This is a genomic window from Mycobacterium farcinogenes, assembly GCF_019739075.1.
Taxonomy (GTDB): domain Bacteria; phylum Actinomycetota; class Actinomycetes; order Mycobacteriales; family Mycobacteriaceae; genus Mycobacterium; species Mycobacterium senegalense.
This window is the reverse complement of record NZ_CP081673.1, coordinates 2,115,551-2,342,060: the sequence shown is the minus strand read 5'-3', so window position 1 is coordinate 2,342,060 and position 226,510 is coordinate 2,115,551. Positions and strand designations below refer to the sequence as shown.

General features: G+C 66.4%; 224 protein-coding genes, 2 tRNA genes, 3 rRNA genes and 1 pseudogene (2 of these 230 cut by a window edge). 81 read left to right on the top strand and 149 right to left on the bottom strand.

Going from position 1 to position 226,510, the window contains the following annotated elements; all coding sequences use genetic code 11:
* From K6L26_RS11145 to K6L26_RS11105, 9 genes are all read left to right on the top strand, one after another.
* Positions 1-1,276, top strand: the 3' portion of a protein-coding gene (locus K6L26_RS11145; protein WP_208862427.1) for an NADH-ubiquinone oxidoreductase-F iron-sulfur binding region domain-containing protein. Its footprint begins 17 nt before the window's first position; only the last 1,276 of its 1,293 coding nucleotides appear in the window; its start codon lies off the left edge, out of view; the stop codon is at positions 1,274-1,276.
* Positions 1,273-1,494 (top strand): ferredoxin, encoded by a 222-nt coding sequence (locus K6L26_RS11140; RefSeq protein ID WP_019348985.1) that lies wholly within the window; start codon positions 1,273-1,275, stop codon positions 1,492-1,494. The genes K6L26_RS11145 and K6L26_RS11140 overlap by 4 nt, the downstream gene beginning before the upstream one ends.
* Before the next feature lie 82 nt (positions 1,495-1,576).
* Positions 1,577-3,232 carry a thiolase C-terminal domain-containing protein gene (locus K6L26_RS11135; RefSeq protein WP_019348986.1) on the top strand — a complete coding sequence of 552 codons (1,656 nt, stop codon included), beginning with the start codon at positions 1,577-1,579 and terminating at the stop codon, positions 3,230-3,232.
* A 16-nt stretch (positions 3,233-3,248) separates the two neighbouring features.
* Entirely contained in the window at positions 3,249-4,130 is an 882-nt protein-coding gene (locus K6L26_RS11130) for an alpha/beta fold hydrolase (protein WP_085140440.1), read from the top strand.
* Positions 4,130-4,948: an NAD(P)-dependent oxidoreductase gene (locus K6L26_RS11125; protein ID WP_036393245.1), complete on the top strand. Its 819-nt coding sequence runs from the start codon at positions 4,130-4,132 to the stop codon at positions 4,946-4,948. Before K6L26_RS11130 ends, K6L26_RS11125 begins: the two co-directional genes overlap by 1 nt.
* Complete coding sequence (locus K6L26_RS11120) at positions 4,948-5,736, top strand: NAD(P)-dependent oxidoreductase (protein ID WP_085140441.1); 789 nt, start codon at positions 4,948-4,950, stop codon at positions 5,734-5,736. The genes K6L26_RS11125 and K6L26_RS11120 overlap by 1 nt, the downstream gene beginning before the upstream one ends.
* Before the next feature lie 148 nt (positions 5,737-5,884).
* Positions 5,885-7,087: a cytochrome P450 gene (locus K6L26_RS11115; protein ID WP_076211109.1), complete on the top strand. Its 1,203-nt coding sequence runs from the start codon at positions 5,885-5,887 to the stop codon at positions 7,085-7,087.
* Positions 7,087-7,287 (top strand): ferredoxin, encoded by a 201-nt coding sequence (locus K6L26_RS11110; protein WP_085140442.1) that lies wholly within the window; start codon positions 7,087-7,089, stop codon positions 7,285-7,287. The genes K6L26_RS11115 and K6L26_RS11110 overlap by 1 nt, the downstream gene beginning before the upstream one ends.
* Positions 7,288-7,294: 7 nt before the next feature.
* Positions 7,295-8,062, top strand: coding sequence for an alpha/beta fold hydrolase (locus K6L26_RS11105; RefSeq protein WP_085140443.1), 768 nt, complete (start codon positions 7,295-7,297; stop codon positions 8,060-8,062).
* Positions 8,063-8,085: 23 nt separating this feature from the next.
* On the opposite strand, the gene K6L26_RS11100 is transcribed toward K6L26_RS11105, so the two are convergent.
* Genes K6L26_RS11100 through K6L26_RS11085 form a run of 4 tightly spaced genes read right to left on the bottom strand, consistent with a single transcriptional unit; the run spans position 8,086 to position 10,816 of the window.
* Positions 8,086-9,018: an LLM class F420-dependent oxidoreductase gene (locus K6L26_RS11100; RefSeq protein WP_085140444.1), complete on the bottom strand. Its 933-nt coding sequence runs from the start codon at positions 9,016-9,018 to the stop codon at positions 8,086-8,088.
* Between the two features lie 14 nt (positions 9,019-9,032).
* Positions 9,033-9,329, bottom strand: coding sequence for a DUF1330 domain-containing protein (locus K6L26_RS11095; protein WP_019348170.1), 297 nt, complete (start codon positions 9,327-9,329; stop codon positions 9,033-9,035).
* A 15-nt stretch (positions 9,330-9,344) separates the two neighbouring features.
* The gene (locus tag K6L26_RS11090) at positions 9,345-9,539 is read right to left on the bottom strand and encodes a ferredoxin (RefSeq protein ID WP_019348169.1); all 195 of its coding nucleotides are present in this window, start codon (positions 9,537-9,539) and stop codon (positions 9,345-9,347) included.
* Complete coding sequence (locus tag K6L26_RS11085) at positions 9,539-10,816, bottom strand: cytochrome P450 (protein WP_003880118.1); 1,278 nt, start codon at positions 10,814-10,816, stop codon at positions 9,539-9,541. Before K6L26_RS11085 ends, K6L26_RS11090 begins: the two co-directional genes overlap by 1 nt.
* A 244-nt stretch (positions 10,817-11,060) precedes the next feature.
* Between K6L26_RS11085 and K6L26_RS11080 the strand changes: the two genes are divergently transcribed.
* Genes K6L26_RS11080 through K6L26_RS11065 form a run of 4 tightly spaced genes read left to right on the top strand, consistent with a single transcriptional unit; the run spans position 11,061 to position 15,052 of the window.
* On the top strand, positions 11,061-11,714 hold the full coding sequence (locus K6L26_RS11080; protein ID WP_221853140.1) for a TetR/AcrR family transcriptional regulator: 654 nt from the start codon (positions 11,061-11,063) through the stop codon (positions 11,712-11,714).
* A gap of 16 nt (positions 11,715-11,730) precedes the next feature.
* Positions 11,731-13,032 (top strand): acyl-CoA dehydrogenase family protein, encoded by a 1,302-nt coding sequence (locus K6L26_RS11075; RefSeq protein WP_221853139.1) that lies wholly within the window; start codon positions 11,731-11,733, stop codon positions 13,030-13,032.
* Positions 13,033-13,064: 32 nt separating this feature from the next.
* A complete protein-coding gene (locus tag K6L26_RS11070) occupies positions 13,065-14,054 on the top strand; it encodes a phosphotransferase family protein (protein WP_245008744.1) in 990 nt (329 codons plus the stop codon).
* Positions 14,051-15,052 carry an NADPH:quinone oxidoreductase family protein gene (locus K6L26_RS11065; RefSeq protein ID WP_221853137.1) on the top strand — a complete coding sequence of 334 codons (1,002 nt, stop codon included), beginning with the start codon at positions 14,051-14,053 and terminating at the stop codon, positions 15,050-15,052. Before K6L26_RS11070 ends, K6L26_RS11065 begins: the two co-directional genes overlap by 4 nt.
* Here K6L26_RS11065 and K6L26_RS11060 read toward each other — a convergent pair.
* Positions 15,009-15,365, bottom strand: coding sequence for an SgcJ/EcaC family oxidoreductase (locus K6L26_RS11060; protein ID WP_221853136.1), 357 nt, complete (start codon positions 15,363-15,365; stop codon positions 15,009-15,011). The two genes, K6L26_RS11065 and K6L26_RS11060, sit on opposite strands and share 44 nt — an antisense overlap.
* A 131-nt stretch (positions 15,366-15,496) precedes the next feature.
* On the opposite strand from K6L26_RS11060, the gene K6L26_RS11055 reads away from it, so the two are divergent.
* A complete protein-coding gene (locus K6L26_RS11055) occupies positions 15,497-16,684 on the top strand; it encodes a cytochrome P450 (protein ID WP_221853135.1) in 1,188 nt (395 codons plus the stop codon).
* 109 nt (positions 16,685-16,793) lie between these two features.
* Here K6L26_RS11055 and K6L26_RS11050 read toward each other — a convergent pair whose 3' ends face one another.
* The 9 genes from K6L26_RS11050 to K6L26_RS11010 form a co-directional block, all read right to left on the bottom strand.
* Positions 16,794-17,006 (bottom strand): hypothetical protein, encoded by a 213-nt coding sequence (locus K6L26_RS11050; RefSeq protein ID WP_036393222.1) that lies wholly within the window; start codon positions 17,004-17,006, stop codon positions 16,794-16,796.
* A 125-nt stretch (positions 17,007-17,131) separates the two neighbouring features.
* Positions 17,132-17,635, bottom strand: coding sequence for a hypothetical protein (locus K6L26_RS11045; RefSeq protein WP_019348160.1), 504 nt, complete (start codon positions 17,633-17,635; stop codon positions 17,132-17,134).
* 14 nt (positions 17,636-17,649) lie between these two features.
* Positions 17,650-18,327 (bottom strand): TetR/AcrR family transcriptional regulator, encoded by a 678-nt coding sequence (locus K6L26_RS11040; RefSeq protein WP_411551155.1) that lies wholly within the window; start codon positions 18,325-18,327, stop codon positions 17,650-17,652.
* Positions 18,328-18,443: 116 nt separating this feature from the next.
* Positions 18,444-19,592, bottom strand: coding sequence for an acyl-CoA dehydrogenase family protein (locus tag K6L26_RS11035; protein WP_221853134.1), 1,149 nt, complete (start codon positions 19,590-19,592; stop codon positions 18,444-18,446).
* A gap of 15 nt (positions 19,593-19,607) precedes the next feature.
* Positions 19,608-20,765 carry a thiolase family protein gene (locus tag K6L26_RS11030; protein ID WP_047037670.1) on the bottom strand — a complete coding sequence of 386 codons (1,158 nt, stop codon included), beginning with the start codon at positions 20,763-20,765 and terminating at the stop codon, positions 19,608-19,610.
* Positions 20,766-20,786: 21 nt separating this feature from the next.
* Complete coding sequence (locus K6L26_RS11025; protein WP_267890594.1) at positions 20,787-22,040, bottom strand: CaiB/BaiF CoA transferase family protein; 1,254 nt, start codon at positions 22,038-22,040, stop codon at positions 20,787-20,789.
* A gap of 4 nt (positions 22,041-22,044) precedes the next feature.
* Positions 22,045-22,803 (bottom strand): SDR family NAD(P)-dependent oxidoreductase, encoded by a 759-nt coding sequence (locus K6L26_RS11020; protein ID WP_221853133.1) that lies wholly within the window; start codon positions 22,801-22,803, stop codon positions 22,045-22,047.
* Positions 22,804-22,819: 16 nt separating this feature from the next.
* Entirely contained in the window at positions 22,820-23,998 is a 1,179-nt protein-coding gene (locus tag K6L26_RS11015) for an acyl-CoA dehydrogenase family protein (protein ID WP_019349222.1), read from the bottom strand.
* 54 nt (positions 23,999-24,052) lie between these two features.
* On the bottom strand, positions 24,053-25,348 hold the full coding sequence (locus K6L26_RS11010) for an amidohydrolase family protein (RefSeq protein WP_036393213.1): 1,296 nt from the start codon (positions 25,346-25,348) through the stop codon (positions 24,053-24,055).
* Positions 25,349-25,585: 237 nt separating this feature from the next.
* On the opposite strand from K6L26_RS11010, the gene K6L26_RS11005 reads away from it, so the two are divergent.
* From K6L26_RS11005 to K6L26_RS10975, 7 genes are read left to right on the top strand one after another with little or no spacing between them, the layout of a single operon-like run.
* The gene (locus K6L26_RS11005) at positions 25,586-26,116 is read left to right on the top strand and encodes a carboxymuconolactone decarboxylase family protein (protein WP_064894126.1); all 531 of its coding nucleotides are present in this window, start codon (positions 25,586-25,588) and stop codon (positions 26,114-26,116) included.
* Between the two features lie 36 nt (positions 26,117-26,152).
* Positions 26,153-27,490, top strand: a complete 1,338-nt coding sequence (locus K6L26_RS11000; RefSeq protein WP_043368074.1) for an aromatic ring-hydroxylating oxygenase subunit alpha — start codon at positions 26,153-26,155, stop codon at positions 27,488-27,490.
* Positions 27,483-27,812, top strand: coding sequence for a hypothetical protein (locus K6L26_RS10995; protein WP_003880135.1), 330 nt, complete (start codon positions 27,483-27,485; stop codon positions 27,810-27,812). The genes K6L26_RS11000 and K6L26_RS10995 overlap by 8 nt, the downstream gene beginning before the upstream one ends.
* Before the next feature lie 11 nt (positions 27,813-27,823).
* On the top strand, positions 27,824-29,092 hold the full coding sequence (locus K6L26_RS10990; protein WP_221853376.1) for a metal-dependent hydrolase family protein: 1,269 nt from the start codon (positions 27,824-27,826) through the stop codon (positions 29,090-29,092).
* Complete coding sequence (locus K6L26_RS10985; protein WP_019344217.1) at positions 29,076-29,522, top strand: nuclear transport factor 2 family protein; 447 nt, start codon at positions 29,076-29,078, stop codon at positions 29,520-29,522. The genes K6L26_RS10990 and K6L26_RS10985 overlap by 17 nt, the downstream gene beginning before the upstream one ends.
* Positions 29,519-30,649: an acyl-CoA dehydrogenase family protein gene (locus K6L26_RS10980; RefSeq protein ID WP_221853132.1), complete on the top strand. Its 1,131-nt coding sequence runs from the start codon at positions 29,519-29,521 to the stop codon at positions 30,647-30,649. The genes K6L26_RS10985 and K6L26_RS10980 overlap by 4 nt, the downstream gene beginning before the upstream one ends.
* Positions 30,650-30,653: 4 nt before the next feature.
* Complete coding sequence (locus K6L26_RS10975; RefSeq protein ID WP_076211084.1) at positions 30,654-31,460, top strand: acyl-CoA dehydrogenase family protein; 807 nt, start codon at positions 30,654-30,656, stop codon at positions 31,458-31,460.
* Between the two features lie 156 nt (positions 31,461-31,616).
* Here the strand turns inward: K6L26_RS10975 and K6L26_RS10970 are convergent, their stop codons facing one another.
* Entirely contained in the window at positions 31,617-33,104 is a 1,488-nt protein-coding gene (locus K6L26_RS10970) for an adenylate/guanylate cyclase domain-containing protein (protein WP_019344214.1), read from the bottom strand.
* A 16-nt stretch (positions 33,105-33,120) separates the two neighbouring features.
* Entirely contained in the window at positions 33,121-33,903 is a 783-nt protein-coding gene (locus K6L26_RS10965) for an enoyl-CoA hydratase (RefSeq protein ID WP_019344213.1), read from the bottom strand.
* Between the two features lie 205 nt (positions 33,904-34,108).
* Between K6L26_RS10965 and K6L26_RS10960 the strand changes: the two genes are divergently transcribed.
* On the top strand, positions 34,109-34,828 hold the full coding sequence (locus tag K6L26_RS10960; RefSeq protein WP_076111900.1) for a TetR/AcrR family transcriptional regulator: 720 nt from the start codon (positions 34,109-34,111) through the stop codon (positions 34,826-34,828).
* A 420-nt stretch (positions 34,829-35,248) separates the two neighbouring features.
* Positions 35,249-36,094 (top strand): mycofactocin-coupled SDR family oxidoreductase, encoded by an 846-nt coding sequence (locus K6L26_RS10955; protein WP_036393201.1) that lies wholly within the window; start codon positions 35,249-35,251, stop codon positions 36,092-36,094.
* Between the two features lie 9 nt (positions 36,095-36,103).
* Here K6L26_RS10955 and K6L26_RS10950 read toward each other — a convergent pair whose 3' ends face one another.
* Positions 36,104-36,910, bottom strand: a complete 807-nt coding sequence (locus tag K6L26_RS10950) for an SDR family NAD(P)-dependent oxidoreductase (RefSeq protein ID WP_036393198.1) — start codon at positions 36,908-36,910, stop codon at positions 36,104-36,106.
* 39 nt (positions 36,911-36,949) lie between these two features.
* Here K6L26_RS10950 and K6L26_RS10945 point away from each other — a divergent pair, with 39 nt between their 5' ends.
* On the top strand, positions 36,950-38,227 hold the full coding sequence (locus tag K6L26_RS10945) for a hypothetical protein (protein WP_019344209.1): 1,278 nt from the start codon (positions 36,950-36,952) through the stop codon (positions 38,225-38,227).
* An 8-nt stretch (positions 38,228-38,235) separates the two neighbouring features.
* Here K6L26_RS10945 and K6L26_RS10940 read toward each other — a convergent pair whose 3' ends face one another.
* From K6L26_RS10940 to K6L26_RS10855, 18 genes are all read right to left on the bottom strand, one after another.
* Positions 38,236-40,653 (bottom strand): CaiB/BaiF CoA transferase family protein, encoded by a 2,418-nt coding sequence (locus K6L26_RS10940; RefSeq protein WP_085140453.1) that lies wholly within the window; start codon positions 40,651-40,653, stop codon positions 38,236-38,238.
* A gap of 4 nt (positions 40,654-40,657) precedes the next feature.
* Entirely contained in the window at positions 40,658-41,641 is a 984-nt protein-coding gene (locus tag K6L26_RS10935; RefSeq protein ID WP_019344207.1) for an enoyl-CoA hydratase/isomerase family protein, read from the bottom strand.
* On the bottom strand, positions 41,634-42,767 hold the full coding sequence (locus tag K6L26_RS10930) for a M24 family metallopeptidase (RefSeq protein WP_085140454.1): 1,134 nt from the start codon (positions 42,765-42,767) through the stop codon (positions 41,634-41,636). Before K6L26_RS10930 ends, K6L26_RS10935 begins: the two co-directional genes overlap by 8 nt.
* Positions 42,757-44,025 carry a M24 family metallopeptidase gene (locus K6L26_RS10925; RefSeq protein WP_221853131.1) on the bottom strand — a complete coding sequence of 423 codons (1,269 nt, stop codon included), beginning with the start codon at positions 44,023-44,025 and terminating at the stop codon, positions 42,757-42,759. Before K6L26_RS10925 ends, K6L26_RS10930 begins: the two co-directional genes overlap by 11 nt.
* A complete protein-coding gene (locus K6L26_RS10920; protein ID WP_019344204.1) occupies positions 44,022-45,185 on the bottom strand; it encodes an amidohydrolase family protein in 1,164 nt (387 codons plus the stop codon). Before K6L26_RS10920 ends, K6L26_RS10925 begins: the two co-directional genes overlap by 4 nt.
* Positions 45,186-45,215: 30 nt before the next feature.
* Positions 45,216-46,391: a cytochrome P450 gene (locus K6L26_RS10915; RefSeq protein WP_275084696.1), complete on the bottom strand. Its 1,176-nt coding sequence runs from the start codon at positions 46,389-46,391 to the stop codon at positions 45,216-45,218.
* Between the two features lie 55 nt (positions 46,392-46,446).
* The gene (locus tag K6L26_RS10910; RefSeq protein ID WP_019344202.1) at positions 46,447-46,641 is read right to left on the bottom strand and encodes a ferredoxin; all 195 of its coding nucleotides are present in this window, start codon (positions 46,639-46,641) and stop codon (positions 46,447-46,449) included.
* The gene (locus K6L26_RS10905; protein WP_019344201.1) at positions 46,638-47,303 is read right to left on the bottom strand and encodes a TetR/AcrR family transcriptional regulator; all 666 of its coding nucleotides are present in this window, start codon (positions 47,301-47,303) and stop codon (positions 46,638-46,640) included. Before K6L26_RS10905 ends, K6L26_RS10910 begins: the two co-directional genes overlap by 4 nt.
* A gap of 137 nt (positions 47,304-47,440) precedes the next feature.
* Positions 47,441-48,250 carry an SDR family NAD(P)-dependent oxidoreductase gene (locus tag K6L26_RS10900; RefSeq protein WP_019344200.1) on the bottom strand — a complete coding sequence of 270 codons (810 nt, stop codon included), beginning with the start codon at positions 48,248-48,250 and terminating at the stop codon, positions 47,441-47,443.
* Positions 48,247-49,083, bottom strand: a complete 837-nt coding sequence (locus K6L26_RS10895; protein WP_221853130.1) for an alpha/beta fold hydrolase — start codon at positions 49,081-49,083, stop codon at positions 48,247-48,249. The genes K6L26_RS10900 and K6L26_RS10895 overlap by 4 nt, the downstream gene beginning before the upstream one ends.
* Positions 49,080-49,661, bottom strand: a complete 582-nt coding sequence (locus K6L26_RS10890; protein WP_221853129.1) for an NADPH-dependent FMN reductase — start codon at positions 49,659-49,661, stop codon at positions 49,080-49,082. The genes K6L26_RS10895 and K6L26_RS10890 overlap by 4 nt, the downstream gene beginning before the upstream one ends.
* Positions 49,662-49,667: 6 nt before the next feature.
* Positions 49,668-50,654 carry a cyclase family protein gene (locus K6L26_RS10885; RefSeq protein WP_109789888.1) on the bottom strand — a complete coding sequence of 329 codons (987 nt, stop codon included), beginning with the start codon at positions 50,652-50,654 and terminating at the stop codon, positions 49,668-49,670.
* 14 nt (positions 50,655-50,668) lie between these two features.
* Positions 50,669-51,511, bottom strand: a complete 843-nt coding sequence (locus tag K6L26_RS10880) for a coniferyl-alcohol dehydrogenase (protein WP_221853128.1) — start codon at positions 51,509-51,511, stop codon at positions 50,669-50,671.
* 2 nt (positions 51,512-51,513) lie between these two features.
* Positions 51,514-52,821 carry an LLM class flavin-dependent oxidoreductase gene (locus K6L26_RS10875; RefSeq protein WP_221853127.1) on the bottom strand — a complete coding sequence of 436 codons (1,308 nt, stop codon included), beginning with the start codon at positions 52,819-52,821 and terminating at the stop codon, positions 51,514-51,516.
* Positions 52,818-54,614, bottom strand: coding sequence for an FAD-binding protein (locus K6L26_RS10870; protein ID WP_221853126.1), 1,797 nt, complete (start codon positions 54,612-54,614; stop codon positions 52,818-52,820). The genes K6L26_RS10875 and K6L26_RS10870 overlap by 4 nt, the downstream gene beginning before the upstream one ends.
* Positions 54,611-55,534, bottom strand: a complete 924-nt coding sequence (locus tag K6L26_RS10865) for a 3-carboxyethylcatechol 2,3-dioxygenase (RefSeq protein ID WP_245008719.1) — start codon at positions 55,532-55,534, stop codon at positions 54,611-54,613. Before K6L26_RS10865 ends, K6L26_RS10870 begins: the two co-directional genes overlap by 4 nt.
* Positions 55,491-57,170: a bifunctional 3-(3-hydroxy-phenyl)propionate/3-hydroxycinnamic acid hydroxylase gene (locus K6L26_RS10860; RefSeq protein ID WP_221853124.1), complete on the bottom strand. Its 1,680-nt coding sequence runs from the start codon at positions 57,168-57,170 to the stop codon at positions 55,491-55,493. The genes K6L26_RS10865 and K6L26_RS10860 overlap by 44 nt, the downstream gene beginning before the upstream one ends.
* Entirely contained in the window at positions 57,163-58,077 is a 915-nt protein-coding gene (locus tag K6L26_RS10855) for an alpha/beta fold hydrolase (RefSeq protein ID WP_221853123.1), read from the bottom strand. Before K6L26_RS10855 ends, K6L26_RS10860 begins: the two co-directional genes overlap by 8 nt.
* Positions 58,078-58,207: 130 nt before the next feature.
* On the opposite strand from K6L26_RS10855, the gene K6L26_RS10850 reads away from it, so the two are divergent.
* Together K6L26_RS10850 and K6L26_RS10845 are read left to right on the top strand one after the other, a co-directional pair.
* Positions 58,208-58,933, top strand: a complete 726-nt coding sequence (locus K6L26_RS10850; protein WP_036393167.1) for an IclR family transcriptional regulator — start codon at positions 58,208-58,210, stop codon at positions 58,931-58,933.
* Positions 58,934-58,945: 12 nt separating this feature from the next.
* Positions 58,946-60,571 carry an FAD-dependent oxidoreductase gene (locus tag K6L26_RS10845; RefSeq protein ID WP_064895632.1) on the top strand — a complete coding sequence of 542 codons (1,626 nt, stop codon included), beginning with the start codon at positions 58,946-58,948 and terminating at the stop codon, positions 60,569-60,571.
* 11 nt (positions 60,572-60,582) lie between these two features.
* Here K6L26_RS10845 and meaB read toward each other — a convergent pair whose 3' ends face one another.
* Together meaB and K6L26_RS10835 are read right to left on the bottom strand one after the other, a co-directional pair.
* On the bottom strand, positions 60,583-61,461 hold the full coding sequence (gene meaB / locus K6L26_RS10840; RefSeq protein ID WP_221853122.1) for a methylmalonyl Co-A mutase-associated GTPase MeaB: 879 nt from the start codon (positions 61,459-61,461) through the stop codon (positions 60,583-60,585).
* An 11-nt stretch (positions 61,462-61,472) separates the two neighbouring features.
* The gene (locus K6L26_RS10835; protein WP_221853121.1) at positions 61,473-62,633 is read right to left on the bottom strand and encodes a thiolase family protein; all 1,161 of its coding nucleotides are present in this window, start codon (positions 62,631-62,633) and stop codon (positions 61,473-61,475) included.
* Between the two features lie 79 nt (positions 62,634-62,712).
* On the opposite strand from K6L26_RS10835, the gene K6L26_RS10830 reads away from it, so the two are divergent.
* Together K6L26_RS10830 and K6L26_RS10825 are read left to right on the top strand one after the other, a co-directional pair.
* Entirely contained in the window at positions 62,713-63,477 is a 765-nt protein-coding gene (locus K6L26_RS10830; RefSeq protein ID WP_019348442.1) for an SDR family NAD(P)-dependent oxidoreductase, read from the top strand.
* Positions 63,478-63,553: 76 nt separating this feature from the next.
* Positions 63,554-64,339: an SDR family NAD(P)-dependent oxidoreductase gene (locus K6L26_RS10825; RefSeq protein WP_221853120.1), complete on the top strand. Its 786-nt coding sequence runs from the start codon at positions 63,554-63,556 to the stop codon at positions 64,337-64,339.
* 209 nt (positions 64,340-64,548) lie between these two features.
* On the opposite strand, the gene K6L26_RS10820 is transcribed toward K6L26_RS10825, so the two are convergent.
* From K6L26_RS10820 to K6L26_RS10805, 4 genes are read right to left on the bottom strand one after another with little or no spacing between them, the layout of a single operon-like run.
* Positions 64,549-65,313 (bottom strand): enoyl-CoA hydratase/isomerase family protein, encoded by a 765-nt coding sequence (locus tag K6L26_RS10820; protein ID WP_043369555.1) that lies wholly within the window; start codon positions 65,311-65,313, stop codon positions 64,549-64,551.
* Positions 65,314-65,319: 6 nt separating this feature from the next.
* The gene (locus K6L26_RS10815) at positions 65,320-66,417 is read right to left on the bottom strand and encodes an acyl-CoA dehydrogenase family protein (RefSeq protein ID WP_076210487.1); all 1,098 of its coding nucleotides are present in this window, start codon (positions 66,415-66,417) and stop codon (positions 65,320-65,322) included.
* Positions 66,404-67,234, bottom strand: a complete 831-nt coding sequence (locus K6L26_RS10810; RefSeq protein WP_019346773.1) for an acyl-CoA dehydrogenase family protein — start codon at positions 67,232-67,234, stop codon at positions 66,404-66,406. Before K6L26_RS10810 ends, K6L26_RS10815 begins: the two co-directional genes overlap by 14 nt.
* A complete protein-coding gene (locus K6L26_RS10805; RefSeq protein ID WP_043369560.1) occupies positions 67,212-68,582 on the bottom strand; it encodes a class I adenylate-forming enzyme family protein in 1,371 nt (456 codons plus the stop codon). The genes K6L26_RS10810 and K6L26_RS10805 overlap by 23 nt, the downstream gene beginning before the upstream one ends.
* Before the next feature lie 117 nt (positions 68,583-68,699).
* On the opposite strand from K6L26_RS10805, the gene K6L26_RS10800 reads away from it, so the two are divergent.
* Positions 68,700-69,011, top strand: a complete 312-nt coding sequence (locus K6L26_RS10800) for a 2Fe-2S iron-sulfur cluster-binding protein (protein WP_019346775.1) — start codon at positions 68,700-68,702, stop codon at positions 69,009-69,011.
* Positions 69,012-69,067: 56 nt separating this feature from the next.
* Here the strand turns inward: K6L26_RS10800 and K6L26_RS10795 are convergent, their stop codons facing one another.
* The 4 genes from K6L26_RS10795 to K6L26_RS10780 are packed head-to-tail and all read right to left on the bottom strand — an operon-like array spanning position 69,068 to position 73,086.
* On the bottom strand, positions 69,068-70,144 hold the full coding sequence (locus K6L26_RS10795; RefSeq protein WP_076210489.1) for a CaiB/BaiF CoA transferase family protein: 1,077 nt from the start codon (positions 70,142-70,144) through the stop codon (positions 69,068-69,070).
* Positions 70,141-71,097: an LLM class F420-dependent oxidoreductase gene (locus tag K6L26_RS10790; protein ID WP_076210491.1), complete on the bottom strand. Its 957-nt coding sequence runs from the start codon at positions 71,095-71,097 to the stop codon at positions 70,141-70,143. The genes K6L26_RS10795 and K6L26_RS10790 overlap by 4 nt, the downstream gene beginning before the upstream one ends.
* 1 nt (position 71,098) lies before the next feature.
* Positions 71,099-71,494 carry a cobalamin B12-binding domain-containing protein gene (locus K6L26_RS10785; protein WP_036393157.1) on the bottom strand — a complete coding sequence of 132 codons (396 nt, stop codon included), beginning with the start codon at positions 71,492-71,494 and terminating at the stop codon, positions 71,099-71,101.
* Positions 71,495-71,496: 2 nt separating this feature from the next.
* Complete coding sequence (locus tag K6L26_RS10780) at positions 71,497-73,086, bottom strand: methylmalonyl-CoA mutase family protein (RefSeq protein WP_036393154.1); 1,590 nt, start codon at positions 73,084-73,086, stop codon at positions 71,497-71,499.
* 256 nt (positions 73,087-73,342) lie between these two features.
* On the opposite strand from K6L26_RS10780, the gene K6L26_RS10775 reads away from it, so the two are divergent.
* From K6L26_RS10775 to K6L26_RS10765, 3 genes are read left to right on the top strand one after another with little or no spacing between them, the layout of a single operon-like run.
* Entirely contained in the window at positions 73,343-74,185 is an 843-nt protein-coding gene (locus K6L26_RS10775; RefSeq protein WP_221853119.1) for an SDR family oxidoreductase, read from the top strand.
* A complete protein-coding gene (locus K6L26_RS10770; protein WP_221853118.1) occupies positions 74,182-75,684 on the top strand; it encodes a class I adenylate-forming enzyme family protein in 1,503 nt (500 codons plus the stop codon). The genes K6L26_RS10775 and K6L26_RS10770 overlap by 4 nt, the downstream gene beginning before the upstream one ends.
* Positions 75,681-75,992 carry a hypothetical protein gene (locus tag K6L26_RS10765; protein ID WP_019345870.1) on the top strand — a complete coding sequence of 104 codons (312 nt, stop codon included), beginning with the start codon at positions 75,681-75,683 and terminating at the stop codon, positions 75,990-75,992. The genes K6L26_RS10770 and K6L26_RS10765 overlap by 4 nt, the downstream gene beginning before the upstream one ends.
* Before the next feature lies 1 nt (position 75,993).
* On the opposite strand, the gene K6L26_RS10760 is transcribed toward K6L26_RS10765, so the two are convergent.
* The 5 genes from K6L26_RS10760 to K6L26_RS10740 all read right to left on the bottom strand — a co-directional run bounded on the left by K6L26_RS10760 (position 75,994) and on the right by K6L26_RS10740 (position 80,840).
* Positions 75,994-76,716, bottom strand: a complete 723-nt coding sequence (locus K6L26_RS10760; RefSeq protein ID WP_234814307.1) for an SDR family NAD(P)-dependent oxidoreductase — start codon at positions 76,714-76,716, stop codon at positions 75,994-75,996.
* A 95-nt stretch (positions 76,717-76,811) separates the two neighbouring features.
* On the bottom strand, positions 76,812-77,801 hold the full coding sequence (locus K6L26_RS10755; RefSeq protein ID WP_221853117.1) for a transketolase family protein: 990 nt from the start codon (positions 77,799-77,801) through the stop codon (positions 76,812-76,814).
* Complete coding sequence (locus tag K6L26_RS10750) at positions 77,798-78,664, bottom strand: transketolase (RefSeq protein WP_221853116.1); 867 nt, start codon at positions 78,662-78,664, stop codon at positions 77,798-77,800. The genes K6L26_RS10755 and K6L26_RS10750 overlap by 4 nt, the downstream gene beginning before the upstream one ends.
* Positions 78,665-78,666: 2 nt before the next feature.
* A complete protein-coding gene (locus K6L26_RS10745; RefSeq protein WP_221853115.1) occupies positions 78,667-79,974 on the bottom strand; it encodes an MFS transporter in 1,308 nt (435 codons plus the stop codon).
* The gene (locus tag K6L26_RS10740; RefSeq protein ID WP_221853114.1) at positions 79,971-80,840 is read right to left on the bottom strand and encodes an NAD(P)-dependent oxidoreductase; all 870 of its coding nucleotides are present in this window, start codon (positions 80,838-80,840) and stop codon (positions 79,971-79,973) included. Before K6L26_RS10740 ends, K6L26_RS10745 begins: the two co-directional genes overlap by 4 nt.
* Before the next feature lie 166 nt (positions 80,841-81,006).
* On the opposite strand from K6L26_RS10740, the gene K6L26_RS10735 reads away from it, so the two are divergent.
* On the top strand, positions 81,007-81,726 hold the full coding sequence (locus tag K6L26_RS10735) for a FadR/GntR family transcriptional regulator (protein WP_019347119.1): 720 nt from the start codon (positions 81,007-81,009) through the stop codon (positions 81,724-81,726).
* 16 nt (positions 81,727-81,742) lie between these two features.
* Here K6L26_RS10735 and K6L26_RS10730 read toward each other — a convergent pair whose 3' ends face one another.
* From K6L26_RS10730 to K6L26_RS10710, 5 genes are all read right to left on the bottom strand, one after another.
* Entirely contained in the window at positions 81,743-82,768 is a 1,026-nt protein-coding gene (locus K6L26_RS10730) for a phosphotransferase (RefSeq protein WP_221853375.1), read from the bottom strand.
* A 50-nt stretch (positions 82,769-82,818) separates the two neighbouring features.
* Complete coding sequence (locus K6L26_RS10725; protein ID WP_043367981.1) at positions 82,819-84,021, bottom strand: cytochrome P450; 1,203 nt, start codon at positions 84,019-84,021, stop codon at positions 82,819-82,821.
* 114 nt (positions 84,022-84,135) lie between these two features.
* Entirely contained in the window at positions 84,136-85,128 is a 993-nt protein-coding gene (locus K6L26_RS10720; protein WP_221853113.1) for a LacI family DNA-binding transcriptional regulator, read from the bottom strand.
* Entirely contained in the window at positions 85,125-86,462 is a 1,338-nt protein-coding gene (locus K6L26_RS10715; protein ID WP_435405361.1) for an MFS transporter, read from the bottom strand. Before K6L26_RS10715 ends, K6L26_RS10720 begins: the two co-directional genes overlap by 4 nt.
* Positions 86,463-86,574: 112 nt before the next feature.
* The gene (locus K6L26_RS10710) at positions 86,575-87,225 is read right to left on the bottom strand and encodes a nucleoside/nucleotide kinase family protein (protein ID WP_221853112.1); all 651 of its coding nucleotides are present in this window, start codon (positions 87,223-87,225) and stop codon (positions 86,575-86,577) included.
* Positions 87,226-87,303: 78 nt separating this feature from the next.
* Between K6L26_RS10710 and K6L26_RS10705 the strand changes: the two genes are divergently transcribed.
* The 3 genes from K6L26_RS10705 (at position 87,304) to K6L26_RS10695 (ending at position 91,260) form a co-directional block, all read left to right on the top strand.
* Positions 87,304-88,758, top strand: a complete 1,455-nt coding sequence (locus K6L26_RS10705) for a neutral zinc metallopeptidase (RefSeq protein ID WP_435405360.1) — start codon at positions 87,304-87,306, stop codon at positions 88,756-88,758.
* 271 nt (positions 88,759-89,029) lie between these two features.
* Positions 89,030-89,335, top strand: a complete 306-nt coding sequence (locus K6L26_RS10700) for a DUF4333 domain-containing protein (RefSeq protein WP_245008718.1) — start codon at positions 89,030-89,032, stop codon at positions 89,333-89,335.
* A 92-nt stretch (positions 89,336-89,427) separates the two neighbouring features.
* Positions 89,428-91,260 (top strand): fatty acyl-AMP ligase, encoded by a 1,833-nt coding sequence (locus K6L26_RS10695; RefSeq protein ID WP_221853111.1) that lies wholly within the window; start codon positions 89,428-89,430, stop codon positions 91,258-91,260.
* Positions 91,261-91,360: 100 nt separating this feature from the next.
* On the opposite strand, the gene K6L26_RS10690 is transcribed toward K6L26_RS10695, so the two are convergent.
* From K6L26_RS10690 to K6L26_RS10675, 4 genes are all read right to left on the bottom strand, one after another.
* A complete protein-coding gene (locus tag K6L26_RS10690; RefSeq protein ID WP_221853110.1) occupies positions 91,361-92,107 on the bottom strand; it encodes an alpha/beta fold hydrolase in 747 nt (248 codons plus the stop codon).
* A 30-nt stretch (positions 92,108-92,137) separates the two neighbouring features.
* Positions 92,138-92,506, bottom strand: a complete 369-nt coding sequence (locus K6L26_RS10685; RefSeq protein ID WP_221853109.1) for a SpoIIAA family protein — start codon at positions 92,504-92,506, stop codon at positions 92,138-92,140.
* 43 nt (positions 92,507-92,549) lie between these two features.
* Positions 92,550-92,969 (bottom strand): hypothetical protein, encoded by a 420-nt coding sequence (locus K6L26_RS10680; protein WP_221853108.1) that lies wholly within the window; start codon positions 92,967-92,969, stop codon positions 92,550-92,552.
* 69 nt (positions 92,970-93,038) lie between these two features.
* Positions 93,039-93,725: a TetR/AcrR family transcriptional regulator C-terminal domain-containing protein gene (locus tag K6L26_RS10675; protein WP_221853107.1), complete on the bottom strand. Its 687-nt coding sequence runs from the start codon at positions 93,723-93,725 to the stop codon at positions 93,039-93,041.
* Between the two features lie 57 nt (positions 93,726-93,782).
* On the opposite strand from K6L26_RS10675, the gene K6L26_RS10670 reads away from it, so the two are divergent.
* Together K6L26_RS10670 and K6L26_RS10665 are read left to right on the top strand one after the other, a co-directional pair.
* Positions 93,783-94,001 (top strand): hypothetical protein, encoded by a 219-nt coding sequence (locus K6L26_RS10670; protein ID WP_221853106.1) that lies wholly within the window; start codon positions 93,783-93,785, stop codon positions 93,999-94,001.
* A 57-nt stretch (positions 94,002-94,058) separates the two neighbouring features.
* Positions 94,059-94,805 carry a potassium channel family protein gene (locus K6L26_RS10665; RefSeq protein ID WP_221853105.1) on the top strand — a complete coding sequence of 249 codons (747 nt, stop codon included), beginning with the start codon at positions 94,059-94,061 and terminating at the stop codon, positions 94,803-94,805.
* A 41-nt stretch (positions 94,806-94,846) separates the two neighbouring features.
* On the opposite strand, the gene K6L26_RS10660 is transcribed toward K6L26_RS10665, so the two are convergent.
* Positions 94,847-94,929 (bottom strand) — tRNA-Leu (locus K6L26_RS10660).
* Positions 94,930-95,352: 423 nt separating this feature from the next.
* On the opposite strand from K6L26_RS10660, the gene K6L26_RS10655 reads away from it, so the two are divergent.
* The 3 genes from K6L26_RS10655 to K6L26_RS10645 are packed head-to-tail and all read left to right on the top strand — an operon-like array spanning position 95,353 to position 96,531.
* Positions 95,353-95,754, top strand: coding sequence for an LAGLIDADG family homing endonuclease (locus K6L26_RS10655; protein WP_221853104.1), 402 nt, complete (start codon positions 95,353-95,355; stop codon positions 95,752-95,754).
* Positions 95,755-95,809: 55 nt separating this feature from the next.
* Positions 95,810-96,190: a hypothetical protein gene (locus tag K6L26_RS10650; protein WP_019344245.1), complete on the top strand. Its 381-nt coding sequence runs from the start codon at positions 95,810-95,812 to the stop codon at positions 96,188-96,190.
* Positions 96,187-96,531 carry a DUF3817 domain-containing protein gene (locus tag K6L26_RS10645; protein ID WP_019344246.1) on the top strand — a complete coding sequence of 115 codons (345 nt, stop codon included), beginning with the start codon at positions 96,187-96,189 and terminating at the stop codon, positions 96,529-96,531. Before K6L26_RS10650 ends, K6L26_RS10645 begins: the two co-directional genes overlap by 4 nt.
* A 13-nt stretch (positions 96,532-96,544) precedes the next feature.
* On the opposite strand, the gene K6L26_RS10640 is transcribed toward K6L26_RS10645, so the two are convergent.
* Positions 96,545-96,997 carry a MarR family winged helix-turn-helix transcriptional regulator gene (locus K6L26_RS10640; protein ID WP_064895572.1) on the bottom strand — a complete coding sequence of 151 codons (453 nt, stop codon included), beginning with the start codon at positions 96,995-96,997 and terminating at the stop codon, positions 96,545-96,547.
* A 51-nt stretch (positions 96,998-97,048) separates the two neighbouring features.
* Between K6L26_RS10640 and K6L26_RS10635 the strand changes: the two genes are divergently transcribed.
* Entirely contained in the window at positions 97,049-98,275 is a 1,227-nt protein-coding gene (locus tag K6L26_RS10635) for a multidrug effflux MFS transporter (RefSeq protein WP_076210546.1), read from the top strand.
* Positions 98,276-98,387: 112 nt separating this feature from the next.
* On the opposite strand, the gene rdgB is transcribed toward K6L26_RS10635, so the two are convergent.
* The 11 genes and pseudogenes from rdgB to clpS form a co-directional block, all read right to left on the bottom strand.
* Positions 98,388-98,993, bottom strand: a complete 606-nt coding sequence (gene rdgB / locus K6L26_RS10630; RefSeq protein WP_036393110.1) for an RdgB/HAM1 family non-canonical purine NTP pyrophosphatase — start codon at positions 98,991-98,993, stop codon at positions 98,388-98,390.
* Positions 98,994-99,773: a ribonuclease PH gene (gene rph, locus K6L26_RS10625; RefSeq protein ID WP_019344250.1), complete on the bottom strand. Its 780-nt coding sequence runs from the start codon at positions 99,771-99,773 to the stop codon at positions 98,994-98,996.
* A 19-nt stretch (positions 99,774-99,792) separates the two neighbouring features.
* The gene (locus K6L26_RS10620) at positions 99,793-100,560 is read right to left on the bottom strand and encodes a cyclic nucleotide-degrading phosphodiesterase (RefSeq protein ID WP_019344251.1); all 768 of its coding nucleotides are present in this window, start codon (positions 100,558-100,560) and stop codon (positions 99,793-99,795) included.
* A gap of 64 nt (positions 100,561-100,624) precedes the next feature.
* Positions 100,625-101,449 (bottom strand): glutamate racemase, encoded by an 825-nt coding sequence (gene murI, locus K6L26_RS10615; protein ID WP_019344252.1) that lies wholly within the window; start codon positions 101,447-101,449, stop codon positions 100,625-100,627.
* On the bottom strand, positions 101,446-102,105 hold the full coding sequence (locus K6L26_RS10610) for a rhomboid family intramembrane serine protease (protein ID WP_221853103.1): 660 nt from the start codon (positions 102,103-102,105) through the stop codon (positions 101,446-101,448). Before K6L26_RS10610 ends, murI begins: the two co-directional genes overlap by 4 nt.
* 10 nt (positions 102,106-102,115) lie before the next feature.
* Positions 102,116-103,088 (bottom strand): annotated as a pseudogene (locus K6L26_RS10605) (cysteine synthase).
* A 6-nt stretch (positions 103,089-103,094) separates the two neighbouring features.
* Positions 103,095-103,370, bottom strand: a complete 276-nt coding sequence (locus K6L26_RS10600) for a MoaD/ThiS family protein (RefSeq protein WP_019344255.1) — start codon at positions 103,368-103,370, stop codon at positions 103,095-103,097.
* A 12-nt stretch (positions 103,371-103,382) separates the two neighbouring features.
* Positions 103,383-103,799: a M67 family metallopeptidase gene (locus K6L26_RS10595; RefSeq protein ID WP_019344256.1), complete on the bottom strand. Its 417-nt coding sequence runs from the start codon at positions 103,797-103,799 to the stop codon at positions 103,383-103,385.
* A 13-nt stretch (positions 103,800-103,812) separates the two neighbouring features.
* Positions 103,813-104,844 (bottom strand): P1 family peptidase, encoded by a 1,032-nt coding sequence (locus K6L26_RS10590; protein ID WP_064895560.1) that lies wholly within the window; start codon positions 104,842-104,844, stop codon positions 103,813-103,815.
* Between the two features lie 5 nt (positions 104,845-104,849).
* Positions 104,850-105,428: an oxidative stress transcriptional regulator AosR gene (locus K6L26_RS10585; RefSeq protein WP_019344258.1), complete on the bottom strand. Its 579-nt coding sequence runs from the start codon at positions 105,426-105,428 to the stop codon at positions 104,850-104,852.
* Between the two features lie 6 nt (positions 105,429-105,434).
* Positions 105,435-105,749, bottom strand: coding sequence for an ATP-dependent Clp protease adapter ClpS (gene clpS, locus K6L26_RS10580; RefSeq protein WP_036393102.1), 315 nt, complete (start codon positions 105,747-105,749; stop codon positions 105,435-105,437).
* 65 nt (positions 105,750-105,814) lie between these two features.
* On the opposite strand from clpS, the gene K6L26_RS10575 reads away from it, so the two are divergent.
* The 3 genes from K6L26_RS10575 (at position 105,815) to K6L26_RS10565 (ending at position 110,681) form a co-directional block, all read left to right on the top strand.
* Positions 105,815-107,125: a nicotinate phosphoribosyltransferase gene (locus tag K6L26_RS10575; RefSeq protein WP_221853102.1), complete on the top strand. Its 1,311-nt coding sequence runs from the start codon at positions 105,815-105,817 to the stop codon at positions 107,123-107,125.
* Positions 107,122-109,146 carry an ATP-dependent DNA helicase gene (locus K6L26_RS10570; protein ID WP_221853101.1) on the top strand — a complete coding sequence of 675 codons (2,025 nt, stop codon included), beginning with the start codon at positions 107,122-107,124 and terminating at the stop codon, positions 109,144-109,146. Before K6L26_RS10575 ends, K6L26_RS10570 begins: the two co-directional genes overlap by 4 nt.
* Before the next feature lie 92 nt (positions 109,147-109,238).
* The gene (locus tag K6L26_RS10565; RefSeq protein ID WP_221853100.1) at positions 109,239-110,681 is read left to right on the top strand and encodes a neutral zinc metallopeptidase; all 1,443 of its coding nucleotides are present in this window, start codon (positions 109,239-109,241) and stop codon (positions 110,679-110,681) included.
* 11 nt (positions 110,682-110,692) lie between these two features.
* Here K6L26_RS10565 and K6L26_RS10560 read toward each other — a convergent pair whose 3' ends face one another.
* The 3 genes from K6L26_RS10560 to K6L26_RS10550 all read right to left on the bottom strand — a co-directional run bounded on the left by K6L26_RS10560 (position 110,693) and on the right by K6L26_RS10550 (position 114,931).
* Positions 110,693-111,418, bottom strand: coding sequence for an MspA family porin (locus K6L26_RS10560; protein WP_019343283.1), 726 nt, complete (start codon positions 111,416-111,418; stop codon positions 110,693-110,695).
* A gap of 76 nt (positions 111,419-111,494) precedes the next feature.
* A complete protein-coding gene (locus K6L26_RS10555; RefSeq protein WP_221853099.1) occupies positions 111,495-112,343 on the bottom strand; it encodes a Vgb family protein in 849 nt (282 codons plus the stop codon).
* On the bottom strand, positions 112,340-114,931 hold the full coding sequence (locus K6L26_RS10550) for a glycosyltransferase family 1 protein (protein ID WP_036393090.1): 2,592 nt from the start codon (positions 114,929-114,931) through the stop codon (positions 112,340-112,342). The genes K6L26_RS10555 and K6L26_RS10550 overlap by 4 nt, the downstream gene beginning before the upstream one ends.
* 210 nt (positions 114,932-115,141) lie before the next feature.
* Between K6L26_RS10550 and K6L26_RS10545 the strand changes: the two genes are divergently transcribed.
* Positions 115,142-117,220: an alpha-1,4-glucan--maltose-1-phosphate maltosyltransferase gene (locus tag K6L26_RS10545; protein WP_019343280.1), complete on the top strand. Its 2,079-nt coding sequence runs from the start codon at positions 115,142-115,144 to the stop codon at positions 117,218-117,220.
* Positions 117,221-117,227: 7 nt separating this feature from the next.
* On the top strand, positions 117,228-119,435 hold the full coding sequence (glgB, locus tag K6L26_RS10540; protein WP_221853098.1) for a 1,4-alpha-glucan branching protein GlgB: 2,208 nt from the start codon (positions 117,228-117,230) through the stop codon (positions 119,433-119,435).
* 6 nt (positions 119,436-119,441) lie between these two features.
* On the opposite strand, the gene K6L26_RS10535 is transcribed toward glgB, so the two are convergent.
* From K6L26_RS10535 to K6L26_RS10525, 3 genes are all read right to left on the bottom strand, one after another.
* A complete protein-coding gene (locus K6L26_RS10535; protein ID WP_221853097.1) occupies positions 119,442-120,356 on the bottom strand; it encodes a tetratricopeptide repeat protein in 915 nt (304 codons plus the stop codon).
* 13 nt (positions 120,357-120,369) lie between these two features.
* Entirely contained in the window at positions 120,370-120,765 is a 396-nt protein-coding gene (locus K6L26_RS10530) for a DUF3817 domain-containing protein (protein WP_019343277.1), read from the bottom strand.
* 61 nt (positions 120,766-120,826) lie between these two features.
* Positions 120,827-122,005, bottom strand: a complete 1,179-nt coding sequence (locus tag K6L26_RS10525) for an acetyl-CoA C-acetyltransferase (RefSeq protein ID WP_221853096.1) — start codon at positions 122,003-122,005, stop codon at positions 120,827-120,829.
* An 82-nt stretch (positions 122,006-122,087) separates the two neighbouring features.
* Between K6L26_RS10525 and mce the strand changes: the two genes are divergently transcribed.
* Complete coding sequence (mce, locus tag K6L26_RS10520) at positions 122,088-122,561, top strand: methylmalonyl-CoA epimerase (RefSeq protein WP_019343275.1); 474 nt, start codon at positions 122,088-122,090, stop codon at positions 122,559-122,561.
* Between the two features lie 4 nt (positions 122,562-122,565).
* On the opposite strand, the gene K6L26_RS10515 is transcribed toward mce, so the two are convergent.
* A complete protein-coding gene (locus K6L26_RS10515; protein WP_221853095.1) occupies positions 122,566-122,847 on the bottom strand; it encodes an Rv1322 family protein in 282 nt (93 codons plus the stop codon).
* Position 122,848: 1 nt separating this feature from the next.
* Positions 122,849-123,520 carry an endonuclease NucS gene (nucS, locus tag K6L26_RS10510; protein WP_036393080.1) on the bottom strand — a complete coding sequence of 224 codons (672 nt, stop codon included), beginning with the start codon at positions 123,518-123,520 and terminating at the stop codon, positions 122,849-122,851.
* Between the two features lie 47 nt (positions 123,521-123,567).
* Here nucS and K6L26_RS10505 point away from each other — a divergent pair, with 47 nt between their 5' ends.
* The 3 genes from K6L26_RS10505 (at position 123,568) to K6L26_RS10495 (ending at position 127,238) form a co-directional block, all read left to right on the top strand.
* Positions 123,568-125,175, top strand: coding sequence for an adenylate/guanylate cyclase domain-containing protein (locus K6L26_RS10505; protein WP_019343272.1), 1,608 nt, complete (start codon positions 123,568-123,570; stop codon positions 125,173-125,175).
* An 81-nt stretch (positions 125,176-125,256) separates the two neighbouring features.
* Positions 125,257-126,747, top strand: a complete 1,491-nt coding sequence (locus tag K6L26_RS10500; RefSeq protein ID WP_221853094.1) for a DNA-3-methyladenine glycosylase 2 family protein — start codon at positions 125,257-125,259, stop codon at positions 126,745-126,747.
* Complete coding sequence (locus K6L26_RS10495) at positions 126,744-127,238, top strand: methylated-DNA--[protein]-cysteine S-methyltransferase (protein WP_221853093.1); 495 nt, start codon at positions 126,744-126,746, stop codon at positions 127,236-127,238. Before K6L26_RS10500 ends, K6L26_RS10495 begins: the two co-directional genes overlap by 4 nt.
* Before the next feature lie 107 nt (positions 127,239-127,345).
* Here the strand turns inward: K6L26_RS10495 and rrf are convergent.
* From rrf to murA, 4 genes are all read right to left on the bottom strand, one after another.
* Positions 127,346-127,459, bottom strand: a 5S ribosomal RNA gene (gene rrf / locus K6L26_RS10490).
* Positions 127,460-127,610: 151 nt separating this feature from the next.
* Positions 127,611-130,732, bottom strand: a 23S ribosomal RNA gene (locus K6L26_RS10485).
* Between the two features lie 341 nt (positions 130,733-131,073).
* Positions 131,074-132,591, bottom strand: a 16S ribosomal RNA gene (locus K6L26_RS10480).
* Together the 16S, 23S and 5S rRNA genes form the textbook arrangement of a ribosomal RNA operon.
* 461 nt (positions 132,592-133,052) lie before the next feature.
* Positions 133,053-134,309, bottom strand: coding sequence for a UDP-N-acetylglucosamine 1-carboxyvinyltransferase (gene murA, locus K6L26_RS10475; RefSeq protein ID WP_019344999.1), 1,257 nt, complete (start codon positions 134,307-134,309; stop codon positions 133,053-133,055).
* A 97-nt stretch (positions 134,310-134,406) separates the two neighbouring features.
* Between murA and K6L26_RS10470 the strand changes: the two genes are divergently transcribed.
* Complete coding sequence (locus tag K6L26_RS10470) at positions 134,407-134,979, top strand: cob(I)yrinic acid a,c-diamide adenosyltransferase (protein ID WP_076211818.1); 573 nt, start codon at positions 134,407-134,409, stop codon at positions 134,977-134,979.
* Here the strand turns inward: K6L26_RS10470 and K6L26_RS10465 are convergent.
* From K6L26_RS10465 to fadD1, 16 genes are all read right to left on the bottom strand, one after another.
* Entirely contained in the window at positions 134,973-135,419 is a 447-nt protein-coding gene (locus tag K6L26_RS10465; RefSeq protein WP_036395001.1) for a DUF2550 domain-containing protein, read from the bottom strand. The two genes, K6L26_RS10470 and K6L26_RS10465, sit on opposite strands and share 7 nt — an antisense overlap.
* Before the next feature lie 15 nt (positions 135,420-135,434).
* The gene (locus K6L26_RS10460; RefSeq protein ID WP_019345002.1) at positions 135,435-135,800 is read right to left on the bottom strand and encodes a F0F1 ATP synthase subunit epsilon; all 366 of its coding nucleotides are present in this window, start codon (positions 135,798-135,800) and stop codon (positions 135,435-135,437) included.
* A gap of 30 nt (positions 135,801-135,830) precedes the next feature.
* Positions 135,831-137,258, bottom strand: a complete 1,428-nt coding sequence (atpD, locus tag K6L26_RS10455; protein WP_036394998.1) for a F0F1 ATP synthase subunit beta — start codon at positions 137,256-137,258, stop codon at positions 135,831-135,833.
* A 40-nt stretch (positions 137,259-137,298) separates the two neighbouring features.
* Positions 137,299-138,222 (bottom strand): F0F1 ATP synthase subunit gamma, encoded by a 924-nt coding sequence (locus K6L26_RS10450; protein ID WP_019345004.1) that lies wholly within the window; start codon positions 138,220-138,222, stop codon positions 137,299-137,301.
* Between the two features lie 7 nt (positions 138,223-138,229).
* Positions 138,230-139,879 (bottom strand): F0F1 ATP synthase subunit alpha, encoded by a 1,650-nt coding sequence (gene atpA, locus K6L26_RS10445; RefSeq protein WP_076211816.1) that lies wholly within the window; start codon positions 139,877-139,879, stop codon positions 138,230-138,232.
* 46 nt (positions 139,880-139,925) lie between these two features.
* Positions 139,926-141,263, bottom strand: a complete 1,338-nt coding sequence (locus K6L26_RS10440; protein WP_019345006.1) for a F0F1 ATP synthase subunit B/delta — start codon at positions 141,261-141,263, stop codon at positions 139,926-139,928.
* A complete protein-coding gene (locus tag K6L26_RS10435) occupies positions 141,264-141,761 on the bottom strand; it encodes a F0F1 ATP synthase subunit B (protein ID WP_019345007.1) in 498 nt (165 codons plus the stop codon).
* A gap of 9 nt (positions 141,762-141,770) precedes the next feature.
* Positions 141,771-142,031, bottom strand: a complete 261-nt coding sequence (locus K6L26_RS10430) for a F0F1 ATP synthase subunit C (RefSeq protein WP_003888102.1) — start codon at positions 142,029-142,031, stop codon at positions 141,771-141,773.
* Between the two features lie 88 nt (positions 142,032-142,119).
* Positions 142,120-142,896, bottom strand: a complete 777-nt coding sequence (atpB, locus tag K6L26_RS10425; protein WP_019345008.1) for a F0F1 ATP synthase subunit A — start codon at positions 142,894-142,896, stop codon at positions 142,120-142,122.
* Between the two features lie 10 nt (positions 142,897-142,906).
* Positions 142,907-143,353, bottom strand: a complete 447-nt coding sequence (locus K6L26_RS10420; RefSeq protein WP_036394993.1) for an ATP synthase subunit I — start codon at positions 143,351-143,353, stop codon at positions 142,907-142,909.
* A gap of 293 nt (positions 143,354-143,646) precedes the next feature.
* Positions 143,647-144,867 carry a glycosyltransferase family 4 protein gene (locus K6L26_RS10415; protein ID WP_043368107.1) on the bottom strand — a complete coding sequence of 407 codons (1,221 nt, stop codon included), beginning with the start codon at positions 144,865-144,867 and terminating at the stop codon, positions 143,647-143,649.
* A 7-nt stretch (positions 144,868-144,874) separates the two neighbouring features.
* Complete coding sequence (locus K6L26_RS10410; RefSeq protein ID WP_019344299.1) at positions 144,875-145,537, bottom strand: L-threonylcarbamoyladenylate synthase; 663 nt, start codon at positions 145,535-145,537, stop codon at positions 144,875-144,877.
* A 30-nt stretch (positions 145,538-145,567) separates the two neighbouring features.
* Positions 145,568-146,413, bottom strand: coding sequence for a peptide chain release factor N(5)-glutamine methyltransferase (gene prmC / locus K6L26_RS10405; RefSeq protein WP_221853092.1), 846 nt, complete (start codon positions 146,411-146,413; stop codon positions 145,568-145,570).
* The gene (gene prfA / locus K6L26_RS10400; RefSeq protein WP_221853371.1) at positions 146,410-147,486 is read right to left on the bottom strand and encodes a peptide chain release factor 1; all 1,077 of its coding nucleotides are present in this window, start codon (positions 147,484-147,486) and stop codon (positions 146,410-146,412) included. The genes prmC and prfA overlap by 4 nt, the downstream gene beginning before the upstream one ends.
* A gap of 102 nt (positions 147,487-147,588) precedes the next feature.
* Positions 147,589-147,831 carry a 50S ribosomal protein L31 gene (rpmE, locus tag K6L26_RS10395; RefSeq protein ID WP_019344296.1) on the bottom strand — a complete coding sequence of 81 codons (243 nt, stop codon included), beginning with the start codon at positions 147,829-147,831 and terminating at the stop codon, positions 147,589-147,591.
* A 146-nt stretch (positions 147,832-147,977) separates the two neighbouring features.
* The gene (gene fadD1 / locus K6L26_RS10390) at positions 147,978-149,531 is read right to left on the bottom strand and encodes a fatty-acid--CoA ligase FadD1 (RefSeq protein WP_221853091.1); all 1,554 of its coding nucleotides are present in this window, start codon (positions 149,529-149,531) and stop codon (positions 147,978-147,980) included.
* 85 nt (positions 149,532-149,616) lie between these two features.
* Between fadD1 and K6L26_RS10385 the strand changes: the two genes are divergently transcribed.
* Positions 149,617-150,249, top strand: a complete 633-nt coding sequence (locus K6L26_RS10385) for a TetR/AcrR family transcriptional regulator (protein WP_019346020.1) — start codon at positions 149,617-149,619, stop codon at positions 150,247-150,249.
* 58 nt (positions 150,250-150,307) lie between these two features.
* Here K6L26_RS10385 and rho read toward each other — a convergent pair whose 3' ends face one another.
* The 6 genes from rho to argS form a co-directional block, all read right to left on the bottom strand.
* Positions 150,308-152,296 carry a transcription termination factor Rho gene (rho, locus tag K6L26_RS10380; RefSeq protein ID WP_036394984.1) on the bottom strand — a complete coding sequence of 663 codons (1,989 nt, stop codon included), beginning with the start codon at positions 152,294-152,296 and terminating at the stop codon, positions 150,308-150,310.
* Between the two features lie 313 nt (positions 152,297-152,609).
* A complete protein-coding gene (thrB, locus tag K6L26_RS10375) occupies positions 152,610-153,557 on the bottom strand; it encodes a homoserine kinase (RefSeq protein ID WP_019346018.1) in 948 nt (315 codons plus the stop codon).
* A 5-nt stretch (positions 153,558-153,562) separates the two neighbouring features.
* On the bottom strand, positions 153,563-154,663 hold the full coding sequence (gene thrC, locus K6L26_RS10370) for a threonine synthase (RefSeq protein ID WP_019346017.1): 1,101 nt from the start codon (positions 154,661-154,663) through the stop codon (positions 153,563-153,565).
* Positions 154,660-155,979: a homoserine dehydrogenase gene (locus tag K6L26_RS10365; protein ID WP_221853090.1), complete on the bottom strand. Its 1,320-nt coding sequence runs from the start codon at positions 155,977-155,979 to the stop codon at positions 154,660-154,662. Before K6L26_RS10365 ends, thrC begins: the two co-directional genes overlap by 4 nt.
* Complete coding sequence (lysA, locus tag K6L26_RS10360) at positions 155,976-157,400, bottom strand: diaminopimelate decarboxylase (RefSeq protein ID WP_221853089.1); 1,425 nt, start codon at positions 157,398-157,400, stop codon at positions 155,976-155,978. The genes K6L26_RS10365 and lysA overlap by 4 nt, the downstream gene beginning before the upstream one ends.
* Positions 157,397-159,046, bottom strand: coding sequence for an arginine--tRNA ligase (gene argS / locus K6L26_RS10355; RefSeq protein ID WP_221853088.1), 1,650 nt, complete (start codon positions 159,044-159,046; stop codon positions 157,397-157,399). Before argS ends, lysA begins: the two co-directional genes overlap by 4 nt.
* Before the next feature lie 106 nt (positions 159,047-159,152).
* Between argS and K6L26_RS10350 the strand changes: the two genes are divergently transcribed.
* Positions 159,153-159,225, top strand: a tRNA-Arg gene (locus K6L26_RS10350).
* Between the two features lie 33 nt (positions 159,226-159,258).
* Here K6L26_RS10350 and K6L26_RS10345 read toward each other — a convergent pair.
* On the bottom strand, positions 159,259-159,672 hold the full coding sequence (locus K6L26_RS10345; protein ID WP_064897447.1) for a YybH family protein: 414 nt from the start codon (positions 159,670-159,672) through the stop codon (positions 159,259-159,261).
* Positions 159,673-159,721: 49 nt separating this feature from the next.
* Between K6L26_RS10345 and K6L26_RS10340 the strand changes: the two genes are divergently transcribed.
* The 3 genes from K6L26_RS10340 (at position 159,722) to K6L26_RS10330 (ending at position 162,073) form a co-directional block, all read left to right on the top strand.
* On the top strand, positions 159,722-160,879 hold the full coding sequence (locus tag K6L26_RS10340; RefSeq protein WP_221853087.1) for an acyl-CoA dehydrogenase family protein: 1,158 nt from the start codon (positions 159,722-159,724) through the stop codon (positions 160,877-160,879).
* 11 nt (positions 160,880-160,890) lie between these two features.
* On the top strand, positions 160,891-161,544 hold the full coding sequence (locus tag K6L26_RS10335) for a GntR family transcriptional regulator (RefSeq protein WP_221853086.1): 654 nt from the start codon (positions 160,891-160,893) through the stop codon (positions 161,542-161,544).
* A 187-nt stretch (positions 161,545-161,731) separates the two neighbouring features.
* Positions 161,732-162,073, top strand: a complete 342-nt coding sequence (locus K6L26_RS10330; RefSeq protein ID WP_019346010.1) for a hypothetical protein — start codon at positions 161,732-161,734, stop codon at positions 162,071-162,073.
* 36 nt (positions 162,074-162,109) lie between these two features.
* On the opposite strand, the gene K6L26_RS10325 is transcribed toward K6L26_RS10330, so the two are convergent.
* From K6L26_RS10325 to K6L26_RS10300, 6 genes are all read right to left on the bottom strand, one after another.
* A complete protein-coding gene (locus K6L26_RS10325; RefSeq protein ID WP_019346009.1) occupies positions 162,110-162,877 on the bottom strand; it encodes an ABC transporter ATP-binding protein in 768 nt (255 codons plus the stop codon).
* Positions 162,853-163,734, bottom strand: a complete 882-nt coding sequence (locus tag K6L26_RS10320) for an ABC transporter permease (RefSeq protein ID WP_221853085.1) — start codon at positions 163,732-163,734, stop codon at positions 162,853-162,855. The genes K6L26_RS10325 and K6L26_RS10320 overlap by 25 nt, the downstream gene beginning before the upstream one ends.
* Positions 163,731-164,789 carry an ABC transporter substrate-binding protein gene (locus tag K6L26_RS10315; RefSeq protein ID WP_221853084.1) on the bottom strand — a complete coding sequence of 353 codons (1,059 nt, stop codon included), beginning with the start codon at positions 164,787-164,789 and terminating at the stop codon, positions 163,731-163,733. The genes K6L26_RS10320 and K6L26_RS10315 overlap by 4 nt, the downstream gene beginning before the upstream one ends.
* A gap of 13 nt (positions 164,790-164,802) precedes the next feature.
* Positions 164,803-166,158, bottom strand: a complete 1,356-nt coding sequence (locus K6L26_RS10310; RefSeq protein WP_221853083.1) for an LLM class flavin-dependent oxidoreductase — start codon at positions 166,156-166,158, stop codon at positions 164,803-164,805.
* A 106-nt stretch (positions 166,159-166,264) separates the two neighbouring features.
* The gene (locus K6L26_RS10305) at positions 166,265-166,633 is read right to left on the bottom strand and encodes a hypothetical protein (RefSeq protein ID WP_230983481.1); all 369 of its coding nucleotides are present in this window, start codon (positions 166,631-166,633) and stop codon (positions 166,265-166,267) included.
* A gap of 166 nt (positions 166,634-166,799) precedes the next feature.
* Positions 166,800-167,681, bottom strand: a complete 882-nt coding sequence (locus tag K6L26_RS10300; protein ID WP_036394959.1) for an LLM class flavin-dependent oxidoreductase — start codon at positions 167,679-167,681, stop codon at positions 166,800-166,802.
* A gap of 48 nt (positions 167,682-167,729) precedes the next feature.
* Here K6L26_RS10300 and K6L26_RS10295 point away from each other — a divergent pair, with 48 nt between their 5' ends.
* From K6L26_RS10295 to K6L26_RS10280, 4 genes are all read left to right on the top strand, one after another.
* On the top strand, positions 167,730-168,143 hold the full coding sequence (locus K6L26_RS10295; protein ID WP_019348037.1) for a VOC family protein: 414 nt from the start codon (positions 167,730-167,732) through the stop codon (positions 168,141-168,143).
* A 78-nt stretch (positions 168,144-168,221) separates the two neighbouring features.
* A complete protein-coding gene (locus K6L26_RS10290) occupies positions 168,222-169,496 on the top strand; it encodes a sensor histidine kinase (protein ID WP_245008717.1) in 1,275 nt (424 codons plus the stop codon).
* Positions 169,484-170,128, top strand: coding sequence for a response regulator transcription factor (locus K6L26_RS10285; protein ID WP_036394954.1), 645 nt, complete (start codon positions 169,484-169,486; stop codon positions 170,126-170,128). The genes K6L26_RS10290 and K6L26_RS10285 overlap by 13 nt, the downstream gene beginning before the upstream one ends.
* A 31-nt stretch (positions 170,129-170,159) precedes the next feature.
* Positions 170,160-171,050, top strand: coding sequence for a DUF4097 family beta strand repeat-containing protein (locus K6L26_RS10280; RefSeq protein WP_221853082.1), 891 nt, complete (start codon positions 170,160-170,162; stop codon positions 171,048-171,050).
* Here K6L26_RS10280 and K6L26_RS10275 read toward each other — a convergent pair.
* Both K6L26_RS10275 and K6L26_RS10270 read right to left on the bottom strand, forming a co-directional pair.
* Positions 171,047-172,069 carry a nitronate monooxygenase gene (locus K6L26_RS10275; protein ID WP_221853081.1) on the bottom strand — a complete coding sequence of 341 codons (1,023 nt, stop codon included), beginning with the start codon at positions 172,067-172,069 and terminating at the stop codon, positions 171,047-171,049. The genes K6L26_RS10280 and K6L26_RS10275 overlap by 4 nt on opposite strands.
* Complete coding sequence (locus tag K6L26_RS10270) at positions 172,069-172,593, bottom strand: GNAT family N-acetyltransferase (RefSeq protein ID WP_221853080.1); 525 nt, start codon at positions 172,591-172,593, stop codon at positions 172,069-172,071. Before K6L26_RS10270 ends, K6L26_RS10275 begins: the two co-directional genes overlap by 1 nt.
* Before the next feature lie 56 nt (positions 172,594-172,649).
* Between K6L26_RS10270 and K6L26_RS10265 the strand changes: the two genes are divergently transcribed.
* A complete protein-coding gene (locus tag K6L26_RS10265; protein ID WP_221853079.1) occupies positions 172,650-173,033 on the top strand; it encodes a VOC family protein in 384 nt (127 codons plus the stop codon).
* A 3-nt stretch (positions 173,034-173,036) separates the two neighbouring features.
* Here the strand turns inward: K6L26_RS10265 and K6L26_RS10260 are convergent, their stop codons facing one another.
* Positions 173,037-173,507, bottom strand: coding sequence for an Rrf2 family transcriptional regulator (locus K6L26_RS10260; RefSeq protein WP_019344910.1), 471 nt, complete (start codon positions 173,505-173,507; stop codon positions 173,037-173,039).
* 106 nt (positions 173,508-173,613) lie between these two features.
* Between K6L26_RS10260 and K6L26_RS10255 the strand changes: the two genes are divergently transcribed.
* Both K6L26_RS10255 and K6L26_RS10250 read left to right on the top strand, forming a co-directional pair.
* Positions 173,614-174,105 (top strand): nitroreductase family deazaflavin-dependent oxidoreductase, encoded by a 492-nt coding sequence (locus K6L26_RS10255; RefSeq protein WP_019344909.1) that lies wholly within the window; start codon positions 173,614-173,616, stop codon positions 174,103-174,105.
* The gene (locus tag K6L26_RS10250; protein WP_221853078.1) at positions 174,102-175,139 is read left to right on the top strand and encodes a hypothetical protein; all 1,038 of its coding nucleotides are present in this window, start codon (positions 174,102-174,104) and stop codon (positions 175,137-175,139) included. Before K6L26_RS10255 ends, K6L26_RS10250 begins: the two co-directional genes overlap by 4 nt.
* Before the next feature lie 9 nt (positions 175,140-175,148).
* On the opposite strand, the gene K6L26_RS10245 is transcribed toward K6L26_RS10250, so the two are convergent.
* Positions 175,149-175,745: a cysteine hydrolase family protein gene (locus K6L26_RS10245; RefSeq protein WP_036394941.1), complete on the bottom strand. Its 597-nt coding sequence runs from the start codon at positions 175,743-175,745 to the stop codon at positions 175,149-175,151.
* A 43-nt stretch (positions 175,746-175,788) separates the two neighbouring features.
* On the opposite strand from K6L26_RS10245, the gene K6L26_RS10240 reads away from it, so the two are divergent.
* Complete coding sequence (locus tag K6L26_RS10240) at positions 175,789-176,277, top strand: hypothetical protein (RefSeq protein WP_221853077.1); 489 nt, start codon at positions 175,789-175,791, stop codon at positions 176,275-176,277.
* Here the strand turns inward: K6L26_RS10240 and K6L26_RS10235 are convergent.
* From K6L26_RS10235 to K6L26_RS10220, 4 genes are all read right to left on the bottom strand, one after another.
* Positions 176,264-177,007 (bottom strand): 3'(2'),5'-bisphosphate nucleotidase CysQ, encoded by a 744-nt coding sequence (locus K6L26_RS10235; RefSeq protein WP_221853076.1) that lies wholly within the window; start codon positions 177,005-177,007, stop codon positions 176,264-176,266. The genes K6L26_RS10240 and K6L26_RS10235 overlap by 14 nt on opposite strands.
* Positions 177,004-178,848: a sulfate adenylyltransferase subunit CysN gene (gene cysN, locus K6L26_RS10230; RefSeq protein ID WP_019348635.1), complete on the bottom strand. Its 1,845-nt coding sequence runs from the start codon at positions 178,846-178,848 to the stop codon at positions 177,004-177,006. Before cysN ends, K6L26_RS10235 begins: the two co-directional genes overlap by 4 nt.
* On the bottom strand, positions 178,848-179,786 hold the full coding sequence (gene cysD, locus K6L26_RS10225; protein ID WP_019348636.1) for a sulfate adenylyltransferase subunit CysD: 939 nt from the start codon (positions 179,784-179,786) through the stop codon (positions 178,848-178,850). The genes cysN and cysD overlap by 1 nt, the downstream gene beginning before the upstream one ends.
* A gap of 92 nt (positions 179,787-179,878) precedes the next feature.
* A complete protein-coding gene (locus K6L26_RS10220; RefSeq protein WP_221853370.1) occupies positions 179,879-181,213 on the bottom strand; it encodes an MFS transporter in 1,335 nt (444 codons plus the stop codon).
* Positions 181,214-181,320: 107 nt separating this feature from the next.
* On the opposite strand from K6L26_RS10220, the gene K6L26_RS10215 reads away from it, so the two are divergent.
* On the top strand, positions 181,321-181,710 hold the full coding sequence (locus K6L26_RS10215; RefSeq protein ID WP_221853369.1) for a PaaI family thioesterase: 390 nt from the start codon (positions 181,321-181,323) through the stop codon (positions 181,708-181,710).
* 89 nt (positions 181,711-181,799) lie between these two features.
* Here K6L26_RS10215 and K6L26_RS10210 read toward each other — a convergent pair whose 3' ends face one another.
* The 6 genes from K6L26_RS10210 to K6L26_RS10185 form a co-directional block, all read right to left on the bottom strand.
* Positions 181,800-182,291 carry a beta-class carbonic anhydrase gene (locus K6L26_RS10210; protein ID WP_076212712.1) on the bottom strand — a complete coding sequence of 164 codons (492 nt, stop codon included), beginning with the start codon at positions 182,289-182,291 and terminating at the stop codon, positions 181,800-181,802.
* Positions 182,292-182,409: 118 nt separating this feature from the next.
* Positions 182,410-184,338 carry an ArnT family glycosyltransferase gene (locus K6L26_RS10205; protein WP_221853075.1) on the bottom strand — a complete coding sequence of 643 codons (1,929 nt, stop codon included), beginning with the start codon at positions 184,336-184,338 and terminating at the stop codon, positions 182,410-182,412.
* Positions 184,335-185,621, bottom strand: coding sequence for a bifunctional glycosyltransferase family 2/GtrA family protein (locus K6L26_RS10200; protein WP_047039690.1), 1,287 nt, complete (start codon positions 185,619-185,621; stop codon positions 184,335-184,337). The genes K6L26_RS10205 and K6L26_RS10200 overlap by 4 nt, the downstream gene beginning before the upstream one ends.
* Positions 185,622-185,676: 55 nt before the next feature.
* On the bottom strand, positions 185,677-187,467 hold the full coding sequence (locus tag K6L26_RS10195) for a glycosyltransferase family 39 protein (protein ID WP_221853368.1): 1,791 nt from the start codon (positions 187,465-187,467) through the stop codon (positions 185,677-185,679).
* A gap of 97 nt (positions 187,468-187,564) precedes the next feature.
* Positions 187,565-189,163, bottom strand: a complete 1,599-nt coding sequence (locus tag K6L26_RS10190; RefSeq protein WP_221853074.1) for a sensor histidine kinase — start codon at positions 189,161-189,163, stop codon at positions 187,565-187,567.
* Positions 189,141-189,845 carry a response regulator transcription factor gene (locus tag K6L26_RS10185; RefSeq protein WP_043368368.1) on the bottom strand — a complete coding sequence of 235 codons (705 nt, stop codon included), beginning with the start codon at positions 189,843-189,845 and terminating at the stop codon, positions 189,141-189,143. Before K6L26_RS10185 ends, K6L26_RS10190 begins: the two co-directional genes overlap by 23 nt.
* Positions 189,846-190,013: 168 nt before the next feature.
* Here K6L26_RS10185 and K6L26_RS10180 point away from each other — a divergent pair, with 168 nt between their 5' ends.
* Entirely contained in the window at positions 190,014-190,445 is a 432-nt protein-coding gene (locus K6L26_RS10180; protein ID WP_043368369.1) for a hypothetical protein, read from the top strand.
* Here the strand turns inward: K6L26_RS10180 and K6L26_RS10175 are convergent.
* From K6L26_RS10175 to K6L26_RS10165, 3 genes are all read right to left on the bottom strand, one after another.
* A complete protein-coding gene (locus K6L26_RS10175; protein WP_019345224.1) occupies positions 190,442-190,687 on the bottom strand; it encodes a hypothetical protein in 246 nt (81 codons plus the stop codon). The two genes, K6L26_RS10180 and K6L26_RS10175, sit on opposite strands and share 4 nt — an antisense overlap.
* 76 nt (positions 190,688-190,763) lie before the next feature.
* Positions 190,764-190,991: a hypothetical protein gene (locus tag K6L26_RS10170; RefSeq protein WP_230983479.1), complete on the bottom strand. Its 228-nt coding sequence runs from the start codon at positions 190,989-190,991 to the stop codon at positions 190,764-190,766.
* Between the two features lie 106 nt (positions 190,992-191,097).
* Positions 191,098-191,352 carry a hypothetical protein gene (locus tag K6L26_RS10165; RefSeq protein WP_019346896.1) on the bottom strand — a complete coding sequence of 85 codons (255 nt, stop codon included), beginning with the start codon at positions 191,350-191,352 and terminating at the stop codon, positions 191,098-191,100.
* A gap of 113 nt (positions 191,353-191,465) precedes the next feature.
* Here K6L26_RS10165 and K6L26_RS10160 point away from each other — a divergent pair, with 113 nt between their 5' ends.
* From K6L26_RS10160 to K6L26_RS10145, 4 genes are all read left to right on the top strand, one after another.
* Positions 191,466-192,443, top strand: coding sequence for an ABC transporter permease (locus K6L26_RS10160; RefSeq protein WP_019346895.1), 978 nt, complete (start codon positions 191,466-191,468; stop codon positions 192,441-192,443).
* Positions 192,440-193,366, top strand: coding sequence for an ABC transporter permease (locus tag K6L26_RS10155; protein WP_019346894.1), 927 nt, complete (start codon positions 192,440-192,442; stop codon positions 193,364-193,366). The genes K6L26_RS10160 and K6L26_RS10155 overlap by 4 nt, the downstream gene beginning before the upstream one ends.
* Positions 193,363-195,204, top strand: coding sequence for a dipeptide ABC transporter ATP-binding protein (locus tag K6L26_RS10150; protein WP_221853073.1), 1,842 nt, complete (start codon positions 193,363-193,365; stop codon positions 195,202-195,204). Before K6L26_RS10155 ends, K6L26_RS10150 begins: the two co-directional genes overlap by 4 nt.
* Positions 195,205-195,328: 124 nt before the next feature.
* Positions 195,329-197,011, top strand: coding sequence for an ABC transporter family substrate-binding protein (locus tag K6L26_RS10145; RefSeq protein WP_245008716.1), 1,683 nt, complete (start codon positions 195,329-195,331; stop codon positions 197,009-197,011).
* Here K6L26_RS10145 and K6L26_RS10140 read toward each other — a convergent pair.
* From K6L26_RS10140 to K6L26_RS10120, 5 genes are read right to left on the bottom strand one after another with little or no spacing between them, the layout of a single operon-like run.
* Positions 197,004-198,260 (bottom strand): alpha/beta fold hydrolase, encoded by a 1,257-nt coding sequence (locus K6L26_RS10140; protein WP_019346891.1) that lies wholly within the window; start codon positions 198,258-198,260, stop codon positions 197,004-197,006. The genes K6L26_RS10145 and K6L26_RS10140 overlap by 8 nt on opposite strands.
* 26 nt (positions 198,261-198,286) lie before the next feature.
* On the bottom strand, positions 198,287-198,553 hold the full coding sequence (locus tag K6L26_RS10135; RefSeq protein WP_043369663.1) for a cytochrome C oxidase subunit IV family protein: 267 nt from the start codon (positions 198,551-198,553) through the stop codon (positions 198,287-198,289).
* A gap of 2 nt (positions 198,554-198,555) precedes the next feature.
* Positions 198,556-199,074, bottom strand: a complete 519-nt coding sequence (locus tag K6L26_RS10130; protein ID WP_019346889.1) for a cytochrome c oxidase subunit 3 — start codon at positions 199,072-199,074, stop codon at positions 198,556-198,558.
* Positions 199,075-199,120: 46 nt separating this feature from the next.
* Positions 199,121-199,840, bottom strand: a complete 720-nt coding sequence (locus K6L26_RS10125) for a hypothetical protein (protein WP_043369661.1) — start codon at positions 199,838-199,840, stop codon at positions 199,121-199,123.
* Positions 199,837-200,592 carry a hypothetical protein gene (locus K6L26_RS10120; RefSeq protein WP_019346887.1) on the bottom strand — a complete coding sequence of 252 codons (756 nt, stop codon included), beginning with the start codon at positions 200,590-200,592 and terminating at the stop codon, positions 199,837-199,839. The genes K6L26_RS10125 and K6L26_RS10120 overlap by 4 nt, the downstream gene beginning before the upstream one ends.
* Positions 200,593-200,714: 122 nt before the next feature.
* Between K6L26_RS10120 and K6L26_RS10115 the strand changes: the two genes are divergently transcribed.
* Genes K6L26_RS10115 through K6L26_RS10105 form a run of 3 tightly spaced genes read left to right on the top strand, consistent with a single transcriptional unit; the run spans position 200,715 to position 203,969 of the window.
* Entirely contained in the window at positions 200,715-201,314 is a 600-nt protein-coding gene (locus tag K6L26_RS10115) for a TetR/AcrR family transcriptional regulator (protein WP_174551583.1), read from the top strand.
* A gap of 56 nt (positions 201,315-201,370) precedes the next feature.
* On the top strand, positions 201,371-202,591 hold the full coding sequence (locus K6L26_RS10110) for an acyl-CoA dehydrogenase family protein (protein WP_043367891.1): 1,221 nt from the start codon (positions 201,371-201,373) through the stop codon (positions 202,589-202,591).
* Between the two features lie 25 nt (positions 202,592-202,616).
* Complete coding sequence (locus K6L26_RS10105) at positions 202,617-203,969, top strand: LLM class flavin-dependent oxidoreductase (protein WP_221853072.1); 1,353 nt, start codon at positions 202,617-202,619, stop codon at positions 203,967-203,969.
* Between the two features lie 16 nt (positions 203,970-203,985).
* On the opposite strand, the gene K6L26_RS10100 is transcribed toward K6L26_RS10105, so the two are convergent.
* The gene (locus K6L26_RS10100) at positions 203,986-206,619 is read right to left on the bottom strand and encodes an AAA family ATPase (RefSeq protein ID WP_019343780.1); all 2,634 of its coding nucleotides are present in this window, start codon (positions 206,617-206,619) and stop codon (positions 203,986-203,988) included.
* Complete coding sequence (locus K6L26_RS10095) at positions 206,616-207,767, bottom strand: metallophosphoesterase family protein (protein WP_019343781.1); 1,152 nt, start codon at positions 207,765-207,767, stop codon at positions 206,616-206,618. The genes K6L26_RS10100 and K6L26_RS10095 overlap by 4 nt, the downstream gene beginning before the upstream one ends.
* 111 nt (positions 207,768-207,878) lie before the next feature.
* Here K6L26_RS10095 and K6L26_RS10090 point away from each other — a divergent pair, with 111 nt between their 5' ends.
* Complete coding sequence (locus K6L26_RS10090) at positions 207,879-208,400, top strand: SixA phosphatase family protein (protein WP_174551584.1); 522 nt, start codon at positions 207,879-207,881, stop codon at positions 208,398-208,400.
* Here K6L26_RS10090 and K6L26_RS10085 read toward each other — a convergent pair.
* Both K6L26_RS10085 and K6L26_RS10080 read right to left on the bottom strand, forming a co-directional pair.
* Entirely contained in the window at positions 208,397-208,951 is a 555-nt protein-coding gene (locus tag K6L26_RS10085) for a DUF3558 domain-containing protein (RefSeq protein ID WP_019343783.1), read from the bottom strand. The genes K6L26_RS10090 and K6L26_RS10085 overlap by 4 nt on opposite strands.
* Positions 208,951-209,544: a DUF3558 domain-containing protein gene (locus K6L26_RS10080; RefSeq protein ID WP_076111654.1), complete on the bottom strand. Its 594-nt coding sequence runs from the start codon at positions 209,542-209,544 to the stop codon at positions 208,951-208,953. The genes K6L26_RS10085 and K6L26_RS10080 overlap by 1 nt, the downstream gene beginning before the upstream one ends.
* Positions 209,545-209,661: 117 nt before the next feature.
* On the opposite strand from K6L26_RS10080, the gene K6L26_RS10075 reads away from it, so the two are divergent.
* From K6L26_RS10075 to K6L26_RS10065, 3 genes are read left to right on the top strand one after another with little or no spacing between them, the layout of a single operon-like run.
* The gene (locus tag K6L26_RS10075) at positions 209,662-211,407 is read left to right on the top strand and encodes an ABC transporter ATP-binding protein (RefSeq protein WP_221853071.1); all 1,746 of its coding nucleotides are present in this window, start codon (positions 209,662-209,664) and stop codon (positions 211,405-211,407) included.
* Positions 211,404-213,296 carry an ABC transporter ATP-binding protein gene (locus K6L26_RS10070; protein ID WP_221853070.1) on the top strand — a complete coding sequence of 631 codons (1,893 nt, stop codon included), beginning with the start codon at positions 211,404-211,406 and terminating at the stop codon, positions 213,294-213,296. Before K6L26_RS10075 ends, K6L26_RS10070 begins: the two co-directional genes overlap by 4 nt.
* A gap of 36 nt (positions 213,297-213,332) precedes the next feature.
* The gene (locus K6L26_RS10065; protein ID WP_221853069.1) at positions 213,333-215,498 is read left to right on the top strand and encodes a molybdopterin-containing oxidoreductase family protein; all 2,166 of its coding nucleotides are present in this window, start codon (positions 213,333-213,335) and stop codon (positions 215,496-215,498) included.
* Here K6L26_RS10065 and K6L26_RS10060 read toward each other — a convergent pair.
* Together K6L26_RS10060 and K6L26_RS10055 are read right to left on the bottom strand one after the other, a co-directional pair.
* Entirely contained in the window at positions 215,495-216,025 is a 531-nt protein-coding gene (locus tag K6L26_RS10060; protein ID WP_019343788.1) for an ATP-binding transcription factor AbmR, read from the bottom strand. The genes K6L26_RS10065 and K6L26_RS10060 overlap by 4 nt on opposite strands.
* 76 nt (positions 216,026-216,101) lie before the next feature.
* A complete protein-coding gene (locus K6L26_RS10055; RefSeq protein ID WP_019343789.1) occupies positions 216,102-216,305 on the bottom strand; it encodes a hypothetical protein in 204 nt (67 codons plus the stop codon).
* Between the two features lie 90 nt (positions 216,306-216,395).
* Here K6L26_RS10055 and K6L26_RS10050 point away from each other — a divergent pair, with 90 nt between their 5' ends.
* Positions 216,396-217,280 carry an AIM24 family protein gene (locus K6L26_RS10050; RefSeq protein WP_019343790.1) on the top strand — a complete coding sequence of 295 codons (885 nt, stop codon included), beginning with the start codon at positions 216,396-216,398 and terminating at the stop codon, positions 217,278-217,280.
* Here the strand turns inward: K6L26_RS10050 and K6L26_RS10045 are convergent.
* The 6 genes from K6L26_RS10045 to K6L26_RS10020 form a co-directional block, all read right to left on the bottom strand.
* Complete coding sequence (locus tag K6L26_RS10045; RefSeq protein ID WP_019343791.1) at positions 217,261-218,523, bottom strand: MFS transporter; 1,263 nt, start codon at positions 218,521-218,523, stop codon at positions 217,261-217,263. The two genes, K6L26_RS10050 and K6L26_RS10045, sit on opposite strands and share 20 nt — an antisense overlap.
* Complete coding sequence (locus tag K6L26_RS10040; RefSeq protein ID WP_064894704.1) at positions 218,520-219,608, bottom strand: PLP-dependent cysteine synthase family protein; 1,089 nt, start codon at positions 219,606-219,608, stop codon at positions 218,520-218,522. Before K6L26_RS10040 ends, K6L26_RS10045 begins: the two co-directional genes overlap by 4 nt.
* A gap of 74 nt (positions 219,609-219,682) precedes the next feature.
* Positions 219,683-220,066, bottom strand: a complete 384-nt coding sequence (locus tag K6L26_RS10035; RefSeq protein WP_221853068.1) for a putative copper homeostasis (lipo)protein LpqS — start codon at positions 220,064-220,066, stop codon at positions 219,683-219,685.
* Positions 220,063-222,279, bottom strand: a complete 2,217-nt coding sequence (locus K6L26_RS10030) for a heavy metal translocating P-type ATPase (protein ID WP_280639572.1) — start codon at positions 222,277-222,279, stop codon at positions 220,063-220,065. The genes K6L26_RS10035 and K6L26_RS10030 overlap by 4 nt, the downstream gene beginning before the upstream one ends.
* Positions 222,276-223,091: a DUF8832 domain-containing protein gene (locus K6L26_RS10025; RefSeq protein ID WP_221853067.1), complete on the bottom strand. Its 816-nt coding sequence runs from the start codon at positions 223,089-223,091 to the stop codon at positions 222,276-222,278. Before K6L26_RS10025 ends, K6L26_RS10030 begins: the two co-directional genes overlap by 4 nt.
* Before the next feature lie 13 nt (positions 223,092-223,104).
* Entirely contained in the window at positions 223,105-223,311 is a 207-nt protein-coding gene (locus tag K6L26_RS10020) for a heavy-metal-associated domain-containing protein (RefSeq protein WP_036394887.1), read from the bottom strand.
* A gap of 99 nt (positions 223,312-223,410) precedes the next feature.
* Here K6L26_RS10020 and K6L26_RS10015 point away from each other — a divergent pair, with 99 nt between their 5' ends.
* Together K6L26_RS10015 and K6L26_RS10010 are read left to right on the top strand one after the other, a co-directional pair.
* Positions 223,411-224,127 (top strand): response regulator, encoded by a 717-nt coding sequence (locus K6L26_RS10015; protein WP_019348753.1) that lies wholly within the window; start codon positions 223,411-223,413, stop codon positions 224,125-224,127.
* Positions 224,124-225,212, top strand: a complete 1,089-nt coding sequence (locus K6L26_RS10010) for a HAMP domain-containing sensor histidine kinase (protein WP_221853066.1) — start codon at positions 224,124-224,126, stop codon at positions 225,210-225,212. The genes K6L26_RS10015 and K6L26_RS10010 overlap by 4 nt, the downstream gene beginning before the upstream one ends.
* On the opposite strand, the gene K6L26_RS10005 is transcribed toward K6L26_RS10010, so the two are convergent.
* Positions 225,209-225,838, bottom strand: coding sequence for a DUF305 domain-containing protein (locus tag K6L26_RS10005; protein WP_221853065.1), 630 nt, complete (start codon positions 225,836-225,838; stop codon positions 225,209-225,211). The two genes, K6L26_RS10010 and K6L26_RS10005, sit on opposite strands and share 4 nt — an antisense overlap.
* A gap of 63 nt (positions 225,839-225,901) precedes the next feature.
* Positions 225,902-226,510, bottom strand: partial view of an adenylate/guanylate cyclase domain-containing protein gene (locus K6L26_RS10000; protein ID WP_019348678.1) — the 3' portion only. 501 nt of this gene lie beyond the right edge of the window; the window shows 609 of its 1,110 coding nt (coding positions 502-1,110); its start codon lies off the right edge, out of view — the gene reads right to left on this strand; its stop codon occupies positions 225,902-225,904.

The window sequence follows — 226,510 nt, the reverse complement described above, 5'->3', positions numbered from 1 at the left end:
GGTCGCCGCGTGGCCCGGAATCACCCCGCGTCTCCTGCGCGACGGGCCCGAGTCTCTCGACGCCTACCGGAATGCCGGGGGCTATGCGCCCCTTGCCGATCCGGAGCATCTTCTCGACGAGGTGCAGGCCGGCGGGTTACTCGGCCGCGGCGGTGCGGCATTCCCGATGGCGGTGAAGTTGCGCACCGTGCGCGACAACGGCCGCAGGGCCGCTGCCGGCACAGTGGTGATCGCCAACGGCGAAGAGGGCGAGCCGGCCTCGATCAAGGATCGCTGGTTGCTACGCAATCGCCCGCATGTCGTGCTCGACGGCCTGCGGCTGGCGGCCGCGGTTGTCGGCGCCGACCGCGCCGTGGTCTATGTGTCGGATCCGCATGCCGCCGAGTGTGTGGAACGTGCACTGGCCGAGACAGCTGCCGACCTGGGCGGCCCCGGCATTGAATTGGTCACTGTGGCACCGGGTTACGTCGCCGGCGAGGAAACCGCTGCCGTGCATGTGGTCAACGGAGGGCCGGCCAAACCGACCGACAAGCCACCGCGTCCGTTCGAGGAGGGAGTGGCCGGCAAGCCCACGCTGATCAGCAATGTCGAGACGTTGGCACACCTGGCATATCTTCATCAGCACGGAGCGCAGTCGTTCCGCGAACACGGTACCGACTCCTCCCCCGGCACGTTCCTGGCCACGATCACCGGCGCCGGCCGTCCGCCTGCACTTTACGAAATTCCGCACGGCATCTCCTTCGCCGATCTGCTGACCCTGCACGGGGTGGCCCCGGACCGCGTCCGTGGCGTGCTGATGGGCGGATATTTCGCCGGCTTGGTCAACCGTGACATCCTCGGAGCCGCACTGGATCACGAATCAGTGCGGGCGCTGGGCAGCGGACTCGGCTGCGGTGCGATCGGCATCCTCACCGATGACTGCCCGGTGGCGGTCGCTGCCGCGGTGCTGGCCTACTTCGACCGGGAGAACGCCGGGCAATGCGGCTCCTGCTTCAACGGGACCGCAGCGATGGCCGCGGTCGTCACCGGACTGCGCGACGGCACCGCCACCGACGAGGATCTGGAGCGGCTCAAGCGGTGGTCGGTGGTGTTGCGCGGCCGCGGCGCCTGCGCAACGCTCGACGGCGCCGCCAACGTGGCGGCCAGCCTGCTGGCCCAGTTCCCCGACCTGGTCCAACGCCACCTCGAAAATGGCTGCCAGACCTGCCGTTCCGGTGCTTTCACTGCCGCGCGGCCGTACGAAGTGGAGTCTCTGGAGGCGGTGGTGGCGGTATGAAGATCAAGCTGGACCGCACGTTGTGCGATGGCTTCGGGCTGTGCGCCAAGCATGCGCCGGAGTACTTCCCGCTGGACGACTGGGGCTACGCGGTGCTCAAAGGCGACGGCAACATCCCCGAGGCCGACCAAGCCGCGGTGCGACGCGCCCTGCTGGACTGCCCGGTACACGCCATCATCGAGCTCAAGGACCCGCGCACAGCGCGGGAGGCCGGCTGAGCGCAAGGGTATGGATCACTGATCCCGGAAACTGGTAACGTGATTCTCCGCACAGAATAACCCGCTTACCACCGGAGTCGAGTTGTCACAGATACCGGGACGTCCGCTCCCGACGGTCACCACGCTCAACGAGTACTTCTGGACCGCGGGCGCCGACGGGGTGCTGCGAATCCAGGAATGCCAGGACTGCAGCGCCCTCATCCATCCGCCGCAACCGATCTGCCGGTACTGCCGGAGCCACAACATGGGGGTGCGCGACGTGTCCGGGCGCGGTTCACTGGCCGGGTTCACGGTCAACCATCGGTTCGGTTTCCCAGATCTACCGCCGCCGTACGTGGTGGCCGAGGTGGCCATCGCCGAGGATCCCCGGGTCCGGTTGACCACCAACATCGTCGATTGCGACTTCGACGACCTCAAGCTCGGGATGCCGGTCGAGGTCGACTTCCAGCACATCGAGGATGTCTGGCTGCCGGTGTTCAAACCGTCGGCCGACACCACCGCTACCCCGCCGGTCGCCGAACCGGTCGCGCCACAGGACGTCGCCAAGTACGTCCGGCCGATGCTGACCAAGCAGAAGTTCGAGGACCATTCGGCCATCACCGGCATCGGGATGTCCAAGATCGGTCGGCGCCAGATGGTGCCGCCGCTGGCGCTGACCATCGACGCAGCCGAAAAGGCCGTGGCCGACGCCGGTTTGACGTTCGACGACATCGACGGGCTGTCCACCTATCCGGGGCTGGCCATCGCGGGCATGGGCGAGGGGGGTGTGACCGCACTGGAGGGTGCGCTCGGGCTCCGGCCCACCTGGATCAACGGCGGCATGGACACCTTCGGCCCCGGCGGCTCGGTGATCGCGGCGATGATGGCCGTGGCCACTGGCCTGGCACGCCACGTGCTGTGCTTCCGCACGCTGTGGGAAGCCACGTTCGGCCAGCTGGTCAAGGAGGGCAAGATGTCCCCTCCGATGGGCGGCCGCAGCGACAACTGGCAGCACCCGTTCGGGTCCACCTCGGCGGCACACACGTTGGCGCAGAACGCCGGCCGCCATTTCGACCGGTACGGCACCACGAGGGAGACCCTCGGGTGGATCGCCCTCAACCAGCGTGCCAACGCCGCGCTGAACCCGACCGCCATCTACCGCGATCCGCTGACCATGGACGACTACCTGTCGGCCCGCATGATCACCACCCCGTTCGGCCTCTACGACTGCGATGTGCCGTGCGACGGCGCGGTCGCCGTCATCGTCTCGGCGGTCGACGCCGCCCGAGACCTCCCCAAGCCGCCGATCCTGTTCGAGGCGGTCGGTACCCAAATCATCGAACGGCTCGACTGGGACCAGACCACTCTTACCCATGAGCCGCAGGTACTGGGCCAGAGCGCCCACATGTGGTCGCGAACCTCGTTGCGCCCCAGCGACGTCGACGTCGCCGAGCTCTATGACGGGTTCAGCTTCAACTGCCTGTCGTGGCTTGAGGGTCTCGGCTTTTGCGGCATCGGAGAGGCCAAGGACTTCCTCGACGGCGGCCATAACATCGCGCGCGACGGTGTCATCCCGCTCAACACCCACGGCGGACAACTCTCGCATGGCCGTACTCACGGGATGGGGCTGATCCACGAGGCCGTCACCCAGCTGCGAGGCGAAGCCGGCGAGCGCCAGGTGGCCGATGCCAAAGTTGCCGTGGCCAGCAGCGGTGGCCTGACCCCGAGCGGCGTGCTGCTGATGCGCAGGGACGACTGAAGCATGCGCGTATCCCATGAGTAAGACAGCCCCGCACCCCAGGGTGGTGATGATCGACGGTGTCCCGATGTCGGCCCTGGTCGCCGAGGCCGCTGAGCCACGGGCCGTCCTCGTCGCATTGCACGGCGGGGCCACCACGTCTGCGTACTTCGATTGCCCCGGTCACCCCGAACTCTCGTTGCTGCGCCTGGCGGTCGACCACGGGTACACGGTGGTAGCCCTCGACCGTCCCGGCTACGGCGCGTCAGCCGCCTATCCAGATGCCATGGCCCGGCCAGAACAACGAGTTGCCTTGGCGTTCAGGGCAATCCAGCGCATTGCCGGCGCGGCCGACCTGTTCGTCCTCGGCCATTCGATGGGCTGCGAGCTGGCCCTGCGCCTCGCCGTCCAGCAGCCCGAGGTGCTCGGGGTATCCCTGGCCGGCACCGGGCGCCGCTATCACCCGGCGGCTCAAGAATTGCTCAAGGACGCCTCACCCGTGAACCGGCCGCGTGGCCTGCGCGAGCTGCTGTGGGAGCCGGCCCGCCTCTATCCGCCGGATGTGATCGGCGCCGGACTGTCCGCCGGTGGCACCGCCTACGAAGGCGATGTCGTCAAAACCTGGTCGCGGCAGGACTTTCCGGCGCTGGCCGGACAGACGAAGGTGCCGGTGCAGTTCCTCGCGGGCGAGTACGAGAACGTCTGGGAATCCGATACCGAGGCGCTGGCCGCGATCGGCGCGATGTTCACCGCCGCACCACGAGTACAGACCGGCGAACTCCCCGACAGCGGGCACAACCTCAGTGTGGGATTGAGCGCGGAGAGCTATCACCGCACGGTGCTGTCGTTCGCCGACGAATGCGTGGCCCACCGTGCCCGCGAGACTGGGAAAACCGAAGTGGAAGTGGAGGCACGTTGATGCGAGTCGGATTTATCGGACTGGGCAGCCAGGGGGCGCCGATGGCCCGGCGGATCATCGAGGGCGGCTTCGAGACCACGCTGTGGGCCCGGCGTACGGCATCGCTGGAGCCCTACGCCGACACCGCAGCCAAGACCGCTGGCTCTCCGGCCGAGTTGGCTGCCGCGAGCGACCTCGTCTGCCTGTGCGTGGTCGGTGACGACGACGTCCGTCAGGTGCTCGACGGCGAGACCGGCGTACTGGCCGGACTGGCCCCGGGTGGCATCATCGCGATCCACTCCACCGTGCACCCCGACACCTGTCGGGAGCTGGCCGAACAGGCCGCGAAACAAGGGGTTACCGTCATCGACGCCCCGGTGAGCGGCGGCGAGCCCGCCGCCTCGGCCGGCACCCTGCTGGTCATGGTCGGTGGGGACGAGGAGGTCGTCGAGCGGGTGCGTCCGGTGTTCGCCACCTATGCCGACCCGATCGTGCATCTCGGTGGTGTGGGTGCCGGCCAGGTCGCCAAGATTCTCAACAACCTGTTGTTCAGCGCCAACCTCGGTGCGGCCATGAGTGCCCTGGAACTCGGTGAAGCACTGGGAGTTCCGCGCCAGGCACTGTGCGAGGTGATCTCGCGCGGATCGGCTACCAGCAAGGCGCTCAACAGCATCGCGATGTTCGGCGGCACGCTCGACAACCTGGCGCCGATCGCCGGGGCGCTGCTGCAGAAGGACTGCCGACACGCCGCCAGCCTGGCCGACGATGCCTCGGCCCCGCAGGGCGCCGTCTTTGACGCCGCGGACAACGCCCTGGCCATCATGAACCATCCCCGCTGATGCGCGTCGGCTTCATCGGCGCCGGCCGCATGGGTGCGCCGATGGTGCGCCGGTTGACCACCGCCGGCCACCAGGTGCGGGCCTTGGGCCGCGACGACGAAAAGAGAACGGCGGTGGCCGAACTCGGCGCCGAGCCGGTCGGCTCGGCGCGCGAGACGGTCGAGGACGCCGACGTGACGATCGTCTGCGTGTTCACCGACGAGCAGGTGCGCGACCTGTGCCCGGATCTGATCGACGAGATGCCCGAAGGTTCGGTGCTCGTGCTGCACACCACGGGCAGCCCGCGCACCGCCGAGGCCCTCGCCGAGCGCGGGGCCCCGCGCGGCATCACCGTTGTCGATGCTCCGGTCAGCGGCGGACCCCATGACATCGCGGCCGGGACTGTCACGGTGTTCGCCGGCGGCGACGAGGCCGCCGTCGCGCGCGCCCGGGAGGTGCTGACTGCCTATGCCGATCCCGTACTGCACGTCGGCCCAGTGGGCTCAGGTCAACGGGTGAAGCTGGTCAACAACGCGTTGTTCGCCGCACAGATCGGCGTCGTCGCCGAGGGCGTGCGCCTGGGCGAGCGCCTGGGGATCGACGAGGCGACACTGCTGACCGCACTCACCCACGGCAGCGCGGCCAGTCGCGCCCTGGGCGGTATCGCTGCCACCGGTTCAGCGGACGCCTTCATCGAGCGGGTCGGCGAATTCATCGGCAAAGATGTCGCCGTCGTTCGCGGCACCGCATCTGAACTGAACAGCGACCTCGGTCGCCTCGAGGGACTGCTCGACGCCGCGACCAAGTGACCCGAACCGGCATCACGACCTGATCAGCACCCATTTTGTGCTTTTCAAACACACTCAACAGGATTACTGTTAGCGTTACAGTTCAACAGTTTCCCGTAACGTGTCACGACGCTTCCGGCCCAGCCCGCCGCGAAGGAGGAGCCAGCCAATGACCAAGGCCCAGGTGATCTTCGATCCGTTCTCCGAGGAGTTCTTCAACAACCCGTTCGACATGTACCGGCGGATGCGCCAAGACGCACCGCTGTACTACAACGAGGACTCCGACTTCTATGCCCTGACCCGGCATGAAGACGTCGCGGCGGCGCTGAAGGACCACGAGGCGTTCTCCTCGTCACGTGGCTGCGACCTGGCCATGGTCCAGGGTGACGAGCCGCCGCAGAAGTCGATCATCTTCATGGACCCGCCCGACCACAGGCACATGCGCAGCCTGCTCAACAAGGCGTTCACCCCGCGCATGATCCAGTCCCAGCGCGACACCGTCGTCGAGCAGATCGAGCACTTCCTCGGGTTGATCGACTCCGACGAATTCGATGTGGTGCAGGACTTCTCGGGCCCGTTCCCGGTCGAGGTCATCACCCGGATGGCCGGCGTCGACCCGGAATACCGCCAGCAGGTCCGGCACTGGATCGACACCAGCCTGTCCCGCGAGCCCGGCCAGATCGGCTACTCCGAGGCCGGTATGCAGGCCAACATCGACACCGGCATCTACTACTACGGGTTGGTGCAGAAGCGCCGGGAAAACCCGCAGGATGACATGATCAGCCGGCTGATCGCCGCGGAGATCCCCGGTGAGGACGGCCAGATGCGCCGCCTCGACGACATCGAGATCACCGGATTCGCCACTCTTCTCGGTGGCGCCGGCGCCGAGACCGTGACCAAGCTGGTCGGTACCGCCATGGTGCTCTTCGCCCGCAATCCCGACCAGTGGCAGAAGCTGCTCGACGACCGCGAGAAGATCCCGGCCGCTGTCGAGGAACTGCTGCGCTACGAGGGCCCGGTCCAGTACAACGTCCGCTACACGCTCAAGGAAGCCCACGTGCCAAGCGGGACCATTCCCGCGGGCAAGGCGGTGTTCCTGATCAGTGCTGCGGCCAACCGCGATCCCGACGCGTTCACCGACGCCGACACCTTCGACATCGAGCGCGACCGCACCGAGGCACAGAACCTCGGCCTGGGGTACGGCATCCACAGCTGCCTGGGGGCCGCACTGGCCCGCATGGAAAGCGCCATCGCCTTGGAGAAGCTGCTCGACTTCATGCCTCGTTACGAAGTGAAATGGGATGAGCTGCAACGGGTTCACATGCAGAACGTGGCAGGTTACTCGCATGTGCCGGTGAAGGTGTTGAGGTGATGACGAAGAAGGTTCACGTAGATTTCGAGATCTGCGAAAGCAACGCGGTCTGCATGGGCATCATCCCCGAAGTCTTCGACCTCGACGATCAGGATTACCTGCACATCCTCCAGGAGGACGTGACGCCGGACAACGAGGCACAGATCCGCGAAGCGGTTCGGCAATGCCCCAGACAGGCGATCTCGATCAAGGACGAGTAGGCCGCAGATGCGGTTCGTCTTCGTCCACGGCGGTTTTCATGCTGCCTGGTGCTGGGAGCGCACCATCGCCGAGTTGCACGGTCTGGGTCACGAGGGCGTTGCAGTGGACCTTCCCGGTCATGGCGCTCGACTGGCCGAGGATTCCACGCTGGCCGGTCGGCGCGCCGCGATCGTCGACGTGATACAGGCCGGAGATGTGCTGGTCGGGCATTCCGGTGGTGGGTTCGACGCCACGCTGGCCGCCGATGCAGCCCCGAACCTGGTGCGCCACATCGTGTACCTGGCCGCCGCGCTTCCCCGGGAAGGGCGAACCTATCCCGAGGCGATGGCCATGCGTTCGGCCGACGACGACTTGGGCGGCGAGTTCGACGGCGACGTCGGCGAGATGCTGGGATATTTGCGTTTCGACGAGGAAGGCGCGATGCACTTCGCTGACTTCGACGGGGCCTGGCGGTACTTCTATCACGACTGTGACGAGGCAACGGCCCGGTGGGCTTTCGAACGGCTGGGTCCGGAGCGGTTCGGCGACACCACGGTGACACCGGTGTCGGTGCCGCAGTTCTGGGCGGCCGATCTCCCCCGCAGTTTCATCCGCTGCCTTCAGGACCGCTCGATGCCGCGCTGGTTGGCCGACACCGTTACCCAGCGTCTCGGCGTCGAGCAGCTGACCATCGACGCGTCGCATTCTCCGTTTCTGAGCCGTCCGCGTGAGCTGGCCGAGCTGCTGGTGCACGCCACGACGACGACGCCGATCGCCGCATTGACACCGGCGTAGGCGGCCTTTCCGCTGCGCGCGACTCAGTTCGACCCGTGCTGAGCGGCGATCACCGTCTTGCCGAATTGCTCGGTCGCCTCGAGCGCATGCGCCAGGCTGTCACCGGGCAGGGTGACGTGCAGCCACGTCACCCCGAGTGCGGCCAGCTTCTCCACACCGGCCAGGTACGCGTCGGCGTCGAAATCGTCGCTGCCGGGGTTGCCGCCCTCAAAGTTGTTGAACACGACGTCGATTCCGTCCGGGTCGCGACCAGCCGCGGCGAGCCTGGCCCGCAGATCCTCGATCCCGGCGGCCAAGGCGTCCAGTGAGTCCATCGCCGCGGTTCCCGCCGTCTTGGCCAGACCGGCCGGTGCCGCGAACGGGCACCAGCCGTCGCCGTGCTTGGCCACCCGCGCCCGTGCGGCTGAGGTGTTGCCGCCTATCCAGATCGGTGGGTGCGGGCTTGCCGCCGGCCGGGGATGCGCGGTGATGCCGCGGGCGCTGAAGTTCTTGCCCTCGAAGGAGTAATCATCGGTGGTCCAGATTCCCCGGATCACCTCGAGCGCCTCGTCGAACAGCGAGGCACGCTCGTCGTAGGACACCCCGAGCGCGGCGAACTCGCGTTTGAGATACCCGACTCCGACCGCCAGCGTGAACCGCCCACCGGACAGCAGGTCCAAGCTGGCGCCGGATTTGGCCACCACGAAGGGATTCCGGTACGGCAGCACCACGATGTTGGGCACCAGACGCAGGGTCGTCGTATGTGCGGCGGCAAAGGCCATCGCCACGAACGGGTCCAGCGCATCGTGACCACCGGCGTCGAGCCAGCGCTGGGACGGAGCCGGATGATCGGTGAAGCCGAACCCGTCGAATCCGGCGGATTCAGCCGCGGCGGCCATCGCCGCAACTCCGCGGCCACTCACCAGATCCGGATGGTACGGGTGGGTGTGCATCGGATAGGTGATGCTGTAGCGCACTGCGGCCGGCCCGGTCAGGAAGGAAAGCCGGAAAGGATGACTCCATTGCACTCGGCCGCACCCTGCCGGACCTTGGCAGCCGCCTGGTAAGCGTCGGAGTAGTACCACTCGCGTGCGGCATCGACCGACTCGAATTCCAGCACCACGGTTTGGGTCCCGTGCCAGGAGCCTTCGATCACCTCGGGTTTCTGGTCCACGGCCACGATGGTGGCCCCGCCCATCGCCTTCGAGGCCAGCTTGGCGTACTCCCCCATGCCGGCGGGGTCTTTGATGTCCTCGGTGATGATGACGTAACCCTTGGCAGATGCCATGACGAATCTCTTTCTCTAGTTGTCGATCTCGCTGATCGCCCGTTCCGGGCAGTTCTGTATGGCTTCGCGTGCCGCGTCCTCGGATCCGGGGGGAACCTCTTCGGGCGAGGCGACGGCCCAGCCGTCGTCTGACATCTCGAAGACCTCGGGACACAGCGTCAGGCACATGCCGTGGCCGGCACAGCGGTCCTCGTCAACCCTGACCCGCATCAGCTGTCGAACTCCAGGTGCAGTTCGGTCAGCCCGCGCAGGATGAAGGTCGGGATGTAGTTGTATCGGCGGTCGCCGTCCGAACCGTGCTTGGCCTCGGAGATGCGGATGTCGGTGGTCCGATCCAGCAATCGCTCGATACCGACCCGGGTTTCGGCACGGGCCAAGGGGGCGCCGGGGCAACTGTGGATACCGCGGCCGAAAGCCAGGTGCTGGCGGGCGTTCTTGCGGGCGGGGTCAAAAGTGTCGGGGTCCTCGAAGCGGCGGGGATCACGGTTGGCCGCACCGTTGAGCACCATCACGGTGGTGCCGGCGCTCAACTCGGTGTCACCGACGGTCACCGGGCAGCGTGAGAGCCGGAAGTCACCCTTGACCGGACTCTCGATCCGCAGGGCCTCCTCGATGAAATTCGGGATCAGGCTGCGATCGGCGCGCAGGCGCTGCTGGATCTCCGGTTGCTCGCCAAGGACTTTCAGCGCGGTACTGAGCAGCCGGACCGTGGTCTCCTGTCCGGCCGAGAAGACGTTGGTCGCCACGCGCGCGACATCACCGACGTCAGGAATACTGCCGTCCGGGAAGGTGGCCAAGGCCAAGCCGGTCAGGACATCGTCACGGGGGTTGGCCCGGCGGTCGGCGGTGTAGTCGGCGAACTGGCCATAGAGGAACTCCAGCGGGCTGTGGGACAACTCGCTGCTGGTGCTGCCGACCCCGCCGCCGGAGTTCTGCTTGATGCCGTTGACGAAGGTCTCTCGATCCTCGGCCGGGATACCGAGCAGGTCGGCGATCACCAACAGCGTGAACGGGCCGGCGAAGCCTTTGATGAACTCGCCATGGCCGGGCTCCAGGTAGCTGTCGAGCACCTCGTCGGCCAGCTGCCACATGGCGTCCTCGTTTTCCTTGAGGCGCTTGGGCGTGATCAGCCGCATCAGCAGCGAGCGGTGATCGGTGTGGGTGGGCGGATCAAGCGTCGGCAGCTGATCGCTGAACGGCAGTTCGTCGCGGTGCTTCTCGATGAGAGCGGTGACCTCTTCGGTGCTGCGTCCCTCCAGTGGAACCGGGAAGCCCGGAAACGGTCCGGTGACCGACAGGCAGGACGAGAAGGTCTCCTCGTCGTTGTAGACCTGCACGGCTTCTTCCCAGCCGGTCACCATGGTCACGTTGTAATGGTCTTCGCGGGTAACCGGGCACTTGTTCCGCAGCGCCTCGAAGAATGGGTACGGATCGTCGACCAATCGTTCATCGCGGAAAAAATCGATACCGGTTGGGTCGATCGCCATCTTTGCTCCCGTTCCAGCCGCAGATATGAGAATGCGGCTCTCATCTATGAATAGTAGATTTCCACAGCGCCGGATGCCCGTCAACGGCAGACCCCATCCATCAGGCACAAGCAGCAAGAATAGGATTCTCGGCCCATTCGCCTCGTCATCGTCCGCACGGTTCACCAACCGAGTCACACCTACCGAGATAGTTAGACGGACGTCAACTATTTCCAACTGCCGAATCCGTTGTTAAAGTCCGGCTATGCCCAAGGCAACCGCAGCGGACACTGCTGACAGCAGTCAACGCCGCGCCTCCTTCCAGCGGGCACGGTCGCACCAGACCAAGCGCGATCTGGTGCAGGCCGCGATGGCGCTCTGGCGTACCAACGGCTACGCCAAGACCACGGTCGCCGACATCTGCCGCGCCGCGGGGGTGTCCCGGGCCCTCTTCTACTTCTATTTCCCGGCCAAGGAAGACGTGCTGTTCGAGGTCGGCCTGACCTCGACCCGGCTGGCGCAGAAGCGAGTGAAATCGCTGCTGGTGGGCGACTACGACGTCATGGATGTGGTCACCGAGGCGCTGCGCAGCCTGGAACGGTCCATGGCCCGCAATCCACCCGAACTGATCGTCCAGACGATCCTCGAGGGCTACCGGCACGAGCACCGGATCCTGGCCGGAGACCTCGCCCCGGACACACAGGGCGCCGACATGTTCGGCGAGTTGTTCACCCGCGCACAGGTCGACGGCAAGCTCGCGTCCCACGTCGACGTCAGTCACCTGTCCCGGCTGGCGCAGATCCTGGTCAGCGAAGGCGTCCGGCACTGGGCCGGCGGCAGTTTCGGCGACCGCGCGTTCACAGACGTCGTCGCGCGCGATATCGGCGCGATGATCACCGGCTTCAACAACACCAACTAGATTCGGAGGGCCCCCGATGGCGTGGGATTTCGAGACCGACCCGCAGTATCAGGAACTACTGGACTGGGCAGATCAGTTCGTCACCGAACAGGTCGAGCCGCTCGACCTTGCTTTTCCGCACCTGCAGTTCACCCGACTGGAGGGCAAGCGCCGCGAGGCGATCGACCCACTCAAGGGACAGGTGCGCGAAAAGGGCCTGTGGGCCACTCATCTGGGCCCGGAACTGGGTGGGCAGGGCTACGGACAGCTCAAGTTGGCGTTGCTCAACGAGATCCTCGGCCGCTCGCAGTGGGCTCCGATCGTGTTCGGATGTCAGGCACCCGACACCGGCAACGCGGAGATCATCGCGCACTACGGCACCGAGGAGCAGAAGAAGCAATATCTGCATCCGCTGCTCGAGGGTGAGCTGTTCTCCTGCTATTCGATGACCGAGCCGCACGCCGGTGCCGATCCGACGCTGTTCACCACCAGCGCTGTGCGCGACGGGGACGACTGGGTGATCAACGGCTGGAAGTTCTTCTCCTCCAACGCCGCAACGGCGTCGTTCCTGATCGTCATGGTGGTGACCAATCCCGAGGTCAGCGCCTATCAGGGCATGTCGATGTTTTTGGTGCCCACCGACACCCCTGGCGTCAAGATCGTCCGCAACGTCGGACTGTACGGCGAAGCGGACAACCACGGCAGCCACGCGCTGATCCACTACGACAACGTGCGCGTACCGGCCGAGGCCCTGCTGGGCGGCGAGGGGCAGGCGTTCGTGATCGCCCAGACGCGGCTGGGCGGCGGCCGGATTCACCACGCGATGCGCACCATCGGCCTGGCCCAGAAGGCACTGGACATGATGTGCGAACGCGCGCTGAGCCGCGAGACCCAGGGCAGTCGGTTGTCCGACAAGCAGTTCGTCCAGGGTTACATCGCCGATTCCTATGCCCAGCTGCTGCAGTTCCGGCTGATGGTGCTCTACACCGCATGGGAGATCGACAAGTACAACGACTACAAGTTGGTCCGCAAGGACATCGCCGCGGTCAAGGTGGCGATGCCCACCGTGCTGCACGACATCGCCTGGCGGGCAATGCAGGTCCACGGCGCACTCGGGGTCACCAACGAGATGCCGTTCCTCGGCATGGTCACCGGCGCCGCGGTCATGGGCCTGGCCGACGGCCCGACCGAAGTACACAAGACCACCGTCGCCCGGCAGGTGTTGCGCGACTACCGACCGACCACCGATACCTGGCCCACCGAATGGATCCCGCGCAAGCGCGAAGCGGCGAAAGCCAAGTTCGCCGAATACCTCGAGGCCGAGGTGGGCAATCTGTGAGCGAGATCGGTGTTGCGCGCCTTGCCGATTGGATGGACAACGCGGGCCTGGCCGGCAAAGGCGAGCCGCTGGAGGCCCGTTTCCTGTCCGGCGGCACCCAGAACGTCATCTATGCGATCCGCCGTGGTGAGCACACCTGCGTGCTGCGCATGCCACCGGCCGGCGCGCCACCGGACCGGGACAAGGGCATCTTGCGCGAATGGCGCATCATCGAAGCGCTCGACGGCACGGATGTCCCGCACACCGCCGCGGTCGGGGTATGTGCCGATGCCGATGTACTGGGCCGGCCCTTCTACCTGATGGGATTCGTCGACGGCTGGTCCCCGATGGACACCCACGGCCGTTGGCCAGAGCCCTTCAACAGCGACCTGAGCACCCGGCCCGCGCTGAGCTACCAACTGGCAGAGGGTATTGCGCTGCTCTCCAAAGTCGATTGGCAAGCCAAAGGTCTCAGCGATCTCGGGAGGCCCGACGGCTTCCACGAACGCCAGGTCGACCGCTGGATCGGGTTCCTCGACCGCATCAAGAACCGTGAACTGCCCGGGCTCGACGTGGCCACCGACTGGCTGCGCACGCACAAGCCGCTCGACTTCATCCCGGGCCTGATGCACGGGGACTACCAGTTCGCCAATGTCATGTACCGCCACGGCGCCCCGGCCACGATGGCCGCGATCGTGGACTGGGAGATGGGCACTGTCGGCGACCCGAAGCTTGACCTGGCCTGGATGGTGCAGAGCTGGCCGGCCCATACGGACAATCCGGCGCCCTCCGAGATGGGTTACGTCGACATGCGCGGGATGCCGTCGCGCGACGACGTCGTCGCGCACTACGCCAAAGTGTCCGGACGCCAAGTCGATGATCTGGACTACTACCTGGTGCTGGCCAAGTGGAAGCTGGCGATCGTCCTGGAGCAGGGTTTCCAGCGGGCCGGTGACGACGAGAAGCTGCTGGCGTTCGGACCGGTGGTCACCGAGCTGATGCGCGCTGCCGCCGATCTCGCCGAATCCACCGACTACCGGTGAAAGCCGCCGTCTGCCCGAGGTACGGACCGCCGGATGTGGTTCGGATCGAAGACGTCCCCGCTCCCCCGCTGGCGTCCGGCCAGGTACGGGTCAAGGTCGGCGCAGCCGCGGTGAACTTCCCCGATGTGCTGCTGGTCGCCGACAAGTACCAGATTCACCTGCCGGTGCCGTTCATCCCGGGTAGTGAGTTCGCCGGGGTGGTGACCGAGGTCGCCTCTGACACTGACGTTTTCGTCGTCGGCGATCGGGTGACCGGCACCGGGCTGTTCGGTGCGTTCGCCGAACAGGTGTGTGTTGCCACGCCGGGGTTGGCTCGTATTCCCGACGGCGTGGACGATCGCACCGCGGCGGCATTCGGGGTGGCTCACCGCACCGCCTATCACACGTTGCGATCGATGGCGCGGATCCAACCCAACGACGACGTGATCGTGCTCGGCGCCGGCGGCGGCGTGGGGTTGGCGGCCGTGCAGCTCGCTGCGGCGCTCGGCGCGCGGGTCACGGCAGTCGCCTCATCTGACGAAAAGCTCTCCACCGCTGCAAAATACGGTGCCGTCTCGCTGGTCAACCACACCTGCAGCGACGTACGCGCCGCGCTTCGGGAAGCCCTGCCCGACGGCGCGCACGCCGTGCTCGATCCGGTCGGCGGCGATCTGTCCGAGCCGGCGTTACGGTCGCTGCGCCGCGGCGGCCGGTTCGTGACGATCGGCTACGCCTCGGGCGAGATCCCGCGCATCCCACTGAACCTGGTACTGGTCAAGGGGATTCATGTGCTCGGCTTTCAGTTCCAGGACGTCGCCGCGGACGAGTTCGCCCGTAACGAAGCCGAGCTACGCGAGTTGCTGTCCACCGGATCCGTCAGGCCGCATATCGGCGCGGTCTACCCGCTGGACCAGGCAGCGGCCGCTCTCCAACAGGTCGCCGAGGGACGGGCCGTGGGCAAGATCGTGATCGACCTCAGGACTCCTTCGGAGGATAGAAGTACTCCCGCCAAGCCGTGATCTTGTCGTCGCGCACCTCGTAAGCGCCCATGACCGGCCAGCTCTTCTGCTTGCCGTCGACGATCCAATGATCGCGCCGTTCCATCAGCACGACTTCTCCGTCCACGGCGAGGTGCAGGACTTCGAGGTCCACGCATGTGCCCCCGGCGAAGAACGCCTTCATCATCTCGCGGATCGCCTCGCGTCCCGAGAGCTTCGGCCAATCGGGCCCGATGTCGAAGGTGGCGTCGTCGGCGAAGTGACTCATGACTTCGTCGACGTCATTGCTTGCCCACGCGGCGATCTCGGCTCGTACTACTTGCTCAGCGGCCATGACTTTCCCATCGGTCCGTAGCGACAGTTATTTACACTTCACCGACTAACTGTAATGATGATCGGATACCTGCTAAGCAAGTGCTCAGGAAACAGCCCGCATCAGCACTCCTGTCACCCGATGGAGGCCCCGTGACAGCGCCCACCGCGCCAGCCGAACCAGATCTGTACTACGACCCGTACAGCGTCGAGCTCAACATGGACCCGTACGCGGTTTTCGCCCGAATCAGGGAAGAAGCCCCGCTGTACTACAACGAGCAGCACGACTTCTACGCTCTGAGCCGCTACGACGACGTCAACAAGGCCGTCATCGACCACGAGACATTCATCTCGGGACGCGGCGCCCTACTCGAGATCATCAAGTCCGGCATGGAGATTCCGCCCGGAACCCTGATCTTCGAGGATCCGCCGATCCACAACATCCACCGCAACCTGTTGTCGCGAGTGTTCACCCCGCGCAAGGTGCTGGCGCTGGAACCCCAGATCCGCGAGTTCACCGCGCGTTGCCTGGATCCCCTCGTCAGATCGGATCGCTTCGACTTCGTGCAGGATCTCGGTGAGCAGATGCCGATGCGCGTCATCGGCATGCTGCTGGGCATCCCCGAAGACCGGCAGCGCGCCATCACCGACCATGGCGAAGAGACCCTGCAGGGGCAGACGGTCGATGCCCTGGCCACCGGTGAGGTATTCGCGGAGTTCATCGACTGGCGCACCCAGCACCCGTCCGACGACATCATGACCGATCTGCTCAACGCCGAGTTCACCGACGAAACCGGCACTGTACGCACGCTGCGCCGTGACGAGCTGCTGCTGTATCTGACGGTGATCGCCACGGCCGGCTCCGAGACCACCACGCGGCTGATCGGCTGGGCCGGCAAGACGCTGGCCGATGTTCCAGACCAACGTCGCGAGCTGGTGGAAAACCCTGAGCTCATCCCCCAGGCGATCGAGGAGATCCTGCGCTGGGAGCCGCCGGCCCTGCAGATCGCGCGCTATGTCACCCGCGATGTCGAGTACTACGGCCAGACCGTGCCCGAGGGGTCGGCGATGCTGATGCTGGTCGGTGCGGCCAACCGCGACCATCGCCGGTTCGCCCCTGACGGAGACGTCTTCGACATTCACCGGGAACAGAAGTCCCACATGACTTTCGGTGCAGGAACCCATTTCTGCATGGGCAACGCACTGGCCCGGCTGGAAGGTCGTATCGCCTTGGAGGAGATCCTCAAACGCTTCCCGGAATGGGAGGTCGACTGGGCCAACGCCAAACCGTCGGAAACCGCCGCGGTGCGCGGCTGGGCCGCGATGCCCACCTTCGTATAGTGCCCGTTTGACATCGAGACTGCGTACAGATCGCGAATTTAGTGATTTTCGCGATCTGTACGCAGTGTCGGCGATCTGTTCGCAGGGTCGACGGATCAGCCTGAAGAGGTCAGAAGGGAAGATCCACGAAACCGTTGGTGGTGTTGACCTCATCGTGGTTGTCGACGCTGTAGTGCGGCCCCACCGGGGTGACAGGCTCGGCCGAGGCGGGTGCGGCCAAGCCGAGAACCGCTGCGCTCAGCCCGCCGGCAATCAGGGTGGCGAATCCGATCTTCTTCATTGTGGTGCCCTCTTCCGATGAGTTGAAGGTGGCGTCGAGCATCGCGCTACGGCTCCACAGGCCGACGATCCGGTGTTGCCATTTCGTCGATCTGAACCATCAAACATCGAGGTCAGAGGGTTAATTCCGGTGGCAGAAATTGATCTGCCGGTGGCAGGAACGCTCCGTCAGCTGGCCGGAATCAGGTCGGCGGGCACCGAGCGGCTGATCATCGTGCCGCATCGAAATGCTTCAGTGTGTCCGACGCCGCGGGCCTCGGGGTGGTTTACCGCAGCGAGCGCCTGGGCTTTGAAAGCTCGTGCGGCGGCAGATAATTCGTGACGAACCGGGTCGACGCTCAAATCCGCCGGACACTCGTCGCCCCACAACGTCACCTCGGTGTGGCCCTGCTCCAGCGCGCCCAGGACGCCCCGCCGTACGCGCTCGTCGGCGTTGAAGAGATCAGCGGCCACTGCGACGGTCTGCGGATGCGGCCGGTCCTCCCAGGACTCCAGCACCGACTCCAGAGCGATGGTCTCCACGCCGAGGATCGCCAGCGGACGGACGTCTTCGTCGGCGCCGATCAGAACCGTGACATCCCATCCCGCCATCACCCGGTCGACCAGCCACCCACCGGCGAACCGCACCGCGTCGACCACGCAGGGGGCGACCACATCAAGCCGATACCGCATGTCGTCCTCCAATCTCACTGGACGGCCGCCCCGTTGCGGCCGACCGGCTGCTCCGTGCCCTTCCCGAGGCCCTGCCCCAGGTCCCTCCCCAGCATCTCCGCGTAGCTGTTGAAGACTTCCGTCAACGGGAGCGAGGGATCGAGTAGCCATGAGGTCTCCATTCCATTGATGAATGCCAGGATCTCCACGGCCTTGGTGGCCGGGTCGAAGTCGGAGCGGTAGCGGCCGCTGAGTTGGCCGCGGGTGATGATGTCGGTGACGATGTCGCGCGCAGCCTGCTGCCGTTTCAGCAAACGATCGTGCAGTGGAGCGTCCGGTTGGATGTTCTCGACGAGCAGCACCGTGAAGGTGCCGACCAGCTCGGGCGCCCGGACGAACCGCTCTGCGACCCGCTTGATCTCCTCAGCGAGGTCGCCGGAGCGGTCGGCGTGGGTGTCGTCATCGTGATCGCGAGCATCGAGCACTGCGTTGAGCAGTTGCTCTTTGGACTCGAAATGGTGGAGCAGACCGGCCGGCGTGACGCCGACCTCCCTGGCGATCTGCGCCAGCGAGGTGTTGCGCCAACCGTTGCGCGCCAGCAGCTTCTCAGCCACGGAAAGTATGCGCTGCCTGCGGTCTTCCCCCTTGGCCAGCAGCGTCTCGTAGGGCCTCGCCCCCACAGAAGATGCCTCTGCCCCTACCACCGCAGCCACCGGACTCCTTCGTCGAACCAACCTAGTGAACACACAGTAAGTTGGTTTGGCCGGTGTGACAAGGGTCTCAGCGGAAGTATTTCCCGACGGCCGTCACTGCCGGCGGGCGCGCCTGGTCAGAGCCCCAAAGACTTGGCGATGATCACCTTCATGACCTCACTGGTGCCGGCGTAGATCCGGGCCACCCTGGCGTCCGTGTACAGCCGGGCGATGGGGTACTCCATCATGTAGCCGTACCCGCCGAAGAGCTGTAGGCAACGATCGATCACCCGCGCCTGCATCTCGGTGCAGAACAGTTTCACCCGCGCCGCATCGGCACCGGAGAGCTCGCCATCGACGTGCAGCGCCACCGCCCGATCGAGCATCGCCTGGGCCGCCTCGACCTCGGTCGAGCACGCCGCGAGTTCGAACTTGGTGTTTTGAAACGACGCCACGGGCTGGTCGAACGCCTTGCGATCCTTGGTGTAGTCGATCGCCGCGGCGATCGCCGAGCGGGCCTGCGCCACAGAGCCCACTGCGACGGTGAGCCGCTCCTGGGCCAGGTTGTGGCCGAGATAGCTGAACGCCTCGCCCTCGGCACCCAGCACATTGGCCACGGGAACCCGCACGTCGGTGAACGACAGCTCCGCGGTGTCCTGCACCTTGCAGCCCATCTTCTCCAGCTCGCGGCCCCGCTCGAAGCCCGCCATGCCGTCTTCCACGACGAGCAGCGTCAATCCCTTGCGCCGGTTCTCCGGGTCGGTGGAGGTCCGCGCCACCACGACCACCAGATCGGCCTGGATGCCACCGGTGATGAACGTCTTGGCGCCGTTGAGCACGTACTCGTCGCCGTCCCGCACCGCGGTGGTGCGCATACCGGCCAGGTCGGACCCGGTACCCGGCTCCGTCATGGCGACCGCGGTCAGCAGCGTGCCCGCCGCGAGCCCGGGGAACCAGCGCTGCCGCTGCTCTTCGTTCGAGTAGTGCAGGAAATACGGCAGGATCACTTCGAGCTGGGTCCGCACCGTCGACAACGTCACCAGCGCCCGGGCGGCCTCCTCCTGCAACACCACGTTGTAGCGGTAGTCGTCGATCCCCGCGCCGCCGTACTCCTCGGGAATCGCCATGCCGAGCATGCCGAGTTCACCCATCTGCTTGAAGACGTCACGCGGCATCCGCCCGCCCTTCTCCCACTCGGGATAGGCGGGGACGACCTCTTTTTCGATGAAATCGCGCGCGAGCGCCCGGAATGCCTCGTGGTCCTCGGTGAACAGATTGCGTTGCACTACTTCTCCCTAGCGTCAGTCGATGAGCTCGACCAGCGTGGCGTTGGCGGTACCGCCGCCCTCACACATGGTCTGAAGGCCGTAACGAATTCCGTTGTCGCGCATGTGATTGATCATTCTGGTCATCAGGACCGCACCCGAGGCACCGAGCGGGTGGCCCAGTGCGATGGCGCCACCGAGCGGGTTCAGCTTGGCTTCGTCGGCACCGGTCTCGGCCAGCCACGCCAGCGGCACCGGGGCGAAGGCCTCGTTGACCTCGAACACGCCGACCTCGTCCAGCCGCACGCCCGCCTTGTGCAGCACCTTCTCGGTGGCCGGTATCGGCCCGGTCAGCATCAGCACCGGGTCGGCGCCCGTCACCGCGCCTGCCCGGTAGCGCGCGATCGGCGAAAGGCCCATGGCCACAGCCGCTTCCGCGGTCATCACCAGCAGCGCCGCAGCCCCGTCGGAGATCTGTGACGAGTTGCCCGCGTGGATCACCCCGTCCTCGGCGAATGCGGGCTTGAGGCCGGCCAGCTTCTCCACCGTGGTGCCCCGACGCACGCCTTCATCGGCAACCACCGGATCCAACTGGTCGGCCGGGTCGGGGAACACGGTGATCATCTGGTTCTCGAACGCACCACGGTCCTGAGCGGCGGCAGCCCGCTCGTGCGAGGCGACGGAATACTCGTCCAGCCGGGTCCGGCTGAAACCCCACTTCTGCGCGATCATCTCGGCCGAGATGCCCTGGTTGAACCCGAAATCCTTGTACCGCTCGAACACCTTCGGCCCGTACGGGGTGCCGGTGGCCCGCGCCGCCCCCAACGGGACCTTGCTCATCACCTCCACACCGCCCGCGACCACGACGTCCTGCTGGCCCGACATCACGGCCTGAACGGCGAAGTCCAATGCCTGCTGGCTGGATCCACAGGCCCGGTTGACCGTGGTGCCCGGGATGTGTTCGGGCCATCCGGCGGCCAGCACCGAGTAACGACCGATGTTGCTGGACTGATCGCCAACCTGCGAGACGCAGCCCCAGACCACGTCGTCGATGATGTCGGGGCTGATACCCGCCCTTTCCACCAGCGCGTTGAGCACCAGTGCCGACAGGTCGGCGGCGTGGAATCCGGACAGCCCGCCGTTGCGCTTGCCGACCGGGGTACGGACGGCCTCGACGATGACGGTTTCACGCATGGGAATCTCCGCTTCTGTTGATCAGGACTGTGAGTAGGCGGGGCCGATGGCACCCTGCTCCCGCAGGGCTGCGATCTGCTCGGCACTCAAGCCGATTCCCTCCAGGATGGCATCGGTGTGCTCACCGAGGGCCGGTACCGGGCCCATGCCCAGTTCCATCCCGGCGATCACCGGCGGCGGCAGCAGCGCGGCGATCTCACCGTTCGGAGTGGCCACCGGACGCCAACGGTCGCGGGCTTTCAGGTGCGGATGCTCGATCACCTCACTGGGCAGGTTGTACCGCGAGTTACCGATCCCGGCCTCGTCGGCTGTCCGCTGGATGTCATCGAGATCATGCTGAGCACACCATGATTCGATGGCCTTGTTGAGCTCGTCGCGATGTGCGCAGCGGTCCGAGTTCGTGGCGAACCGAGGGTCATCGGCCAGGTCCGGACGTTCGATGATCTCGCGGGCCAACCGCTGCCACTCGCGGTCGTTGGTGGTGCCCAGCACCACCGTCTGTCCGTCGCGGGTGTCGAACGCCCCGTAGGGCGCGACCGCGGGCGAGCTCATGCCCAGCGGAATCTGGTCGATCCCGGAATGCTGGGTATAGGTCAGCTGGTACCCCATGATGTCGGTCATGGTGTCGAACAAGCTGACCGCAACCGCCGGAGCCGCGGCGGTGGCCCCCGTGCGGGCCCGTCCGAGCAGCAGCGCCATGATCGACAGCGCCGAGTACAGCCCCGTGGTGATATCCGCTACTGCGGCACCGGGTTTCGCCGGCATCCCGGCATACCCCGTGGCGGCACACGATCCCGACTCAGCCTGCACCAGCAAGTCGTAGGCCCGCTTCTCCGACAACGGGCCACCCGGTCCATATCCGTCGATCTCGAGCGGAATGACCTGCGGGTGACGCACGTTCAGCTCGGCCGGCGACAACCCGAGCCGCGCGGTGGCACCCGGGGCCAAGTTGGACACGAACGCGTCGGCCCCGTCGAGTAACCGGTGCAGCACCTCCATGCCTTCGGGCGACTTCAGGTTGAGGGTGATCGATTCTTTGCCCCGGTTCGCCCACACGAAGTGCGCGGCCATCCCGTTGACGACGGTGTCGTAGTCACGGGCGAAGTCGCCGCCCTTGGGGTTCTCGATCTTGATCACCCGGGCGCCGAAATCGGCCAGTACCCGCGTACACATCGGCGCGGACACCGCCTGCTCCATGGCGATGACGGTGATTCCGGCCAGCGGCAAAGCGGATTCAGCCGCTGTGCTCGACGATTCGCTCCTCAACTCGCTCACAGGGTCACATAACCATGCCGCCATCGACCGGCAGCACCTGCCCGGTGATGTACGACGCGGCATCCGATGCCATGAAGACGAAGGCTCCCGCGACCTCGTCGGCCTCGGCCCAGCGCTTGAGCGGGATGCGGTTCATCATGTTGGCCGCGAACTTTTCGTTGGTCCGGATCGTCTCCGTCATCGGCGTGGCCGCCAGCGGAGCCAGCGCGTTGACCATGATGTTCTTGGGCGCCAGCTCACGAGCGAGGGATTTGGTGATGCCGATCAGGCCGGCCTTGGCCGCTGAGTAGTTGACCTGGCCAAGGGTGCCGGTGATGCCGGCCGACGATGTCACGTTGATGATGCGGCCGGTGCCATCGGTGGGCATGTGCGGCAGTGCGGACTGCGTGACGTGGAAGGTGCCCATGACGTGGATGTCGAACGTGAGCCGAAACGTCTCGTCGGTCAGCTTGGGGAACATGGCCGGAGAGGTCACGCCTGCGTTGTTGACCAGGATGTGCAGGTTGCCCTCGGTGAGTGCGGCCGCCTGGGCAGCGGCGGCTTCGGCCGCCTCGCGGTCGCTCACGTTCAGCGCCGCACTGTCGGCCTTGCCCCCGGCGGTGTTGATGCGCTCGGCGACCGCGGCCGCGGCCTCACCGCTGATGTCGGTCACCAACACCGAGGCACCAGCCGCGGCCAGGGCCTCCGAAACGGCGGCGCCGATCCCGGCACCGGCACCGGTCACCAGCGCCGAACGTCCGGTCAGGTCGAAATAGGTCTTCATTGGTGTAGCTGTCTCCTCAGTAACTCTTGGGCAGGCCGAGAACGTTGGCGCTCAGGAAGTTCAGGATCATCTCCTGGCTCACCGGTGCGATCTTCATCAGTCGCGACTCCCGGAAGAAGCGCGAGATGTTGTACTCCTCGGAGTAACCCATGCCGCCGTGGGTCTGCAGCGCCCGGTCGGCCGCCCCGAACCCGGCGTCGGCGCACAGGTACTTGGCCATGTTGGCCTCGCGCCCGCAGGGCTTGCCGTTGTCGTAGAGCCAGGTGGCCTTGCGCAAGATCAACTCGGCGGCGTCGAGGCGGGCCAACGAGTCCGCCAGCGGGAATCCGATGCCCTGGTTCATGCCGATCGGCCGGTCGAAAACGACTCGCTCGTTGGCGTACTTGACCGCTCGGTCGAGCGCAACGCGGCCGATGCCGAGGGCCTCGGCGGCGATGAGCATCCGCTCCGGGTTGAGCCCGTGCAGGATGTAGGTGAACCCCTTGCCCTCCTCACCGATGAGGTGTTCGGCGGGCACCCGCAGGTCGTCGATGAACAGCTCGTTGGAGCTCACCGCGTTTCGGCCCATCTTGTTGATGGGCCGGATCTCGACGTGATCGCGGTCGAGGTCGGTCAAGAACAACGACAGCCCGTCGGTCGGCTTGCCCCCGCGTTTTTCGACGTCTTCGCGGGACTCGGTGCGGGTGAGCAGCAGGATCTTCTCCGACTCAAGCGCTTTGGAGATCCACACCTTGCGGCCGTTGACCACATAACTGTCGCCGTCTTTTCTGGCGAACGTGGTGATCCGCGAGGTGTCGAGTCCCGCACCGGGTTCGGTGACGCCGAAGCACACGTGCAGGTCACCGTTGACGATGCGCGGCAGGGTCTCCTTCTTCATCTCCTCGGAGCCGAACACCACCACGGGCTGCATCCCGAAGATCGACATGTGGATCGCGCTGGCGGCATTCATCGCCCCGCCGGACCGGGCGACCTCCTCGGCCAGGATGGTGGCCTCGGTGATGCCCAGGCCGTGCCCGCCGTACTCCTCGGGGATCGTCATACCGAGCCAGCCGCCGCCGGCGATGGCGTCGTAGAACTCCTGCGGGAACTCGTGGGCCTGGTCCTTGGTCATCCAATAGTGATCGTCGAACTTGCCTGCCAGCTCCGCCACTGATTTGCGGATCAGCTGCTGGTCTTCGGTCAGCTCGAAGTTCATACCGCCGGACACTTCTGGTGCTCTCCTAGTTTCTCGGCCGAGAAGTCTCGGCGTTCAGTCTCGTGCGCCGGCAACGGCTTTGGCGTTGGCCTGGAAGTCGGCGAAGGTGGCGCCGGTCTTCTCTTTGTGGCTCAAAGCGCGGATCGAGACATCGTGCCCCTCGGCGGCCTTGCGCAGCGCGCCGACGGTGGCCTGGTCCTTCGGGATGTGCGCGAACGGCTCGAAATGGTAGAGCCGCATGGCGTTCTCGTGGGTGATCTTGTTGATCTCGTCGTCCGGGACGTCGTAGGTGTCGAATACCGCGTGCAGTTCCTCGGGCGCGCCCGGCCACATCGAGTCACTGTGCGGGTAGTCCATCTCCCAGCAGATGTTGTCCACGCCGATCTCGTGGCGGTTCTTCACCCCGACCGGGTCGGAGATGAAGCAGGTCATGAAGTGCTCCCGGAATACCTCCGAGGGCAGCTTGCCGCCGAAGTCCTGATGGGTCCAGGTCGAGTGCATGTCGTAGGTGCGGTCCACCCGGTCCAGGAAGTAGGGAATCCAGCCGGTGCCGCCCTCGGACAGCGCAATCTTGAGTCCCGGATAGGCCTTGATCGGCGCGGACCACAACAGGTCGGCAGCGGCCTGCACGATGTTCATCGGCTGCAGTGTGATCATCACGTCCATCGGGGCGTCGGGGGCCGTGATGGCCAGTTTTCCCGACGACCCGATGTGCACGTTCATCACGGTGTCGGTGTCAACCAGAGCTTCCCACAACGGCTTCCAGTACTCCAGGTCGTGGAAGGACGGGTAGCCCAGGGTCGACGGGTTCTCGGTGAACGTCAGCGAGTGCACGCCCTTCTTCGACACCCGCCGCACCTCGTCGGCACACAGTTGGGGATCCCAGATCGCCGGGATGGCCATCGGGATGAACCGACCGGGGTTGGACCCGCACCATTCGTCGATGTGCCAGTCGTTGTAGGCCCGGACAAGTGCCAGCGAGAACTCGTCGTCGTCCGTGGCGAACAACCGGGCGGCGAAGCCTGGGAACGAGGGGAAGTTCATGGTGGCCAGCACGCCGCCGGCGTTCATGTCCTTGACCCGCTCGTCGGGGTCGTAGCAGCCCTTGCGGATCTCATCGAGCCCCTGGGGCTCCAGTCCGTACTCCTCCTTGGGGCGGCCTGCCACCGCATTGAGGGCGACATTCGGGATCACCGTGTCGCGGAACTGCCAGGTGTCGCTGCCGTCGGGGTTGTGCACCAGACGTGGCGCCTCGTCACGGTACTTCTCGGGAAGGTGGTTCTTGAACATGTTCGGCGGTTCGATGATGTGGTCATCGACGCTGATCAAGATCATGTCGTCTTTGTTCACTGCCTCGCTCCGTTCCGTGGACCGTCACATTGGTTCTCTATGAGAGAAAACTAGCTTCTCGCTTAGAGAGAATCAATGTCTGATGCCGCTGACGAGGAGATTTGGCCAGGTCACCGGATGGACCGCCACGTTCTTGTTGACCATCGACGCAAAAGATGGAAACCTCTTAGTCGGAAATGAGAACCTGATTCTCGCAACCGAGAGTCACAGCTGGGTCATCGAGAGGAGAACCGCCCCGTGCGCTTGGCCCCCTTGCCCGCCGAGGAGTGGGACGACGATGTGCGACGAGCACTGTCGGTCATGCTTCCGGAGGAGCGGCTCAACCCCGAGGGTGCGGGGACCGCACTTTCGACCCTGGCCCGCCACCCCGCGCTGACCAAGGCGTTCCTCCGGTTCAGCAATCACCTGCTGTTCCGCTCGACCCTCGACGCGCAGATGCGCGAACTGGCGATCCTGCGGATCGCCCATCGCAAGCAATGCGAATACGAGTGGACCCACCACGCCTTCATCGGCAAGGCCGAGGGTCTCACCGATGAGCAGATCGCCAGCAGCACCAGCGGCGAGGGCGTCACGCCGCTTGATCAGCACGTGATCGACGCTGTCGACGAACTCGATGCGGACTCACGGATATCGGACGCCACCTGGGCCGCCCTCAGCCAGCACCTCTCCGAGCAGCAGCGGATGGACCTGGTTTTCACGATCGGCGGCTATGGCCTGATGGCCATGGCTTACAACACCTTTGGAATCGCGCCGGAATCCGGCCACTGAGCCCGCACAAGGCTTGAGAAAGAAAGTAGGTAGATGATGGCGTTCTTCCCGAAGCCGGCTGTCGGTAGTTGGACCGAGAACTGGCCCGAACTCGGCACCGCACCAGTCAATTACGAGGATTCGATCGACCCCGAGCACTGGAAGCTGGAGCAGCAGGCCATCTTCCGCAAGACCTGGCTACAGATGGGCCGGGTGGAGCTGATCCCCAAGAAAGGCAGCTACATCACCCGCGAGCTGCCGTCGGTCGGCCCGGGCACGTCCATCATCATCGTCAACGACGGCGAACAGATCCGCGCGTTCTACAACTTGTGCCGCCACCGCGGCAACAAGCTGGTCTGGAACGACTACCCCGGCGAGGAGGTCTCCGGTAGCTGCCGCCAGTTCGTCTGCAAGTACCACGCCTGGCGTTACAACCTCAAGGGCGACCTGACCTTCATCCAGCAGGAGCAGGAGTTCTTCGACGTCGACAAGGCCGACTACCCGCTCAAGCCGGTGCGCTGCGAGGTATGGGAGGGCTTCATCTTCGTCAACTTCGACGACGACGCCGTCTCGCTCGAGGAGTACCTGGGCGAATTCGGCGAGGGCCTGAAGGGTTACCCCTTCCACGAGATGACCGAGCACTACAGCTACCGCTCGGAGATCAAGGCCAACTGGAAGCTGTTCATCGACGCGTTCGTCGAGTTCTACCACGCGCCGATCCTGCACATGAAGCAGGCGGAGAAGGAGGAAGCCGAGAAGCTGGCCAAGTTCGGCTTCGAGGCGCTGCACTACGACATCAAGGGCGATCACTCGATGATCTCCTCCTGGGGCGGCATGAGCCCGCCCAAGGACCTCAAGATGGTCAAGCCCATCGAGCGCATCTTGCACAGTGGCCTGTTCGGACCGTGGGATCGCCCCGATATCAAGGGCATTCTGCCCGATGAGCTGCCACCGGCGATCAACCCCGGCCGGCACGCGACCTGGGGCCAGGACTCGTTCGAGTTCTTCCCGAACTTCACCCTGCTCTTCTGGGCCCCGGGCTGGTACCTGACCTACAACTACTGGCCCACTGGCGTGGACAGCCATATCTTCGAGGCCGACTTGTACTTCGTGCCGCCGAAGAACCTGCGCGAGCGGCTCTCCCAGGAATTGGCGGCGGTGACGTTCAAGGAGTACGCGTTCCAGGACGCCAACACGCTGGAAGCCACCCAGACCCAGATCGGCACCCGCGCCGTGCTCGACTTCCCGCTGTGCGACCAGGAAATCCTGCTGCGCCACCTGCACCACACCGCCCATAAGTACGTGGACCGGTACAAAGAGGCCAAAGCCAACGGCAACGGTTCGACCAACGGCAAGCACGCCGGTGCTGACAAGAAGGATGAAGTCAATGTCTAAGCTGCCCGAGGAATTCGCCGACCTGGAGCGGTTCAGCGACTGGTGCCTGCCCACCGAGGAGGAGCGCTATCAGAAGCGTCTCAACTCCACGATGGACGAGATGCAGGAGCTCTACGATGCCGGCATGGCCCGGCTCGAGGACATCATGGTCTACGTCGACGCGCGCTTCCCGCTGGCGAGCATGCCCGACGACGCCAAAGCGCTTGTGCACCTGGGACAGTCGATCGTCCAGGTCAGCTTCCCCGTCGAGGTGTGGAAGCAACCGCGCGTGCTCGACAGCGGTGCGGCCTACATCAATCTCATCAAGGAGCCGGTGGTCTAGGCGTGTCGAATGTGCTGACCCTCAAAGCCGCGGGTCTGGTCGACGTCGATGCCGAGACGATCATTCGTCCCGGCATTGTCCGTGTCGACGGAGACCGCATCATCGCCGTCGGAGACGGCAAAACAGACCCAGCCGTCGGAGACGGAAAGTCAGACCCACTCATCGGTCCTGATGACGAGATCATCGATCTCGGCGACTCGATCCTGCTGCCCGGCCTGATGGACATGGAGGTCAACCTGCTCATGGGCGGCCGCGGGGAGAACCCCGGCCTGTCCCAGGTGCAGGACGATCCCCCGACCCGCGTGCTGCGGGCCGTGGGCAACGCCCGACGCACCCTGCGCGCGGGGTTCACCACGGTGCGCAACCTCGGACTGTTCGTCAAGACCGGCGGATACCTGCTCGATGTCGCCCTCGGCAAGGCCATCGACGCGGGCTGGATCGACGGTCCGCGCATCGTCCCGGCCGGACACGCCATCACGCCCACCGGCGGGCATCTCGATCCGACCATGTTCGCGGCGTTCATGCCGGGCGTGCTGGAGCTCACGATCGAGGAGGGCATCGCCAACGGGGTCGACGAGATCCGCAAAGCGGTGCGCTACCAGATCAAGCACGGCGCCCAGCTGATCAAAGTGTGTTGCTCGGGCGGTGTTATGTCGCTCACCGGAGAGGCCGGGGCACAACACTATTCGGATGAAGAGCTGCGTGTCATCGTCGACGAGGCACACCGCCGCGGGCTGCGCGTCGCGGCCCACACCCATGGCGCCGAGGCCGTCAAGCATGCCGTAGCCTGCGGCATCGACTGCATCGAGCACGGCTTCCTGATGGACGACGAAGCGATCCAGATGCTGGTCGAGCACGACCGGTTCCTGGTCACCACGCGTCGCCTGGCTCAGGCCATGGATGTCTCCAAGGCACCGAAGGTATTGCAGGACAAGGCTGCCGAGATGTTCCCGAAGGCCGAGACGTCGATCAAGGCCGCCTATGAGGCCGGGGTGAAGATCGCCGTCGGCACCGACGCGCCGGCCATCCCGCACGGGAAGAACGCCGACGAACTCGTCACGCTGGTCGAGTGGGGCATGCCACCGGCCGCGGTGCTGCGCTCGGCCACCACGATCGCGGCCGATCTGATCAACGTCACCGACCGCGGCCGACTGGCCGAGGGCTTGCTCGCTGACATCATCGCGGTACCGGGCAATCCGCTCGAGGACATCAGCGTTACACAACATGTGGATTTTGTAATGAAAGGCGGTAAGGTCTTCCGCAATGAGCACATCAACTGATTCCCCGACACGGACCGAGGATCTGATCGAGATCCAGCAGGTGCTCGCCAAATACGCGGTGACCATCACCCAGGGCGACATCGACGGTCTGATCAGTGTTTTCACCCCCGACGGCACGTACAGCGCATTCGGTGAGACCTACACGCTGAATCGCTTTCCCGTGCTGGTGGACGCCGCCCCCAAGGGCCTGTTCATGACCGGCACCGCCCTGATAGACCTGGTCGAGGGCGCCGATACAGCTTCGGGCACCCAGCCGCTGTGCTTCATCGAGCACTCCAAGCACGACATGCGCATCGGCTACTACCGCGACACCTACGAGCGCACCGCCGAGGGCTGGAGGCTGAAGACCCGGGCGATGACTTTCATCCGGCGCAGTGGCGATCACGACCACGGCCGGCCACACGCGATCGGCAGGCCGGAAGCAGGATGAGCGAGCAAGTCGACCTCTTCGAACCGGCAAAGTTCCGCACCGCGCTGCAGGACTGGCTTGCCGAGACTGACCTGACACCACCTGAGGATCATTCGCTTTCAGGTCACATGCGCCAGTTCGCCCGAGTGCAGAAGGCACTGTACGAAGGCGGCTGGAGTCGCTACGGCTGGCCCGAACATGCCGGTGGGCTGGGCGGTCCGGAGATGCTGCGCGCCATCGTCGGCGAGGAGGTCGTGGGCCGCAGACTGGCCGAGCCCGGGCCGTATTCGATGCTGGAAGTGCTGGCGCCGACGATGATCGACTACGCGCCCAAGGAACTGGCCGCCGAGATGGTGCCGAAACTGCTGTCCGGCGAAGAGCAATGGTGCCAGGGGTTCTCCGAACCCGGCTCCGGCAGCGATCTGGCCTCGCTGACCACCCGCGCGGTCCAGCGGGGCGACAAATGGATCATCAATGGCCAGAAAGTCTGGACCAGCTTCGCCCAGTATTCGCACCGGTGCATCTTGCTCACCCGCACCGGCGACGCGGACACCCCCAACCACCAGGCGATCACCGCGTTCTTCGTCGACACCGACTCCCCCGGTATCAGCATCCGGCCACTGCGCACCATGCATGACGTCGATGAGTTCTGCGAGGTTTACTTCGACGACGTCGAAGTCGATGAGAGCCGGATGCTCGGCAAGCCCGGCGACGGTTGGCAACTGGCGATGGATCTGCTGCCCTACGAGCGCTCGACCTGCTTCTGGCAACGCATCGCCTACTTGTACTCACGCTTCGACGCCCTCGTCGAGGCGGTGAAAAGGCAAGGGCAGGTGGTAGATCCGGACCTCGGCGAGGTGTATCTGGCTTTGCACACCTTGCGCTGCCGTTCGGCGGCAACTCAGCACCGGCTGGCCGACGGCCACAAGCTGGGTCCCGATACCTCGATCGACAAGGTGCTGCTGGCCGGCGCCGAACAACTGCTCTACGACACCGCGCGCAACCTGATGCCCGGCGTCATCGAACTCGACGAGTCCGAATGGCGCACCGAATACCTGTACTCGCGGGCGTCGACCATCTACGGCGGTACAGCCGAAGTGCAGCGCAACATCATCGCGCGCCGTCTGCTGGACCTCGGGAAGGAGTGAAGGCATGACCGACTTGGACACCGAATCGCTGGGCCTGCTCGAAGACACGCTGCGCAAGACCATGCTCTCGGCCTCCGGCGCCAAGCTGGACGCCGCACTGGCTGAACTGGGCTGGGCCGAGATGCTGGCCGACATGCCGGAGGTTGCCATGCCGCTGGTGTTCCGGCTGCTGGGCGAAACGGGTTCGCACGCTTCGATCCTCAACGATGTATTGCTTGAGACCATTGGTGGCCTGCCCGGCGGCACCCCGCCGATGCCCTATGCCGGCGGAACCTGGGTGGTGTGGGAACGCAGAGAGAACACGGTAGACGCGTCCGCAATTCTGGGCGGGCTGCCGCTGAAGCAGGTACCCGACGGCCAACTGCTGCGGATATCGGAGGCGCGCCGCGCCTTGGGCTGGTGGCTGGTCGGCTCGGCCCGCGCGATGCTGGCGCTGGCCCGGCAGCATGCACTGGACCGGGTGCAGTTCGGCAAGCCGATCTCGTCCTTCCAGGCAGTGCGGCACCGGCTGGCCGAAACACTGGTGGCCATCGAAGGTGCCGAGGCAACGCTGAACCTGCCCAACGCAGACAACGTCGACCTGAATTCGCTGCTGGCCAAGGCCGCTGCGGGCAAGGCCGCGCTGACCGCCGCCAAGCACTGCCAGCAGGTGCTCGGCGGCATCGGTTTCACCGCCGAGCATGAGCTGCACCACCACGTGAAGCGGGTTCTGGTGCTCGACGGATTGCTGGGCAGTTCAAGGGAACTCACCCGCAAGGCAGGTGCCGGCCTGCGCGCCCGCGGGACCGTCCCACGCCTGGCCCAGCTGTAGCTTTTTCCACCGCGAGCGTGCGGGTCTGCTGCCCGACACGCCGCGGTGGGGCGGCAGTGAGTGCACGCTCGCACCGGTCGAGCGTGCACGAAGTACGGATATTTGTCGGGGTGTCGGCCGGCAGACCCGCACGCTCGCGGAGAACGACGCTCGCCGCTACGACGAGTCCGCAACGGGTTCGGCGAAGACTGTGGCCGTCGAACGACCGCGCAACACCGTCGAGCCGCGAACGACCCAGTGCTGGCCTTCGTCGGCGTCGGCATGGGCCAGCGCACTACCCGAACACAACACCGTCGACTCGCGATCCTTGGCGTGGTCGGCCAGCCGCGCCGCCTCGTTGACCGCATCACCGATCACGGTGTACTCGTAGCGGTTCTCGGCGCCGATGTTGCCCGCGAACACCGAACCGCACGAAATACCCACGCCGAACTCAACATCGGGCAGTCGGTGCAGTCGTGGCACCAGCGCCCGCGCAGTCGCCAGCGCAGAGGAAGCCGGGTTGTCCAGCCGTAGCGGCGCGCCGAACACCGCCAGTACGGCATCGCCCTCGAACTTGTTGATCAGGCCGTGATGCGCCTCGACGGTGTCCACCACGATCTTGAAGAAACCGTTGAGCAGTTGCGCCACCTCTTGCGGCGGTCGCGAGGCTCCCAACGCGGTCGAGCCGACCAGATCCACGTAAAGCACGGCGGCGTCGCGGACGTCACCGCTGACCGCGGTGCCCTGCTGCAGGGCGTGGCGGGCCACGTCGACCCCCACATAACGACCGAACAGGTCGCGCAACCGGTTCCGTTCGGCCAGGCCGGCCAGCATCCGATTGAATCCGTACTGGAGCCGACCGATCTCGGACGACTCGTACACCTTGACCGACACACCGGACCAACCGCGCTCCACAGCTTTCATGGCCAGCACGACCTCCCCGATCGGATCGGACACCGAACGTGCCACCAGCACCATCGACCGCAGACCGAAGATCAGCGAGACGACTGCCAGGACCAGCACCGCGGCTTCGACCGGTGCCGTTTTCTGCACGAACCAGCCGTTCGAGCGCGCCAACACGATCAAGGCGATGCCGACCATCGGGAGCCCACTGAACAGGGTCCAGATGGTGATCAGCCGGGCCAGCACGCCTGGCATGCGCACCATCGTGGACGAGGACGCCGTCAAGGACGCAGCGACGATGGGCCGCAACATCCGTTGGGTCACCAGGAATCCCATGCATGCCGCCGCGACGCCGCCGAAGAGAATCGCGCCGCCCATCACGTAGGCGACACCACCACCGGCGTCGAGGTTCAGCAGCGTGTACACCAGTGCGCTCACCGCCCAGGTGGTGAACTGGATGATGGTCTGACGCGGCGCGATACGCATGGCCGCCCGCTGCTGTCGTGGTGTCGGGTCCTCGCCCGCGGCAAACCATTTGAACGTCGGATGGACATTGACCCAGCCGACGACGGTGTCGACGATCGCTGCGGCGACCATCAACGCGATCAGTGCGATCAGGTTGGCCTGGGTCAACAGCTGGCGCGCGTCACCGACGGTGTTGCGGCTCAGTGCCAGCACCACGAGCGTGACCGCTGCGGCCGCGGTGGTCTGCGCGTAGATCTGTCTGGCCGCGTAACTCACGCTGAGCCGGATCGCCCCCATCTTCAGAGGCCCAGGCTTACTTGATGTTCTGCTTCATCCCGTCGATATCCATCAGCACCGGCCATCCGCTGACGCTAAGCGCATTGCCGTGCCCGGTCTGGTGAATGTCGAACACCGATTGGATCGCGGCGTAGAAACCCTGCACATCGAGGGTCTGGTTCACCGCCCGCTTGGCCTGGCGCAGCGCGAACGCCGGCATCTGCGCGATCTGTGCCGCCAGCTCAGCGGTCGCAGTGTCGAGTTCGTCTCGCGGGACCACCCGGTTGACCATGCCGGTGCGCTCGGCTTCTTCGGCGGTCAGCGCCCGACCGGTGAACAGGATCTCCTTGGCCTTGCGGGCGCCGAGTTCCCAGGTGTGCCCGTGATACTCGACACCGCCGATGCCCATCAGGGCCACGGGGTCGGAGAACAGCGCATCGTCGGCGGCCAGGATCAGGTCGCAGGGCCAGCACAGCAGCAGGCCACCGGAGATGCAGCGTCCCTGGACCGCCGCGATCGACGGCTTGGGCACGTTGCGCCACCGCAACGTGTACTCCAGATAGCGCCGCGATTCGTGCTCGATCAGGAACTCCAGCGTGATCTTGTCGGGCACTGGGCCGCCGCCGCGCAGGTCATGCCCCGCCGAGAAGTGCTTGCCGTTGGCCCGCAGCACGATCACCTTCACCTCGCGGTCATCGGCAGCCCTGGTCCAGGCGGCATCGAGTTCGTCGAGTAGTTCGGGGTTCTGCGCGTTGGCCGCTTCCGGCCGATTGAGCGTGATCGTGGCGATCGAGTCGGCGACGTCGTAATCGATGTACACGTAATTCCTTTGTTCACAGCTGCCACGCGACAGCCGCCCTCGCGACCCCGGCAGCCACCTGCAAACAGCGCCCCGGCGGCGCCACATCTGACGTGAAACCCTTCTTCTCAAAGGACTTCTATAATTCCCCTCATGAGAATACTATTCTCATAGTGCGAAAGTTACAATCTCCGACACATTGGCCGCGAGGGGGTCTGGCAGCACAATGGCAAGGCGTTCTCCGGTACAGTCAGTTCATGTTCTCCCCACTCGACAAGCGTCGGAGCAGCCAGTGACCACCGCTGGCGAAGAACCCGCGTGGAAGCAAAGAGCTGTCGAGCGGTCGATCAAAACTGCCAAGTTGCGCGCCGCCCAGCGGGTACAACGCTTCCTGGACGCGGCCCAGGCGATCATCATCGAAAAGGGCAGCACCGACTTCACCGTACAAGAGGTCGTTGACCGCTCCCGGCAGTCGCTGCGCAGCTTCTACCTGCAGTTCGACGGTAAACACGAGCTCCTGCTCGCTCTGTTCGAGGACGCGCTGAGCCGCTCGGCGGATCAGATCCGGGCCGCCACTTCGACCCAGGGTGAGCCGATCGAACGGCTCAAGGTCGCCATCCAGCTGCTCTTCGAATCGTCCCGCCCCGATCCGGCGGCCAAACGCCCGCTGTTCACCGATTTCGCGCCCCGATTGCTGGTTTCGCACCCCTCTGAGGTGAAGGTCGCGCACGCGCCGCTGCTGGCGCTGCTGACCGAGCTCATGGAAGAAGCCTCCGCAGCCGGCCAGTTGCGCGCCGGGATCAACCCTCGCCGGATGGCTGCGATGACCATGCAGACGGTGATGTTCGTCGCACAATCAAGCGGCGGCGCCGACGAGGCCTCGGTCCATCCGATCACCGCCGACGAGGTCTGGGACTTCGTGGCCAACGGATTCGCCGCCAGCTAGCTGAGAATTTCGTTCTCCTAAGGAAAGAATTTTCCTCGCACCCCGGTGCCTGTCCGATCTCCGGACTCACCGCCATCGCGCCGCGCAATGGCCAAGCGGCGACTTGGCGACCCAAGGTTGGCACCAGAACCTCGGACTCCCGCCACCGGGAGCGCACTGCTGTTCACGTCTGACGGCCGGTCAAGCGGACCGTGGGCGCAGCGAATGACGGATTCCGAGCTCGCCATGGAAGGCCCATCTTGGTGGACATGGCGGCCTTGCGGCCCACCTTCGAGAACTTCATTCTGCTAAGCAGAGAGTACAAATAGCCAGAAACGTATCTGTCGTTGACATGGCGGGCGGCCCGGTGTCAGAGTTGCTGAGCAGGTGCACAGAATTCACCGAGCATGCGGCAGACACGAAACAGAACTGGGGTAATCAATGACTGGACGGGTGGAAGGCAAGGTCGCGTTCGTCACCGGCGCGGCCCGCGGCCAGGGCCGTAGCCACGCGGTGCGGCTGGCGCAAGAGGGCGCCGACATCATCGCAATCGACATCTGTGGACCGATCCGGCCCGGCGTGGAGACCGCCATCCCGGCCTCCACCTCCGATGACCTGGCAGAGACCGCCAACCTCATCAAAGGACTCAACCGCCGAGTGGTGACCGCGGAGGTCGACGTCCGCGACGCGGACGCCATCAAGGCCGCCGTCGACAGCGGCGTGGAGCAGCTCGGCCGCCTCGACATCATCGTGGCCAACGCCGGCATCGGCAACGGCGGCGACGTGCTGCACGAAACCAGCCAGCTCGACTGGGACGAAATGATCGACATCAACCTGTCCGGCGTCTGGAAGTCCGTCAAAGCCGGTGTGCCGCACCTGATCGAAGGGGGCCGCGGCGGCTCGATCATCCTGACCAGCTCGGTCGGCGGACTCAAGGCCTACCCCCACTGCGGCAACTACGTCGCTGCCAAGCACGGCGTCGTCGGCCTGATGCGCGGCTTCGCCGTTGAGCTGGGTCAGCACAACATTCGTTGCAACAGCGTGCATCCCACGCATGTGGCGACCCCAATGCTGCACAACGACGGCACGTTCAAGATGTTCCGCCCCGACCTGGAGAACCCCGGCCCGGACGACATGGCGCCGATCTGCCAGCTGTTCCACACCCTGCCCATCCCGTGGGTGGAGGCCGTTGACATCAGCAACGCCGTGCTGTTCCTGGCCTCCGACGAGGCCCGGTACGTCACCGGTGTGACGCTGCCGGTCGACGCGGGGAGCTGCCTCAAGTAGGTCCGGTCCCTAGCCCGGACCGAGTGTTGCGGCACCGGTCTGCGGGTGGCGGTACCAGCCACCCGCAGCCCGTGTGCCACCGTCTACGTGAATAGTCTGCCCAGTGATGTAGCCCGACATTCTGGACGCGAGAAAGACGGCCGCTCCGGCGATTTCGTCGACGTGCCCGGCACGGCCGAGCGGGATGGCGTCAGCGATACCGTCAGGCGGGCCGCCCGGCGACAACGCCAGGAGCCCCTCGGTGATGGTGAGGTCGGGAGCGATTGCGTTGACCCGGATGTCGTGCGGGGCAAGTTCGAACGACGCTGTCTGCGTGTAGTTGATGACGCCCGCTTTCGCGGCCGCGTACGCAGCGTAGCCGGGAGCCGCACGCACCCCTTCGATCGACGTGAGATTGATGATGCTGCCCGGTAATTCATCGGTCACCAAGCGCCGTGCCACCCGCTGCGTGCACAGCAGCACGTGGCGAAGGTTGCTCTTGTACAGCGCATCCCAACCGTTCTCGCTGGTTTCGAGCAGTCCAGAGGCGAACACGCCGCCGGCGTTGTTCACCAGGATGCGCACCGGCCCCAGTTCGTCGGCCGTCTGTGTCAGCGCCGCATCCACTTGCTCGGCATCGCGCACATCGGTGACGATGCCGAGGGCACCGATCGATTCAGCGGCAGCGGCGCAGTTGTCCGCGTCGCGCTCCCAGATCGCCACCGTGGCGCCGAAGGCCGCCAGGCCGGCGGCGATGCCCCGGCCGATCCCGGTACCGCCGCCCGTGACAACCGCCACCTGTCCGGTGAGCATGATGTCAGAAGGATTGATAGCCATGGTTATTGAAGCTACTGGCTCAACTGCTGGTGAGGCTAGATGCGACGTTGGGTGAGCGCAGGCGCAACCGGGCTGGAATTCCCGGCCGATCCAGGAACCCTGTTCGGTGCCGGCCCGGAGTTCCTCACCGCCGCCATGCAGGTGTTCGGTGCACTCCCCCGAAGCAACCGGGTCAGCGCGATCACCCGCTTCGAGGAGTGCGGCGGTGGCAGCACCGGACGCAAAGCGCTACTGGATGTGGAATATGCGCACCCGGAGATCGGCTTGCCCACAGAGCTGTTCGTCAAATTCTCCCGCGACTTCGACAATCCCCGCCGCGACCGGGGCAAGTCACAGATGGAGCTCGAGGTGGCGTTCGGCGTGTTGTCGGCCGGTTGCCCGCTGCCTGTCACCGTACCTGTGTGCCTGTTCGCCGACTACGATCGCGAATCGGCCACCGGGATGCTGCTGACCGAGCGGATCTCGTTCGGACAAGCCGGTATCGAACCGCACTACGACAAATGCCTGGACTACCGGATGCCCGACGCGCTCGGTCACTATCGGGCCTTGCTCAGCTCGGTCGCCCGGCTGGCCGGTGCGCACCGGGCCGGTGCGCTCCCCGCCGCGGCGACCGATCAATTCCGGTACGACGCCGCCAAGGTGGCCGTCGGCCGCCGCATCCACCGCTCTGCCGATGAGTTCACCGCACAGGTCCACCGGCTGGTCGAATTCGCGGGCCGTTACCCCGCTCTGCTACCGCCCGCCGTCGCGGATCCCGGATTCGTCACCAGGATGCTCGCCGACGTCGGCCGGATTGCCGCCGCTGAGGATGCCATCATGGCCAGACTGCATTCCACCGGCGACCAGGTGGCGCTGTGCCATTGGAACGCCAACGTGGACAATGCCTGGTTCTGGACCGACCCGGACGGACGCCTGGATTGCGGTCTCATGGACTGGGGCTGTGTCAGTGTGATGAACGTGGCGATGGCGCTGTGGGGCTCGCTGTGCAGCGCCGAGACGGAGCTCTGGAGGCAGCACACCGACGAGCTGCTCACCCATTTCACCGCCGAGTACCGCGGCGCCGGTGGTCCCGACCTCGACCTCGGCACGCTACGAACACAAGTCATGCTGTACGCCGCGGTGATGGGAGTGACCTGGCTGCTCGACGCGCCCGCTCATCTGCAAGCTGTGTTGCCCGACCAGAGCATCGACCGCACGGATCGGTGCGTAGCCGACCATGAAGCTGTTCGGTCCCCGCTTTTGATGCTGAGCAACGTTCTCCACCTTTGGGACACCGAAGATTTCGGAGCGCTCCTCGACGAGTTCGGGCAGAGCTGAGCCTCGCCTCAGCGCGCCGCCTTACGACGCCCGCCCACTCCCGGTTCGGTGCCGATCACACCGTCCTCGACCAGTGCGGCGATCTCCCCGTCGGACAATCCCAATTCCGTCAACAATTCGTGGTTGTGCTCGCCCAGCAGCGGTGCCGGCTGACGGTGCAACGCCCGTGGTCCGTTGGCCAGCGACACCGGAAGCGTGCTGTGCGGTGCGGCGTTGTTCACCGGGTGCCCGACGTGTTCGAAGAACTGCCGGAACCGCAACTGCGCCAAGTCCAACTGCCGGTGCGGCTGCATGACCTTCGCCACCGGAACACCGGCCGGCCACAAGGTTTCGACGATCTCGTCGCCACTGCGCGGCAGACACCACTCCGCCAGTTTCTCGTCGATCAGATCGTGGTGGGTTCGGCGCCCGTCGGCGGAATCCAGCTCCGGATCGGTCGCCCATTCCGGCTGGCCGAGCGCCGTACAAAGGGCTGTCCACTGGGAATCGGAGCTGACGGCGATGGCCACCCAGCTGTCGGCGCGGCCGAACTCGTCGATGTCGGCGCACTGGTAGAAGTTCTGCGGCGCCGCGGCCGGACCACGGTTGCCGTCGCGTTGCAGCAATGCCCCGTAGGCCGAATACTCGATGACCTGTTCGGCCGCGATGTTCAGTGCGGCGTCGACCATCGCAGCCTCGACGAGCACGCCCTGCCCGGTGCGGCGGCGATGCTCGAGCGCCAGCATCAGCCCCGACAGCGCGTGTATCCCGGCATTGGGGTCGCCGATCGAATAGGGCTCGAACGGGGCGCGATCCGGGTAGCCGGTGAGCCAACTCAACCCGGACGAGTCCTCGATGATGTAGGCGAATGCCGGATTGTCGCGCCACGGCCCGTCGAGTCCGAATCCGGGCATCCGGACCATGATGATGTCTTCGCGCAATTCCCGTAGCGAGTCGAAGTCGAGCCCGATCTGTTCGATCACCCTGGGCGTGAAATTCTCCACCACCACATCGCAGGTGGCGATCAGCCGGCGCAACAAATCCCGGCCCTGCTCGGTCTGGAAGTCCAGGGTGAGGCTCTTCTTGTTGGTGTTGAGTGCACTGAAGATCGGTGATCGCTCCCACCACTGCTCCACACTGGCCGGGATGCCGGCGATCAACCGGGTGCCGTCCGGGCGTGGAGTCGACTCCAGGTGGATCACCTCGGCGCCGAGCATGCCCAGCAGATGGGTGCATGACGGCCCAGCCCAGAACGTCGTCATGTCGAGCACCCGTAATCCGCTGAACGGCAGGCGGTCCCCGCCCGGCCTACCGGCGGGCAAGTCGCGTGGGCTCCACGCGGCGGCCTCGATCTCACCGGTGTGCTCTCCCAGGCGGGGTGCGCGCGACGCCGCCCGCAGGGTCACCCCGGAGAACCGGTACGGCAGTGCCGGCTGGGTGAATCCGTGCTGCGGGTTTCGGACGAACGCCTGCCGTTGCACGAAATGGTCCATGGCGGTGAGATTCTCCCCGTTGCCCACCGGCGAGTTGGGGATCCGGAACGCCCCGGCAAGCTCGCGCACGTCGTCCGCACGTTGCTCGCGCAGCCAGGCGTACAACTCGTCGGCGTGCAGGTTCGCCTGCTCGGTGATCGTCAGCTCGGAGGCTTCGTCGATCCACTCGTCATGACCCGACATCGCGCACAGATCCCACCACTGCTGGGCGGTGCCGCAGCCGAGTGCCACCAGACCGTCGGCCGCTTCGGCAATACCGGGGACCGTGGGTTTGCGCTCGGTGCGCCACGGCCGGCCCAACATCTCGAAATAGGTGACCGGGTAATACGTCAGGCCCAGCACCTGAGCCTCCAGTGCCGAGAGATCCACCAGTTCGCCGTGACCGTCCCGGATCGCCCGGGCCCGGAACGCCAGCGTCATCGCTGCCGCGTACGCACCGGCCAGCCACTCACCCACTTGACCACCGATCGACACCGGCGCCCGGTCCTGCACACCCCGGCCGATCCCGATCGCGCCACCCGACCAGGCCTGCAGGGTGAACTCGGTGGCGGGCCGGTCACTCCACGGCCCGTCCAAACCGAACGGCGTGATGGTGGTGACGATCAGGTGCGGATGCCGACGGAACAGTTCCTCGGGTGCGACCGCCTGAGCGACGGCCGATTCCGGAGACCAGACCACGGCGTCGGCCGCCGCCGCCAACCGGTCCACCAGCTGCGTGTCACCCGGCTCGACGACCACACTGCGTTTACCACCGGCCAGGAAGGCGAACAGGGCGCCGTCCCGATCCCGTCCGATGTGTGCACCCGAGGCCGACCACCGGCGCAACGGATCGCCTTCGGGAGCTTCGACTTTGATCACGTCGGCGCCGCCGTCGGCCAGGATCTTCGTGGCGTATGCGCCGGCGATCCCGCTGGAGAGGTCGATGACGGTGTAGCCGTCAAGTGGTGAGCTCATCTGCCTATTCGGATTTCGCCCGGTTCTTCTTGGACAGCCGGAACTCGGGCGGGAACTTGCTGTCGTTGTCGTTCACCGCGGCCGACAGTCCGGAATCGATGGATTCGAACATGTCCAGGTCGTCGTCACTGTCGTTGGCCACCCCGTTGCCCATCGACTCGAAGAACGCGCTCAGCAGGCTGCCCATGTACTCGCCCTGCTGTTGTTTGAAGATCTCGAAGAACATCTTCTGCTGGAAAACGGTGTCCACCGGCCGGTTCCGAGCGCACGCCAGGGCGTACTTCTGCGTCTCGGCTTCCAGCTGGTCGCGGGCAACCACCTTGTTCAAGAAGTTGCAGTCGTACATCTCCGCGGCGGTGAAGGGCCGCCCGGTGAAGACCATCTCCTGGAATTTGCGCAAGCCCATCATCTGCACCCAGGTCCACATCCGGGGGCCCCAGCCGTGGTACCGGAACGACGGATGACCGAACAGGGCGTCGTCGGAGGAGATCACCAGGTCCGCATCGGCGCACTGGTAGAAGTGCCAGCCGTAGCAGTAGCCCTTGGCCTCCACGATGCTGATCTTCTTGAAGTCCTGCAGCGCCCGATTGCCGGCCTGAGAGTTGGCGTACCAGGAGCTGATCGTGGCTCCGTTACGGAACGTGCCCTTGGGCGGGTACGTCACCTCGCCTACTCCGTCGTCCTCCAGGCGCAACTCGGCCAGCCGCGCTGCCGGATTGTCGTTGCCCTCCATGAACTCCGGCAGGTCCGCACCGCTGCCCAGGTTGTCCCCGACGCCTCGGATGATCACCACCTTCACATCGTTGTCGGCGTTGGCCGCCCGCAGCACGTCGGCGTAGCGCAGCCGGGCCATCGACGTCGGCGCGTTGAGGAATTCCGGCCGGTTGAAGGTGATGGTGGCGATCTTGGTCTTGGGATCCTTGTCGTAGAGGATGATCTCCTCCGGGGTGGGCCGCTCCGCGGCAGTGGGCTGGAGTCGCTCAGGCATGTGCCGCCTCACTGTCTGTTGGGGTCTGGGTGAGTACCTCGGGTCCGTCCGCGCCGACGACGACGGCGTCGCGGGTGAACACCGCGCCGAGGTCCGGCTCCCAGACATAACCCGTGACGGCGAGCACCATGCCCTCTTCGAGAATGTCGGACTCAGCCGTCGACCGAAGGTTCTGCGACACCACCGGCGGGTCGAAACCCAATCCGAGTCCGTGGGCCACCGGCATCGCCGGGAGCGGTTCGCCGGCCTGCTCGTAGGCGTCCAGCAGTGCGCTGGTCGGGTTGCCGGGACGGCAGGCCTCAACCATCCTGTCCCACAGCTCGTCCCGACGTCGATACAGTGAGCGCACCGCATCCGTGGGATCGCCGACATGGAGAGTGCGGGCGACCTCGGCGACGTAGCCGTCGGCCAGCACACCTGCCGACAAAGCCACCAGATCACCCTCACCCACTCGTCCGTCGCCACCGGCACGGCGCCAAGGATGGTCCTTCGAGGTAACCCATGCGGCGTCCTGGGTCGCGGGGGTACTCACCCCGCCGGCCGCTTCAGCCTCCAATATCGTCCCGGCGAGGCGCTTCTCAGTGGTTCCCGGAGCCAACTCGGCCGCCCCTCTCGCCAGTGCCTGCTCGGCGACAGCCAGCGCCCGTCGCAGCGCGAGGATCTCCTCCGGAGTCTTCACGCGACGTGCGGCGCGCATCGCCTGCTCGGCGTCGACCAGTTCCGCATTCGGGAAGGCCATCGGCAGCAGTTTGGCGAATGTCGGTGTCAGAGCGTCGGTTCCGACCCGTCGTGCGGTATCGGTGCCCTTGATGTTCTGCAGCACACCGATCAGGGTCATCGGATTCCACGCCAGGCCGTACAGGTTTTCGTGCGGGATCTCCTCGGGTATCCCCTCGTCCCACGTGCTGTTCAGATGGATCTCTCCGGTCGCGCGGACGAACGTGCAGATCGGCCCGAACGGCCGGGTGCCGACCACCCACAGCTGCGGAGCTCCGGAGATGTACCGGACGTTGGCCTGCCTGCCGAGGACCAGCACATCGAGGTCATGGGCCTCCATCTGCGCGATGGCGCGTTCCCGACGGCTGACGCGCAGGGCCCGGCCGTCGGCCTCGATTTCAGTTCCCACGGGCCACCTCATAGGGGTCGTACGGATATGCGGTCAGCGGCATCCAGCCGCCCTCGGTGACCACCACGATCTCCTCGCCGCGGTAGCCGCCGGTGCCGTCCTCCCAGACCACGGGTTCGAACACCAGCAACATGCCTTCGGGGAAGACGAAGTTGTCGTCCCACTCCTGTCCGAGATCGGTTCCGATCATCGGCATTTCAGCCGCGCTGGTACCGATGCCGTGGCCCAGATAGAAGTGCGGGAGCCACGGTTTCCGGCCGCCGGCGGCTTCGGTTGCCGCCCGGCCCAGATCGCCACAGGTGGCACCGGCCTTGGTTACCGCCAACACCGCGTCGACGATCCGGCTCCACTTGTCGAACTGCTTCTGCTGGGCCGGGGTCGGGTCCTGACCGACGATCCAGGTCCGGCCGTGGTCGGAGCAGTACCCGTGGTAGGCGATGGACACGTCGGTCCACAGCACATCCCCCTGCTGCAGTTCACGCTCGGTCGTCAACAGGGGCAGGGCGAGATCACCGGTGGTGGTCCAGGCGCCCTCGGCCTTCGATGCGGGCATGGCCTGCCAGATCGAGTCGAACATGTTCGTGGTGGCACCGAGTTCGAAAGTACGACGGACGAATTCGGCAGACAGATCGATCTGCCGAACGCCGGGCACCACCGACTTGTGGATCTCGGCGATCGCCTCCTCGGTGATCCGGCAGGCTCGCCGAATGCACGCGATCTGGTCGATCGTCTTGACGATCTTCGCCGCACCGATCACCGGCGCGGCATCCACCGGCGCGTTGGGGAACAGCGCGCCGCCGGCCAGCCGCATCGCCCCGGTCAGCTCATCGGTCGCGATCGTCGCCCCGGCGGGCACCAAACTGGCCAGGACCCTTGCGAATTCCGTGACACCTTCGTCGAACTCGAGATACACCGGTCCGTGCAGATGGTCATCTGGCAGCCCGGTTTCCATAGCCGCACCCTCGCGGAACGGCAGGAACAGGTGCGGGTACTCGTCGTCGGCCAGCACGACCGCGACCGGCCGCTCGACGTGCGACAGGCCCGCGTCGGCCAGCGGCCAGGCGATGCCGGTGGCGTACATGACGTTGCTGTTGCCGAGCAGGACGAGCGCATCAACGCCCTGATCAGTCATCGCCGCGTGCAGACGCGCACCGACCTCTGCGCGCATCCGGTCGAGGTCGGGCTCGTCTGGAATGTCGAGCGGGGTAAAACCGGTTCGGGCGATCTGGGTGACTCCTGGGTGAGTGAGAGCGCTCATAGAAGGCCCAGGAACTTCTGGATGTTGGTGGACACGATCTTGGTGGCGTCCTGCGGACCGACCGCCTCGACAACCGTGGCCAGTGACTTCTCCGAGTACCCGAAGGTGCTCTCGTTGTGCGGGTAGTCGCTGGACCACATCACGTTGTCGACGCCGATCTGGTCGATCAGGCGCAGCCCCAACGGATCGACCATGAACGAGGCTGACATGTGCTTGTCCCAGTAGTGCCGGACATCGTGTTGCAGTTCGTGATTGAACATGTGCCGGTAGGAGGCCAGCATGTGCTCGGCGTCCTGCAGCGCGGTGGGCACCCAGGCGATGCCGCCCTCGAACCAGCCGATCTTCAGCTTCGGATGCCGATCCAGGATGCCGGAGAACACGTATTTGGCGAACTGCTCACGGAACGAGTCGACGTTGACCATCATGCCGACCACGACGCTGTTGTTCTCGCACGGAGTCTTCGGTGGGGTCTCGCCGATGTGGTGGCTGACCGGTATTCCGGATGCCTCGATCTCGTCCCAGACCGCGTCCATCGCGGTGCTGCCGTAGTCGTAGATGTTGCCCTCGTCGTCCTTGCCCGGGTTCAGCGGCAGCAGGAATGTCTTGAGCCCGAGCGACTTCAGTTCTTCCAGGGTGCTGCGCGCTCCCTTCGGGTCCCACCAGTTGATCAGCCCGACACCGTAGAAGTGCCCGCCGGACTGCTCCTGCAGAGCGGCGATGTGCTCGTTGTAGATCCGGAACACCCGCTCGCGCAACGCCTTGTCCGGGTAGTGGAACAGGGCCAGCACCGCGTTGGGGAACGCCAGTTCCTTGTCGATGCCGTCCTCTTTGAGCTCGCGGACTCGCGCGGCGATGTTGTTGGACGCAGCGCCGGCCAGGTCGTCGTACTGCATCAGCACCCGCCCGAAATCGCCTCCGGTCCAGGCCTTGCCCTTCATGCCGACCATGTAGGCGCCGTCCTCGTACCAGATGCGCGGGGCGGCTCCCTTGAGCTCCTCGGGGAAACGCTCGTAGAAGATGTCGTCGGCTACCGAAATGTGGTTGTCGGCAGAGAAGATCTCGGTGCCCGTCGGCAACCCGAGGTCACCGGTGGCATGGCCCTTGCGGTTCTTCGGCGCACCGAAGCCCTCGGGCGGATAGAGGGTCGTCGAAGCAGTCATGTGGTACTCCAATCGGGCTGTGGGCTGAGGTCACCAGGTGACGGGGAGTTCGTAGACGCCGTAGGCGAGCCGGTCATGCTTGAACGGCACCTCGTCGAGCGGGATCGCCAGGCGCAGGGTCGGGATCCGGCGCAGCAGGGTGTGGAAGACGATCTGCAGTTCGGCACGCGCGAGCTGCTGACCGACGCACTGGTGCCTGCCGTAGCCGAAGCCCAGTTGCTGGCTGGCGTCGCGGCTGAGGTCGAGCTTGTCGGGCTCCGGGTAGGCCTTCGCATCCCAGTTGGCCGGGGACAGATCGATGATGACGCCGTCACCGGCGCGAATGGTCTCGCCGCCGATCTCGATGTCTTCCAGCGCCACCCGGCGCTGGCCGGTCTGGATGATGGACAGATAGCGCATCAGTTCCTCTACCGCGTTGGCGATGACCTTCGGATCCTCGGCATTTCGCAGGAAGTCGGCCTGCTCCGGGTTCTCCAGCAGGGCCAGGATGCCGATGCCGATCATGTTGGCCGTGGTCTCGTGCCCGGCGATCAACAGACCGGTGCCCAGCTGCGCGGCTTCCTTGACGCTGATCTCCCCCGCGGTCACGCGCTCGGCCAGATCGGACACGGCGTCCTCAGACGGATTGGCCTGCTTCTCCTCTACCAGGTTGACCAGGTACTGATGCAGGCTCATCGCACCCTTCTGCATGGCGTCCGCCGCGGCGTAACGGGCCAGGCCGGCGTTCGCGTGCTCCTGGAAGAACTCGTGGTCTTCGTAAGGCACACCGAGCATCTCGCTGATCACCACGGTGGGCACCGGCAAGGCCAGCTTGGCCACCAGGTCAGCCGGCTGTGGACCGGCCAGGATCTCGTCGATGCACTCGTCGGTGATCTTCTGGATGGCCGTGCGCAAGCCCTCGACACGGCGGAACGTGAACGGCTTGGACAACATCCGGCGGAACCGGGTGTGCTCCTCGGCATCGGAGGTGAATACCGAGCGGGGCCGCTTGTCGACGGTGGAGAGCATGTGCTCGTTCCAGTGCGGGAAACCGTCGATCCGGTCGTCCACGCTGATCCGGGAGTCCGCGAACAGCGTGCGGGCCTCTTCGTGGCCGGTGATCAACCACGGGGTGCTGCCGTTCCAGATCTTCACGCGGAAAAGGCCTTTGGGGTTGCCCAGCATGGGTGCCGGCGGGGCGAACGGGCACGCCGGCGCCCGCTCCATCGGGTATTCGGGGATGTCTACTTCGGTCACGGTTTCGGACACGTTATTCCTCGGGTCAGTCTTGGATCTCGATGGCTAGGGCTGGGCAGGCCGCCGCGGCGCGGCGGGCGTTGTCTGTGTGGTCCGGGCCGGGTTCTGGCTCGAGCAGGACGACGACACCGTCCTCGTCGCGCTGGTCGAACACCTCGCCGGCGTTGAGTACGCACTGGCCCGACGACACGCACTTGTCCTGGTTGACAGTGACTTTCATATGAGGTCGCTTTCTTGAGTAACCGGCGCCATCCACAGGCCGACGATCGCGTCGATCAATCCCGACGCCGCGCCCTGCCAGGACGCCCGCGGCACATTGCCGCCCTGGGCCATCGCGCGCTCCCGGTCGGCGCAGCTGTGCATCAGCAGGTTGCGCGCCATGATGTTGCGTTCGGCGCGGACCTCGGCGGGCAGCTCCGGCAGGCAGTTGTTCATCCCCTCGATGACCTGCACCAGCGATGGCGAACTCAGTGCATCGCGGACCACGATGTTGTGGTAGGCCGGATCGGTCATCACCTGCGCGGCGAACCGTGCGTACCAGGTCGGGTTGCCCAGCGCGGCAAGGTGATCGGTGAGTGGCTGCACCAGGCAGGACACCCAGTCGCGCAGACTTGCCGAGTCCCCGGTATCGGCCACCATCTGCTCACGCAGACACTCGATCGGCCCGCGGTGCTTGTGCTCGATCGCGCGGACCAGGTCGGTCTTGGTACCGAAGTGGTAGCCGACAGCGGCGTTGTTGCCCTGCCCGGCCGCCTCACTCACCTGACGGTTGGACACCGCGAACACGCCGTGTTCGGCATACAGCCGCTCAGCCGCCTTGAGGATCGCCTCCTGGGTAGTGGTCGCCCGGTCGGCACGGGCGGTCCGGTTGGCTGCTGTCACCGTTACAGTCAACGCCGCTCCTGTAATTAAGTCAAGCAGTTGATTTAATCTGGCCGCACGGTCCGAGACCGGCGTTGAGATTGCGGCCACGGTCGCGGTTCGGCGCCTGTACGCAATCTCATTCGGTCAGCTCGGACCTATTTGGCCTTCCGGACGATGACCTTGCCCGCGACCGTGCCGCCGTCGATCGGCAGCACGGTTCCGGTCACATACCGCGAGCGGTCGGTGGCGAAGTAGAGCGCCGCCTCGGCGACGTCCTCGACCGTGCCCTCCCGCTTGAGCGGCCGGTCGTTGCGCATCTGCGCGCGAATCCCGGCCTCGAACTCTTCGATGCGTTCGCGCTCCTCGGGCGACGCCGACTTGGCCACGATCGCCGTACGGATGTTGCCGGGCGCGATGGCGTTGACCCGGATCTCGTAGTGGGCCAATTCGATCGCCGCGGACTTGGTGAACTGGATGACCGCGGCTTTGGACGCGCGGTACGTCATCACGCCGCCGCCGGCCTGGATACCGCCGATAGAGGTCAGATTGAGAATCGAACCGCCGCCGTGCTCGGACATGTACCGTGCGGCATCACGGGTTCCGGCCATGACGGCACGGACGTTGACCCGCATCACCGTGTCGAAATCAGCGAGGTCGTCGTCCATGAACCGCCGGTGCATCCGGCCCGATACCCCGGCGTTGTTGACCATGACGTCCAGGCCGCCGAAGGTCTCGACCGCAGTCGACACCAAGCGACCCACCTGTTCGATTTCGCCTACGTCGGTGAACAGGAACCGCGCATTCTCGCCGAGTTCGTCGGCCAGGGCCTTGCCCCGCTGTTCGTCGATGTCGCCGATCACCACCTGCGCGCCCTCGGCGGCGAACCGGCGTACCAATCCCTCACCGAGCCCTGATGCACCGCCGGTCACCACCGTGACTTTTCCGGCCAGCTCGTTGCCTGTCATTGCACCTCTTTCAGGAATTCCAGCAATACCGCCGTCAGCGCGGCGGGCTGTTCGATCTGCGGGCAGTGCCCGGCACCGGCGATCACCGCACTGCGGGCACCGGCGATCTGGCCGGCGATTTCGGCGGCCCAACCGGACGGCAGCAGCTTGTCACGATCCCCCTCGATGATCATGGTCGGCACCCCGATGCGGTCATATGCCCGTTGCGCCGACGGCATCGCCGGCGCGTCCAGGCCGGGCCGCCGAAACCGGGCCGCGGCCAAACTTTCCCAGGCCCCCGGCGCGATGCTGGACTCGTATCGCCGCTGCACATATGTCTCGTCGGCCGGATAGGCCGGATCGGCGAACAGCGCGGTGACGATGCGTCGCATCCCGTCTGGCGTGGCGTCGTAGTCGTACAACGCCGCGGAATGCTCGTTGCGCTGGATCTCCCCTCCGCCGCAGATCGCGGTGAGTGAGCGCATCCGGAGCCGAGGGGTATCCGAGGTGGCGTCGACCAGAAGGTTGATCGCGCCCATCGAGTTGCCCACGAAATGCGCTGAGTCAACGCCGAGTTCGGCGCAGAACCGCGCGATATGCCGGATCCGCATGCCGCGACCGTCGTTGAAGTCGACAACCTTGGCGCTCTCACCGAAACCCAGCATGTCCGGGGCCAGCACCCGGTAATGCTCGGCCAACTCGCCGATGACGCGCTCCCAACCCAATTCGGCACCGGCGCCGAACTCGCCGCCGTGCAGCAGGACGACGGGGTCACCCTGTCCGGCTTCCAGGTAACTGGTGGCCAGGCCGTTGACGTCGATGGTCTTGCGTGCGAACGTACGCTGCGCCGTCATCGCGCGGCCCCGTCGGCCCGACCGAAATTCAGCAGCTGCGTCGCCAGCATCTCGAGTTGACCGCGGACCGTGGCATCGGCCAATTCACCTGTCTCAGACCAGATCTTGTCCGCGGAGTTGATTGCCACCCCCAGCGGGGTAGGCCAGGCCCGCAACGCATGCCCGATAGAGCGCAGCTGCCCCAGCGTTCCGACGGCGGCCTGCCAGCCGTACGCGCAGCTGATGCAGCCCCACGGGGTGTTGTCCAGGTAGACGCGCGGGTCTTCGCGAAGATCCTCGATGTAGTCCAGCGCGTTCTTGACCAGACCGGAGATCGCACCGTGATAGCCGGGTGAGCCCACCACGACAGCGTCGGCGTCGCGCAGCGCGGAGACGAACTCCAGCGCCGCCGGTGTGCGCTCCAGTGAATGTGGCGCATACATGGGCAACTCCAAGTCGGGCCCCGCGAACATCCGCGTTCGGCCGCCTTGGCGTTCCACTGATTTCAGGCAGTACCGCACGGCGCGCTCGGTCGAGGAGTCGGCACGCAGCGTGCCGCCGAGCCCGACCACGAACGGCACCTTCTCAGTCGACGTCATCTGTCCTCACTTGATCGCAATGGGATTCACCGGCGAACCGACGGCACCGGTGACCCGCAGCGGCGGCGCGACGAGCTGGAACTCGTAGACACCGTCGGCCGCGCAGTCTGCAGCCAGTGCGCCCAGGTCCCAGTACTCACCGAACATCAGGCCCATGTCCCGCAGACACAACATGTGCATCGGCAGGAACGTGCCCTCGACGCCGTTGGCCGGGTCTGGATCCTCCACCATCAGGTTGTCTGCCGCGACGGCCGCGACCTGGTGGTCATGCAACCACGACGCGCAACGCCAATCCAGACCTGATCCGGGCTCCGCCCCATCGCCGTTGGCCGAAAACCGGGTCCACCAACCGGTGTGGACCAGCACGATGTCGCCGGGGGTGATGCTGACGCCTTGCGCGTGTGCGACGTCATCCAATTCGCCGGGCGTGATCGGGTTGCCCGGCTCGAGGAACTGTTCGACGCCGCGGTGGCGCACGACATCCAACAGCACCCCGCGTGAGGTGATGCCCTTGACGTCCACCTTGTCGATACCGCAGTGGAACGCACCGAAGCTCGTGACCGAATCGGCCGGAAAGCCGTTGTAGAGCTTGTCCTCGTAATACACGTGTGACAACGCATCCCACTGGGTGGCGGCCTGCAACGGCATGACGATCATGTCGTCGTTGAAGCGAAAAGGGTTGTCCACGAAGAATCCGCTGACCTCGTGGGCCACCGAGTTACGCAGCCACTGGGGGCCGTACTGCGCCAGCGTATTCGCGTCCCCGCCGTCCACCGTCATCACATGCGTCGGATTCTGCCGGAACTGGAACGCCCCCTGTGGCCCGGCAGAGGAGAAGTCGACACCGAGTGCGAACACCTTGCCGTGCTTGGCCAACGATGCGCCTTCGGCGATCTTCTCAGCGGTGATCAGGTTCAGCGTGCCGAGTTCGTCGGCATCACCCCAGCGGCCCCAGTTGCGCACATCGTCGGCGACCTTACGGAAGTCGCGCATCGTCCCGGCCAAGCTCAGCTCCTCTGATCGGTGTCTGCGGTGCCCGCTACAGCTTCGACCAGGGCGGCCTCCCGCTGGGCCAGAATGCCGCCATCGGCCCAGATCACCTGCCCGGTCACGTAACTGGCGGCCGGGCTGCCAAGGAAGGCCAGCACCGACGCCTGCTCGGCGGCCTCCGAGTTGCGACCCAGCGGGGTGGTGAACGAATCGAGGTACTGCTGGCCGTAAGCCGCGCGCAGCTGCTCGAGAATGGGTGTTTCGGTGACGCCGGGTGCGGTGCAGTTGATCCGGATCCCTCGGGCACCGAGATCTGCGACCCGGTACATCCCGTAGAGAATCGTGGCCTCCTTGGACAACCGGTAGCCACCGTCGGCCAATGCCTCGGGATGATCCGCGCACCACTGCAACCCCTCGTCGACCGACCGGCTGTGAATCAGTCCTGCAGTGGTGGAACGGTTTTCGCGGTACCCCGAGGCCGCCAGTGACGCCACCGACGTGATGGAACCGCCCGCCGGAATCTTGCGCTCCAGCGCTTCGGTGAACTGCCGGGTGCCCAGGAAGTTGATCCGGACCACCAGCAGCGGATTCCCGATGCCCGAGGACACCCCGGCGACGTTGAACAAGGCGTCCACCGGACCGTCGACCGCGCCGATGGCACGGTCGACGGACTCCGGGTCGGCCAGGTCGAGTTCGACGAACTCATCGGGAAGGTGGTCGGGTGGCCGGAGGTCCAGACCGGTCACCCGGGCACCGAGTTCGCCCAGCGCAATGGTGAGAACGGCGCCGATGCCCGACCCACAGCCGGTGACCACAACGTGTTTGCCGTCGTAGCGCACCAACTCGTCCAGTGCGGCCACAGTCAGCCGGCAGTCTCGCGGGCAGACTTCTCCGCCTGGGCGGCCTTGACCCGACCCTCGTTGATCTCGGCCATCGCCTCGGGGATCTCACCGGCGGTGAATTTGTCGCGACCGGTGGGCAGACCGCCGAAGGCGTAGGTCTCGTCGAACAGCGGGGCGTCGGACGGACGCCGACGCGACTCCACTTTCTCGATCACCGGTTCCAGGCGCTTGGCTTTGTCCGCGGCTGCCTTCGCGTCCCGCTCGATGAACTCGGGCAAGATCTCCTTACCCATGATCTCGATCGATTCCATGGTGCCCTCGTGGCTGCGCGGGTTGAGCAGCAGGATGATCTCGTCGACGCCGCTGGCCTCGTAACCGCGTAGGAACTCGCGCACGGTGTCGGGCGATCCGATGGCGCCCCGGCCGGGGCCGTAAGCCAGCGTCGGATCTTCCTTGACAGCCTGCTCGTAACGCTCCCACACCTTGGTTCGGCCGGGCGTGTGCATGCCGGTCAGGTAGTAGTGCATGATGCCGAACGAGAAGAAGCCGCCGCCGATTCCGAGGCGTTTGAGTGCCTCCTGGTCTGACTTCGCCACCATCATCGACAGGTCGCCGCCGATGGCCAGGATGTTGGGGTTGACAGCCGGGGTGACGGGAGCACCCTGCTCTTCGAATTCCTTGTAGTAGCCGTCAACCCGCTCCTTGAGCGCCTCGGGTCCGGTGTAGGCGAAGCTCAGCGCACCGATGGCTTTCTGGGCCGCCATCTGTACCGAGGACGGGCGGGTGCAGGCCACCCAGACCGGCGGGTGCGGGCTCTGCAGCGGCTTGGGGATCACGTTGCGTGCCGGCAACTCGACGTGCTCACCCTTGAATCCGGTGAACGGGGCCTCGGTCATGCAGCGGATCGAAACCTCGAGGGCTTCTTCCCACATCGTGCGCTTGTCGGCCGGGTCGATGTTGAACCCGCCCAGTTCGGCGACCGAGGAACCCTCACCGGTGCCGAACTCCACCCGGCCATTGGACAGGTGGTCGAGCGTGGCGACGCGCTCGGCGATACGGGCCGGATGGTTGATCGGCGGCGGCAGGTGCATCACTCCGAAGCCGAGCCGAATGTCCTTGGTGCGCTGGCTCGCCGCGGCCAGGAACATCTCCGGGGCGGTGGCGTGGCAGTACTCCTCCAGGAAGTGATGCTCGGTGAGCCAGACGGTGGAGAAACCGGCCTTGTCGGCGGCCTCCACTTCATCCAGCCCGTCCTGGAACATCTGGTGCTCGTCATCGTCGGACCACGGCCGCGGCAGCGCGAACTCGTAGAACAGCGAAATCTTCATCGGTTTCCTCCTGAGGGGTTACTCACGGTGTCCTGGATCTGTTGGTCGGCCGGTGGTGCGACGTGTTGCGCGACAGACTTTTCGGCTTGGGCGATATGCCTGGCCGCCACATACCCGAACGTCATCGCGGGTCCGATGGTCGCGCCCGCACCGGCGTAGCTGCGGCCCATGACCGCCGCCGAGACGTTGCCCACCGCGTAGAGCCCGTCCACGACGGACTCGTCGGCGCGCAGCACCCGAGCGTGTTCGTCGGTACGCAAGCCGCCCGAGGTGCCCAGGTCCCCGAGGATGATCTGGAAGGCGTAGTACGGCGGCTTGCCCAGCGGACGCAGATTGGGGTTGGGCAGCGTCGGGTCCCCGTAGTAGTTGTCGTATGCACTGTCACCACGGTTGAAGTCGTCGTCGTGCCCGCTGTGCGCCAGCCGGTTGAACCGCTCGGCGGTGGCGCGCAGATTCTCGGCAGGTACGCCGATCTTGCCTGCCAGCTCCTCCCAGCTGTGGGCCTCGACCACCACTCCGGAATCCAGCCAGGCCCGAGGGACTTTGCGCCCGGTGGGCACCGGGGCGAACGGGATCTTCGGGATGGGCAGATGCCCGGCCACCACGTACCGGTGGAACGAGTCGATGTCGGTGACCAACCAGCACGGGATGTGGTCGACTCCGGACTGCTGCCCTTTGATCATCGCGTGGGCGAAATCCATGTATGGTGCCGCCTCGTTGATGAATCGCTTGCCCTCGCCGTTGACCACGAACTGCGACGGCATCATCCGCTCGTTGAGCATGAACTGCAGCCGGCCGTCCGGCCAGCAGATCGCCGGGAACCACCATGCCTCGTCGAGAAGTTCGGTGGCACCGCCCACTTTCTCGCCCGCCCGGATTCCGTCACCGGTGGCTGCGGGATTGCCGAAGCTCCAGTCCTTTTCCAGGACCGGCAGGTGCTCCTTGCGCCACGCCATGTCGTGGTCGAACCCGCCTGAGGCCAGGATCACGCCCCCGGTGGCCCGGATTCTGACATCGTGCCCGTCCCGTTCTACGACGGCGCCGAGCACCTCGCCATCCGGTCCGGTGATCAGCGAGGTCATCGGCGCATCCAGCCACAGGGGGATGTCGTGCTGCTTGAGCGCCAACCGCATCCGGGCAGCCAGCGACTGGCCGATGGCGGCCATGCGATCGCCGAATACCCGGGCGCGCACCATCCGCCAGATCAGCTTCAACAGCACCGCTTTGCCGCGCCAGTTCTGCCGGATCTGGTAGAAGAGGCGAAGATCCTTGGGTGCGAACCAGATTCCCTTGGGCGCCAGGGCCAGCGGGGCGAGCAGTTCCTGCTCGTGCTCGCCGAGCTTGCGCAGGTCGATGGCCGGGACATTGATCGTGCTGCCCTGGGCCGAGCCACCCGGGAGCTCCGGGTAGTAGTCGGCATAGCCTGGCTTCCAGACGAACTCGAACCAATCGCTGTTGCGCTCGAGGAAGTCCATCATCTCCGGTGCGGCCTCGACGTACTTGCGCAGCCGGGCATCGCTGACTGTGCCCTCGGTGATCTGTTTGAGGTAGTCGAACACGCCGTCCGGTGACGGCACATAACCGGCTCGACGCTGCGACGGCGCCCCCGGTACCCAGATCCCTCCGCCCGAAAGGGCAGTAGATCCGCCGAAATGCGACGACTTTTCGACCACGAGGGTCCTCAGCCCGGCCGCGTCGGCGGTCAGGGCCGCCGTCATGCCGCCGCCCCCGGAACCGACGACGAGCACGTCCACCGTTTCGTCGAAGGGGTGTGCACTGGTGTCTGAAGTCATGCTGAGATTCCTACCGCCGTCCTGATTGCGAATCCTGCGATCAATTCCGGTGCCGCCCGGTAGAAGTGGTTCTCCGTCCGATACGGGCCGTTGGCTGCCAGCGCTGCGAAGGCGGCCACCCAGGTACGGATCTCGTGGGCCGAGTTGCCTCCTTCACCGGCGATGAAAGTGTTGGACCAGCCGTCCAGTTCAGCGAGCCGGCCCTGGTCGAGGATCTCCAGCAGGCTGTGGTCCCATTCGGGGTTCAGGGGCCGCAGCGGACTGTCACCGTGGGCGAAGTCGTGCGCGGCCTGGCTTACCGCGGTCTGCCGGGCCATGCGCTGCTCGGCCGTCATCGGCACCCCGTGCACGATGCGGTCCAGCGCCGCCGGCGGCGCGGTGGCCAGCGTCGGCACCGGCGGGTCATGCGACAGCCCACCAGAACCCAGAACCAATACCCGTTTGTCGAGGGTGGCCAGGTAGGCACCGACGGCCGCCCCGAGAGCGCGGGACCGCGACAGCGGGCCCAGCGGGGTGGCAACGGAATTGATGAAGATCGGCACGATGGGCCGCGCGGTCGCCTCGCCGAACAACTCCTGCAGCGGCTGCACGGTGCCGTGGTCGACGTCCATGCTGGTGGAGATCGCGACGTCCACGCCGGACTCCCACACCGCCTGTGCGCACTCCTGGGCGATGTCACCGGCGACGTTGAGCGCACCGTCGTGCGTCCCGTAGTCCCCCACTCCGGATGCGGCGGTGCCGATGCAGAACGGGGGCATCAGTCGATAGAAGAATCCGTTGTAGTGGTCGGGCGAGAACGTGACGACCAGCTCGGGGTCGTAGTCGGCGGCGAACTCCCGCGCCCGACCGACCGCCGCTCTGATCTCGCCGAGGAGCTCAACCGACGGTCCCGGAAGATTCAGCAGTGGGCTGTGGGACATACAGCACAGGGCTACTGGCACCTTTGGCACCTCCTTCCGCCACATGAAGTACGTCGAACAGAGCCTCGCTCAGTTCCGGGGCACGCTGAGCGATGTCGGCCCCGGCGATGCAGCGATCCGGGCGCAGCACCAGCACGGATTCGGCGTGCACGTCGAACCAGGATTTCAGGGCACCGGTGCGGTCGCCGACGATCACCACAGAGCCGTCGTCGTGGTCGGCGTCGTGCCCGGTCCAGAACAGCTGAGTCTGGGGCCGGGCCGCAATGAACTTCGCCCCCAGTGCTTTCCAGCGCGCATACGCCTGCTCACCGAGTAACGCGCGCGGATTGTTGTTCCAGCACAGCACCGCGAAGTTCAGCCCGATCACGTCGTCGAGCAGCACGTTCGACTGCTCGCGGGTGTCCACCCGCGGCTGAATGAACAACGTGCCCGCGGGTGCGTCCGGCGTCGGCGCCTTCGAGTGGTAGACCGCGCCCTGGTCATAGCGCGGCATGGGCTTGAACCGCATCTCCAGCACATAGCGCTTGAGCGCCGGAACCACTGAAGCACCGCGAATCAGTTTGTCCCGCAGGACCGCGATCTTGCGGTTGGTCGGGGATATCACCCGACCCACCAACGTGGACAGGTCGATCATGGCTCGGGCATGCTTGCGGCGCTCGGTGTCGTAGCTGTCCAGCAGTGCGTCGCCGGCCTGGCCGTTGACCACCGCGGCCAGCTTCCAGCCGAGGTTCGCCGCGTCGCGAATGCCGCTGTTGTAGCCCTGGCCCTGCCATACCGGCATCAGATGCGCGGCGTCGCCGGCCAGTAGGAACCGGCCCTTGCGGAAGTTGCCGGCGATGCGGGAATGGTGGGTGTAGACCCGGCGCCGGATCACGTCGACCTTGTCCGGGTGCGGCACGAACGGGGCCAGCAGCCGGGCCACGAACTCGGGATCTTCAGCCTGCTCATCGGTTTCGTCGGCGTGGATCATGAACTCGAACCGGCGGATGCCGTGCGCGATCGAGATCGAGGCATACGGCCGGTCCGGGTCCGCGCCGACCTCGCTGTTCGGGTGTCCCAGCGGGTCATTGGCCAGGTCGACCACCACCCATCGGGTCGAAGACGTGGTGCCGTCGAACGACACTCCCATCAAATGACGGGTGGCGCTGCGCCCGCCGTCGCATCCCACCACGTAGCGCGCCCGCACCGCGGGTACGTCAGGCCCGAACTCGACCGTCACCGCATCAGCGGTCTCGACCGCCGACTCCATGCGGCGGCCCCAAGCCACCTGAACATGTTCGAATCGGTCCAGCCCGGCCAGAAGTTGTGCATCGACCAGGGGCTGGACGAAACCGTTGCGCTTGGGCCAGCCGAATCGTGCGTCGGGAGGCGCCATTTCGGCCAGCAGCCGGCGATTGCCGTCGTAGAACCGAAGGATCTGGTTGGGCACCGTGTGCGGGAGGATCGCCTCGACCAGACCGATCGACTGGAAGGTGCGCAGCGATTCGTCATCGAGCCCGACCCCGCGGGGATAGTCGATGAGGGTGTCACGCTCCTCCACCACCAGCGTCCGGACGCCCTGGATACCAAGCACATTCGCCAGTGTCAGGCCGACCGGCCCGGCACCGACGATCACGACATCGACGTCGTCAGCCACGGTCGCGCCCCAGCAGGAAGTCCAGGTGCAGGCGGTTGAACGTCTCAGGGTCTTCGTACTGCGGCCAGTGCCCGCAATCCGGCATCACCTCGAACCGGGCGCCGGGAATCATCGACGCGATCCGCCGGCCCTCGCTGACGTCGGCGGTCGGGTCATCGCTCGTCCACAACACCAATGTCGGCGCGGTGATCGATCCGTATTCCTTGGGTCCCAGCAGGTTCCGTGCGCGGATCTCCGGATCTTGCAGCGCCATGATGTCGCTCATCGCGGCGACGAAACCGGGCTGGCGGTACACCGCCTGGCGGCTCGCCACGATGTCGTCGTAATCCTTCGACTTATCGGCCATCAGCCACTTGATCCGGGCCTGCACAGTCTCCCAGCTGGGGTTCTCCGCGGCTGCCATCGACAGCGTGATGATCCGCTTCATCACTTCGGGGTCGGCCTGCGAACCGCCGGCGGTGTTGAGCACCAGCCGGTCCACCCGGTCCGGGTGATCGGCGGCAGCCCGCGCGGCCACCCAGCCGCCCAGCGATTCCCCCGAGATGTGGGCGCGTTGCGCGCCGATCGTGTCGAGGAAGCCGATCAGGTGATCGACGTAGTGCGCGACCTCCAGCGGATGGCCCGGCTTGTCGGTGTAGCCGTGCCCGAGCATGTCGATCGACCAGGTCGAGAAGTGCTCGGCATGGGATTCCAGATTGCGCACGTAGGCCTCGGCATGCCCGCCGGACCCGTGCAGCAGTACCAGCGCGGGCAGCTGCGGATCACCGGCATGCAGGTAGCGGGTGCGGATGCCACCCACATCGATGTAGCCCTGCGAGAACGCCACGCCCTGCAGGTCAGCCCAGACGCTTTCGTGTTCGGTGGCCGAGACGGATCCGGATGCCGGCCCGGCGGCAGTGCTTGTCATGGTCCCCTCTCCGGAGGTAGCGAGAATGTTATTCTCCAAATTTGTAAGCACTTTGCTCATATAGCGCACATCTGCGTGCATTATTATCAGAGCATCACTCTCGGGGTGCTATCTGTCAAGGAGGAGCGCTATGGCGGCCAAGGCAAGCCAGCCGCAGACACAATCGAAGCCCGATGGCACTCCCACCGGTGCGCCCGGATCACAAACGCTGGCAAGGGGTTTGAGCGCGCTGGCCGCCATTGCCGCGGCGCCGGCCGGTCTCACCGTTCAGCAGGTCGCCGACCACGTCGGGGCCCATCGCACGATCGCCTACCGGTTGCTGGCCACCCTGAGCCAGTTCCGTTATGTGACAAAGGGTGAGGACGGCCGCTACCGGCCCGGTGCAGGACTGGCCGCGCTCGGCGCGTCCTTCGACAACAACATGCGGGCGCTCAGCGTCCCGACCCTGCGCGCACTCGCCGACGAACTCGGCAGCACCGTCTCCCTGCTGGTGGCCGAAGGCGACCAACAGGTGGCGGTGGCGGTCATCGTGCCGACGCAGGTGTTCTACCAACTGTCTTTTCACGAGGGCAGCCGTCACCCCCTGGACCGCGGTGCGGCCGGGGTGGCCTTGCTGGCGAGCATGCCGCCGCGTCCCGGCGAACGCGAGCTGGTCCGCCAAACCCGTGAACAGGGTTGGGTGATCACCCACGGCGAGATCGAACCCGACACCTATGGCCTGGCGGTTCCCGTGCGCCGGCGCCTGGCCTCACCGCCCACCTGCATCAATCTCATCTCGCACCGCGAAGACGTCGTGCTGGGCGGCAAGGACGCGGTCGTCCGGGCGGCAAACGAACTATCGGCCATCCTGTACTGAAAGGGAAAGACAGTGACCCGTACCGAATTCGATTGGGACGACGAGGTCGACGTCGTCGTACTGGGCAGCGGCGGCGCCGGTCTCACCGCGGCCCTGACCGCGTCGGTCAACGGCGCATCGGTCGCGATCTACGAGAAGGCACCGACTGTCGGCGGCACCACCGCCGTCTCCGGCGGCATCGTGTGGATCCCGGCCCACGACCGCAGCGCCGACGGGCCGCTGCCGGTCTCGGACGCGATCGATTATCTGCAGGCCCAGTCGCTGGGCTACATGGACGCCGATCTGGTCGACACCTTCGTGCGGACCGGCCCGGCGATGCTCGACTTCGTCGAGGAAAACAGTGAGTTGCGATTCGCCGTAGCCGAGGGCTTTCCGGACTACAAGCCCGAACTCCCCGGCGGGCGGCCCGGTGGCGGTCGTTCGCTGAGCGCCGGGCCGGTGGATCTGGCCAGGCTCGGCGCCTGGAAGGACCGGATCACCTCCTTCCCAGCCGATTTCAGCAACGTCGGCATCGACGCCGAAACCCGGGCGCGGATTCACGCCGTGTACGACGATCCCGATGCCGACCTGTGTGTCGCCGGTACCGCGCTGATCGCCGGTCTGCTGCGCGGCCTGCTCGATCGCGGCATCCAGCCGGTCACCGAGGCCCGGGCGATCGAGCTGATCAGCGATGACACCGGCATCACCGGGGTGCGCCTCAGTGTGGACGGCACCAACGTGACCGTGCGGGCCCGCAGCGGTGTCGTCCTGGCCACCGGCGGATTCGAATGGGACGCCACGCTGGTCGAGGCCTACCTGCGCGGGCCGATGCGCGGTGCCGTGTCACCGCCGAACAACACCGGCGACGGCCTGCGGATGGCCATGGCCCACGGCGCCGACCTGGCGAACATGGGTGAAGCGTGGTGGGTTCCGATCGTGCAGATACCCGGCGACACCATCGACGGTCATCCGCGCAGCCGCAGCGTCCGGCTGGAACGTACCCGTCCGCGCAGCGTCATCGTCAACCGTGCGGGCAAACGCTTCCTCAACGAGGCCGGCGAGTACAACTCGATGGCAGGCGCCTTTCAGTATCTCGACCCAAAGACCGGCTATGCCAACGATCCGGCCTGGATCGTGTTCGACTCCGTGCACCTTCAGCGCTATGGCTTCCTCGGTGTGGAGCCGGGCGACGCGGTGCCGGACTGGTTCTGCGAATCGGCCAGCCTGGCCGAGCTGGGCGCCAAGACCGGCATCGACGCCGCTGGCCTCGCCGAAACCCTGAATCGCTGGAACGACAACGTCTCCCGTGAGGTGGACCCGGACTTCGGTCGCGGGTCGAGTGCGTACGACGGGTACTGGGGCGACAATTCGGCGCCCACCCCGGCACTTCAGACCCTGGGCCCGCTCGACACCGCGCCGTTCTACGCCGTACCCGTCAAGATCGGCGCGATGGGCACCAAGGGCGGTCCCCGCACCGACCGCGACGGCCGTGTCTTGCACGTCACGGGCAGCCCGATCCCCGGCTTGTTCGCCGCGGGCAATGCCATGGGTGGAGTGACCGGGAAAGCCTACGGCGGAGCCGGCGGCACCCTCGGCCCGGCGATGGTGTTCGGCTACCGAAGCGGCTATGCGGCGGCGACGGGGAAGTCGGTGAGTTGACGGGTCACGAGCTACCCGGCTGAGCCCGCGATCAATTTCGCGGCCGCACTGTACGGGTCGGTGGTGCCGTCGGCCACCGCGGCGGCGAGCCCGTCCAACTCACCGTGATTGCGCAACAAGGTCTGCGCCAGTGACAGGATCTGCGTCCGTGCCCGGGCGCTGCGGCGGTCAGCCGTGTCGGCCCGATGGTGGGCGTCGATGGCCTCCACCAGCTCGGCCAGCCCCTCGCCTTGGGCCGCAACGAGTTTGAGCACCGGAACACTGGCCTCGGCCCGCAGGTCACGGGCGGTCTGATCGGCACCTTCGCGGTCGGCCTTGTTCACCACCACCAGATCGGCGACCTCCAGCAGCCCGGCCTTGGCCGCCTGGACGGCGTCCCCCGCACCGGGATTGAGGATCACCACCGTCGGATCCGCGATCGCGGCGATCTCGATCTCGGACTGCCCCACGCCGACCGTCTCCAATACGATCAGGTCATACGACAACGCGGCCAGCAGCCGGATCGCCGCCGGGACCGCGGCAGCCAATCCACCCAGATGGCCACGGGTGGCCACCGAGCGGATCAACACGTCGGGATCGTTGATGTGGGCGGCCATCCGGATCCGGTCCCCGAGCAGCGCGCCACCGCTGTACGGCGACGACGGATCCACCGCGAGCACGGCGACCCGCAGGCCGCGCTCGCGGTACGCACCCACCAGTGCGCCGACCGTCGTCGACTTGCCCGCCCCGGGTGGCCCGGTGATCCCGATGACGCGCGGCGAGGCCGGGCCGAGGACCGCGAGAACGTCGTCGCGACGGTCGCTTTCGACCAGACTCAACAACCGGCCGACGGCACGCTGGGATCCGCCGCGGCCCGCGGTGATGAGTTCTTCGATGTTGTGCTTCGTCATCACGATCGACACTACGGTGCAAGCACCTCGATGACCGTCGCCGAGCCCATACCACCGCCCGCGCACATCGCGGCCACGCCGATGCCACCCCCGCGCCGGCGCAACTCATGCACCATCGTGGCCAGCATGCGCGCCCCGGTGGCCGCCACCGGATGACCCAGCGAGCACCCGCTGCCGCTGACGTTGACGATCCCCGGGTCGATGTCGAGCAGCTTGATGGTGGCCACGCACATCGACGCAAACGCCTCGTTGATCTCGAACAGGTCCACATCGGAGAGCGAGAGACCAGCCCGGCCAAGGGCTTTGGTGATCGCCTCCACCGGGGCCAGCCCCGTGGAAGCCGGATCCACCCCCACCGAGGCCCAGGACTTGATGGTGGCCAGGGCCGGCAGCCCGAGCTTGTCACTGGCGATGGCGAGCACGGCGGCCGCGTCGTTGGCGCCACAGGCATTGCCGGCAGTGATGGAGAAGCCGTCGATCTCGGGATGCAGCGGCTTGAGCGCGGCCAGCTTTTCCAGCGTGGTGTCTCGGCGCGGATGCTCGTCGGTGTCGAACAGCCCGTGCGGGGTCGGAATGGGGACGATCTCCTCCTTGAACCGGCCCTCGTCGATCGCGGCGACGGCCTTGAGGTGCGAGCCCAAGGCCCACCGGTCCATCTCCTCGCGGCTCACCCCGGCCTTCACCGCCGCGTTCCAGCCGACCGTGATCGACATGTCCATGTTCGGCGCATCCGGGGTGTCCGGATGGGTGGGCGGGAACCAGTTCACCCATTCGGCGTCCTTGGCGCTGCTGGCCGCGCGGATGAACCGCGGTGAGGTCGAAGCCGAGTTGACCCCGCCGGCCAGGACCAACCGGTCCATTCCGGCCCGGATGCCGGCGGCGGCGCTCTGCACCGCGGCCTGGCCGGCTGCGCAGTGTCGATTGACTGAAGCACCGGGGACCGTGGTGAGGCCTGCGGTGATCGCGGCATGGCGGGCGACGACACCGCCGCCGTAGAGACCCTCGCCGAGGATCACGTCGTCGACCGGAATGGTGCCGTGTCCGGCAAGGTCGTCGACCGCGGCACGCACCACGTGGTCAGCCAGCGCATAGGCATCGGCATCGCGCAAGGTTCCCTTCTTGGCGGTGCCGATTGGGGTACGCAGCGCGGACACGATGACGGCTTCAGGCATTGATCTGCTCCCTGGTTTACCCGGTAAGAGAATGTTATTCTCGCAGCCAGAGAGTCTGAGTTGCAAGAAGGGGAACCGTATGCAAATCGCCGGTAGTTCCGCGATCGTCGTCGGCGGTGCGGGCGGCCTGGGTGAAGCGACCGTCCGCCGCCTACAGGCTGCGGGCGCCAAGGTGGTCGTTGCGGACCTGGCCGACGAGAAGGGCGCCAAGCTGGAGAAAGAGCTGGGTGTGCGCTACGTGCCCACCGACGCCACCTCCGAGGAGTCAGTGCTGGCCGCCATCGCCGAGGCCGAAGCCCTTGCCCCGCTGCGAATCTCGGTGGACACCCACGGCGGCCCCGCTGCCGGCGGCCGGCTGGTCGGCAAGGACGGCTCCCCGCTCGACCTCGACGGGTTCAAGAAGACCATCGAGTTCTACCTGACTGCGGTGTTCAATGTGATGCGTCTGTCGGCTGCGGCGATCGCCAAGACCGAGCCCGCCGAAGAAGGCGGCCGCGGTGTCATCGTGAACACGGCTTCGATCGCCGGATACGAGGGCCAGATCGGCCAGCTGCCCTACTCGGCGGCCAAGGGCGGTGTGCTCGGCATGACTCTCGTCGCCGCGCGCGACCTGTCACCGCTGGGGATCCGCGTCTGCACCATTGCCCCCGGCACCATCAACACCCCCGCCTACGGCAAGGCCGCCGATCAGCTCGAGCAGTACTGGGGCCCGCAGGTGCCGTTCCCCAAGCGCATGGGCCGCTCGGTCGAGTACGCCCAGCTGGCGCAGAGCATCATCGAGAACGACTACCTGAACGGCGAGATCATTCGTCTCGATGGGGCGTTGCGCTTCCCGCCGAAGTGATGCCTCTGCCCCGCGAGCGTGCGTGTCTGCCGACGGAAACACCGGCGCTGAGTGACATTTCGTGCACACTCGGGCCATGACCAACGTGCGAGGAATGTCGACCCACCGCAGCGGGACCCGCGGCAGCCTCGGCGGAAAGGTCGCTTTCGTCGCCGGCGCCAGCCGCGGCATCGGTGCCACGATCGCGGCCGCACTGGCCGCCGAAGGTGCCGCGGTGGCCGTGGCGGCCCGCTCCGAACAACCGGGCAAGCTGCCGGGCACGATCGGCTCGGTGGCCGCGTGCATCAACGAGGCCGGCGGACGGGTATTGCCGGTCTCCTGCGACGTCACCGACGAGGAGTCGGTGAACAAGGCTGTCGCCAAGGCGGTTTCGGAGTTCGGCGGCATCGACATCCTGGTCGCCAACGCCGGTGTGCTGTGGCTGGGTCCCATCGAGACGACGCCGCTCAAACGCTGGCAGCTGTGCTTGGACGTGAACCTCACCGGGGTGTTCCTGGTGACCAAGGCCGTCATCCCTGAGGTGCGTAAGCGCGGCGGCGGGTCCCTCATCGCCATCACCACGACCGGCGTCGACATGGTCGAACACGGCGCCAACGCCTACTGGGTGTCCAAAGCCGCCGCCGAACGGCTCTATCTCGGCCTGGCCGCCGACCTGCGCGCCGACAACATCGCGGTCAACTGCCTCAGCCCGTCCCGGGTGGTCTTGACCGAAGGGTGGCAGGCGGGCGGCAGTGGGCTTCACATTCCGCCGGAGATGGTCGAACCGCCCGAGGCGATGGGGCGCGCGGCCGTGCGCCTGGCCGCACAAGATGCCAGCGGCGTCACCGGCACCGTCCAGCGCTCCGAGGCCCTGACCTTCTAGTCACACCGCGAGCGTGCGTGTTTGCCGCCCGGCACGCCGCTTTCGGTAGGCACTTTGTGCACGCTCGTCGCCGGCCAGAGTGCACATTTCATCACCCAGGCGGATGGCGTAACAGCTTGCGCACCTTCACGTCCCGCGAGCGTGCGTGGAATGCTGCCTCGGCACGGAGTGTCGGGCAGCAGACACGCACGCTCGCGGTGCTGAGGGGATCAGTTCTTGGCGATCAGGCCGTCCACGATCCGGTTGAAATCCGCCGTGCCGAACGACACGTACTCGGCGAGGTTGGCGTAATCCAGTGACGCCATCACCTGCTGCTCCAGCTGGATGTTCATCAGGCGCTTGGTGGCCTCGACCGCCTGCTTCGGCAGATCGATCAGCTTCTTCGCGCATGCGATCGCCTCGGCCAGCGGGTCCTGCACCACGTGGTTGGCCAGGCCGAGTTCCAACGCCCGCTGAGCCTTGATCCGCACACCGGTCAGTGCGAACTCCTTGGCCTGCAACAGGCTGATCTGCGAACCCCACACCAGCGGACCGCCGTCGGCCGCCACCAACCCGATCTGCACATGCGGATCGGCGAAGTGTGCGGTCTCGGCCATGTAGACGACGTCGGACAGCGCGGCCAGGCTGCACCCGAGCCCGACCGCCGGGCCGTTCACCGCGGCGACCACCGGGATACGGCACCGCACCATGCCGATGACGAGGTCACGTCCGTGCTTGATCGTCTTCTGCCGCAACGCTTCGTCACGCCGCAACTCGTCGAGGTAGTTGAAGTCACCGCCCGCGGAGAACGCCCGGCCCGCACCGGTGATCACGGCCGCACGCGCGTCAGCGTCTTCGTTGAGCTCTTCCCACAGCCGAGCGAGACCGACGTGCAAGTTGTCGTTGACCGCATTGAGCGCATCGGGACGGTTGAGCGTGATGATGCGCAGCGCTCCGTCGGCCTGCACGTCGATTTCTTCTGGCATTCCATACATTTAGAGCTAGACCCCCAGTCCGAGGATTCGTGACGCGATGATGTTCTTCTGGATCTGCGACGTGCCACCCATGACACTCTGAGCACGGCTGTACAGGTAGGCGCTGAGCAACTCGGGATCAGATGTCCCGGTGACCGCGAGCGCGGCGTGCCCGACGGACTGCTCGACCCAGGTCATGAGCAGCTTGTCCAGCGAGCCGTCCGGACCGTGCTTGAGCCCGTCGAGCTGTTCGGACAACCGCCGCCGGACGTGCAGACGCAGCATCTCGGCCTGCACCCCGGCCCAGGCCAGATCCTCGGGAATCTTGCCGCCCGCGCTGTCGACCCGAGAAGCCATCTCGCGCACCAGCTTTCCGTAGCGCGCCGAATAGCCGAGGGTCGACGGTTCCCGCTCGTGGCTGACCACCGTCATGGCCAGCCGCCAACCGTCACCGGGCTCGCCCACCATGTTCGAGGCCGGTACCATCGCCCCGTCGAACGCCACCTGCCCGAATTCCGTGGTGACACCGTTGATCATCTGCAGCGGCCGCTGCTCGATGCCATCCTGGTGCATCGACACGATGAACGCCGAAATCCCTTTGTGTCGAGCCACATCCTTGTCGGTGCGGGCCAGCACCAGACACCAGTCCGCCACATCGGAGTAGCTGGTCCAGATCTTGTGTCCGTTGATGATGTAGTTGTCGCCGTCGCGCGTCGCAGTGGTGGTCAACGAGGCCAGGTCCGAACCGGCGCCAGGTTCCGAAAAACCCTGGCACCAGCGTTCGGTGCCGTTGATCATGCCCGGCAGGAAGCGCTGCTGCAGTTCCTTGCTGCCGTGGTGGCCGAGCCCGACCACCAGGTAACCGAGGCTGGGTCGGGGCGGCGCGCCGGCCCGGGCCAGTTCCTCGTCGACGATGACGTCGTAGACCGGCGGCAGGTCCTGGCCGCCGAACTCCTCGGGCCACGAGGTGCCGAAAAACCCTGCGGCATAGAGGGCTTGATGCCACTCCCCCATCCGGGTCCAGTAGTCGTCGCCGGATGCCTTGAACGACGCGGCGTTCTCGGCCAGCCAGTCCCTCAGTCGGTCCCGGAAGGCGGCTTCCTCGGCTGAATCACGAAAGTCCAAGATCAGTGACCTCCAAGTCTTCTAGCTTGACGGGCCACAACTCGGTGGCCACCAGGATCCGGCGCAGATACACATGCGCCAAGCACTCCCAGGTGTTTCCGATGCCGCCGTGCACCTGGATCGCGGTCTCACAGACGGTGCGCGCGGCCCGGGCACAGTAGACCTTGGCGATCCTCGCGGCCCGGACGGCTTCGGCTGCCGGCAGTTCGTCGACCGCCCATGCCGCGTGGCGCAGCACGCTGATCGACCCTTCTATGAGCGCGAGCCCCTCGGCCAGCAGGTGCGCGATGGCCTGGTACGAACCGATCGTCGAGCCGTACTGCTCACGCACTTTCGCGTAGTCGACGGCCAGCGCATGTGCGCCCCGGGCAGCACCGACCAGATCGGCGCTGGTGGCCGCCAGCGCCAGCGCCTGCCAGCGCAGGGCGTCCTCACTGGACAGTTCCGCCAGCTCTGCGGGCGACTCGACCACACCGACCGTGCTGCGGGTGAGATCCACACCGGCGGTGGCGGCTTCGTCGGCACCAAGCTCGATCTTCCGGTCGAGCCGCCGGGCCAGATCGTCGGCCAGCACCGGTCCGAGGAAAGGCACGTCGACCAGGCCGCGTGCGAACTCCTCGGCGATGATCGCCACTTCCACGCCAGAGGCCCCGTCGGTACGCAGGGTGCGCCACTCGGTTGCGGCGACCGTGCTCTCCAACCGGGCGATCCGGCCCTCGTCCGACAATTCTCCGACCGCATCAGGTCCGAGGTCGTCGGCCAGTTTCGCTGCGGCCTCGCGCAGCTGCTGCTGTTCAGACGTCAGACGAACGTCCATGCCGCTCCTTCAGCACTCGTCGCAATACCTTTCCGGAAGGTAACCGCGGTATCTCGGTTACGAACTCCACGCGGCTGGGCCGCTTGTATGAGGCCAACTGATCGCCGATGAGCGCAATCAGTTCGGTGGCCGGCACCTCAGCATGTGTCGACACGGCGGCCACGATGGCCTCTCCGTCGGCCGCATCCGGCACACCGAACACCGCACAATCGGAGACCGCGGGATGGCTGTGCAGTACCGCCTCGACTTCGGCCGGTGCCACCTGAAACCCACGGACCTTGATCATTTCCTTGGAACGGTCGGTGATGTGCAGGTATCCGTCGTCATCGAGAAAGCCGATGTCGCCCGTGCGGTACCAGCCGTCGCAGAACGCGCCCGCGGTGGCGTCCTTCGGTAGATACCCGGCCATCACCGAGTCCGACCGCACCTGGATCTCGCCGTCCTCACCGATGCGGACGTCGACCCCGCGGACGGGGGTGCCGACGGTGTCGATGCGGGTGGCCTCCAGCGGGTTACAGGCGATTACCGGGAGTTCGGTGGTGCCGTAGGCGGTCAGCCACCGGATTCCGGATCGTTCGGTGACCGCATCGGCCACGCTGCGGCTCACCGGGGTGGCGCACCACATCACGTAACGCAGTGAGGACAGATCGTAGTGCCCCAGATCAGGGTGCGCGGCCAGCGCCAAAGCGATTGGAGCCACTGCCATTTCGATCGTGATGCGATCGGATTCGATATGCCGCAGCATCGTGTCGACATCGAACCGGCGGTGCAGGCGCAACCAGGCGCCGGTGTCGAGCGCCATCGCGATGTTGAGCAAACCCAGGATGTGTGACGGCGGTGTCATGATCTGCATGCGATCGGCACTGGTGAATCCCAGCGCGTGCCGCCAATGCTCGATCGCCGCCGCGAAACCGCGATGGGTATGTCGTACCGCTTTGGGCAGCCCCGTGGTTCCCGAGCTGAAAACGAACAGCGCGTCGGCGTCCGGCTCAGGCGGGTCGAACTGCCGGCGTCCCGGGGTGATCGGCTCATCCAGATGCAGCATGGGCATCTGCGAGGCCAGTGCCTCGTGATCACCCACCGCATGGCCGGGTGCGGTCAGCGCGAGCACGTGAGCCACCTCGGTGGCCTTCCAGGCCGGGCTGATCAGCACGGCAACCGCGCCTAGGCCCCAGATCGCCCGCAGCGCCACCACGAACTCAGGACGGTTGGACGACATGATCGCGACGCGGCCGCCCGGACGTACGCCGCGCTGTTCCAGCGCAGTGGCCATCCCGCTGGTCAGCGCGTCGAGTTCAGCCAAGGTGTACTCGCGCTCGTCGAATGCGAGCACGACGGGGTCAGCCAAGATCACCACCCCTCTCTTGAGGACACCCGGTGGGCGCCGACCATGCCGGAAAGATACTATCAGTTAGCGAGAATGATATTCTCTTCATATCAGAACGTACTTGCACAGGGGAGTCACATGACCGCAGAACCGATGACCGGCAGCACAGCGGACGGCAAGGTCACGATCGTGTTCGACCGCGAGCAGTTGACCGTGCCGCGCAGGCAGGGCGAGACCCTGCTGGAAAGTGCGCGCCGCGCCGGCATGACGCCGCCGTTCTCGTGCGAGGCGGGCAACTGCGGCACCTGTATGGCCAAGCTGCTCGAGGGGACCGCCACCATGCGGGTCAATGACGCGCTCGACGACGACGAAGTGGCCGACGGCTACGTGCTGACCTGCCAGGCAGTTCCCGACTGCGATTCAGTGACGGTCTCCTACGACGAAGACTGAGCGGAGCCGTCACGGCCGCCGCCGGTTTCCCCTGCAGGGCTGCGACTTTGGCGCGATCACGACCCTGCGGTAGAAACCGGCGAATCCGCAACCATCGGCCCGTACTCGTCGAATACGGGCGCGGGCCGGTAGTCAGGCGTGTAACCCGAGACGTGCACCGGGGTTCCAACCAGCCGAAAATCCCCGGCCGTCACGAGCATCTCAGGCGTCGCGTCCAACGCCTCGGGCAAGCTGCGCACCGCCGCCGCCGGAATTCCCAGTGGCTTGAGCCGTGACTCCCATCCGGCGGCGGTATCAGTGGCCAATGCGGCGGTCACCACGTCCAGGACCTCGTCGCGGCCGGCGGCCCGCTCAGCCATGGTCTCGAAACCCTCGATCCCGGCCTCCCCGGCGAACGACTTCCAGAACCCGTCGTGGGTGATGAACAGCGCCAGATAGCCGTCAGCCGTGGGGAACAACTGCGCGGGCACGTAATACGAGTGCGCGCCGAACGGATGGCGGCGCGGCTCGACCCCGTCGTTGAGGTACGCCGAGGCACGGTAGTTGAGCTGCGAGAGCATGACGTCACGCAGTGAGACATCCACCTGGCCGCCGTTGCCCGAGACGATCATCGCCAGCAAGCCGAGCGCTGCGGTCAGACCGGTCGAGTTGTCCGCGGAGGAATAGCCCGGCAGGGTGGGCGGCCCGTCAGGATCGCCGGTCATCGCGGCCACCCCGGTGGCGGCCTGGATGACGTAGTCGAACGCCGGATCGTCGCCCCCGCTCAACCCGAAACCCGTCATCGCGACACAGACGATCTTGTCGTTGAAACGGCGCAGATTGTCATACGTCAGGCCCAGCCGCCGGATCACCGAAGGCTTCATGTTCACCAGCAGCGCATGCGAATCCGCGACCAGCTCACCCAGTTTCGCCTTGCCCTCGTCGGAGCCCAGGTCGATACAGATACTGCGCTTGCCCCGGTTGAGGCTCGCGAAATAGCTGTCGCTGACCTGACGGGATATCTCGCCACCCGGTGGCTCGACTTTGATCACCTCGGCGCCCAGGTCTGCCAACATCATCGTGGCGTACGGACCGGCCAGCATGACGCCGACCTCGATGATGCGGATACCCGCAAGCGGCGCGGTCGAATTCACCTGACCGCCTTGGCGAGTTCGGCGATCACCTCACGCGTCCGGTACTTCGACGCGATCAGCTCGTCACGGTTCTCCCCGATCGGCAGCAGCCGAACCGACAGATCTGTCACCCCGGCGTCGGCGAACTGCTTGAACCGCTTGAGGATTGACTCCTCGTCCCCCGCCGCGCACAGATCGCCGACATTGCGGGCCTCACCCCGGTCGAGCAGCCGCTGATAGTTCGGGGAGGTCTCGGCCTCGGCCAGGATGCGGTTGGCCCGCTCCTTGGCGGCCTCGATCTCGGAGTTGGCGCACAGGGTGACCGGGATGCCGGCGACGATGCGCGGTGCGGGTTTGCCCGCCTCGGCCGCGGCCTTGTTGATCTTGGGCGCGATGTGCTCACCGATCGCCTTTTCGTCGGCCATCCACAGCGATGTACCGTCGGCGTGCTCACCGGCGATCTGCAGCATCACCGGGCCCAACGCGGACACCAGGACCGGCATCGGGGTGTCGGCCGCCAGCACAGTCGGATTGTGCACGGTGAACGAGTCGTTCTCGACGTCAACAGGTCCCGGTCCGGCGATCGCGGTGTTGAGCACCTGGAGGTAATCCCGGGTATAGGCGGCGGGTTTGTCGTAGGGCAGGCCGAGCATGTCGCGCACGATCCAGTGGTGTGACGGCCCGACGCCCAGCGCCAGCCGCCCACCCGACATCGCGTGTACCGACAGCGCCTGGCGGGCCAGCGCAATGGGGTGCTGCGCCTGCAACGGCACTACCGCGGTACCCAACTCGATGCGTGTGGTGTTGGCCGCCATCAGCGCCACCATGGTCAGGCAGTCGAAGTCGTTGGGAACCTGCGGCATCCACGCACTGTCCAGCCCGGCCGATTCGGCCCACTGGATGTCGGAGACCAGTTTGGAGACCTTGCGGGCCATGTCGCCACGCTCGGCCCCGATCATCACTCCGAGGCGCATGTCAGCTCGCTTTCTCGGTCAGGGCGCGGACGTCGGTCACCAAGGTGTCCAGCGACGTTCCCGTCGGGAACACCGCCGCCGCCCCGGCGTCGAGCAGCTTCTGGACGTCGGACTGCGGGATGGTGCCGCCGACGACGACGGCGATGTCGCCGGCGTCGGCGGCCCGCAAAGCCTCGACGGTGCGGGTGGTCAGCGCGACGTGCGCGCCCGAAAGGATCGAAAGGCCCACCAGGGCGACGTCTTCCTGCAGCGCGATCGAAACGATGTCCTCGATGCGCTGACGGATGCCGGTGTAGATCACCTCGAATCCGGCGTCCCGCAACGTCCGCGCGACGATCTTGGCACCGCGGTCGTGCCCGTCGAGCCCGGGTTTCGCGACAAGTACTCGAGTTGCCATGGCTAGAACACCACCGGCTGCTGGAACTCGCCCCACACCGACTTCAAGGTCGACACCATCTCTCCCACTGTGCAATACGCATTGGCGCAGTCGATCAACCGGTGCATCAGGTTGTCGTCACCTTCGGCGCCCCGGGCCAACGCTGCCAGAGTTTCTTTGACCGCGACGTCGTCACGCTCGGCCTTGACCTTCGACAGCCGCTTGAGCTGAAGATCACGCCCCTCGGCGTCGAGCTCGTACGTCGCGATGTCGGGTGCCGGTTCATCGACGACGAACTTGTTGACCCCGACCACCGGACGTTCACCGGATTCGGTCTCCTGGTGAATCTTGAACGCCTCGTCAGCGATCAGCCCCTGCAGATAGCCGTCCTCGATGCACCGCACCATGCCGCCATGCTTCTCCAGGTCGTCCATGATCTCGATGATCTTGGCCTCGGTGGCGTCGGTGAGCGCCTCGACGAAATACGAACCGCCCAGCGGGTCGGCAACTTTGGTGACACCGGTCTCGTAGGCCAGGATCTGCTGGGTCCGCAACGCCAGCGTCGCCGATTCCTCGCTGGGCAGGGCGAACGGTTCGTCCCACGCGGCGGTGAACATCGACTGCACGCCGCCGAGCACCGCGGCCATGGCCTCGTAGGCCACCCGGACCAGGTTGTTCTGCGCCTGCGGGGCATACAGCGAGGCTCCGCCGGCCACACAACCGAAGCGGAACATCGAGGCCTTGTCGGTGGTGGCACCGTAGCGCTCGCGCACGATCGTGGCCCAACGGCGCCGTCCGGCGCGGTATTTGGCGATCTCTTCGAAGAAGTCGCCGTGGGTGTAGAAGAAGAACGAGATCTGCGGGGCGAACTTGTCGATCGTCATCCGTCCGCGTTCGACCACGGTGTCGCAGTAGGTGACGCCATCGGCGAGCGTGAACGACATCTCCTGAATCGCATTAGCCCCGGCGTCGCGGAAGTGCGCTCCGGCCACCGAGATCGCGTTGAACCGCGGCACCTCGGCGGCACAGAACTCGATGGTGTCGGCGATCAGCCGCAGTGACGGCTCGGGCGGCCAGATCCAGGTGCCGCGCGAGGCATACTCCTTGAGGATGTCGTTCTGGATGGTGCCGGTCAGTTTCTCGCGCGGCACGCCCTTCTTCTCGGCGGCGGCGACGTAGAAGGCCAGCAGGATGGCCGCGGTGCCGTTGATGGTGAAGCTGGTGCTGATCTTGTCCAGCGGAATGCCGTCGAACAGGATCTCGGCGTCGGCCAGCGTGTCGACCGCGACGCCGACGCGGCCGACTTCCTCGCCGTACTCTTCGTCGTCGGAGTCGTAGCCGCACTGCGTCGGTAGATCCAGCGCCACCGACAGACCCGTACCGCCCTGGTCGAGCAGGTAGCGGTATCTACGGTTGGATTCCTCAGCGGTGCCGAAGCCGGAGTACTGCCGGAAGGTCCAGGTCTTGCCGCGATAGCCGGAGGCGAAGTTGCCGCGGGTAAACGGATAGGTCCCAGGAGGAGGCGGCTCGACCGCGCGATCGCCCGGCCCGTAGACGGGTGCCAGCGGGATGCCCGACGGAGTCTCTACCGGAGGGACAGCTTGCTCGTTCATCAGTGGATAACGTACTTGCTAAAAATGAGAATGCCAATACCGCCGGGTGGAAATGTGGCGCCTGTACTGGCCTGAACCGCCTAGACCTGCACAACCGGCGCCGGCAGCTACCCGCGCGAACGGGTGTGGGCGAATGCCGATTCTTCAGCCACCGAACCCCACGATTACGAGACTTGCTAAAAATGAGAATGCCAATACCATTTGGGTACGGTTGACACACGGCGCATAGCGGACGCTGCGCTCGACGAGGAGGACCATGTCCAGCCAGCAGGAGTCATTCACCGATCGCACGCTGGTCGTATCCGGCGGTAGCCGTGGCATCGGTTTGGCGATCGCGCTCGGCGCCGCCCGCCGCGGGGCGAACGTGGTGCTGCTGGCCAAGACTGCGGAACCGCACCCCAAGCTGCCCGGAACCGTGCACACCGCAGTCGCCGAGGTCGAGGCGGCCGGGGGCAAGGGCGTCGCTGTAGTCGGCGATGTGCGCAAGGAAGAAGACGTGGCCCGCGCCGTCGACACCGCGGTCGAGCACTTCGGTGGCATCGACATCGTGATCAACAACGCCAGCGCCATCTCCACCGAACCCACCGAGGCGCTGTCGGCCAAAAAGTTCGACCTCATGATGGACATCAATGTCCGTGGCACGTTCCTGCTCACCAAGGCCGCCCTGCCACACCTGCGCAAGTCGACCAACCCGCACGTCTTGACGCTGGCCCCGCCGATGAACATGAACCCGTACTGGCTGGGCGCACACCCGTCCTACACGCTGTCGAAGTACGGCATGACGCTGCTGTCACTCGGCTGGGCGGCCGAGTACCCGGGGATCGGCTTCAGCTGCCTGTGGCCCGAGACCTACATCGCGACCTCGGCCGTGGCCAATCTGGCCGAAGGCGACAAGATGGCCACCCGGTCGCGCAGCCCCGAGATCATGGGCGACGCGGCGGTCGAGATCTTGTCCCGCCCGGCCGCCGAGGTCACCGGCCAAACCTTCATCGACTCCGCCGTACTCAGCGAGGCCGGGGTCACCGATCTGTCTGGTTACGGCGGCGGGGACAATCCGATCATCGACATCTTCATCGACGCACCGGGGCAGGGCCTGTGAGCATCTCGCTACTACTGGAGATGGCGGTCTCGGGCGCAGCCGACCGCACCGCGGTGGTGTCCGACGACCTGCGCCTGACCACCGAGGAGCTCAGCGCCCTGGCCGACGGCGGCGCCGGCGTCATCGCAGGCGAGGGGGCCTCGCACGTCGCTTATGTCGGCACCGGGGGCGCACTGCTTCCGCTGCTGTTGTTCGCCTCGGCCCGGGCCGCCGTGCCGTTCACGCCGCTGAACTACCGGCTCAGCAGGGACGGCTTGCATGAGCTGATCGAGCGGCTGCCCGAGCCACTCGTGGTCGCCGACGCCGAATACGCCGACGTCGTCGCAGGGGCGGGCAAGCAGGTGATCTCGTCCGAAGACTTCCTGGCCGCGGCGCGCACCGCCGAACCGGCGGCCGAGTTCGCCGACCCCGACGCGGTAGCGGTCGTGCTGTTCACCTCGGGCACCACCTCACGTCCCAAAGCCGTCGAACTCACCCACAACAACCTGACCAGCTACATCACCGGGACGGTCGAATTCGCCTCGGCGGCACCCGAAGACGCCGCCCTGATCTGCGTCCCGCCGTACCACATCGCCGGGGTCAGCGCGGCCATGTCCAACCTGTACGCCGGCCGAAAGATGGTGTACCTGCGCCACTTCGACGCCGACAAATGGGTCGAGCTGGTCCGCACCGAAGGTGTCACGTCGGCGACGGTGGTACCGACCATGCTGGACCGCATCGTCACCGCCCTGGAAAAGGCCGGTCTCGAACTGCCCACCCTGCGCAACCTCGCCTACGGCGGCTCCAAAGTGGCGCTGCCGCTGGTCCGCAAGGCCCTTCAACTGCTGCCCGACGTCGGCTTCGTCAATGCCTACGGATTGACCGAAACCAGTTCCACCATCGCGGTTCTGGGGCCCGACGACCACCGCGAGGCGCTGGCTGCCGAGGATGCGGCCGCGGCCCGTCGGCTCGGCTCGGTGGGCCAGGTGGTACCTGGCATCGAGGTTCAGATTCGCGCCGAGGATGGCACGGTGCTGGGCGCCGGAGAGACCGGCGAGCTGTTCGTCCGCGGCGAGCAGGTGTCGGGGCGATACACCGACATCGGCTCCGTGCTGGACGCCGAAGGCTGGTTCCCGACCAAGGATGTCGCCATGCTCGACGAAGGCGGCTACCTGTTCATCGGCGGACGCTCCGACGACACCATCATCCGCGGCGGCGAAAACATAGCCCCGGCCGAGATCGAGGACGTACTCGTCGAGCATCCCGAGGTACGCGACGTCGCCGTCGTCGGTCCCGAGGACCCGCAATGGGGACAGATCATCGTGGCCGTCGTGGTTCCGGCCGCGGGCGCTTCCCCCGACCCCGAAGCGCTACGCGATCATGTGCGTAAGCAACTGCGTGGATCCCGCACCCCCGACCGGGTGGTGTTCCGCGACGAACTGCCCACGAATCCGACCGGCAAGGTCCTGCGCCGCCAGCTTGTCGACGAACTCGCACCTCTTTCGAAGGAGTCAGCATGATCAAGAACGGCACCCGCTTGCAGAGCCAGGTGTGCGACACCCAGGTCATCGTGGTGCGCAGCGCCGACAGTCTCGACGATCTGCGCGCCGGCGGCGTCCCGATGATCCCGCTCGACCAGGAGAAGCCGGCGAAGGATTCCGATCTCACGATCGACGCGGCATTCTCGGACGGCAACCTGATGGGCAAGCGTTACGTCGACGACGGCGGCGCCGAGGTACTGGTCACCAAGGCCGGCGCCGGCACGCTTTCTATCGGGACCACGGCCCTGAGCCTCAAAGAGGCCAAGCCGCTGCCGGCCAGCGACTAGTTCAAGCGTGACGGCTGGTCACTCCGCCGTCCACCACGAGCTGGGTGCCGGTGATGAACGACGCCTTCGGCGACATCAGGAACGTCACCGCGGCCGCAACCTCGTGGGGTTGACCGAGCCGGCCCATCGGTGCGGCCTGTTCGAAGCTCGCGCGGATCTCCTCGACGTCCAACGCGATCTGCAGCATCGGGGTGTGGATGAAACCGGGGCATACCGCATTGACCCTAATTCCCAACGGACCCAGCTGAGCAGCCATCGAACGGGTCATGCCGAGCAGCCCGGCCTTCGACGCGCAGTAAGCCGGGATGAACGGGTTGGCCGCCAAACCCTCGATGCTCGAGATGCCCACCACTGCAGGCGATCCGCCGTCGGCGGCGGCCTTCTCCAGGTGCGGCAGCAGCAGCTGCGTCAACAGCGCCTGCGCACGCAGGTTCACGTCGAGCACCGCGTCCCAGGACTCCTCGGTGTAGGCGCCCACCGGTTCCGGCAGCACGCGGCCCGCGGCGTGCACCAGGCCGTCGATGCCGTCGAGCGCGATGGCCGCCTCCTCGACGGCGGCCGGCAGCGCACCGGTGTCGCACACGTCGATCACCGCGGAGGGCATACCCAACGCCTCGGCCACGTCGCGCACCTCGGGGGCCATGTCCCACAACGCAACCCGCCGACCATCTGCAATCAACGCCTCCGCGCTGGCCCGGCCGATCCCCGACGCCGCACCTGTCACCACCACACCTGTCACACTGTCCTCGCTTCACCACTGGGTTGGATACAGCTGCATCATGCCCGGGCGGCAGCAGGCGCGAGGCGGAATCCCGACGGCTACAGCGCCGAGCGCACCCGGTCCACGATCCGGCTGACCGACAGGCCGTAGCGGTCGTACAACGTGGGCAATGCGCCGGCGACGAGGAACTCATCGGGCAGTGCAATCGGCGACACCGGCCGCGATACCCCGTTGCGCACGAGCGCAGAGGCGATCGACTCGAACAATCCGCCGATCACCGAGTGGTTCTCCAGCGTGAACACCAGCCGGTCCTTGGCGATCTCGGCCAGGATCGTCGCCTCGTCGAGCGGCTTGACGGTGGGCACATGGAGCACCGCGACATCGACGTTGTCCCGCTCGAGCTGCGTGGCGGCCTGCAGGGCACGCTCGGTCATCAGGCCCGAGGAGATGAACAGCACCTCGGCGCCATCCCGCAGCTTCGCGGCCTTGCCGAGCTCGAAGGTGTAGTCGTACTCGTCGAGCACGGTCGGCACGGCGCCGCGCAGCAACCGCAGATAGGTCGGGCCAGGGCTGGCGGCCAACTGTGGGACCGCCTGCTCGATGTCCACCGAATCGCAGGGATCGACGATGGTCAGATTCGGCATGCCGCGCAGGATCGCGATGTCCTCGGTCGCTTGATGACTCGGCCCGTAGCCCGTCGTCAGCCCCGGCAGCGCCGCCACGATGTTGACGTTGAGCATGCGCTCGGCGATGTCGAGGCAGATGAAGTCGTAGGCCCGGCGCGTGGCGAACACCGAATAAGTCGACGCGAACGGCACGAACCCTTCCTCGGCCAGCCCGGCGGCCGCTCCCATCAGCACCTGCTCGGCCATCCCGACCTGGTAGAACCGGTCTGGCATCGCGTCACGGAAGATGTGCATGTCGGTGTATTTCGCGAGATCCGCGCTCAACCCGACGATCTGGGGATTCCGCTCGGCCGCGGCCAGCAAGGCGTGACCGAACGGCGCGCGCACCACCTTGTCGCCGTCGGCGATCGAGGCGATCATGGCGTCGGAGGTCAGGCGTTTCTTGGGGGCTGCGGTGGTCATGACGTGAACCCTTCGTCGAGCTGTTGGTGGGCAAGCGCCCATTCGTCCGGCGCGACCTGCATGAAGTGCAACTTGTCGCGGCTCTGCAGCATGGCCACGCCCTTACCGAGCACCGTGTCGCAGATCAGAGCCTTGGGCCGGCCGCGCCGAGCTCGAAGATCCTCCAAGGCCTCCACCACCGCGGCGATGTCATGGCCGTCGACCCGGCGCACGTCCCAGCCGTTGACCGCGAACTTCTCGTGTACGGGTTCGGTCCGGAGCATGCTCTGGGCCGGCCCGTCGGCCTGCTGATTGTTCATGTCGACGACCGCGATGACGTTGTCGAGACCGAAGTGCGCGCAGGTCTGCACGGCTTCCCAGGTGGAACCCTCGTCGAGTTCACCGTCGGACAGGATGTTGTAGACGAACGCCGGATTTCCCTTGCGGCGCAAACCGAGTGCCTTTCCGACGGCGATGCCCAGCCCGTGGCCCAGCGAGCCGCCCGAGATCTCCATGCCCGGCGTGTAGCCGGCCATGCCGGACATCGGCAGCCGGGACTCGTCGGTGGCATAGGTGTCGAGCTCCTCGACAGGGATGAATCCCGCCTCGGCCAACGCGGCGTACAGGGCGATCGCGTAGTGGCCGATGGACAGCAGACAGCGGTCGCGGCCCTCCCACTCCGGCTCCTCCGGACGCAGGTTCAACTGGTCGGTGTAGAGCACCGCCAGAACGTCGGCGATGTCGAGAGCCTGGCCGATGTAGCCCTGGCCCTGCACCTCGGCCTGGGTCAACGCGTAATGCCGGATGCGTTGTGCGGCTTGGGCGATGCGGCGCACCCGCTCGGGCGCGACTGCCGTTGTCGCGGGATCGGAAACAGTGGTCATGATCAGGCAACCTTTTCTGCCGGCGGGCGGGGGGCCGATGGGATCAGGGCGGGCGCTGTCTCACGTGTGCGGACCGCGAGCGCGGTGGAGATGACGCCCATGAGGATGAACAGCAGGGCCGGACCGAGCCAGCCCATGCTGCCGTACACCAGGGTGGCGATGAACGGGACGAAGCCGACGATCACCGATGCGCCGTTGTAGCCCAAGGAGATTCCCGAGGACCGCACGTTGGCCGGGAACTGTTCGGAGAACCAGCTCGACTCGACCGCGAAGATCGGATCGTGGCTGAGCAGCAGGGCGAGTGCGACCGCGACCACGATCATGACGAACGCGCCGGTGTTGATCAGCAGGAACATCGGGATACCGAACGCGATGGTGAAAACCGAGCCGATCAGGAAGACGGGTTTGCGGCCGATCCGGTCGCTCAGCGCACCGAACAACGGCAGACTCGCCAGGCCCAGCGCAGAACCGATGAGCGTGCCGGCCAGGACGTCGTTCTTAGACGAGATCGCGGCCAGGCCCACGTAGGACAGGACGAAGCTGGTCGACACGTAATAGCCACCGGTCTCGGCCAGTCGCAGACCGATGATGCGCAGGATCATCCGCCAGTCCGACCGGATCACCTCCAGCGCGGGTTGACGGTGAATCTCGTTGGCTGCCTTGACTTTCTCGAAGTCCGGAGATTCGCTCACGCCGAGTCGGACATAGATGCCGATGGCGATCATCACCGACGACGCCAGGAACGGCGCGCGCCACACCCAGTCTCCGTCGAACAGCGCGCTCGAGAGCAGGAAGGCACCGTTGGCCAGGACCAACCCGAGCGGGATGCCGATCTGGGGCACCGCACCGAACAGCCCGCGGCGGTGCGGCGGCGCGTGTTCGACGGCCATCAGCACGGCCCCGCCCCACTCCGCGCCGAAACCGATGCCCTGCACCATGCGCAACACGATGAGCAGAATCGGCGCCAACACCCCGATCTGTTGGTAGGTGGGCAGCACTCCGATCAGGACCGTGCCCACGCCCATCACGACCAGGGACCAGAACAGCACGGCCTTGCGGCCGAACCGGTCACCGAAATGCCCCGCCAGGTACCCACCGACGGGCCGGAACACGAAGCCCACCGCGAGCGTGGCGAATGAGGCCAGCACGCCGACGATCGGCTCGTCGGCATGGAAGAAGACACTGCCGAAATAGGCTGCGGCCGCGGTGCCGTAGATGAAGAAGTCGTAGCTCTCCACGGCCGAGCCGATCATCGACGCGAGCGATACCCGCCGCGGGTCGTCAGCCGCGACAGTCGGTTTCGCGGTCATCGGGCGGCTCCTCTGTCCGATTCGTAGGTTTCGATGACGCGACTGTCGTCGCGCCGGCCCAGGCCGAGACCGACGGCGTCGAGGTAGCGCCGGCGCGCGAGGTCGAGCAGTGGCACGTCGGCGCCGGATCCGGCGGCGGCATCGGCAACCAGCCCGCTGTCCTTGACGAAGATGTCGATGGTGCTGGTGACCGGGGCGTCGGTGCCGAGCAGCATGCGCGGGCCGCGATCCGACAGCATCCAGGAACCGGCCGCGCCGTGCTGGACGAGATCGAGCACGGCCGCCTGGTCCAGTCCCAGCGTGGCGGCCAGGTTCAGCGCTTCGGCCGCGGCGACGATGTGCACCGAGCACAGGTGCTGGTTGACCACCTTGATGGCTTGACCGTCGCCGAGGGCCGTGCCGACGGCGCGGACGGTGCCCAACGCCTGAAGCACGCCGCGGACGTCGTCGACCACGGCGTCCGGACCGGCGGCGAAAATCACCAGCTCGCCCGTCTGCGCGCGCGCCACGCCTCCGGTCACCGGTGCGTCGACGGTCCGGGCACCGGCGGTGCACAGCCGTTCGGCGGCAGCCTTGAGCGCGTCGGGGCCGACGGTCGACATCAGCACCCAGGTCTGGCCGGCGAGATCCGCACCGGCCTCATCGATCAGGGTGTTCAGCTGGTCTCCGGTGGCCACCATGACGATGACCAGTGGCGACGGCGGCGCCGCGGTGATGGTCTCGACGGACGAAATGCCGGCCTCGCCGGCCCGCCGGCGTGCCGCCTCGATCGGGTCGACACCCACAACCTGGTGCCCGGATTTCGCCAGAACCTGGGCCATCGGCAACCCGATCGCGCCCAAGCCGACGAGGGTGATGGAACTCAAGCGAGGCCTCCGCGTAGTCAGATTGGTTGAACCAATTTGGTTTGACCAATACGGTATGGCGGAGGTCACTCACTGTCAACCGTCGTGTTCGTCGTCATGCCACCAGCCACGATTGGGCTACAGTGAACGGACACGCGACATTGGTCGGCCAATCTGCGGGAGGTGGATGTTGGACGCCCTGGAACGAGTGGTCGACGAGATCATGCGTTCGGCCACACGTACCGCCGACGGTGAGATCGCCCGCCTGCCCACCGAACGCCAGCTCGCAGAGACCCTGGGGATCAGCCGCGGGGCCCTGCGCGAACAACTCGCCGCACTGGAGTCGCTGGGCCTGGTGACCCGCACGCAGGGCAGCGGAATCCACCTCGCCGCCTCCAGCCCCACCGCGGTCCGGTTGTTCTTCGACCTGAGTGTGCGCTTGGGACTGATCACCACAGATCAACTGGAGCGCGGCCGAGAGATGTTGGAAGAGACCGTCGTTCGTGCCGCCGCGATACGGGCGACCCCGGCCGACCTCGCTGAGCTCGAGGACTATGTCGAGCAGATGGTTACCGGTTCAGCGGCCGGCGACCATGCCGGCGCCGACGCCGCCGACTACAACTTCCACCGGTGCCTGTACCGCATCGTCGACAACCCGGTGCTCAACCTCATCGCCGATGGCCTGGTGGACGTCCTGCGCGAGTTGCTCAGCCAACGCCGGATCCGGGCCATCACCTCCGAGAAACCCGATGAGCACGGGCACTTCCGCACCGACCTGATCCACCGTCAGATCGTCGGGGCGCTGCGCCTCCGCGACCCCGATCTGGCCGCCGCCACCATGGCCGCGCACTTCGAACAGTGGCGGCACATCACCGATCTGCCGTCAGACCTGCCCGCGACGGGCTGAGCAGCCGCGGTCGACCTCAGCGGTCGAGGAGATCGGCCAGTGCCTGCGCGGTCTGCAGATCCTCATAGGCCGCCGAATACCGCTGCGCCAGTGCCAGTGCGATGTCCGGGCGCTGCCACAACTCCCCCGCGCTGGCGGTGGCCAGCCAGGTCATCAGACCGTGGGCGACCGAAGCCCGGTAGCGCAGCCAGATCTCGTCGGGCGACGGCAGTTCGTCGGCGGGCAGGCCAAGTTCGTTGCGGTACTCCTCAAGTAGCTCACGCTCGGCCACCCGACGGTCCTCCGTGGTCAGTGCGCCTTGCAGGAAGTAACCGAGATCCAAGGAGAAGTTGCCGTGGCGGGCCACCTGCCAGTCCAGGAACCCGACATCGCCACTCGGCACCAGGTAGGTGTTCCCGATGTGCGGATCGCCGTGTAGCAACGTCCTGGCAGTACCGGGCGTGGTCAGCGTGCGGATGAAGGGCTTCCAAATCCCTTCCACCAGATCGTCGATGGTCAGTGCCTGCACCGACCCCGGTGCGTCGTCACCCAGGCGCTCGAGTGCAGCCGGCAACGGCGCCCACTGCATGCCGTCCCACGGCACGAACGGCTCCAGCCACTCCAGGCCGGGGCGGCGCACCCGCTCGCCCCAGAATGCCCCGTGCAGCCGGGCCAGGCCCCGCACCCCGTGTGCGGCCTGCTCCACTGTCAGCGGCCGGGTGGCATCCCGCGGATCGGCCGCGCGGGCCGTCAGGTCCTCCATGATCAACACGAAGTCTTCGTCACGCTCATCGAGCGGTGCGGCATAGACCGTCGGATGCTCCAGCGGCAGTTCGACTTTCGAGTTGAACAACCTGGGCTCGTGCAACAGGCCGCTGGTGTACTTGATCATCTCCTTGTGGTCGGGATCCACGGCTTTGGCAAACACCGTGGACGGACCGGCAGGCCCTGGCTTGTACGTGACCGACAGGCGCGCCCGACGATTGGTGCCGTCGTCGCGCATGTCGACGGTCACCTTGTCCACCACCGCCTCCGGGTGATGATCGGCCAGCGCCGCCGTCATCCACTCAGGGGTGACTTGAGCCCAGTCCTTCGGGACGGTGAGCGCAGCGGTCACCGAATGACCGCCGGCATCGAATCCCACCCGCGGACGGTCGAAGTCGGCGACAGAACGGCGTTGTCGAGGTCGACGTCCCACTCCGGGAACCGCTTGAGCATCTCCTCCAACGCGATCCGGCCCTCCAGTCGCGCCAGCGCCGAGCCCAGGCAGTAGTGGGTGCCGACACTGAACGCCAGGTGCTGACGCTGCTCGCGGTGGATATCGAAAACCTCACCGTCGGGCGGGAACTGGCGGCTGTCGCGAACGGCCGCGCCGATCAGCATCATCATGACGCTGCCCTCGGGAACCGTTTGACCATAGAACTCGATGTCGCGCGTGACATACCGGGCTACGTGCGGGGCCGGAGGCTCGAAACGCAACAGCTCTTCGATGGCCTGCGGGATGAGCGAGGGATCCTCGGCGAGCTGACGACGCTGATCCGGATGCTCGGCGAGCACCTTTGCCGCCCAACCGATCAGGCGCGTGGTGGTCTCGTTCCCCGCGCCCGCGACCACGTTGATGTAGATCAACAGCTCCTCGCGGGTGAGGTTGCGCGTGACCCCGTGCTCGTCGGTGAACTCGACGTTGAGCAGGTCGGTCATGATGTCGTCGGACGGATTGTCCTTGCGCCAGTCGATGTACGTCTCGAAGATCGAGCCATCCACCAGCCCCTGCTCGGCCGCCTTCATCGGCTTGCCGGCCTCGGTGCGCAATTGGTCGTTGCCGTGGTCGCGGATCATCTCCTGGTCATCCTCGGGGATGCCCAGCAGCGCACTGATCACCCGCATCGGCATGATCGCGCCGAAATCCTTGATGAAGTCGATCTTTCCGGTGCCCACCAGCGGGTCGAGCGCCTGTGCGCAGAACTCGCGGATCTTGGGTTCCAGCGCATTGATCTTGCGTGGCGTGAACATCCGCGACAACAGCTTGCGATGCACGGTGTGGATCGGCGGATCCTCGAAAATCAGAGCGCCGGAGGGAATGTCGATGTTGGCTTTGATCAGTTCGATGATCGCGCCGCGGGCCGAGCTGAAGGTCTCGTGATCGACGAGGCCCTTGTTGACATCGGAGAAACGGCTCAACGCGTAGAAGTCGTGTTGTTCGTTGTAGTACAGCGGCGATTCCTCGCGCAGCCGGGCGAAGGTCGGATAGGGATTGGCGTTGATCTCGACGTCATAGGGGTCGAAGTAGACGTCACTGGTGGTGCTCACACTCACGGCGGTCCGCCTCTCTGAGGGCTGCGGAGAGTTACTTACACGCGTAAGCTACACGTCGGGAAGGTCACCGGACAAGGCCATGCCGGGTTACGGTTTGCCGTTCACATGTAATGCTCAGGTGCTGTCGCGCACGATGAGGCGGGCCGGGTCGCTGCCCTCGGCATCCGCGGCTGTGGGGTAACCCAGCTCGGCCATCATGGCCGGGACTGCGGCGTCGACAATCGTCTTGGCGTCGAACATGACTGACGTCAGCGGGGGTGAGCTCACCGCGCCCAGCGGTATGGCATCGACTCCCATGACCGCGAGATCGTGGGGGCAGCGCAACCCGGCCTCCCGTATCCCGTGTAGCACCACGAACGCCGTCTCGTCGCTTTGCGCGCATACCGCTGTCACGCCGGCCGACACCCATTTCGAGACGACAGCGGCTGCGTCGGCTCCGTCGGCGGTCACGCTGTCGACCTCGATCTCGGGCAGGCCATGGTGAGCGGCGGCCACCCGCAGACCCGACAACCAGTAGTCACCGAGTGGCCGCAGCACCTCCGTGGCGGAATAGGCGAAGGCCAGCCGGGTGTGCCCGCGTGACATCAGATGCTCCACCCGCATCTCTCCGACGGTCAGGTGCAACGAGCCGAGCGCGCGCAGCTTTTCGCTGCCCAGGTAGATCTGCGGGATCCGCGCCGCCTCGACCGCAGCGGCGGCGGCGCCCGTGAGGGGAAACACGCCGGCCACGGCGACCGGGTCGAGGTTGGCCACCGCGTCGACGATGTTCTGGCCATCGTCGGTCTCGAGCTGCATCGACAGCACGATGCCGTGCCGGCCGAGCGCAGTGGTCAGCCGACTGCCCACCTCCAGAGGCAATTCCCCCAGGTCGGTGCGAGGCACGATGTAAAGCACCACACCGCTGCCGCCGACCGCCAGGTTGCGGGCCGCCAGGTTGGGCCGGTACCCGAGTTCAGCCGCGGCCTTGCGCACCGCGGCCTGGGTCTGCTCCGAGATACGTTGCCCTTGAACATTGTTGAGCACATAGCTGACGGTTGCCGTGGAGACGTTGGCCAGCCTGGCAACATCGGCTTTCGTCGGACGGGCGGTCGGCTTGGTAGCGCTCACTGTGCCATCGTGGCACGTTGCTGATCCGTTGGGCCGCCCACGCCACACATCGGTTGCCCCGCACTTTCGCGCAAGGTCAGAACAGTGAGCAACGAGACGATGCCCGCAGCGGCGAGATACAGCGCCGGCGCCAGGTTGTTGCCGGTGGCCGCGGTGAGCCAGGTGACCACATACGGGGTGGTGCCGCCGAACAATGCCACCGCGATGTTGTAGCCGATCGAGAAACCGCTGTAGCGCACCCGGGTGGCGAACAGCTCGACACCGGCCGTCACCGCGGTCGCCACATACACCGATTCGATGGCCGCCAGCACGCAGTGTCCCGCGATCGCCGCCACCGCCGAGCCCGAATTCATCAGCAGGAAGACCGGATACGCGCACACCACGAACCCCACCGAGCCGGCGATCAGCAGGGGCCTGCGTCCGATCCGATCGGACAGCGCGGCCAGCGGCAGGATGAGGATCAGCGCCACCAGGCTGGCCAGTGTGATCGAGACGAACGCCTGGGTCTTGCTGAAGTTCAGCGCCTTGATGAAGTAGGTCGGCAAGAAGGTGAAGACGACGTAGTAGCCGACGTTGAACACGATGAACAGGCCGATGACCTGCAGGACCGCCCGACGAGCCGTACCGACGGCTTCGCGCAGAGGCGAGGCCGCCACCCGGTCGGCCTCGTCGAGCTTGGTGAACTCCGGTGTGTCGTCGAGGCGCAGCCGGATGTAGAGGCCGACCAGTCCCAGCGGCGCGGCCACCAGGAACGGGATACGCCAGCCGAAGCTCGCCATCGCCTCAGGCGGCAGGTACGCCTGCAACAGGGTGACGGTGATCGAGCCCAGCAGGAAGCCCAGCACTCCTGACCATGCGATGAACGTGACCGTGAGTCCCCGCCACCGCGTACTCGCGTACTCCGCCAGATACACTGCGCCGCCGCCATATTCACCGCCTGCCGAGAACCCCTGCAGGCACCTCAGCAGGAGCAGCAGCAACGGGGCGGCCACTCCGATGGTGGCGTAGGTGGGCAGCAGGCCGATGCCGAGGGTGGCGGCCGACATCAGCAGGATCACCACAGCGAGTACGCGTTGCCGCCCCAGCCGGTCACCTAGCGGTCCGAAGACGAAACCGCCGAGCGGACGCATGAAGAACGCGGCCGCGAAGATGGCGAACGTGTTGAGCAATGCCGCGGTTTCGTTGCCTGACGGAAAGAAGTTGGCGGCGATGTAGGTCGCCAGGAATCCGTAGATGGCGAAGTCGAACCATTCCACCGCGTTGCCGATGGACGCGCCGGTGATGGCCTTGCGCACGGTGGGGTCGATTGGGGTGCTTCGCTTCGGTTCTGTCAACAGAAAACTCGCCTCTCAGATTTCGAGAGGCGAGTTTATCCGCCGGGTTATGCGCATAAGTCCCTTTCGCGTATGGCGGTCTCGTGCGTCGACACGGGCGGTGGTCAGATCATCAGTACGAGTTGGGCAACACAGCATCGATCGAGACGACGAGATCGGCCCGCACCGCCGTGGCGGCCACCATTCGCGCATTGGGTTCGTCGACCTCGGCGACCCAACGCCGTGCAGCGTCGGCAGACTTGCCGAAAGCCATGTGCCGGGCCACCAGCCGGGCGATGCGTGGGTCGTCTTGTATTGCGCAGTACCAGATTTCGTCGATCTCTCCTGCGACTGCCACCCAGGCGGAGTCGTCGAGCAAAAGGTAGTTCCCCTCGGTGAGCACCACAGCGACGTCCGGGGAAACCGGGATCGCGCCGGCCACCGGCTGCTCGATGTCACGCTCGAAGCACGGGGCGTAGACCAGCTCGGTCCGAGCACGAATGCGGCGCAGCAGCGCGGCGTAGCCGGCGACGTCGAACGTGTCGGGCGCGCCCTTGCGCTCCAGCCGGCCCAGCCGACGCAGTTCCACATCGGCGAGATGAAATCCGTCCATCGGCACGTGGGCCACCGCGTCGGCACCGAGACGGAGCCGCGCCGCGGCAACGAGTGCCTCGGTCAACGTCGACTTGCCCGCCCCCGGCGCTCCGGTGATCCCGATGACAGACGTGCCCGAATCCGCGGCGCGCGCCAGCACACGGGCCAGCAGATCGTCGAACGTGCACATAACGCGGCCATTGTCGCCCACGTAACCGGCGGCCGATCCCGAACGTCGGCGCGAACAGGTAGAACTGGCTGGGGTGAATTGCACGGAAGGCGGCTCAAAGTGGCGAGGCTTCGCTGGTGGCTCGGTCTGGCCTGTTGTGTAGTAATGGTCGCCGGCTGCAGCGACGCCACGGTGATCGGCGGCCGAGCCACCTCGATGTTGTTTCTGCCCGACCGGGTAGGCGGCCTGCCCGTGACCGACGGCCACAGCGGCATCCGGCCCGAAGCCCCCGGACCCACCCGCAAAGCCGAGAACACCGACGGCGGCCAGATCGACGACCTGGCACTGCTCGCCGTCGACGACATCGAGGACTTCTGGTCGCAGAACTACAGCGGCGGCTCACTGCCGGGCACGTTCACACCTGTTTCCCGGCTGGTGTCCTACAACTCCGACGTCTCCCCCGGCCTCGACATCTGCGGACAGAACACCGTCGGGCTGACCAACGCCTTCTACTGCCTCAAGAGCGACGTGATGGCCTGGGACCGCGGTGTCGCGATCCCCGTTGCGGCCCAGTATTTCGGGCAGATGGGCGTGGTCGGGGTGATGGCGCACGAGTACGGCCATGCCGTCCAGCAACAGGCCCGGCTGATCAACGAGAGCACGCCCGTGCTCGTGGCAGAGCAGCAGGCCGACTGCCTGGCCGGGGTGTACCTGCGCTGGGTGGCCGCGGGCAATTCGCCGCGCTTCGAGTTGAGCACCGGCGACGGCCTCAACCACGTCCTGGGCGGCCTGATCTACATCCGCGATCCCCTGATGACGCGGGTCGACGCCGCGCTCACCGGCAACGAACACGGGTCGGCGCTGGACCGGGTCAGCGCATTCCAGATCGGGTTCAGCGGCAACGTCGACCAATGCGCGGCCATGGACTCCGAGGAGATCAAGAAGCGCCGCGGCGACCTGCCCAAATTCCTCGACTTCTTCAGCGGCGCACACGACGGCAACAGCACGATCACCGCCGATCTGATCGACAAGACCATGCAGTCTCTGCGGCGGGTCTACGCCCCCGCCGACCCGCCGTCGCTGAGCACCAAGCCCAGCGCGTGTCCCGACGCCGGGCCGTCGCCGCCGGCGTCCTACTGCCCGGCGACCAACACCATCGTGGTGGATCTCGACGGGCTCAAAGCGTTGGGGGAAGCCAGGAACGAGAACGACGAGCAGGAACTGCTCCAAGGCGACAACTCGGCGATCTCCGTGCTGACATCGCGCTACGCACTGGCCGTGCAACACGAGAAAGGCCTGACCCTCGACACCCCGGTGGCTGCCATGCGCACCGGCTGCCTGACCGGAGTCGGGCAGGCGCGGATGACCGAGCCGGGTTTGCCGATCACGCTGTCAGCCGGTGACACCGACGAGGCGATCAGCAGCCTGCTGACGAACGGGCTGGCCGCCAGCGACGTCAACGGCCGGGTGCTGCCGGCCGGGTTCACGCGAATCCTGGCCTACCGGTCCGGCCTGCAAGGCGACGACGCACAGTGCTACCAACGGTTCGCGTGATGAGCCGAGTCGAGGAGATCCGATGAGCGGTCCCGAGCAACCGTGGTGGGCGCGCCCGGGCGGGGCACCCCTGCCGGGCCACACGCCACCACCGCCCGGGCCCCGCCCGGCCCGGCCGTCATGGACGCCGCCCCCGCGACAGCCCTCACCGTCGCCGCCGCCACCACACCAGCCTCGACCACACGCGCGGCCCGCACCCCCTCCGCCACGCGCACCGCAACCGTCGTCGCACCCGAAGCCCAAGCGCAAATTCTCGAGCCGGTACATCGGGGTGGCCGCCGTGGTCGGGGTCGCGGTGATCGGCGCCGGGCTGTGGGCCTGGAGCCGCTCTGATACCGGTGGCACCCGGCTCGACGTTCGACAGGCCGAGGCGGGAGTGGCGCAGATCCTGTCCGACCCCATCAATGGCTACGGAGCAAACCGAGTCGTCGCGGTCGCATGCAACGACGGCAAAAATCCGGTCGTCCGGACCGGCGCGACGTTCACGTGCGCGGTTGAGATCAACGACACACTGCGCCGCGTAATCGTGGAATTCACGGATAATAACGGGGCTTATGCCGTCGACGGACCCCGATAACGAGACGCAAGTCACATTTTCGACAGTCGGTGACAACCCACACCGGACCACGAGGCCGAGCTTTATTAGAGCCGCTATTAGTCTTACCTGTTATGGGTCGGGATCCCTTCGCAACCAGTGCAGTTGATTCGTCGACGTCGAACATCGAGAACTACGTTCGCGAGGACGGCACCATCGTCGTACCCGACGGCGTCACCCTCACGTCGTTCTTGGATCGCAACCGGTTCACGTTTGGGGACGAGCCGTCATACCGGTTCCTCGACTACTCCACCGACTCCGACGGCCGCGCCGTCGAACTGAGCTGGAACGCCTTGTGGTCCCAGGTATGCGCTGTCGGCGCCCGGCTGCAACAGGTCACCCAGCCCCGCGACCGGGTGGCGATCCTGGCCCCGCAGGGCGTCGAATACGTGGCCGCCTTCTTTGCCGCCATCCACGCCGGCAACATCGCGGTGCCGCTGTTCGCGCCCAGCCTGGCCGGTCACGCCGAGCGACTGGCCGCCGTACTGGCCGACGCCAAACCGACCGTCGTCCTCACCACGAGCGCGGCCTCGGAATCGGTGCGTAATTTCCTGCGCACCCTTCCCGCCGCGGAGCGTCCCCGCCTGATCGCGGTGGACGCCGTCCCGGACTCACTGGCATCGATGTTCCAGGCCCCGACCGTCGAGACCGACGACATCGCCTATCTGCAGTACACCTCGGGATCCACCCGCACCCCGGCCGGTGTGGAGATCTCCCACCGCAATGTGTGCACCAACGTTTTGCAGATGATCCTGGCCGGTGACCTGAGCATGGGTATCCGCAGCGTCAGCTGGCTACCGCTGTACCACGACATGGGCCTGATCATGATCATGTTCCCGGCGTTGTGCGGCAGCCACATCACGCTCATGGATCCGATGGCGTTCGTCCGGCGGCCCTACCGCTGGATCAAGCAGCTCGGCATCGAGGCGGCCCACGGCCGCACGCTGGCCGCCGCACCCAACTTCGCTTTCGAGCTGGCCGCCGAGCGCGGTCTCCCGCCGGCCGGCGAAACCCTGGACCTGACCAACGTGGTGACCCTGCTCAACGGGTCCGAACCGGTGACCATGGCCGCCGTCGAAAAGTTCACCTCGGCATTCGCGCCGTACGGGCTGCCCGCGACCGCGGTCAAACCGTCCTACGGCATGGCCGAGGCGACCCTGTCGGTGGCCAGCATCGCGCCGAGCGCTGCGGCCAGCGCGGTGTACCTCGACCGCGACGAGCTCAATGCCGGCCGCGCAGTGATCGTCGACCCGACCGACGAGGGCGCAGTGGCCCACGTGTCCTGCGGCCAGCCGATCCCGAACCAATGGGCAGTGATCGCCGACGGTGACGGCGGCGAGGCCCCCGACGGCGTCGTCGGTGAAATCTGGCTGCACGGCAACAACGTCGGCCAGGGCTACTTCGGCCGCCCCGACGAGAGCGAGCGCGTGTTCGCCAACAAGCTGCAAACCCGGCTGGCGTCCGGCAGCCACGCCGAAGAGGTGCCGGACAACGGGCACTGGCTGGCCACCGGCGACCTCGGGGTCTACCTCAACGGCGAGCTGTACCTGACCGGCCGGATCAAGGACATGATCCTGATCGACGGGCGCAACCACTACCCGACCGACATCGAGACCACGGTCAGCGCGGCATCACCCGCCGTGCGCTCGGGCTACGTCGCGGCGTTCTCGGTAGTCGGCGACCGCGGCGAGGAACTGGTGATCGTCGCCGAGCGAGCCGCCGGCGCCGGCCGCGCCGAGCCCGGCCCGATCGTCGACGCCATCCGCGCTGCCGTCTCGCGCCAGCACCAGATCCGCGTGGCTGACGTGCGGATGGTCGCCGCCGGCGTGATCCCCCGGACCACGAGCGGCAAACTGGCCCGGAGTGCTTGCCGCGCTGAGTATTTGAGCGGGAAGTTCAACAAGTAATTTTCGGGGGCGGCTGTTCGCCGAAATCGACACCAGGGCTGTTGCGAGCGGTGTCCGGCAGCCATGGCGTAGATCTCGGTGACGCGACCAACCCGACGTACTAGTCGAGTGACTCCCAGAAGCGCGCAAGCGCCGCCGCACCGCGAGCCGGATCCTGCACCATCCACCAGTGATCCAGCCCGTCGAGCACCGCTGTGGACGCACCGGCTCGCTCGGCGGCGCGACGCCGGATTTCCTCGGAGCCGACGTATGGGTCCGCAGTGGCCAGCAGCGAAAGACCCGGGCGGGCACTCGCCCGCTCCAATCCGCCGCCGGCCGTTGCCATGTCCTCGGGTTCTCCGGCCGAGCGGTACAGCCGCAGGGTCGCCTGCCCCATCTCCGGGCCTTGCGCTTGCGCCATCGATGCTGCGATGTCCTGCGGCAGCAACGCGGCCCACACCGCGGTGCGGACCTCGACAGTGCCGCCCATCATGTTCTCTACGAGCCGTTCCCCCTTGCCGGGTGTCCGCCATGCCTGAGCCATCTCAGCCCAGACGTAGTCCGGATCGAACACGCCGACGATGTCGCTGGCCCAACTACGCACCAGCTCGGGTCGATGCATCATCGCGTTCACCACGTGCACGCCGCCCCAATCGTGTCCGACGACGTCCACCGGCCCGTCGATGGCTTCGAGCTCGCGTTCGAGCCAGTCACGGTAGGCCACGTACGTTGCCGAGAAACCGTCGGGCACCGGCGCACCGAATCCGGGCGGTGACAGCCGCACGACATCCCGACGTCCGAGCACGTCGACCAGCGGACCCCAAATCGCGTCGGACTCCGGATTGCCGTGCACCAGAACGATTGTCATGTCCGACATCGTGACACGACAGAGCAGAGCTCAGCCCGCGGCCCACTCCTTGGCCGCGTCGAGCTCACCCAGCCCGAAGACCTTGAGCTCGCCAGGAACCATCCACGCGAACGCATGCATGGCGTGGGCCACCCACTCGAAGTCGGATACCACAGCGATCCGCTTGAACGCGGAGTGGTGGCGAAACAGCGCGCCGAAGCCGAGCTTCAGATCCTCGACCAGCCCGCCGGGCCCAAAGCCCTCGTAGTCCGGCGAGATGACCTCGACGATCCGGATCTCCCCGGTTTCCAGCAGTTCGTCCATCGTCGGCCGGAACTCGCGCAAGTCATCGCCACGCACCCGACCCGACACTCGGATACCGAACACGCCCTCGGGCATGTCGGGAAGGACGTCGATCATCGGTTCTTCTCCCCTCTCGCCCCTCGAGTCTGCACCCGTGGAGTCAGGAACGCGAAGACTCCCAAAGTCCGGATATCTCCGACGGCACGTTCTCGGGTTTGACGCCGGACCTGGTCCATCCGCCGTGGCTACCCGGAGCAATCCGGTACACGCCGGCATCGGCTGAATACACCCAGAGCTGATCGGGTTCGGTCGGCAACCAGGTGATCATCACCCCCTTGGCGGGGCTATAGGCGGAACGGTCGTGGAAGACCTCCTGGCCGGCGTTGTCTCGAACCACCACGACCCACGTGTCTGCCCCGTTCTCCACGGGTCCGTTTTGGGCATATGCCGTGTATGTGCCCGACGGGGATGTCTGGGCATGCTCTGGGGTGACCGTGTGCGCCGCGGAGTCGTCGCCCTTTCCACAACCCGCAGCAATCGCCATCACCGAAAGGATCACCGCAACGATCCGTTTGTTCACGTGTATCGCTTCCTTCCGCACTGACGAGCACGCCGTGTACGCGCCATCACCGTTCTGGCGAAACGATACTTACCTCGCCAGCGTCGACGTCAGCCCCGCGATGACGACATCGAGGTTGAACTCCAACTGCGCGTCCTCGTCGGATTCCGCGGTCATCGCCACCAGCACCTGCTGGAGTAACGCGTAAGCGCGGCCCTCGCCAATCTGTATGGCCGCCAACGCCTCTTCGTGCTGGGGATGGACACCTCGCCCGGCCCGCAGCAAGGAATCGCGTGCCGCGGACAGCGCCAACTCAACGATGGTGTTGGCCGCCCGGCCTGCCTGCTTCACGGCGAAGCCGGCGTCCACCAGCGTTCGGAGCACAAATTCGGCCTGGTCCAACGCCGCGAGACCGATCGCGCCTTCCATCGGGAACGCGTCGTGAACGCCGAGCTGGGCTATCGCGTTGCGTACCCGGTATGCGTACCACCGCAGCACATCGCGCCAGTCACCGTCGGATGGCGGTGGCACACGCTCGAACTCCGCCTCGAACACCGCTGATGCCATGAGCGCCAACAACGTTTCGCGATCACCGATGTGGTACTTGACGGATTTGCGGTCCACGCCCAGCGCATCAGCCACCGCCTGCATGGTCAATGGCTCCGGCGCGACGCCGAGCGCGGCAGAAACAATCTGGTCGCGGTTGATGCGTGCCGGTCGGCCACGCCGCGCCGCTGACGCGGGGCCGTCGCCACTGTCAGGATCGTGACTGCTCACACCTTCCAGCCTAGATACCGGGGCTGCCGATGTCGGGCGTCCCGCGGTCCCCCAGAAATGAGTGAGCTTGCCGGATATCCATACACCGTCCGCTTCGCGCCGTCGGGCAGTTACGTACCGCCCGGGACCCGCATCATCGGTGTGCCCGACCGGTTGTTGTGCCGCAACGACATTGCCTCCGACTTGGTTGCCGCGGTTGTCGAGGTCCTCGCCGCCGACGCCCCATTACCTCTTCATCCCGGCGCCGTGGATGCCTACCGCGCGCTGCACGGCTGAGCGACGAACCTCGGGGTTACCCATGCCCGCCTCGGCTCCATATCGCACACTTTGGCGGTGACGACGCAACGCCTCGACAGATGGGAGGCCCGTGCCGAGTGGCCGCTGGCCTCGGTGGCAGCAGTGTTCCTCGCCGCGTATTCGGTGGAGGTCTTGGTACAGCCGCACGGGCTGGCGGCCCGCGCCGTCGAGCTGGCAACCTGGCTCACCTGGGCGGTATTCACGGCGGACTATGGGGCCAGGCTGTACCTCGCCGATGACCGCGCACACTGGTTCCGAACCCACCTGGTCGACCTGGCGATCGTGATACTGCCCCTGCTGCGGCCGCTGCGGTTGTTACGGCTCATCGTGCTGATCGGGGTGATCCAGAAAGCCGTCGGCCACGCGATCCGCGGCAAGGTCATCCTCTACACGATCTCGGGCGCGGTGCTGCTGGTGTACGTCGCATCGCTGGCCGTACTGCAGGCCGAGCGCGGTCACCCCGACGCCCACATCACCGATTTCGGCCAGGCGGTCTGGTGGGCGATCACCACCATCACGACCGTCGGATACGGCGACATGTACCCGGTGACGACGACCGGACGAGTCATCGCCGCGCTGCTGATGATCGGCGGGATCAGCCTGGTCGGCTCGATCACCGCGACGATCGCGTCGTGGATCGTGCAGAGCGTCGCGGACGACGACGCTGCCACGGCAGCCGTGACGGCGGCACACATCAACGAGTTGCGTGCCGAGATCGCATCACTGCGCGAGGAGTTGCGGGTGCCTTCGGTCGAGGGCTCGGAGAACGACCATCGTCCATAAATTCGGCACCGTATGCGACCAGTTTGAGATCACCTGAAGAGTGCGGGCGGTGGGATTCGAACCCACACGCTCTCTCGAGCACCGGCACCTAAAGCCGGCATGTCTGCCGTTCCATCACGCCCGCAAGGGTCCTGATCCTACCGGTCTATCAGTTGCCGAATCTGTCAGTGGCCACCAATATCGTCGAGGCATCGCCTTTCGAGAGGGGTGCGCCATACGGTCGGCAAACGAGTTCAACAAGGTTCAGCAACTCATCGCGGCTGGCTTGAACGACTGCGCAATCGCTCGGCACACGGGTATACCTCGTCCGACTGTTCGGGACTGGCGAAGCCAACCACCCAAACGATTGCAAGAGCCAGCATCGTCGCCATGCGGCGTAGACCATGATTTTGGTGCGCTGCCTGTCAGCGCGTACGCGTATCTCCTCGGCCTCTATCTGGGAGACGGCGACATCTCACGCAACACGCGCGTCTGGCGCCTACGGATCACGCTCGACAAGAAGTACCCCACAATAATCGACCGGTGCCGCCAGGCAGTTGAGTCGGTCATGCCAGGTCAAGTAACAGGTCTCGTGGCCAAGAAGGGTTGCGTCCAAGTTTCGCTGTACTCCAAGCACTGGCCATGCCTGTTCCCCCAACACGGGCCTGGCCGTAAGCACAACCGACCGATTCGGCTCGAGAGCTGGCAGCAGGATCTTGTGGACCGGGCCACCGAGGACTTCGTGCGCGGCCTGATTCACAGCGACGGGTGTCGCGTGGTCGCGAACGACCGCGGCATCAAGAGCATCCGATACCACTTCACGAATCACTCAGACGACATCCTCAACCTGTTCACCGCCGCACTGGATCACCTCGGTATCCCGTGGACGCGTTCGACCAAGTACGTCGTGTCGATCTACCGCAAGGCCGCCACCACTCGTCTCGACGAGTTCATCGGCCCCAAGGTCTAGCCACCGTCATACGGTGCATTTTCGAGGTCTGAGCACCGCGCCGTACCATGGACGAATGTCCACTACACGGCGTAGGAGACCAGCGCTCATCGCACTGGTCTGTCTTGGCGCCGCCGGATGCCTGGCGCTGGCGTGGTGGCAGTGGACGCGCTACGAGTCGGCCTCGGGGACGTTCCAGAATCTCGGTTATGCCCTGCAGTGGCCGATGTTCGCCGGGTTCTGCTTTTACGCCTATTACAAGTTCGTCCGGTACGAGGACGCTCCGCCGGAGCGGCCGAGCGGCGACGTCACCGAGATCCCGGCGGGCCTGTTGCCGGAACGCCCCAAGGCCGTGGCCGCGGATGCCGGCGACGAAGAACTGTCCGAGTACAACGCCTACCTTGCCGAGCTGGCCAAGTCCGACCAGTCCGAGAAGAAAGACAGGACCGATAGATGACCGAACCGCAGGCCGAGGTCAGCACCCCCAAGGAGACCATCCGTAAGGCCCTGTTGGGCTACCGCGTGTTGGCTTGGACCACCGGTATCTGGTTGATCGCGCTGTGCTACGAGATGGTCCTCAAGTACATCGTGCAGGTGGACAACCCGCCGAGCTGGATCGGCATCGTGCACGGCTGGGTCTACTTCATCTACCTGCTTTTCACCGCCAACCTGGCGGTGAAGATCCGCTGGCCCATCGGCAAGACCATCGGCGTCCTGCTGGCCGGCACGATCCCGCTGGTCGGCATCATCGTCGAGCACTTCAACACCCGCGACATCAAGGAACGCTTCGGCGTCTAGGGACCCCGGTCCCCTATCCCATCGACGCCAGGCGCCGAAGCAGCGGCCCGGCTTTGACCAGGGTCGCCACCTCCTCCTCGGTCATCTGAGCGAACTGCTCGCGGACGGCCTCGGTCCATGCGGCGTCGATCATCTTCTTGTGCTGTGCCGCCCTGGCCGTCAGGTGCAGCCGGATACAGCGACGGTCATGTTGGTCGGGTGCCCGGTCGATCAAACCGCGCTCAACCAGTTTCCGCACCGTGGTGCTTACGTTGCTGGGCTGCAGCGCCAACACCTGAGCGGTCTCGGAGACACTGATCCCCGGGTGGTCGCCCACCGTACGGATGACTTCGAACTCCGAATGCGGCAAGGGTTCCAGACCGACCTGCTTCTCACCGAACCGCCGCAGCGACCAGACCAGAGTGCGCAGGGCAGCCGCGGTGTCACGCACATCACGCGGTGCCGTGGGTACTCGAGGAGCCGTCATATCCGCTATATTACATATAACCTTATACATAAATCTTTGATCTAAGGCCTCATGACTACTCGAACCACAAATGCCGAGACGACGTCCCAGACACCCGCGCTGCCACTGAGCTGGCTGGGCGTGCTTGCCCTGCTGACCGCCGTGGCGCCGCTGTCGATCGACATGTACCTGCCGGCCTTCCCGGCAATGGCAGCCGAATTCGGCACATCGGCCTCGGCCGTTCAGTTCACCCTGACCTCGTTCATGGTGGGCTTGGCCAGCGGGCAGTTGGTCATCGGTCCGCTCTCGGATCGATTCGGCAGGCGCCCTCTCATGCTCGCCGGCACCTTCGTCTGCATCCTCGCCGGGGTGGCCTGCGCGTTGGCTCCGAACATCGCCGCACTGACGGCATTTCGATTCGTACAGGGATTCAGCGGCGCCGCCGGCGTGGTGCTGAGCCGAGCTGTGGTGGCCGATCGCGCACATGGCGCCGTGGCCGCCCGGGCGTTCAGCCTGATGATGATCATCAACGGTGCCGCACCGGTGCTGGCGCCGCTCATCGGAGGATCGCTGATGGGCCTGATCGGCTGGCGCGGCGTCTTCTGGATTCTCGCCGGGCTCGCCGTCGCGATGTTCCTCGGCGTCGTCGCCGTCCTCCCTGAGACCCATCCCCAAGACCGGCGCCATACCGGCGGCGTCGCCGCCATGCTGCGCGATGCGCGGTCGGTGCTGACGAATCGCGGCTACATCGGCTACACCTTGGCCTTTGCGTTCGGATTCACCGTGATGTTCGCCTACATCTCGGCTTCACCGTTCGTGCTCCAAAACGTGCTCGGCCTGTCCCCGCTGCACTATTCGTTCGCCTTCGCCGCGAACGCCGCGGGCATCGTGATCGTGAACGCCGTCAACGCAAGGATCGTCGGCCGTTTCGGCCAGCGCAGACTGCTGCACCTCGGGGTGGGCCTGCTCGTCCTGTTCTCGGTGCTGCTGGTGGTCGACGCCCTGATCGGCCCGGTCTTGTGGGCGTCATTGCTGCTGCTGTGGGGCGCGGTGGCAAGCCTCGGCCTGGTGGCGGCCAATGCGACATCGCTGGCGCTCGATCAGGTTCGCCATGCGGCCGGCACCGGTTCGGCGGTGTTGGGAGCCCTGCAGTTCGGTCTGGCGGCGGTGGTGTCGCCGATCGTCGGCCTCGGCGGTGACCACACCGCGTTGCCCATGGCCGTTGCCATGGTGATCAGTGCCGTCATCGCCGCGGGGGCACTCATGCTGACCCGCCGCTGCGTTGTCACTCTGGAGTGACGCCCGAGCTCGGCCGCCACTCCAGAGTGACAATCGCGGGCCCGCCGGCAATTTCATGCACGCCAGCGTGACGCTCGAGCTCGACAGGTGCGCTGGCGTGACAAAACGCAGGCTAGGACGCAGCCAATTCCCGCAGCGCAGGCACCAACAACGCCAGCGCCCGGCCGCGATGCGATGCCGCATCCTTCTCGGCTGGTGACAGCTGGGCGGCAGTGCGATCAGATCCGGCAGGCAGAAAGACCGGGTCGTAGCCGAACCCGCCGTCACCACGGGGTTCGCGGGTCACGCTGCCCGGCCACTCCCCTCGCACCACCGTCGAACCGGACGAAGAGACCAAAGCACACGCGGACACGAACGCCGCCCCGCGCCGTTCATCGGGCACGTCGGCCAGCTGCCCCAACAGCAGGGCAGTGTTGGCCGCGTCGTCGCCGTGCACACCGGACCACCGCGCGGAGAGCACGCCCGGCATCCCGTTCAGGGCATCTACCGAGATCCCGGAATCGTCTGCGACACAAGCCAATCCGGTAGCCCGAAAGCCGTCCGACGCTTTGGCCAGCGCGTTTTCCTCGAACGTCGCACCGGTCTCGGGCGCCTCGTCATAGGCCGCCACGTCGGCCAGCGACAACAACTCCAGGCCGACTACCCCGGCGGCATCCAGCACCCGGCGCAGCTCGGCCAGCTTCTTGGCGTTGCGGCTGGCCACCAGCAGTGCGGGCACTCAGCTACCGAACGCTTTCTTGGGGGCCGGCCCCTCGGGCAGCACCCCTGGATACGGCAGTTCCAAAGCCTCGCGTTGGATCACGAACAACTGCTCGCAGGCGCCGAGCGCGGCATCGAGCATCTTGTCCAACGTGGACCGCGGGAAGGTCGCACCCTCGCCGGTGCCCTGGATCTCCACCAGGGTGCCGGTGTCGGTGGCGACGACGTTCATGTCCACTTCGGCGCGAGAATCCTCCACGTAGGGCAGGTCGACGCGAACGCGTCCGTCGACCACGCCGACCGACACCGCGGCGATCGCGCAGGACAGCGGGCGCGGGTCGGAAAGCCGTCCGGCCGCGGCCAGATACGTCACCGCGTCGGACAGCGCCACATAGGCGCCGGTGATGGCGGCGGTCCGGGTACCGCCGTCGGCCTGCAGCACGTCGCAGTCGATGGCAATGGTGTTCTCCCCCAGTGCGCCGAGGTCGATGCACGCCCGCAACGAGCGTCCGACCAGCCGGCTGATCTCCTGGGTGCGGCCGCCGACGCGGCCCTTCACCGATTCGCGGTCCGAGCGGTCATGGGTGGCGGCCGGCAGCATGGCGTATTCGGCGGTCAGCCAGCCCTGCCCGGAGCCCTTACGCCAGCGCGGCACGCCTTCGGTGACCGACGCGGTGCACATGACGCGGGTCTGGCCGAACTCCACCAGCACCGAGCCGGCGGGGTGCGTTGTGAATCCGCGGGTGATGGTTACCGGACGCAGCTCGTCGTCGAGACGGCCGTCTTCTCGCTTGGACACCCGGCCAACCCTAGCGGAGTCAGCCGCGGGTGACGTCGAACGTCTCGCCGCACACCACGGCGTGTACCGGGCCGTCGAACTCGGCCTTGGCTTCGCTGATGACGTCCTCGCGCGACGTCCACGGTGGAATGTGGGTCAACAGCAGCTCACCGACGCCGGCTGCCGCAGCGGCACGCCCCGCCTCGGTGCCGGACAGGTGCAGCTTGGGCGGACGCGACGGATCGTGCGTCCAGGACGCCTCGCACAGGAAGACATCGGCCCCGCGGGCCAGCTCGACCAAGGCGTCGCAGTATCCGGTGTCCCCGCTGTAGACCAACGTCGCGCCGGATGGATCGGTGAACCGCATGCCGTAGGACTCGGTGGGGTGGCACACCAGGCGCGGCGTGATGCTGAGGGTACCCATCTGTATCGCCGAGCCGTCTTCCCAGTGCCGCACCTCGAAGATGTCGGTGAAATCGTCGATCTCGCCACCCTCGGGTGACGACGCCGCACCGAGCCGCGACCACGTGTTGGCCGGCCCGTACATCAGGCCGCGCTCGGTCGCCGGGATCGGGTGGTACCGGCGCCACACGAACAACCCCGGCAGATCCAGGCAGTGGTCGGCGTGCAGATGTGACAGCAACACGTTGACCGAATTCGGGTCGGCGTAGCGCTGCAACGCACCAAGGACGCCACCACCGAAGTCGACAACCATCGGAATCGTGTCTGGTGCGGTGACGAGATAGCCAGAGGCTGCCGAATCCGGGCCGACAACGCTGCCGGAGCATCCCAGGATGGTCAATCGCACAGTGTCTAGCTTGCCATGCCCGATGTGCGCGTTGCCAAGACATCGCCGCTTTGGGCGACGGAGATCATTTTCCGACCCCTGCATGACGGCGCACCTGCCGCGCCCCGTCCAGGCCCGGACCCAAAAACCGGGTGGCGAGTGTGGTGAACGCCTCAGGATCGCCGGTGGCCTCGAACACCCGTCGGGCCGGACCGGATTCATGCGGTTTCAGCAAATCGAGTTCGGTGAGCACCCTCAGGAGATCCTTGGCCGTCTCCTCCGCCGAGGACACCAGGGTGACGTTGTCGCCCATGGCCAACTGGATGAGGCCCGACAACATCGGATAGTGCGTGCAACCCAGAACCAGGGTGTCCACCTCGGCGCGCTGCAGGGGCTCCAGATATCCCTCGGCCAGACCGAGCACCTGACGGCCGCTGGTGACACCGCGTTCGACGAAGTCGACAAAGCGCGGACAAGCCACCCCGAACACCTCGGTGTCCCGTGCGGCGGCGAACGCGTCCTGATAAGCGCCCGAGGCGATGGTGGCCGCGGTGCCGATCACGCCGATGCGGCCGTTGCGGGTCGCGGCCACCGCGCGTCGCACCGCGGGCAGGATCACCTCGACCACCGGCACCGGAGAGTAGCGCTCACGCGCGTCACGCAAGCAGGCCGACGACGCGGTGTTGCAGGCGATCACCAGAGCCTTGACGCCACGGGCCACCAGATCGTCGCCGATGGACAGCGAGTGGGCCCGGATCTCGGGGATGGTCAGCGGTCCGTACGGACCGTTGCCGGTGTCGCCGACGTAGATGATGTCCTCGTCGGGCAGTTGGTCGATGATGGCGCGGGCGACGGTCAGCCCGCCCACCCCGGAGTCGAAGATGCCGACGGGTGCGAGTCGGTCGTTCATGAGGTGAGCTGGTTGGGACGCTTGCGCGCTTCCCGCGCCTTGCGTTCCGGGCCGGACAGCAGGTACGCCGCGATGAGGCCGGCGATGGCCCCGCTCAGGTGACCCTGCCAGGACACCCCCGCATTGCCGGGCAGCACTCCGAACAGCACGCCGCCGTACACGAACAGCACGACGACGCCGATGACGATCTCCCACGCATTGCGAGTGAAGAAGCCGAACACGATCAGGAAGGCCAACCAGCCGAAGATCAGACCCGATGCGCCGATGTGAGTGCTGGTGCATTGCACGGTCACGTACGGGCAATGCAGACCGATATTGCCGATCACCCAGGTGCCGAACCCGCCGAGAATCCAGATGATCGCGGTGGCGGCGATGAACCGCCCCATCCCGGCCAGCGTCATGAGAAATCCGAGCACCAACGCGGGCACGGTGTTGGCGATCAGGTGCGCCCAGCCGCCGTGCAGCAGCGGCGCCCAGAGGATGCCCCACAGCCCGTCGGTCTGCAGGGGCCGGATGCCGTCCTGGTCGAGCCGGTGACCCATGGCGGTGTCGACGATCTCGATCACCCACAGCAGCACCACGAAGCTGATGATCGTCAGGCCGCCGACCAGCCATGCGGGTCGTTTCTTCGGCGCGGTCGAAGGGAGGTTGGTCATGCCTGCCCGCTCACGCCCATAGCTGCCCTTCCAACGCATCCTCTGCGTCATCAAGGCTACCGGCGTAGGCACCGGTGGACAGATACTTCCAGCCGGCGTCGGCGACCACGAACGCGATGTCGGCGCGCTCACCGGTCTTGATCGCCTTGGCCCCCATGCCCAGCGCCGCGTGCAGCACCGCGCCGGTGGAGATGCCGGCGAAGATCCCTTCGCGGGTCACCAGGTCCCGGGTGCGTTTGACCGCGTCATACGAGCCCACCGAGAACCGGGTGGTCAGCACGTCCGGGTCATACAGCTCGGGGATGAACCCTTCGTCGATGTTGCGCAGTGCGTACACACCTTCGCCGTAGCGCGGTTCGGCCGCCACGATCTGCACACCGGGCACGTGCTCGCGCAGGAAGCGTCCCGTGCCCATCAGGGTGCCGGTGGTGCCGAGGCCCGCGACGAAGTGGGTGATCTCGGGCAGGTCGGCCAGCAGCTCCGGGCCGGTGCCGTAATAGTGCGCGTCCGAGTTGGCCTGGTTGCCGTACTGGTAGAGCATCACCCACGACGGGTTCTGGGCCGCAAGCTCTTTCGCGGTGGCGACCGCGGTATTGGAACCGCCCTCGGCCGGGCTGAAGATGATCTTCGCACCATAGAGCTCGAAGAATCTGGCGTCGTTCGACGGAGGTGTTCTCGGGCATCACGCAGATCATGTTGTAGCCCTTGAGCATTGCGGCCATGGCCAGCGAGATCCCGGTGTTGCCGCTCGTCGGCTCCAGGATCGTGGCGCCCGGGCTCAACAGGCCGTCCCGCTCGGCCTGTTCGATCATGCGCAGCGCGGGGCGGTCTTTGATCGAGCCGGTGGGGTTGCGGTCCTCGAGCTTGGCCCACAACCGCACATGTGGCCCGTCCGGACCGTCCTCCCACCGAGGCGACAGGTGCTGCAGCCCGACCAGCGGCGTGTTGCCGAGGGCCTGCAGCAGCGAGTCGTATCTGGTCATGGAGCGTCAGGCTCCGCCCGCGACGGCAGGCAGGATCGTCACCGAGTCGCCGTCGGCGATCGCGGTGTCCAGTCCACCGGAGAAGCGCACGTCCTCGTCGTTGACATAGATGTTGACGAAGCGGTGCAGCTTGCCGTTATCCACGAGCCGGTCCGAGATGCCCGAGTAGTTGGCCTCCAGGTCGGCGATCACCGCCTGCAGGGTGTCGCCGGAAGCACTGACGCGCTTCTGCCCGTCGGTGTGCGGACGCAGGATGGTCGGGATCGAAACGGTGACTGCCATGTCAAAAGCTCCTTAGCTGTACTGCTCAACGATAGTGACGGGTTCTTCGGTGACGACGCCGTCGAGAATCCGGTAGCTGCGCAGCTCGTGCTCCTGCGGGTCCCGCGTGGAGACGAGCACATAGTGCGCGTCCGGTTCGGAGGCGTAAGAGATGTCCGTGCGGCTCGGGTAGGCCTCGGTCGCGGTGTGCGAGTGGTAGATGACCACCGGCACCTCATCCGAGTCATCCATCGCGCGCCACACTTTGAGCTGCTCCCCCGAGTCGAACCGGTAGAAGGTCGGGGAACGTTCGGCGTTGACCATCTGAATGAAGCGCTCGGGCCGGTCAGAGCCCTCTGGCCCGGCGATCACCCCACACGCCTCGTCGGGGTGGTCGGCGCGGGCATGCGCCACCATCGCCTCGACGAGATCCCGGCGGATCACCAGCACTTGATCACTCCCATCAGCTTTCCTTCACTGCGAACGCTCCCGGCAACATGTCCCGGTAGGTCGGTATTCCGGCCACCGGCTCGGCGGCCAGCAACCCGACCATGACGGCGCGGGCCAGGACATCAGCCGCGGCCGCCCCGACCCGGGTCACCAGCGCCGTTTCCGGCGACATCGCCACCGGGGTGTTTTCGTCCGGCTCGACGGTCACCGCGCCGGTCGCCAGCGCAAACACCGTATCGCCATCCAGCGGGGTGTGACACGGGGAGATGGTCCTGGCCAGCCCGTCGTGCGCGGCGACGGCCACCCGGCGGCACCCGGCTGGGCTGAGCTCGGCGTCGGTGGCGACCACCGCGATGGTGGTGTTCAGCGGCCCCAGCTCCCGGTGACGGTCGGCGTAGGCGGCGAGCTGGTCAGCCGGTGGCGTGACGAGCCCGAACTCCTCTATCAGCGATGCCATCCAGGGCAGTCCGGTGGCCGGGTCTGCCACGTCGCCGGCCGCGTTGAGCACTACCAGGGCACCAACGGTCACCCCGCAGTCCAGGGTCACCGAGGCCGTGCCGACACCCCCCTTGAGCACTCCGGCGCGCGCGCCGACCCCGCCGCCGACAGTGCCCAACGCGAACTCGGTGGACGCCGCCGCGGCAGCTGTGTAGCCGAACTCGGCCGTCGGCCGGTTGGCCCAGCCACCCACGGGCAGGTCGAAGATCACCGCGGCAGGCACGATCGGCACCACGCCGCCGTCCATCGCCACTCCGCGGCCCTGCTCCTCAAGCCAGGTCATCACCCCGTCGGCGGCGGCCAGCCCGTACGCGCTGCCGCCGGTCAGCACGACGGCGTCGACGTGGCGCACGGTGTTGATCGGGTCGAGCAGATCCGTCTCGCGGGTGCCGGGCGCTCCGCCACGGCCGTCGACAGCGCCGACGGTGCCCGGCGGGGCCAGCACCACGGTCGATCCCGTCGCCCACCCCGAACCCAGGGTCGCGTCCGGGTCGATGCGGTGGTGGTGGCCGACGAGGATGCCGCCGACGTCGGTGATCGAACCCATCAGACCTATCTCCCCATGAGGCCGAGGACGAGGTACTCCTGCAGCACGGTCAGCCACTGGTAGACGTCGACGTGCCCGGCCATCGGATGTTCGGTGGGCAACTGCTCGGGCCCCTGTGGTCCGATGTCGAGCATGGTGCCCAACGCCAACCGGATGTCGTTGACGGCAGCCGCCCATGCCTCGGCATCCTGTTCGGTCAGCTCGAACTTGCCGCCGCCACTCGGGATGGTGTCCAACAAGCGTTGGGCCGCTTCACGTTTGGCATCGATGATGGCGGGCTCGTGTAACCCGCGCAGCGCACTGTTGAGACTCTCGGCGGTGCCCGAACCTGCCGGGTGCTCGGTCTGCGGCCGGTAGAAATCCGGCAGCAGCCGCTTCATGGTGGCGTCCTCGGGCGGCTGCGGGTTGCCGGTCTTCATGCCGGTGATCATCTCGAGTTCGTCTGTGGGCCCGGAAGATCCGCGTTCGTCGAGCATGCCGAGCATCGAGGTGCCCAGGCTGGACAGCAGTGCGGCCTCGTGGGCTTCCAGCGCCGACCGCAACCGCAGGCCGTCGGCGGTCTCGACCCGTTTCCATTTCCGCACAGTCGTTCAGCGGTCCTGTTGCATGGTCGCCCACAAGCCTGCGGCGTGCAGTTTGGACACGTCGGTCTCCATCGACTCACGGCTGCCTGCCGACACCACGGCCTTGCCTTCGTTGTGCACCTGCAGCATGAGTTTGGTGGCGTGCGGCTCGCTGTATCCGAACAGCTTCTGGAAAACGTAGGTGACATAGGTCATCAGGTTGACCGGATCGTCCCAGACGATGGTCACCCACGGACTTTCGGTGGCTGAATCTTCCCGGGGCGACCCACCCACACTGCGCTCTTCGCGGGTCCCCGGTCGGGCCTTCGCCGGTGTAACCATGGGCCCACAATACCGGCAGGGGTGCCGCCCTATTGAAGCAGCCGCGAACAGCTACGGTTGCTGGTGTGACCGTCGCGTTGCTCACCGACAAATACGAGCTGACGATGCTTGCCGCCGCGTTACGTGACGGCACGGCGCACCGCCGCACCACGTTCGAGGTCTTCGCCCGCCGGCTGCCCGAAGGGCGCCGTTATGGTGTGGTCGCGGGCACCGGGCGGTTTGTGGAAGCGTTGGCGGAGTTCACCTTCGCAGCCCACGAACTCGCTGCGCTCGCGGAGTTCCTGGACTCGGAGACATTGGATTTCCTGTCGAACTACCGGTTCAGCGGCGACATCGACGGCTACGCCGAGGGCGAGCTCTACTTCCCGGGTTCCCCGGTGCTGTCGGTACACGGCAGTTTCGCCGAATGCGTGGTGCTGGAGACCCTGGTGTTGTCAATCCTCAACCACGACACGGCGATCGCGTCGGCGGCAGCCCGGATGGCCAGCGCAGCGGCGGGCCGGCCGATGATCGAGATGGGCTCACGGCGCACCCACGAGTTGGCCGCCGTGGCCGCGGCCCGCGCCGCCTACCTGGCCGGCTTCACCGGATCGTCGAACCTGGCCGCCCAGCAGCGTTACGGTGTGCCCGCCCTGGGCACCGCGGCACACGCCTACACCCTGCTGCACACCACCGAGTCCGGCCCCGACGAGCAGGCCGCCTTCCGCGGGCAGGTCGCGGCACTGGGCGTCGACACCACGCTGCTGGTGGATACCTACGACATCACCGCCGGCGTGGCCAACGCGATCGCGGCGGCCGGCCCGCAGTTGGGCGCGGTGCGCATCGATTCCGGGGATCTGGGTGTGCTGGCCCGTCAGGTGCGCCAGCAACTCGACGACCTCGGTGCCCCGAACACGCAGATCGTGGTCTCCGGCGATCTCGACGAGTTCGCGATCGCCGCCCTGCGCGCCGAGCCCGTCGACAGCTACGGGGTAGGCACCTCGGTGGTCACCGGATCGGGCGCACCGACCGCGGGCATGGTCTACAAGCTGGTGGAAGTCGACGGGATGCCGGTGGCCAAGCGCAGCAGTCACAAGGAGTCCCACGGCGGCCGCAAGCAGGCGGTCCGCCTCGCCAAGGCTTCGGGCACGATCGTCGAGGAGGTGGTCTACCCCTACGGCCAGGAGCTGCCGGAGACCTCGGGACTCACCACCCGCCGGCTTACCGTGCCGCTGGTGACCGGCGGCGTCCCGGTCGAAGGGCACCACCCCGCCGCCAACCTGGCCACCGCGCGGGCGCGGGTCGCTTCAGGGCTGCACAGCCTGCCGTGGGACGGGCTGAAGCTGTCCCGCGGCGAGCCGGCCATCCCCACCCGGGTCGTGCCGCCCAAACCATGACGACCAAATCGAAGCCATCCCGCGAGGTGGCCAACGTGGTGACCAATCTGCTCAAGATCGCGGTGAAAGGGCTCGGCGGTGCCAGCCGTCCGGGCCAGGTGGAGATGGCCGAGGCAGTCGCCCACGCCTTCGAGTCCGGTGAACATCTGGCCGTGCAGGCCGGGACCGGCACCGGCAAGTCGCTGGCCTACCTGGTGCCGTCGATCGCCCGTGCCCTGCAGACCGAGCAACCTGTGGTGGTCTCGACGGCCACCATTGCGCTGCAACGTCAACTCGTGGATCGCGATCTGCCCCGGCTGGTGAACTCACTGGCCGATGCGCTGCCCCGCAAACCCACGTTCGCGTTGCTGAAGGGGCGGGGAAACTATCTGTGCCTCAACAAAATTCACAACGGCGCAGCCGAGGAGCCCGCCGATCGCCCGCAGGACGAACTGTTCTCACCCATGGCGCTCAGCGCCATGGGCCGCGATGTGCAGCGGCTGACCGAATGGTCCTCGGACACCGAGACCGGTGATCGCGACGAGCTGACTCCCGGTGTGCCCGACCGGTCCTGGTCTCAGGTGAGCGTGTCGGCCCGCGAGTGCATCGGGGTGTCGCGCTGCCAGTTCGGGACCGACTGCTTCGCCGAGCGGGCGCGGGAGAAGGCCGGTGCCGCCGACGTCGTCGTCACCAATCACGCGCTGCTGGCCATCGACGCGCTCTCCGACTTCTCCGTATTACCCGAGTACGAGCTGCTGGTCGTCGACGAGGCCCACGAACTGGCCGACCGGGTCACCGGGGTGGCCACCGCCGAACTGTCGGCTACGTCCATGGCGGTCGCGCACCGCAGGATGGCGCGATTGGTGGATGACGAACTCGCGCAACGCTTCGAGGCCGCCGTCGCGACACTCTCCTCGCTGCTGCACGAACTCGACGCCGGCCGCATCGACGTGCTCGACGAGGAGCTGGGCGTCTACCTGACCGCTTTGCGTGACGCCGCCAACGCGGCGCGCACCGCGATCGACACCACCCCCAGCGACCCACAGGCGGCCTCGGCCCGCACCGAGGCCGTCACCGCACTCAACGATGTCAGCGACACCGCCACCCGAATCCTGACCTCATTCGTCCCGCCGATCCCCGACCGCGTCGATGTGGTGTGGGTGGCGCGGGAAGAAAGCGCGAACGCCACCCGGGTGATCCTGAGGGTGGCTCCGATGTCGGTGTCAGGCCTGCTGCGCACCAGACTGTTCGCCAACACCACGGCGGTGTTGACCTCGGCGACGCTGACCCTTGGCGGCAACTTCGATGCCATGGCGCGCAATTGGGGGCTGGGCGGCTTCTCCGACGCCGACGCCGGCGCGCCCGCCAAACCGGGCTGGCGCGGTCTCGACGTGGGCTCACCGTTCGACCACGCCAAATCCGCAATCCTGTACGTGGCCAAGCATTTACCGCCGCCCGGCCGCGACGGCACCGATGCCCGCACCCTGGACGAGATCGAGGGGCTGATCACCGCGGCCGGCGGGCGCACCCTCGGCTTGTTCTCGTCGATGCGCGCGGCCAAGGCCGCCGCGGAGGTCATGCGCGAGCGGCTGTCCACCCCGGTGCTCTGTCAAGGTGAAGACACGACTTCGGCTTTGGTGCAACAGTTTTCCGACGATCCCGAGACGTCGCTGTTCGGCACCCTGTCGCTGTGGCAGGGCGTGGACGTTCCGGGGCCGTCCCTGTCGTTGGTGCTGATCGACCGCATTCCGTTCCCACGCCCGGACGATCCGTTGTTGACCGCACGGCAACGGGCGATCAGCACGCACGGTGGCAACGGCTTCATGGCCATCGCCGCCAATCACGCCGCACTCCTGCTGGCCCAGGGCACCGGCCGCCTGTTGCGCCACACCGACGATCGCGGGGTGATCGCGGTGCTGGACTCCCGGCTGGCCACCGCCCGCTACGGCGGATACCTGCGTTCGTCACTGCCGCCGTTCTGGTCCACCACCGACGCTGACCGGGTGCGTCAGTCATTGAAGCGGCTTCGGGGCGCGGGCTGACAATCGACCCCGGCGCCCGCCCGAGTTAACTAGTGTGTGCGGCATAACCGCGCGGACAGTCAGCCGCCAGAGTGCACCGGAAGGCAGCGATGATGAGCCGACGCACCCTGATCGGCATCGTCTTGACGGTGTTCGCGGCGTTGCCGCTCGCGGCATGCTCGTCGATGGTCGACGGTACGGCGGTGTCGGTGTTCGCCGATCCCTTCTCCGTCGCCGGCATGCCCGCCACCGATGGCTCCAGCGGGCTGCGGCCCAATGCCCAGCCGCCCTCACGCCAGGTCGCCAACACCGACGGCGGCAAGGCCGACAATCTGGCGGCCAGTGCCGTCAGTGATCTCGAGGAGTTCTGGTCGGAGGCCTACTCCGAGGCGTTCGACGGCCAGTTCCAACCGGTACGCGCGCTGATCTCGTGGGACGCCGAGAGTTTCGACGGACGGTTCTGCGGGATGGACACGTACGGTCTGGTCAACGCCGCGTTCTGCAAACCGGATCGGACCATCGGCTGGGACCGGGGTGTGCTGATACCCGGCCTGCGTCAGCAGAACGGCGACATGGGCGCCGTCATGGTGCTCGCCCATGAGTACGGGCATGCCATCCAGCAGCAGGCCGGACTGATCAACCGCACTACACCGACGTTGGTGGCCGAACAGCAGGCCGACTGTCTGGCAGGCACTTACCTGCGATGGGTGGCCCAGGGCGATTCCCCGCGGTTCACACTCAGCACCGCCGACGGCCTCAACAAGCTGCTGGCCGCGGTGATCGCGTTCCGGGATCCGCTGCTCACCGAAGCCGAGGCCCAGGTCGGCATCGACGAGCACGGGTCAGCGTTCGAACGGATCTCGGCGTTCCAGTTCGGCTTCACCGACGGCCCGGCGGCCTGTGCCGCCATCGACGTCAAGGAGATCAATCAGCGGCGCGGTGAGCTTCCGGTCCTGCTGCCCGAGGACCAAAGTGGCGACCTCGACATCACCGAGCGCTGGGTGCGCTCGATGGTGGATGCGCTCAACATCGTCTTCAAACCCGCCGATCCCCCGCGGCTCGACTTCCGGCCCGACGCGGCGGTGGATTGTCCGAGTGCCCGGCCCAGCCCGCCGGCGTCCTACTGCCCCGACACCAACACCATCGTGATCGACCTGGCCGAAATGCAGGCCCTGGCAGCGCCGTCCGAGGAAGTCGACGTCGGCGACCTGGCCGGCGGTGACAACACCGCCTTCTCCGTGCTGATCTCGCGCTACATGCTGGCCCTGCAGCACGCCCGCGGCCTGGTGCTCGACAATGCCGAGGCGGCGTTGCGCACGGCCTGCCTGACCGGGGTGGCCACGGCCAAGATGATCAAACCGGTGCACCTGCCCAACGGGGACACCATCCTGTTGACCGCAGGTGACGTCGACGAGGCGGTGTCGGGCATCCTGACCAACGGGTTGGCGGCCAGTGACGTCAACGGCGAGTCGGTGCCCTCGGGCTTCGCGCGCATCGACGCCTTCCGGGTCGGCATCCTCGGTGACGAGCAGCGCTGCCTCAAGCGATTCACCTGAGAGCCGCCGGCTCAGACCACCTTCGTGGTGCCGTACCAGGCCAGCACCGCCTCGGACTCATCGGTCGACCGGGTCAGCACGGCGTAGGACCGGATGAACGACTGGCCGACACAACCGTCGATCTTCACCCGGAAGTTGCTGATCATCACCCAGGGTTCGGTGCCCTTGAATTCCTTCTCGGTGACCGGGATGAGGTTGATGATGCCCGGTTTGAGACCGATCGTGATACCGCCGCCGATGTTGGCGCCGACGCCCGGCAGGATGCCCTCCGGCCAGGGTGAGATCGCGTCGGTACCGAGCACACCGATCGACCCGTTGAGGCCTGCGGTGCCGGTCAGCGCGACGCCGTTGGAGGTGCTCATGTCGATACCGCAACCGATCTGGTAGCCGGCCTCCAGCGTCCCACGCAGATCGTCACCGCCGCCCGGGCCGGTCATCGAACCGCGGTAGGTGCCGCCGACCACGTATTCGCGGGACGAGATCGCGGTGGTCAACGGTGGCACCGCGGCCCGTGTCTCGTCACTGGCCGACACGGTCAGGTGCCAGCCATCGGGGGTCGTGAGGTGGGCCGGTGGGGTGGACTCGACGAGGTCGGCGGCCGGCTCGCCCGGGACGGGCACCGCATCGGCGACGACCTCGACTTCGGGAGCGACGACGGGGTCGGCCCAGGCCGGTGTCGCCGATGCCGCGCAAGCCACCGATACGGCGGCGAGCAGTCCGAACGAGCGAATCAACACAGGCGGCCTCCCGTTACGGTTTCCCGCGGAAACGTATCGCCTATCTACTTACCCGACCGCCCCGGCGGCAGCGCACTCAGGTGGGCATTTTCAGGACGAACCCACACTCGAGCGCCACCCAGCAGGCGCCGTCGGGACCGATCGCCAAGCCGTGCGGTTCGCTACCAGGTGGCAAGTCGATGGTCACCACGTCCCCGTCGCCGCTGATCCGGGCGATCTGATCGGCACCCCACAGGCTGACCCACACCCCGTCGGTCGGGTCGGCGACCACCGCATGCGGTTTGCCGGGCAGGTCCAGCTCCTGGATGGCGTCGTCGACCGGGATCCGGCCGATCTTGTCCGCACGGATCTCGGTGAACCACACCGCATCGTCATGAGTGGCCGCGATCCCGACGGGACCGGCTGCAGCAGTAGGCAATTCGCGCAACTTGAGCGTCCCGTCGACGGCCAGCCGGCCAACCGCGCCGGCCTCGTTGAGGGTGAACCACAGCGCGTCGTCAGGTCCCCTGGTGATCATCGACGGCATTCCGCCCACGGTGGCCGCAGCGGTGATCTCACCGTCGGTATCGATCCTGCCGATCTCACCCGATGACATCATGGTGAACCACAACGCACCGTCGGGTCCGGTGGCGATCCCGAAAGGAGCACTGCCACTGGGCAATTCGAAGGAGGTCAGCTCACCCGCCGTGGTGATCCGGCCGATGCGATCATCACCGGCCCGGGTGAACCACAGTGCCCCGTCCGGACCGGCCGCGATGATCGACGGGCGCGAGCCCTCCCCGACCGGATAAGTGCGGACGTCCCCGGTGACCGAAACCCGTGCGACGGCACCGCCGTGCACCAGGGTCACCCACATCGCGCCGTCACTTCCGGCAGCCAGCGCGTACGGTCCGCCGTCGAGCTGAACTTTGAGCGCCTTACTCAAGCCAGCGCCACCAGGCCGAGTTCGTTGTCGGCGGTCAGCAGCCGGTGGTGCGGCAGCACCCGGACGGTGTAGCCGACCGGCCCGGCCACCGGAAGCGGTGTCGAGGCCGAGAACACCTCGGTCCCGCCATCGGCCGAACCGGTGTGCGCCATCGGCACAGTCACCGGGTTCAGGATCACGTCACTGGCGTCCACCCGGCCCAGCACAGCCTGCACCGTGACCTCGTCGGGGCGCAGGCCGGCCAATTGCACCGTGGCGGTCAGCGTCAGCGAAGACCCCAGCAGTGGTGTGTCCGGCAGGCCGTAGCTGTCCACGTCGGTGATCTGGATCTTCGGCCAGGCATCTTCTGCCCGACGGCGGTAATCGGCCAATTCCCGGGCCGCGCCGAACGGCTCCCCGGACGTGGCCTCGACGGTCTCGCGCAGCGACCGTGCCGCCGGCAGGTAGTACTTCTCGGTGTAATCCCGCACCATGCGCGAGGCCAGCACCTTCGGCCCGAGCACCTGCAGCGTGTGGCGCACCATCTCGACCCAGCGAGTCGGCACCCCGTGCTCGTCGCGGTCGTAGAACTTCGGTGTGACGGCGTGTTCGAGGAGGTCATAGAGTGCGGCGGCTTCGAGGTCGTCGCGCCGTGACTCGTCGTCGACGCCGTCGGCGGTCGGGATCTCCCATCCGTTCTCGCCGTCGTACCACTCGTCCCACCAACCGTCCCGGATCGAGAGGTTCAGCCCGCCGTTGAGCGCACTCTTCATCCCCGACGTGCCGCAGGCCTCCAAAGGCCGCAGCGGATTGTTGAGCCACACGTCGCAGCCCCAGTACAGCAAGCGCGCCATCGACATGTCGTAGTCCGGCAGGAACGCGATGCGGTGCCGCACCTCCGGCCGGTCAGCGAACCGCACGATCTGCTGGATGAGCGCCTTACCGCCGTCGTCGGCCGGGTGCGACTTACCCGCCACGATCAACTGCACCGGCCGCTTCTCGTCGAGGAGCAGTTTCTCCAGCCGCTCCGGGTCACGCAGCATCAGCGTCAGCCGCTTGTACGTCGGCACCCGTCGCGCGAACCCGACGGTCAGCACCGATGGATCGAAAGCTGTTGCGATCCAGCCCAGTTCAGCTTCGGAAGCACCCCGCTCGAGCCAGGAGCGACGCAAGCGGTCACGCACGTCGGCGATCAGCGTCTCCCGCAGCTGCGAGCGGATCCACCACATGTGCCCCGGTTCGACCTCCTGCAACCGCTCCCACACCGCCGGCTCGGCGGCCTCCGAACCGATCAGCTCCCGACCCAGGGCCAGCCACTGCGGCGCCGCCCAGGTGGGCGCGTGCACCCCGTTGGTGATCGATCCGATCGGCACCTCGGCCCGGTCGAATCCCGGCCACAGCTCGTTGAACATGGCCCGGCTGACGCGGCCGTGCAGCAACGACACCCCGTTGGCCCGTTGCGCCAGCCGCAGACCCATGTGCGCCATGTTGAACTTCGAGGGGTCGTCCTCGGCGCCGAACGCGACCACCCGCTCCAGCGGCACACCGGGCAACAAACGGCTGTCGGCCGGCCCGCCCGGTGGGCTGCCGAAGTAACGCCTGATCATCTCGACCGGGAACCGGTCGATGCCGGCCGGGACCGGGGTGTGGGTGGTGAACACCGTCGACGACCGCACCACGGTCAGTGCGGTGTCGAAGTCCAGCCCGGCAGCGACCAATTCGCGGATGCGTTCCACGCCGAGGAAGCCGGCGTGGCCCTCGTTCATGTGGAATACCTCAGGGGCGGGCAAGTTCTCGATCTCGGTGAACGCCCGGATCGCGCGCACGCCGCCGATGCCGGCCAGGATCTCCTGTTTGATGCGATGTTCCTGATCGCCGCCATAGAGCCGGTCGGTGACACCACGCAGTTCGTGCTCGTTCTCCGGCACATCGGAATCGAGGAGCAACAGCGGGATCCTGCCCACCTGCGCGACCCACACCCGGGCCCGCAGCTCACGGGCGTCGGGCAGCGCCAGCGTTACCAGCACCGGTTCCCCTGCGGCATCGGTGAGCAGTCGCAACGGCAACCCCTGCGGGTCCAGCGACGGGTAGGTCTCATGCTGCCAACCATCAGCGGTCAGCGACTGCCGGAAGTAACCCGAGCGGTAGTACAGACCCACGGCGATCAACGGCAGGCCGAGATCCGACGCGGATTTCAGGTGGTCACCGGCCAGGATGCCCAGGCCACCCGAATAGTTGGGCAATACCTCGGCAACACCGAACTCCATCGAGAAATACGCGATGCCCTTCGGCATCTCGACTCCGTCGGTGACCTGCTGCTGGTACCACAGCGGGCGGCTCAGATAGTTGTCCAGATCGGCGGCCAACTCATCGAGCCGGCCCAGGAACGATTGGTCACCGGCGAGTTCGTCGAGCCGTTGCGGGGTGACCGCGCCCAGCAGCGCCACCGGGTCACCCTTGGTCTGCTCCCACAGCTCGGCATCGACGACAGCAAACAAGTCCTGGGTCGGTTTGTGCCACGACCAGCGCAGGTTGATCGACAGCCGTTCCAGCGCCGCCAACCGCTCGGGAAGGTGCGCGCGGACGGTGAACCTTCTGAGGGCTTTCACGCGAACCAACCTTACTGACTATTCCGATTCGTGCATCGGCGAGCGAAATCCGTACAGACACTGTTGTCCGCGCGGTTATCCGCGCAGACGTCGGTCAGGCCGCACTTAGCGCCCACAAGATTGGGCAGCCCATTACGGTGGGTATCAGACGCGACAAGGCAAGTGAACGAGAGACAGCCGCTTGATCGAGACGACGTGAGGAGTGGATGGGTGGCCGGTCGGATCGGAATCGACGATGTCGCGCCCGTGGTGTTCGGCGGACAGTTCCCGGCAAAAGCCGTCGTCGGCGAGGTCGTGCCGGTCCGGGCAACGGTGTGGCGCGAAGGCCATGATGCGGTTGCGGCCACCTTGGTGGTGCGTTACCTGGGCGCCGACTACCCGCGGCTGGCCACCGGCCCCGGCACCGCGACGGTCCCGGTACCGATCGCCGAGGTCGTACGTCCCGCCCAACGCATCAAGCCGCAGGCCCTGCCCATGTCACAAGGCGAGGTCCCGGATGTTTTTCATGGCCAGTTCACACCCGACTGCGTCGGACTGTGGACCTACCGGGTGGACGGCTGGGGCGATCCGCTGGCCACCTGGCGGCACGCGGTCGAAGCCAAGCTGGGCGCCGGTCAGAGCGAGGCCGAGCTGTCCAACGACCTGCTGGTCGGGGCACGCCTGCTCGAACGCGCCGCCGCCGGCGTGCCCCGCAAACTGCGTGACCCGCTGATCGAGGCCGCCGCCGCGCTGCGCACCCCCGGCGATCCGTTCCTGCGGGCCGGGGCGGCGCTGTCCGTCGAGGTCACCGAACTTCTCGACCAGTATCCGCTGCGCGAATTGGTCACCCGCGGTGAGCAATACGGCGTGTGGGTGGATCGACCACTGGCCCGGTTCTCGTCCTGGTACGAGATGTTCCCGCGCTCGACCGGCGGTTGGGACAAGGCCGGCCATCCGGTGCACGGCACATTCACCACCGCCGCCGAGCAACTCCCCCGGATCGCCCGCATGGGTTTCAACATCGTGTATCTGCCACCGATCCACCCGATCGGCAAGGTGCACCGTAAGGGCCGCAACAACGCCGTGACCGCCGCACCTGACGACGTGGGGTCGCCGTGGGCGATCGGGAGCGACGAGGGCGGCCACGACGCCGTGCACCCGGCACTGGGAACCATCGACGACTTCGACGCCTTCGTGGCCGCCGCGCGCCGGCAGGGCGTCGAGGTGGCCCTGGATCTGGCGCTGCAGTGCGCACCCGACCATCCTTGGGCCGCAGCACATCCGGAGTGGTTCACCGTGCTGCCCGACGGCACCATCGCCTACGCGGAGAATCCACCCAAGAAGTACCAGGACATCTACCCGCTCAACTTCGACAACGACCCCGCCGGCCTGTACCACGAGGTGCTGAGGGTGGTTCGGTTCTGGATCTCACACGGCGTCAAGGTGTTCCGAGTCGACAACCCGCACACCAAACCACCCAACTTCTGGGTCTGGTTGATCGCCGAAGTCAAGAACGAGGATCCGGACGTACTGTTCCTGTCCGAGGCGTTCACCCGGCCGGCGCGGCTGTACGGCCTGGCCAAGCGCGGTTTCACCCAGTCCTACACGTACTTCACCTGGCGCACCAGCAAATGGGAGCTCACCGAATTCGGCAATGAGATCACCGAGAACGCCGACAGCGCTCGGCCCAGCCTGTGGGTGAACACCCCCGACATCCTGCACGAGTCGCTGCAGCACGGGGGCCCCGGCATGTTCGCGATCCGCGCGGTACTGGCCGCCACGATGAGCCCATCGTGGGGCATGTACTCAGGGTTCGAGCTCTTCGAGCACCGGGCCGTCCGCGAGGGCAGCGAAGAGTATCTCGACTCCGAGAAGTACGAGCTGCGCCCACGCGACTTCGCGTCCGCCCTGGCCGAAGGCCGTTCTCTTGAGCCATTCGTGACCCGGCTCAACGAGATCCGGCGCCTGCACCCGGCCCTACGTCAACTGCGCACCCTGACCTTCCACCACGTGGACAACGACGCGCTGCTGGCCTACAGCAAGTTCGACCCGATCACCGGGGACACCGTGCTCGTGGTGGTCACCCTCAACCCGTTCGGCCCCGAGGAAGCCACGTTGTGGTTGAACATGGGGGCTCTGGGTATGGAATCACATGACCGGTTCTGGGTACGTGACGAGATCACCGGCGAGGAATACCAATGGGGGCAGTCGAATTACGTCCGCATCGATCCCGCCAAGGCGGTGGCACACGTGTTGAACATGCCGCTCGTACCCTATGAGCAACGACTGGGCTTGCTACGCAGGGAATGAGAACGAAATGACACGAAGCAACCACCTCACCGACCTACATCTGCGGCCCGACCCCTCCGACATCCAGCGACTGGTGATCGGGCAACATCACGATCCGCATTCGGTGCTGGGAGCCCACGAGTACGGCGACCGGACCGTGATCCGGGCTTACCGCCCGCACGCCGCCAAGGTCGTGGCGGTGATCGGCGGTGACCGGTACCCCATGCAACACATCGATTCCGGGCTTTTCGCCGTATCCGTTCCGTTCACCAACTTGGCGGATTACCGCCTGGAGATCGGCTACCCCGGCGCCGACGACACGATCTTCACCCACACCACCGCCGACGCCTACCGGTTCCTCCCTACGCTCGGCGAACTGGACCTCCACTTGTTCGCCGAGGGCCGCCACGAACGCCTCTGGGAGATTCTGGGCGCGCATCCGCGCAGTTTCACCACTCCTGACGGCATCGTCGAAGGCGTCTCGTTCGCGGTGTGGGCTCCTAATGCCAAGGGCGTCAGCGTGATCGGTGACTTCAACCACTGGGACGGCAACGAGGCGCAGATGCGCGTGATGGGTTCATCCGGAGTGTGGGAGCTGTTCTGGCCCGGCTTTCCCGTCGGCGGTCTGTACAAGTTCCGGGTGCACGGCGCCGGTGGCGTCACCACCGACCGCGCCGATCCCATGGCGTTCGCCACCGAGGTGCCACCCCAGACCGCGTCCCGGGTGACCGCCAGTGCCTACACCTGGAACGACAGCGACTGGATGACCCGGCGGGCCGCGCAGAACCCGGTGTTCGAACCGATGAGCACCTACGAGGTGCACCTGATGTCGTGGCGCCCAGGGCTCAGCTACCGGCAGCTGGCCACCGAGCTCACCGAATACGTTGTGGAACAAGGCTTCACCCACGTCGAACTTCTCCCCGTCGCCGAGCACCCGTTCGGCGGTTCGTGGGGCTACCAGGTCACGTCCTATTACGCGCCGACCTCCCGGCTCGGTTCGCCTGACGATTTCCGCCACCTGGTGGATTGCCTGCATCAGGCCGGGATCGGGGTGATCGTGGACTGGGTGCCTGCCCACTTCCCCAAAGATGCCTGGGCCCTGGGACGGTTCGACGGCACCCCGCTCTACGAGCATTCCGACCCACGCCGCGGCGAACAGCTCGACTGGGGCACTTACGTTTTCGACTTCGGCCGGCCCGAGGTGCGCAACTTCCTGGTCGCCAACGCGTTGTACTGGCTGCAGGAGTACCACGTCGACGGCCTGCGCGTGGACGCCGTCGCCTCGATGCTCTACCTCGACTACTCCCGTCCCGAGGGGGGTTGGACACCCAACATCTACGGTGGCCGCGAGAACCTGGAGGCGGTGCAGTTCCTGCAGGAGATGAACGCCACCGTGCACAAGGCCAACCCGGGAATCGTCACCATCGCCGAGGAGTCGACTTCATGGCCCGGGGTCACCCGGCCGACCAACCTTGGCGGCCTTGGGTTCTCGATGAAGTGGAACATGGGCTGGATGAACGACACGCTCGACTACGTCAGCCATGACCCGGTGCACCGCAGCTACCACCACCACGAGATGACGTTCTCGATGCTCTACGCCTTCAGCGAGAATTACGTGCTGCCGATCAGTCACGACGAGGTCGTGCACGGCAAGGGCACCTTGTGGACCCGGATGCCCGGCGACGATCACGCCAAGGCGGCCGGATTGCGTAGCCTGCTGGCCTACCAGTGGTCCCACCCGGGCAAGCAGTTGTTGTTCATGGGCCAGGAGTTCGGCCAGCGGGCCGAATGGTCGGAGGAACGCGGCCTGGACTGGTTCCAACTCGACGAGCAGGGCTTTTCCGGAGGTGTGCAGCGATTGGTGCGGGATCTCAACGAGATCTACTCGCGCCACCCGGCGTTGTGGAGCCGTGACACCAGCCCCGAGGGCTATTCATGGATCGACGCGAACGACTCGGCCAACAACGTGCTGAGCTTCCTGCGGTTCGGCGCCGACGGTTCCGTGCTGGCCTGCGTGGTCAACTTCGCCGGCAGTGAGCACAGCGAGTACCGGCTCGGCCTGCCGCACGCCGGCGAGTGGCGGGAAGTGCTCAACACCGACGCAACGATCTACAACGGTGCGGGCATCGGGAACATGGGCGCGGTGCAGGCCACCGACGAGCCCTGGCACGGCCGCCCGGCCTCAGCGGTGATGGTGCTGCCGCCGCTGGCGATGCTGTGGTTCGAGCCCGCCTGACGCGCTCTAGTAGAGCGCGTTGGCGAGGTTGCGGCGGCCGGCGACCACCTCGGGATCGGCCGGGTCGAACAGGTCGAACAGCTCGACGAGCCGGGTCCGCACCTTGGTCCGGTCGTCGCCGGCGGTGCGCTTGATCAGTGCGATCAGCCGGTCAAAGGCCGCAGCCACGTTCTGGGCCAGGATCTCGGCGTCGGCGGCGGCGAATGCCGCCTCGATGTCATCGGGGGCGGCGTCGGCCGCGGCCACCGCGTCGGGGCGTTGTGCGCTCGCCCTCTGCAGGAAGGCGATCTGGCGCACGGCCCCCTTGGCCTCGGCGTGGTTGGGCTGAGCATCGAGAATGGCCTGATAGGCCGCCGCTGCGGCGGCGAAGTCGCCGTTGTCCAGGTGCGTCCGGGCCGCCGCCAGCTCGGGATCGACCTGCTCGGGCTCGTCGTCACCGGAACCGGTCAGCTTGCCTGCGGTGGCCTGCAGCAACGAGTCGACCCAGCGACGAAGTTCGTCGGCCGGCTGCGAGCCCTGGAAGCTGGCGATCGGCTGTCCCCCGGCCAGTGCGACCACGGTGGGCACACCCTGAATGCCGAACATCTGCGCCACTCGTGGCGTGGTGTCGACGTTGACCAGTGCCAGTGACCATTTGCCGTTGTCGGCGGCCGCCAGACCGGCCAGGGCGTCCCCCAACGCGGCGCTGGAATCGCTGCGCGGTGACCACAGCAGCACCACCACCGGCACCTGCCCTGAGCGGACCAGCACCTCGGCTTCGAAGTTCGCTTCGTTGACCTCGGTGACATTCGGGCCTCCGGCAGCGCCGGGACCGCCTGTACCGCCACCGCTGCCGCCGCCCGCCGCGGGTCGCTGCTTGAGTGCCGAGAGGTCAACCGCGCCGGCCAGCGCCGGCCCGACAGAAGGTCGTGGACGAGTCACGTCACCAAGTCTGTCACGTCGTTTCGGACACGGCGTCGCCCGGTTGCGACACCAGCGCCGAGGCGGCAGCCGGTTGCTCCCCGGAGCCCAGTCGGGCGGTGCGATCAGCCCACATGACAAAGATCACACTGCCCAATGGCACGATGCTGGCCAGCAAAGCCAGGATCCAGGTACCGACGCCCCACTTGTGGGCCCATCCGACCAACACCGCAGCCACCACGAAGGCGACGAAGACGCCCCCGTGGATCGGCCCGAACACCTTGACCCCGATCTCGGTGCGCGGAGTGCCCAGGTACTTGAAGTACATGCCTACCAGCAGGCCGGCCCAGCTGACCGCCTCTGCAAGGGCGATGAGCCGGAACCAGCCGGCAACCGTACGCAGGTCGAAGGAGCGTGTCATGGCCGCCATTGTGCCGCAGCCGACGGCCAGCTACTACGCAGCGTCGTTGGTAAGCGTCGTCGATTAGCTGTCAGCGACGCAGGATCAGCGCATCGCCCTGGCCACCGGCACCACAGAGCGCGGCGACCGCGTAGCCGGAACCCTTGCGGGCCAGCTCCAGCGCGGCGTGCAGCGTGATGCGCGCGCCCGACATACCGATCGGGTGGCCGATCGCGATGGCACCACCGTTGACGTTCACCTTCGCCGGGTCGACGCCCAACTCCTTGGTCGAGGCCAGCGACACCGCAGCGAACGCCTCGTTGATCTCCAGGATGTCCAACTGATCGACACTGATGCCCTCACGCTCGATAGCCTTCTTGATCGCGTTGGCCGGCTGGCTCTGCAGCGTGGAGTCCGGCCCGGCGACCACACCGTGCGCACCGATCTCACACAGCCAGTCAAGACCCAGTTCCTGCGCCTTGGCCTTGCTCATCACCACGACCGCGGCCGCACCGTCGGAGATCTGTGACGACGAACCGGCGGTGATGGTGCCGTCCTTGCGGAAGGCCGGGCGCAGACCACCGAGCGACTCGGCGGTGGTGTTGGCGCGGATGCCCTCGTCCTCGGTGAACTCGATCGGGTCGCCCTTGCGCTGCGGGATCGACACCGGCACCACCTCGTCGGCGTACACCCCGTCTTTCCATGCCGCGGCGGCCTTCTGGTGCGACTGGGCTGCGAACTCGTCCTGCTCTGCGCGGGTGAACTTGTCGGTCTCATTGCGCTGCTCGGTCAGCGCACCCATCGGCTGGTCGGTGAACACGTCGTGCAGGCCGTCGTAGGCCAGGTGGTCCACCAGCGTCGCATCGCCGTACTTGTAGCCCTCGCGGCTCTTGGGCAGCAGGTGCGGGGCCTGGCTCATCGACTCCTGACCACCGGCGACCACCACCTCGAACTCACCGGCCCGGATCAGCTGATCGGCCAGGGCGATCGCGTCGATGCCCGACAGGCACATCTTGTTGATGCTCAGCGCAGGCACATCCCAGGGAATGCCCGCGGCGACCGCCGACTGGCGCGCCGGCATCTGGCCGGCGCCCGCGGTCAGCACCTGACCCATGATCACGTAGTCCACCAGCGAAGCGTCGACCTTCGCCTTCTCCAGCGCGCCACGGATCGCGATCGCGCCCAGATCACTGCCCGAGAAGTCTTTGAGCGAGCCCATCAACTTGCCCACCGGAGTACGCGCTCCAGCAACGATCACCGACGTTGTCATTCCTACCTCCAGTGGGTACTCAGTAAATCTGTGTGGCCGATCACACATACGCGAACGTTCAAGGAAAGGTTACCGTTGCGTTATGACCGCCGATCAGGTTGATGCCCGTCCCGCGCTCGCTTCCGCACTGGTGACGGCGATCGATCACGTCGGAATCGCGGTTCCCGATCTCGATGCCGCCGCGAAGTGGTACCACGACCATCTCGGCATGATCGTGCTCCACGAGGAGGTCAACGAGGAGCAGGGCGTCCGCGAGGCGATGCTCTCGGTGCGCGGCGCCGCCAAGGGCAGCGCCCAGATCCAGCTGTTGGCGCCGTTGAACGAGCAGTCGACGATTGCCAAGTTCATCGACCGCAGCGGCCCCGGCCTGCAGCAGCTGGCCTATCGGACCAGTGACATCGACGCGCTCAGTGAGCGCCTGCGCAGTCAAGGTGTTCGGCTCCTCTACGACGCCCCCCGCAAGGGCACCGCGAACTCGCGCATCAATTTCATCCACCCCAAGGACGCCGGCGGCGTGCTGATCGAGCTGGTGGAACCCTCCGCAGACGAGCACTGACCGCTCAGGACCACTTTCTCGTCGGGCGCCGATTGGTCCGGTTCGCCCAGCAGCCGGTGTGCCAGTGCCTGCGGTCGTCGACGTCGCCGACGTCGATCGGCAGCACCACCACGTGCGCGGTGGCCACGCGGATCTCTTGGTCGCATCCGGGGCATCGATAAACCTTCACCGCACGCGACGCGGCCACTGTCCGCACTTCGTAGTCGTAGCCGTCAGGCCCCGTCTCGACTCGTCGCGACGGCGGCAACGGCGCCAACCGGCGGTGTTCACGGGGCCGACGACGCATCTCAGAACAGCCGATACTCGTCGCTGTCCATGCCCCGCATCTGATCGTAATCCAATGTCACGCAGCGGATTCCACGGTCAGTAGCCAGCGTTCGGGCCTGCGGCTTGATCTGTTGGGCGGCGAACACGCCCGTCACCGGAGCCAGCACGGTGTCGCGGTTGAGCAGTTCGAGGTAGCGCGTCAGCTGTTCGACGCCGTCGATCTCCCCGCGGCGTTTGATCTCCACGGCCACCGAGCGGCCGAGCTCATCCCGGCACATGAGGTCGACCGGGCCGATCGCGGTGGGGTATTCCCGGCGCACCAAGGTGTAACCGGCACCCAGCAACTCGACGTGCTCGGCCAGCAGGACTTGCAGATGCGCCTCCACGCCGTCCTTCACCAAGCCCGGATCGACGCCCAGCTCATGGCTGGAATCGTGCTCGACGTCCTCGACCGTGATCCGCAACTGTTCACCGGCCTTGTTCTCGACCACCCACACCGGCACACCGTCGCTGTCGCTCTCGGTGAGCCAGCAGGGCGGACTCATCCAGTTCAGCGGCTTGTAGGCGCGATCGTCGGCATGGACACTGACCGAACCGTCGGACTTGAACAACAACAGCCTGCGGGCCGAAGGTAGATGGGCGGTCAGCCGCCCGACGTAGTCGACGGTGCACTGGGCAATCACGAGGCGCACCCGAACCACCTTAAGGGCATCCCCGGACGAACTAGGCTGGCGCCACAATGAACTCCGACAAATCGCTGGCACGACGGCTGGGCCGAGTCCTTGAAGGTGTCACCCGCCAGAGCAGCCGGCTCCCGGCGACCACCCCGGAATACGGTTCGTGGGTGCTGGGCCGGGTATCGGAAAGCCAGCGCCGCCGCCGGGTGCGCATCCAGGCCATCCTGACGACGTTCGTGATCCTGGGGAACCTGCTCGGCATCGGCATCTCGATGTTCATCGTCACGGTGCTGTTCCCCTCGCCGTATGTGTTCGATCCTTCGGTCCGCTGGATCACCTTCATCGTGGCCCCGGTCTACATCGCCACGGCATTGATCGTGGGAGTGTTCTGGGCGACCACCCGGGTGATCGACAACGTGCGCTGGGCCATCGAAGAACGCCCGCCAACCGTCGCCGATCAGCGCAACACCTTCCTCGCCCCGTTCCGGCTGACCCGCGTGCTGCTGGTCCTCTGGGGTGTGGGCACCGCGCTTTTGACGACGCTCTACGGTCTGGTGGACACCAACTACATCCCGAAGTTCTTACTGGGGATCAGTTTTCCCGGCATCGTGGTGTCGGTCAGCTGTCATCTGTTCACCGAGTTCGCACTTCGACCGGTCGCTGCGCAAGCTCTGGAGGCAGGCCCGCCGCCGATCCGGCTGGCTCCGGGCATCATGGGCCGCACCATGGTGGTGTGGGCCCTGAGCTCGGGGGTTCCGATCGTGGGAATCATGTTGGCGGCGATGTTCTCCGTGACGCTGAACAATCTGACGCCGACCCAATTCGCTTACGCCGTCATCGGTCTCGGCTCATTCGCCTTGATATTCGGTTTCTTGCTGATGTGGATCCTGTCCTACCTGACCGCAACCCCGATCCGCGTGGTGCGGGCCGCGCTCAATCGTGTCGAGAAAGGTGATCTCGATACCAACCTGGTGGTGTTCGACGGCACCGAACTCGGCCAGCTACAGCGCGGATTCAACTCGATGGTGAACGGTCTGCGCGAGCGCGAACGGGTCCGAGACCTGTTCGGCCGTCACGTCGGTCGTGAAGTCGCAGCGCTGGCCGAGCAGGAGAAGCCCGTGCTCGGCGGCGAGGAACGCCATGCCGCCGTGATTTTCGTGGACGTCATCGGCTCGACGCAGTTGGTCACCACGCGGCCCGCGGTCGAGGTGGTCGATCTGCTCAACCGTTTCTTCGCGGTCATCGTCGACGAGATCGACAACCACCGCGGGCTGGTCAACAAGTTCGAGGGGGACGCGATCCTGGCGGTGTTCGGCGCACCGGTCTCGCTGCCCAATGCCGAGGATGAGGCGTTGGCCGCCGCACGGGCGATTGCCCGGCGGCTACGAGCGGAAGTGCCCGAGCTCAACGCGGGTATCGGGGTGGCCGCCGGCCAGGTGGTGGCGGGCAACGTCGGGGCCAAGCAACGCTTCGAATACACCGTGATCGGAGAACCGGTCAACGAGGCAGCGCGGCTGTGCGACTTCTCCAAGCAAGTGCCCGGGCATCTGGTCGCTTCATCGGACACGATCGCCAATGCCTCCGAAACCGAGAGGGCCCGTTGGTCTCTGGGTGAATCCGTGACCCTGCGCGGACTCGGCGAACCGACACAGGTGGCCGTGCCGGTCTGAGCGCCGGAGGAGGTACGCATTCGCACGACCATGTCGTTTTTCCGCTAGTGAAGCGCCGGTTGCCGTGCCATCGTTGAGCGCATGCACGAGGATTTCGACCGCTGCTACCGGGCAGTCCAGTCAAAGGACGCACGGTTTGACGGCTGGTTCGTCACCGCGGTGCTCACCACGGGTATCTACTGCCGCCCCAGTTGCCCGGTGCGGCCGCCGTTCGCCCGCAACATGCGTTTCTACCCGACCGCCGCCGCCGCGCAAGCCGCCGGCTTCCGGGCGTGCAAGCGCTGCCGCCCCGACGCCTCGCCTGGCTCGCCTGAATGGAACGTGCGCGGCGATATCGTCGCGCGCTGCATGCGGCTGATCGCCGATGGCACCGTGGACCGCGAAGGCGTGACCGGACTGGCCGCCCGCGTCGGGTACACCAGTCGGCAGTTGCAGCGCATCTTGCAGGCCGAACTCGGCGCGAATCCGCTGGCCCTGGCGCGGGCGCAACGTACCCAGACCGCCCGCGTATTGATCGAGACCACCGAACTGCCGTTCGGCGACGTGGCGTTCGCCGCGGGGTTCGCCAGCATCAGACAGTTCAACGACACCGTACGCGCAGTGTGCGATCTGACGCCGACCCAGCTGCGCGTCCGGGCGCGCGCCCGGTTCTCCTCCGATGCTCCTGCTCCCGGCGTCCTGTCCCTGCGACTGCCGGTGCGCACCCCGTTCGCATACGAGGGCATGTTCGGCCATCTGGCGGCCAGCGCGGTGCCGGGAGTCGAGGAGGTCCGCGACGGCGAGTACCGGCGCACCCTGCGGCTGCCGCACGGGTACGGCGTGGTGGGCCTGACGCCTCATCCCGATCATGTCCGCTGCCAGTTGGTGCTCGACGACTTCCGCGATCTGGCGGCCGCCATCGCCCGATGCCGGCGCCTGCTCGATCTCGACGCCGATCCCGAAGCCGTCATCGATGCGCTCCAGGATGACGTTCACCTCGCGGCCGTGGTGGCGAAGGCACCCGGGCAACGCATTCCACGCACCGTCGACGAAGCCGAACTCGCACTCAGAGTGGTGATCGGGCAACAGGTCTCGATCAAGGCGGCAGGCACCCACGTCGGCCGCCTCGTCGCCCGCCACGGAAACGCGATCTCCGACGAGGGCGGAGGTCTTACACATGCCTTTCCGAGCACCGCCGAGCTCGCCGGCCTCGATCCCGATGACCTGGCGATGCCGGCATCCAGGAAGCGGACCGTCACAGCTTTGGTAGCCGCCATCGCTGCCGGCGACCTGACCCTCGATCCCGGGTGCGATTGGGAGCAAGCCCGCGAACAGCTGCTCGCGTTACCCGGGGTGGGGCCATGGACCACGGAGGTGATCGCCATGCGCGGGCTCGGCGATCCAGACGCCTTCCCGGCGACCGATCTTGGTGTCCGCGCGGCTGCCGAGCACCTCGGCCTCGCACCGGACGGGCTGGTCGAACACAGCACGCGATGGCGGCCGTGGCGGGCGTACGCGGCACAACATCTTTGGACCACACTGGACCACGCGGTGAACCGGTGGCCCCCGCACGATCGACAGGAGAAGTCATGACGCTGCAATACCGCACCATGGACAGTCCAGTCGGCCTCCTTACGCTCGCAGGCCGGGACGGAAAGCTGATGCACCTGCGGATGGTCGACCAGACCTATGAGCCGAGTCGCGAAGGCTGGCAAGCCGACGACACCGCGTTCGGCGAAGCCGTCGAGCAACTGTCGGAGTATTTTGTCGGCGAACGCACCGAATTCGACCTCGAACTCGACATGGTGGGAACACAGTTCCAGCGCCGCGTGTGGCAGGCCCTGCAGGCCATTCCCTACGGAGAAACCTGCTCGTACGGAGAGATCGCCCGGCAGATCGGATCACCGAGCGCCTTCCGGGCAGTCGGCCTGGCGAACGGGCACAACCCGATCGGCATCATCGTCCCGTGCCATCGGGTGATCGGAGCGAATGGCAGCCTCACCGGTTACGGCGGCGGCCTGGACCGCAAGCGGATGTTGTTGGAATTGGAGAGAAGCCGAACGACGCCGGCTCTATTCAACTGAAGAAATAGGGGCGTTTCTCAATTCGTTCGACGGAGTTGAAAACGCCTCCCATACACAAATGCCCGAGCCCTCCAATCGGTGATTGGAGGGCTCGGGTCTTAATGTGTGTTCGGCGGTGTCCTACTTTTCCACCCGTGTGGGTAGTATCATCGGCGCTGGCAGGCTTAGCTTCCGGGTTCGGGATGGGACCGGGCGTTTCCCTGCCGCTATGGACCGCCGTAACTTTATTCACTCGTTTTTGAGTGTAAACCTTTGTGTTTTGGTGGTGGGGTGCGGTGCACTCCAGACACAAGGTGTGTGGGTGTTTATGGATTGTGGTTGCGAGACAGATGTGTGTTCTTACTGAAACCCACACAGTTGGTGTTTGTGGGTTGTTGTAAGTTTTCGGCCGGTTAGTGCCAGTTCCCTGCACCCATTGCTGGGCTTCCAGGTCTGGTCTATCAATCCCGTGGTCTGCGGGGGGCCTTATCCCTCTAAAAGGGTGAGAAGCCTGGTCTTGGAGGGGGTTTCCCGCTTAGATGCTTTCAGCGGTTATCCTGTCCGAACGTGGCTATCCAGCGGTGCTCCTGGTGGAACAACTGGTATACCAGAGGTTCGTCCGTCCCGGTCCTCTCGTACTAGGGACAGATTTCCTCAAGCTTCTGACGCGCGCGGCGGATAGAGACCGAACTGTCTCACGACGTTCTAAACCCAGCTCGCGTGCCGCTTTAATGGGCGAACAGCCCAACCCTTGGGACCTGCTCCAGCCCCAGGATGCGACGAGCCGACATCGAGGTGCCAAACCATCCCGTCGATATGGACTCTTGGGGAAGATCAGCCTGTTATCCCCGGGGTACCTTTTATCCGTTGAGCGACACCCCTTCCACTCAGAGGTGCCGGATCACTAGTCCCGACTTTCGTCCCTGCTCGACATGTACGTCTCGCAGTCAAGCTCCCTTGTGCACTTACACTCAACACCTGATTGCCGTCCAGGTTGAGGGAACCTTTGGGCGCCTCCGTTACATTTTGGGAGGCAACCGCCCCAGTTAAACTACCCACCAGGCACTGTCCCTGAACCGGATATACGGTCCGAGGTTAGAGGCCCAATACGATCAGAGTGGTATTTCAACAACGACTCCACCCACACTGGCGTGTGAGCTTCACAGTCTCCCACCTATCCTACACAAACCGTATCGAGCACCAATACCAAGTTGTAGTGAAGGTCCCGGGGTCTTTTCGTCCTGCCGCGCGTAACGAGCATCTTTACTCGTAGTGCAATTTCGCCGAGTCTATGGTTGAGACAGTTGAGAAGTCGTTACGCCATTCGTGCAGGTCGGAACTTACCCGACAAGGAATTTCGCTACCTTAGGATGGTTATAGTTACCACCGCCGTTTACTGGGGCTTAAATTCTCTGCTTCACCCCGAAGGGTTAACAGGTCCTCTTAACCTTCCAGCACCGGGCAGGCGTCAGTCCGTATACATCGTCTTGCGACTTCGCACGGACCTGTGTTTTTAGTAAACAGTCGCTTCTCACTGGTTTGTGCCACCCCCTCCCGCTGCCGGCCGCAAGAGCCTTGACGATATGGGGGTCCCCCTTCTCCCGAAGTTACGGGGGCATTTTGCCGAGTTCCTTAACCATAGTTCACTCGTACGCCTTAGTATTCTCTACCTGACCACCTGTGTTGGTTTGGGGTACGGGCCGTGTATGTCCTCGCTAGAGGCTTTTCTTGGCAGCATAGGATCACCGAATTCGCCTCAAACGGCTATGCATCACCTCTCAGGCTGTATGAAACGCGGATTTGCCTACGTTTCGCCCTACCGGCTTACCCCAGTACAACCACTGACTGGTACGGCTACCTTCCTGCGTCACCCCATCGCTTGACTACTACCCACCGGGGTCCCACGCAGCCCCACCAACGCCGCACCCCGAAGGGATTGGTCACGGTGGTTTTGGATGGTTAGCACAATGGATTCATCAGGGACGCACATACACGGGTACGGGAATATCAACCCGTTGTCCATCGACTACGCCTGTCGGCCTCGCCTTAGGTCCCGACTCACCCTGGGAGGACTGGCCTGGCCCAGGAACCCTTGGTCTTTCGGCGGGCAAGGTTCTCACTTGCCTATTCGCTACTCATGCCTGCATTCTCACTCCCACACCCTCCACAGCTAGATCACTCTGCTGCTTCACCGGATGCAGGACGCTCCCCTACCCAGCCATAAATGGCTGCCGCGGCTTCGGCGGTGTGCTTGAGCCCCGCTACATTATCGGCGCACAATCACTTGACCAGTGAGCTATTACGCACTCTTTCAAGGGTGGCTGCTTCTAAGCCAACCTCCTGGTTGTCTTCGCGACTGCACATCCTTTTCCACTTAGCACACGCTTAGGGGCCTTAGCCGGCGATCTGGGCTGTTTCCCTCTCGACGCACGGAGCTTATCCCCCGCCGTCTCACTGCCACACTCTTGGACTTGTCGGCATTCGGAGTTTGGCTGACGTCAGTAACCCTGTGGGGCCCATCGGCCATCCAGTAGCTCTACCTCCAACAAGAAACATGTGACGCTGCACCTAAATGCATTTCGGGGAGAACCAGCTATCACGGAGTTTGATTGGCCTTTCACCCCTACCCACAGCTCATCCCCTCAGTCTTCAACCTAAGTGGGTTCGGGCCTCCACGCGGTCTTACCCGCGCTTCACCCTGGCCATGGGTAGATCACTCCGCTTCGGGTCCAGAACACACCACTACACCACACACTACTGTGCGGATACGCCCTATTCAGACTCGCTTTCGCTGCGGCTACCCCACCCGGGTTAACCTCGCGACATGTCCCTGACTCGCAGGCTCATTCTTCAAAAGGCACGCCATCACCCCACCACGAAGGAGGGCTCTGACGGATTGTAAGCGCACGGTTTCAGGTACTATTTCACTCCCCTCCCGGGGTACTTTTCACCATTCCCTCACGGTACTAATCCGCTATCGGTCACTGGGAAGTATTCAGGCTTACCGGGTGGTCCCGGCAGATTCACAGCAGATTTCACGGGCCCGCTGCTACTCGGGAACACCATTAAGGTAGATGTCAGGTTTTCACGTACCGGGCTCTCACCGTCTACGGCAGGTCATCCCAAACCACTTCCGCTAACCACAACATTTTCTCACTACCCTCCAGCCAGGTAGAGCTGGAAAAACAGGTCCCACAACCCCGCACACACAACCCCTACCCGGTATCACATGCATACGGTTTAGCCATCCTCCGCTTTCGCTCGCCACTACTCACGGAATCACATTTTGTTTTCTCTTCCTACGGGTACTGAGATGTTTCACTTCCCCGCGTTCCCTCCCTACACCTATGTATTCAGTGCAGGGTGACACGACATCACTCGTGCCGGGTTTCCCCATTCGGACATCCTCGGATCAACGCTCGGTTGGCAGCTCCCCGAGGCATATCGCAGCCTCCAACGTCCTTCATCGGCTCCCAGTGCCAAGGCATCCACCATGCGCCCTTAAACACTTACAACACAAAAACCAAAAATGAGTTTCAAAAGAAATTGCACATCAACACACAAAAGCGACACCCACCCGAAGGCCGGCGCCACACTCTGCGTGCTAGATGCTCGCAACCACTATCCACAATTCAAACACCACACCCCACCACCAAAGCGGAGCAACAACACGCCGACACCCGCAACCGGATGCCACCCCCCGAAAAGGGGCACGGGCCTGTTGTCTCAAAGCCCAATAGTGTGTCTGGCAGTCATAGAAGTTTGTTGTGCACCAAGCCGGCGCCACTACAGCGCACAGACTCCTCACGGCTCGGGTAAGACCCAGTGTCTCAACCCTTTTCGTGGTGCTCCTTAGAAAGGAGGTGATCCAGCCGCACCTTCCGGTACGGCTACCTTGTTACGACTTCGTCCCAATCGCCGATCCCACCTTCGACGGCTCCCTCCACAAGGGTTAGGCCACCGGCTTCGGGTGTTACCGACTTTCATGACGTGACGGGCGGTGTGTACAAGGCCCGGGAACGTATTCACCGCAGCGTTGCTGATCTGCGATTACTAGCGACTCCGACTTCACGGGGTCGAGTTGCAGACCCCGATCCGAACTGAGACCGGCTTTGAAAGGATTCGCTCCACCTCACGGCATCGCAGCCCTTTGTACCGGCCATTGTAGCATGTGTGAAGCCCTGGACATAAGGGGCATGATGACTTGACGTCATCCCCACCTTCCTCCGAGTTGACCCCGGCAGTCTCTCACGAGTCCCCACCATAACGTGCTGGCAACATGAGACAAGGGTTGCGCTCGTTGCGGGACTTAACCCAACATCTCACGACACGAGCTGACGACAGCCATGCACCACCTGCACACAGGCCACAAGGGAACCAATATCTCTACTGGCGTCCTGTGCATGTCAAACCCAGGTAAGGTTCTTCGCGTTGCATCGAATTAATCCACATGCTCCGCCGCTTGTGCGGGCCCCCGTCAATTCCTTTGAGTTTTAGCCTTGCGGCCGTACTCCCCAGGCGGGGTACTTAATGCGTTAGCTACGGCACGGATCCCAAGGAAGGAAACCCACACCTAGTACCCACCGTTTACGGCGTGGACTACCAGGGTATCTAATCCTGTTCGCTCCCCACGCTTTCGCTCCTCAGCGTCAGTTACTGCCCAGAGACCCGCCTTCGCCACCGGTGTTCCTCCTGATATCTGCGCATTCCACCGCTACACCAGGAATTCCAGTCTCCCCTGCAGTACTCTAGTCTGCCCGTATCGCCCGCACGCCCACAGTTAAGCTGTGAGTTTTCACGAACAACGCGACAAACCACCTACGAGCTCTTTACGCCCAGTAATTCCGGACAACGCTCGGACCCTACGTATTACCGCGGCTGCTGGCACGTAGTTGGCCGGTCCTTCTTCTATAGGTACCGTCACTTGCGCTTCGTCCCTATTGAAAGAGGTTTACAACCCGAAGGCCGTCATCCCTCACGCGGCGTCGCTGCATCAGGCTTGCGCCCATTGTGCAATATTCCCCACTGCTGCCTCCCGTAGGAGTCTGGGCCGTATCTCAGTCCCAGTGTGGCCGGTCACCCTCTCAGGCCGGCTACCCGTCGTCGCCTTGGTAGGCCATTACCCCACCAACAAGCTGATAGGCCGCGGGCCCATCCCACACCGCAAAAGCTTTCCACCACACACCATGAAGCGCGTGGTCCTATCCGGTATTAGACCCAGTTTCCCAGGCTTATCCCAAAGTGCAGGGCAGATCACCCACGTGTTACTCACCCGTTCGCCACTCGAGTACCCCGAAGGGCCTTTCCGTTCGACTTGCATGTGTTAAGCACGCCGCCAGCGTTCGTCCTGAGCCAGGATCAAACTCTCCAAACAAAAACTTCCCATCCAAAGACAGGCAGAATTCGAATCAGAAAAATCCGATCACAAACAAAAGACACCAAAAACTGGCATCAAAAAACAAACCATCCCACGTGGCAGGAAGACGGGGAGTCCCCCACCAAGATGGCCAAAAAACAACAAACAAAAACCACCAAACACACTATTGAGTTCTCAAACAACAGGCTTTTCTGCTTTGTCACCCTGTTTTGGGTCAACCTCACCAGCGTAATTGGAACCTTGCCGGCAAGTCAAGTTGCTTCATCCTGGCTTATTTCATCCGGTCTGAGGCAACCTCGCCAGCTTAGTACGTTCTCGGCTGGCTTGTCAAGTCGCTCTGGCCCCGGGGGTTTTCCCCGCTCCGCGGCGACTTCAAAAGATTAGCCCGAGCCTGCCCGCAAGGTCAAATCGGCTGGTCAGCGCGATTTCGAGGCCGAAAGGCGGCTCGAAACATGCGCTCACGAGCCTACGCGTTCGATCTCGGCGCCGAGGCTCAACAGGTTTTCCACGAACAGCGGGTACCCGCGATCGATGTGGAACACGTCGTGAACCTCGGTCTCCCCGTCGGCGACCAGGCCGGCAAGCACCAGGCCGGCGCCGGCGCGGATGTCCGACGACCACACCGGCGCGCTCGACAGCTGCGGAATCCCACGCACCACCGCGTGATGTCCGTCCGTCCGGGCATCGGCGCCCAACCGGATCATCTCCTCGACGAACCGGAAGCGCGCCTCGAACACGTTCTCCGTGATCATCGAGGTGCCGTCGGCTACCGCCGCCAGACCGATCGCCATCGGTTGCAGGTCGGTCGGGAATCCGGGGAACGGCAGCGTCGCCACGTTCACCGCTTTGGGTCGCTCGTACTGCACCACCCGGAAACCGTCATCGTTCTGGGTCACGGTCGCTCCGGCGTCGTGCAACTTGTGGAGAACCAGCTGGAGGTGCTGCGGGTCCACGCCGGTGACCGAGATGTCGCCGCGGGTCATCGCCGCGGCGATCCCCCACGTGGCCGCCACGATGCGATCACCGATCACGCGGTGTTCGGTCGGGTAGAGCCGATCGACGCCGGTAATCGTCAACGTCGACGTCCCCGCGCCGCTCACCTTGGCGCCCATCTGGTTGAGCATCGCGCAGATGTCCACGATGTCGGGCTCACGTGCGGCGTTGTGGATGGTGGTGACCCCCTCGGCCAACACCGCGGCCATGAGGATGTTCTCGGTCGCCCCCACCGAGGGGAACTCGAGTTGGATCTCGGCTCCCCGTAGGTGGTCGGCTTCGGCCACCACACAACCGTGCTCGATATTGCAGGTGGCTCCCAGTTGGCGGAGCCCGGCCTGGTGCATGTCCAGCGGCCGCGAGCCGATGGCGTCACCCCCGGGAAGCGCTACCTTCGCCTTCCGGCACCGACCCACCAGTGGTCCCAGCACACACACCGAAGCGCGGAACTGACGTACCGCCGCGAAATCGGCGTCGTACTTGGGTTCATCGGGCGACGTGATGCGCACCGTGTCACCGTCGAGCTCGACCGTGGCACCCAGCCCTCGCAAGACCTCGGCCATCAGCGGCACATCGAGGATGTCCGGGCAATTGGTGATGGTGCTGGTGCCCTCAGCCAGCAACGACGCCGCCATCAGTTTCAGCACGCTGTTCTTCGCGCCACCGACGGCAACTTCGCCTGATAACCGGTTGCCTCCGGTCACCAAGAAACGCTCGCTCACGCCGGTTAGTGTAAACAGCCCGCCGTCGAGTTTCCGCGTGCTCGGACAGATCCGGCGAGCCCGGCGGCCGCGTCCGCGAGCCCGGTACGGTTCAGCTATGGCGGTTCATCTCACCCGTATCTATACCCGCACCGGCGACGACGGCACGACAGGGCTGAGCGACTTCAGCCGGGTTTCGAAGAATGATTCGCGATTGGCGGCCTACGCCGACTGTGACGAAGCCAACGCCGCCATCGGGGTTGCAGTTGCCCTCGGCGAACCCGATCAGCAAATCCTGGCAGTACTCAGGCAGATACAGAACGACCTGTTCGATGCGGGTGCTGATCTGTCCACGCCGGTCGTGGAAAACCCCGAGCACCCACCGCTGCGAATCTCGCAGGCCTACATCGACCGGCTCGAGAAATGGTGCGACGAGTTCAACGAGGGTCTGCCGGCACTGAACTCGTTCATCCTGCCCGGCGGCAGTCCTCTCTCGGCGCTGCTGCACGTCGCACGGACAGTGACCCGCAGAGCTGAGCGGTCGGCCTGGATTGCGGTGCAGGAATACGGGGATTCTGTGAGTGTCCTGCCGGCGAAGTACCTCAACCGGCTCTCGGACCTGCTGTTCATTCTGTCGCGGGTGGCCAACCCGGACGGGGATGTGCTCTGGAGACCCGGCACGGGTCAGTAACTTCGCCGCCGGGCCCGGGGTGATGGCCGGGATTCAAGCCAGGAGGTGAACGCCGTCAGGGCCCCCCGGTCCAAGGCGATCTCGTAGCCTCGCCGGCGTTCCGGACTGTTGTCCCGGAGTTCGAGAATGACCGTCGCGTCGGTCATGATGTCGAACTCATCGCCGCGAGGCGCCCGGCGTGACACCACTTCCAGCCCGCGCCGGCTCAAACGCCGGTCGGGCCACCACCGAATGCTCGACAGCCGGTAGAAACCGGCCTCCCCGCCGCGATAACGCATCACTCCGTGACGCCAACCGCTACCGCCGTCCGCGGGAAAGTCGCGCAGGATGGCGGCTGTTCCGCCAACCTGACGCAGCTTCCACAATCGATAACTCAGCGCGCCGGCCAACACGGCCAGAACGCAGACGAGCGCGACCATGACAATCATGGGCGCGCTCATCTGTCGTCTCTGTCGTCAGTCGATCTGGCCGAGAGCGCGCAGGCGCGCCCGACCCCATGCCGCTGTCTGCTCGTCGTCGGACTCGGAGTCCCGCTTTGCCGAGTCGGCGTCGATCTCGGATTCGAACTGAGCGTTCTCCACCAGGATCCGAACCGTCTCCTCCGTCACCGACAGGAAACCGCCGTCGACGGCGATACGCAGATCGTCGTCGCCTTCCCGCTCGACCCGCACCATCGCGTCGTCGACCAATTGCGCCACCAACGGGATGTGGCGCGGCAGGATGCCGATCTCACCAGCGGTGGTCCGGGTGAAGACGAACGTAGCGGTGCCGGACCAGAGCTCACGCTCGACGGCAACGATCTCGACGTTCAAATCAGCCATTCCACACCACCTTTCGCCGGAGAACTACCGTCACAGCTTCGCGCCGAGGCTCTCGGCCTTCTTCGCCAGGTCGTCCAGACCACCGATGAGGAAGAACGCCTGCTCGGGCAGGTGATCGAACTCGCCCTTGGCCAGCTTGTCGAAGGCCTCGATGGTCTCCTTGAGCGGCACGGTGGAACCCGGCTGACCGGTGAACTGCTCGGCCGCCATCATGTTCTGGCTCAGGAAGCGCTCGATCTTACGGGCGCGGTACACCAGCACCTTGTCCTCTTCCGACAGCTCGTCGATACCGAGGATGGCGATGATGTCCTGAAGATCCTTGTAGCGCTGCAGGATCCGGATGACTTCCTGGGCGACGCGGTAGTGCTCGTCGCCGACGATGCTGGGGTGCAGGATCGTCGAGGACGACGCCAGCGGGTCCACCGCCGGGAAGATGCCCTTGGAGAACACCGCACGCGAGAGCTCGGTGGTGGCGTCCAGGTGGGCGAACGTGGTGGCCGGCGCCGGGTCGGTGTAGTCGTCGGCGGGCACGTACACGGCCTGCATCGAGGTGATGGAGCGGCCTCGGGTCGAGGTGATGCGCTCCTGCAGCTCGCCCATCTCGTCGGCCAGCGTCGGCTGGTAACCCACGGCCGAAGGCATACGACCCAGCAGGGTCGACACCTCGGAACCGGCCTGGGTGAACCGGAAGATGTTGTCGATGAACAGCAGCACGTCCTGGCCCTGCTCGTCGCGGAAGAACTCGGCCATGGTCAGGGCCGACAGCGCGACACGCATACGGGTGCCTGGCGGCTCGTCCATCTGGCCGAACACCAGGGCGGTGTCCTTGAGCACGTTGGCGTCGGCGAGCTCGACCCACAGGTCGTTGCCCTCACGGGTGCGCTCACCCACGCCGGCGAACACCGAGGTACCACCGAAGTTGCGGGCGATACGGTTGATCATCTCCTGGATCAGAACCGTCTTACCCACACCGGCACCACCGAACAGGGCGATCTTGCCGCCACGCACGTACGGGGTGAGCAGGTCGACGACCTTCAGACCGGTCTCCAGCATCTCGGTGCGGGGCTCCAGGTCGGCGAAGGCCGGCGGCTTGCGGTGGATCGACCAGTGCTCGAAGTCCTTGCCGTAGCCCGGATCGTCGAGGCAGTCACCGAGGGCGTTGAACACGTGGCCCTTGACGCCGTCGCCGACCGGCACGGAGATCGAGGCGCCGGTGTCGGACACCTCGACGCCACGCACCAGGCCGTCGGTGGGCTGCATGGAGATGCAGCGCACCAGGTTGTCGCCGAGGTGCTGGGCAACCTCGAGCGTCAGGGTCTTGGCCAGCGCGCCGAAGCTGATCTCGGCGTGCAGCGCGTTGAACAGTTCGGGCACCGCGCCGCGCGGGAACTCCACGTCCACCACCGGACCGGTGATGCGGACTACGCGGCCCGCCGTCTTCTCTGCAGTAGCAGTCATTCTCTCTTCGCTTTCCTACGAGGCTTTCGTCTTTATCCGGCTAGCGCGCGTCGGCCAGCGCGTTGGCGCCGCCCACGATCTCGCTGATTTCCTGAGTGATCTGTGCCTGACGTTCGCGGTTGGCCGCGAGCGTGAGTCCCTTGATCAGTTCGTCGGCGTTGTCGGTGGCCGACTTCATGGCGCGCCGGCGCGAAGCCGACTCCGAGGCCGCTGCCTCCAGCAGCGCCGCGTACACGCGGGTGGCGATGTAGCGCGGCAGCAGCGCGTCGAACAGGGTCTCGGCGCTCGGCTCGAACGAATACAACGTGTGCGGACCGGTTTCGGGCTCACCGACGTACTCGACGACCATCGGTGCGATGCGCAGTGCGTTGGCGGTCTGCGACAGCATGGACCGGAACTCGGTGGAGACGATGTGCAGTTCGTCGACACCCAAGATGCCGTCGGCTCCCGCGTCGTCGCCCTCGTCGTCGGCGCCGGACATGAACGCCGTCACCAGGGTGTCGGCGATCGCCTTGGCGTCCTCGTAGGTGGGCCGCTCGGAGAAGCCGGTCCACGACTCGGTGACCGTCCGCTGCCGGAAGCTGTAGTAGCCCAGGGCTTTCCGGCCGACGACGTAGAGCACCGGGTTCTTGCCCTCTTCCCGCAACAGCGAGAAGAGTTCTTCGGCCCGGCGCAGCACGTTGGCGTTGTAACCGCCGCAGAGACCGCGGTCCGAGGACACCACCAGCACGCCGGCGCGCTTGGGGTTCTCCCGCTCGACGAGCAGCGGGTGATCCAGCGCGCTGGCCCCGGCCAGCTCGGTGAGCATGTTGGTGATCTCGGTGGCGTAGGGCCGGGCCGCATCGACTCGGGCCTGTGCCTTGGCGATCCGCGACGTGGCGATCAGCTCCTGGGCCTTCGTGATCTTCTTGATCGACGAGGCGGAGCGGATACGCCCGCGTAGCTCGCGAAGTGTGGCTGCCATTGGTTACCTAGGCCTTCTTGGGAGCCGGCTTGCGGACCTTGACCGATTCCTTCTCAAGGTCCTCGGGATCGAGCGCCTCGGCGTCAGCCTCGTTGGCCACAACGGAGCTGCCGTCGGAGGCGGCGAAGCCCTTCTTGAATTCGTTGATGACCGAGACCAGCTTCTCCTCGTTCTCCTCGGAGAGCTTCTTGGACTCCTTGATGCCCTTGAGGATGTCGCCGTGGCTGGCCTTCACGTGCTCCAGCAGTTCGTCGACGAAGCGGGTCACGTCCTCGGCCGGAACCGAGTCGAGGTGGCCCTGGGTACCGAGGAAGATCGCGACGACCTGGTCCTCGACGGCCAGCGGGCTGTACTGCGGCTGCTTGAGCAGCTCGACCAGACGCACACCACGGTCCAGCTGAGCCTTCGAAGCGGCGTCGAGGTCCGAGGCGAAGGCCGCGAAGGCCTCCAGCTCGCGGTACTGCGACAGGTCCAGACGCAGCGAACCCGCCACCTCTTTCATCGCCTTGATCTGCGCGGCGCCACCGACGCGGGACACCGACACACCGACGTTCACGGCCGGGCGCACACCCTGGTTGAACAGGTCGGACTCCAGGAAGCACTGGCCGTCGGTGATCGAGATGACGTTGGTCGGGATGTAGGCCGAGATGTCGTTGGCCTTGGTCTCGATGATCGGCAGGCCGGTCATCGAACCGCCACCGAGCTCGTCGGACAGCTTCGCGCAACGCTCCAGCAGACGGGAGTGCAGGTAGAAGACGTCACCCGGGTAGGCCTCGCGGCCCGGCGGGCGGCGCAGCAGCAGCGAGATGGCGCGGTAGGCCTCGGCCTGCTTGGTCAGGTCGTCGAAGACGATCAGGACGTGCTTGCCGTTGTACATCCAGTGCTGGCCGATGGCCGAGCCGGTGTAGGGAGCCAGCCACTTGAAGCCGGCCGCGTCCGAAGCCGGGGCGGCGACGATGGTGGTGTACTCCATGGCGCCACCCTCTTCCAGCGCGCGCTTCACGCTGGCGATGGTGGAGCCCTTCTGGCCGACGGCGACGTACACACAGCGCACCTGCTGCTTGGGGTCGCCGGTCTCCCAGGCCTCGCGCTGGTTCAGGATGGTGTCGACGCAGAGCGCGGTCTTGCCGGTCTTGCGGTCGCCGATGATCAGCTGACGCTGACCGCGGCCGATCGGGGTCATGGCGTCGACGGCCTTGATACCGGTCTGCAGCGGCTCGGACACGCTCTGGCGCTGCACCACCGACGGGGCCTGCAGTTCGAGCGCGCGGCGCTCCTCGGCCTCGATGTCGCCCTGGCCGTCGATCGGCTGGCCCAGCGGGTTGACGACGCGACCGAGGAAGGCGTCACCGACGGGCACCGAGAGCACCTCGCCGGTGCGCTTGACCTGCTGGCCTTCTTCGATCTTCTCGAACTCACCCAGGATCACGGCGCCGACGCTGTGCTCGTCGAGGTTGAGCGCCACACCCAACACACCGCCCGGGAACTCAAGGAGCTCCTGGGTCATGACCGAGGGCAGGCCCTCGACGTGAGCGATGCCGTCACCGGCGTCGACGACGGTGCCGATCTCTTCACGCTCGGTGTCGGCGGAAAACGAGGATACGTAATCCTCGATGGCACCTTCGATATCAGCAGCCGAGATTGTCAACTCTGCCATGGTTTTTCGTCTTCCTACCTTGTTCTTGGGTGGTTCGTGGGGGTTATCAGTCCGGCAGCTGGGTCGCCGCTGCGGCCAGTCGGGACGAGATGGAGCCGTCGATCACCTCGTCGCCGACGGTGATCGACAGACCACCGAGCAGTTCCGGATCGACATGCAGCTGCACCGAAACCGGTTGGCCGTAGATGCGGGTGAGCACCTGCGACAGCCGGGTGCGCTGGGCGTCGGTGAGGTCGGCCGCGGCGGTCACGTGCGCAACCACCTCGCCGCGGCGGGCGACTGCGAGCTCGGCGAGGTCGATCACGGCCTCGTCGGCACGCTCACCGCGCAGCAGGCCCACGGTCTGGGTCAGCAGCGCCGCTGCGGTTCCGTTCACTCCCGTGTTGCCGCCGAGCACCTTGTCCAGCAAGGCAACTCGACCGTCGGCCGGGGTGGTGTAGTCGCTCAGCAGGGCCGAGAGCTTGGGCTCGGCGTCGAGCACGCGGCCGAACCGGAACAGCTGGTCCTCCACCTCGTCGACTTCACCTGCGGTCTCGGCGCGCTTGAGCAGCGCCAGACGTGCGGCATGTTCGATGGCGTCGACCAGGTTCGATTCGATCGACCAGCGCTGCGAGACGGCGGTCCGCAGCACGTCCAGCGCGGCATCGCCGACCTTGCCGGACAGCAGCCGTTCGAGCAGCTGCACCTTGGGGGCGGGGTCGTCGGACGGCTCGGCGAGGTGCTTGGTGAGCACCGATTCCGAGACCAGCAACTTGGCCACCGAGCTCAGATCGTCAGCGAGCGTGGTCAGCCCGTCCGCGTCCAGACCGCCTGCGACCGAGTCGAACTTGTCGACCACGACCGCCAGCGATTCACGGCTGGCCGCACGCAGCTTGGCGGTCGCGGCGGTGTCGATCACCACGGCGGACGGAGCCATCTGGTCGAGCTCTGCGAGGAATCGGTCGACGGTGGCCGCCTGCGCGGCCGGATCGGCGACGTGTGCCCGCACCAGGGCATCGGCCTTGGCGACCGACTCCGATCCCAGACCGGTCCGCAGCTGACGGATGAGCTGCTGGCGCATCAGCTGAATCTGCTGTGCCCCCTGAGCCTTGATCCGCTCGGCCTCGGTGCCCGCCTGCTCGGCCAGCTGAGCGGTGATCCGCTCGGAGTCCTGCGTGGCCTCGTCGGTCACCTTGGCCGATTCGGCCTTGGCATCGGCGAGCGCCTTGGCGTGCATGTCATCGGCCTCGGCGAGTTTCTTCGCCGCCTCAGCACTCTCTGCGAGGGCGACCCGCACGGCTTCCTGCTGCTTCTGCATCAGGCTCCGCACCGGAGGCACCACCCACTTGATGATGATGAATGCGATGACGGCAAAGCCGATCAGCTGCCCGATAAAAATCGACATCTACTGCGTCCCACCTGATTTCACGTCGACGCCCAAAATTCGGCTGGCCAAGGTCTGCGAGAGTCCGTCCACCGACGACTCCAGACCCGACCGCACCTCGGCACTCTGGGCAGCGAGCTGCTCATCGGCCCGGCGCACTTGTTCGGCCACTTCGGATCCGGCTTCGGCACGCTTGGCATCGACCACCTCGCGGCCCGCGGCACGGGCCTCGTCGCGGATGGCCGAGGCCTGGGTACGCGCCCCGGCCATCGCCTCGTCATAGTCGGCCTGCGCCGCGGCCACCTGCTCGGCTGACTTCCGATTGTCAGCGGCGGTCTTGGCCAGCATCGCTTCCCGCTCTGCCAGCACCTTGCCTACCGGTGGCACAACCCATTTCCAGATCACGGCCAGCGTGATCAGGAAGATGATCAGCACGGCGAAGAAGGTGCCGTTGGGGACCAGGAAGTTGCTCTGGCCCCCACCGCCTTCCTCCGCCGCGAGGAGTGTCAGTTCACCCATGCCGATGGACTACTGCAGGCCCGGCGTGGCGAAGACGAACAGCGCCATGAAGGCCAGGTTGATGAAGTACGCGGCCTCCACCAGACCGACGGTGATGAAGAACGGGGTGAACAGCCGGCCCTGGGCCTCGGGCTGACGGGCGATGCCCGAGATCAGCGCGTTACCCGCGATACCGTCACCGATACCGGCGCCGATGGCGCCGCCGCCCATGATCAAACCGCCACCGATCAGCGCGCCGGCCGTGATGAGGGCGTTGGGGTCGAGTTCCATTCCTTTTATCCTCCTTGATAACTGGTGGCTGCGCCGCCAGAGGTTCGTGTGATGCGGTTGTAGAGATCAGAGTTGCGGATCAGTGTGCTTAATGGTCTTCGTGGTCCAGCTCCATCGACTGGCTGAAGTACAGGATCGTCAGCAGCGAGAAGATGAAGGCCTGGATCAGGCCGACGAACAGGTCGAAGGTCTTCCAGATCGCGTTGGGTGCCCACTGGATGTACCAGGGGAACATCGCGATCAGCGCGACCAGGATGCCGCCGGCGAAGATGTTGCCGAAAAGACGGAGGGCCAGCGAGATCGGCTTGGCGAGTTCCTCGACGATGTTGATCGGCATCAGCGCGGTGACGTGACCCTTGAGCAGCTTCTTGGGGTGGCCGAGGATGCCGCGGCGCCAGATGCCGGCCGCGTGGTAGCAGACGAACACGAACAGGGCCAGGGCCAGCACGAAGTTGATGTCGGAGGCCGGCGGCTTGTACCACTCCGCGGCTGCGCCGTCGGCGCCGCCGTACTGCAGCGGCAGGACGGCAAGCCAGTTGGAGATGAGGATGAACGCGAACAGCGCCACCGAAAGGGGCAGCACGAACGGCGCGACCTTCATGCCGATCGAACTTTCGATCTGGCCGCGCATCTGGATGGTCAGTGCCTCCCAGAACAGCTGCACGCCACCGGGCACGCCGGTCGAGGTGACCTTGGCGCGAAGGACGAACGCCAGGGCGATCACGATCACCGCGGTGATCGCGGTGGCCAGGATGGTGTCACCGTTGAACGTCATCCCGAACAGCTCGAACACCATCGTGTGGTGGCCGACATGGATGGCGGCGCCACCCTCTTCGGCGGCGAGCACGGTCGTCGTCTGAGTCATATAGGTCAGCTCAACCCTTCGATTCCGTATCCAAGACATCCAGGCCGTTCGAGCGGATCTTCCGCAGCACGGGGATGCTGGTGCTCATCACCAGCAGAGCCTGGAAAATCGCCAGCCCGAACAGCACCGCGATGCCGCCCGAGGTTTTGAAGACAAATGCGATGCCGAGTGCAATCGCGGTGATGATCAGCAGCCGTGTCGCGGAGTTGACGGCCATCTTCTTCTTGAGCGGGTGGTCCTCGGCCGTGATCGCTTCGACGGCCCGGCGCACCAGCAGGGCGTTGACCAAGCCGAGGGCCAGGCCGACACCGAAGAAGACGCCGAAGAAAATGTGTCCGGTGAATGCGGCGGCGACCACGGCCAGCGCGGTCAGTGCGACGCAGACGATCAGCAGACGCAGCGGCCGGAACGCCACTGACGGGAACACCAACGGCGCGTCTTGCGCTGGTGTCGTCACCGCTTCACCCCAATCCCGCTGTCACGAAAAGCTGCACCCTCGGTGATGCCAACGGTTGCTACCCCCTGGCAAAACCCTGTGCGTGCCCGCCGAGAATATCGGAGGGCGGCAGGCGGGCTCGAATCACCCACGGGGTAGCTCCCTTTGTCGGTCGTTGATCGGCACCTACGGTTCGTCGAACCGATGGGCCGGGCCGGCAACCCGCGAGGTTTTTCGGGTTCTGGCAGCACCCTAACACATGGTAGGCACCCCTAAACGTGGCCTACTACTTTTCGTCGTACTTCGCTCCGGCGCTAGTCCTCGGACGCCTCGCCCCCGCGTTGCAACAACGGAATCAGTGTCACCACGATCGCCACCAGAATGGCAGCCGCCACGACCGCTCCGGTGTAGCGCGGATCGAAGAAGATCGTCGCCGCGGCGCCGAAAGCGATGATCCCGACCCACAGGTAGATCAGCAGCACGGCACGGCGGTGTGAGTGCCCGATCTGCAGCAACCGGTGATGCAGATGCATCTTGTCGGGGCTGAGCGGGCTGCGGCCGGCCCGGGTGCGCCGCACGATGGCCAGCAGGGTGTCGAGTGCGGGCACCAGCATGACGGCGATCACCAGCAGGAACGGCGACATCAGCGCGAAGACGTCGCGCGCGCCGTAGGCGTTCTGCGAAATCGGCCCGGCAGCCGTCGTCGACGCCGCACCCAACATGAGACCGATCAGCATCGACCCCGAGTCACCCATGAAGATCTTGGCCCGGTGGAAGTTGTGCGGCAGGAAGCCCAGACAGGCACCGGCCAGCACCACCGAGATCACCGCGGGAGGGTAGAACAGCACGTCGCCGCCGTGGTCGCGCAACAACCCGACCGAGAAGATGCAGATGGCCAAGGCGGTGATCAGCCCCAGGCCGGCGGCCAGGCCGTCCAGCCCGTCGACGAAGTTCATCGCGTTGACGATCGACACCGTGAGCGCCAACGTCAACAGGATCGATGACACCTGGTCGAGCACGATGGTGCCCACTCCCCCGAACGGGATGTAGAGCACGCTCCAGGCCACGCCCATGGTGACCAACACGCTGGCCGCGGTGATCTGGCCCGCGAACTTGGTCAGCGCGTCCAAGCCCCAGCGGTCGTCGATCAACCCGATCGCCATGATCAGCCCGCCGGCCACCACCACCGCGGGCATGCCGGTGGAGTAGACGAAACCTCGGGTCAGGGCCGGCAGTTGAGAAGCCAGTAGCACCGCGGCGGCCACGCCGATGTACATGGCCAGTCCGCCCATTCGCGGGATCGGCTGGACGTGGACGTCACGTTCGCGCGGGTAGGCCACCGCGCCGATCTTGATGGCCAGCACGCGCACCCAGCCGGTGGCGAAGTAGGTGATGATCGCGGCCGTGAGTCCGACCAGCGCCAACTCGCGCAGCGGCACACCGGCACCCCGGTCAGAAAGCGCGAGCAGCCCGGAATTGACCGCGGGGAGCACTGCGTCACCGGCCGACATCACCGATGAACCGTACTGCAGCAAGCTGAGATCACTCCGTAGGTGTTGTTGTGAGCGTGGACGTTTCCACGCCGACGACCCTAGCGATGTCCGCCGCACTGATCGGGCCGGTCCGCAGGATGCGTGGCTGGGCGCCGGTGAGGTCGACGATGGTGGACGCGGATTGTTGCTCGGCAGGCCCGCCGTCGAGATAGACCTCGACCTTGTCGCCGAGTTGCTCGTGCGCTTGAGCCGCGGTCAGCGCGGCGGGCCGGCCCGAGACGTTGGCGCTGGACTGCGCCATCGGGCCGACTTCCCGCAGCAATTCGATGGCCACCGGGTGCAACGGCATCCGCAGCATGACGCTGCCGTTGGCGTCGCCGAGATCCCACTGCAACGACGGGGCCTGTGTGACCACCAGGCTGAGCGCGCCGGGCCAGAAGGCGCGGATCAGCTCACGGGCGGCCGGCGGCACCGAGTAGACCAGTCCGTCGATGGTGTTCCACGAACCGACGAACACCCCGACCGGCATGTTGCGGCCTCGGCCCTTGGCGGCCAGGAGGGCACCGACCGCCTCCGGGTCGAACGCGTCGGCGCAGATGCCGTAGACCGTGTCGGTCGGCATCACCACGAGGCGGCCACCTTTGACCGCGCTGACCGCCGAGGCGATACCGGTCGCACGCTGTTCGGCGTCGCTGCAATCGAAAATCGTCATGTCGGCTCCCCTGTCGGTTCGCGAATCAACTCAGCTTCGCCCAACCCGGGTGGCGGTGACAAAGCGGGGTCGCCCGGCCAGGTCGCGGTGCGCAGTGATCTCGTCGAAGTGTCCGTCGTTTGCGAAGGCCGCGACGGTCGGTTCGGACGTGGTGTCGTCGTGCTCGACGGCACACGGCGCACCGGCACGTAACCAGCGGGCCGCCAGGGTGACGATCGGCCGGATCACCGCCATGCCGTCGGGGCCGCCGAACAATGCCTGAGCGGGATCATGCTCGGCCACTTCGGGTTCCAGGTCCGCAGTGTCGGGGATGTAGGGCGGGTTGGATACCAGGAGGTCCACCTGGGCATCGAGTTCGGGCAGCAGACCCGGGGTGGTGACGTCGGCATCCAGTACTTCGACGCGCGTTCCTGCCGCGTTCCGCCGGGCGAATTCCAGGGCGGCAGGAGAATTCTCGACGGCTAACACTCGCGCATCGGGTCGGTGCGCGGCCAACGCCAGCGCCAGCGCGCCCGAACCGGTGCAGAGATCGATGATCAACGGATTCGAAGGAAGTTGTTGCGCACAAGCCCATTCCAACAGCGCCTCGGTCTCGGGCCGCGGAATGAACACCCCGGGGCCGACTTCCAGCGTCAACGGTCCGAACGGTGCGGTGCCGAGAAGGTGTTGCAGTGGGATGCGGCGGGACCGGGCGGCGACGAGCTCGTCATAGGCCGGGCCGAATCCTTCACCGGGGTCATCGAGAAACATCAGCCGGCTGCGCTCGACGCCCGCGACGTGGGCGGCCAGCAGTTCGGCGTCGATGCGAGGGGAGGCGACGCCGGCAGCGGCCAGGCGCGCTGCTGCGGCCTCGATCGCCTGCCGCAGACGGGTCATGACTGCTGCTGCAGCCGGGCCTGCTTGTCGGCGGCGCCCAGCGCATCGAGCAGCGCGTCCATGTCGCCGTCGAGGACCTGGTCGAGGTTGTGCGCCTTGAAGTTGATGCGGTGGTCGGCGATGCGGTTCTCGGGGAAGTTGTAGGTCCGGATCCGTTCGCTGCGGTCGACGGTGCGAATCTGACTGGCCCGGTCGGCCGAGGCGTCGGCCGATGCCTGTTCCTCGGCCAGCGCCTGCAGCCGGGCGGCCAGCACCTGCATGGCGCGAGCCTTGTTCTGCAGCTGTGATCGTTCGTTCTGGCAGGTGACGACGATTCCCGTCGGCAGGTGGGTGATGCGCACCGCCGAGTCGGTGGTGTTCACGCCCTGGCCGCCCTTACCCGAGGACCGGTAGACGTCGATGCGCAGGTCGGATTCGTCGATCTGGACCTGCTCCACCTCGTCGGGCTCCGGATAGACCAGGACGCCGGCCGCGGAGGTGTGCACGCGTCCCTGCGATTCGGTGACGGGCACCCGCTGGACGCGGTGCACGCCGCCCTCGAATTTCATCCGCGACCACACGCCGTCTGCCGAATCGCCCTTGCTGGCGATGGTGATGGTGGCGTCCTTGTAGCCGCCGAGATCCGACCACGTCTCGTCGAGCACGGTGACCGTCCAGCCGTGTCGCTCGGCGTACCGGATGTACATGCGGGCCAGGTCGGCGGCGAACAGAGCCGACTCCTCCCCGCCCTCGCCGGACTTGACCTCCAGCACGATGTCGTCGGCGTCGTGCGGATCCCGCGGCGCAAGTTGATCGGTCAGCTGGGCGTCCAGTTCGGCGACCTTGGCGGTCAGCTCGTCCACCTCGTCGGCGAAGCTGGCATCGTCGGCGGCCAGTTCCCGGGCCGCCTCCAGATCACCACGGGCGGCTTCGAGCTTGCGGTAGGTGCCCACCACCGGTGAGACCTGGGCGAACCGCCGGCCCACCTTGCGGGCGGCTGCGGCGTCGGCGTGCAGGTTGGGGTCGGCGAGCTGGCGCTCGAGGTCCGCGTGCTCAGCGAGCAGCGCCTCGATCGCAGGTGCGGTGTCGGTCACGTCAGCCACATCCTTTCCACTTGTGCCGCCAACTTGTTCCTGGAAACGAGAACAGCGCCCAGATCTGACGCGTATGCGACAGATCGGGCGCTGTTGACGTAGCTACTTGTCGGCTGCGGCAGCCTGATCGCCGGCAGGCTTGCGCTTGCCGTACCGCTTCTCGAAGCGGGCCACGCGGCCGCCGCTGTCGAGGATCTTCTGCTTGCCGGTGTAGAACGGGTGGCACTGCGAGCAGACCTCGACCACGATCTGGCCGCTCTGCTTGGTGCTGCGGGTCTGGAAGGTGTTGCCGCAACCACAGTGCACCGTGGTCTCGACATACTCAGGGTGAATACCTGTTTTCATGGGTTCCTCTTCAATCGTTGGCCCGGGTCGCCCGCAATTCAATGGACGTGAACCGGGACCGAGGGTCGGCGGTCCATTATGCCAGGTCAACCGCCAACCTCCTAAACGCCCGATGACCGGGGCCTATTCCCCGCACCGTTTGCGCGTCACAGCGTCGCGTACGCCGTGCCGTCGCGCTTCCAGAGCACCCGCCCGGCCGGATCGGCACCCAGTGCGACGAGTTCGCGCTTGAGGATCTTGTTGGTCGCGGTGCTGGGCAGATCCTCGGCGATCCAGACGTAACGGGGCCAGGATTTCGGTGACAGGTCCTGCTGCTGGGCCAGGAATGCGCCGAACTCGTCGGGCGTGAGCTGCCGGCCGTCGCGCAGGACGATGGCTGCCATCACCTGATCGCCGACGAACTCGTCGGGCACCGGGTAGACCGCTACGCGGCTGATCATCGGTTGACGCAACAGGATCCGCTCGATGGGTGCCGCTGTGATGTTCTCGCCGTCCACCCGCATCCAGTCCGCGGTACGGCCGGCCAGGTAGATCCAGCCGTCGGCGTCCCGGTACGCCAGGTCGCCCGACCAGTACATGCCGTGCCGCAACCGTTCATCGGTAGCGCCCTGATCGTTGTGGTAGCCGCGGAACATCCCGCTGCCGTTGGTGTTGACGAGTTCACCGGTGGCGGCGTCGGCGTTGATCAGTGCGCCGGTGTGGTCGAACTGTGCGACCTCACATTCGGTCACGGTCTCCGGATCGTAGATCGCCACCCCGGGGAAACCCTGGCCTACGCTGCCGGCCGGGGTGCCCTCGGAACGGGTGATGATGATGGCCAGTTCCGTGGAGCCGAAGCCGTCCCATACGCTGCAGCCGAACCTGCGGCTGAACTCGTCGATATCGCGGTCGGCCGCCTCGTTGCCGAACGCCACTCGCAGCGGGTTGTCGTGGTCGTCGGGCTGCTCAGCGGTGGCCAGGATGTAGGCCAGCGGCTTGCCGACGTAGTTCATGTAGGTGGCGCCGTAGCGGCGGATGTCCGGCAGGAAGCCGGACGCCGAGAACTGCGCCGGAGCCATTGCCGCGCCCGAACTGAGTGCCACTCCCCACCCTGCGTACACGCCGTTCGAGTGGAACAGCGGCATGGCCAGGTAACAGGTGTCGGCCTCGGTGAGGTCGTAGCGCTGCACCAGGGCGGCGGCGGAGAACAGCACGATGGAGTGCGCCACCTGGACGGCCTTGGGCTCGCCGCTGGTGCCCGAGGTGAAGATCATCATGAAGGTGTCGTCGGGCCCCACCTCACGGTGCGGGGTGAGCTCCTGCGGCGACCAGGTGGTTTCCGAAACGTTGATGACGGTGACGCCGGGCAGGTCGACGCCGTCGAGCAACGCACGGTGCTGATCGTCGACCAGCACGACCTGACACTCGACCCGGGCGATGTCGCGGGCCAGCGCATCGCCGCGGCGGGTGTTGTTGATGCCGCACAGCACGTAGCCGCCGAGCGCCGCGGCCGCCAGCGCGGTCAGCATGTCCGGGGTGTTGCCCAGCAGGGTGCCGACATGCAGGGGACGCCGCGGATCGGCCATCCCGATCAACGTGGCCGCCTGGGCCTTTGCCTCCGCGACGTGCTCCCGCCAGGTCCAGGTGCGGTCGCCGTATTTGACGGCGACGGTGTCGCCCTCTTCGCGCTCGCGGAGCAACTGCTGCAGCGTTTCGGCCATCCGATGATTCCCCAAGGCTTGGTGAACAGAATTAGAAAACTGTCTACCATGGTTGTGGCGCGACGGATACGCCCTTGGCAGAATCATGTACCTAACCCGATCCGAAGACCAGGAGACGCCGCAGTTGACCAGCACCACGGCACCCCGCAGCGTGCGAGATCGACTGATCGACGCCGCGGAAGAATGCTTACGGACCAAGGGGATTCGGGCGACCACGGTCTCGGAGGTGGCCGAGGCCGCAGGAGTGTCCCGCGGGTGGCTCTATCGGCACTTCCCCGACAAGGTGACCCTGCTGGGCGCGGTGATCGTCCGGCTCAATGACACGTTCTGGTCGGAAGCCCAGGCCATGCTTGAGCAGATCGACGGCTTGGACCGTCAGATCGCCTGGGGCGTCGGAAACGGCCTGAGGGCGTACGACGATCCGGGCGCGGTGTTGATGAAACTCCGCACCGACGAACCGGAGGAGTTCGCCGCCTGCGCCGGCGCCGGCGTGCAGGGCATGATCCCCGACCTGGCCGAATTCTGGTCCCCTTATCTGGCTGCCGCCCGCGACCGCGGTGAGGTCCGCGCCGACATCGACATTCCCGAAGCATCGGAATGGGTTGCGCGCGTACTGATCTCGCTCGCAACGGTGCCGGGCAACACCCTCGACCCCAGCGACGAGGACGCGGTCCTGGCGCAAGTGCGGCGTTATCTGATGCCCGGGCTTCGCGGCTGACCTCCCGACGGTACGCAAAAGGCCCCCGAATGATCGGGGGCCTTTCACGTTGTCGGGGTTAGTCGACGTCCATCGAGCCGGGCGCGGTCTTGGAGACCTGGACCAGGAACTCGTAGTTGTTCTTGGTCTTGCGCAGCTGGCTCATCAGCAGGTCGATGGCCTGGTGGCTGTCGAGGCCCGAGAGCACGCGGCGCAGCTTATGCACGATCGCGAACTCGTCCGGGCTGAGCAGCAGCTCGTCCTTGCGGGTGCCCGACGGGTTGACGTCGACCGCGGGGAACACCCGGCGCTCGGCGATCTTGCGGTCGAGCTTGAGCTCGGCGTTGCCGGTGCCCTTGAACTCCTCGAAGATCACGGTGTCACCGGTGGAGCCGGTCTCGACCATTGCCGTGGCGATGATGGTCAGCGAGCCGCCGTGCTCGATGTTGCGGGCCGCGCCGAGGAACCGCTTCGGCGGGTACAGCGCGGTGGAGTCCACACCACCGGACAGGATGCGGCCCGAGGCCGGCGACGCGTTGTTGTACGCGCGGCCCAGACGGGTGATCGAGTCCAGCAGCACCACGACGTCCTTGCCCTGCTCGACCAGGCGCTTTGCCCGCTCGATCGCCAGCTCGGCTGCCTGGGTGTGGTCTGACGGCGGGCGGTCGAAGGTCGAGGCGATGACCTCACCCTTGACCGAGCGCTGCATGTCGGTGACCTCTTCCGGACGCTCGTCGACGAGCACCACCATCAGGTGGCATTCCGGATTGTTCTTGGTGATCGCGTTGGCGATGTCCTGCATGATCGTGGTCTTACCGGCCTTGGGCGGCGACACGATCAGGGCGCGCTGTCCCTTACCGATCGGCATGATCAGGTCGATCACACGGGTGGTCAGCCGCTCGGGCGTGGTCTCCAGGCGCAGCCGCTGGTTCGGGTACAGCGGGGTCAGCTTGGTGAAGTCGGGCCGGTTCTTGGCCGCTTCCACAGGACCGCCGTTGACGCTGTCCAGGCGCACCAGCGGGTTGAACTTCTGCCTCGGATTGTTGCCGCCGCCCTCGCCCTCGCGGGGCACGCGGACCGCGCCGGTGACCGCGTCACCACGACGCAGGCCGTTCTTGCGCACCATGTTCATCGACACGTAGACGTCGTTCGGCCCGGCCAGGTAGCCCGACGTGCGGACGAATGCGTAGTTGTCCAGGACGTCGAGGATGCCGGCGACGGGCTGGACGACGTCGTCCTCCCGCAGCTCGGTCTCGTTACCGCCCTCGCCGCCACGCTCGCCGCGACGGCGCCGGTCACGGTCGCGGAACCGGCGGCCACGGCGGCCCTGACGGCCTTCACCGTCGCCGTCGTCGTCGTTGTTGTTGCCCGACGAGTTACCGCCCCGGTTCTGCTGGTTGTCCTGCTGATCGGACTGGTCGCGGCCCTGGCCCTTGTCCTGCTTCTGGTCGCGGTCCTGCTTCTGGTCGCGCTTGTCGTCCTGCTTGTTGTCGGCTTTGTTCTCGCCGTCGGACTGCTCACGCTTCTCGCGGCGTTCCTGACGCTCGCGCTTGTCCTGCTTGGCGGGCTTTTCCTGCTGCTCAGCGGCAGGCTCGGCGTCCTTGCTGCCGGCCTCGGCAGCGGAATCGGCCTTCGCCTCAGCCTTGGCACCCTCGGTGCCGGCCTCGTCCTTGGCGTCGGCGGCCGGGGCACCGGCCTGACGCGAGGATGCTCGACGCTCACGACGCCGCGGCGCGGGCTGCTCAGCGGCTTCTGCGCCGGCGTCCGGCTGGGCCTCGGCGGGGGCGCTCTTGGCGGCCTCGTTGGCACCGTTGGACTCGCCACGATGGGCACGGATAGCTGCGATCAGCTCACTCTTGCGCAGACCGGACGCGCCTTCAACACCGATTTCCTTGGCGAGCGCGCGCAGCTCAGGCAGCACCATGGTCGACAGCGACGCAGGCCGGGCGCTCGAAGCGCGCCGCGCAGCCGCGGTGTCAGCGGTCGCAGTGCTTTCAGATGTCACGGCTTGCGGTAAATCCCCAGCGCCATTGGCGCTGTCAGCCGTGAAGAGGTCCGTATCTGTCACGGATTTCCTTTCTTTCCCCCGCTCATCAGGTCGTGCGAGGGTTCCCCAAAGGTCGATGCGCGATCAGCTGAACCGCTGAGCGCGTAGCTCACACCGTCGCCTGCGCAACGGCGATCGCCAGGATTCGCCGATATACGGCGAACCGTCAGTCCACGAGTAGAACACAAGAAGATTGGGTGGTCGTCCTGGTGTCGACGCAGGCAGAGACCCTGCGAGTGCTGGACGAGAGCGAGAATAACTCGCTTTGGTGAAGTAATCAAGCAACATCAACGCTGGGCGTGTGGTGTCTGCTGCTCCTTGTGCTGCTCAATCGTCAGTTCCGGGCGGCCACACCCGACGTCCAACGGACGCCGCTTCCGACCGACATTTCCCTGACGGTGAACCCGTTCGCGGTGCCGTAATCCACAGCCTCATCAGGCAGTCCCGCCTGTGAGCTGAGTCCAAGAACCGTTGGCCCGGCCCCGGACAACACCGCTGCCACCCCATAACGCCGCAGCAGCTGCAGGTATTCCGCCGAGGCCGGCATGGCCGCGGCCCGTTGTGGCTGATGCAACACATCCTCGGTAGCCGACATCAACAGATCCGGGCGGTCACTGAGGGCCACCACCAGCAGCGCTGCCCGGCTCAGGTTGAACCGCGCGTCGAAGTGGCTGACCTGCTCGGGCAACACGGCCCGGGTCTCGGCAGTGGACGACCGTTGCTGCGGAATCGCAGGAAACAGCCGGATGTCGGGGTGGATCCGAACCGGCGCCGCGCGATACTGCGGTGCTCCGCCCGCGTCGGTCTCGGTCCAGGACACCACGGCACCGCCGAGCACCGCGGCCGCGGCATTGTCGGGATGCCCCTCGAACTCACTGGACAGCTGGATCAGCTGTTCGGTGGACATCGGATCCGAACCCACTTGCACCACAAGGCCGTTGACCACTGCCAGCCCACCGACGACTGCGGCGGCCGACGATCCGAGCCCGCGTGAATGCGGAATTTCGTTGCGGCAGCGCACGATCAGGCCCGCAGCGCGATGCCCGGTGGCGGCCAACCCTGCCTCGATGGCACGCACCACCAGGTGCGTGTTGTCCAACGGGACCTGACCCGCCCCCTCGCCCTCGACCTCCAGCCGAAGGCCGGATTCGGTTGTCTCGACGATGATCTCGTCGTAGAGGCTCAAAGCCAGCCCGAGGCTGTCGAAGCCTGGGCCGAGGTTGGCGCTGGACGCTGCGACGACCGCGGTGGCGGTGAGTCCGGCGGGCAGGGTGGTGTTCACCAGGCTCAGACCAGTCCGAGCTTCGCGACGACGGCAACCGGATCGACCGGCACCGCGGTGACGGTGGGCATGTCCTTGAGCGCGGTGTCGGGGTCCTTGAGGCCGTTACCGGTCACTGTGCAGACCACCGTGGAGCCCCGCTTGACCCACCCGTCCTCGATCGACTTGAGCAATCCCGCGACACTGGCGGCCGACGCGGGCTCGACGAACACGCCCTCGCTACGTGCGACCAGGTGATACGCGGCGAGGATCTCGTCGTCGGTGGCCGCCAGGAACCGGCCCTTGGACTGCTGCTGGGCCTCGACCGCACCGGACCACGACGCGGGCGAACCGATCCGGATGGCGGTGGCGATGGTCTCGGGCTCCTTGACCGGCTCACCCAGCACCAGCGGGGCGGCTCCGGCCGCCTGGGTGCCGAGCATGCGCGGCAGCCGTTCGGACAGGCCATCGCGGTGGTACTCGCTGTAGCCCTTCCAGTAGGCGGTGATGTTGCCCGCGTTGCCCACCGGCAGGGAATGCACGTCGGGGGCGATGCCCAGCGCGTCGACGATCTCGAACGCCGCGGTCTTCTGTCCCTCGATGCGGTACGGGTTGACCGAGTTCACCAGGGCGATGGTCGGGAAGTCCGCGGTGATCTTGCGGGCCAGCTCCAAGCAGTCGTCGAAGTTGCCGTCGACCTGGATGATCTTGGCGCCGTACATGACCGCCTGCGCCAGCTTGCCCATCGCGATCTTGCCTTGCGGGATCAGCACCGCGCAGGTGATACCGGCCTGGGCCGCGTAGGCCGCGGCCGAGGCCGAGGTGTTTCCGGTGGAAGCGCACAGCACGGCCTGCTGCCCACGGGCCAGCGACTCGGTGACCGCGACGGTCATACCGCGGTCCTTGAAGGACCCGGTCGGGTTGAGCCCTTCGACCTTGAGATGCACTGTGCAACCGGTGAGTTCACTCAGGCGCTTGGCGTGGATGAGCGGCGTGCCGCCCTCGAGCAGGGTGATCGGCGTCCAGTTGTCGCCGACCGGCAACCGGTCGCGGTAGGCCTCGATCAAGCCCGGCCAGGGCCGGTGCACCGGGCCTGCGCTGGTCTTTCCTTGCGTCCCGGGGTTCATGCGTTCGTTCCTTCCATACGCAGCACGCTGTTGATGGTCTGCACCACGTCGAGATCGGCCAGCGCCTCGACGGTTTCCGAGAGCGCGGCATCGGTGGCCTGGTGGGTGACCACGACGATGCGAGCGCCACACGGCTGCCCCTCCTCGTCGACCATGCCCTCCTGGCGGACTTCGGCGATGCTGACCTCACGCTTGGCGAATTCGGCTGCCACAGCGGACAACACGCCGGGCCGATCCGAGACGTTCATGTTGACGTAGTAGCGAGTGGGGATGAATCCGATCGGTGCGATCGGCAGCTTGGCGTACTTGGATTCCCGCGGACCACGGCCGCCCTGGACCCGGTTGCGCGCGGCCATCACGACGTCGCCCATCACCGCCGACGCGGTCGGCGCTCCCCCGGCACCCTGGCCGTAGAACATCAGCCGGCCGGCCGCCTCGGCCTCGACCACCACCGCGTTGAAGGCGCCGTTGACCGCCGCCAACGGGTGGGTCAATGGCACCAGCGCCGGATAGACCCGCGCCGAAACCCGTTGCTTGCCTTCGTCTGTGGTCAGCCGTTCGCAGATGGCCAGCAGTTTGATGGTGCAGCCCAAGGCGCGGGCCGACTCGAAGTCGGCCGCGCTCACCTTGGTGATGCCTTCCCGGTAGACATCGTCGGCGGTGACGCGGGTGTGGAAGGCGATCGAGGCCAGGATCGCGGCCTTGGCCGCGGCGTCGTAGCCCTCGACGTCGGCGGTGGGGTCGGCCTCGGCGTAACCCAGCGCGCTCGCGTCGGCCAGCGCCGAGCTGTAATCGGCTCCGGTGCTGTCCATCTCGGACAGGATGTAGTTGGTGGTGCCGTTGACGATGCCGGCCACCCTCAGCACAGTGTCACCGGCCATCGACTGGGTCAGCGGGCGGATGACCGGGATGGCGCCGGCCACGGCGGCCTCGAAATACAAGTCGACGCGGGCCTTTTCGGCGGCTTGGGCCAATTCGCCGGTGGATTGGGCCATCAGCGCCTTGTTGGCGGTGACCACCGACTTGCCCTGTTCGAGCGCGGCCAGGATGGCCTTGCGGGCCGGCTTGACCGGACCCATCAGCTCGACCACGATGTCGACGTCGTCCCGCGACACCAGTTCCATGATGTCTTCGGTGAGCAGGCCCTTGGGCACGCCCCGGTCGCCGGAGACCTTGCGGACACCGATGCCGCGCACCTCGAGCGGAGCGCCGATGCGGGCGGCGAGGTCGGCGGCGCTCTCGTTGATGATGCGCACCACTTCACTGCCGACGTTGCCCAGCCCCAATACCGCTACGCCGATGGGCTTTTCACTCATTGACCACTCACCTCCAGGCTCAAAAGATCGTCGACGGTTTCCCGACGGAGCACCAACCGCGTCTTGCCGTCTTTCACGGCGACCACGGCGGGGCGGCACAGCAGGTTGTACCGGCTCGACATCGAGTAGCAGTAGGCACCGGTCGCGGCGACTGCCAGCAGGTCACCGGGCGCGATGTCATCGGAGACCCAGGTGTCACGGACGATGATGTCACCGGTCTCGCAGTGTTTCCCGACGATACGGGCCAGCGCCGCGGAGGCGTCGCTGAATCGCGACACCAGACGCGCGTCGTACTCGGCGCCGTACAGGGCGGGGCGGATGTTGTCACTCATGCCGCCGTCGACGCTGACGTAGCGGCGCTGCGCGGTGGCGCTGACCGCCACGTCTTTGACGGTGCCCACCTCGTAGAGGGTGATGGTGCCCGGCCCGGCGATGGCGCGCCCCGGCTCGACCACGAGCTTCGGCGTCGGCAACCCCACGGCCTCGGACTCGCTGCGCACGATGGCTTTGAGCTTGTCCGCGAGCTCCTGCATCGGCGGCGGGTCATCTTGCGGCACATAGGAAATACCGAGACCGCCACCGAGGTCGATGATCGACATCTGGGCGGTCTTCTCCACACCGAATTCCGACACCACGTCACGAAGCAGGCCGATCACCCGGTGGGCGGCCACTTCGAAGCCGGCCACGTCGAAGATCTGGCTGCCGACGTGGCAGTGCAGTCCGACCAGGCGCAGGTTGTCGGTGGCGAAGACCTTGCGCACCGCGTCCATGGCCGCGCCACTGGCCAGCGACAGGCCGAACTTCTGGTCCTCGTGGGCGGTGGAGATGAACTCGTGGGTGTGTGCCTCCACACCCGGGGTTACCCGCACGAGCACGTCCTGGACGATGCCCGCGGCTCCGGCGACCTCATTCAGACGCTCGATCTCGATCAGCGAGTCGACCACCACATGTCCGACTCCGACTTTGACCGCGGTGGCCAGTTCGGCAACGGATTTGTTGTTGCCGTGCAGGGTGATTCGTTCCGGCGGGAAGTCGGCGTGCAGCGCGACGGCCAGCTCTCCCCCGGTCGCCACGTCGAGCGACAGGCCTTCCTGGTTGACCCACCGCGCGACCTCACTGCACAGAAAGGCCTTGGCGGCGTAGTGCACGTACTCACCGCCGCCGAAGGCCGCGGCGATGTCGCGGCAACGGGAGCGGAAGTCGTCCTCGTCGATCACGAACAGCGGGGTGCCGTACTCGGCCGCCAACTCGGTGACCGGCACTCCGGCGATGGACACCACACCGTCGTCGCCGCGAACCAGGTTGCGTGGCCACACGTTCGGGGCCAGCAGCATCACTTCTTCGGGGCTCTGCGGCTTCTCGGGAGCACCGGCGTGGTGCACCTCGTCGGCGTGCCGGGGCCCGGCGGGGTGCGCGTTCACATGCGCTCCGGAGCGGTGACACCCAGGATGGCCAGACCGTTGGCGATCACCTGGCGCGTCGCCTCGCACAGCGCCAGACGCGCGGAGTTGAGTTCGCCGGGTTCTTCGTCGCCCTGCGGCAGCACGCGGCAGGCGTCGTAGAACCGGTGGTAGTCGCCGGCCAGATCTTCCAGGTACCGGCATACCCGGTGCGGTTCGCGCAGCGCGGCAGCGGCTTTGAGCACCCGGGGGAACTCACCGAGGTTGCGGATCAGGATGCCTTCTTTTTCGTGGGTCAGCAGATCCAGGTGAGCCGTGTCGGCGGTGACGCCGAGGTCAACAGCGTTCCGTGTCAAGGCGGACAGCCGCGCGTGCGCGTATTGCACGTAGTAGACCGGGTTTTCGTTGGACGCGCTGGACCAGAGCGCCAGATCGATGTCGATCGGGGTGTCCACCGAGGAGCGGATGAGCGAGTACCGCGCGGCGTCGACGCCGATGGCCTCGACCAGATCGTCGAGGGTGATCACGGTGCCGGCGCGCTTGCTCATCCGTACCGGCTGGCCGTCGCGGACCAGGTTGACCATCTGGCCGATCAGTACCTCGACGGTGTCCGGGTCGTCACCGAGCGCCGCGGCCGCCGCCTTCAGCCGGGCGATGTAGCCGTGGTGGTCGGCGCCGAGCATGTAGATGCACAGGTCGAATCCGCGCTTGCGCTTGTCGAGGTAGTAGGCGAGGTCGCCGGCGATGTAGGCGGCGTTGCCGTCGCTCTTGATGACGACGCGGTCCTTGTCATCCCCGAATTCGGTGGTGCGCAACCAGGTTGCGCCGTCCTTCTCGTAGATGTTGCCGGTCTCGCGGAGCTTGGCGATGGCCTGGTCGACGCGGCCGGAGGTGTGCATCGAGTCTTCGTGGGTGTACACGTCGAAGTCGGTGCCGAACTCGTGCAGCGATTCCTTGATGTGGGCGAACATCAGGTCCACGCCGATCGCGCGGAAGGTCTCCTGGCGCTCGTCGTCGGGCAAGCTCATCACGTCGGGCCGCTTGGCCAGCACGGACGCGGCGATGTCGTTGATGTAGGTGCCGGCGTAGCCATCCTCGGGAGCCGGTTCCCCCTTGGCGGCGGCGACCAGTGAGCGGGCGAACCGGTCGATCTGTGCGCCGTGGTCGTTGAAGTAGTACTCGCGGGTGACGTCGGCGCCCTGGGTGGTCAGCAGCCGGCCCAGCGCGTCGCCCACCGCGGCCCAGCGGGTGCCGCCGATGTGTATCGGTCCGGTCGGATTGGCCGAGACGAACTCAAGGTTGACCTTCTCGTCCAGCTCGGTGGAGTTGCCGTACGTGTCGGCTGCGGCCAGCACGTTGGTGACGATCACGCCCTGTGCCGACGCCTCGATGCGCAGGTTGACGAACCCGGGCCCGGCGACCTCGGCGGCGGAGATGCCGTCGGCCGCGGCCAGAGCGGTGGCCAGCCAGCCGGCCAGCTCGCGCGGATTGACGCCGACCTTCTTACCGAGCTGCAGCGCGAGGTTGGTCGCGTAGTCGCCGTGCTCGAGGTTGCGCGGACGCTCGACCGTGACGGTGTCGGGCAACGCGGCGGGGTCCAGGTCGTGTTCGGTCAGCACTGCGGCGGCAGTAGCCTTGAGCAGCTCTGCAAGGTCGGCGGGGGTCACGAGGGTCCATCCTATGGTCTGGGGTCCCCGCGCCCCGAATCCGTATTCGCGCTTCCATGCGCTACGCTATGCAAGCCCAATCGGCGCAGCTGGTTTCCAGCCCCGCGCCCCCGTAGCTCAGGGGATAGAGCGTCTGCCTCCGGAGCAGAAGGCCGCAGGTTCGAATCCTGCCGGGGGCACTCCCAAAAAATCCTTTTACCTGTGCAAACAGGTCATTCCGGGCTGTTGATGCCCTTCGACCATGCCCACGCGGTCAGCCGCCAGCCGTCGTCACCGTCGCGCAGCGCGACCGTGAAGACTCCCCCGTTCTGCACGACCCGCTGCCCGTTGAGGTCGAACGTCATCGTCGTCGGAACGACGACATAGCCGTACGCCCCGTTTACGTCGACATGGCGCGGCTCGCCGAGCGTGACGTGATATCCCGAGGCGCCGAGGTGCTCGCCCTCGGCGAGCACGTCGCGCCACCAGTCCCGGGTGGCGGTCGGCCCCTGCCACACATGCGGCGCCATGCCATCGAGAATCTGCATCGGATCAGCACAAACCGCCGCCAGCGCATCGACGTCGGCCCGGTTGAACGCGTCGACGTATCGGCGGATCGCGGCCATCGGGCCATCAGGATCGGACATCCCCAAACTCTATAGAATATTTTCCATAGAGTTCCAGGAAAGGATCGCAGTGATCACGTTGTCCGCCGAAGAACAGGCCATCGTCAGTACCGTCCGCGACTTCGTGGACAAGCAGGTCAAGCCGGTGGTCCGCGAGCTCGAGCATGCCAACACCTATCCCGAACAACTCATCGAGGCGATGAAGGAGATGGGCATCTTCGGGCTGGCGATCCCGGAACCGTATGGCTTCGCCGCGGTGTCGATGCCCTGCTACGCCCAGGTCACCGAAGAACTGGCGCGCGGCTGGATGAGCTTGGCCGGCGCGATGGGCGGGCACACCGTGGTCTCCAAGCTCCTGCTGCAGTTCGGCACCGAGGAGCAGAAGCAGCGCTACCTGCCTCGGATGGCCACCGGCGAGCTCCGGGCCACGATGGCCCTGACCGAACCCGGTGGCGGCTCCGATCTGCAGGCCATGCGGACGGTCGCGACCAAGGACGACTCCGGGTATTTGATCAACGGGTCGAAAACCTGGATCAGCAACGCCCGCAAGGCCGGCCTCGTCGCGCTGTTGTGCAAGACCGATCCGACCGCCACCCCCGCCCACAAGGGGGTGTCGATCCTTTTGGTGGAGAAGGTCCCCGGCTTCACGGTCTCCAAGGACCTGCCGAAGCTCGGCTACAAGGGTGTCGAGAGCTGCGAGATCAATTTCGTTGACTGCCATGTGGATTCAGATGCCCTGCTGGGCGGCGCCGAAGGGCGCGGCTTCGCGCAGATGATGAAAGGCCTGGAAGTGGGCCGGATTCAGGTCGCGGCCCGCGCCACCGGCGTGGCCCGCGCCGCCTTCGACGACGCCCTGCAGTACGCCCAGGACCGGGAGAGCTTCGGGGTGCCGATCTGGCAGCACCAGTCGGTCGGCAACTTGCTGGCCGACATGGGCACCAAGCTCTACGCCGCCCGCAGCCTCCTGCTCGACGCCGCGCAGCGCCTCGACGCCGGCGGACGTTGTGACATGGAGGCCGGCATGGCCAAACTGTTCGCCTCCGAGACCGCGATGGAGATCGCGCTGAACGCGGTCCGGATCCACGGCGGCTACGGGTACTCCACCGAATACGACGTCGAGCGCTACTTCCGGGACGCGCCACTGATGATCGTCGGCGAGGGCACCAACGAGATCCAACGTGGCGTGATCGCCAAACAGTTGGTCAAACGCGGCGGACTCGACATCTGAGGCGGTCCGACATGACCAATAGACGCCCCCCGATGCGGTTGTCCGATGTCGTCGCGGAACACGTCCGCGAGCTCATCGTGTCGGGACAGCTGCAGTCCGGCGCGTTCATCCGTCCGGAGGCGGTCGCCGAGGAACTCGGGGTCAGCGCTACGCCGGCGCGGGAGGGACTGCTCCAACTTCAGACCGAGGGCTTCCTGTCCGTCGAGCCTCGGCGCGGCTTCATGGTGACCGCGTTGTCCAGCGACGACATCCGCGACATCTACGACGCGCAGGCGCTGTTGGGCGGCGAGCTCACGGCCCGCGCCGCCACGACCATCACGCCGGCAGCGGTCGACGAACTCGAAGGCATCCAGAACGCACTCGAAAAAGCCGCTGCCGCCGGAGATTTCGACGAGGAGGAGCGCCTCAACCATCAATTCCACGCACTGATCTACCGGCTGAGCGGGTCACGCAAGATGCGCTGGCTGATCAAGACGACGCTGGCGTATGCGCCGCGCAAGTTCTTCGCCGCGGTGGATGGCTGGCCGGAAGCCTCGGCCCAGGATCACCGCGCCATCATCGAGCACCTGCGGGCCAACGACCCGGAGAAGGCCCGCGCTGCCATGGCCCGGCATATCCGCAATGCCGGCGCACTGCTCGCCGAGCACTTGGCGCAGAGCGATTGATCCGCCTCACTGTTGTTTTGGCAAACGGTTCTTGAATCCAACCGCTGCGTCGTTGGGACGCACTTTCGCCGCTGCGAGCTGTTCTCGGAGCCGCAAATCAAAACAGCCGAAAAAATCTCTTCAGCAAACTGGCCCCGAGGTATAGGGTGACTCCAACGCTTCGACATTCCATATGGGGGGACACACCATGCACAAACTCGTTGCGGCGGCACTGGCCGCCGGCGCCCTGGGCGCCGGGCTCGCGCTCGCCGCGCCGGCCGCGGCCGCGCCGAACTGCTCCGACATCGTCGACAAGATCAACAGCGAGGACGGCTACACGCCGACCAGCGGCGAGAAGTGGGCCTGCGCCACCGAGATCCAGGCCAACAAGTGGGCCACCTTCCCGGGCGCGATCGCCGACAAATGGGCGAGTGCTCCCGCCAACACCGCCGACAAATGGGCCAACGCCCCCGCTGACGTCGCCAAGAAGTGGAGCGACTTCCCCAAGAAGATTCAGGACAAGTGGTCCGGCGGCGGTGACGAGGAGTAAACCTTCGCGCACCGTCCTCCATCAGTGGTGATCCGTTTACAGCGGGTCACCACTGATCTGTTTGCGGGACCCCGCCTCCCCCACCCCGAGCGCCGCCAGCAGCGCCTCACGATGGGCGACGAACTCCGGGTTGCGATAGGTGCGGGCCTCCGGAGTCCGGAAGTCCAGCTGACGGTCCATGACGAAGGCGCCACCGTCGAGCACCAGCACCCGGTCAGCCAGCGTCACGGCCTCGTCGACGTCATGCGTCACCAGCAGCACCCCGGGTTCGTACTTCGCGCACAGCTCCTTGAGCAGGTGGTGCATCCGAACCCTGGTCAAGGCGTCGAGCGCCCCGAAGGGCTCATCGGCCAGCAGTAGCGCGGGGTTTCGCACCAACGACCGGGCCAAGGCCACCCGCTGCTGCTCACCACCGGACAGCTCGTAGGGCCAGGCGTGTTCACGTCCGGCCAGGCCGACGTCGGCCAGTACCGCACTCGCCCGCTGTTTGACTTCGCGTCCGGACAGTCCGAGCGCGACATTGTCGAGCACCCGTGACCACGGCAGCAGACGGGAATCCTGGAACACCACCGACACATCGCGGGCGACGAACAGGTCCCCCGTGCCGGCCACCCCGTGGTCGAGCCCGGCCAGCGCACGCAGCAGCGTGCTCTTCCCGGAGCCGCTGCGCCCCAGCAGGGCCACGAATTCGCCCTTGCGGATGGTGAGGTCCACCGCGTCGAGAATGGTTGTGCCGCCGAATGATCGGCTCAGTTGCCGGACGACGGCCACTTCCTCGGTCAGGTTCCCAGTGCACGTCGCCACGAGAGCGCTCTCCTCTCGACGGCGCGGACGACGTAGTCCCCGGTGAGGCCGAACACCGCGTACACCAGCAGGCCCACCACCACGATGTCCAGCTGCCCGTACAGCCGCGCCTGGGTCATGAGATAGCCGATGCCGCTGGTGGCGTTGACCTGTTCGACGACCACCAGCGCGGTCCAGGAGATGGTGACCGCGAGCCGCAGTCCGGTGAAGAAGCCGGGCAGGGCGCCCGGGATGGCCACCTTGCGGATGAACTGACCGCGGGAAAGCCCCACGGTCTCAGCCAGTTCCACGTGCCGCAGGTCGACGCCTTTGAGTTGTGCGGTGGTGTTGATGTACACGGGAATCAGCACGCTGGTGGCGATGATGATGATCTTCATGGTGTCGCCGATGCCGAACCAGATGATCGCCAGCGGGATGATGGCCAACGTCGGCACCGCGCGTTTGACCTGGATCGGCCCGTCGACGATGGCTTCTCCGACACGGCTCAGGCCCGAGATCAACGCGAGAGCCAGGCCCAGCACCACCCCGATGACCAATGAGATCGCAGCCAGCTTGAGGGAGGCGAGGATGTTCGTGGGTAACCGACCGTCCGACCACATCTGGCCGATCGTGCGCACGATGTCGAGGGGATGCGGCAGGGTCCGCGGGTCGAGGATGCCGAGTTGCGAGGTGACGACCCAGATGGCCACCAGCAGGAGCGGTCCCACCGCCAACGCCGCGGGGATGGCGCGACCCGGCCCCAGCCGCCGGCGACGTTGTGTACCCGAACGGTGCTCGAGGTGCGGATAGTCCTGCTGCACAACCGGATCGGGTCCTGAACTCACCGCCCGGGACGGCGGCGTCTGCACGGTGGTCATTGCTTACCCGTCGACGTCGCGTTGAGTTCGGCGAACCGGGAATCGAATTCGTCTCTGGCCCTGAGCTGTTTCCCGGAGAACGCGCCGGCCTGCTGAAGCAGGTCGATGGTCTCCTGCTGGGTGTTGATCAGCTCATCGGTGAATCCGGGCACCGAGGACTTCCCGTCGGCCGCCGCGATGGCCTTGGCGTCCTCCGGGCTGACCTTCTGGTCTTTGATCAGGTACTCGTCGATCCAGGTCTGCTTGTTGTCGTTGAGCCACTGTTCGGCGCGGTACCAGGCGATGACGAACTCGCGGATGGCCGCGGCCCGGGCCGGGTCGGACAGCGCGTCCCGGCTGGCGTAGACGTAGTACAGACCCGGATAAGCGCCTGGGGCGTTGGGGATTTCGATGCTGCCCTCGCCCTTGGTGGAGGCGAGGTACCGGACGCGGTCCGGTTGTTTGAGCACCGCGGCGTTGACCTGCCCGGCACGCAGGCCGTCGGCGAACTCGGCCAGCCCCAGGTTGATCGGCTGCACGTCCTTGATGCTCAGGCCGACGGACTTGAGGTTACGCAGCACCACCGCCTGCTGCGCCGTACCTTCGTTGATCGCGATCTTCTTGCCGGCCAGGTCTTTCAAGGACTTGATGCCCGAATCGGGTGAGGTGGCCAGCACCAGCCCGTTCCCGTCGTACTTCACGGCACCGACGATGGGCACCCCGGCGTCGGAATACTGCGCGAGGATGGGCGGCACATCACCGACGCGTCCCAGTTGCGCGTTGCCCGAGCGGATCGCCTCCAGACGCAGCGGGCCGCTGCTGAAGTTGGCATACGTGACGTCCGCGCTGAGCCGGTCCTGTTCCCCGGAGAGTTTGAACAGGGTCTTGAGCCGGTTGGCGTCGTCGGCGACCACCAGGCTGGTGCCCTGCGGAACGGCGACCGGAATCGGTGCATCGGCGGCCAGTCCGCCGGAGCCCGCCGCACCGGAGCCGGACGACTGGCAGCCGCTGACCAGGCTCACGATGAGACCGGCGGCAAGAACACCCCGGGCAAAGCGGGGCAACGGATTACGCATATCGGATCCCCTGTCAGCTCGCCGCCGACACGGTGGTGTCCGTGGCGGTGGCGAATCGGTTGGCCGGCCGGTCCAGGCCGAGATGGTCACGAAGGGTGGTGCCGCTGTACTCCTCGCGGAAGATGCCGCGGCGCTGCAACTCTGGGACAACATGGTCGACGAAGTCGGACAGGGAGGACGGCAGGGCCGGCGGAATGAGGTTGAAACCGTCGGCCGCACCCGTGGTGAACCACTCCTCGATGGTGTCGGCCACCTGTTCGGGCGTCCCGGCGAACAATCGATGTCCCCTACCGCTGCTCAGCCGCAGCAGAAGCTCCCGAACGGTGAGGTTGTCGGTCTCGACCAACCGCTTCACCAGGGCGAGCCGGCTCTTGATGAACGTGTCGCCCGGGTCTTCTGCGGGGAAGCTCAGTTTCCGGTCGAGGTCGTCCTTGGTGACCGTGAATCCGACGATGGCGCTGAGTTGTTCGAGCCCGTAGTCGGGCACGGTGAGTTCTTCCAGTTCGCGCTGCCGCTCGCGGGCCTCGGCTTCGGTGCCGCCGATGATCGTCGACAACCCGGGCAGGATGTGTACCTGGTCCGGGTTGCGACCGTGGCGGCGGATGCGGGCCTTGACGTCGCGGTAGAAGTCGCGGGCTTCCTCCAAGGTGGGCTGCGCGGTGAAGATGGCCTCGGCGTACCTGGCGGCGAGATCCTTACCGGGCTCGGAAGATCCGGCCTGGAAGAGCACCGGATGCCCCTGTGGCGAGCGCGGTACCTCCAGCGGACCGGCCACCTCGAAATGAGGGCCGGAGTGATTGATCGCGTGGATCTTGTCGGGGTTCACAAAGCGGGGCGCCACCTTGTCGCCGACGATGGCGTCGTCTTCCCAGCTGTCCCACAATTTCAACGCGACCTGAAGGAACTCGTCTGCGCGCCGGTACCGCGCCGCCGGGTCCGGATGATTCGGCGCCCCGAAATTGGCTGCGGCAGAAGCATTGGCCGTCGTCACGACGTTCCAGCCGGCCCGCCCCCGGCTCACGTGGTCGAGGGTGGCAAACCTCCGGGCCAACCCGTACGGGTCGTTGTAGGTGGTGGACGCCGTCGCGATCAGGCCGACATGGGTGGTCGCGCCGGCCAGCGCCGAGACGAGGGTGACCGGGTCGAGTGCGTCGAACGGACGGAACTCGGTCTGATCCTTGAGTACCGGATGGTCGGCGAAGAACACCGCGTCGAGCTTGCCGCGCTCGGCGATGCGAGCCAGCTCGACGTAGTGGCCGATGTCAGTGATGCCCGCCAAGTCGGTTTCGGGCAGGCGCCACGCCGCTTCGTGCTGGCCGATGTTGCGCAGGAATGCGTTGAGGTGCAACTGCCGAACGGGCGCAGCCATTGAGACGAGCTCCTTTGGACGGTGAACGGGCTACGTCCATTTCAGGGGCCGGTAGGCAACGCGAGAACAGTTAAGATCAGCGAAATTCCAGCTAACACGCAGGGGCCTAGCCCAGGCCGGTCCATTTCTTGAGGACCTTGCCGGGGAAGCCGCCCCACTTCTCGGCGGTCTTGCCGGGGAACGACGCCCACTTCTCGGCGGTCTTGCCCGGGAAGCCGCCCCACTTCTCCGCGGTGTCGCTCGGGAAGTTCGTCCACTTGTCCACGATCGGGCTCTCGGGCAGGTCGACACCGCCGGTGAGCGCGCTCTTGGCGGCATCGGTGACGGCATCGGTGACAGACGAATTGACGCGGTCGCACGGCGAGCACCCGACGGTGCTGTTGTCCTTGGAATCGGCCGACGCCGGCGCGGACAACGCCACCGCGGCGCCGATGGCCCCGGCCGCGAGGGTCGTGGCGATCAAACTCTTCTGCATCATGGGTCCCCAACTGTCGTATCCGACGCCGCCTGACGACGACAGATTGACACGCTAGTACCAGAACCGCGGGAGCGCTGGGTGAAGTTGAGCGACCGCGGTGGTTTGCTGTGGCTACCCCGTCGCTTGCCCACATTCGACCGCGCGGGCCACACCGGAGGGTAGGTCAGGCGAAGATTTTCGCCACCTCTGCCACCCGGCGCAGCTGATCGATGTCGGAACTGGTCGGGATCAGGTGGACCTCGTCGGTGCCGATGTCCTCGAACTTGCCGAGGACATCGATCAATTCCTCTTCGGTGCCGGCCCACCCGGTGGTGGGCGCCATGGCGTCGACGAATTCGGCCGGGATCCAGTTCATGTACCGGCGCAGATGGCGATGCACCTGGGCGCGTGCTTCCTCGGGCTTGCCGAGGGCGAACCAGAACGATGTGGCCAGGTGCGGCTTGGGTTTACCGGCGGCGGCCCATGCGGTCCGGGCGATGTCGAACAACTCGGCCTGACGGTTCAGATCCAGGTCCAATGTCGTGCCGGCCACACCGTCGGCCCAGGCCGCGGCATCGCGGATGGTCTTGGGGCCGATGGTCCCGATCTGCAGCGGTGGGCCGCCGGCCTGCACCGGTGGCGGCCCGACCGGAAGCACCGACTCGGTGACCTTTTCCCCGGCCCAGACCCGCTTCATCACCGCGACGCGCTCGGCCATCGCCCGCCGGGTCTGGGTTGCCGGGTCCGCGCCGACGGCGTGGTAATCCTCGTGACGGCCGCCGACACCGATACCCACGGTCAGCCGGCCACCGCTGAGCAGATCGCCCGTCGCGAGCCCCTTGGCCAGCATCACCGGATCGTGCAACTGCGGCACGATCACGGTCGTCACCAGCCGCACGCGGTCGGTCCACGCCGCCAGCGCCCCCAACAGGGTCAGGCTGTCGGGGTTGTCGAACGCGATGCGCTCACCCCAGCACAGCGACGAGAACGGACCCCCGTCGATGACGCGGGCCCAGGACCGCAGCGTCGTCGCATCCAACTGAGGCTCCATAACCGGCATCGTCATCCCCACGCGCACGCATGAATTCTGTCACGTGAGTGGCAGCATGAACCCATGGCCATCACCACGTCCTCGGTCGCTCATGTGCGGCTCACGGTCACCGACATCGAACGGTCGCGGCAGTTCTACGAGAGCGTGTTCGGGTGGCCGGTCCTCATCGAGCTGCCGCAGGATGCCGAACCGGCGGTCCGCGCCCGTCTCAGTTTCTTGTCCGGCGGGGTCATCTACGACGCCGGGGCCACGCTGGTCGGCCTGCGTCCGGTCGGACGCGACGCATTCGACGAGAACCGAACCGGTCTGGACCACTTGGCCTTCCGGCTGAAGAACATCGCCGAGCTGGACGACGCCGCGGCACACCTCGATGGCCTGGGCATCGCGCACGAACCGGTCAAGGACATCGGACCGTCCTTCATTCTGGAGTTCCGGGACCCCGACAACATCGCGTTGGAACTCACCGCACCGAAGTAGGCCTGGGGGATATCCCCCAGGGGCATTCGGAGGAAAACGTTGTGTCGCCAGGCCGCTCTACTTCGTAGGTTTGAAGCCATGGTCGCAATCAGCGAAGCCGCCCACCGCGCCCCCACCGTCGGCCTCGTGCCGACGGCGTCGATGATCACCGGTGCCGCACTGGCGCTGGTGTGGTTCTGGATTCCGTTGTCCATCATGGTCATCGGGTTCTCCTCGATTCCGTCGGTGATCGGATTTCTGCTCGCCGCGGTGGTGTTCATCTACCTGGTCCGGGGCGTCGAGTGGGTCGAGCGGGCCCGCAGTGAAGCGGTGTTCGGCCTGGGTATCGGCGTCCCGCCACGGCAGCTGTCGCCGCACACCGGATTTCAGGGCTGGGCACACCAGCTGTGGCTGGACCTCAGCAGCACCCGGTTCTGGAAAGGCTTCTGCCACCACTACCTGCGGATGATCTACGACATGCTGGCCACCGGCCTGGCGTTCGCGTTGCTCGCCTTCGCCTTCGTGGGCCCGGCCGCCGCCGTGGCGATTCGCCAGAGCGATGAGGACGCCGGCCTGGTCTTTCTCTCACCGCCGATCGCCTGGTTGCTGGCGATCGTCGCGGTGATCGCTGCGGCCGCCCTTTTGATCTTCGCTCCCACCATGGACGCCGCGATCGACCGATGGCTCTTGCCGCCCTCGCCCACCGCCGCACTGGAGTACCAGGTCAGCGCGCTGGCCGATGCCCGTCAGGGCGCGGTGTCCTCGGCGCAGACCGAACGCCACCGCATCGAACGCGATCTGCACGACAGCGTGCAACCACGGCTGGTGTCACTGGCGATGACGATCGGACTGGCCCAGACCAAGCTGGAATCGGATCTCCCCGCTGCCAAGGCGTTGATCGCCGAGGCACACGACGATGCCAAGAACGCGCTGGTGGAACTACGCAACGTGGTGCGCGGCATCGCCCCCACCATCCTGTCGGATCGAGGCCTCGACGCGGCGTTGTCATCGGTGGTGCAGCGAACCGAGACCTCCGGGGTACCCACCACACTGCACATCGAACTCCCGCGCCGGTTGTCCGACGAAGTGGAATCCGTCGCCTATTTCGTGGTCGCCGAGGCATTGACCAACATCGCCAAGCATGCCAACGCCTCGCAGGCGGTGGTCACCGTGCGGTTGGACGAGGACGCCGACGTGCTGCACGTAACGGTGTTCGACGACGGTCAGGGCGGTGCCGTCACCGACGCGGGCGAGCATGCGACCGGCCTACGTGGACTGGACGAGCGGGTACGTGCCGCAGGAGGCACGTTCGAGGTGTCCAGCCCCGCCACCGGCCCCACGATCGTCACGGCGGTGCTGCCATGCGCATCGTGATCGCCGAAGACTCGGCACTGCTGCGGGCGGGCATCGAACGGATTCTGGCCGACGCCGGGCACGAGGTGGTCGCCGGCGTGCCCGACGCCACCGACCTGCTGCGGCTGGTCAACGAGCATCATCCCGACCTGGCCATCCTCGACGTCCGGATGCCGCCGACGTTCACCGATGAGGGCATCCGCGCCGCAGCCCTACTGCGCAGCCAGAACCCGGAATCCCCCGTACTGGTGCTGTCCCACTACGTCGAGGAGCGTTACGCAGCCGATCTCATCGCCTCGGACACAAGAGGATTCGGCTACCTGCTGAAGGACCGGGTGGCTGATGTGCCCGCGTTTCTCGATGCCGTGGCAGTGGTGGGCAGCGGAGGCACGGTCCTCGATCCCGAGGTGGTGTCACAGATCTTGGTACGTTCGGCTCGCCACAGCGCTCTGGACCAACTGACCCCGCGCGAACGCGACGTCCTGCAGTTGATGGCCGAGGGAAAAACCAACTCGGCGATCGCTGCGGCACTGCATATTTCGGTCGGTTCGGCGGAGAAGCACATCGCCTCGATCTTCACGAAGTTCGACCTCGCTCCCGACGAGAGCGAGAACCGCCGGGTGTTGGCGGTGCTGCGTTACCTCGAGACCTAGATCGAACGCCGCCACGGGAAGGAACGTCATCGTGACCACCATCGCCCCTCCGCCCCCGGTCAATACGCCGCCTCGGCTGAATCCCGGTGGGCGCACCACATTCCGCCTCGTCCTGATCACGGCGGCGTCACTGCTGGTCGCCGGTACCGTGGCCGCGCTCGGTGTGACGGCCTGGGCCGTGAGCAACGTCCGCGTCGTCACCGACCATCAAAGCCTGCCCGCGACCATGCGAACCCTGGTGATCGACACCACGCACATCCCCGTCGCGATCCGCATCACCGCCGATCGTGAAACCCGCGAAGCCGCAGCGGATCTGCGTCTGGTGAACACCTCGCACAGCGGCGCGCACAGCCTTCAGCTCACCACCGACGGCGACGAGACGCGGATCGCCATCATGGGCAATCCTTCCCGCATGCTCGAGTGGGCCCGTGGCGGTGAGATCACGATCGCGGTACCACCGGAGCAGGCCCGGCGCCTGACGGTACGCACCGAGCAGGAGCTCGGAACCGTGATCGCACAGGCCGATGTGGATCAGTTGATCTCCCGCGTCACCGATGGGGCGATCATCCTGCGCGGGGCTGCCCGCCGCATCGAAGCCCACACGGTCGACGGCGAGATCGTCTCACGCGATCCGATCGCCGTCACCGAAGAGTTCAACGCCACCACGTCCGACGGGGACATCACCGTCGACTTCCGCGATGCCGCGCCGCGGCGGGTCGACGCGACGAGCCGCAACGGCGATGTGGTGATCGGATTACCGGAACGCGGACCGTATCTGGTGCACGCGCAGTCGGGAGCCTCGACGCAGGTCCGTGTCGTCGAGACGACTGATCCCAAGACCGCGGCCGCAGAGGTCACCGTTCGCTCCGACGATGGCGACGTGGTTGTGGAGCGGGTGGGCCCAGGGCAAGGGCGGGGCTAGGCCGGGGCCACCCGGTCGAAGATCTCGGCCACCGACCCGGGCCGGGCCTGACGCCATCCGGTGCCGGCCCACACGTTGGTGGCCTGCGGGTCGCCGGCGGCGACCGAGGCCTTGCGCACCGGGCTGGTCAGGTAGTGGATCTCGGGGTAGCCGAGCGGGGCCTCCGCATCATGTTCGGTGATGAAGCGGTTGCGCAGCCCTCTGGCGTACCGGCCGGAAAATGACCGGGTGACAACGGTTTCGGTGAACTCCGGGCTCTGCAGGGCAGCGCGGTGCACGGCGCTGCTGCCGGCTTCGTCGGCCAGCAGGAACGCGGTACCGAGTTGGGCGGCCACCGCACCGGCGGCCAGCACACCCGCCACGTCGTCGGCGCTGACCAACCCGCCCGCCGCGACAACCGGGACGTCCACCGCTGCCAGCACGTCGGCCAGCAGATGGTCCAGCGATTGCGACGCGGGTGAGGCAGCGGGGTCGAACGTACCGCGGTGCCCACCCGCTGCAGGCCCCTGTACGGCGAGGGCGTCGATCCCACGACCTACCGCCAGCCAGGCTTCGTCCAGCGTCGTCACCGTCCCCACGGTGGTGATGCCCGCACCGCGCAACCGGTCGATCTCAGGCGCGCTCGGCAAGCCGAAGGTGAACGAGACCACCTCTGGACGCACGTCGAACACCAGGTCCAGTTTCGCCGCCCACGCGTCGTCGTCGTAGCGCGGAGCACCCAGCTCCACCCCGTAGCGCTGGGCCTCGCCGGCCAATTCTGCGGCATAGGCCTGGATCTGTTCGGGTGTCCCCGCGCTGGGTTGCGGCGCAAAAAGATTCACCCCGAGCGGTTCTGTGGTCAAACTTCTTGCGGCAGTGATCTTCTCGGCCAGCGCGTCGGCGGTCAGGTAGCCGGCGGCCAGAAAACCGAGCCCGCCGGCGTTGCTGCCGGCCGCCGCCAGCTCCGGCGTCGAGGGCCCACCGGCCATCGGTGCCACGATCACCGGCCGCCGCAGTCCACGAATATCAAATGTGCCCATCACCGCACCGCCTTCCCGAACAGCAGTACGTCCTGCGGTTCTTCGCTGATATTGGGAAACATTCCGTAGCGCGCCAGCCTTCCCTCAAGTGACAGACCACACCGTCGTAACACCCCTGCCGAACCGGCATTGTCGACGTGACAGTGCGCCGTGACCCGGTACACCGTGGGATCGGCTTGCACATCGGCGAGCATCAACGAAACCGCCTCCGACATCAGACCGCGTCCCCACCATGGCCGGGCCAGGCAATAACCCAGCTCCACCGAGTACGGCTGTGGGCGTCGCCGAGCACACAATCCCACTACCTCGCCGTCCACCTCGATCAGCCAGGTCTGCTCGTCGCCGACGTTGAACAACGTGGTGATCACGCGGCGTGTCTCGGTCACCCCGGAGTGCGGGGGCCAGGCCAGATAGCGCGTCACATCAGGATCAGAAGCGATCCGGGTGTACAACGCTTCGGCGTCCTCGACGACCGGTGGCCGCAGCCGCACCTGTGGCCCGGCCAGAATCTGGGTTTTGGGCATGGTCCCCATCCTGCCCCGTTGCCGGTGCCACCCGTCCAGCGGTTTACTGGACGGGTATGGCAATCACCTTCAACCACACCATCGTGGCCGCCAAGGACCGGCAGGTCTCAGCCGAGTTCTTCACCGAGTTGTTCGGCCTACCGGCCCCGCAGGAGTTCGGTCCGTTTCTCGCCGTGACGCTCAATCACGGGGTCAGCCTTGATTACGCCCAGGTAGGTGCCGGCGAGGACATCCGGCCACAGCACTACGCGTTCCTCGTGTCCGAGGACGAGTTCGACTCGATCTACGGCAAGATCCGCGACCGCGGCCTGCAGCACTGGGCCGATCCGCATGGCCAACACCCAGGCGAGATCAACCACAACGACGGTGGCCGCGGGGTCTACTTCCAAGACCCGTCGGGGCATTACCTGGAGATCATCACGCGCCCGTACGGCGGCTGACCTTCACCGGTGCCCGCGCTTGTGCTCCTGGTCGCGGTAGGCGTCGGCCAGTTTGTCGACATGCCCGGGCAACGAACCGGCCGCCACATCGGCCAGGCTGGTCTCCTCGAGCACCGAGCGCATGCTGGCCCGCAGGGCTCGCCAGACGTCGGTCAGCGCCGCCGTCGGGCCGGAATACGGCAGATCCCCCAACCCGATGTCGCGCACGCTGGCCAGCGGCCCGTCGATGCAGCGCAACACGTCGGCGATGCTGATGTCACCTGCAGGCCGCGCCAGCTCGTAGCCGCCGTCGCGGCCCCGGTGACTGCGCACGAGTCGGTCGGTGCGCAGGGCGGTGAGGATGTCGACCAGGAACTGCGCCGGGATTCCCTGCGCCTTGGCCAGGTCATCGGTCTTGACCAGCTCACCTTCGGCGACCGTCGCGAGCTGGACCATGGCTCGGACGGCATACTCCGCCTTCGCCGACATCCGCATGCCCTCAGATTGTGCCAGGCCAGCATCGTCCGGCGGCCCCGGACCTAACCCTTGCAGGATGCAATAATTTCAGTAGCTGACAATGCCGAGAAAGGGGACGGCAGTCGTGAAGATCATCAAGAACGTCGGTCCGCCCAGCGGATTGAGCAGGCTCTTCTACCGCGCCCCCATCCAGCTGTATCGATGGAGACTGGGCTGGCTTCTCGGCGAACGTATTCTGCTGCTGCACCACGTCGGACGAGTAACCGGCAAGCGACGTGAGGTGGTCCTCGAAGTTGTCGACCACGACAAGGCCACCGACAGTTTCGTCGTCGCATCCGGCTGGGGTCCCACCGCGGCGTGGTACCGCAACATCTTGCATACTCCGGAGGTGACCATCGAGGTCGGCAGGCGGACCCTGCCAGTGACCGCCCATCCGCTGAACCAGGCCGAAGGCGCCGACATCTTCGCCCGCTACGCGGCGCGGCACCGGGTGAGCGCCAAGTATCTGCTGCCACGACTGATGGGATTCTCCGTCGACGGTACCGAGGCCGATTTCCGGGCAGCGGGAGAGCGCATTCCGTTCGTGCGGTTGGTGAAACGGTCATCCGCCACGTGACACGCCGCAACCTGTGGCGCCGCTGGGCGATGAGCTTGGGTCTCATTGTCGTCACCGCAATCGCGAGCGCATGCCACGCCGACCCACCCGACCGCAGCGCAGATGTCGCACGCTTGGCACGACTGCTCGGCCAGATGCCCGGGGTCCAGACGGTCCACCACACCGTGACCAACCGCCCGGCCCAGGGCCTGGTGCGCTTCACCATTGACGTCAAGACCGACGCGGGGATCACCGAAAACCAGTTCGTGGCAACGGTATCCCGGTACCTACAAGGCCTCACGATGGTCAACTACACCGGCTACCACACCGAGCTCACCGCTCACCACGGCTGGAACGTCTTCGCAATCGACAGCGGCAGGCTACCCGTCGGCAACGATCAGCAGGTCATCTCACAGGCCCGCGACTGGATCCGCCTTCGACACGAATTCCCCACGGCCACAGTACGTCTACGGGCCACGGTGACCCACCCCGACGGCCGGTTCCCGATGCAGGAATGGGGGCATTCCGACCTCGGTTCAATCCGACTGGCCGATGCCACCGATTACCGCGACGTAGCCGCAGCGGTCACCACACTGTCCGAGAAGTTCGCCGATCTGGCCAACCTGACCTGGACGATCAGTGCCGGTGATGACCACCCCGCCGACATCAAGAGCACCCGACGCTTCCCCACCGCGCGCGAACTCGACATCTGGAAGCAGCTGAACGCCGATCAGACCATTCCGCACATCGACAGGCTCACCGTCAACGGCCGCGTGCAAGCGCCGGTATGGCTGGCAGAACAGACGCGCTCCCACGACCCGGCTGATGCCGTGGCACTCGCCCACCGGCACCTGCCGCTCGTGACAACTCTCGGCGGGGCGGCGCTCTACACCGCCAGCGACCAGATACAAGGGCACATCACGGGTAGCGGGCAAGCCACCGGCCCCATCGCCGTCACCGTCGGCGGGTGCACCGCCCGCGACCTGATGGTCTACCAGCCATCAGCGGCCGAGCAGGCGCTGATGGGCAAGTACGAGACCTGCAGGCACCCGTAACGACAGCCGTCAGTCCGGGACTGCCTGTGCGTCCGGCACCACGACCGCGAACAGGTCCGACATCGCGGCCAGGCTCGCCGATTGCATGACCGCGGCAGGCACAGGTGTGCTGTCCGGACCCGCCAGCGTGCGGGTGGCGGTGGCCGCGGCCACCACTGTCGGGGCGTACCCGAGGTTGAAAGCGCCGCGCGCGGTGGAGTTGACGCACATGTGCGTCATGAAGCCGGCGAGCACCAGGTTGGACGCGCCCAGCCCCTTGAGCCGATCGTCGAGATCGGTCTGCACGAACGAGTTGGGGAACTGCTTGACCACCACCGGTTCTCCCTCGCGCGGGGCCACCGAAGCGACGATGGCACCGCTCTCGCCCTCGATGTCATACAGCGAGCCAGGGCCGTCGGAGTGCTGGATGTGGATGACCGGGATGCCCGCACTGCGGGCCCGGTCGAGGAGTTCGGCCGTCTGCTCCAAGGCCGCCTGCACCCCTTCGAGCTCCATGATTCCTTGGGTGTAGGTGTTCTGGCAGTCGATCAGGACCAGGGTGGAATCGGCGAGGCGGGCCGGTGCGGCCGGCAGGCTGGCCAATTCGCGCAACGTAGGGCGGGTCATCTTGGTGAGCCTAGTGACCCGTCGGCGCATTTAGGCTCCAATGATGGGTCTACCGGATTGGTCAGGGGCCAAGATCAGGCTGGTCATGCTGGCAGTCGCGATGCCGGTGATGCTGATCATGGTTGCGGTTGGCTACGCCACCGAGGACAGTGAGGAGCCCAGCGCGGACTGCCAACGCGCCGACCAGATCGCGCACCAGTGGGTGAACGTCGTTCCGGGTGTTGTCCAGGGGATGGGAGTCGGTGAAGTCGACCCCAACCTGGCGCGAGATGCCGGCGAGGCGGCCACCGCAGTTCGGGACGACGCTGCCTCGATCGAAGACCACGACCTGAAGCGGCAAGCGCTGAGATTCGCCGATGCGCTACAGCGGATCAGCCAGGGCAATCCCAGGATGCCGCCGAGCGGATGGCCCGACAAGAACTTCGTCGGCGGCTTCCAGGATGGAACCGACGCGCTCCACGAACTAAAAGTCCCCTGCCCCAACGTCGGAACCGATGAGCTGCCCGCCGGCGTGCGGACTAGCGCGCCGTGACGGCCAGCACCCGGTCGGCCAGCTCGGGCCGGCACACGATCAGATCCGGCAGCGTGGGGTCGGCCGAGTTGTAGACCAACGGCGAGCCGTCGATGCGCGAGGTGTGCAGGCCCGCCGCGCGCGCCACCGCGACCGGCGCAGCCGAATCCCACTCGTACTGGCCGCCGGCATGCACGTACACGTCGGCGACCCCGCGGATCACCGCTGCGACTTTGGCTCCGGCCGAACCCATTGCGACCAATGTCCCGTCGAGTGCCTCGCGCACGGCCAGCGCCACCGCGGGCGGCCGGGTGCGAGACACCACGACCCGCGGCGGGCCGTCGAACGGACGTGGTGCGGCCACCTCCGGTGTGGACAACGTGGTGTTCTGCGCGGGCAACGCGACCGCGCCGGCCACCAGTTCACCTGCACTCCACAGGGCCACGTGCACGGCCCAATCGTCCCGGCCCAGTTCGGAGAACTCTCGGGTGCCGTCGAGCGGGTCGACGATCCAGACCCGCTCGGCGCTGAGCCGTGCCGGGTCGGCGCGCTCGTCGGCCGTGGCCTCCTCGGACAGCACCGAGTCCCCGGGAACCAACTTGGCCAGCTCGGCCATCAGGAAATCATGGGACTGCTTGTCCCCGGCCGCTTTTCGCTCGGCCGCCGGGGCATCGGCGTAGTCGGCACGGACGTCGAGCAACAGATCCCCGGCCCTGGTGGCCAGCCGGGCAGCCAGTTCGTGATCGTTCACGACGGCAAACCCAGCAGCTCGATCACCATGTCGGCCAGCTCATCGGTGCTGTGGTCGGGAGTGAGTCGCAGATCCGGGTTCTTCGGCCGCTGGTACGGGCTGTCGATACCGGTGAAGTGGGTGATCTCACCAGCGCGGGCCTTGGCGTACAGGCCCTTGGGATCGCGGCGTTCGCAGTCCTCCAGCGGGGTGTCGCAGAACACCTCGAAGAATTCGAGGCCGGCATCCGTGGCGACCTTGCGGGCCAGTGCGCGGTGCTCCTCGAGCGGGCTGATCGCGGGCACCAGCACCACCTGGCCGGAGTCGGCCAGAATTGCCGCGATGTGGGCCAGCCGGCGCTGGTTCTCGGCCCGGTCGGCCATCGAGAAACCCAGGTCCGCGTTGAGCCCGTGGCGCAGGTTGTCGCCGTCCAGAACGTACGCCGGAACACCCTTTTCGAGCAGTTTCTGCTCGACGAGCATGGCCACCGAGGACTTGCCAGATCCGGACAGGCCGGTGAACCACACGGTCCGGCCCTTCGACAGCCGGTCCTCTGCGGTGCACAGCGACTCGTGCCGAACGGTGTTGGGGCTCGCGGTGTCGTTGCGGGTCTCGCGCAGCACCATGCCCGCGCCCACAGTGCCGTTGGTGTTCGGGTCGATCAGGATGAACGATCCGGTGGCAGCATTGCGGCTGTACTCGTCGAGCAGCAGCGGCGCCTGGGTGCGCAGCGAAACCCGGCCCAGCTCATTGAGTTTGAGCGCTGTCGCGGACTTGTCCCGGTGCAGGGTGTTGACATCGAGGCGGTAGTCCAGGCCCGTGACCTTGGCCCTGGTAGTGCGCGTGGTGTGCTTGACCAGGTATTCGCGGCCCGGTTCCAGTGACGATCCGTCGGCCATCCAGCACACCGTGGCGTCGAAATCCTGGGTGACGCGCGGCTGGTTGTTGGGCCGGGCGATCATGTCGCCGCGGGAGATGTCGATGTCGTCGGAGAGGCTGATCGACACCGCCATCGGCGGGAATGCCTCGTCGACCACACCGCTGGGGCCGTCGATCTGGGTGATGCGGGTGGGCTTTCCGGCCGGCAGCACGATCACGTCGTCGCCGGGACGCAGCACACCACTGGCGACCGTGCCCGCGTAGCTGCGGTGGTCGGCGTGCTCGTGGGTCTGCGGCCGGATCACGTACTGCACCGGGAAACGGACATCGACGAGGTTGCGGTCACCGGCGATGTAGACGTCCTCGAGGTGACTCAGCAGCGACGGGCCCTCGTACCAGGGAGTGATGTCGGACTTGGTCACCACGTTGTCGCCCTTGAGCGCCGACATCGGGATGGTGGTGACGTCGTGCACGTCCAACCGGGCGGCGAACGCATGGAACTCGTCGCGGATCGCCTCGAAACGCTCCTGGTCCCAATCGATCAGGTCCATCTTGTTGACGGCCAGCACGATGTGCTGGATGCCCAGCAGCGAGGCCAGGAAGGCGTGCCGACGCGACTGCTCGAGCAGGCCGTGGCGTGCATCGACCAGCACGATGACCAACTGCGCGGTGGAGGCTCCGGTCACCATGTTGCGGGTGTACTGGATGTGCCCCGGGGTGTCGGCGATGATGAATTTCCGCTTGGCCGTGGCGAAGTAGCGGTAGGCGACATCGATGGTGATGCCCTGCTCGCGCTCGGCACGCAGGCCGTCGGTGACCAGCGCCAGGTCGGTGTAGTCGTTGCCGCGTTCCTTGGAGGTGCGTTCGACGGCGGCCAGCTGGTCCTCCATGACCGCCTTGGAGTCGAACAGCAGCCGGCCGATCAGGGTTGACTTGCCGTCGTCGACGGATCCCGCCGTGGCGATTCTCAACAACGTGCTCATCAGAAATACCCCTCGCGCTTGCGGTCTTCCATCCCGGCCTCGGAGATCCGGTCATCGGCGCGGGTGGCGCCGCGCTCGGTGAGCCGGGACACCGCGGTCTCGGCGATAACCTCGGAAACCGTTGCGGCCGTTGACTCGACGCAGCCGGTGCAGGTGACGTCGCCGACCGTACGGAAACGGACGGTCTTCTCGATCACCGGCTCGTCCTTGCGGGGTTGCATGTACTTGTGCACCGCGAGCAACATGCCGTCGCGCTCGAACACCTTGCGCTGGTGCGCGTAGTAGATGGACGGCAGTTTGATCTTCTCGGCACCGATGTAGGACCAGATGTCGAACTCGGTCCAGTTGGAGATCGGGAAGGCACGGATGTGCTCACCCTTGTGATGCCGGCCGTTGTACAGATTCCACAGCTCGGGGCGCTGAGCCTTGGGATCCCACTGGCCGAACTCGTCGCGGAAGGAGAACACGCGCTCTTTGGCGCGGGCCTTCTCCTCGTCGCGCCGAGCGCCGCCGAAGGCGGCGTCGAACTTGTTCTCCCGGATGCCGCGCAGCAGCGTCACGGTCTGGATCGGGTTACGCGACGGGATGGTCTCCACCACGCGGCCGGCGTCGATATCGTCCTGCACCTTGGCGACGACCAGCCGTGCCCCGTACTGCTCGACGAGTTCGTCGCGGGCCTGGTAGACCTCGTCGAAGTTGTGGCCGGTGTCGACGTGCATGACCGGGAACGGCAGCCGGCCGGGCGCGAACGCCTTGACGGCGAGGTGCAGCATGACGATCGAGTCCTTGCCGCCGGAGAACAGCAGCACGGGCTTCTCGAACTCGGCGGCGACCTCGCGGATGATGTGGATGGCCTCGGCCTCCAACGCGCGCAGGTGGCTCAGCTCGTAATTGCCGGCGCGGGCCGACTGCTGATCGGATTTCTGTGCAGTGGTCATCGCTTCCCCATTAAGTTGGTAGGAATGGCCAGAATTGCAAGCATGACCAGGAATCTAGCCGCCGCGCCGATGCGGTGTCAATGACGGCCTCCTCAGGCCCGGTGCCCACTGACGTGGGCACCCGCCCGCCGCGGTAGTCGCAACGTCGCGACCAAGGTCAACGCCAGCAAAGCCCCCAGGATCAGGTAGGTCACCGAATACGAGCTCAGCTGGCTGAGCAGCAGCGCCGCCACCGCGACGCCGAGGCCGGCCGCGAGCTCCTGCACCGAGGCATTCAGCGTGTTGGCATGGGTCAGACGCTCACCGTCGACGTCAGAAAACGCCAGGCTGTTGTAGGCGGTGAAGCCGATCGACCGCAGAGCTCCACTGACATAGAGGACGACGGCCATCACCGCCACCGGCAGACCCGGGCGCAGCGTGGCCAACAGACCGAAGCACACCACCGACGCCACCCCGTTGACCAGCAATACAGTCCGGATGCCGAACCGGCGCATCAACGGGGTGGTGACCGGCTTGATGGTCAGGTTCCCGGCGAACAGCGCGGCCACCATGACCCCGGCGGCCAGCGGCGTCCAGCCGAACTCCAGCTGAAACTGCAGCGGCAGTAGGAACGGCACGGCGGTGATCACCAATCGGTACAGCGACCCGGCCACCACCGTTATGCGCAGCGTGTGCACCTCCAACACCCGCAACTGCACGAGCGGGGCCGCCGCGGTGAGCAGCCGCCAGACCGCGGCGGCCAGCAGCACCAGCGCTGCGGCACCGCCGGCGATGACCAATCCCCAATCGGTCCCCGAGACCCGGATGCTCTCCAGTGCGATCAGGGCGGCAGCGATCCCCGAGCCGAGCGCCAGCAACCCCGGCCAATCCAGCGAGCGCGCCGTGGTCTGCGGCTCACCGCGGACGAGTCTGAGCGCCAGGACAATTCCGATCACGCCGATCGGAATGTTGACCGCGAAGATCCATCGCCAACTGCCCAACGTGGCGATCGCGCCGCCGAGCACCGGGGCGAGTACCGGCGCGGTGAGCGCCGGCCAGGTCAACAATGCGATGGCCCGCACCAGGTCGGCCTTACTGCTGTGCCGCAGCACCGCGAGCCGTCCGACCGGCACCATCATGGCGCCGCCCACCCCTTGCAGGATCCGCATCAGCACCAGCATGGGCAGCGAGGCACTCGCCGCGCAGCCGACCGAGGCCACGGTGAACACCACGATCGCCCCGATGAACACCCGGCGGACGCCGAACCTGTCGGCCAACCAACCGCTGGCCGGAATCAATACCGCAACCGTGACCAGGTACGCCGAGATCGCCACATTGACGTCGATGGCCTCGACACCGAACGAGGAGGCGATCAGCGGAATAGCCGGCGCGATGATCGTGGCATCAAGAATCTCCATGAACAGGGCCCCGGCCACCAGCAGCGCCATACCCCTGGGGAACGGCGGATTCACGGTGCGCTTACCCCGCAGGTAATTGAGATGCTGACCGCCGGCAGCAGACACTGGCGCCTATGAGTGTCCAGACCGGTCCGGAAGTGATGGCGCAGTTTCTCCCCCAGTCGCCGTTCGTGGCCAAGCTCGGCATCGTCGCCGAATCGCTCGACGGCCCCGAGGTCCGACTGCGGTTGCCCTGGGACCCGTCGAACATCACGATCGCCGACATGGTGCACGGCGGCGCGATCGCGGCGCTGGCCGACGTCACCGTGATGGCAGCGGCCTGGGCGCAGGCCGAGGTTCCGGATTCGCTTCGCGGAGTGACGGTCTCGATGACGGTGAACTATCTGGCGCCGGCGCGGGCCACCGACCTGATCGGCCTCGGGAGCGTGTTGCGTCAGGGCAGGGCCCTGGTGAACTGCGAGGTCGATATCGTCACTCCTGACGGCGAAGCGGTGGCTAAGGCCATCGCGACCTACAAGGTGGGGTGAGCGGGCGCCGGGAACAACTGAGGCGTTCGCGTTCGTAACGCCACGGCGAACAAACGGCCCGATCTCCGCCACTGCGTTACGAACGTGAGCTACCGCGTCACCTCGTCGAGCTTGCCGGTGGCGACGTCGAAGATGAAACCGCGCAGCGACTCGTGCCTGGTGACGAACGGGCTGGCCTCGATGCGCCGCAGTGACTGACGCACATCTTCTTCGAGGTCGACGAAAGACTCCGCAGCCCAGTTCGGCTTGATGCCGGTGTCATCTTGGATCTGTTGCTTGAACCCGTCGTCGGTGAAAGTCAGCATGCCGCAATCGGTGTGGTGGATCAGGATGATCTCCTTGGTCCCCAACAGTCGCTGGCTGATGGCCAATGACCGGATCTCGTCGTCGGTGATGACTCCGCCGGCGTTGCGGATGACGTGTGCCTCACCGTCGCCGAGCCCGAGGATGCGATACACATCCAGTCTGGCGTCCATGCACGCCACCACCGCCACGTGCTTGCTCGGCGGCAGCGGCAACGGCCCGGAGAAGGTCGCAGCATAGACCTCGTTGTTGGCCAGGTACTGGTCGGTGACAGACATATTTCGACGCTAATCCCGCCTCGTCACCGGGGCCAGAGGCAGAATCAGCCTGAGCTGATGGCGTGCCCCAGGCGGCGGCCGTCCTGCCGGGGGATGTGGACGGCCGCCGCAGTCGGGGTCAGGCGACAGGCGCCGACAGGTCGTACACCGGCACCTCGCCGACCATGGTCTTGGTGAAGTGCTGCCGAACCCAGGTGGTGATCTCCCCCGCACTGCCTTCGGGATCATGCGGCGGCCCGGGCGGCCCACCGCGACCACCCGCGGGCCGGTCGAGGAAATAGCGAACCTGGCCATCGGCCACGTATTGCTGGAACTGCGCGAGCGTCGGCGAGTTGTCGCTGCCGGTGAACCCGCCGATCGCCATCAACGACTCGCCCGTCTTGAGCTCGAGATCGCTGACCTGCATCGAGCCCACACTGGCTGCGGCCCAGCGGCCGTCAGCACCCGCGATGAGTTCGGACAGCGCCGGGTCGTCGGCCCGCCCGAAGCCGGGAGGCCCGCCAGGGCCGCCGAAGCCCATGTCCCGGTTGGGACCCGAGGTGGCCATCGGACCACCGCCGTGTACCTTCGCCACGGTCTCTATCGTGTAGGCCCCGGTGGCGGCGAGCCCGAAGGCCAGAGCTGCCACGGCCACCACCGCAGGCAACTTGCCCGGCCGGTGGGCAGTGATCGCCAGGGCGATCGCCGTCAGCAGCGAGCCGATCAACACGACCCAGCGCAGCGCAGGCAGCCAGTCCGGCGTCCGATTCAGCAGCACGAACGCCCACACCCCGGTGCCGGCCAGCATCGCCGCCAGCACCAAGCGCGCCACCAGACCCGCACGCACGCGCCATAATTCGACGACGGACATGCCCACCAGCGCGGCTACCGAGGGCGCCAGTGCGACGGTGTAGTAGGGATGGATGATCCCGTCCATGAAGCTGAACACCACCGCGGTGACGAGCATCCAGCCGCCCCACAGCAGCAGACCGGCCCGCCGACCCGAAGTACGTGCGGTGCGCCGGGTCAGCCACAGCGCCGCAACGAGGCCGATCAATGCGGCGGGCAACAACCACGACGCCTCGGTGCCCATGGACATCCCGAACATCCGGCCGATACCCGGATCGCCGCCGAACATCAGGCTCGGGCCACCGCCGGGGCCGTGACCGAAACCGGGTCCGCCTCCGGGTCCGCCCGGTCCGTGGCCCTCCTGTCCGAGGATGCGCTGCAATCCGTTGTAGCCGAACGCCAGTTGCAGCAGGCTGTTATCGGTCGATCCCGCGATGTACGGCCGGGAGTCCGCCGGCCACAGTGCCACCAGTGCGATGTACCAGCCCGACGAGATGACCATCGTGGCCGCGCCGATCAGCAAGGTGCCCAATCGTTTCCACACGCCTGCCACGGGCGCGGCGACCAGGAACATCAACGCCAGCCCGGGCACGATCAGGAAGGCCTGCAGCATCTTGGTCAGGAAGGCGAAACCGAGCGCACATCCCGCCAGTGCCACCCACCCGGCGCTGGCCCGAGCCGACACCGGCCCCACGGCGCGCACCATGAAGTACGCCGCCAGCACCAGCAGCAGCACCAGAAGGGCGTCGGGATTGTTGTAGCGGAACATCGAGGCCGCCACCGGCGTCAAGGCCAGTGCCGCTCCGGCGATCAGGCCGGCGATCGGGCCGCTGGTGCGCCGCACCGTGGCATACAGCAGTGCCACCGCGCCGACGCCCATCAAAGCCTGCGGCAGCAGCATGGTGAACTCGTTGAAGCCGAACAGCCGGCCCGACAACCCCATTGCCCACATCGCGGCCGGCGGCTTGTCCACCGTGATGGCGTTGCCGGCGTCCAGCGATCCGAACAGCCAGGCCTTCCAGGACTGGGTTCCGGCCTGGGCCGCGGCGGCGTAATAGCTGTTGGCCCATCCCGAGGAACCGAGTCCCCACAGGTAGAGCACCGCGGTGCCGGCCAGCAGCACCCAGTAGGAGGGTCGAACCCACGTCGGCGTCAAGGTCTTCGGCGTTTCCGTGGCCGGGGCGGCAGCAGCCGGTGCCGCGTCGACGGTTGTCGTCATCGTCCTGTCTCTCCATTCGGGCCGGTGGCACGTCGCGTCCGGGACGGGTGGAACACCCATCCCCGCAACAGCACGAAGCGCATCACGGTGGCCAGCAGGTTGGCCGCCACCAATACTGCGAGTTCGACGCCGCGGTGCGGTGCAGGCGCGACGATGTGCAGCAGGCCCAACGATCCGCTGGTGATGGTCAGCGCGATCGCGAACACCGTCAGCCCCTCCAGATGGTGGCGGGTGATGTTGCCGGACCCGGCGATACCGAAGGTGAACCGCCGATTGGCGGCGGTGTTTCCGATCGCGGTCACCAGGAGGGCGATCAGGTTGGCGGCCTGGGCACCGACGCCGGCGCGAAGCGCGGTGAACAGCAGCAGGTAGGCCAGTGTGGAGACCACACCGACGGCGGCGAAGCGCACCGCCTGGCGCAGCAACGATTGCGGTGCAGCTGATTTCCGTGACGACCCGAGCTGCGCGGCGATGGTGTTCACCGGAATCGAACCGTTGGCGAATCCGCGGAGCAAGCGACCGATGCCCTTGAGGTCGGCGGTGGCGGTGGCGACGATGTCGACCCGGCTGTCCGGATCGTCCACCCAGTCCACCGGCACTTCGTGAATACGCAGGCCGCTGCGTTCGGCCAGCACCAGCAGCTCGGTGTCGAAGAACCACCCGGTGTCGGCCACATGGGGCAGCAGCCGATGGGCGACGTCGGCGCGGATCGCCTTGAATCCGCACTGAGCATCTGAGAACCTCGCCGCCAGAGTTGATTTCAGGATCAGGTTGTAGCACCGCGAGATGAACTCACGCTTGGCCCCGCGAACCACGCGGGAGCCGCGGCCCAGCCGGGTGCCGATAGCGAGGTCCGAATGACCGGAGATCAGCGGGGCCACCAACGGTGCCAGTGCGGCCAGATCGGTCGACAGGTCGACGTCCATGTACGCCAGCACGGGTGCGTCCGAGGTCGACCACACCGCGTGCAGTGCGCGTCCGCGACCCTTCTCCTCCAGCCGCACCACTCGCACCCCGTCGAGCTCAGCTGCCAGTTCGGCGGCGATGCGCGGGGTGTCGTCGGTGCTGGCGTTGTCGGCGATGGTGATGCGCACAGGCACAGCGAAATTCTCGGCGAGATAGCGGTGCAGCCGTCGTACCGAATTCGCCAGCGCGGCCTGCTCGTTGTACACCGGCACAACCACGTCGAGCACCGGAACCCCGGCTTCCCGGGCGGCCAGTGCCGCGTTGGGCCGGGACGCGAATCGGAACCGCTGCTCGGGTTGTTCGACCAAGGTTGTCATGAGTTCATCGTTCTCCGGCGGCTTGTGATCTGGGTTGGGCGAAGCTATGCGCCTGCTATGTGTTCGTCGCACGGGCCGTCAGGTCGTAGATGGTGGTGCCGTCGACGGTGATCGGGGCGTAGTGAGCCTGCACCCATTCGGCGATCTCGGTGGCGGCCCGGCTGCCGCTGGGGGTGTGCCCGCCGAATCCGCCTGCCATGATGCGGCTACGGATGAAGTAGTGGACTGCCCCGTCGTCGACCAGCTGCCGGAACTCCTGGAGCGTGGGCGCCGGGTCGGTGCCGTTGAAGCCACCGACGGCCATGACCGGTGCGTGCGCGGCCAATTGGTATCCCGCCGCGTTGGATGAGCCGACCACGGCCGCAACCCATCGATAGCGCTCGGAGTCGGCCGCCAGGGTCGCAGTCAGAGCCGGCCCGGGTTCCGGGGCGGCGAACATCCCGCCGAAACCGCCGCCGCGCGACGGCCCGACGGACGGTATGGCCCCGGTGTGTGGGCTTGCCGCAGTGGCGATCGAGTACGCGGCCGGGCCGGCCAGGCAGGCTGCGACGGCCAGCGCCGCGGTCGCCCGCACCAGCGGACGGTCCAGCCGAGCGACCGCGAGCAGAAGTACCGCCGCCCCGACGCCGCCGACGGCCACCGCGGCCCGCAGCCACGGATACGGGTCGTCGTGACGGGCCAGCAGCACCGCGGCCAGGATCGCAGTCACCAGCGCGGTACCCGACATCGCCGTGGCGGCACGGATATCGGATCGGTGCCGCCACAGCAGCGTGGCACCGATGCCGATGACGGCGCCGATCGCCGGGGCGAGCGCCACCGTGTAGTACGGATGCACGATGCCGTTCATGAAGCTGAAGACCACTGCGGTGACCAACAGCCAGCCGCCCCACAGGATCAGGGCGGCACGGGTCGGGTTGGTGCGGGCCGCGCGACGAGTCAGATAGATACCGGCCACCAGGCAGATCAGGGCGGCCGGCAGCAACCAGGCGATGTCGGCACCCATCTGCGAGCCGAACAGCCGGCCCGGCCCGACGTCGAAGTTGAGATTGCCGAGGCCGCCCGTCTCGTCCCCGGTCAGGCGCCCCAAACCGTTGTAGCCCAATGCCAATTCGACGATGCTGTCGTTCTGCGAACCGCCGATGTAGGGCCGGGCCGAGCTCGGCCACAGCTCGACCAGAGCCAGGTACCAGCCCCCGCTGACGACCATGGCAGCGCCGGCCCGGACGAGGTCGCCCACCCGGCGCCGGAGCGGACTGTCGCCGGCCACAAGCGCCGTCGCGGCGAATGCCGGCAGGACCAGGAACGCCTGCAGCATCTTGGCCAGGAAACCGAACCCGACTGCTACCCCCGCGCCGACGAACCACCAACGGCTGGCATCCTTTTCGATTCCGCGCTGCACGCAGTATGCCGCGGTCACGAGCAGCAGAACCAAGAGCGCATCGGGATTGTTGAACCGGAAGATCAACGCCGCCACCGGCGTCAGCGCCAGCACGGCGCCGGCCAGCAGACCTGCCCACGGCCCGGCGGCCCGCCGCACCGCGGCGTAGAGCAGCGCCACCGCCCCCACGCCCATGAGGGCCTGCGGAACCAGAACGCTCCACGAGTTCAGGCCGAACAGCCGGACCGACAGGTCGGTGACCCACAGTGCCGCCGGGGTCTTGTCCACGGTGATGGCGTTGCCCGCATCGCTGGACCCGAACAGCATGGCGGTCCAGTTCTGCGCGCCGGCCTGTGCGGCGGCCGAGTAGAAGGCGTTCGCCCAGCCGCTGATCGACAGGTTCCACAGGTAGAGCACCGCGGTGCCCGCCAAGAGCAAGCCGAGGGCCACGCGATGGGCCCTCGTCATCGAGCTGCGGGATGTCGACTCGTCGGGTGTCGCCGCCTGCACCTCGGCAGCGGGATGCGCGGCAACTAGGGTCACGAATCCATGGTTGCCGTGGCCGCTAGGTGTCGGATTGGTCCATCCTGTGTGTGGCCTGTGAGCTCGACCGGGGCAGTTGCACGACGAACTCGGTGGAACCCGCCGTGCTGCTCACTGCGATGGTGCCGCCGTGTGCCTTGACCACGGCGGCCACGATCGCCAGACCCAGTCCGGTGCTGCCTTCGCGCCGGGAGCGCGACGAGTCACCGCGCGCGAACCGCTCGAACACGTCGGGCAGCAGCGCCGGCGGTATGCCGGGGCCGTTGTCGGCGACACTCAGCAGGACCGCATTCGGGCCAGGCTTGAGCGACACCGTGACCGAGGTGCCGCCGGGAGTGTGCGTGCGGGCGTTGGCCAGAAGATTCGCCAGCACCTGATGCAGGCGGGCCTCGTCGCCCTCGACGACCACCGGGTCCTCGGGCAGGTCGAGCGACCACTGGTGGTCGGGGCCGGCGATGTGGGCGTCGCTGACCGAGTCGACCACGAGCCGCGACAGGTCGACGCTGTCGCGTTCCAGCGGCCGTCCGGCATCGAGGCGGGCCAGCAACAGCATGTCCTCGACCAGTTGCGTCATCCGCGTCGTCTCGGACTCGACCCGGTTCATCGCGTGCGCGACATCGGTGGGCAGGTCGTCACGTTTGCGCTGGGCGAGTTCGGTGTAACCCCGGATAGCCGCCAGCGGCGTCCGCAACTCATGGCTGGCATCGGCCACGAACTGGCGGACCCGGGTCTCGCTCGCGTGGCGTGCCGAGAGTGCGCTGGCGATACGGTCGAGCATCCGGTTCAGTGAGGTGCCGAGCTGACCGACCTCGGTGTGGGCGCTGGTGGGGTCGACCGGGACGATCGGCGTGGGCAACTGCACCTCGCCGCGGTCGAGTTCGAGATCGGCGACTCGACGTGCCGCAGCCGAAACCCTTGACAGTGGCGCGAGTTGGTGCCGGATGATCAGGATTCCGGCCACGGTGGCGGCGAGGAGTGCGATGGCGGCCAGCACACAGAACATCCCCAGCACCCAGAGCAGGGTGTCGTCGACGATGGCGGTGGGCAGACCGGTCACGATGGTCTGCGGACCGCCGTGGCGCGGGTGCAGGCCGATCAGTCGATAGCGACCCAACCCGTCGAGGTCGACGGTCTCCGGTACCCGAGTGGCCGGTATCTGCGAAAGCTGTTCAGCCGCAGCCGCGCTCACCTGGACTCGCTCACCTTCGGCCGTGATCACCCCGGCATCCACGGGACGGCTCGGCGCGATCACCGCCCCCACCATGCGCGCGGCCTGCCCTGGGGCGTTGAGGAATCCGGGGCCCGGGCCGTCCTCGGGGTCGAACGGCATGCGATGGTGGCGCCCGGTGCCGGGAGGCGGCGGGAATCCCGGCGGCGGGGGCGGCAACTCGAAGATCGCCGCCGACCGACGACCGGCTTCGATCAGCTGATCGTCGAGCTGATTCATCAGAAATCGTTGTAGCGCAAACTCTGTGGCGACGCCGATGCTGACGCACACCACCGCCAGCAGGACGACCTGGGTGACCACCAGCCGGGCCCGCAGTGACCAGGTTCGCGGTGACCACCAACGAGTCGCGCTCGTGGTCGCGGTAGTCACCTCAGCGCGCGGGACGGAGGACATAACCCGCACCGCGCAGTGTGTGGATCATCGGTTCGCGTCCGCTGTCGATCTTCTTGCGCAGATACGAGACGTACAGCTCGACGATGTTGGACCGGCCACCGAAGTCGTAACTCCATACCCGGTCGAGAATCTGAGCCTTGCTCAATACGCGCTTGGCGTTGCGCATCATGAACCGCAGCAGTTCGAACTCGGTGGCCGTCAGGGTGATCGGGTCTCCGCCGCGGGTGACCTCGTGGCTGTCCTCGTCGAGCACCAGATCGCCGACGACGATCTTGGCCCCGCCGTCTTCACTGGTCACCCCGGTGCGCCGGAGCAGGGCCCGCAACCGCAGCACCACTTCTTCGAGGCTGAACGGTTTGGTGACATAGTCATCGCCGCCCGCGGTCAGGCCCGCGATGCGGTCCTCGACGGAGTCCTTGGCGGTCAGCAGCAGTAAGGGCAGACCGGGAATCTGCTCGCGCAGCTTGCGTAGGACGTCCAGACCGCTCATGTCCGGCAGCATCACGTCGAGGACCACCACGTCCGGCGGGTTCTCCCGGGCCGCGGCGATCGCACTCGCGCCGTCGCTCGCCGTTGTGATGTCCCAGCCTTCGTAGCGCAACGCCATCGACACCAGTTCGGCCAGGACCGGCTCGTCGTCGACCACCAGGACCTGGATCGGGTTACCGTCGGCACGCCTCATGATGGCGCGCCCGGATTCGGAATCGGTGCCATTGGTCGTCATGCTCACCCGCTCAGTATTCGCCTGCTCGCTAGGCCGGGACTGAGCGCTGTCTATGTGCCAGCTGTGAAAGCCTGGCCACATCGCGCGCACAGCGGGCTCACAGGCACCACCTGCACCGTGGAGCGCATGAGCATCCGACACGCTGCCGCGGCGGTAGGCATCGCCGCAGCGATCGCGGGGCTCGGCGGCACGGCGATCTACGCCGCCACCGACACCCACAGCCCGGGTTTCCCGGGGCCGCCGCCTGGAATGGGAGGTCCACGAGACCGGCCCGATCCGGCCACCGTGCACGGTGAGGCGGTGGTGCTCGACGCGCACGGCGCGTTCACCACGACGCTGACGCAGACCGGCACGATCATCCAGCTGACCGCCACCTCGGTGACGGTACGCAGCAACGACGGATACGTGCAGGACTACACGGTGCCCGCCTCTGCCGACGTTCCGTTCGGTGTCGGCGACCAGGTAACGGTGCGGGCCTCGCGCACCGGAGCGGCCTCAACCGACAGGCCGACCGTCACCAGTCTCGGCGAGGCCCCGCACCCGCGTCCGCTCCCCTAGTTTCCATACCCGTCAGGCAGGTCCACCTTCACCGTCGGCTTGGCGAAGGAGGTTTCCAGTTCACTGGGAGCCGTTGTCTTGGTTACGGTTTCACCCTTACCGGCCGGCAGCGGGCCTACCGTCGCGCCGCTGACCGGCACCTGCACCATCACCGCGCCGAGAGCCCCCATGCTTGCCAGTGCGATCGCTCCGACACCGGCCATGACTCGCGTGGTCCGCTTGTTGCGTTCGTCTCCTGTCACAGCGACCTGCCTACCGTCTGTCCGACGGCGAGGGAAACCCGCTGTGTTGTAGTTCGAACGACGAAAGCCGCCCCGCTCAGTGCGGTGTAGCAAATCCTGACGGCGTGGTGGCCGACACCGTCGGCGAGGCCTCCGACGTCTCCGGGGCCGACGGCGCCGTCGTCTCGGTGACGGTTTGTCCAGTGGTGATGGCGGGCGGTTCCACCCTCTCCTGGGCTCCGGCGAGGCCGCCGCCCATGGCCACTCCGAGCACGGCGGTGGCTAACCCGCCGATCGCGCCGACGCCGGCCGAGATCAATTTCAAATTTCGCCGATTGTTTTCCTTCGCGCTACCCAATGCGCTCACCTCCCGCGCGAGGTATAGCCATGGCGGGTGGCGGTGAAACCACTACCGGCGCCGGGTCACGTGATCAGTGCGTGGTGGCGAAACCAGACGGCGGCGTGTACCCCTTGATCGCGGGTACAGCCATCGAAACCGCCGGCGCGGTCGGCGGCGTGGTCTCCGTGCTGGTCTGACCCACGTTCATCCGCGATCCGGAAGCCAAGGGCTGACCGGCCCCCAGGTGAATGTCCGAGACCGCACCGAACACGCCCAGCCCCACCACTGCCGCACCACCGGCCACTGCGGCGATCACTTTCACATTCCTCAGTCCGCTGACCTTCATGTATTTCATGCAACGCCCGATTTCTATCCCGAGGCTGTGCGCCAACTGTCAGTTACCGCCGAGTGCGGCTGCTTTACCCTGTCTGGCATGCAGCCGAGGCCAGGACCGACCGGATGACGCGCTTTCTGGCGCGCCGGCTGCTCAACTACATCGTGTTGCTGGCCCTGGCGTCGTTTCTGACCTTCGCGCTGACGTCACTGACGTTCGAGCCGCTCGACAGCCTGTTGCAGCGCAACCCACGGCCACCGCAGTCCGCCATCGACGCCAAGGCCGCCGAACTAGGCCTCGACAAACCCATCCCTCTGCGTTACCTCGACTGGGCTTCCGGCGCGGTCCGCGGCGACTTCGGCACCACCGTCGCCGGCCAGCCCGTGTCCGATGAGCTGTGGCGGCGCATCGGTGTGAGCCTGCGACTGCTGGTCCTCGGATCGGTGGTGGGCACCGTGATCGGTGTCGTGCTCGGCGCATGGGGCGCTATCCGGCAGTATCGGCTCTCTGACCGATTCATCACGCTGCTGTCGTTGCTCGTGCTCAGTGCACCGACTTTCGTGATAGCCAACCTGCTGATCCTGGCCGCACTCAACGTGAACTCGATCCTGGGCGTGCAGATCTTCGAATACACGGGGGAAACCGCGCCGGTCCCCGTAGGCGGTGCCTGGGACCAATTCGTGGATCGCCTACAGCACCTCGCACTGCCGACCTTCACCCTCGCGCTCGGCGCGATCGCCGGCTACAGCCGCTATCAGCGCAACGCCATGCTCGACGTCCTCGGCCAGGACTTCATCCGCACGGCACGGGCCAAGGGCCTGACCCGCGGTCAGGCACTGTTCAAGCACGGACTGCGGACCGCGCTGATCCCCATGGCCACGTTGTTCGCCTACGGTGTGGCCGGTCTGGTGACCGGCGCGGTGTTCGTCGAGAAGATCTTCGGCTGGCACGGTATGGGCGAATGGGTGGTGCAGGGAATCGCGACCCAGGACACCAACATCATCGCCGCGATCACGGTGTTCTCCGGCTCGGTGGTGCTGCTGGCCGGGTTGTTGTCCGACGTCATCTATGCGGCGCTCGATCCGAGAGTGCGGGTGCGATGAGCGACGCGACAACCACCTCAGCCCGGTCGGGTCTGCACACCGAGGAATTCGCCACGCGGCGCACCCTGGTGTTCCGCCGATTCCTGCGCAACAAGCCGGCGGTGATATCGCTGCTACTGCTCGTGGTGCTGTTCGTCGGTTGCTATGCGGTGCCGCCGCTGCTGCCTTACAGCTACACAGATCTCGACTACTACGCACTCCAGCAGCCGCCGTCGGCCGACCATTGGTTCGGAACCAACGCACTCGGACAGGACATCTTCGCCCAAACCCTGCGGGGCATGCAGAAATCCATGCTGATCGGGGTCTGCGTGGCGTTGATTTCGACCGTCATCGCCGCCACCGTCGGCGCCGTCGCCGGCTACTTCGGCGGCTGGCGGGACACCGCACTGATGTGGGTCGTGGACCTGCTGCTGGTGGTGCCCAGTTTCATTCTGATCGCGATCGTCACGCCTCGGCTCGGCCAGTCCGACCGGGTGTTCTGGCTCATCGTGCTCTTCTCGGTGTTCAGTTGGATGATCAGCTCACGGATCGTGCGGGGCATGACACTGAGCCTGCGGGAACGCGAATTCGTCGTCGCGGCACGGTATATGGGCGTGCGCAGTTGGCGGATCATCGCACGCCACATCCTGCCGAACGTGGCGTCACTGCTGATCATCGACACCGTGCTCAACGTCGGTCTGGCGATTCTGGGTGAGACAGGTTTGAGTTTCCTGGGTTTCGGAATCCAAGCTCCCGACGTGTCGCTGGGCACGCTGATCGCCGACGGCACCAAATCCACCACCACGTTTCCCTGGGTGTTCCTGTTCCCGGCCGGGATGCTGGTTCTGATCGTGTTGTGCGCCAACCTCGCCGGTGACGGTCTGCGCGACGCATTCGACCCGGGCAGCGGGCAGCTCCGTCGCCGCAAGGGGGCATCACGATGACCCGGCTGCTCGAAGTATCCGGACTGACGGTGGATTTCCCCACCGACACCGCCGCCGTGCATGCGGTGCGCGGGGTGAACTTCCACGTCGACTCCGGCGAGGTCGTCGCGCTGGTCGGTGAATCGGGAGCCGGAAAATCGGCCAGCGCCATGGCCGTCGTCGGACTGCTTCCCGAATTCGCCGAGATCTCCGGATCCGTGCGGCTACGCGGCGAGGAACTGCTCGGGTTGTCCGACGCAGAGCTCTCCCGAATCCGGGGCAACACCATCGGAACGGTGTTCCAGGACCCGATGTCCGCCCTGACGCCCGTCTATACCGTGGGTGATCAGATCGCCGAGGCCCTCACCGTGCACCACCGCGACCTCGGCCGGCGTGCAGCCCGGGCCCGCGCCGTCGAATTGCTCGAGCTGGTCGGTATCGCCCAACCCGAACAGCGCGCTCGAGCCTTCCCCCACGAGTTGTCCGGCGGCGAACGGCAACGGGTGGTGATCGCCATCGCCATCGCCAACGACCCGGATCTGCTGATCTGCGACGAGCCCACCACCGCGCTGGACGTCACGGTCCAGGCGCAGATCCTCGACGTGCTCAAGACCGCGCGAGACATCACCGGCGCAGGGGTGTTGATCATCACCCACGACCTCGGCGTGGTCGCCGAGTTCGCCGATCGGGCCCTGGTGATGTACGCGGGACGAGCCGTCGAAGACGCCCCGGTAGCCGGGCTCTACGAACGAGCGCGGATGCCCTACACCGTCGGCCTGCTCGGCTCGGTGCCACGGTTGGACGCCCCACAGGGCACCCGGCTCGTGCCGATCCCGGGAGCCCCACCGTCGCTCACCACGGCCCCGACCGGTTGCCCGTTCGCCCCGCGCTGCCCGCTGGCCATCGACGAATGTGAGGCCGCCGAGCCCGAACTCATCGAGCTGACCCCGGATCACCACGCGGCCTGCATCCGCACCGATCAGGTGGCCGGCCGCAGCGCCGCAGAGATCTACCAGGTGCCCGGCACCGTCGGCACTGCCATCGAAAAGCCTTCCGCCGAAACCGATGTGGTGCTGCGGGTGCGGGACCTGACCAAGACATACAAGCTGACCAAAGGCGTGGTGCTACGCCGGCAGGTCGGCGAGGTCCGGGCGGTCGACAACGTCAGCTTCGACCTGCACAGTGGCCGAACCCTCGGCATCGTCGGCGAGTCCGGCTCCGGCAAATCCACCACGTTGCACCAGATACTGAATCTGTCCGCACCGCAATCGGGTTCGATCGAAGTGCTCGGCTCCGACGTAGCCACGTTGGACCGGAAGACCAGCCGTGCCCTGCGAACTGAACTTCAGGTGGTGTTCCAGGATCCGGTCGCCTCACTCGATCCGCGACTGCCGGTGTTCGACGTTCTGGCAGAGCCGTTGACCGCCAACAATATCGACAAGCCCCGGCTGCACGAGCGGGTCGCCGAGCTGCTGGAATTGGTGGGATTGCGACACACCGACGCCAGCCGCTACCCGGCAGAGTTCTCCGGCGGTCAGAAGCAGCGCATCGGGATCGCCCGGGCACTGGCCCTGCAGCCCAAGATCATCGCGCTCGACGAGCCGGTCTCAGCGCTCGATGTGTCCATCCAGGCGGGGATCATCAACCTGCTGCTCGACCTGCAGGACCGGTTCGGCCTGGCCTATCTGTTCGTGTCGCACGACCTGTCTGTGGTCAAGCACCTCGCCCACGACGTCGTGGTGATGCACAAGGGTGCCGTCGTCGAACAAGGCCCCGGGGACACCGTCTTCGCCGACCCTCAGCACGCCTACACCCGCAAGTTGCTGGCCGCGGTGCCACAGCCCAGAAAGACGGGGTGAGTCGGACCCGCCCCATGAAAAACCCGGTCCCCACGGTATCGGCTGCCGTCGCATTGCCACCGTCCGGCCGGCGGTGTCCGAGTCGTCACCCCATAGCGGCCCGGGTACCTCTAGCATCGGCGGGATGAACGGATTGAAGATCCGCCGTTTGGCTATCGCCACCGTCGTTGCCGGCCTTGCCCTCACCGGATGTTCGAGCGGAGATCGGGAGACCCCCTCGGCCGGCGGTAACGCCGAGCTCGGCAGCACCAATGACGTCAATCCGCAGGACGTCGCGAACCTGCAGCAAGGCGGCAACCTGCGCCTGGCCCTGACCGAGTTCCCGACGAACTTCAACCCGCTGCACCTCGACGGCAACACCGGCGACGTCGGCGCGCTCACCAAGGCCACGTTGCCCCGCACCTTCGTCATCGCCGCCGACGGATCGGCGACGGTGAACACCGACTACTTCACCAATGTCGAACTGACCGGAACCAACCCCCAGGTGGTCACCTACACGATCAATCCCAAGGCGGTGTGGTCCGACGGCACGCCGATCACCTGGGAGGACATCAAGTCCCAGACCGAGGCCAACAGCGGCAAGAACCCGGCGTTCGTCATCGCCGCGCCCAACGGCTTCGAGCGGGTGGCCTCGGTGACCCGCGGCGTCGACGACCGCCAAGCGGTGATGACCTTCGAGAAGCCGTACGCGGACTGGAAGGGCATGTTCGCCGGCAACGGCCGGCTGCTACCCAAGAGCATGACCGCCACCCCGGAGGCCTTCAACAAGGCCCAGCTCAGCCAGCCCGGACCGTCGGCGGGCCCGTTCATCGTGTCCAACATCGATCGGGGCGCACAACGGATCACGTTGAGCCGCAACCCGAAATGGTGGGGAGCCCCACCGCTGTTGGACACCATCACCTACCTGGTGCTCGATGACGCCGCACGCATCCCGGCACTGCAGAACAACACCATCGACGCCACCGGCACCACCTCACTGGACGAACTGACGATCGCCCGCAAGACCCCGGGAATCAGCATCCGTCGCGCCCCGTCAGCCAGCTGGTATCACCTGACCTTCAACGGCGCGCCCGGTTCGATCCTGGCTGACCCGGCCCTGCGCCGCGCGGTCGCCAAGGGCATCGACCGTCAGGCGCTGGCGAACATCACCCAGCGCGGCTTGACCGACAATCCGGTGCCGCTGAACAACCACATCTTCGTCGCGGGCCAGCAGGGTTATCAGGACAACGCCGCGTCGGTGGCCTTCGATCCGGAGAAAGCCAAGGCCGAGCTCGATGCGCTGGGCTGGAAGGTGCCTGAGGGCAAGCAGTTCCGAGAGAAGGACGGCAAGGAACTCGTCATCCGCAATGTGTTCTACGACGCGGGCAGCACTCGCCAGGTGGCTCAGATCGCCCAGAACATGCTCGGTCAGATCGGGGTGAACCTGAAGCTCGACACCAAGCCGGGCACTGGCTTCTTCAGCAACTACATCATCAAGGGCGACTTCGACATCGCCCAGTTCGCCTTCCTCGGCGACGCTTTCCCGTTGAGCTCACTGACCCAGATCTACGCGCAGGACGGGGCCAGTAACTTCGGCAAGATCGGTAGCCCGGAGATCGACGCCAAGATCGAGCAGACGCTCGAAGAGCTGGACCCTGTCAAGGCACAGGCCCTGGCCAACGAGCTCGACCAGATGTTGTTCGAGGAAGTCTTCAGCCTCCCGCTGTTCCAATCACCCGGAAACGTGGCGGTGCGCAGCAGCCTGGCCAACTTCGGAGCCTCAGGTCTGGCCGACACCGACTACACGAAGGTCGGTTTCGTCAAATAGTCGCGCCCGTGCCCGGCGATCTACCGCCGGGCAACGCCGCTTCCACAGCAAGCGCCGCCGCGATCGCCGACACGGCCGCCCGGATGAAACCGCGTGCGGGCAGGTCATCCAGCTCGTCGGCGGTGGCGGCGAGTTGCTCTGCCGCACCGTCGCACACTGCCCGGATCACCGCAAAGGCAGCACGTTCCCGGGTGTCGAGCACACTGTGGGCCACCGTGGGCATTCGCACCAGCACGGATTCGGGCACCAGGGCCGCGATGCGCTCGGCCACGGCCGGCGGCGTGGTCAGATCCCGGCCACCCGACACGACGACCGTGGGCCAGCGGAAGTGGGGCATCTCGGCCGTGAGGTCGAAAGGTTCGGCCTCGAAAGGTTCGTAGAACTTCGCGCTGCCGATCATGTCGGCCATCTCCAGAGCAGGGTCCAGCGGCAGACCATCGGGCACACCGGCGTAGTTCAGTTCGCGGAAGGCGATCCGGCCCACGAGGTCGACCTCGTTGCGGTACGGAGCTTTTCGCGTCGACAGTCGGTTCAGCCAGGCCAGTGCCGACCACACCAGGGTGCGGCCGCGCAACAGCAGATCGAGCTGGCGGCCCAACAGCGCCGGGCCACCGAAGCCATAGAGCAGGCCCGCCAGCTCTCCGCCTCGGGGGGCCAGCATGCCGTCTGCCACCAGGCGCCGGACCTTTGGCGCCAGCTCCGCGGTTTCCGGATCGGAGCCTTCCCACAGCAGACCGCGGATGGCGCTGCGCATCGCCTCGATGTCAGCCGTGGACAGCAGCGGGGAGTCCAGCACCATCGCCGCGATCCGGTCGGGATGCCGCACGCCGAACCCGGCGGCGACGTAGGTGCCGTACGACGTGCCGTAGAGCACCGCCTCGTGCACACCGGCGTCGTCGAGCACCGCGGCGATATCGTCGACCACCTGCTCGACGGTGATGGCCTCGGGAGGCAGATCGGCACCCGCGTCCGTATGCCGTGACATCCCGATACCCCGATGCTCGATCATGATCACGTCGAATCCCGCGGCGGCCGCACGCCGGCGCAGCGCGCGGTAAGGCTGGATCGATGCCACACCGGGACCACCCGGGATGATCACCACCGGATGCGCAGATTTACGCCCGGCCCGCACGTAGAACAGGTCGAACCGCTCCTCGGAACCCGGGCTGACCGGGCGTCGTACCGCTCGCACCCCCGGGAGCGCGGCGAGCTTGTCGTGCACCCGCCTGCGCTTGGCGTTCATCGTCATTGCGCTCCATTGTGCCGCGCAAACCGTCAGATCAGATAGATGGTGAAGATCGACGCGAACAGCACGGTCAGCCATCCGTCGGTGGCGAGCTTGAGCCATCTGGGCGCGGTCCGCACCTCCATGAACTGCCGAATGATCAAGCGCGACTTGACCAAGGTCAGGGCCAGCACCAATGCCGTGATCGGCACGCTGGCCCGCAGTGCCTCCGAGTACTGGGCCGGGGCCAGCCACCAGGATCCGACGGTGATCGCGACCAGCAGCAGCCACGTCTGAGTTACACCCTTGTCTGTCATGGTCACCTCATCACGTAGAGCAGGCCGAAGATGATCACCCACAGCAGGTCGACCATGTGCCAGTAGACCGCGCTCGCCTCGACCACCGATGCACGGCGGCGAGACGGATTGCGCAGCTCCCGCACGATCACACCGAGCACGATGAGCCCGATCAGCACGTGGATCAGATGCACGCCGGTCAGCACGTAGTAGAACGAATAGAACATTTCGGAGTTCGTGTGGCCGGCCTCGATCTTGACCACCCACTCATAACCCTTGCAAACCATGAACATCAGGCCGCCGATTCCACCGGCATAGGTGAGCCGGATCGCGGCCTCGTGCCGTCCGGCGCGGGCAGCCAGCACGGCTCGGGCCACCACCCAGGAGCTGGTCAGCAGGATCACGGTGTTGACGACACCGATCGTGATATCGAGATGTTGTTGGGCGCGCAAGAATTCGTCCGGATGCATGCTCCGGTAGATCATGAACACGATGAAGTAGCCACCGAAGATGACCAGATCACCGAGCACCATCACCCACATGTGCCCGTCGCCGGGCAGGCGTTCCGGCGCGGCTTGTGGTCGCGAATCAGTCTGCGTCACTGCTTGTTTCCTCACGCTTGAGGGCCTGACGCAACAGCACGATCAGCGCCGACAGCCAGACCGAGAAGACCACCACTGCCCACCAGAACGCGATCGAGCCGTTCCAGGCGAACGGCCCTGAGTGGAATACGAACATCTGGGTGGCAATCACCTCGGTGATGATCTGCCAGATGGTCACGTAGGCGAACCACGCCGGGAAGACACCGTTCTTGTCGTAGAGGACGGCGATCGCCAGCACCAGGTAGGCCGCCGTGAAGCAACCCAATGAGCCGTTGTACGAAAGCATTCCGAGGTCGTAGAGCAGGCTGATCAGTTCGGGGTCGCGGTCCGGACGAAACGCCGCGGTCAGGAAACACACCGAGACCAACAGGAATCCGGGCAACGCTCCGACGCCCATGCCGCCGATATATCCGTAGGCGAACACCGAGCCCACCGACATGCGCTTGATCTGGTAGGCCACCAGACCGTTGGTCATCGCCGCGCCGCCCAGCAGGATCAGCAGCAGACAGAATCCGATCTTGATGGTCAGTCCGTGCTCGGTGAAGAACGCGACCTTGTCGGCTGCGGTGACATCGGGACGCGGCGGCGGTGTCACCCGGGTCAGGATGCAGATGATGACGCCGAACGCGCCGTACCAGATCGGGAAGAACCAGGTCATCAGCCGCACATCGGGCCTGCCCGGAGACGCTTTCGTCAAGACCGTCATGCCGCGGTGTCCTCTGTTACGCCCTCCTCGACGGCCTGGTTGAGCACCGCGCGGCGCAGCACGAAGAACATCACGATGACGAACACCGCGAAGGCACCGTTGCGCAACCAGAAGGCCAGCACGCCGTCCCAGGCCAATGGCCCGGTCTGGAACACCGCAGCGCCGGCCGCCGGGATCATCGCGATCGCGGTGGCCAGCGAGTAATGCCCGACCCACCGGGGAAACACCGGGGCGGGCCCATTGTCGAAGTAAACAGCGACTGCCAGCAACGCGAACTGCGACACCACCATGCCCACCGGCGCCACCAGAACGATCCAGGCCAGGTCGTTGAGCAGCATGACCAGCTCGGGATTGCGGTCCGTACGAAACGCGGCGACCAGGAAGAACACGTTGGACAGCGCGAAGATCGTGGCACCGCTGACCGCTGCGGTCAGGTAGCAGTACGCGAACACATGGCTCTGGGTCTTCATCCGCTTCATCTGGACGACGATCACCATAAAGAACGGCAGGATCAGGATCCCGCACAGATTGAACGTCACCTGGCTGAAGCGGATCCATGCGGTGTGGTCGGCATAGAACCCGGCAACCTGATGCGCAGTCCAGGTCGGCGACATGGGCGGCCAGAAGCCCGGGAACGCCAACGCCGCCGCCAGCAGGACCACGCCGACGGCCGGCCCGGTCCACAGGCTCACCCACTGCGCCTTGATGTTCCCGGCTTTCGGCAGGTCTTGAACCTGCTCCAAAATCTGCACGCCAGCCTCCAAAATTGACTTGAGTCAGAAAAATGTCCCCTCGAAACCGTAACGTCAGTACCGCCGAAATGAAAGAACTCAAACTGAGTACAGTCAGTTTTTCCTGCCGTAGCATCGGTCCCGTGCTCACCGGACCGCCACGGAGCCGCAAGGGCTTGCAGACCCGGGAACGGCTACTGGGGGCCGCGATCTCCGAGTTCAAGCGCGGCGGAATGGCCGCGGCCGAAACCGCCGCCATTGCGTCGGCCGCGGGCGTCGCGCACGGCACCTTCTTCTTCCATTTCCCCACCAAGGAACACGTCCTGCTGGAACTCGAGCAGCGAGAACAACAGCGAATGGCCGCCGATCTCGCCCGGTTCTTCGCCACTGCGCATGACGTCGCCGACACCCTGGCCGAAATGGTGCGAGTGCTGGAGAAGCTCGAACGGCGCCTCGGCGGCCGGCTGTTCAAAGACTTTCTGGCCCTGCACTTTTCCACCTCCCGGCCACCGTCTGAGGAATGGACGCACCATCCGGTGATCGTCGCGGTGATCGAGGAGCTCCAACGCGCACAGCAGCGTGGTGAGATTCCCGCCGAAGTGGACGTGATGCACAACGGCATGTCGTTTCTGGCAGGGCTCTACGCACTGCTGATCACCATCCCGGAGGCCGCCGAGGTCCGAGCCCCGGTGATGGCCGAGTACCTGACCACCTATCTGTACGGCTTGCGGGTACGGCCTTAGGTTCGGCCTGATCCAAACGCGTGCCCATCGATAGCCCGTTCGGATACAACGGTGCCATGACCACCGTTGAGAACGTGACCCGTGTTTTGCCCGGTACGCCGGAATGGGACGACCTGCTGGCCTCGATCGCCGCAGGCGCCAAGGACCGCGACCTCAATGACGAGAATCCCTTCGACCAAGTCTCCGCGCTCAAACGGGCCGGGTTCGGCACCCTACGGCTGCCCGAGTCCCTCGGTGGCGCCGGATTCACCGTGCCGCAACTGTTCTCCGCGGTGATCGACGTGGCCAAGGCGGATCCCATTGTGGCCCATATCTTCCGAACCCACTTCTGGTTCACCGAAGAGCGGCTGCGCAGCGCCGACGATCCGGTATCACAGCACTGGCTGGGCAAGATCGCCGAGGGCAAGATCTTCGGTAATGCCTTCAGCGAGAAGGGTTCGCTGGCCGTGGGCAGCCTGGTGTTCAACACCCGCCTGCTCCCCGACGGCGCGAACCCGGGCACCTTCCGGCTGACCGGCGAAAAGTACTACAGCACGGGCACCCTGTTCTCGGACTACCTCACCGTCACCGCCACCACCGATCACGACTCGGTGGCCAGCGTCCTGGTGCCCGCCGACCGCGACGGCGTACGGCTGGTCGACGACTGGGACGGGTTCGGCCAACGCCGCACCGGAACGGGTACCACGACGTTCACCGACGTCGCGGTCGCCGCCGACGAGATCCTGACCGACGCGCCGTATGACGCCGAACCCGTCCCGACCGTCCAGTACGCCTCGCTACAGCTGTTCATCCACGCCGTGGTCGCGGGCATCCTGGCCAATGTCGTCGACGACGGCGTGGCCCTGCTGCGCTCGCGCGAACGCAATTTCAGCCATGCGGTCGCCGAGCGGCCCACCGACGATCCGCTGCTGCAACGCCAGCTCGGCGTGCTGGCCAGCACCGCCTATGTGGCACGAGCCGCCGTTCTCGATGCGGCCGCAGCGATCGGTGCCGCCACCGACTCCGCGGTCGACGGAGTTCCCGATCCTCGCCTCGCCGCTGAGGCGCAGCTCAAGGTCGCCAAAGTCAAAGTGCACCTCGACGACGTCGCGCCCGAGGCCGCCACCCGACTGCTCGAGCTGGGCGGGGCCAGCGCGGCCTCCCGGCAACGCAATCTCGACCGGCACTGGCGCAACATCCGGACCATCACCCTGCACAACCCGGTGGCCTACAAGGCGCGGGTGATCGGCCAGAACCTGTTGCACGGCACGCCCGTTCCGGCCAACGCCTACTTCTGACCGTTCGTTCTCCGACAGGAGTGACATGAGCCGACAACTGCATTTCGGTGGGTTCCAGATCGCCTCGCAGGTCACCCACAGCCACGCCGCATGGCGGCACCCGGGCAGTGACACCGCGTTCACGACGCCCGAGTACTACCACCGCATCGGGCGCATCCTCGAACGCGGCAAGTTCGATTTCGTGTTCTTCGCCGATCTCCTGGCTGCCCCGGTGCGCTACGGGGCTGACATCACCGAGCCGTTGCGTCGCGGTACCCAGGCCACAGCGACACTGGACCCCTCGATCGTGGCAGCCAGCATCGGTGCGGTGACCTCGAAACTCGGTGTGGCGATCACCAAGTCCGCGACCTACTTCCACCCCTACGAACTGGCTCGCATCTTCTCCAGCCTCGACCACATCACCCGTGGGCGAGTCGCCTGGAACATTGTGACGTCTCTGACTCAGGGCGAAGCGCAGAACTTCGGGCAGGACGAACACCTCGATCACGAGTTCCGCTACGAGCGGGCCGACGAATTCGTCCGCACGGCACTGGAGCTGTGGGCGAGCTGGGATCCCGACGCACTCGTGCTCGACAAAGCCGACGGTGTATTCGCCGATCCGTCACGGGTCCGCCAGGTCGACCACGACGGGCAGTTCTTCCGCACCCGCGGGCCGCTGAACGTGCCACATTCTCCGCAGGGCCGGCCTGTACTGATCCAAGCGGGGTCGTCGAACACCGGGCGTGACTTCGCCGCCAAGTGGGCTGAGGCGATCTTCGAGATCGACCCCACGCCGGAGGGCCGGCGCGCCTACTACGACGACATCAAGTCCCGGGCAACCAATTTCGGACGCAATCCCGACGGAGTCCTGATCTTCCCGGCGTTCATCCCGTTCATCGGCGAGACCGAGTCGATCGCCAGAGAGAAGCAGGCGTTCCACAACGAGTTGGCCGACCCGATCTCGGGTCTCATCACGCTGAGTGTGCACACCGACCATGACTTCTCGGGATACGACCTGGACGCACCCGTCGAGGACGTCCAGGTCTCCGGTGCCCAGGGGTTGTTCGACACTGCGCGCCGGGTGGCCAACCGCGACAACCTGACCCTGCGGGATGTCGGCAAGTGGTACGCCCAGGGCGTTCTGCTACCCCAGTTCGTGGGCACCGCGCGCCAGGTGGCCGACCAGATCGAGGAATCGTTCGCCGCGGGCGAAGCCGATGGGTTCATGGTGTCGGCAGCCCAAACTCCGGGCACCTTCAACGATTTCGTCGACTATGTGGTCCCGGAGCTGCAACGGCGCGGCCTGTTTCGCACCGAGTACACCGGTGAAACCTTGCGCGACCATCTGGGATTGACACAGTTGCCGAGGCCGCAAGGCATCAGCCACGCCGTCGCCTAGCTTTCGGTAACCGAAGCTAGGCCGATATGGCGATGTGGTGGGCGCCCTGCACGCTGGCGTAGCGCTCCGGACTGCACGTCAACACGATGACCTGCCCGTCCCCGCCGACGGCGTCGAACACGGCGCCCATCTTGGTCAGCCGGTCCGGATCGGTGAAACCGAGTGCGTCGTCGATGATGACGGGCACGCTGTCCTCTTTGGCCACCATCGTGGCGCCGGCCAGCCGCGCCACGATGGCCAATTGCTCCTTGGCGCCGCCGGACAGCGATTCGTACGGAACCGTCCGACCGGACAGCGTGCGGGTCCGGATGTTCAGATCGCTGTCGACGTCGACCTCGAAGTCCTCACCGAACACCAGCCGGCCCAGCCGCTGCACCTCAAGGCGGAACGGATCGGCGTAACGCTGTCGGGTGGCGTCGCGGTGACGCGCCATCACCGACCGCAGCGTCTCGGCCGCGCGGGCCCGCCGGTGCACCCGGAGATACTCGGCGTGGGCGTGTTCACGCTCGGTCTCGGCCGCATCGAGATGGCCCTTGCGCCCTTGTGTGCCGTACACCTTGAGCTGAGCGGCCACTTCGCGCAGACCTTCGACCGCCATGTCGTGCCGGGTGTCGAGCTGCTCGGCCCGGCGCGCTGCGTCATCGAGCGCCGCGCGCACCGCATCTGGTTCAGTTGCCGACAATGCGGTCCGCAGCGCAGCGACCCGGCCCGCGGTGGCGGCCGCTTCCTCGGCTGCGGCCTGGGCCGTGACCGCCAGCGCATCGTCGCCGGTCTGCGCACGCTGCACCTCCAGGCGACCGCCGGCCACCGTCAGCTCGGCCTGGGCCGTGGTGAGCTTGTCGCGCAACACGCTGCAGCGAGTCGACTTCTCGGACAACTTCTTGGCTGCCGCGGCGACCACCTTGCGGCTGGTCTCGCAGTCGGCGACCGCTTGCCGGTGCGCTGCCACCGCGGTGTCGAGCTCGGTGCGGGCGCTCCCGGAATCGGCGGGCCCGGACAACTCGAACAGCCCGTCCGCATCCGGCTGACCGGCTCGCAACTGCGTCAGCCGTGCCCGCAGGGCCCTCAGATCGTCGTCACCGGTGAGCGCTGCTGTGGTGGCGCGCAGCCGTTCCCGGCTGCTGAGCAACTCCCGACGGCGGATGTCGAGGGCGCGCGCGGCGTCGACACCGTCAACCCCGGCTGCGGCCAGCGCAGCGCTCAACGCAGTCTGGGCCTCGTCCAGACGTGCCTGGGTCTGCGCGGCCGGGGTGCCCGGCACCACGCGCACCGTGAGCACCCCGGGGACGTCGATCTCGGTGTCCGCGGTGGTGTTGACCGACCAGGGTTGTCCGGCGACCAAGGAAACCTGCGCCTTGTCCACCCGGACTTCACGATCGGCAACTGCCACGAGTTCGATTCGGGCAGAGGCTAGTTCGGCCTGCCCCGCGGCTCGTTCCACCGCCACCGCGGCCGCTTCGATGGCGCGCATTCCGGCGTCGTCGAGGGCGATCTCAGCGAGTTCCCGGGTAACCACGTCGAGGTCACGTACGCCGGCGTCGATCTTGCTCAACCGGGTGGCCAGCCGGTCGGCCTCATCACGCTCGGTCATCCGGGTCAACGTGGCGCGAGCAGCCTCCACCCGGGATTCGTGTTCCTGGGCGGCCGCTGCGGCTCGCTCGGCCGCTTCCTCGGCGGCCTCATGAACCTCACGCGCCGTGGCGGTTTCGTCGTCGGCCACGGCAAGCGCGGCCTGAAGCTCGGTGATGGTGGCAGCGCGCTCGTCAAGTTCGGCCCGCAGCCGTCGGCGTTCGGTGAGCGCCGCGGTCGATGCGGCCTCAGCCACCCGGGCAGCCTCGGCCACTACCTCGGCTTCCTTGAGCCGCTGGGTGAGGGCGGCAACCTCGTCGGCAGCTTCGCGGGCCGCGGCCAGGCCCGCACGAGCCGCTTCGCGTTGCGCGGCCAAACCCGCGACCTCCACGCTGAGTTCGGCATGGCGGCGCACCGCGTCATCGACTTCGGCCACAGCTGCCGCGCAGTGCGCGACCTGCTCCTCGGCGGCGGCGAGCCGCTTCGTCACCGCCGCCCACTCACCGGTGGGACGGCCGGTGGCGGTGAAGTAGCGCAAGTACTCCGCATCGATCCGCTCGATCAGCAGCGGCTCGTCCCCTGAGAGCGCGACGGCCTCACCCGCCGCCACGTCCAGGGCCCGGGCCAGCGCATCTGATCCCGACAGGTCGACCGGCGCGGTCGAGCTGGCCTGCAATACGCGCTGGGCCTGCCACAGGCTGGTGTCCACGGTCTCGGCAAGCATGGCCAGCACCCGCTCGTGCGCCTCATCTCCGCTGAGCTGTTCGCGGACCGGCGCCAGCACCGTCAGCTGGGTCTCGGCCCGCTTGTGAAAGCGTTTGCGATACATGAACCGGTAAGGGCCGGTGGAGATTTCGGCGGCCACCTCGGCGCCGACGTCAGCATGGGTCGGCTTGACCTGCTTGACTTCCTTCTTCCCCGAGCGGTCCTTGGCCTCCAGCAGCAGATCGAGCGCCTCGATCATCGAGGACTTGCCGATCTCGTTGGCGCCGCTGACGACCACCACACCGTGATCCGGGAACTCGATCTCGCGGTGGGTGATGCCGCGGTAGTTGGTCAGAACCAGGCGGTGAAGTTTCATGCCGCGCTCCCCCGGTCGACCAGACGCAGCAACAGACCCAGAGCCGCGCGCGCGTCGTCGGCTGCCGCGCCATCGGTGCGGGCGGTGGCCACCAACTCGTCCACCGCGGCCGCCGCGAACCCACCGATGCCCAGGTCGTCGAATTCACCGTCGGCAGGCAAGACCGCGAGTTCGGTGTGCCGCTCCCACTGGGTGAGCGCCGCGAACAACCGAGCGTAGCGGTCAAGGCAGGCGTCCAGCGCGGCCTTGTCGGTCACGGTCAGCGAACCCGTCAAGGCCAGCCGCACAACGGTACGTTCCTTGTCTTCCAACAGATCCAGATTCAGATCCAGATCCGCCACGTCTCGATCGGTGTCCACCTCGCGACGCAGCGTGATGAACCGCCACCGGCCCACGCGCTGCGAGTCGACCCGAACGCCACGATGCGGATCGGTCTCGTCGATCTCGACCACCAGCACGTGACCCGGATCCGATTCGATGTCGTCGTAGTTCGTCACCTCCGGTGAGCCCGAGTACCAGACCCGGCCGGTCGACCCGACCTGCGTGCGAGAGTGCTTGTCCCCCAACGCCACATAGTGAACCGCGCCCCGAGCCAGCGCGTCCTCGACGGCGGCAAGCCGGATCAGCGACGGCTTGTCCTTGTCCGGATCGAGGATGTCGACCCCACCGTGGCCGACCACCACCCGGGTGACCCCGTCGGCCGGCAGATCGGCCAACACGTCCCCGATCAGATCCGACGTGGGCGCCTTGGACCGCCACGGCGCGGCCACGATCTCCAGCCCCGGGCGTACCTCGTGCACCCCCGCACGGTCGAGGACCACGACATTGTCCGGGCATTCGGCGGTGAACAGTGCGCTGGTGTAGACCGACGCGGCATCGAGCGGGTCATGGTTGCCCGGCAGCAGATAGACCGGCACGCCGATGGCACGCATGGCTTCCAACGACAAGCTGACCTCACGCGGGGCCAACTGGTTGTGCTCGAACACGTCGCCGGACACCACGACGAACTCAGCACCCGAGGCCGCGGCCACCGGGCCGAGGGCCGCCACCGCCTCCCGGCGCGACGCCGAGTAACGGGGCTGGGCCTCACCGTTGAGGAAGTGACGGGTCATGCCGAGTTGCCAGTCGGCGGTGTGCAAGAAACGCATCGGCCCCGTCCCTTCTGTGTCTCTTCGGAAGCAAGGCGAGTGTAAAACCGTGGGCCGACAAGTCTCGGGACCTACAGCGGCATGGCCCCGGGCTTGCCTATTCTGTTGAGAATGGCCGACCCCGACAGCCCGATCAGAACCCTGCTATTGATGCGTCACGCCAAGTCGGACTATCCCGACGGGGTGGCCGACCACGACCGTCCCCTGGCCGCGCGCGGCATCAGGGAAGCCGGGCTGGCCGGAGACTGGATCCGGGCCAACTTTGCCGCGGTGGACGCGGTGCTGTGCTCGACGGCGACGCGCACCCGGCAGACGTTGGAGCGCACCGGCATCGACGCACCCGTGCAATTCGCCGAACGCCTCTACGATGCCCGGCCGGGCACCGTGATCGACGAGATCAACGCGGTGGCGTCGCGTTTCGGTTCCGACCCGTCCACCCTGCTGGTCATCGGCCACGAACCGGCAATGTCCGCGGTCGCCCTCGGCCTGGCCGACGGCTCCAACCGCACTGCGGCCGAGAGCATTTCGTTGAAGTTCCCGACCTCGGCCATCGCGGTGCTGCGCAGCAGCGCCCCGTGGGACCAGCTCGCGCTCGGCGGCGCGACGCTGGTGCGCTTCCACGTCCCGCGTTAGGAGTTGGTGGCCAGCGTCAGTTCCATGAGCTTGATGGCCATCGGGCAGGCGTCGATGCCGGGCCCCTGCGGGTTGACCCACCAGCCGACCACACCGGCCGCGTCGCTGGCCACGCCGCAGGCCCCGTTGAGCCCGTTGGGCCTCATGACGATCGAATCGACGCCGGCGATCCGGCGTTGCTCGATCGCGTACTGCAGCTTCTCTGCCGTTTGACGCTCGTTGTCCAGGCTGCCCTGCTCGTACCAGAACCGGGTGATGTCGACCAGCCCGGCCGGGTTGGCCGCCTGCCACCGACACACCGCCCCGACGAACGTGCTCTGGATGTCCAGCGGGTCCGCACCCACCGTCTTGGCGAGGATGTCCGTGGTCAGGACATCACATTCCTTGAGCAGGTTGGGGTAGGTCTTCTCAGACTTGTTGTTGCTCGGGCCGCTGACGGAACCCTCCTTGGCCGCGGTGCCGTCCACCGTGGTGGTGCACCCGGTCAGCCCGACGAACACGGTCAGCCCGGCCAGCGCAGCCGTCACTCCTCTGATCCCGCGTCGCGTCATCATTTGGAATTCACAATCGACTGGCGGGTCAGCTCCTTGGCGACCTCGCACGGATCGGGATAGGGCTTCTGGTCGAAGCTCACCGACCACTCGATGAAATCGTCGTCGAACTGGATGCCGATCTCACACAGATTCACGTCGCCGGCCTTGAGTGGGTTCTCACCGACCGCGATGAAACCGCCGTGGCCCTCGATGTTGATGTCCTCCACGCTCGTCCGGGACAGCTCCTCGGTCTTGCGTTCGCGGCCGATCGGGCTGCCCCTGAACCAGGTGAACGAGAAGTGCGGTCCCAGGATGCTACCGCCCTGCAGCCACTGGCAGCCCGAGGAATTGGTCGCGGTGTTGACCAGCCCCTGCACCTGGGTCAACTCGGTCACCGTCTGGTCCGTCACGCCACCGCAGTGCGGAAAGTGCGGGCCGTGCTTGCCGGCACCGCCGGCGCTCGGCGTCTCGGTCTGAGGAACCTGGGGGGATGCGGGCTCGTCGGTCGAGCACCCGGCGAACACCGGGACCATTGCCGCAGCCAATACCGCCAAGGCTCTGGCATTGCGGAGTAGTGGCTTGGTGGACGTGCGGGCAGTCACGCCATGCACTGTAGCTGCAACGGCCATGCCCCATCCCGACATGCGGACTGACCTGGACTTTCGCCGCGCGGGACACGACGGCCGCAGGACAAGGAACGACACAGGCAGGTGTGCGAGAGTAGCCAGATGCTCTGGGCGCTGCTGCGACAGTATGTGCGGCCGTACCGGCGGCTGCTCGCGGTCGTCGCGACACTTCAGGTGATCAGCACCCTGGCCTCGCTGTACTTGCCGACGGTCAACGCGGCCATCATCGACGACGGCGTGGCCAAAGGCGACACCCGGCGGATCGTCGAACTGGGCGGGGTGATGCTGGCCGTCACCGGTCTTCAGGTGGCATGCGCCATCGGGGCGGTGTTCTTCGGGTCACGTGCGGCCATGGGGTTCGGCCGCGATCTGCGCTGCGCCATCTTCCACCACGTCACCACCTTCTCGGCCGAGGAGACCGCCCGATTCGGTGCCCCCTCCCTGCTGACCCGCACCACCAACGACGTCGGCCAGATCCAGCAGCTGCTGCAGATGACCGCCACGATTCTGATCACCGCCCCCATCATGTCGATCGGCGGCATCCTGATGGCCCTTCATCAGGACGCGGGGCTGTCGTGGCTGCTCCTGATCAGCGTGCCGGTGCTGGCACTGACCAATTTCGCGATCATCAGACACCTGATGCCGATCTTCCGTCGCATGCAGCGGTTGATCGACGGGATCAACCGGGTGATGCGCGATCAGCTGTCCGGCATCCGGGTCATCCGGGCGTTCGCCCGCGAACCCGTCGAAGGGCGCCGGTTCGCCGACGCCAACCAGGCCCTGTCGGCGACCGCCCTGGAAGCCGGGCGGTGGCAGGCGCTGATGCTGCCGGCCACCACGCTGGTGATCAACGTGTCCAGTGTCGCCCTGATCTGGTTCGGCGGGCTGCGCATCGATGCCGGGCACATGCAGGTGGGCTCTCTCATCGCGTTCCTGGCCTATTTCATGCAGATCCTGATGGCGGTGCTGATGGCCGCGGTGCTGGCGGTGATGCTGCCGCGCGCGTCGGTATGTGCCGAACGTGTCAGCGGCGTCCTGTCCACGCGACCCCGCATCACCACCCCGGCCCATCCGGTCCGGCCGCAGACGTTGGCCGGCGAGATCACCTTCGATGACGCGTCGTTCAGCTATCCCGGCGCCGACCGCCCTGTGCTGCAGCAGGTTTCGCTGCGCATACCACCCGGGACCACCATCGCGGTGGTGGGGTCGACCGGCTCGGGTAAGTCCACCCTGCTCGCCATGATCTGCCGGTTCTACGACGTCAGCTCGGGCTCGGTGCGCGTCGACGGCCACGATGTGCGTGAACTCGACCTCGAACAGTTGTGGGCCACGATCGGTCTGGTCCCCCAGCGCGGCTACCTGTTCTCCGGGACGATCGCCGACAACCTGCGCTACGGCGCGGTACCGGGCCAGGAGCTCACCGACGAACAGATGTGGGAGGCGCTGCGGATCGCGGCGGCCGACGACTTCGTGGCCGCCCATCCCGACGGTCTGGACCGCCCGGTCGCCCAGGGCGGTATCAATTTTTCGGGCGGGCAGCGGCAACGGCTCGCGATCGCCCGCGCGGTGATCCGCAGGCCCCCGATCTACCTGTTCGACGATGCGTTCTCGGCGCTCGACGTGCACACCGATGCCCGGGTGCGGGCCGCCCTGCGCGACGTGTCGGCCGATGCCACCGTGGTGATCGTGTCGCAACGAATCTCGACGGTGATGGAGGCCGACCAGGTGGTCGTGGTCTCCGACGGCCGAATCGTCGGCACCGGCACCCATGAGTCGCTGCTCACCGAATGTCCCACCTACGCCGAGTTCGCCGCCTCGCAGGCCATCACCGCCGGAGAACCACGATGACCGGACCTGCGCTGCGCCGCAGCGGCACTCCGGTCGCCCCTGCTGAACGCACGCGGGATTTCCGCGGCTCGGCGCTGCGCCTGCTCAAACGCCTGATACCGCAACGGGGACTGGCGATCTCGGTGGTGCTGCTCGGCGTGGCGGGGATCGTGCTGGCAGTGATCGGCCCGCGGATCCTCGGGCACGCGACCGACCTGCTGTTCAACGGTGTCATCGGCCGTGAACTGCCCGCCGGCCTGAGCAAGGAGCAGGCCGTCGAGGCTGCCCGCGCCCGCGGTGACACCGCGTTCGCCGACCTGTTGTCGGGCATGAACGTGATTCCCGGCCACGGTGTCGACTTCGCGGCGGTGGCCCGTACCCTCGGCCTGGCGCTGGGATTGTACCTGCTTGCCGCGCTGCTGGTTTGGCTCCAAGCCCGGCTGCTCAACGTCACCGTGCAACGCACCATGGTGGCGCTGCGGGCCGAGGTGGAGGACAAGCTGCACCGGCTTCCGCTGTCGTACTTCGATTCCCGGCAGCGCGGCGAGGTGCTCAGCCGGGTCACCAACGACATCGACAACATCCAGGGCTCGGTGTCGATGACCATCAGCCAGTTGCTGACCTCGGTGCTGACGGTGTTCGCGGTCCTGGTGATGATGCTGACCATCTCACCGCTGCTGGCACTGCTGACGGTCGTCACCGTGCCGCTGTCCCTGTGGGTGACGCGCTGGATCACCCGTCGCTCCCAGCCCTTGTTCGTGGCCCAGTGGCGCAACACCGGCCGCTTGGCGGCTCACATCGAGGAGACCTACAGCGGTTTCACGATCGTGAAGACGTTCGGGCACCGAGAGGCCGCGCAACGCCGCTTCGACGAGCTCAACGACGACGTCTACCGGTCCAGCATCGGGGCACAGTTCTTCTCAGGCCTGGTCGGCCCGTCGACGATGTTCATCGGCAACCTCAGTTACGTGGCCGTCGCGGTGGTGGGCGGCCTGCAGGTGGCCGGCGGCCAGATCACCCTGGGCAGCATCCAGGCGTTCATCCAGTACGTGCGTCAGTTCAACCAGCCGTTGGGCCAGGTGGCCGGGATGTACAACACGCTGCAATCCGGGATCGCCAGTGCCGAGCGTGTTTTCGACCTGCTCGACGCCGAGGAGCAGTCGTCCGACCCGGATCCCCCGCTAAAGATCCCCACCGGCCGCGTCGAGTTCGACCGGGTGGACTTCAGCTATGTGCCGGGCACCCCGGTGATCGAGAACCTCTCGTTGGTGGCCGAGCCGGGCACCACCGTGGCCATCGTCGGCCCCACCGGTGCGGGCAAGACGACGTGTGTGAACCTGCTGATGCGGTTCTACGACGTCGACTCCGGACGGATCCTGATCGACGGCGTGGATATCGCGACGGTGAGCCGGCAGTCGCTGCGGTCCTCGATCGGCATGGTGTTGCAGGACACCTGGCTGTTCGGCGGCACCATCTACGACAACATCGCCTACGGGCGGCCGGACGCCTCCGAGGACGAGGTGCTCGAGGCGGCCCGGGCGGCGTACGTGGACCGGTTCGTGCACACCCTGCCGGATGGCTACGCCACCCGGGTAGACGACGACGGCGGTGCCATCAGTGCCGGTGAGAAGCAGCTCATCACGATCGCGCGGGCGGTGCTGGCGCGACCGCGGGTGCTGGTGCTCGACGAGGCGACCAGCGCGGTGGACACCCGTACCGAACTGCTGATCCAGCAGGCGATGGCCGAGTTGCGTCGGGACCGCACGAGTTTCATCATCGCCCACCGGCTTTCGACGATCCGCGATGCGGACCTGATCCTGGTGATGGACGCCGGCCGCATCATCGAACGCGGTACCCACGAGGAGCTGATGTCGCGGCACGGGCGGTACTGGGAAATGACCCGGGTTTAGGCCCGCAAGCCCGTTACAAATTGTAGTCTCAATGTAATGACAACCACGACCGTGCACACCTTCTGCCGGTACTGCCTGGCCTCCTGCGGCCTGGAGGTGACGGTCGAGGACAACCGGGTGCGCAAGATCGCCGCCGACAAGCTCAATCCGCACACCTGGGGCGATTTCTGCGCGAAGGGCCGCACCGCCGGTCAGGTGGTGGAGCACCCCCGCCGGATCCTGGCCCCGATGCGACGAGTCGGCGACACCTATGTCGAGGCCGGCTGGGATGAGGCGATCAGCGACATCGCGCAGCGGATGAACCGGATCATCGACACCGGCGGACCGGACGCGGTGGCGGCCTACTACGGCAATCCGGCCGGATACTCGTCGTCGAACCTGGTGTTCATGAACGCCTGGCTGGATGCCATCGGCACGAACAATGTGTACGCGGTCGGATCGGTGGACCAGAACGCGCTGCACGTGGTGGCCGACGCCATGTACGGGTCACCGTTGATGGTGCCGGTCTCCGATGTGGACAACTGCGACTATTTTCTGATCGTCGGAGCCAATCCCGCTGTGAGCGCCTGGAATTGGGTTGAATCCGTGCCAGGCGGCTGGCGTCGTGCGTTGGCACGGCAGCGGCGGGGCGCGCGCATCGTCGTGGTCGACCCGATCCGTACCGAGAGTGCGCAGGCCGCAGACCTGCATCTGCCGGTGCGGCCCGGCCAGGACTGGGCGCTGCTGCTGGCGATGCTCAAGGTGATCCTCGACGAACAGCGCGAGCACCGCGGCGATTGTGCCGAGCTGGCCACCGGCATGGCCGATCTACGCGCACTGGCCGCCGCGGCCGATCTCGACGACCTGGCCACGCGCTGCGACATCCGCCGCGACGTGATCGAGCAGGTGGCCCGTGAATTCGCGTCGGCGACAGGGGCTATGGCCATCACGCGGACCGGGGTGTCGTTGCACTCCGCGGGCACGGTGGCCGAGTGGCTGGGCCATGTTCTCAACCTGATCACCGGGCGGATGGACCGTCCGGGCGGGCGCCGCTTCGAGCCGGGCTATGTCGACACCCTGCGGCTGGCCGCACTGGCCTCCACCCGTCCACACACGAGCCGGCTGGCCGGGCGGGACATGGTGGCCGGCGCACACGCCCTGGCCGAACTGCCCGACGAGATCACCACGCCTGGTCGTGGCCAGATCCGGGCATTGCTGATCAACTCCGGCAACCCTGTGGTCTCCGGACCGGACGGAGCCAAGCTCGATGCGGCCCTGGCCCAGCTGGACCTGCTGGTGGCCGTCGATCTGGTGCAACGCGAGAGCCACCGGCACGCGCACTGGCTGCTGCCCGCGGTGCACTGGTTGGAACGCGACGACCTGTTGGCCTTCACCAGTGGCATGCACGACGAGCCCTACGTGCAGTTCGGCGTGAAGGCTGTCGAACCGCCGCCGGGTGCCCGCGAGGAATGGCGGGTGTTCACCGATCTGGCGCTGGCCATGCGCCGTCCACTGTTCGGCGCCAAGGGATTCAACGCTTTCGTCCGTGCCACCCGGTGGCTGGCCGCGCGCACCGGGCGGCCCGGCCTGGAGTTCGGGCCGCACTGGATGGACCGCCTGATCGTCCTGACGTCCCGGAAAGTCGACGGGCACAAGCTCACCTGGCGCGAACTAAAGGCGCACCCCCACGGCCTGGTGCTCGGGCCCCGGCGCTTCGGCCGGTTCCGTGCGGCATTACGGACTCCGGACCACAAGGTCCGGGCAGCACCCGCGGAGTTCGTCACGCGGGCCCGTGAACTGCTCGGCACGCCGGATCCCGGGGCGCCGGAGGGATTCCCGTTCGTCCTGGGCAACCGGCGCCGCCGGCATTCGATGAACTCGTGGCTCAACGAGTTGCCGGGCCTGCATCCGGCCGGCAAGGACAACGAGCTACTGATCCACCCCGATGATGCCGCAGCGCTCGGCATCGCGACCGGCGACCGGGTCCGGGTGTTCTCGCCGATCGGGCGCCTGGAGGTGACGGCCACCCTCAGCGACCGGCCCCGCCGGGGCGTCGTCGTGCTCGACCACGGCTGGGGCTCACGGGTATTCGACCCGCGCCACGGCGGCGCACCGGATTCCTACGGGGTCAACCGCAACCTGCTGGCCGACAGCGCGTCGATCGATCCGCTCTCCCAGACCTCGACCCTGGGCTCGGTGTTCGTCGGGATCGAGCGGGTCTAGGCGCCCGGGCCTTCGGCACGCAGATCGTCGACCGCCTTCATGGCGTCGCGCAGCTTGTCCAGCCACTCTTCGGTGTGCTGACCGACCAGGCGCACCGACCAGGCCAGGGCATCCGAGCGGGACCGCGCCACACCCGCGTCGACGAGGGTGTCGAGCACCTGCCGTTCGGGCTGCTTGAGCCGGGTCATGACCGGTACCGCGATGTGGGTGAACAGGATTCGCTCGACGCCGCCTTCGCCGGCAGTTACCTCAACGCCCCAGGACACCTTGCGGTCGAACCGGCCTTGGGCCTCGTCGGCGATGCGCATGCGCTCGGCCCGCGTCTCCTCGCGGAACCGCGCCGCCCGGCCGGAGGCCCGGGCTGCAGTCTCGGAATCCTCGGGGGCCGGCAGCCTGCCGATGACGGTGATCTCTTCACGGTCGACGATCACCGTCGGGTCGCCGCTGAACCAGGAATCGGGCAGTCGGCCCGCGAACCATTCGGCGGCCTCATCCGCGGACCGGCGATGGTGCTGATGTTTACTCATGATTACATGATTACACCGTTACACCGCAGATGGGACGGCGTTCACCACCGGCGAACGCCGCATGTACGGCCGCGGGTCAGTTGCGTTTGAGCAGCAGCGCAGCGCCACCGGCCAGCACCAGGGCGACCAGCAACAGCCCCGCCCACCCCGGCCCGGCGATCCACCACACCGCGCCCAGCACGATGATCACCGGCGACACCGCGAACAGCACCATGCCGGGATGCTGCTTCAAGACAGCGAGGGCACCCTGGGCGCGGATCGGGTCGATTTCCTTTGCCATGGCATCAGAATGCCAGGGGTTCGCCGCAATCGGGACACACTGGCGACTTGTAGCCTGGTGTCGATTTCTCCCCTCCTGACGATTCGAGGAATGACTGTGAACGGAAACTGGCAACCCGGCTGGCTGCCCGATCCTGAAGGCCGCTACGAATACCGCTGGTGGGACGGACAATCCTGGACCGACCAGGTGTCACATCAGGGCCAGCCCGGCCGGGCACCGCTCAGCGCCGCACCGCAGCCGCCACAGCAGTCCCCCGCGCAACCACAGGCCCAAGCCCAGTCCCAGGCCCAACCCACGGGTGACGGATTCGCCGGGATCAGCGGAGATCTCGTCGATGGACGGTTCAGCGAGAAAGAGGCGACACCGATCGCCAACCAGAACAACAAGATGCTGCGGGTACGCCTCGGCGAACCGTTCATGGCGCGACAGGGCTCGATGGTCGCCTACCAAGGCAACGTCGACTTCGCCTTCGAAGGCGGCGGTGCGTCCAAGTTCATCAAGAAAGCGCTCACGGGCGAAGGCCTGCCGCTGATGCGGTGCCAAGGTCAGGGCGATGTGTTCCTCGCCGACCAGGGCTTCGACGTCCACCTGCTGCAACTGTCCAACTCCGGCTTGTCGATCAGCGGCAAGAACGTGCTGGCCTTCTCGTCGGGCCTGGACTGGAACATTGAACGCGTCCGTGGCGGCAGCATCGCCACCGGCGGCCTGTTCAACACCACGCTGCGCGGCACCGGATGGGTAGCGCTGACCACCGACGGTCCGCCGGTGGTGCTCAACGCCGCCGAGGCCCCGACCTTCGCCGACACCAACGCCGTGGTGGCCTGGTCGGCACACCTACAGACCCAGCTCAAGACCAGCTTCAAGGCAGGTGCACTGATCGGCCGCGGCTCCGGCGAGGCCCTTCAGGTTGCGTTCCACGGCAACGGCTTTGTGATCGTGCAGCCTTCGGAAGGGGTCACGGTTCCGATGCAGTGAGCGGCGTACTCGGCGCCAACTTCCCACCGTCGCGCATCAGCAGGTAGAGCGCCGCCGCGGACACCAGCCCGATTGCCGTGAGGCCCAGCCACACCAATTCGGCCAGGCCCGCGGCGCGCGCCGCGCCGATCAGTGAGCCGGTCGCCACGTTGCCCGCCAGGATGCCCACTCCGACCACGGTGTTGTAGAACCCGTAGTGCGTGGCGACCAGCCGATCACCCGACAGCGCCACGACGGTGTCCATCTCGAACGGGAACACCGCTGCCGATCCGAGGGCCAGCAGCGCCGACGACACGAGCAATGCGGCCACCGCGGCGGCGGTGCCGAACCGCCCCCCGTCGGGCACCACAGCCAGCGGGACGAAAGCCGCAGCCAGTACCAGTAGCCCGACAACCAGGCTGCGGCGCGGCCCCCAGCGGTCCGAGAACCAGCGGGTGATACGCAACTGACCGCCCACCGCGATCAGGCCAGACACCACGAACACAGCGGCCACCAAGGCTGTTTCGTTGCCGGGACGTAGCACTGCGGCCTGCAGCGGCAGCGCCAGATACACCTGGAACGACAGCACGTAAGAGCCGATCATGGCAAGTGCGAACAGCAGGAACCCGCGGTTGGCGACGACGCTGCGCCAGTCGTCCAGCACCGAACTCGGCTGCGCCGCCGGCTCGGCACGGTGCCGCGGCAGGGCCAGCAGCTGGGCCACCGTCAACACCGCGAATACCCCGGCCGCAGCCGCGGCGGTCACCCGGAAGTCGAAGGCCAGCAATGCCATTCCCGCCAGCGGACCCAGCAGGATTCCGGCCTGGTAGAACACGTTGAAGGTGGCGAAGGCCTCGACCCGCCGATCACCGGCGTCCGCGGCCAGGTAGGCCCGCACCGCGGGATTGAACAGCGCCCCGGCGAAACCGGTTGCCGCCGAGGCGATCAGCATCGCCGGCAGGGAATCCGCGACGACGAGCAGGCCGAACCCCGCGGTGCGCAACAGACATCCGGCGACGATCAGCGGCTTGTAACCCAGCCGGTCGGCCAGGGTGCCGCCGACGATGAACATGCCCTGCTGTGAGAAGTTGCGCACGCCCAGCACCAACCCCACTGCCCACGCCGCCAGGCCCAGCGGCCCGGCGAGATAGCCGGCCAGGTACGGCATCAGCATGTAGAAGCCCAGGTTGATGCCGAACTGGTTGACCATCAACAGCCGGCTGGGCAGGTCGAAACTGCGGAACTGTCTGATCAGCCCGTTCATCCGGCCACCGCCATCGGATCGGCGACCGTCTCGCAGCGGGTCCACGATTGCACCACCCGGTCAGTGGGATCGGCGATCGTCTCCGGATCCTCGGCCGGTCGGTGGTCGAGCAGGCCGAGCTCTCGGCAGTAATCGTCGTTGTACACCGTGTCGAAATAGCGCTGCGGACCGTCGGGGAACACCGCGGCAATCGTGGTGTCGGCCGGATGGTTTCGGGCCGCCCAACCGGCCACCAGACCGACCGCGCCGACGCTCCAACCGCCACTCGCGTAATACGTCGACGCCAGGGTCCGGGCGGCCCACACCGCGTCTGCCGGCGCGACCCAGTGCACCTCGTCGAACGCACCGTAATCCACGTTGCGCGGATAGATGCTCGACCCCAGACCCCGCATGACGCGCGTTGCGGCGGGCTGACCGAAGATGGTCGAGCCGATCGTGTCCACCCCGATCAGCCGCATCTGCGGATTGAACTCGCGCAACACCCGCGCCACCCCGGCTGAATGCCCACCGGTGCCCACGGAGCAGACCAGCACGTCGACATGGCCGATCTGAGCATTGAGTTCCAGCGCCAGCGGCCGATAGGCCTCGACGTTGTCCGGGTTGTTGTACTGGTCCGGGTACCAGGCGGTTTCGTCGGCGGCGAGCAGTTCCGCCACCCGGTCCCGCCGGGCCTGCTGCCAACCACCGCTGGGATGTGGTTCGGTCACCGTCGATACCTGGGCACCGTAGGCAGCCAGCATGCGTGCGACGATCGGCTCCAGACCGGGATCGGTCACCACGGTGACCGGATGGTGATAAATCGTTCCCGCGAATGCGAGGCCCAGCCCCAACGTGCCGCTGGTGGACTCGATGATGCGGCCACCCGGCTTCAGATCACCGCGGGCGCGGGCCTGCTCCACCATGTACATGGCGGGCCGGTCCTTCATGCCGCCCGGGTTGAACCCTTCGAGCTTCGCCCAGAATCCGCGCCCGGCATCGGCGAAGGGAGTGGACACCCACAGGGTGGGAGTGTGGCCGACCATGGTGTTGGGGCCACGGTTTCGGCGCAGTACGTGGAATGAACGGGTGGACAGAGCATGGTTCATGGATTTGCCGTTTCTGTATCTCGGCACCGCGCTGCGCGCGGTAACTGACGTGGGCAGCGTTGACACGCTGCCTGTCAGCGGCGCGCGATACAGATCCGGAGCAGAAGTTGTTGTCCGGCGAGCGGAATCCGGTGGCGGTCGGGCGGACCCCGCTGGGTACGCACCGCAGCGCATGCGCACAACACCGTGCAGCCGACCACGACCGCCACCACCGACAGTGCACCCGCCGTCACCGCGGTACGTGGCAGCACCGCAGCGGTGAAGGCATCCGGGGAGTGCGGCACCGCACCGTCGCTGACGTGCGGGTGGTCCAGCATCATGGCTTCGACGCCGTTCCCGACCGTGGCAGCGACGGCGTGCGGAAGATGCGGCACCTGGTCGTGAACCGGCGCCTGCCACTGCACGGCGAGCGCTACCGCCCACAGCACGATCGCCAACAGAGCCGTCGGCCGCTTCATCGGAATCGTCTCAGCCGCAGGCTGTTACTGACCACGAACACCGAGGAGAAGGCCATCGCGGCACCGGCCAGCATAGGGTTGAGCAGCCCCGCGGCAGCCAGCGGCAACGCGGCCACGTTGTAGGCGAAGGCCCAGAAAAGATTGCCCTTGATGGTGGCCAGCGTGCGCCGGGACAACCGGATGGCGTCGGCGGCCGCCCGCAGATCACCGCGCACCAGGGTGAGGTCACTGGCCTCGATCGCCACGTCGGTACCCGTCCCCATCGCCAGGCCCAGGTCGGCCTGGGCCAGCGCCGCGGCGTCGTTGACGCCGTCACCGACCATGGCCACCACCCGGCCCTCGTCCTGCAGCCGCCTGATCACGTCGACCTTGTCCTGCGGCAGCACCTCGGCGTAAACCTCTTGCACACCAACCTGTTCGGCGATCGCGTGGGCTGCCGCCTGGTTGTCTCCGGTCAGCATGATCGGCTCGAGACCGAGGTCACGCAACTGCCCGATCGCCGCCTTGGAGGTCGGCTTGACCGCGTCGGCGACCACCAGCACCGCGCGAGCCTGCCCGTCCCAACCCACGGCAACAGCCGTGCGGCCCAACTCCTGCGCTTCGCGCATCGCGCTATCCAGGTCCGGCGGCAACTGCTGTCCCCAGTCGGCCAGCAACTGACGGCGTCCCACCACCAGGGCATGACCGTCGACGACACCCTGCACCCCGAGCCCGGCCACGTTGGCGAAATCCTGGACCGCCGGCAACTCGCCGACCTTGTCACGGGCACCCTTGGCGATGGCCCGGGCGACCGGGTGCTCGGAGCCGTCCTCGACCGCTCCGGCCAACCGGAGTACCTCGGCGGGATCCTCGCTGTCCGCGGTGATCACGTCCAGCAGTGTCATCGCCCCGGTGGTCACCGTCCCGGTCTTGTCCAGCACCACGGTGTCCACCCGGCGGGTCGACTCCAGCACCTCCGGCCCCTTGATCAGAATGCCGAGCTGGGCGCCACGCCCGGTGCCGACCAGCAGGGCCGTCGGGGTTGCCAGGCCTAGCGCACACGGACAGGCGATGATCAGCACCGCCACCGCGGCGGTGAACGCCGCAGCCACCGATCCGCCTGTGCCCAGCCAGAAGCCGAGGGTCCCGACGGCAAGCGCGATGACGACGGGGACGAAGACCGCGGACACCTTGTCGGCCAGGCGCTGCGCCTGCGCCTTTCCGGATTGCGCGTCCTCGACCAACCGAGCCATCTGGGCCAGCTGGGTGTCGGACCCGATCCGCTTGGCCCGCACCACGAGCCGACCGCCGACGTTGACCGTAGCGCCGACCACCTGGTCGCCCGGACCGATCTCGACCGGGACCGATTCACCGGTGAGCATCGAGGCGTCCACCGCCGAGGAACCGTCGACCACCTCGCCGTCGGTGGCGATCTTCTCTCCGGGCCGGACCACGAACTCGTCGCCCACGGCGAGCGACTCGATGGGAATGCGTTGTTCCGCACCGTTTCTCAGTACCCCGACATCTTTGGCACCGAGCTCGAGCAGGGCCCGCAGAGCGGCCCCGGCACGTCGCTTGGACCGCGCCTCGAAATAGCGGCCGGCCAGGATGAAGGTGGTGACGCCCGCGGCGACCTCGAGATAGATGTTGCCGGTGCCGTCGGAGTGCGAGATGGACAACGTGAACGGGTGCGTCATACCCGGCATCCCGGCGGTGCCCCAGAACAGCGCGTAGAGCGACCAGCCGAACGCCGCGATGGTGCCCATGGAGATGAGCGTGTCCATGGTCGCGGTGCCGTGCCGCAGATTCGTCCAGGCCGCCCGGTGGAACGGCAATGCGCCCCAGACCACGACCGGTGCGGCCAGGGTCAAGGAGAGCCACTGCCAGTTGGTGAATTGCAGCGCTGGGATCATCGCCATGGCCACCACCGGGATGGTCAGGACGGCCGAGACGATCAACCTGGTGCGCAACGGCGCAGCCGGATCGTCCTCGACATGGTTCTGGCCCGATTCGGCGGCGGGCAATTGGGCTGTGTAGCCCGCGGTTTCGACAGCCTCGATCAGCTCTTGGGGCGTCACCTCACCCGCCACGTCCACCGTGGCCTTCTCGGTGGCGAAGTTCACCGTCGCGGTGACGCCGTCGAGGTTGTTGAGCTTGCGCTCGATGCGTCCGGCGCACGAGGCACACGTCATCCCACCGATCTCCAGTACGACATGGCCGGTGGCGGTACTCACGATGCCCCCTCAACGGTGAATTCGGCGGTGTGCACCGCGTTGCGGTGCTTGAAGTCCAGGAACAGCCGGTAGGTGCCGGCACTGGGAAGTGTGGTGTGGAAGGCGATCTGCGGACCCGGCGCGGTGGCCGGGTCGGCCGCGTCGCTCATCGGATGGACGTGCAGATATTCCAGATCCGACGCACGCACGGCGACCAGGTGCCCATAGGCGCCCAGGTACGGCTGCAGATCCGTGACGGGCTTGCCGTCCCGATTGATCGACAGCGTCAGCTCCGATGGTTGACCTGCCTTGCCCAGTCCGGCGAGTGTGACGGTATAGCCATCGACCGTGGCCGTGGTGGACGGCGCCGGGAGCGGCCGCGGCTGGTAGTTACCGCCGACGGTCAGGTCCGCCCCCACGGTGGCCGCGTGGCCATCTGCCGGCACGAAGTCGGCGAACACCCGGTAGTCGCCGGGTTTGGCCAGATCCAGCGGAACGCTCCAGGTACCGGAGTCGTCGAGCACCGGATGCACGTGCTGATAGTCGGCGAGATCGCGGCGCACCACGATCAGATGCAGCAGTTTTTCGTGGCTCTCGACGTAGTCGGTCACCGGGGCGCCCGAGCGGTCCACGACGCGGAACCGCAGCGGCACCGAGGTGCCGGACGGCAGCGCAGCCTCATCGAGTTGAAGCGTGTACACCCCATTGTGGCCGGCATCGTGGCCCGTGACCGGGGCAGTGCTCGGGGTGACCGCAGCGCCGACCCCGAAAGATACGGCGAACACCATCGCGAGTCCGACGACGAACCCGATGAGTTTCTGCGGTGCGCTCATGATCGGCCTCTGCTCAACTCGCGACGGCGTAACCGGCCTCGGTGACCGCGTCACTGATGGCGGAGGCGTCGAGCTGGTTCTCGCTGTCGATGGTCACCAGACCGGTAGCCAGATCAACCTCCACGGTGCGCACACCGGGCAGGGCACCGACCTCCTCACGCACCGACGTCGCGCAGTGCCCGCACGTCATGCCGGTGACGGTGACAGTCTGGGTGCTCATGCAAGTTCCTCCTCAGTGGGCTTGGCTCTCGCCTCATACTATACCCCCCTAGGGTATGAAACGGTGATGCGCCCTGCCCCACTCCTGCACTATGGGCTGATGGAGCACAATCCGGGCGGCTACCGGGCCCTGGTGGTCGACGACGAAGCCCCACTGGCCGAGGTGATCGCCAGCTATCTGACCCGCGAACAGTTCGAGGTAACCCTGGCCCACGACGGATCCGAGGCCCTGCGGGTGGCCCGGGAGGTCGACCCCGACGTAGTGGTCCTGGACCTCGGCCTGCCCGGCATCGACGGCGTGGAGGTGTGCCGATCGCTGCGCACGTTCTCCGACGCCTACGTGGTGATGCTGACCGCCCGCGACACCGAGATGGACACCATCGTCGGCCTTTCGGTCGGCGCCGACGACTACATGACCAAACCGTTCAGCCCGCGCGAACTGGTGGCCAGGATCCGGGCCATGCTGCGCCGGCCCCGCGTCTCCTCCCCCGCCGCCTCCGACGGCCGGGTGTTCGGTGCGCTCCGCATCGACGTCGACGGACGCCAGGTGTTCCTGGACGACGTGCCGATCATGCTGACACGCACCGAATTCGACGTACTGGCCGCCCTGTCCGCCCGTCCCGGAGTTGCGCTCAGCCGTCGGCAGATCCTCGAATCCGTCTGGGAGACCACCTATGTCGGTAACGAACACCTCGTCGACGTCCATATCGGTCACCTCCGCCGCAAGCTCGGTGACGACCCTGCCGATCCGCTGTACGTGATCACAGTGCGCGGGGTCGGGTACCGGATGGGCACCGGGCAGGAAGCCCAGAGATGACCGTCGGACTGCGCACGCGACTGCTCTCGGCCCAGGCCCTCGTGCTGGCCGCCGGCGCCGGCACGACCGGACTGGTGGCCGCCATCGTAGGGCCGCCGTTGTTCCGCGAACACCTCCACCGCGCAGGGGTATCCGGCGACTCGGCCGAGCAGATGCATGCCGAGGAGGCCTATGTCTACGCGACGGTGATCTCGATCGGCGTGGCGTCGTGCGTCGCGATACTGGCGGCGCTGCTCGTCACCTGGTACTTCGGCAGGCGCCTGCAGCGATCGCTGACCCAGGTGTCCCAGGCCGCCACGGCCATCGCCGACGGCCACTACGATTCGCGGGTTCCGCCGGCCCACCTCGGTGACGAGTTCGCTTCCCTGGAAAGTTCTTTCAATCAGATGGCCGGACGCCTGGAAGCCGTCGATGCCAGCCGGCGCAGGCTGTTCAGCGATCTTGCTCACGAGATCCGCACTCCCGTTTCGGTTCTGGAGGCCTACTTCGAAGCCATCGAGGACGGCGTGAGAACCCTTGATCCTGAAACCGTTTCGATGCTGCGCCAGCAGACCCACCGGCTGGTGCGGTTCGCCGGCGATGCCGCCGCCCTGGCCAAGGCCGAGGAAAGCCCCGCCACGATCACCCCAGCGCCGGTGGCGACGGAGACGGTGGTGGCCGCCGCGGCCGCCGCGGCTGCGGACCGGTTCGACGACAAGGGCGTCACGCTCTGCCAGCAGGTGGCCGACGGCGTGCCGTCGCTGTGGGCCGACCCGCACCGGCTGGCTCAGATCCTGGGCAACCTGCTCGACAACGCGTTGCGGCACACGCCCGCCGGGGGGCGCGTGACGCTCGCCGCCACCACCGGGCCCGGCCGCAACGTCACGCTCACGGTGACCGATACCGGCGAGGGCATCCCTGCCGAGCATCTGTCCCACGTCTTCGAACGGTTCTACCGGGCCGACTCGGCGCGCGACCGTGACCACGGCGGATCCGGTATCGGCCTGGCGATCGTGAAGGCCTTGGTCGAGGCGCACGGCGGACAGATCACCGTCAGCAGCTCGGGCGCCGGCACCACCTTCACGATCATCCTGCCGACCGGTTAGAGCGAACCCAGGATCTGGCGCATGGTGTCGATCTCCTGCTGTTGGGTGTCCACGATGGCGTGGGCCAGCTCGACCGCAGCGGGATACTGACCGTCCTTGATCTCGTCCTGAGCCATGGTGATCGCGCCTTCGTGGTGGGCGATCATGTGCGTCAGGTACAGCTTGGCCGCCTCCGCGCCCTGGGCGTTGCGCAGTGCGGTCATATCCGTCTCCGACACCATGCCCTGCATCGCGGGCATGTCCCCGTGGCCCATGTCGCCGTGGCCCTGCTGCGGCATCGGGGGCATCGGCGGGTTGCCCCACTGCTTCAGCCAGCCCTGCATCTGCTCGATCTCCGGGGCCTGAGCACCCTTGATCTGCGTGGCCAGGTCCGTCACCCGCGGATCGATGCCCTGCTTGGCCAGCAGCACATCACTCATCTCCACGGCTTGCTGGTGGTGCGGAATCATGTGCTGGGAGAACATCACGTCCGCGTCGTTGTGGGCCTCGGCGGCCGATGGCGAACTTGCTGCGGCCGATGTGGGCGAGGTGCTCGTCGTCGCCCCATCGGTGGATTGGTTACTACAGCCGGCCACCAGGGCCGCCGCGACCAGCGCGCCGGCACTCAACATCGTCAGTTTGGACATGTCTCCAGCGTCCCGCGACTCGGTGTGGCTGTTCTAGTCGTTCGATGAAGATTCGATAAAGCTCTAGGCCGGCCGTGCGCGGAACAGCTTCACATCGCTGCGGACGCCCTTCAGGCGCCGGGCCCCGGCGAACGACCAACTGAAGCGGTCCGCACCCCGTTGGCCCTCGGCGATGGCGGTCCGGGTGCTTTCGGCGACCAGGACGGAACCGGGCCGCGCCGCCCCGGTGACGCGGCTGGCCAGGTTCACCGAGCTGCCGAACCAGTCACCGGCCCGGCTTACCGCAGGCCCGGTGGCCAACCCGACCCGCAGCCGCGGGAACTCCTCGTCGGTTTCGGTGGCGGCGACCAACTCACACGCCGCCTCGAGCAGCGCAGCCGGGTCCGCGCTGACCAGCATCACCGCATCGCCGATGGTCTTGATCAGCCGCACCGGGCCGACGGCCACCTCACGTGCCGCGTCGGCCAGGCGGTTCGCCAGCCGCTCAAGGTCTTCGGGCGGCACGACCTCGCCCAACCGGGTGAACCCGACGATGTCGGCGAATGCGATCGTGACCACTCGGGCACCTGGCAGCGGAACGCCCTCGGCGCGCTCGGACGCGTTGACCGCCTCGGTCTCCATCGCATGGCGCAGTTGCACGAACAGCATGTCCCGAATCATCGGTCCGATCAG

Coding starts and splice junctions, on each gene's coding strand:
- K6L26_RS11140 (WP_019348985.1), top strand. CDS start 1,273: ATGAAGATCAAGCTGGACCGCACGTTGTGCGATGGCTTCGGGCTGTGC.
- K6L26_RS11130 (WP_085140440.1), top strand. CDS start 3,249: ATGAGTAAGACAGCCCCGCACCCCAGGGTGGTGATGATCGACGGTGTC.
- K6L26_RS11125 (WP_036393245.1), top strand. CDS start 4,130: ATGCGAGTCGGATTTATCGGACTGGGCAGCCAGGGGGCGCCGATGGCC.
- K6L26_RS11120 (WP_085140441.1), top strand. CDS start 4,948: ATGCGCGTCGGCTTCATCGGCGCCGGCCGCATGGGTGCGCCGATGGTG.
- K6L26_RS11115 (WP_076211109.1), top strand. CDS start 5,885: ATGACCAAGGCCCAGGTGATCTTCGATCCGTTCTCCGAGGAGTTCTTC.
- K6L26_RS11110 (WP_085140442.1), top strand. CDS start 7,087: ATGACGAAGAAGGTTCACGTAGATTTCGAGATCTGCGAAAGCAACGCG.
- K6L26_RS11105 (WP_085140443.1), top strand. CDS start 7,295: ATGCGGTTCGTCTTCGTCCACGGCGGTTTTCATGCTGCCTGGTGCTGG.
- K6L26_RS11095 (WP_019348170.1), bottom strand. CDS start 9,329: ATGGCATCTGCCAAGGGTTACGTCATCATCACCGAGGACATCAAAGAC.
- K6L26_RS11090 (WP_019348169.1), bottom strand. CDS start 9,539: ATGCGGGTCAGGGTTGACGAGGACCGCTGTGCCGGCCACGGCATGTGC.
- K6L26_RS11085 (WP_003880118.1), bottom strand. CDS start 10,816: ATGGCGATCGACCCAACCGGTATCGATTTTTTCCGCGATGAACGATTG.
- K6L26_RS11080 (WP_221853140.1), top strand. CDS start 11,061: ATGCCCAAGGCAACCGCAGCGGACACTGCTGACAGCAGTCAACGCCGC.
- K6L26_RS11075 (WP_221853139.1), top strand. CDS start 11,731: ATGGCGTGGGATTTCGAGACCGACCCGCAGTATCAGGAACTACTGGAC.
- K6L26_RS11070 (WP_245008744.1), top strand. CDS start 13,065: ATGGACAACGCGGGCCTGGCCGGCAAAGGCGAGCCGCTGGAGGCCCGT.
- K6L26_RS11060 (WP_221853136.1), bottom strand. CDS start 15,365: ATGGCCGCTGAGCAAGTAGTACGAGCCGAGATCGCCGCGTGGGCAAGC.
- K6L26_RS11050 (WP_036393222.1), bottom strand. CDS start 17,006: ATGCTCGACGCCACCTTCAACTCATCGGAAGAGGGCACCACAATGAAG.
- K6L26_RS11045 (WP_019348160.1), bottom strand. CDS start 17,635: ATGCGGTATCGGCTTGATGTGGTCGCCCCCTGCGTGGTCGACGCGGTG.
- K6L26_RS11030 (WP_047037670.1), bottom strand. CDS start 20,765: ATGCGTGAAACCGTCATCGTCGAGGCCGTCCGTACCCCGGTCGGCAAG.
- K6L26_RS11020 (WP_221853133.1), bottom strand. CDS start 22,803: ATGAAGACCTATTTCGACCTGACCGGACGTTCGGCGCTGGTGACCGGT.
- K6L26_RS11015 (WP_019349222.1), bottom strand. CDS start 23,998: ATGAACTTCGAGCTGACCGAAGACCAGCAGCTGATCCGCAAATCAGTG.
- K6L26_RS11000 (WP_043368074.1), top strand. CDS start 26,153: ATGGCGTTCTTCCCGAAGCCGGCTGTCGGTAGTTGGACCGAGAACTGG.
- K6L26_RS10995 (WP_003880135.1), top strand. CDS start 27,483: ATGTCTAAGCTGCCCGAGGAATTCGCCGACCTGGAGCGGTTCAGCGAC.
- K6L26_RS10985 (WP_019344217.1), top strand. CDS start 29,076: ATGAGCACATCAACTGATTCCCCGACACGGACCGAGGATCTGATCGAG.
- K6L26_RS10980 (WP_221853132.1), top strand. CDS start 29,519: ATGAGCGAGCAAGTCGACCTCTTCGAACCGGCAAAGTTCCGCACCGCG.
- K6L26_RS10975 (WP_076211084.1), top strand. CDS start 30,654: ATGACCGACTTGGACACCGAATCGCTGGGCCTGCTCGAAGACACGCTG.
- K6L26_RS10970 (WP_019344214.1), bottom strand. CDS start 33,104: ATGGGGGCGATCCGGCTCAGCGTGAGTTACGCGGCCAGACAGATCTAC.
- K6L26_RS10960 (WP_076111900.1), top strand. CDS start 34,109: ATGGCAAGGCGTTCTCCGGTACAGTCAGTTCATGTTCTCCCCACTCGA.
- K6L26_RS10955 (WP_036393201.1), top strand. CDS start 35,249: ATGACTGGACGGGTGGAAGGCAAGGTCGCGTTCGTCACCGGCGCGGCC.
- K6L26_RS10950 (WP_036393198.1), bottom strand. CDS start 36,910: ATGGCTATCAATCCTTCTGACATCATGCTCACCGGACAGGTGGCGGTT.
- K6L26_RS10945 (WP_019344209.1), top strand. CDS start 36,950: ATGCGACGTTGGGTGAGCGCAGGCGCAACCGGGCTGGAATTCCCGGCC.
- K6L26_RS10940 (WP_085140453.1), bottom strand. CDS start 40,653: ATGAGCTCACCACTTGACGGCTACACCGTCATCGACCTCTCCAGCGGG.
- K6L26_RS10935 (WP_019344207.1), bottom strand. CDS start 41,641: ATGCCTGAGCGACTCCAGCCCACTGCCGCGGAGCGGCCCACCCCGGAG.
- K6L26_RS10925 (WP_221853131.1), bottom strand. CDS start 44,025: ATGAGCGCTCTCACTCACCCAGGAGTCACCCAGATCGCCCGAACCGGT.
- K6L26_RS10920 (WP_019344204.1), bottom strand. CDS start 45,185: ATGACTGCTTCGACGACCCTCTATCCGCCCGAGGGCTTCGGTGCGCCG.
- K6L26_RS10915 (WP_275084696.1), bottom strand. CDS start 46,391: ATGGAGCGGGCGCCGGCGTGCCCGTTCGCCCCGCCGGCACCCATGCTG.
- K6L26_RS10910 (WP_019344202.1), bottom strand. CDS start 46,641: ATGAAAGTCACTGTCAACCAGGACAAGTGCGTGTCGTCGGGCCAGTGC.
- K6L26_RS10900 (WP_019344200.1), bottom strand. CDS start 48,250: ATGACAGGCAACGAGCTGGCCGGAAAAGTCACGGTGGTGACCGGCGGT.
- K6L26_RS10895 (WP_221853130.1), bottom strand. CDS start 49,083: ATGACGGCGCAGCGTACGTTCGCACGCAAGACCATCGACGTCAACGGC.
- K6L26_RS10890 (WP_221853129.1), bottom strand. CDS start 49,661: ATGACGTCGACTGAGAAGGTGCCGTTCGTGGTCGGGCTCGGCGGCACG.
- K6L26_RS10885 (WP_109789888.1), bottom strand. CDS start 50,654: ATGCGCGACTTCCGTAAGGTCGCCGACGATGTGCGCAACTGGGGCCGC.
- K6L26_RS10875 (WP_221853127.1), bottom strand. CDS start 52,821: ATGAAGATTTCGCTGTTCTACGAGTTCGCGCTGCCGCGGCCGTGGTCC.
- K6L26_RS10870 (WP_221853126.1), bottom strand. CDS start 54,614: ATGACTTCAGACACCAGTGCACACCCCTTCGACGAAACGGTGGACGTG.
- K6L26_RS10865 (WP_245008719.1), bottom strand. CDS start 55,534: ATGTCCCACAGCCCACTGCTGAATCTTCCGGGACCGTCGGTTGAGCTC.
- K6L26_RS10855 (WP_221853123.1), bottom strand. CDS start 58,077: ATGACAAGCACTGCCGCCGGGCCGGCATCCGGATCCGTCTCGGCCACC.
- K6L26_RS10850 (WP_036393167.1), top strand. CDS start 58,208: ATGGCGGCCAAGGCAAGCCAGCCGCAGACACAATCGAAGCCCGATGGC.
- meaB (WP_221853122.1), bottom strand. CDS start 61,461: ATGACGAAGCACAACATCGAAGAACTCATCACCGCGGGCCGCGGCGGA.
- K6L26_RS10835 (WP_221853121.1), bottom strand. CDS start 62,633: ATGCCTGAAGCCGTCATCGTGTCCGCGCTGCGTACCCCAATCGGCACC.
- K6L26_RS10830 (WP_019348442.1), top strand. CDS start 62,713: ATGCAAATCGCCGGTAGTTCCGCGATCGTCGTCGGCGGTGCGGGCGGC.
- K6L26_RS10825 (WP_221853120.1), top strand. CDS start 63,554: ATGACCAACGTGCGAGGAATGTCGACCCACCGCAGCGGGACCCGCGGC.
- K6L26_RS10820 (WP_043369555.1), bottom strand. CDS start 65,313: ATGTATGGAATGCCAGAAGAAATCGACGTGCAGGCCGACGGAGCGCTG.
- K6L26_RS10810 (WP_019346773.1), bottom strand. CDS start 67,234: ATGGACGTTCGTCTGACGTCTGAACAGCAGCAGCTGCGCGAGGCCGCA.
- K6L26_RS10800 (WP_019346775.1), top strand. CDS start 68,700: ATGACCGCAGAACCGATGACCGGCAGCACAGCGGACGGCAAGGTCACG.
- K6L26_RS10790 (WP_076210491.1), bottom strand. CDS start 71,097: ATGCGCCTCGGAGTGATGATCGGGGCCGAGCGTGGCGACATGGCCCGC.
- K6L26_RS10785 (WP_036393157.1), bottom strand. CDS start 71,494: ATGGCAACTCGAGTACTTGTCGCGAAACCCGGGCTCGACGGGCACGAC.
- K6L26_RS10780 (WP_036393154.1), bottom strand. CDS start 73,086: ATGAACGAGCAAGCTGTCCCTCCGGTAGAGACTCCGTCGGGCATCCCG.
- K6L26_RS10775 (WP_221853119.1), top strand. CDS start 73,343: ATGTCCAGCCAGCAGGAGTCATTCACCGATCGCACGCTGGTCGTATCC.
- K6L26_RS10765 (WP_019345870.1), top strand. CDS start 75,681: ATGATCAAGAACGGCACCCGCTTGCAGAGCCAGGTGTGCGACACCCAG.
- K6L26_RS10755 (WP_221853117.1), bottom strand. CDS start 77,801: ATGACCACCGCAGCCCCCAAGAAACGCCTGACCTCCGACGCCATGATC.
- K6L26_RS10750 (WP_221853116.1), bottom strand. CDS start 78,664: ATGACCACTGTTTCCGATCCCGCGACAACGGCAGTCGCGCCCGAGCGG.
- K6L26_RS10745 (WP_221853115.1), bottom strand. CDS start 79,974: ATGACCGCGAAACCGACTGTCGCGGCTGACGACCCGCGGCGGGTATCG.
- K6L26_RS10735 (WP_019347119.1), top strand. CDS start 81,007: ATGTTGGACGCCCTGGAACGAGTGGTCGACGAGATCATGCGTTCGGCC.
- K6L26_RS10730 (WP_221853375.1), bottom strand. CDS start 82,768: ATGACGGCGGCGCTGGCCGATCATCACCCGGAGGCGGTGGTGGACAAG.
- K6L26_RS10710 (WP_221853112.1), bottom strand. CDS start 87,225: ATGTGCACGTTCGACGATCTGCTGGCCCGTGTGCTGGCGCGCGCCGCG.
- K6L26_RS10695 (WP_221853111.1), top strand. CDS start 89,428: ATGGGTCGGGATCCCTTCGCAACCAGTGCAGTTGATTCGTCGACGTCG.
- K6L26_RS10690 (WP_221853110.1), bottom strand. CDS start 92,107: ATGACAATCGTTCTGGTGCACGGCAATCCGGAGTCCGACGCGATTTGG.
- K6L26_RS10685 (WP_221853109.1), bottom strand. CDS start 92,506: ATGATCGACGTCCTTCCCGACATGCCCGAGGGCGTGTTCGGTATCCGA.
- K6L26_RS10670 (WP_221853106.1), top strand. CDS start 93,783: ATGAGTGAGCTTGCCGGATATCCATACACCGTCCGCTTCGCGCCGTCG.
- K6L26_RS10655 (WP_221853104.1), top strand. CDS start 95,353: ATGCCAGGTCAAGTAACAGGTCTCGTGGCCAAGAAGGGTTGCGTCCAA.
- K6L26_RS10650 (WP_019344245.1), top strand. CDS start 95,810: ATGTCCACTACACGGCGTAGGAGACCAGCGCTCATCGCACTGGTCTGT.
- K6L26_RS10645 (WP_019344246.1), top strand. CDS start 96,187: ATGACCGAACCGCAGGCCGAGGTCAGCACCCCCAAGGAGACCATCCGT.
- K6L26_RS10640 (WP_064895572.1), bottom strand. CDS start 96,997: ATGACGGCTCCTCGAGTACCCACGGCACCGCGTGATGTGCGTGACACC.
- K6L26_RS10635 (WP_076210546.1), top strand. CDS start 97,049: ATGACTACTCGAACCACAAATGCCGAGACGACGTCCCAGACACCCGCG.
- murI (WP_019344252.1), bottom strand. CDS start 101,449: ATGAACGACCGACTCGCACCCGTCGGCATCTTCGACTCCGGGGTGGGC.
- K6L26_RS10610 (WP_221853103.1), bottom strand. CDS start 102,105: ATGACCAACCTCCCTTCGACCGCGCCGAAGAAACGACCCGCATGGCTG.
- K6L26_RS10600 (WP_019344255.1), bottom strand. CDS start 103,370: ATGGCAGTCACCGTTTCGATCCCGACCATCCTGCGTCCGCACACCGAC.
- K6L26_RS10590 (WP_064895560.1), bottom strand. CDS start 104,844: ATGGGTTCGATCACCGACGTCGGCGGCATCCTCGTCGGCCACCACCAC.
- clpS (WP_036393102.1), bottom strand. CDS start 105,749: ATGGTTACACCGGCGAAGGCCCGACCGGGGACCCGCGAAGAGCGCAGT.
- K6L26_RS10570 (WP_221853101.1), top strand. CDS start 107,122: ATGACGACCAAATCGAAGCCATCCCGCGAGGTGGCCAACGTGGTGACC.
- K6L26_RS10565 (WP_221853100.1), top strand. CDS start 109,239: ATGAGCCGACGCACCCTGATCGGCATCGTCTTGACGGTGTTCGCGGCG.
- glgB (WP_221853098.1), top strand. CDS start 117,228: ATGACACGAAGCAACCACCTCACCGACCTACATCTGCGGCCCGACCCC.
- K6L26_RS10530 (WP_019343277.1), bottom strand. CDS start 120,765: ATGGCGGCCATGACACGCTCCTTCGACCTGCGTACGGTTGCCGGCTGG.
- K6L26_RS10525 (WP_221853096.1), bottom strand. CDS start 122,005: ATGACAACGTCGGTGATCGTTGCTGGAGCGCGTACTCCGGTGGGCAAG.
- mce (WP_019343275.1), top strand. CDS start 122,088: ATGACCGCCGATCAGGTTGATGCCCGTCCCGCGCTCGCTTCCGCACTG.
- K6L26_RS10515 (WP_221853095.1), bottom strand. CDS start 122,847: ATGCGTCGTCGGCCCCGTGAACACCGCCGGTTGGCGCCGTTGCCGCCG.
- K6L26_RS10505 (WP_019343272.1), top strand. CDS start 123,568: ATGAACTCCGACAAATCGCTGGCACGACGGCTGGGCCGAGTCCTTGAA.
- K6L26_RS10500 (WP_221853094.1), top strand. CDS start 125,257: ATGCACGAGGATTTCGACCGCTGCTACCGGGCAGTCCAGTCAAAGGAC.
- K6L26_RS10495 (WP_221853093.1), top strand. CDS start 126,744: ATGACGCTGCAATACCGCACCATGGACAGTCCAGTCGGCCTCCTTACG.
- K6L26_RS10470 (WP_076211818.1), top strand. CDS start 134,407: ATGGCGGTTCATCTCACCCGTATCTATACCCGCACCGGCGACGACGGC.
- K6L26_RS10465 (WP_036395001.1), bottom strand. CDS start 135,419: ATGAGCGCGCCCATGATTGTCATGGTCGCGCTCGTCTGCGTTCTGGCC.
- K6L26_RS10460 (WP_019345002.1), bottom strand. CDS start 135,800: ATGGCTGATTTGAACGTCGAGATCGTTGCCGTCGAGCGTGAGCTCTGG.
- atpD (WP_036394998.1), bottom strand. CDS start 137,258: ATGACTGCTACTGCAGAGAAGACGGCGGGCCGCGTAGTCCGCATCACC.
- K6L26_RS10450 (WP_019345004.1), bottom strand. CDS start 138,222: ATGGCAGCCACACTTCGCGAGCTACGCGGGCGTATCCGCTCCGCCTCG.
- atpA (WP_076211816.1), bottom strand. CDS start 139,879: ATGGCAGAGTTGACAATCTCGGCTGCTGATATCGAAGGTGCCATCGAG.
- K6L26_RS10440 (WP_019345006.1), bottom strand. CDS start 141,263: ATGTCGATTTTTATCGGGCAGCTGATCGGCTTTGCCGTCATCGCATTC.
- K6L26_RS10435 (WP_019345007.1), bottom strand. CDS start 141,761: ATGGGTGAACTGACACTCCTCGCGGCGGAGGAAGGCGGTGGGGGCCAG.
- K6L26_RS10430 (WP_003888102.1), bottom strand. CDS start 142,031: ATGGAACTCGACCCCAACGCCCTCATCACGGCCGGCGCGCTGATCGGT.
- atpB (WP_019345008.1), bottom strand. CDS start 142,896: ATGACTCAGACGACGACCGTGCTCGCCGCCGAAGAGGGTGGCGCCGCC.
- K6L26_RS10410 (WP_019344299.1), bottom strand. CDS start 145,537: ATGACGATTTTCGATTGCAGCGACGCCGAACAGCGTGCGACCGGTATC.
- prmC (WP_221853092.1), bottom strand. CDS start 146,413: ATGACCCGTCTGCGGCAGGCGATCGAGGCCGCAGCAGCGCGCCTGGCC.
- rpmE (WP_019344296.1), bottom strand. CDS start 147,831: ATGAAAACAGGTATTCACCCTGAGTATGTCGAGACCACGGTGCACTGT.
- fadD1 (WP_221853091.1), bottom strand. CDS start 149,531: ATGGCCGAAACGCTGCAGCAGTTGCTCCGCGAGCGCGAAGAGGGCGAC.
- K6L26_RS10385 (WP_019346020.1), top strand. CDS start 149,617: ATGTACCTAACCCGATCCGAAGACCAGGAGACGCCGCAGTTGACCAGC.
- thrC (WP_019346017.1), bottom strand. CDS start 154,663: ATGAACCCCGGGACGCAAGGAAAGACCAGCGCAGGCCCGGTGCACCGG.
- K6L26_RS10365 (WP_221853090.1), bottom strand. CDS start 155,979: ATGAGTGAAAAGCCCATCGGCGTAGCGGTATTGGGGCTGGGCAACGTC.
- K6L26_RS10345 (WP_064897447.1), bottom strand. CDS start 159,672: ATGTCCGATCCTGATGGCCCGATGGCCGCGATCCGCCGATACGTCGAC.
- K6L26_RS10335 (WP_221853086.1), top strand. CDS start 160,891: ATGACCAATAGACGCCCCCCGATGCGGTTGTCCGATGTCGTCGCGGAA.
- K6L26_RS10330 (WP_019346010.1), top strand. CDS start 161,732: ATGCACAAACTCGTTGCGGCGGCACTGGCCGCCGGCGCCCTGGGCGCC.
- K6L26_RS10320 (WP_221853085.1), bottom strand. CDS start 163,734: ATGACCACCGTGCAGACGCCGCCGTCCCGGGCGGTGAGTTCAGGACCC.
- K6L26_RS10315 (WP_221853084.1), bottom strand. CDS start 164,789: ATGCGTAATCCGTTGCCCCGCTTTGCCCGGGGTGTTCTTGCCGCCGGT.
- K6L26_RS10310 (WP_221853083.1), bottom strand. CDS start 166,158: ATGGCTGCGCCCGTTCGGCAGTTGCACCTCAACGCATTCCTGCGCAAC.
- K6L26_RS10305 (WP_230983481.1), bottom strand. CDS start 166,633: ATGCAGAAGAGTTTGATCGCCACGACCCTCGCGGCCGGGGCCATCGGC.
- K6L26_RS10300 (WP_036394959.1), bottom strand. CDS start 167,681: ATGACGATGCCGGTTATGGAGCCTCAGTTGGATGCGACGACGCTGCGG.
- K6L26_RS10295 (WP_019348037.1), top strand. CDS start 167,730: ATGGCCATCACCACGTCCTCGGTCGCTCATGTGCGGCTCACGGTCACC.
- K6L26_RS10290 (WP_245008717.1), top strand. CDS start 168,222: ATGGTCGCAATCAGCGAAGCCGCCCACCGCGCCCCCACCGTCGGCCTC.
- K6L26_RS10285 (WP_036394954.1), top strand. CDS start 169,484: ATGCGCATCGTGATCGCCGAAGACTCGGCACTGCTGCGGGCGGGCATC.
- K6L26_RS10275 (WP_221853081.1), bottom strand. CDS start 172,069: ATGGGCACATTTGATATTCGTGGACTGCGGCGGCCGGTGATCGTGGCA.
- K6L26_RS10270 (WP_221853080.1), bottom strand. CDS start 172,593: ATGCCCAAAACCCAGATTCTGGCCGGGCCACAGGTGCGGCTGCGGCCA.
- K6L26_RS10265 (WP_221853079.1), top strand. CDS start 172,650: ATGGCAATCACCTTCAACCACACCATCGTGGCCGCCAAGGACCGGCAG.
- K6L26_RS10260 (WP_019344910.1), bottom strand. CDS start 173,507: ATGCGGATGTCGGCGAAGGCGGAGTATGCCGTCCGAGCCATGGTCCAG.
- K6L26_RS10245 (WP_036394941.1), bottom strand. CDS start 175,745: ATGACCCGCCCTACGTTGCGCGAATTGGCCAGCCTGCCGGCCGCACCG.
- K6L26_RS10240 (WP_221853077.1), top strand. CDS start 175,789: ATGGGTCTACCGGATTGGTCAGGGGCCAAGATCAGGCTGGTCATGCTG.
- cysN (WP_019348635.1), bottom strand. CDS start 178,848: ATGAGCACGTTGTTGAGAATCGCCACGGCGGGATCCGTCGACGACGGC.
- cysD (WP_019348636.1), bottom strand. CDS start 179,786: ATGACCACTGCACAGAAATCCGATCAGCAGTCGGCCCGCGCCGGCAAT.
- K6L26_RS10220 (WP_221853370.1), bottom strand. CDS start 181,213: ATGGCGCTGCTGGTGGCCGGGGCCCTGTTCATGGAGATTCTTGATGCC.
- K6L26_RS10210 (WP_076212712.1), bottom strand. CDS start 182,291: ATGTCTGTCACCGACCAGTACCTGGCCAACAACGAGGTCTATGCTGCG.
- K6L26_RS10205 (WP_221853075.1), bottom strand. CDS start 184,338: ATGACGACAACCGTCGACGCGGCACCGGCTGCTGCCGCCCCGGCCACG.
- K6L26_RS10200 (WP_047039690.1), bottom strand. CDS start 185,621: ATGACAACCTTGGTCGAACAACCCGAGCAGCGGTTCCGATTCGCGTCC.
- K6L26_RS10195 (WP_221853368.1), bottom strand. CDS start 187,467: ATGACGAGGGCCCATCGCGTGGCCCTCGGCTTGCTCTTGGCGGGCACC.
- K6L26_RS10190 (WP_221853074.1), bottom strand. CDS start 189,163: ATGTCCTCCGTCCCGCGCGCTGAGGTGACTACCGCGACCACGAGCGCG.
- K6L26_RS10185 (WP_043368368.1), bottom strand. CDS start 189,845: ATGAGGCGTGCCGACGGTAACCCGATCCAGGTCCTGGTGGTCGACGAC.
- K6L26_RS10180 (WP_043368369.1), top strand. CDS start 190,014: ATGAGCATCCGACACGCTGCCGCGGCGGTAGGCATCGCCGCAGCGATC.
- K6L26_RS10165 (WP_019346896.1), bottom strand. CDS start 191,352: ATGAAGGTCAGCGGACTGAGGAATGTGAAAGTGATCGCCGCAGTGGCC.
- K6L26_RS10160 (WP_019346895.1), top strand. CDS start 191,466: ATGACGCGCTTTCTGGCGCGCCGGCTGCTCAACTACATCGTGTTGCTG.
- K6L26_RS10155 (WP_019346894.1), top strand. CDS start 192,440: ATGAGCGACGCGACAACCACCTCAGCCCGGTCGGGTCTGCACACCGAG.
- K6L26_RS10150 (WP_221853073.1), top strand. CDS start 193,363: ATGACCCGGCTGCTCGAAGTATCCGGACTGACGGTGGATTTCCCCACC.
- K6L26_RS10145 (WP_245008716.1), top strand. CDS start 195,329: ATGAACGGATTGAAGATCCGCCGTTTGGCTATCGCCACCGTCGTTGCC.
- K6L26_RS10140 (WP_019346891.1), bottom strand. CDS start 198,260: ATGACGATGAACGCCAAGCGCAGGCGGGTGCACGACAAGCTCGCCGCG.
- K6L26_RS10135 (WP_043369663.1), bottom strand. CDS start 198,553: ATGACAGACAAGGGTGTAACTCAGACGTGGCTGCTGCTGGTCGCGATC.
- K6L26_RS10130 (WP_019346889.1), bottom strand. CDS start 199,074: ATGTGGGTGATGGTGCTCGGTGATCTGGTCATCTTCGGTGGCTACTTC.
- K6L26_RS10125 (WP_043369661.1), bottom strand. CDS start 199,840: ATGACGGTCTTGACGAAAGCGTCTCCGGGCAGGCCCGATGTGCGGCTG.
- K6L26_RS10110 (WP_043367891.1), top strand. CDS start 201,371: ATGACCACCGTTGAGAACGTGACCCGTGTTTTGCCCGGTACGCCGGAA.
- K6L26_RS10105 (WP_221853072.1), top strand. CDS start 202,617: ATGAGCCGACAACTGCATTTCGGTGGGTTCCAGATCGCCTCGCAGGTC.
- K6L26_RS10100 (WP_019343780.1), bottom strand. CDS start 206,619: ATGAAACTTCACCGCCTGGTTCTGACCAACTACCGCGGCATCACCCAC.
- K6L26_RS10095 (WP_019343781.1), bottom strand. CDS start 207,767: ATGCGTTTCTTGCACACCGCCGACTGGCAACTCGGCATGACCCGTCAC.
- K6L26_RS10090 (WP_174551584.1), top strand. CDS start 207,879: ATGGCCGACCCCGACAGCCCGATCAGAACCCTGCTATTGATGCGTCAC.
- K6L26_RS10085 (WP_019343783.1), bottom strand. CDS start 208,951: ATGACGCGACGCGGGATCAGAGGAGTGACGGCTGCGCTGGCCGGGCTG.
- K6L26_RS10075 (WP_221853071.1), top strand. CDS start 209,662: ATGCTCTGGGCGCTGCTGCGACAGTATGTGCGGCCGTACCGGCGGCTG.
- K6L26_RS10070 (WP_221853070.1), top strand. CDS start 211,404: ATGACCGGACCTGCGCTGCGCCGCAGCGGCACTCCGGTCGCCCCTGCT.
- K6L26_RS10065 (WP_221853069.1), top strand. CDS start 213,333: ATGACAACCACGACCGTGCACACCTTCTGCCGGTACTGCCTGGCCTCC.
- K6L26_RS10060 (WP_019343788.1), bottom strand. CDS start 216,025: ATGAGTAAACATCAGCACCATCGCCGGTCCGCGGATGAGGCCGCCGAA.
- K6L26_RS10055 (WP_019343789.1), bottom strand. CDS start 216,305: ATGGCAAAGGAAATCGACCCGATCCGCGCCCAGGGTGCCCTCGCTGTC.
- K6L26_RS10050 (WP_019343790.1), top strand. CDS start 216,396: ATGACTGTGAACGGAAACTGGCAACCCGGCTGGCTGCCCGATCCTGAA.
- K6L26_RS10045 (WP_019343791.1), bottom strand. CDS start 218,523: ATGAACGGGCTGATCAGACAGTTCCGCAGTTTCGACCTGCCCAGCCGG.
- K6L26_RS10040 (WP_064894704.1), bottom strand. CDS start 219,608: ATGAACCATGCTCTGTCCACCCGTTCATTCCACGTACTGCGCCGAAAC.
- K6L26_RS10035 (WP_221853068.1), bottom strand. CDS start 220,066: ATGAAGCGGCCGACGGCTCTGTTGGCGATCGTGCTGTGGGCGGTAGCG.
- K6L26_RS10025 (WP_221853067.1), bottom strand. CDS start 223,091: ATGAGCGCACCGCAGAAACTCATCGGGTTCGTCGTCGGACTCGCGATG.
- K6L26_RS10020 (WP_036394887.1), bottom strand. CDS start 223,311: ATGAGCACCCAGACTGTCACCGTCACCGGCATGACGTGCGGGCACTGC.
- K6L26_RS10015 (WP_019348753.1), top strand. CDS start 223,411: ATGGAGCACAATCCGGGCGGCTACCGGGCCCTGGTGGTCGACGACGAA.
- K6L26_RS10010 (WP_221853066.1), top strand. CDS start 224,124: ATGACCGTCGGACTGCGCACGCGACTGCTCTCGGCCCAGGCCCTCGTG.
- K6L26_RS10005 (WP_221853065.1), bottom strand. CDS start 225,838: ATGTCCAAACTGACGATGTTGAGTGCCGGCGCGCTGGTCGCGGCGGCC.